This window comes from Psychrobacillus syltrankelensis, from assembly GCF_055454035.1.
In genome coordinates, this window is sequence record NZ_CM144227.1 from 3,153,643 (window position 1) to 3,384,328 (window position 230,686).

Genomic DNA, 230,686 nt, shown 5'->3' on the forward strand with positions numbered 1-230,686 from the left:
TCTTTCCCTTCGGGGACAGCGGTGACAGGTGGTGCATGGTTGTCGTCAGCTCGTGTCGTGAGATGTTGGGTTAAGTCCCGCAACGAGCGCAACCCTTGATCTTAGTTGCCAGCATTCAGTTGGGCACTCTAAGGTGACTGCCGGTGATAAACCGGAGGAAGGTGGGGATGACGTCAAATCATCATGCCCCTTATGACCTGGGCTACACACGTGCTACAATGGACGGTACAGAGGGTCGCAACCCCGCGAGGGTGAGCTAATCCCATAAAACCGTTCTCAGTTCGGATTGTAGGCTGCAACTCGCCTACATGAAGCCGGAATCGCTAGTAATCGTGGATCAGCATGCCACGGTGAATACGTTCCCGGGCCTTGTACACACCGCCCGTCACACCACGAGAGTTTGTAACACCCGAAGTCGGTGGGGTAACCCTTACGGGAGCCAGCCGCCGAAGGTGGGACAGATGATTGGGGTGAAGTCGTAACAAGGTAGCCGTATCGGAAGGTGCGGCTGGATCACCTCCTTTCTAAGGATAATATCGGAATACAGATTTTTATCTGTATCTTAACGTTTTGCAGTTCAGTTTTGAATGTTCATTTTATATGAAGATTCAACAGCTTTAACTCTTGTTCTTTGAAAACTGGATAAAACGACATTGAAAGAAATAAATTCAAGAAATTCAATTTGTAATCACATTTGTGATTATTTTTTGTGTAGTACTTTTAACTACTATTTTTGAGGATTTCAAGACACCAGCAGTGCTAGGAAACGAAGGAGAGAGGAAAGGAACGTACTTACGTACGTGACTGCCTGAACGACTGAAGTTGACAACGCAATGCGCCGTGGATTGGAAGCCGAATGGTTAAGTTAATAAGGGCGCACGGTGAATGCCTTGGCACTAGGAGCCGAAGAAGGACGGCACTAACACCGATATGCTTCGGGGAGCTGTAAGTGAGCTTTGATCCGGAGATTTCCGAATGGGGAAACCCACTGTTCGTAATGGAGCAGTACATTTGCGTGAATACATAGCGCATCTGTGGCAAACCCAGGGAACTGAAACATCTAAGTACCTGGAGGAAGAGAAAGAAAAATCGATTCCCTGAGTAGCGGCGAGCGAAACGGGAAGAGCCCAAACCAAGAGGCTTGCCTCTTGGGGTTGTAGGACACTCTATATAGAGTTACAAAGGAATGAGCTAGACGAAGCGATCTGGAAAGGTCCGCAGGATAGGGTAAAAGCCCCGTAGTCAAAAGTTCATTCTCTCTTGAGTGTATCCTGAGTACGGCGGAACACGTGAAATTCCGTCGGAATCTGGGAGGACCATCTCCCAAGGCTAAATACTACCTAGTGACCGATAGTGAACCAGTACCGTGAGGGAAAGGTGAAAAGCACCCCGGAAGGGGAGTGAAATAGATCCTGAAACCGTGTGCCTACAAGTAGTCAGAGCCCGTTAATGGGTGATGGCGTGCCTTTTGTAGAATGAACCGGCGAGTTACGATTACATGCAAGGTTAAGTTGAGAAGACGGAGCCGCAGCGAAAGCGAGTCTGAATAGGGCGAATGAGTATGTGGTCGTAGACCCGAAACCAGGTGATCTACCCATGTCCAGGATGAAGGTAAGGTAACACTTACTGGAGGTCCGAACCCACGCACGTTGAAAAGTGCGGGGATGAGGTGTGGGTAGCGGAGAAATTCCAATCGAACCTGGAGATAGCTGGTTCTCTCCGAAATAGCTTTAGGGCTAGCCTCAAACGTTAGAATCTTGGAGGTAGAGCACTGTTTGGACTAGGGGCCCATCCCGGGTTACCGAATTCAGACAAACTCCGAATGCCAATGATTTATGTTTGGGAGTCAGACTGCGAGTGATAAGATCCGTAGTCAAGAGGGAAACAGCCCAGACCACCAGCTAAGGTCCCAAAGTATTTGTTAAGTGGAAAAGGATGTGGCGTTGCTTAGACAACCAGGATGTTGGCTTAGAAGCAGCCATCATTTAAAGAGTGCGTAATAGCTCACTGGTCGAGTGACGCTGCGCCGAAAATGTATCGGGGCTAAACAAATCACCGAAGCTGTGGATTGATACCTATGGTATCAGTGGTAGGAGAGCGTTCTAAGGGCGTTGAAGTCAGACCGGAAGGACTGGTGGAGCGCTTAGAAGTGAGAATGCCGGTATGAGTAGCGAAAGATGGGTGAGAATCCCATCCACCGTATGACTAAGGTTTCCTGAGGAAGGCTCGTCCGCTCAGGGTTAGTCGGGACCTAAGTCGAGGCCGATAGGCGTAGACGATGGACAACAGGTTGATATTCCTGTACCACCAAACCACCGTTTGAGTAATGGGGGACGCAGAAGGATAGGGTAAGCGTGCTGTTGGTTATGCACGTCCAAGCAGTAAGGTGTGAGTGTAGGCAAATCCGCACTCTATAACATTGAGCTGTGATGGCGAGGACTTAGTCCGAAGTTCCTGATTTCACACTGCCAAGAAAAGCCTCTAGCGAGGTGATAGGTGCCCGTACCGCAAACCGACACAGGTAGTCGAGGAGAGAATCCTAAGGTGAGCGAGAGAACTCTCGTTAAGGAACTCGGCAAAATGACCCCGTAACTTCGGGAGAAGGGGTGCTCTTTTGGGTGTATAGCCTAGAAGAGCCGCAGTGAATAGGCCCAGGCGACTGTTTAGCAAAAACACAGGTCTCTGCAAAACCGTAAGGTGAAGTATAGGGGCTGACGCCTGCCCGGTGCTGGAAGGTTAAGAGGAGTGCTTAGCGCAAGCGAAGGTGCGAATTGAAGCCCCAGTAAACGGCGGCCGTAACTATAACGGTCCTAAGGTAGCGAAATTCCTTGTCGGGTAAGTTCCGACCCGCACGAAAGGCGTAACGATCTGGGCACTGTCTCAACGAGAGACTCGGTGAAATTATAGTACCTGTGAAGATGCAGGTTACCCGCGACAGGACGGAAAGACCCCGTGGAGCTTTACTATAGCTTGATATTGAATTTTGGTGCAACTTGTACAGGATAGGCAGGAGCCTTAGAGCCCGGAGCGCCAGCTTCGGAGGAGGCGTCGGTGGGATACTGCCCTGGTTGTATTGAAATTCTAACCCATACCCGTAACCCGGGTAGGAGACAGTGTCAGGCGGGTAGTTTGACTGGGGCGGTCGCCTCCTAAAGTGTAACGGAGGCGCCCAAAGGTTCCCTCAGAATGGTTGGAAATCATTCGAAGAGTGTAAAGGCAGAAGGGAGCTTGACTGCGAGACCTACAAGTCGAGCAGGGTCGAAAGACGGGCTTAGTGATCCGGTGGTTCCGCATGGAAGGGCCATCGCTCAACGGATAAAAGCTACCCCGGGGATAACAGGCTTATCTCCCCAAGAGTCCACATCGACGGGGAGGTTTGGCACCTCGATGTCGGCTCATCGCATCCTGGGGCTGTAGTCGGTCCCAAGGGTTGGGCTGTTCGCCCATTAAAGCGGTACGCGAGCTGGGTTCAGAACGTCGTGAGACAGTTCGGTCCCTATCCGTCGTGGGCGTAGGAAATTTGAGAGGAGCTGTCCTTAGTACGAGAGGACCGGGATGGACACACCGCTGGTGTACCAGTTGTTCTGCCAAGAGCATCGCTGGGTAGCTATGTGTGGACGGGATAAGTGCTGAAAGCATCTAAGCACGAAGCCCCCCTCAAGATGAGATTTCCCATTACGCAAGTAAGTAAGATCCCTCAAAGACGATGAGGTAGATAGGTTCGGGGTGGAAGCGTGGCGACACGTGCAGCTGACGAATACTAATCGATCGAGGACTTAACCAAATAGAATTGTATTCATCAATGTCTTTTATCCAGTTTTGAGTGAACAAGCGCTCATTGTCTAGTGATGATGGCGAAGAGGTCACACCCGTTCCCATACCGAACACGGAAGTTAAGCTCTTCAGCGCCGATGGTAGTTGGGGGTTTCCCCCTGTGAGAGTAGGACGTCGCTAGGCAATATAAAAAGTCGTTATCGAGTAATCGGTAACGACTTTTTTTTGTGTTTAATTTTTTTAATTTAAATCATTTATTTTATTAAATTAGAGAATGTTAAAGAAGATAAAAAAATTCTATCTTAATACGACATTACCCGGGAAATAATTACATATATCGACTATGAATAAAAAAAATAAAATTTAGTTTTGAAGCATGATTTAGAGTTAAAAATTAATTTCTTGCTCCTTTTAATTAGCAAAATGAAATTGTCTTCTTTCTAGATAAATTTACTATTTTTACATATATGTTATTATGCAAAAAAGGAGTGATGTTTTGATTATCAAAAGGAATTCAGCCAACTACAAATATATAGGACTGCAGATGCTCTATCATCGCTTACCAAATGACCATTCAATGAAGTCAGTGATAAATTCCAATATGTTATCAACAAAAGCTGGAATTATTGGAGAAGCAGTTGTAGAAGCTATATTTGAAAAATACCAATTTCCTTATAGCTACAGAGTATTACACGATGTGAATTTAATCTCAAATGGAAAGTTTCAATTAGATACTTTGTTTATTAGTCCCTATTGTGCAGTTATTTTAGAGTGCAAGAATATTGTGGGAGAATTGAGTTTTGAAAATGAACCTCCTTGTTTAACACGAATACTGCAGAATGGTCAGAAGGATATATTTGAGAGTCCTGAAGTGCAAGTAGATCGCAATATGTATTTATTAAGAGAATGGTTAAGAGAGCGAGGGATAAGTATACCCGTTAAAGGAGTTATTGTATTTAGTAGTACTAAATCTAAAATAGTTAAACCTCCAAATCATACGGAAGTTATTTATGTATCGAGTATTCCTGTTTTACTAAGGAACTTAAAAAGACAAAAAGATTATTTATCTGTTGCTCAAATGGACTATTTGGCTGCGCAAATTGTTCAGGACAATCAAACGTATATTCCATATCCAATGTGCCCAAAGTGGGGGATTAATCCAACAGATTTGATTACTGGGGTTCAGTGTGAGAAATGTAGTAGATTTGGAATGGTACGTATTAAGAGAACTTGGTTATGTCCAGGATGTAGTTATAAAGATTTAGATGCACATATTAATTCCGTTAAAGAATGGTTTATGCTCATTGGTGACCAATTATCAAATAGTGAATGCCGAAGATTTTTGCATATTCAACAGCATCAAACCGTCACAAGAATATTACAAAGTATGGGGTTAAAAATTGTGGGTGAAGGGAAAGCAACTAAATATAAAATGAATGAAAAAATGCTATCCAGTCATAAAAGTTTCTATATGGACAGAAAAGATATTATCCGGTCATAAAATTATTTATCCGGTCACATTTTTTTCTATCCGGTCAGAAAACCTTTCTATCCGGTCACAAATGTGAAAAGCCTCTCTAAGGAGAGGCTTTTCCAGTATATTTCACTCATAATTATAGATGAAGAAAAGCAAAAATGAGTGGAAAATTGCTCTCTGGTCATAAATTTATTTATATGGACAGAAAAGAGATTATCCGGTCATAAAATTATTTATCCGGTCACATTATTATCTATCCGGTCAGAAAACCTTTCTATCCGGTCACAAATGTGAAAAGCCTCTCTAAGGAGGGGCTTTTCTATTATATTTCACTCATAATTGTAAATAAAATGAGTGGAAAATTGCTCTCCGGTCATAAATTTATTTATATGGACAGAAAAGAGATTATCCGGTCACATTATTATCTATGCGGTCAGAAAAACTTTCTATCCGGTCACAAATGTGAAAAGTCTCTCTAAGGAGTGGCTTTTCCATCATATTTCACTCATAAATTGTAAATAAAATGAGTAGAAAATTGCTTTCCGGTCATAAAAAATTTTATATGGACAGAAAAGATGTTATCCGGTCATAAAATTATTTATCCGGTCACATTTTTTTCTATCCGGTCACAAATGTGAAAAGCCTCTCTAAGGAGGGGCTTTTCTATTATATTTCACTCATAATTGTAAATAAAATGAGTGGAAAATTGCTCTCCGGTCATAAATTTATTTATATGGACAGAAAAGAGATTATCCGGTCATAAAATTATTTATCCGGTCACATTATTTTCTATCCGCTCAGAAAAACTTTCTATCCGGTCACAAATGCAAAAAGCCCCTCCAAGGAGGGGCTACTACATCATATTTCACTCATTAATGCATGGGTATTGCCTTCTGTGTCATTAAAGAAAACCATCCATGTTTCGGTGTCACCCATCTTTGCAACCATATGTGGTTCGTCAATGAATACTGCTCCTGATTCTTTCATTCGTCCAACTTCTTTATGCAAATCATCCACTTTAAAATATAGCACTGAGCTTTTGTGGTCGAATTCTGCTGTTTCAGGTCTACTTAATAATAACCTCGTATCTTCACATTGAAAGAATGCTAAACCATCCATTTCAAATAACAAAGGTAATCCGATTACATCCTTATAAAATACTACAGCACGTTCTACATTATCTACATTTACTGCAACTTGACCTAATTTCATCTTTATAACCTCCATCTCTCTTCTATTTAATATTCTATATTCTTTTCAACAATCCTTTCTAGTATAAAAATTAATTCATATATAATAGGTTTTAATTGTAAAAATAAATTAGACATTTCTACATTTTTACTTTATACTACATTACAACACTAATGTACTGACTTGTATGGAAGAGAGATGAACAAATTGAATCTAAATGCAGATAGTACGAAGCCTATCTATATTCAAATTTCCGAATGGATTGAGAATGAAATAATTGCTGATCGTTTTCTAGACGACGAGAAAGTATATTCTCAATATCAATTAGCGGATCTTTTTAATATTAATCCAGCTACAGCAGGTAAAGGCCTGACGATACTCGTGGAAGAACAAATTTTATATAAGAAAAGGGGACTTGGAATGTTCGTAAAACCAGAAGCGAAAATAAAAATTCTGGAAAAACGACGTAGTGAGACACTAACACAAATGGCGTTAGAATTAGTGTTAGAAGCACAAAGGTTATTTGTGTCGGAAGAGGAACTTATCCAACTTATCCAAAATGTGAGGAGGAACAATTGATGAATGTTATTGAATGTCAAAAATTAAAAAAGCGTTATAAGCGAATGCATGCACTTGAAGATATAACATTTCAATTAGAAGAACATAAAATAACTGGATTGATAGGTCGCAATGGTGCTGGCAAAACGACTTTATTAAAAATACTAGCTGGATTTATTAAAGAAAGTGCTGGAGAAGTGAAAGTATTTTCTAACAAACCATTTAATAATTTATGTGTATCAGCGAACAGTATTTTAGTAGACGACCAAATGAGTTTTCCAGATTCATTGACACTGGCAGAAATTTTAGAAATTGGTCCCAGTTTCTATGCTAAATGGGATTCGGAGCTTGCTTCACGATTATTTAATTATTTTAATTTGGACTCTAAACAAAAGCATTCGAAACTATCCAAAGGAACTCAAGCAACGTTCAATATGATTTTTGGATTAGCAACACGATGTGAGCTAACGATGTTTGATGAACCTACTAATGGAATGGATGAAGCAATTCGATCCGATTTTTACCGCGCATTACTAAAAGAATATATAGCTTATCCTCGCTCTATTCTGATTTCTAGTCATCATTTAGCAGAAATAGAACATTTGTTAGAAGATATTCTTCTTATCCATAAAGGGAAAGTTGTATTTCATAAATCAATTGATGAAGTAAAGGAATATGCCCTTGGAGTTCAAGGTCCTACTGAAGTATTAGAAAAGTGGGTAGCAGAAAAAGACATTCTTCATAAGAAACAGTTAGATGGTAATCTTCAATATGCAGTTGTTATAAACGAAAAGCATATTAAATCAGGGCATGTGGATGGTTTGGCTATCCAGTCTGTATCCGCGAGTGATATTTGTATGTATGTGACGAGTGAAACGAAGGGAGGAATCGATAATGTTTTTAAGTAATAGCACATTAAAAGAAGTGGTTAAGGCACAGGTAAAGTTCAAAATGAATGCATACAGTGGTGCAATTTTATCACTTATTTTAATACAGCTTGTGGGGCTTTTTCTATCTATAAATGGAAGTGGTTCGTTGGGAACTACTTTGAATAATAGTAACATTGATGTAATTTTAATCTCAAATGATCTTGTTTTTGCTTTTGTTGCAGTATGGGCACTTTTTGTTGGATATTTAATAACAACAAAAGCCTATAGATACGATGATTTTTCGTTTGTAGCAACCCGCTTGAGCAGCAATTTAGCGAACATCATTATACTTAGCATGATGAGTATTTTCGCTGCAGTAACGACCTTTTTATCCAACTATTTATTACGAGTAATACTTCTACTATTTGGAAGTGTGGATTATATGAAAAGTCCTGGAATTTTAGATGATCCATTTAGTTCTATACTTAATATTATTATAATGATGCTCCTAATTCTAACTATTGCAGCAGGTGGATATTTAGGAGGAATGCTTGTTCAGAATAGTAAAGTATTTATCTTCTTTTTGCCTGTTTTCATATTAGCTATACCGATTACAAAGTTTGGTCAAACAGTTATTCAATACATTTTTGTAAATGACTCTATGTTTATTTTGATTGTGAAGATAATTTTTCTACCATTTATTTTCTTTGCTCTAGCCATTGTAAGCTCTAATCGATTGGGGGTAAGAGGATGAGTGTTTTAAATACTTCAACTACTATCATTTTTGTTCTTATTACATTTGTTATTAGTTCGTTTATTTTCCGTGGGATTATGCGCTCATTGAAGCATATAGGATGGAATCAACGGCGTAGTAGATGGATTATTGTTGCTTATGTAAGTATTCTTTTATTAGCTGTGGTAGTATATGAATTTATTCCGTTTAATGGAGACGAATTGGTTACACAAAAAGAGTTTCAAAAGCTTGAAGATGAAAATCAAGCATTTGACCAAGCTTTCAGAAATAATGAAGTAAGCAAATTAGATTCGAAGTTTTTAGTAGAGGAATGGTCAAAGGAATTAAATGGAGATACACTTAATATAGTTTCTCCAAGTTCTGATCATCCAGTAGCGAAAGTATATGTAGATTGGGCGGATTCAAAGGAGAAGTTAGTGGAGGGGAAAGTGTATCGAACAAATTTAAATATGTATGGGATTGATTTAAAAGAGAAAATACCATTATGCCAATTAGGATGGGTAGGAGATGAACTCCTTATACAAGAGCCAGCTGAAAAGGAGCTTAAATTTTATAGATTTTCAAATCAATTAGCAGCTCTTTCAATAGATGACCTTTTTCAGAGGTATGAATATGGGAGAGCGTCTGGCGATACTTATATTTACTTGAAAGTACCAAAGCATATCAATGTAGTGGATGAAATGGGATTCCAGTTATACTAATAAAAAAGTGTCCTCCTAAGAGGGCACTTTACTTCATTTTCACATCAAACAAAAATTTCAACCTACGCAATAGTACCTTGGAAGGGATGAAAGGAAATAAAAAATCACGAGCGTTAGCGAGTACGTGTGAATCGAGTTGTGCTACTGCTCCAATTTGCCGAGATAATTTAATCACTTTTGCAGTGCGTGCTACTCGATTTTCTTCGTAAAAGGCTAATACTTGTACCATGTCTTCAAAATGTTTAAAGCCATTTCCAAGGACAATGGCATCTTCAATTGCTTGCCCAGCACCCTGTCCCATATTTGGTGTAGTTGCATGGGCAGCATCTCCAAGTAATATAACTCTACCATAAACAAATTGTCGAAGGGCTTTGATATCCGAAATATCATGGTGTAGAATATGGGCAACTCGTGTATCGCTTATTATTTCTGGAACGGCTTTAGGAAAATGGTTAAATAAATTGGCGATTTCGTGTTTTTCAAGATTTTGATAAAAAGGATCTCTTTCTTTTGCATTGATACAAGCAAACCAATATACTAGTCCATTTTTCATTGGTGCCATTCCGAAACGGCCGGCGGGAGACCATAACTCTGTCGATGTAAATTCGTCTACTCGTCCTTTACTTTCCGTGATTCCCCGCCAGCATGTATATCCAGCATAGCGTGGTTCTGAGTCAGGTATTAGTTTTTTTCGAATAGTGGAGTGAATCCCATCGGCAGCGATAAGCAAGTCAGAAGTTATTTCGGTTCCATCTTCAAAATAAGCAGTAACTTTTTCTTCATTTTGATCGACATGTACACATTTTTTATTGTACTGAATTGTATTTGGTTCTAAGACATCTAGAAGAGTGCGATGTAAATCTGCCCGATGAATTGTAATATTTTCTTTACCAAATTGTTCTTTTAGAACACTGAAATTGATAGTATTTAACGTTTCACCTTTTGCGTTTAGGAAAGATTGAGTATGAAGGACATTGCCATTTGCAAAGACTTTTTCACTAATACCAATTTCTACTAAAGCTTGCATTGCGTTTGACCCAATTCCAATACCTGCGCCGACCGGTTGAAAGGAGGAGGTTGCCTCGTAAACTTGTACGGAAAATCCATGTTTTTGTAAAGTAACCGCGGCGCAAAGACCACCAATTCCCCCTCCAATAATAGTAATTTGCATTGTACCAACACCTCCATTAATAGTTTTGCAAACTCCCTTAGAAATTTTTATGTTATGCTAATAAAAAATTAGAAAAGGGGGAGTATTCATGATTACCCTTGAACCATATGAAATGAAATATCGAGCTGCTTTAGAGAATTATCCACTTTCAGAGGAGCACTTATCCTTCACAGCACATCCACTTGAACTATTGGATCGGAGTGAAAGCACATCCACTTATTCGCCAATTGTTATATTACAAAAAGGAAAAGTTGCTGGTTTTTTCGTGCTCGATTCAGGCAAAGATAAATTCAATTATACGGATAAACTAGAGAGCATTTTACTGAGAGGTTATTCTGTTCACCCTTCTTATCAAGGGAATGGAATTGCAAAAAAATCGATGGGCTTACTTCGTGAATATACAAAAGAAAAATTTCCACAAGTCAGCCAGATTGTACTTGGTGTTAACGAAGCTAATAAGGCAGCGCAATCCGTTTATCTTAAGTCAGGATTTATCGATCAAGGTAAGCGATTTAATGGAAGATCAGGTGTGCAAATCGCAATGTGCTTGAAGTTATAGCAAGTTACTCTTTCAAGCGATACAGTATATCATCATCGTTATTAGGTGATCCTCGACCATCCGTGTTATTTGTCACAAAGTAGATGTATTCTTCATCAGAGAATATATCTCGTACACGTCCAAAACCAGTAATGGAACGCTCTACATCTCCAGTTGATACATTCATTACTTTGATCGCTTCGCCCCGTAGGGAGGCTACATATAATTTTCCTTTGTGAAATGTAATACCTGATGGTGCCCATGTATCGCTATCACCGGAAGTAATAATAGGTGATTCCAATCCAGCTTTTGTTTCAGTCCCTTGGATAATTGGATAGCCATAATTTTTACCTTGTTCTATTCGATTGATTTCACCATTTGCAGATTGTCCATGTTCGGCCTCGTAAAGTGTTCCATCCTCATCCCAAGCTAGTCCTTGTGGATTACGATGTCCAGTAGTATAGATTTCGAATGTTCCATCTTTCTTCATTCGTAGTATCTTCCCGTTAAGCGATGTAGTAGATTGTGCATTAGATGGATTTCCTGCATCACCAATCGTGACATATAAGTAGCCATCCGGTCCGATTTTAAGCCTGCCACCGTGATGAATATTACCTGTAGGTATACTGTCTAGATGAATGGCAATTTCCTTCCAGACATCGTTTTCTTGTCTAATAGTTACTACTCGATTGAAAGATTCCCCGTTCTGATCGTATGTGTAATAAGCGAATGCCTCACGTGAATCTCCAAAATCATTCTTCAAAACAAAACCGAGTAGACCGGATTCTGAAGCATTTGATAAATCATTAGTAAGCTTCACTTCTTTACGAATAACTTTTCCATCACTTTTAGTTTCTGCTATAGTGCCCACTCGTTCAGATATATAAAAAGAATCTCCATGTTTATTTATGGACCAAGGAATATCTAAATTTGACGCGACTTTTTCGGACTTTATATTTTCATTTGTACAACCGAATAAAACAAATGACAAGAGTAATAATCTTTTCATCTGAATCCCTCCTATATTAGTCTTCCCCTTTCTTGATAGTTTTTCCTTCTAAAGGTAATAAGTTTTCCAAATGTCAAACGATAAATACTATTGAATTTACTTATCATAAATGGAGAGGTATGCTAAATCTACATCAGTAAGAATGGAAAGAAGGCTTTATTATGGAATTCATCCTCTTTTTTATTGTCGGAGTTGTAGGCAATGTCGTCGGCACACTAGTCGGAGGCGGAGGACTCATTAGTTTACCAACGATGCTACTTATGGGGCTACCCGTACACTCAGCAATTGGTGCAAACAAAGTATCCAATACAGTTAGCTCGCTATCTAGCTTCCTCGTTATTTTTAAACAGAAAGAAATCTCCGTTAAAGAGGCACTGTCTGTGCTAGTATTTTGCTTAGGGGGAGGGGTTTTAGGTGGTTTAGTTGCCTCTTTCTTGAGTGGAAATACGTTAACTATAATCGCTATAGTATTATTAAGTTTCGCATTTATCACATCCTTTATGGGAAAAGGGAACTTCGAAGGAACTGAGTCGTTTCGTTTAAATAAAAAAATGATACCTGCACTACTTGGAATAGGTATGTACGACGGAATGTTTGGACCGGGGAGCAGCACCTTAGCGCTCTACTTATATGCGAGTCAAAAAATCGCCTATATTCGAGCAGTTGGATTAGCAAGAATCGGTGTTTTTGCTAGTTGTTTTGGGGCTTCCATTACGTATATTTCGACAGGTAAAATTATTTGGCCACTTACTATCGCTCTTATGCTCGGTGCTATTATAGGCGCACAGCTAGGGGTGAGACTAGCTCGCAAATTAAAATCAGAACAAGTGAAGCCACTTCTTAGAATAGTAACTGTTCTATTAATTGTTCAAATTTTGGTGGATTATTTGAAGTAATAACGCTGGGAGAATTTAAACTAATTAGGAGAGGTTTACTCTATAAGAGTTAAGTCTACGAGAATTTGAAAATGTACTGAAATTAATGCTCTTACAAAATAAAACAAAAAGCTGTCCCAAGATCAAAATAACACTTAGGACAGCTCAATATGCTTGTAATTATTTTAATTCGTCTAACATCTCACTTAGTTTGTTTACGCTAGCTGCTTCCTCGTCCACTGTTGTTTTCAACAGTTCTTTTTGTCTTACTAATGCTTCATTTAAAGTTTGAATCTCAGATGTAACATCCACACCAGTTTGTTCTCTTTTTTCCTTCAATGAATTAATCGTGTCAAATAAATCTTCGTGCCCCATAATTCTATCCGCGCCCCACATAAGTTTTTCTTTTGGAGCTTTTAGGACATAGTCTGTAAAATAGTTGTATACTTCTTTATCGAAGTAAAATGCATACCAGTTGTTATCAATTTTCCATAAGTAATCGTCAAGTGCGGTAGCGATATGGCTTTTTTCCAATGCACTTATTGATAATGATAAATTATCTATATTATTTTGTGCATGTTCGTAAGGGAAAATTGGTTCGTCTTCCCAAGTTAAACGAACAAATTGATCTTCTGCATATTTAAATGCAGCAAGTAATCCACTATTCAACTCACGACTTTCATTATATAGCTTGTTAGCTGTCTCAGTGTTGCCTTTAGTTAAAGCAGCTAAGTAATCTTCATTCACTTTCGTAACTTTTGCATTTACTTTTTCAGCAGTTGCAATTGCGCTGTCAATATTACTAACTAATTTGTCCGGGGATACATCAGCTTGTTTAAACACATCAGTATTAATTTCTTCTTTCATTGCGTTTAAACGATTGGTGAAATCAAGTGGAACGACAGCAGTTTCATCATAATGCATTGCAAGTAAACCATATAAATTTAAATGGAACTTATATGCATTCATATTATAAGGTCCTTCATTATCAAATTGGGAATGATAATGAGAGTGCATAAACTCGCTATCTTGGAAATCATTACGAAGCGCAGGAACACCCGCGAGACCAAATGAGAAATCATCTGACCAAGTACGTAGCGGAGAAACGATCGAAATACCGTCTTTATATACACCATCAACGCTTGGTACTGTCTTTGAAAACTGAGTTAAATAATTATTTAACTCATAAACGGAACGAATTTCATCTTGTGTTGTATGTTCATATGCAGGAAGTTCGAAGTTCATATTAGCAAAGGCTTTTCCAACCCATTCAGGATGAACTTTGAAAATTTGATTGTATGCGCCAGTTGACCAGTCGTAACGAGAGTTTGAAACACCCCATTCTTCTGCAGCTAGTGCATTGAAAATAATCGTTTTTTCCGGTTGGTAACCGCTATCGACTAATCCTTTTGCTACTCCCATTAATAATCCAATTGCTGCGTTATCATCTTCAAAACCAGAAAAATAGGAATCGTAATGGGCTGATAAGATGATATATGATGCCGGGTCTTTCCCGATAATTTTACCGTAGTAGTTATACGATTTGCCATCCATTTTCACGGTAGATTTTGCATCGAACTTCACTGAAAGCTTATTTTTACTAGCTTCAAGTGCTTTCTTTAAACTATTTGCGTCCGTTTGGGACATTGAAAATGCAGGTGCATCGTCTGGTCCACATATGTCTTGTGCATTTAATGCATCTGGGTCAACTTCCGCATAGCCAGCTTCTTGAACAGCGATTACAGCAGCTGCCCCTTTTAAATGGGCTTGATATGCTGGGTAGTTAATCCACCATTCTTCGCGTTGGTTAATATCTATTAAAACCAGCTTGCCTTTAACATCCAATCCAGCAAGGTCATCTGCTGTTGCTTTTCCAGCGTAGACTACATCTAGTTCCTTCACCCCGTTTGTATCGAAATTAACTTGGTATCCACCTAAAACGGCAAGGTGCTCTTTGCCATTTTCATCTGTAAAAGTTAAATCGGCTTTTTCGAATTCCCATGTGTCCACTTTGAACTCATCTTTTGTAACTTCGGAAAGTCCGATTTTCTTCATTTCATTTCCAATTTTTTCGCCGGTTTTCAATTCTGCTTGTGATCCAGCAGTGCGATAACCTAGTTTTTCATTGGATTTAAATTCTTCTAGACTTTTTGTGAAATTATATGCATAGTCCACATCTACTGCAGAAAGATAATTGCTGTTTGCATCTCCAACAGAAATGACTTTTTCATCTGGGGCATTTTCTTTATTCACATTTGTAGACTCTTCTTTTGGGGTACACGCCACTAATGACATTCCGACTAGCATAGTCATAGTTAGGCTGATCATTAACTTCTTCATTTGTCACATTCCTTTTTTATTATTTTAGAACTAGATAATTAAACGACAAATAAAAGACAAAGGCAATATTATTTTAAAATAATAAATAACTATTTATAGTAATCATTTCCCTAAATAGATAAGAGTAAACTATGATAATTTTAAAATTAGAGTGAAATAGAGGAGGAGCAGCGAATGTTAAAAAAATTTGCTTCAGACGCATTAGGATTATCAGATATCGGAGTTGTAGTACCAAAATCAGACTTTGACAAAACAGAGGCAGATGATTTTGTAATGCACTAAATCGGGGAAGTCATCTACTTTCTTATCAAAACAAAAGCAGATGAGTACTGCTTCACAAATAAAGCACTTATTCATGTTGATGGTAAAAACGCAATTAGCAAGAAAAGAATGCTCAGAAGATACGATTATGTTTATCATCCAATCACAGACGTTTCACTTGAAACTGCAGGAACTATTGACCTAGACGTTGAAATCAAATTCACAATAGGTAATATTCCGTTATCAATTGATATACACAAAAAGTTCGCAACGGAAATAAAAGATCAAAAGTAATTCACGCTATTTCTATGGAAATGAAAGAGAATGCAAAGAAATACGATATTGCTCAAAACAGCTTAAACTATGCAGCACAATCCATTGGTAAAATTGAAAGTCGTGAAGTGACACCAGCTAGTTCATTCGAAGAAATCACACGATTTGCAACAGATTGGATGATAGACCAAAAACATAAATATGTAAAAAAGGATTTTGCCGATTTATTCGAATTGTATATTAATCAATAAACTAGAAGGGCTACTAACGGAAAGTTAGGAGCTCTTCTTAATATACAGGGATTTTCGACTTATTTGTAGAATATACGGATAAGGGGAGATTTTGTTGGAAAAAGAGTCGCTAATTGCACCAGTTTTATATGCCATTTTCGTTCTTTTTGGAATTTATTTCTTTACTATTGTGTTTCTATATATGGTGCCGTTAACTGTAAAAACCAATTATGTAGCCCTAATTCTTACAACAGTAGTTGTTTTATATGTGCTTTATGTATTAAACCTTTTTCATTTTTTTAAGTCAAAAAAGCGCAAGATTGTATACACCTGTCTTGCAGGAATAGCTATTTTAGTTAGTTCAATTTCACAGATACAGGATGTATATAATAACTGGAACCCTTCGATAAATGCTGCAGAAAATATTTACGAGTACCAGCCATTTACAGATTCAAGTGAGGTCGCCCGGTTAGAAGGTAATTCCAATTTTCATCTGAAGAAGGATTTGCCAAGAATGGACGGAGCAACAGCGCTATATCCTTTATACTCTGCATTTGTTCAGGCAACATACCCACAAAAGGACTATGATCCGTCTAACAGTGAAGTGATGGTTAATACAACGCCAGATGCATATAACAATTTGATCTTTGGAAATGCTGAGATGATTTTTGTAACAGCGCCATCCAAATCGCAACTTTCTTTTGCAAAGCAATGGGGGGTTGATCTGAAAATAACCCCGATTGGTCGAGAAGCATTTGTCTTTTTTGTCAATCAGAACAATGACATTAATGGATTGACAATGGGGCAAATAAAAGATATCTATTCAGGCAAGCTAACCAACTGGCAAGAAGTCGAAGGGGGTAACAATCCGATTCGTGCCTACCATCGACCTCTGGATAGTGGAAGCAAGTCCGCATTAGAGAAATTAATGGAAGATATGCCGATTATGGAACGACCATCGAAGGATTTTGTTACTGGAATGAGTGGCATTACTAATGAGGTATCTCAGTATAAAAAGTACAAAAAATATAATACCTACAAAAACTTTAAAAATGCTATTGGCTATTCATTTCGATACTATTCTACAAAAATGGAGAATAACAACCAAATAAAACTATTAGAAATAGATGGAGTGGCACCAACAAAAGAAACAATTCAATCTGGTTCGTATCCACTTGTATCAGAGCTCTGCATCGTGACAGCAGGAACAGAAAATCCGAATGTGGAGAACCTGATTAAATGGATTTTGTCACCACAAGGTCAAAGGTTAGTTGAAGAAACTGGTTACGTGTCTATTAGTGAATGATTTGAGCTCCTAGCATAATTGTTAGGAGCTCGTTTATATTTAAATAGCAAAAACGTTTACCTCATTGCCAGTTTATGGACAAAATATTACAGGTGCCTGGCACCTGTAATAAATTTTTTTGATTATAGCAGAAAATTACAAACAGTGCGATAATATGTTTGGATATGTTGGAAAGGAGCAACTCGGGTGGTTTATTTAGGTATGGTGTTTTTTCAGGTAGTTGCCCCCATTCTGATTATGCTTGGGATAGGGGCAGCTCTTCAGTTAAAGTTTCAATTTAATTTGAAGGCGTTGTCGAATTTAATCACATATTGTTTAATGCCTGCAGCAGTTTTTATTAATATTTATGAAACGAAGGTGAATGGAGATATATTAGGTGAGATTGTATTTTACTTAATAGTTTTCAGTATTTGTTTGATGATATTGAGTTCAATTGTTAGTAAATTACTTAAGTTAAATAGAAATCAATCTGCTATCTATAAGAATAGTATTGTGCTGATTAACTCAGGTAATTACGGGATTCCTGTTAGTCAGATGCTGTTCTCTGCCAATCCTCTTGGTATCTCCATTCAAATAATTGTCGTGATTTTCCAGAATATAATAACGTATACATATGGGTTATATAATCTAATTTCTTCCACAAAGTCCGGATTGGATATTTTGCGTAGCTTACTTCGAATGCCAATTGTTCATGCTTTAATACTCGGAGCAGTAATGAATTTCTGGAATTTTGGTATTCCAATTTTTTTACGTATACCTATCGATTACTTGGCAAATGCGTTTATTTCAATTGCGCTGATTACTTTAGGTGCCCAGTTAGCTCAACTCGATATTAAAACGATATTTAATAAGGTCATTCTAACAAGCACGGTTGGAAGATTACTCTTAAGTCCAGCACTTGCACTAAGTTTAATACTACTAATGGACATTGAGGGGATAGTAGCGCAATCCTTATTTATCGCTAGCGCATTCCCAACTTCCCGCAATAGCTCAACACTTGCACTGGAATATGATGTAGAGCCAAATTTAGCAGCACAAATTGTTTTATTTTCAACGATTGTTAGCTGTATTACGGTAACAATTGTAATTTTTATATCAAAAGTTTTGTGGGGGTAATATGAAAAAGAAGACATTACAAGCACGTATATTTAGATTTGGAGCGGTTTTTGTTTCACTAGTAGCAATTGTAATTGGTATATCTTTTTATTTTATTATTTCTCATGCTATTGAACGGCAAATTGGGGAAAGGGCACTAAGTATAGCAATTACCACGGCAGAAAGACCGGATATTATAGCTGGATTTCATGCGCAGGATCCAACGGTAATTTTACAACCAATTGCAACAAGTATTCGAGAGAGCACAGGTGCAGAGTACGTAGTTATTGGAAATAAAGAAGGGATCCGCTACACGCATCCAATAGTAGAAAGAATCGGTAAAAAAATGGTTGGGGATGATAATGAACAAGCGCTTATCTACGGTAAATCATATATATCAGAAGCGACTGGGACACTTGGTACTGCGATTAGAGGAAAAGCTCCCGTAAAGGATGGAAATGGTGAAATCATCGGAATAATCTCTGTCGGATTTTTAAAGGATAATATGGTGAACATCTTTTTGCAGTATGTGGATAATATCGCTTATATCGTAATAATTGCTATATTAATAGGAATCGTTGGTTCCAGTATGATATCACGCAGTATAAAGAAAGAATTATTTAATCTAGAACCAACGGAAATTGCAAGTTTATTTACGGAACGTAATGCATTGATTGAATCCGTCCGAGAAGGAATAATTATGGTAGATGCAAATGGCGTAATTACTATGGTGAATTTAGCAGCACATGAAATATTATCATTACCTGTAGATACAAAACTAATTGGTAGAAACATTTGGGAGGTTATTCCGAATACGAATCTTCCTAAAGTAATGAAATCAGGAGAGGGACAGTTAGATCGACCTATGGAGATTCGCGGGAAAAAAGCAATTGTCAATCGTATTCCCATTCGAGTAGGAGATGAAATTGTAGGTGCAGTATCTAGTTTTCGTCTTCAATCAGATATTGACCGATTAGTAGAAGAATTATCACAAGTAAAACTGTACACGGAATCTTTGCGTTCTCAAACACATGAATATAATAATTTTTTATATACAATTTCGGGTCTAATACAGTTAAATTCATATGATGAGGCACTAAGTTTAATTCATGATGAAACTGCTGAGCACCAGTCACTAATTCAATTTATGACAAAACGTTTGCAGGATCCATTCCTTGGGGGTATTGTCATTGGTTTTTTAAACCGAGCAAAGGAATTAAAAGTACGATTTATCTTAGATGAAGACAGTTACATAGAGAAGTTGCCAAAACATTTGCAAAAGCATTTTTTTGTTTCTATTATTGGGAATCTAGTGACTAATGGATTCGAGGCAGTAGAATGCTTTCCGGAAGAAGAACGTGTGGTACGTGTTCTTATTCTCGAGAATGCGGAGGAAATTCTAATTGAAATCGAGGACTCCGGTAAAGGAATATCAGAGGAAATACTAGATATAGTTTGGCAGGAGAGAGTTTCCACGAAAAGTGGTGAACATCGTGGATTTGGATTAGTAAAGGTAAAAGAAAATGTGGACGATCTAGGTGGCTCTATCGCTCTAGAAAGAGGGGATCTAGGCGGAGCATTGTTTATCGTTTCAATTCCTAAAGGGGGGTATCTACATGACAAAGCAAATTGAAGTATTAGTTGTGGAAGATGATAAAAGAATTTCAGATATTCACAGACGATTTATTGAGAAACTAGAAGGGTTTAAGGTTATTGGCTCGGCATTTACGGGGGAGGAAGCAGAGGATTGGATTATTACATGTAAGCCCGACCTTGTCTTATTGGACGTATATCTACCAGGTACTTTAGGCACGGACTTACTGTCTGTTATTCAGGAGCATAGTCCAGATACAGATATTATTTTCATTACGGCGGCAGCGGAGGCTGATATTGTAAAAAAAGCATTTCGTAGCGGAGTTGCGGACTATATATTAAAGCCATTAACATTTGAAAAGTTTAAAGATAGCTTACTTGCATATCAAACTAAAAGAGAAATTCTCACACGAGAAGGAAATGTACAGGAAGAGGTTATACAGTCACTCTGGAATAATAAAGTGAGTACGGCTTTGCAGACTGAGTCGATTCCACCGAAAGGAATTGATCCAATTACAAAGGAAAAAGTAGTAAACCATATACAAACAATGGGGGAGGGTATTACAGCAGAATCACTTGGCTTAAAAGTTGGTATAAGTCGATCGACTGCCAGACGTTATTTAGAATACCTAGTTTCCGAAAAGCTTGTATATGCAGAGTTGTCATACGGTACAGTAGGTAGACCGGAACGGAGATATTTCATCCAGTCTTCATGAACATTATGAACAAAATAAACTTTATTCCCTTTATCCAACTTATAACCAAAAGCATTGAGTTTACTTAATGTTTTGATAAATTATATACAGGCGCATGAAAACGCTATCATAAAAGGGGTAAGGGGGATTTAAAATGAGAAATTGGAAAAAGTTATCGTCTGTTGCTCTAGTTGCGACGCTAGCAATTGGATTAGCAGCTTGTTCATCTGATGAAGGTGGAAATTCAGCATCCGATTATCCGAAGAAAAATATTACACTAGTTGCTCCATCAGGTGCTGGTGGGGGATGGGATTTAACAGCACGTGCCATCTCTAAAACGATGAATGATACAAAATTAATTGAAAAACCAATCACGGTAGAAAATAAGCCAGGTGGCGGCGGAGCAGTTTACATGGCAGAGTTTGCAACGAAGGAAGCAAAAAATGATTATGTTTTAATGGTTAAATCTCCACCAATTCTTATTAATAACAATAAAGCAGAAGGAAACAGTCCTTATGGTTACAAAGATACAACACCACTGGCACAATTAACTCGCGATTACGGAGCAATTGTTGTTAAAAATGATTCAGCTTTTAAGACACTACAAGATGTATTAGATGCACTGAAGAAGGACCCAAAGACAGTAACACTTGCAGGAGGATCAGCACCAGGATCAATGGACCATTTAGTAGGAGTATTACCTGCATTTAAAGCTGGAGTAGACCCAAAAACGGTTAAGTATGTTTCGTATGATGGCGGAGGAGAAGCCGTTGCTGCTCTACTTGGTGGAAATGCTGACGTAATTGCGACAGATGCTTCTACAATTTCTACTTATGTAAAATCTGGGGATGTACGAGTACTGGCAGTAAGCTCTTCGGAACGTCTAAAAGGAGAACTAGCAGATGTGCCAACATATAAAGAGGCAGGAATTGACGCAGAGTTTACAATTTGGAGAGGTCTTTTTGGACCAAAGGAAATGTCAGAAGGTGCTAAAAAATATTGGTCTGAAAAGCTTGAAAAAATGGTAGAAACAGATGAGTGGAAAGCAGAACTTGAGAAAAACGGTTGGGCGAGTGAATATCGTAATTCATCAGACTTTACTACTTATTTAGAAGAACAAAATAAAGTAATTGTGGAATTATTAACAGCACTTGGCATGCAGAAATAACATTATGTAGGCGGCCATAGTTGCCGCCTTTTCTAATAGGAGGCATGTAGTATGAATAAAAAGTTTGATCGATTTGCGGGTATCGCCTTTTTAATAGTAGGTATTTTATTTTTTGTTGAGAGTCAAAGAATTTCAGATAGTGCATATGGGTCATCCGTTGGTCCAAAAATATTTCCAATGAGCCTTGGAATCATTTTAATCGCACTAAGTATTCGCCTTTTATATGAGACTTTTAAATATAAAGGGGAGGAATCTGAGAAAGAGAAATTGCAGTATAAAAAGTTCTTTATCATTTTTGGCAGTGCTATACTATACGCCTTTTTCTTAGAAAAGATTGGATATGTATTATCCACCTTTCTATTTTTACTAATCGCTTTCCAAACGATGGAACGAGGAAAGACGGTCTCTTCTATAGTTATTGCGGCGATATTTTCAGTAGGTATTTATTTTTTGTTTTCGGAGCTTCTAGGTGGATCATTACCAGAATTCCCACTGTTTTGAGAAAGGAGGAGTTAAGCAATGGATACATTACATTTTCTTGCGGATGGGTTCAAAGTTGCTTTTCAGTGGCATAATTTATTGTTTGCATTTGTAGGTGTTGTCATTGGAACAGCGGTTGGAGTTTTGCCGGGCATTGGCCCAATGAGTGGTGTCGCCCTCCTAATTCCTGTAACTGCAACGATTACTTCAGGGATGCCAACAAGCGCAGCTGCAGCAAGTTCGATAATTTTATTAGCAGGAGTATACTATGGGGCGATGTACGGAGGCTCGACTACTTCTATTTTGTTAAATACCCCAGGAGAATCATCTTCTGTAGTAACAACTTTAGATGGCTATCAAATGGCAAGGCAAGGACGAGCGGGAGCGGCTTTGGCTATTGCAGCAATTGGCTCGTTTTGTGCAGGAATTGTTTCATTAATTGGACTTGTACTTTTAGCGGAACCTCTCTCAAATGTCGCTATAAAATTTGGTCCAGCAGAATATTTTTCATTGATGTTATTAGGGTTAGCAGCAGTTAGTGGACTAGCGGGAAAATCGATGACTAAAGCATTGATTATGACCGTTTTCGGACTGATGCTTGGAACTATAGGTATCGATGCTGTTTCTGGAATTGCACGTTTTACATATGATCAGCCTATTTTATATTCGGGTCTTGAGTTCCTAACGATTGCAGTTGGCTTGTTTGCGCTAGGAGAAGTTATAAAAACAATTTTAGAGCGTGATGAAGAATCCGGAGCGATAGCGAAGATTCATCGAATTATGCCAACGAAGCAAGATATGAAAGATAGTGCCGTCCCAATTGCGCGCGGATCCTTACTTGGATTCTTTATCGGGGTACTGCCAGGAGCAGGTGCAACACTTGCATCATTCTTCTCCTACATGGCCGAGAAAAAATTTAGTAAAAATCCAGAACTGTTTGGAAAAGGGCATATCGCTGGTGTAGCTGGTCCAGAGTCAGCGAATAATGCGGCTTCTGGAGGAGCTATGATTCCGCTTCTAACTTTGGGGATTCCTGGGTCTGGTACAACTGCCATATTGATGGGGGCATTGATTATGTACAATATTCAGCCAGGTCCACTACTTTTTGATGAGCATCCTGAAGTCGCATGGGGTCTTATCGCTAGTATGTTTATAGGGAACTTAATGCTACTCATATTAAACATGCCATTAGTTCGCGTATTTGCAAAAATCATTCAGACACCAAAGAAATATTTAATCCCAATGATTGTTGCAATATCATTTTTCGGAGTATATGCAGTACAATACACAACATTCGACTTATATCTTCTGCTAGGATGCGGGTTATTAGGTTATTTACTATCGAAGAATGATTACCCAGTTGCACCTCTCGTCCTTGCATTAGTATTAGGACCAATGATTGAAAACAATATGCGCCGTGCATTAACGATTTCAAACGGAGACTTTAGTATTTTCGTAACTAAGCCATTGTCTTTAGTTTTCATCCTTGCAGCTGTAGCATGGTTATTGGTTCCGTTATTATTGAAGTTAAAAGGAAGGCAAGTTATTGTAAATGAAGAAGAATAAAAGATACGCTGACTTTGCCGGAATCAATAAAAATATGACCAGATAAAAAATTAAGTCCGTATAAACAAAAATACGACCTTATGAAAGCAGACTCAGCTTAGATAGTGAGTCTGCTTTTGTACTTTACATAATTACCTCATACTTGTATTGTTTGTAATTAAATTGATAGAATAGTAAGTGATTTTAAAAGGAATAGGATAGCTTAAAGAACTGGAATTATTAACTCATGAAATATAACATTCTGAAAAGAATAAGGGGTAATTTATATGAAAAAACTACTATTAACAGGATTTGAACCATTTTTGGCATTCACAGTTAATCCAACTATGCGAATTGTAGAGGAACTAAATGGACAGGAAATTGGAGGTTACCAGGCGTTTGGTAGAGTGCTAAAGGTTGACTTTGCATCATCTGGAGCACAGTTACTTACGCATATGGAAGAAATCAAACCAGACGCTGTCATCTCACTAGGATTAGCTGGGGGAAGATATAAAATCACACCGGAACGAATTGCCATCAATGTAAAAGATGGAGCAGCGGATAATCAAGGAAACTCACCTATCGATGAATCAATTCATCAACAAGGCGAACCAGGATACTTTTCCACTTTGCCGATTCGACAAATGGTAAATCAACTAATAAAAGAAGGATTCCCAGCAGCAATCTCGAACTCAGCTGGAACATATCTATGCAACAACGTTATGTACGAAGCATTGCATAATGCAAAAACAAACAATCTCGACATAAAAGCAGGTTTTATCCATATCCCCGCATCCCATGAACTAGCTATTCAACACGGCAAAATTCCAAGTTGGTCTCATATAGATTTGAAGAAAAGTGTGGAGATTTGTATTGGCGTGCTAGGTAAAAACTAACTTGAAAAAAAGGAAGATACTACTTGTAAGTGTAGTATCCCCGCAATATAATTCTTTGACATTTGCAATTTGAATTATCCTGACAAGTATATAAAAAATGAATAAAGTCAGTTAAATCCAATGATATGGTCTTTGTAAGTGGGAAGGTAATATAGTTTTCTCGTTACCTTTTGCTGAATTAATTTGCATTTGAGTTAAAAACAAACTGGTAGAAAGATTTGCCCCACTTAAATTTGCATCACGCAAATCAGCACCAATGAAATCTACACCTCTTAGATCTGTATTTCGTAAGTCAGTAGCAATTAAATAAGCTCCTCTTAAATCGGTTGTTCTTAAATCTTTACCACTATAATTTTTACCAATCCAGTCAGCACTACTACATTTTTTTCCTTTCTTAATAGCAAAAACTTTCGAGCTAAGCTCCTTTCGAATATATTCACTTGTTTCAAGAAGTAACTCGTTTATAGGAAATCTACACATCACTAAATCAAGAGTTAGCAAACTATCAGCATCCATATCAGTCAGATTTTGTAGTTTTTCCAATTGTTTATTTAACTTTTCGTGTAAAGAAAATGAAAGCTCATAAGTTAATGCTTCAGAAATAAATGCAATCATTTCATATAATTGTTCCATTACAGGAAATACACTAAACATTTCCTCAGCAATTTCAGGATATTCTTTCCAATTTTGTCCATTGAAAATGTTTTGAGAAACTTTTTGACCAGCTCCTAAGCAATCAAACACAGTACAACCTTTAAATCCTTTTTCTCTCAAATTCTGATGAATTTTACAACGAAAATCATCATTTAAATTAGGGCAGGGAGTCCCAGCCTTTTTATTTATTGCAAAATCACTTGATGCTACTATATTGAGCGCTGTACAGCAGAGTCCAAAGCAATTAGAACAATCAGCCTTTAAACTCTCTCTAATATTTTTGGCAGTTTCTTTATCCATTAGTATACCCTCTTTAAATTTATTACTCTTTAATTGAATATAACCTTATAATTTAATTGTACATGAATCAGAATAAGCCAACACCATTTTTTAAAAAGTAATAAATGATTAGCAGAACGTTAGTTCCTTTATCTTTTGACACTAGATAGTTAAATGCCTATAATGAAGATAATGTTACGAGTGGTAAAATAAACTAATAGTAGGGAGACAGGAGAATGATTAATAAAGTCGGTCAAGTTATGCTATATGTAAACAATCAGGAAGAGACAGTAAAATTTTGGACAGAAAAAGCGGGGTTTAGCGTTATCTCGGATGAAGATAATGGGCAAGGAATGCGATGGATTGAAATTGCACCAACGAGTGATGCAGAAACAAGTATCGTTTTACACAATAAAGAACTAATAGCAAAAATGCAACCGGAATTAAACCTAAGCACACCTTCAATATTGTTTTTCTCTGATAATCTAGATCAATTATATAAAGATTTTTCGGAAAAACAAATTACAGTAGGGGAACTTGTAACGATGCCTTCAGGTAGAGTTTTTAACTTTGCAGACAATGAAGGAAATTACTTTGCAATATTGGAAAAAAAATAAATCACTTTACAGACTTTTTTAAGTGTTGCAGTTCTGCAATCACTTCGAAAAGTCTTTTTTTGAAAGATAAGCAGAAAGTATATGGATTTTGGTCCTGCGCCAGTGTTCATCGTACTTGAAAGAATTAAACGATGACAAATATTTCCATTTTAAGTGGACGCTTTCCGCGGGTGAGCCATCACCCCCTTTCCCTACAATCCATTAAGTGAGTAGTACTTAACAAGAAGATTTAGCCCAGCTATTGCTAAGAGGATAGAAATAGTTTAAGTAAACGTAGTGATTAATGCCATCCTGTAATCGTTGGTGAATAAGGGATACTATTGCTTTTTAAAGTTTTGGTGAAATTTTGTGCATCCGGATAGTATGTAGTTCCCTATCTAATGTTCATAGGATTTAAATGTCATCTATCTTACTAAGCTTATTATAAATCGTCCCATACACATACTAGTTTATTGGAGCGCAGGCGGCGACTTCTGCGGGAATAGCGTGAGCGGAAGGCCCCGCAGGAACGCAAGAGAGGGAAGGAAGGCTAAAGGCGCCTCTTCCCTGAGGCAACGCCTTCATGACCAACATCCTGTTGGCCTAGGAGACTGAAGCCATGCCCGCGAAAAGCGTCCGCCATAGCGGAAATCACCATTTCTAAGTTTCACTTCTTAAAAAGGACCGGGTGTCTTCTTGCCTGGTTTTTCTTGTATATTTTTTCACTTTTAATTTCTAATCATCATAATCTCTACATAAAATAAACTGAAAATAAAGTATATTAGGAGTATTGTAATCAATTTAAAATTATTATAGACTCTAATTAAGATATAAATCCAAAACGTTTCGGAAGGAATTTAATCCATTGACAACTATTAAAGATATAGCAAGGGCGGCAGGAGTTTCAATCACGACTGTATCAAGAGGATTGAACGGCTACTCTGATGTAAGTGAAAAAACAAGGGAAAAGATATTAAGAATTGCTAAGGAACTTAATTATAGTCCTAATACACTTGCCAGAAGCTTAGTGATGAATAAGTCAAAGACATTCGGTCTACTAGTTTCTGGTTTAAATCAATCTAGTGCAAAAGATAATATTACGTTCGATATGTTAGCTGGGATTAATAAGTTTGTGGGAGAATGCGGATATGACATAGTTTTACTTAGTACAACATCAACTAAGCAAAGAGAAAAGACTTACACCCAACTTTGTAGAGAACGACGAGTCGATGGTGTGATTATTCAAGGTATTCGTACAGATGATCCATATCTGAAAGAAGTAGTAGAAAGTGACATTCCATGCGTGCTAATTGACATTCCGCTAACTTCCTCGACCGTTGGCTATGTGACAACGGACAATATTTTAGGAGCTAAGGAAGCTGTAAAACATTTAATTCATATAGGACATAAGAAAATTGGATTTATTAATGGACACGACTTTGCATTTGTCAGCCAACAGAGGTTGACAGGATACAAAGAGGCTCTTAAAGAAGCAAATATTCAAATCAACCAAAAATGGATTGGTAACGGTGAATTTAGCGAAGAGACATCTGAGTTAGTAGCTTCGAAACTATTAGAAGAACATCCAGAAATAACTGCTATTTTTTGTGCAAGTGACCTAATGGCATTAGGAGTAATACAGGCTGCCCGTAAACTTGGTATTGATGTACCAAATGAGTTGTCAATTATCGGGTTTGACGATATTCTCCTTGCGTCTTATGTAACTCCTTCATTAACATCCATTGCACAAAACACCTTTCAAATGGGGTATGAAGCGGCAAGATTATTGTTATCTATTTTCGAAAATGAAGCAGAATCGCATGTTGTTTCATTAGGAACCGAGCTAATGATTCGCGAATCTACGAAGCCTCTAAAATTCAATGAATAACAGAAGACGATCTTCTGTGCGTAAAAACCAAAACGTTTCGGAAAAATATTAACACTTTAGGAGGACATCATGGATTACCGAGTAATTAAGGAAAATGATCTCTTTTTCCTAACAGATGTAAAAGGAAATATCCCTGAGAATCATTATTATGGCTTAGGGCTGTATACAAAAGATACCCGCTTTTTAAGTAAACTTGATTTAAAAATAAATGGAGAAGAGCCTATACTTTTAACTTCCGATGCAGCAGAAAACTATATGGCAAAGATTTTGCTCACCAACCCGCATATGGAAAACGATGAGGGATTAATATTATGGCGTGAATCAGTAGAAATTGAACGGACAAGATTTATTTATGAGGATGTATTATATGAATCTATTAAAGTAAAAAATTATTTTCCAAAGCCGATTTCTTTCACTATTAGCGTGCATATGGATGTTGATTTTTCTGACATGTTCATCGTCAGAGGATTTCAAACGGGGACTATAGGGCATAGAACGGGACAAACGGTAGAAAATCATTCTTTGTCCTACCATTATATTGGTGCGGATGAGGTCAAACGATCAACAAGAGTATCTTGGGATAAGGATACTAAAAATGTATCTGATCAAGGAGATATTACATTTGAGTTCCACTTGGATCACGAAGAGGAAGAATCATTCACACTCATGATTCAGCCGCAAATTGGAGAAGCCAGTCATCAAGAAATTATGGATCCAAACCAGGCAGTAAGGCTACTTGAAAATTCTTATAGTCAGTGGAATAACAAGATCACGAATGTAGAAACCGATTATCTACCGTTGCAACGTCTTATTGATCGGGGTATTGGGGATTTACGAGTACTGTTAACGGACTTGGGATATGGTCAGTTTCCAGTAGCAGGCCTTCCATGGTTTGGAGTGCCATTCGGCAGAGATAGTTTGATTGCAGCGTTGCAAATGCTTCCATTTTACCCAGAAGTTGCTAAAGGAACTTTACTAACATTGGCTGCAAAGCAAGGAAAAAAAGTGGACCCATTCCGGGATGAACAGCCTGGTAAGATTATGCATGAAATACGTTTTGGTGAACTTGCGGAGACAGGACAAATTCCATTTTCACCTTACTTTGGCACAGTGGATGCTACTCCTTTATTCCTAGTGTTGCTTACGGAATATGTGAAGTGGACAGGGGACATTGAAGTTGTAAAACAATTGAAAGAGAACATTGATGCAGCGTTAAACTGGATAGATCAATACGGCGACCGCGATGGAGACGGTTTCGTTGAATATTATCAAGAGGCAAGCAAAGGCATCGCAAATCAAGGCTGGAAGGATTCAAGCGATTCGATTGTGCATCGAAATGGAGACTACGCTGAAGCTCCTATTGCATTAAGTGAAGTCCAAGGATATGTGTACCATGCAAAAATGGGGTTAGCGAGTATATTCGATAAGTTTGGTAATGATGATACAGCTTTAAAACTACGCACTGAAGCCGAACGGTTGAGAGAAAGATTTGAGCAAGCTTTTTGGATGGATGACATGCAGTTTTATGCAATTGCTCTTGATAAAGAAAAAGAGCAAGTTGGAACAATTACTTCTAATCCAGGGCATGTTCTTTTCTCTAGCATGTTAAGAAAAGACAGAGCGAAAGCGGTTGTGGAAACGCTAGTGTCTGATAAAATGTTTTCTGGTTTCGGCATTCGCACAATGGGGGAGGGTGAATCCGGATACAATCCAATGAGCTATCATGACGGCAGCATTTGGCCTCATGATAATAGTATGGTTCTGCTTGGAATGAGTAAGCTTGGGTATAAAAACGATGTCAATATTGTCATTAATGGACTAGTAAAAGCTGCTGAATCCTTTGAGTATGATAGACTACCAGAATTATTTTGTGGATACGGCAAGGAGAGGGGGAGACCAGTAAAATATCCAGTTGCTTGTTCTCCTCAAGCTTGGGCTGCTGGAACACCACTTGTATTTATTCAATCACTATTAGGGTTGTTTCCGAATAGCCTACAAAAGGAAATTCACTTGTCACCACATCTTTTAGAAAATATGGACCTTTTGAAAGTGGAAAACATTTCAATCGGAAATGGTATTCTTTCGGTCAGAGTCAATCGTAATGAAGAACATATCCATGTAGAAATTTTGAAAAATACAACTGGATATGAAGTTGTTTTACATTAAATTCAATTTGGTTTTACCACTCTTTTAAAGAGGATTTTAATAGGAAAGGGGAAAGAAAATGTTTAAAAAGAAATGGGTAGCCACACTTGGAGTTTCAGCTTTATTAGTTGGAGGCATACTTTCAGGATGTTCTGAAGACACCGGAGACAAAGTAATAAAAGTTGATGGTGGTAAGCCAGTGGAAGTAACGCTTGCTGGCTGGGGTTCTTCACCAGAAGAAGCTGAATTATTAAGCCAAGTATTAAAGGATTTTGAAGACAAACATCCGAATATTAAAGTGAAGCATGAGGTCATTGCTGATCAATATATGGATGTTGTAAAAACCCGTTTAATCGGGGGAGAAGGCCCAGACGTGTTTTATCTTGATGCGGTGGAAGCTCCTGCTTTGATTGAAACAGGTGTTATTGAACCATTAAATAAATATGTAAAAGACGATTTTGATTTAAACGACTTTGAGAAACCACTAATTGAAGCATTTCAAAAAGATGGAACTTACTACGGTTTTCCAAAAGGGTATTCAACACTTGCACTATTCTATAACAAAAAAATGTTTGCAGATGCTGGGGTAACAGTACCAACTACATGGGATGAGTTAAGGGAAGTTTCTAAGAAATTAACGGATGGATCAAATGTTTATGGGTTCGGACAAAATCCAGAGTTAGCACGTGCGTATTTTATAGCAGAATCGTACGGTGGAAAAGTAGTAGTTGATAATAAAGCTAATTTCGCAGATCAAAAAGTGCTTGATGCTTTACAACCATATGTTGATCAACATTTAGTAGAAAAAACAGCTGCTCAACCTTCTGATGTTGGAACTGGTTGGACAGGAGAAATGTTTGGGCAAGGTAAAGCTGCAATGGTAATTGAGGGTAACTGGGCTATTCCATATTTAGATAGCACTTTCCCTGATATTGACTATGGAATGGCAGAAGTACCAACTATTAAAGGTAAAAAAGGTACAATGGCATTTACTGTTGCATATGTGATGAATGCTGCATCAGAAAAGAAAGAAGCTGCGTGGGAATTGATGTCTTACCTTACAGGGAAAGAAGGCATGGAGACTTGGACTAGTAAAGGTTTCGAATTACCTTCTCGTAAATCTGTAGCAGAAAAGCTTGGTTATGATAAGGATGAGTTACGCGGTGCGCTTGTTGCTGGGGCTCCGTATGCGACAGTTTGGTCAAATGGCACTAACTTACCAATCATCTTTAACAACTTTAATAACCAATTTGTTAGTGTTTATTTAGGGCAAGCAAAACTTGCTGATGCACTGAAAGAAGCACAAGATACAGCTAATAAAGAGATTGATAAACAATAAAAATAAATGGGAGAAGGGTGATTCCCCTTCTCCTTAGTATTGTATTTTCTAGTTCTAGCGCTTGTTAGAACACCTTCTGTTGATGCAGGCATTTCTTCATTAATAGAACGTGTTCTAACAACAATCTTTGTAACCATTGCAATAAGGAGTTGATCAAGGTGAAAAGCAGGTTTTTAAAAAGAACAGTTAGGGAATCTTTGCAAGGCTATGTGTTTTTACTGCCTGCATTATTCGTTTTATTACTCTTTCTTGTAGGACCTATTTTTTATGCAATTTTTCTTTCCTTCCACAAAGTGCAATTATTAGGGACGACAAGTTTCGAATTTGTTGCATTAAAGAACTATATGAATATATTTGATGATCTTCGGGCAAAAATCGCCGTATGGAATACTGCTAAATACGTTCTGATTGTAGTACCTTGTCAAACATTCTTAGCAATCATATTAGCAGCAACTTTAAATGCAGGTATGAAAGGTGAAAAGTTTTTTAGGATTATTTATTTTTTACCAACCTTGACATCCTCCGCGGTGCTAACGTTAATCTTTATGTGGATGTATAACCAAAACGGACTAATTAATAAAGTGTTGGAGTTTATCAATCTTCCAACATACAACTGGATAAATGATCCTTCTATTGCGTTATATGCAATTATGGCTATGAATATTTGGTCTACGGCACCTTTTTATATGGTAATTTATTTGGCAGCCCTACAAGATATACCAGAATCACTTTATGAGGCAGCTGAACTCGATGGAGCAAATGCTATTCATAAATTTCTCTATGTAACTGTTCCTCATTTGCGACCTGTGACTTCTTTTGTAGTTATTATGGGGATAGTTGGGACGTTCCAATTATTTGACCAATCCTATATTTTCTCCGCTGGTTCTGGTGGTCCCAATAACTCTACATTAACGGTTGTGCTATTAATCTACCAATATGCGTTTAAAAATATGGGAACGATGGGATATGCCGCAGCTCTTGCTTTTTCTCTAGCAATTATTATCCTTATTGCGTCTTTAATACAGCGGAAATTCTCTAAAGAAGAATCTCTTTACTAGGGAGGCGAAAACGTGAAGAAGAAATTATCGTTTGGCAAAGCATTTCTATATGGAATTTTAATAGTCTATGCTGTCATAACAGTCATTCCATTTTTATGGGCACTCTCTTCGTCTTTTAAAAATTTAGATGAAATTGTAAGTGGCGCGATTAGCTTTATACCAAAGCATTTTACTTTTAATAATTATAAAGTAATTTTTGTTGAGCAAGGATTATTTCCACGATGGCTCTTTAATAGCGTGTTTATAGCGACTATGGTTACTTTACTAAATATATTCTTTAATTCAATGGCAGGTTATGCGCTGGCACGGCTTCACTTTCCGGGTAAACGGACAATCTTTGTCGTTATCCTTGCAGTCTTGATGATACCAATGCAAGTAACGATGATTCCAAACTATTTAATATTAAAATCTCTTGGTTGGTTAAACTCTTACCAAGGAATGATTATACCAACGATGATCAATGCCACCTTCATATTTATGATGCGACAATTCTTTGTGAACTTCCCTAAAGAACTGGAGGAAGCAGCTGAATTAGATGGACTAAGTAAAATAGGAACTTTCTTTCGAGTTGTCCTCCCACTTGCAAAACCAGCTTTAGCAGCACAAGCTATTTTTGTTTTTATGGGGTCATGGAATGACTTTATGAGACCTTTGATTATTCTATCAAGCCCAGAACTTTTTACATTGCCGATTGGCCTCAATACATTTAAAGGTCAATACATTAGTTACTGGAACTATATTATGGCGGCATCAATGGTGTTCACTTTACCAATTTTGATTTTATATGCATTTTTCAGTCGATACTTTATAAAAGGCATATCCTTTTCTGGAGGGAAATAAAACTTATATATCTGAATCAATTTTATAATTCAACTGCTCACGTATAAACGCGAATATTTTTAATGATTTCTTACTAATTGTTTACTTTTACTTTGAAGGTGACACCGTTGATTTCCGTTACAGGCGGACGCTTTCCACGGGCGAGGCCGAGCCTCCTCGTCGCTTCGCTCCTGCGGGGTCTCGACTTTCTCGCTTTTCCCGCTGGAGTCGCCGCCTTTCACTCCAATAAACAAAAATTCAATAAAAATTATGTTTATAAAAATGTTTGGCATATTAATAGAATAGTTATTTATGAAATTGTTTCATCTAAGTGCAGATTCCATATTGGGTCTGCATTTTTATTTTACACAGAATAAGGGAATATATTGATTTTTTATGCCATGAACAGATGGATTTCCGTTTCAGGTGGACGCGTTCCGCGGGGTGAGCGATGAGCCATCACCGTCCGCTACGCGTTCGTTTGTGATGGCTAATCTGTCTCACTCATCCCACTGGAGTCGCCACCTTTCACTTCAATCCATTAAGTGAGTATTACTTAAGTAAGAAATGCTATTACTTTTTAAAAAGTTGATAAAAGGATTAAATGTATATATTTAATTAAGCAATTATCCTATATATACTAGTTAATTGGAACGTAGCGAAATGAAGATTTTGCACCATGCAAATAATAAAGACACGTCGCATAGTTTGGTACTTTCATTTGCTGAACCATATGACAAGCGGAAACCAGAGAAAAATAGGTAGTATCAAAAGGTAAAGAAGTGAAGAGCTTCCGAAATTGTATCTTCGGAAGCTTTTAAACGAGTAGGGAAGTATTTTTTCTTTAATTACCCAAACCAAACGCATCATGTCTTTACAAACTCCAAGAGGGCGACGGACAAACATTCACCACAAGATTACCGAAAAAAGTGTAGCTGGAAGTGACTCAGTCACTTCCAGCTACACAATTCAAAACGGTAATAGTGTAGCGAATGTTTCGTCCTAAGCACTCAGGTATTAGTGAAGACAAGATGCACTTAAAGGACTTTGCATTTTTCTTGTTGAGAAATGCAAAGACATAAAAGGCATGGGGACTCCAACTAACAAGAGATACAGATGCTATAAATAGTATGATACTCGATGAAAATCATTTAATAGAGTATGATAAATAAAAAAGACGGGGGAGATTATATGAAAGCATATATACTAAAACTAACGTTTGAAGACATTACTCCACTTGTTTGGAGACGTGTTATTTTACCAGCAGGGGCCACATTTAACCGTCTTCATGAAACGATTCAATACGTGACGAATTTTCAAAGTGAAGTGAATCCTTACCATTATTTTAGTGTGGAATAGAAGATAATTTTATTACAAACAATGAAGCAATTTTAGAAGAATATAAAGGAAAGAAGTATGTTGGTAGAACGGTCAAGCAGCCAACACGTATTAAAATTGATGCATTTCTAGAGAAACATATTCAATTCATCTATAACTATGACTTTGGTGATGACTGGCGCATTTCCGTAAAACTTGAAGAAACTGTAGAGGATTATTATTTTGGTTTTCCTACCCTATTAGAAGGGGAAGGAACAGCGCCGCCAGAAGATGTAGGAGGCCCACCTGGATATGAAGAATTTCTAAGAATATTACAAGATCCAACACATCCAAGTTATTTAACTACGTATGCATGGGCCGAGAAAGAATTATATTTGCCGATGGACATGGAAGAGATAAATGAACATTTAAAACATGTTAAGTACAAAAAAACAGAGTGGCAATACATCGATCATGAAAGTTATATCGTTTTATCTGATAAATATCGAAGTATAGATTGGATTGATTTAGAAGCACTACCCAATAAAGATTTAATAATCCAATATGCAGTTGCATGTGCGAATTTGTATGGGGTAGTTGAGTATCCGAAGTTTCTAGAGATTTATAATGCCCAAAATACGCCGCCCGTGTCTAGTAGTGAATTACGAGCTCTTCTAACAAATCCTCTTTAGGAAAAACAGCTTGGAAAAGAATATGTTTTTATATATAAAGATGCATTAATTCATGAGACGATTGAAGACTTAGGAGAAAATTCCGAATTTATACAAAGCGTAGTTGGTAAGCCATTTTATGTGCCTGAAAAAAAGGAACTATTACGGTATACAGATGAATTTTATTATGAAAAGACGATCCATCAAGAAAAACTTGCTAATATGCTTGCGAAAGATTTTTTCGGAGGTAGCAAGCGGATGATAAAGGAAGAAATGGATGAATTGATTGGTCAATTGCAGGTTGTGCAAATTAATTTCCAAGAAGTAGTACATGCATTTTTACAACGTTTTGAATTTATCGATATGAAGCAACTGAATGAATACATACAGGTTATTACATTGATTGCTAATACGACACGTATTTGGGAGAACAGAGGGCACACGCCGGAAGAACTGTCACTAATGGAAAAGCGTCACTTAATACCTATAAATCACGCCTCATTAAACGTAATTGACGGTGGCAAAATTGGTCGAAACGATCCATGCCCATGTGGAAGCGGGAAGAAATATAAGAAGTGCTGTGGTAAATAAAATAGAACCAACGGAAAAGTAACTTGGAGGAATCTATATGTATGATCCAACCATTTTTGAAAACTTAAAAGTCGCATTTGAAAACCATGTGTATGATTTAGACAATATAGAACGCAAAATAATGATAACTAATCGAGTTAATCGAATGGATTTTTCCATACTTGCTAGGGATTTTGCCATTCAATTCACGCTACCCAATCAACCAGACGTTATAGCGGAAATTGTATTACAGGCTTCTATAGAAGATTTAGCAGGAGAGATATTAGAGAAGTCTGTACAAAATCTAGGTTGTTCCTTGTTATTACGTTTTCATAAGCGTGTTCAAAATATAGCCCTCCAGTGTGAAGAGATTGAGCTAGTACTAAAAGTTATTTGGGAAAATGAAATTCAATTGACCCAAACACTTAGCTTTGAATATCCACAAGAATATTCAAGTTACTTGGACATAATTGAAGTGAAATTTAATCAAAAGATAAATGAAGAACATATCCCTGACATCGCAGATTTCCTTGAACATGTTTTAGAATCTTTGGAAGTATTGAATGGTATTTAGAGATCCACCTCTAATCTTCTGTAACTCCAGACTGTAGGCATCGATTTTGCCTACAGTCATTTTTTATGTAAATAAGAAAATCGAGCCTGGCAAAAGACATGCGAGTTGTAAGGGCATACTAAGTCTGTACTTATAGAAACACAACTGTCAATTTCGAATTTTTTCCTGTTGAGGGGTCAAGATACTAAGTTAGCAAAGCTTAGTTTTGAAGTGGACAAGGGTAATCTTGTGTTTGGTATATTTTGGACTATGGCATTACTGGGTTACTGTTCGTAAAATGAAATGTATAGAATTGGAGGAAATGCAATGTTTACGAAATTTATTAAATTATTTTTATTAATTGTATTAGTGTTTGGTTTTACTGTAACAAATGCATCTTTTGTTGATGCAGCTACCAAAGTTATGTGGGGTAAAACAGAACTGAAAATTGGTCAAATTGGAAAAGTAACCATATTAGCAGATACTCAGCTAGTTAAGTTAGAAAGCAACGGTTCGCTAACAATAGTTCGTTCCATGAAAAAAGGCGAAGAATATCGTGTATATAGCTACAAAAGTCAATACAATGGCCTATATGGTGTAGGTGGAGGAAGCTTTGTACAAAAAAATGTAGCTAAAGTGAAATATGAAACACCATCCAAAGCAAAATTGGCATTATTGAAACAATTAAGTGAAAATCCACAACCAACTCCGAAACCAACGCAACCAAGCGTAGGTAATGGGTTAGAAGTTATTAAAGGAGCTCCTACTAGTTTTCAAAACTGCACTGAAATGAATAAATATTATGCTAACGGTGTAAAAAAAGGTCATCCAGCGTATGCATCTAAACACGACAGAGATAATGACGGTTGGGCATGTGAACGAAATTAAGTTCTGAATATATATCTTAGTGTGCTTTAGATTAGTTGGGAGTGTAACAAGTGAAGAATAAATGGTTTAAAGTGATCCTTGTATTTATTTTTGCATTTAGCTTTATTTCAATTAATACCATAAATGCTGATGCCGAGACAGCAAAAATTATGTGGGGAAAAACGGAGTTAAAGAATGGCCAAATAGGTAAGGTCACAGTATTAAGCAATACCAATCTTCTAGACAATAATATGAAAAGTGTTCGTACGGTCAAAAAAGGCGATGAATATAGAGTTTACTCTTATAAAAGCACGAATGGTGGACTATATGGACTTGGTGGAGGACTATTCGTCAAGAAAGGTTCTTCTATTAAATATGAAACACCTTCGAAAAGTAAACTAGCTCTATTAAATATCGTGAATAAAAAACCGCTAGAAGTCTACTTTATGGATGTTGGACAAGGAGATTCCATATTAATCAAAACAGCTAACGGTAAAACAATGTTAGTTGATGGGGGTAAAAAGGGTAGTCATGTCGTAAACTTTTTATCTTCTAAAGGGGTTCATAAACTGAATTATGTAGTAGCTACTCATCCAGATGCGGATCATATAGGTGGGTTAGTGGATGTCTTACATACATGTAGTGTTGGAACATTTATCAATAGTGGAAAAGCACATACAACTCAAACGTACGCAGAATTATTAACATTAGTAAATGATAAAAATATAAAATACAAAGTTCCTAAAATTGGAGATAAGATTACACTCGATGAAAATATCGATATTACTGTACTAAACGTAAACGAAAAAGCGAGCGATACCAATGACGCTTCAATTGTTTTAAAGGTAACATACGGCCAAGTTTCGTTTCTCTTGACTGGTGATGCTGGAACGAATATTGAAGAACAAATGTACAAGAAATTTAATGTGCAATCAACTATACTAAAAGCTGGTCACCATGGATCCGATACGAGTAGCTCCAATGCTTTTATTCAAAGAGTGAAGCCACAAGTAACTATATTAAGCTACGCAAAAGGTAATTCATACGGACATCCACACACAGCTGTAGTTAGTAGGCTTAAAAATGTTGGCTCTAAAATTTACTCCACTGCTGAATCCGGAAATATTACTGTTTCTACAAATGGTGTAACTTATTCTGTATCCGCAAAACCGTGGACTGGCAGTGGGACAGGTGCAGTTACTAAGAAACCAACACCAACACCACCTACAGCACAAATAGTATTTAGTAATTGTACTGAGTTGAGAAAAGTGTATCCAAGTGGAGTTTCTAAAAGTCATGCAGCGTACCAATCCAAAATGGACCGTGACAATGATGGCTGGGCTTGTGAAAAATAACTTAAAAAATTGGAGGGTAGCTCAAAATAGAGCTATCCTTTTTAAAAGATTAAGAAAGTATATAGATTTTCCTCCTGCGAAACCAGTGTTCATAGTACTTTAAAGAATTAAATAATACCGCTATACCGCGGACTGAGGTAACGCCTTCATGACCAACATCTTGTTGGCCTAGGAGACTGAAGCCATGCACGCGAAAAGCGTCCGCCATAGCGGAAGTCAGACGGTATTTCTAAGCTACTATTTTTAAAAAGATCGGGCGTCTTTTTGCGGGTTTTTCTTAAAAATGGATTAAATTATTCATTTTTCCAGGTGTCAGATTACACTTGTTACTAACTCAGTGTTACCAGTATTAAGGTATAATGAATATAACGCATTAATTCAACAAACCGGGTATCAAAAAAAGAGAAGAAAGGAGATTCAATACTATGTTAAAAACAATCGTATTTGAAGAACTAAAACGTGCGATGAAAGAGAAGGACGTGCTTGCTAAAGGAGTACTGACGCTAGTAAAATCAGCACTTGATAATGCTGCAAAGGAAAAAGGTTCAACGCTTACTCCATAAGAAGAAACTGCTATAGTGAATCGTGAAATTAAGCAAACGAATCAAGCGCTAGAAGGTGCTCAAAAAGCGAAACGTGAAGACTTAATAGAAAAAGAGGAAGCAAAACTAGTATTATTAAAAAGTTTCTTACCTAAGCAATTAAGTGAAGAAGAAATAGTAGTGTTGTTAACAGAGGCTGGAGTTGCAAAAGGTATGAACATAGGGGAGGCCATGAAAATTGCAAAGCCATTACTTGTTGGAAAAGCAGACGGGTCGATTATGTCAAAAGTCGTAAAAAGTTTGATTTAAAATGAGAGTGCCATAGCGCTCTCCTTTTTTTCATAGGCCCGTTTTCTAATTGGTTAATTTGTTTCAAGAGTGATACTACCCTACAAGCTATTTTCCGCTTTTATTTCAAGGACCCGTTCGACTGATAATCCAGTTAGTTCTACTATGAAACTGATATCCAGATCCTTCATCAAGGCTTACGTACAATTTCCTCTTTTTCTGCGAGACTTCCTTGCTCTAATCCTTGTTCTAACCCTTGTTCTAAACCTTCTTCTCTTCCTTCTTTCCGACCTTTATCTCTCCAATTTGTTAATCTGTTTCATAAGTTCTTCCTCCTCTACTTCATTTAGTTTTAAGTAGTATTCAAAAAAGTCGTTGACTAGTTCCGATTGAGCGGAATTTAGTTTCATGCGCACAAGCATTTGTAAGAATGCTATTTTTACTTGTACTTTTTCTTTTTTGGTATAGCCCATCTCTTACTCATTAATGCTGCAGCTGCGGGTTTATTGTAATGAAAACAACTCAGTTTATTCACTACAATTGCATTTGAAAAAATGACTCCTCTACATGAGAGAAGTTGTTTGAGTATGGATATCCAGATAACTAGTTCATGGTTAAAATCTATCGTAAACCTTGTTATTATATAACTACAAGTTAAATTTTGCTTTCAATTCAAGAATACGTTCTCCTAGCAATTCTGTAATGTTTGGCTTCCTGTAGGACGCAATATGGAAGCAATTCAGAATAGTGTTTGAGTTATTCTTTTTGACATAGAGACGCGCTAAGCGTCATCAAAACTTAATATTGGGGGAGATTCCGTGTTTTTAGATAAGCTGAAGATGGAGTTACATTATAAGCAACCGTTTTTTATAGGAGAGGACACAGCACTACGTTCAGCTGTTTTAATACCACTTGTGCAAGTGGATGGCGAATGGCATGTCCTATTCGAGGTGCGTTCATTAACGATGCGAAAGCAACCAGGGGACATCAGCTTTCCTGGTGGTCGAATCGATCCAACAGATGCATCCCCAATGGAAGCTGCAATACGAGAAACGCATGAAGAGCTAGGCGTCGATCCAACATGCATCCAAGTCCTAGGACAGATGAGCGCATATATTGCTTCCCCATCCTTTGTTGTCTATCCATTTGTTGCAACTATCGACCATCACCAAATCGAGTCCTTTAACAAACAAGAGGTAGAAGCAGTATTCACTATCCCAGTCAGGTGGCTTCTGAACTATGAGCCCTATATGCACACTGTCTCTGTCCAGCCAATGCCCCCTATGGATTTTCCATACGACAAAATTGTTAACGGCGATAAATACCAATGGAGACCACGATCGATGGAAGAATGGTTCTACGACTATGAAGAATACACAATTTGGGGTCTTACTGCTCGTGTGTTAAAGCATTTTGTCGAGACGATTAAATCATAGCGGCCCCTATACAAACAAAATGACCATTACAGTGAAACTAAAAGAGCCTGTAGTAGTAACAATGTCACTTGGACTTGCTCTTTTCTTTGACCGAGCTATTTTAAACTAACAAGTAATTTTGTATACGTAGAAAAATCATCAAGATGCTGGTTGATAATAGCTTGCAAAATATCTAATTTGATGGTCTCGTAGTCATGTACTGCAATATTTCGAAAGCCTACCATGTTCATTAATGTTTTCACTAATTACTCATCAATGATATCTGCTTCTTGCAGTAACTTAAATGCTTCTCGACTAGTCTTTGGCAAACCTCGTTTTTTTCACTGACGATATGCATCGCTAAGTCGATACTAGCTTCACATGTGCGTTGTTCACTATTATTTACTTTATGGAAATTTCGGAGCGTTGAGTAACAATAGGTATCAATAAATAAGAGTACTGCGGAAATATAAATTAAGCTGATTCCTTAAAAAGGAAATCGACTTTCATAAAGGTACTCTGTGTAAGACCACAATTCTGAATAGTGTCTTACACAGGGTACATAATAAAAACCGATTCCCAAAAGGAAATCGGTTTTTCAACATCTCTATTCTTTACTAATCAATCCAGCTTTCTGAAGGAACTCTTTAGCCACAAGTTCGACCATCTGTCCCTCATTATCCACTTTTGCATTCATTTCCTGCATCGCTGTTTCATCTATTTTACCTGCTAATTCTAGAAGTGCTTCTCCAATTTCAGGGTACTGTTCTAATATTTCTGTACGAACAAGTGGAAGAGCATGATAAGGTGGGAAATAGCCCTTATCATCTTCTAACACACGTAGATTATACATTTGTAATTGACCATCTGTTGTATAAGAGTTAATTACATCTACCTCTTTAGCATTAATGGAACGATACATAATCCCATGATCCATTCCTTTTACATCTTTGAATTGAAGATTGTATTCTTTTTGAAACCCTGGTAATCCATCGGGACGATCGATAAATTCAAATACTGCACCTAGTATAAAATTATTTGAAACCTTTGCGAAGTCACTAAATGTTTTTACTCCCAACGACTCAGCTTCATCTTCATCAAGAGCCAATGTATACGTATTATTAAATCCAAAAGATTCTAGAGCGGTGATACCATCAGCTGAAACTAACTCTTTTGTTTTCGCTAACGTTTCATCCGTGTTACCGGTAGTTTCATGATAATAGTTAATAACGATAGTGCCAGTATAATCTGGAATAACATCAATTTTTCCATTAAGCATGGCAGTCCAAACGACGTTAGAACCACCAAGATTTTCTTTATAGGTTACATTAATGCCTGTTTTTTCTTCAATTAGTTGTCCCATAAGATTAGATAAAATAATACTTTCCGTATTATTTCTTGACCCTATGATCAATGCATCCTCTTCTTTGAATATACAGCCTGTCAGTGTAGTAACTAATAGTAAAAGTGTTAAGCATTTTATAAAAGTTTTTTTCGTCATATGACTCACCTTATTTTAACCCTTCTGGTGTCGTCCAACGTTCTAGATAAGTGAAGAATATCTCTAAAACAATGGCTAACAGTGCAGCTGGAATAGCACCAAGTAAGATTAACCCATCAATACCGCGAGTAATCCCTAGGAAGATGAAATCTCCAAGACCACCAGCACCGATAAACGCAGCAAGTGTAGCTGTTCCGACATTAATAACAGCTGCAGTACGTACACCAGCCATAATCATTGGAATCGCAAGAGGAAGTTCAACTTTTAGTAGTACTTGAAGACTAGTCATACCCATACCTTTAGCAGCTTCTACTGTAGCTTTGTTTACATCTTTAATACCTGTATATGTGTTTCTGATTATTGGAAGTAGGGAATACAAAAATAGAGCAGCTATTGCTGTGTTTACACCAATACCGAAAATTGGAATCATAAAACCTAATAGTGCTAAACTCGGTATGGTTTGCATAATACCAGCCCCACCGAGTACTACTGTCGAGAGCTTTGGAACTCGTGTGATTAAAATTCCTAATCCAATTCCTAGTACAATTGCGATTAACATGGAAAAGAATACTAATTGTATATGAACGGAAGTTGCCTCTATTACCTCTGACCAACGCATTTCTGCTTGTTGAATAAATTGTTCCCATATATTTAAATTATTCATTTATACCCTCCAATTCTGTCCATTGGCTGGACAAAGCAGTGAGTAATGTCCCACGAGTCACTATTCCAACTACTTTTTTTGATTCATTTAAAACAGGTATGACCCCGTATTTTACATTTGGCATCATCATAATTGCATCTTTAGCAGTGGCTGTTTCAGTCAGGATGTATTCAGGAACTATCATGATTTCCTCAATAGACTGAATCGAATTTACTTTTTTTATTAATTCATAAGCAGAAATTAGTCCGATAAATGTATCGTCATTTTCATCCTCAATGATTAACGAAGTAATTTTTTGTTGGCGCATCTTTAATAACGCTTTTTCGGGAGAGCGGTCTAGCTGAGAGGTAACTACTTTTGTTGTCATCACACTAACAACAGGCATAAGTTCAGGATTTTGTATAATTCTGTCCTTACCGATAAATTCCTCCACAAAACTTGAAGCAGGTTCTTGTAATAGCTTCTCTGGGGTATCTATTTGAAGTAATTTCCCGTCTTTCATAATTGCAATGCGATCACCAAGCTTTAATGCTTCATCCATATCATGAGTCACAAAAACAATTGTTTTCTTTAGTTTTCTTTGTAAAGAAATTATTTGGTCTTGTAGTTGATCACGGGTTATTGGATCTAAGGCGCCAAAGGGTTCATCCATAAGAAGGACACGAGGGTCAGATGCTAGAGCTCTTGCTACTCCTACACGCTGTTGTTGTCCACCTGAAAGTTCTTTAGGATAACGACTTCCGTAAACTTCTGGATCAAGGTCAACCATTATAAGTAACTCTTTAACTCGAGCTTTGATTTTTTCTTTGTCCCAACCTTTTAGTTCTGGAACAATTGCGATGTTTTTTTCTATAGTGTAGTGGGGGAAAAGACCGATTTGTTGAATAACATATCCGATATTACGACGTAGTTCTGAAGGATTTAGCTTTGTAATATCATTTCCATCCACTGATATAGTTCCGTTTGTGTGTGGAATCATTCGATTAATCATCTTCATTGTTGTGGATTTTCCAGAACCACTAGGGCCAATAAGAACTAAAAATTCACCCTCTGAAATTTCAAAATTAACGGAATCCACCGCTTTAAAGCCGTCTGTGTATACTTTGCTTACATGTTCGAATTTGATCATAAGTGCCTCCTTAGTTGATAGTTGTTCATGTCGAAATTAATACAGTATTTTTTAAGCATAAAAAAAAGGACTAACTACAGTTCCATTATGGGAAAAGTAAGTCGTCTCTATGTCATTGCTAAGACATATAACTAATGTTTCAAGTGTGATTTCATCAAAACTACCTATGACGAGAGATGTTAATAACAATTTGTGCTAATTATAATATCAGCATTAGAAAGGATTCACGTAGTAGCGAATTGATAAGGGAGTGGGAGAAAATCGTCTAGTTTTTGAAATAAAATCAGTCATATAAATGATTCTACTGTTTAATAGTACCACTCTTTTACTTGTTAAGCAAAAATACTTCCAATTAGATACAATTTTTCCGGGTCGAAGGGTTCTGATAGAACTCAGAATTGTGTTAAAGTATGGCACTAGACACTCAATTTTAGTGTGATCCAACATTTTGGGGCCTAGATACCCTTTTGTTGTTCTTTTATGTCATAATTTGACCTATAATGAGACTATGAATAATTATAACCTTTACTATGTGTATTTTATAACTTGTAAGTACAATTGACTCATTTTACTTAAAGTGGGGAGATTGGGCGATGCGATTAGTAAAAATAGATAAGTGGAAGCCAGGCATGAAATTGGGAAAACCAATAATGAATGATAATGGTAAAATTCTGTTAGCTAAGGGAGTAGAGTTATTAGATCGACTCATCCCTAAGTTGAAGAAATATAATGTTACAACCATTTACATAGAAGATGAAGTATCGGAAGGGATAGAAATTGTTGAGTCTATTCCAGAAGAGCTGCGTATAGAAGCCTTACATACAATTACGGTAGGATTTCAAACATTAATGGACTTAAGCCAGTCTAAATCAAATCTTCAAGGAATGATGAAAACAAGTAGAACTATACGGAGCTTCCAAAAAGTTTTTAAGGATATAGTGGCGTCGCTCACGGACAATCAATATGCATTGAATTTATTGGCTTCAACAAAAGTACATGAAAACTATGTATTCAATCATTCATTGAACGTTTCTATATATGCGTGTCAGCTTGCACTCGAAAATGGATTACCTCTTAAGAATGTGGAAGAAATCGGATTGGGAGCCATGCTACATGATTTAGGGAAGGTACATGTTTTCCACTAGAACTATTAAATAAACCAGGGGAGCTAACAAAAGAGGAGGATGCCATAGTTAAACAGCATTGTGAACAAGGCTTTGAGATACTACGAAAAATACATGAAATTCCATTGCCAGTTGCTCATTGTGCATTGCAGCATCACGAAAGAGTCGATGGTACAGGTTATCCAAGAGGTTTAAAAGAAAATGAAATTCATAAATATGCGAAAATCATTAGCGTTGCAGATGTATTTGATACTGTAACAATTCCAAGAGCCTTCAAGCCGCAGTGATGCCACATCAAGGACTCGAGATTTTGTATGCAGGAAGTGGTACGCAGTTTGATATTCATTAAGTTAACTTGTTTAGAGACTGTATCGCCATTTATCCACCAGGCCTAACCGTTAGATTAAATGATGGTCGCACAGGTATCGTTTCAAATTATAATTACCAGGCAGCTGGTCGTCCGGAGATTAGAATTATAAAAAATACAGAAAATGAAAATGTGTCCCCATATGAACTTGATTTAGGAGGAAGGGAAAACTTAAAGTTTGAGATTGTAATGGCCGATGCGTTGATCTAAGTCTGTCTTAATTAGGGCAACAGGTTCTTATTGAATTTAGGATTGTGTTAGAACCTTGTCCCCGTTTATGTTGTTAATTTCTTGCGAGACCTTGCGTAAGTTGGGTAAGATGAGAAGAAGGATAAATTCTTTGTGTTACAGCAAGAGGAGGTTCACCATTGAAAATACTTGGAGCAGTGCTGATGTTTATAGGTGCGGTGATGCTCGCTATTTTTATGTTTGCGGACTTAACAATGGATTTTGGACTATGGATTACAGGCTTCTTGATCAGCATGCTCGTTGCCGTTTCAGGAACAGTGACATTAATTATTTATTTTGCAAAAGGAATTAAAGCAGATAAAACTTTGAAAAACGATTTCAAATAAGAAATCGTTTTTTTTTTAGAGAAAATTCCCTATGTAAGACACAACTTAGAAGAACCGTAATCTAAGTAAATGAGGTTACTGTATAGCTTTCGAAGATTAGGTAAACAACCTTACTCAATTTAGAGTAAGGTTGTTTACTAACCAGTTTTATAGGAATTAGCTATTTATACTATACAGATTGCTAGAATAAGTCCCTAAAAAAACTCTGTCTTTACTTTCTTAGACAAGCGCATGTTGTTCTTCTGAAATACATGAAAAGTACACACGATGTACACAGGAGTACTCTATACTAGATCTAGAAAGTATAAACGGAGGTGTAGTGTCCGTGAAATTATAAGAGCATTCATGTCCATGGTTAAAGGATGGCATGGATAGATATGGAGTGTGCAGCGATGAAACGAAGGATATTATTAGTAGAAGATGACATGCTTATGCGTGAGTTTATAACGGATTATTTCAAAATGGAACAATGGGAAGTGTACGAAGCAGAGAACGGAAGACTCGCGCTTGAGATTTTTGAACAAAATTCCATTGACCTGATTGTTTTGGACATTATGATGCCAGAAATGGATGGATGGTCGGTATGCAGGCGCATTCGCGAAAAGTCTGACGTACCAATTATCATGATTACGGCAAGGGTGGAAGACGATGATCAGTTGATGGGTTTCGAGCTTGGTGCTGATGAATATGTGACGAAGCCCTTTAGTCCGAGGGTATTAGTTGCTCGTGCTATTGCATTGATGAAAAGAACGGAAGGGACGATCGGTCGTGAAGGAGATATGCTTACCTTTGGGGATCTAGTGGTGAACAGGATGGCTCATACGGTTTCCGTGGCGGGAAATAAGATTTCTCTGTCGCCGAAGGAATATGATTTACTCCTCTTTCTTATCAAGCACTACGGTAAGGTTTTGCCCCGTGATTATATTCTGGATGCGGTATGGGGATACGACTATTTAGGGGATTTGCGGACAGTAGACACCCACATAAAAAAATTAAGAGCCAAGCTTGGGGACGAAGGCCGATATATAGGCACTGTCATTCGTGCAGGCTATAAATTTGAGATGGAAGCATGAGAAGACAGGGGGTAGTCTTTAAACTTTTCGTGGTGACGTCTATTCTAATTTTGATTGTTTTTACCTTTGTGATGCTTGCAGAAGGCTTGTTTTTCGAACGATTTTATCGATTGTCCAAGACCCATGCATTAGAACAGAACATGAATCATTTCGCGGATAAATACAAACTGGTCGAATCCAATAAACACCAAACTTCCCGGCTACTCGGTGAATTTATGAATGATAATGATACAAGTACTTCCATCTTAAATGATCGGTTTGAACGGATAAGCATAAATCCTTATTTTCTGGAGCTGCAAACAGAAGGCAAGACCGTTACAATTCGTATTCCCACGAATGGAATGAAATTAGATGCTATTCCGCAAGGGATTCAAATCGGCGAAACATTGGTAGTAGACGGGATTTTCATGGATGAGGATGATACCATCATGCAGCTTGTAGACATACAGCAGAAAAATGAAGACCTCATTAATGGGTTGACACGTGTGAAGGGGAAGATAACGGATCTGATGCTACCTGAGCAGCACTCGTATAACCCTCTATATCAGGATACCCTAATCGATGAAGCGCTCCAGGACTGGATGCCAAAATTGGAACAATATGAGTCTCGTTTACAGGACGGTTCGCCTGTTCAGATGGAATGGAGAGATAAGTGGAGTGGTGCCCAATACGCTATTCTCATTCAATCACTATCAGAGAATAAAAATACGGATCGTTATTTAATAGTCATGACTTCTCTGCAACCAGTCGGGGAAGCAGTCGAGATACTCAAGCGATATTTTGTTTATTTGGCGCCGGTCATTCTTATCCTTATCATTATTCTGTCTTTGATTTACTCTAGAATTGTATCCCGTCCGTTAGTTACGCTAAATCGTGCTGCAAAGCGTCTTGCTAAGTTAGACTTTACCGTGGAGCCCGAAATTCATTCAAAAGATGAATTCGGGGAGCTATCGAGTAATATGATCGCGTTGTCACGGAATTTAGATACGAGCTTAAAGGAACTTACCGATATGAATGTGAAACTACAAGCGGAGATGGAAGAAAAGCAGCGATCTGAACAACTTCGTAAAGAGCTGATCGCGAACATCTCTCATGAATTGAAAACTCCTTTAGGCATTGTTAAAGGATTCGCGGAAGGGCTGCAGGATGGGATAGCGAGTGATAAAAGAGACCGTTATCTGGCTCTCATTGTGAATGAAACGGATCGGATGAATGCTTTAATCATGGACATGCTGGAGCTTTCCAAATACGAGGCGGAGGCCATTCAATTAACGCTTAGAAGCGTATCCATGACTAACCTTATTCAAAATGTAGTAGATTCGTTTTCTCATCTGTTGGAGAGCAAGCACCTTCAATACAAGTTAAACAAAGAGGAAGAACTGTTCGTAAAGGCAGACTTTAGACGAATCGAACAGGTTGTAGTTAATCTATTGAGTAATGCTATTCGACATGCAGTGGAGAACAGTGTCATTACCATTAGCATCGAGCGATCTGCAGGAAAGGTAGTCACAGTAATCGAGAACACTGGAACCCCCATTGCAGAGGACGAGTTGAGCCGGATATGGGATCAATTCTACCGGGTTGAGCGATCCCGGGATCGTAAATCTGGAGGGACCGGTCTAGGACTTGCAATCGTCAAACATATTCTGGAGCTACATGATAGCGAGTTTGGTGTGATGAATACGTATAAAGGCGTCGCATTTTCTTTTACCTTATATGAAAGCAGAGGAGAACTACATGAATAACAAAAAATACATCTATATCATTTCAGTACTGTGCGTGCTGCTTATGACCAGTGGGTGCGCCACAAAATCACAATCTGGAGCATCAGATACCAATAACGAGCAACCATCTGAAACCAATCAAGGCGATACCGTAACAACAGATGATGATTCAGAAAATACAGACACTGAAATATTAATTGTTATAGATCAGACCCCAAAACCGATAGAGGGAAATAGTTTCGATTTCATAATTAACCAAGTACCGGAAGGATTCGCTCTAGCTGAAATGCAGTGGATTTCCAAGGATAACTTGATTGTAAATTCGGTTCAAGATGCCATTCAACACGGAGCTAATGGGGAAGATGGATTTTACATTAGCGGGAACGGAAAATACTCCGGTTTCATATATCCGGATACGATGAAAGGCGAAGAAGGTCAGGTTGTATTTCTATTCAAAAATGCTCAAGGCAATGAGTTAACTTGGAAAAAGAAATTAACTTTGAGTCCGTCAGCAAACTCTCAGGAAGGGAGTAAGAATGAAAACGCCATTGAGAATCCGCAAGATATGTTGGAGCAATATATTCTGGCTATCACAAATCAGGAAGCTGCAAAGTTGGTCGAGTTATACGGCGGTAGCTACCAAGGACTCATGAATTTATTTCCCGAAACGGACCCTAACAACAAGCAGAAATTATTTGAACAGTATCTGAAGTTGATGCCTAAGATTTCTCTTAAAGAAGTTCTTGAACAGACTGAAGTAAGCAAGGACGAATATAAATTCGTGATTACGTTAAAGCAGGAAGACGGAAGCTTGTTCCAGACAAGGGAGTTTGACACGATCACCGATAAGTTTACTTACACAGCTAAAAGAGTCGATGGCAAACTGAGAATAATGGAACTCCCTCCATACCAGGCTTAGTTTGTAAAACGTCCCTGTGATGGTAACAATTCAGTTTATTCACTACAATTGTATACAAAAAATGACTCCTCTCATTAAAAAATAAGAGAGGAGTTGTTTTTTAATAAATATCCAGATAACTAGCATAAGGTTGTTCAAAAATAAACCTGGTATTAGATCGCGTACTAGTTTGTTATAAATAGGCATTGAATTTCCTCCTTTTTCTTCTATTATAAAGAAAATTGGAAGTATTTATAAGGAAGGTTCGGGGTTTTCGTTTCTTCAGGCTATTCGTTGAAAAATTGGCAGTAATCCAAGTACATGGTACCAAGTATAGACCCCAACAATAATACCATCCTTATTAGCGCCTAAGTTGTGCGCGACAGGGAGGGTTTGATTGGAATATGAAAACAGCCATCTGGCTCAGATGGCTGTTCCAAGTTATTGAACAATTCCTGTTAAGTCTTTGAGTGACTCTTGCCAAACGGTTACACCTTGGCTCATTGCGGAACCGCCGCCTAGAGCTGCAGCCACTCCGATTGCCTCTATCATTTCTTCCTCCGTACCACCAGCATCCAGGCAGCCCTTTGTATGATAGACGATGCAATGTTCGTTATGCGCATGCACGCTGATAGCGAGTGCGATAAGCTGTTTCTGTTTCTGGTCCAATTTGCCGTCTACGAAACAAGACTCAGTGAACGCATGAAAGGTCCCTGCCACATTCGGCAATTTTTCTGTGAAACTGCCCATTCCAACTTTATATTCCTGTAAAATTGCTTCTGAATACGTAATTTCCTCCATGTACTTTCCCTCCTGTTCGAGGGTAGTATTTGCAAGACAGAGGAAGGCATGCATAGATTTTAAAAAAAATTGAATTTCTTTACATACGACACTTATACTTTAGATTATTGTGCAACAATTTTGTGCAAGTTATGATATGGTAAACTATCTACAAATAAAATATTAGAAGGTGAACACCATGCTAGAAGTTAGCGAAAGTAAATTAGCACAGTATGTCGTGCACTATTTAAGCGATGAGCTCGTTCTAGGACATGAGGAATTCACGCAGCCAGAGGTCATGTTAGAAGCAGCCTTTACACAACTTGCGTTCCATAAACTCGACCTAGACCAACAATACGCATTTTTTCATGAGACAAATATAGGATTAAATGAAGTATATACATACGCGAAGAGTATTTTTGATAATAATAATAGTTTCCTTGAACAATCAAAACATATTGCCAAGCACTTACATAGTGTATCTCTACATCCGAATATAAAAAGTGGCGAATTATTCATTGGCTTATTTGAAAATTGCCTGTTCAATAATGAAGTCAGACAAGTGATAGCCATAGTGAAAATTGATGAAAAAGAAATGTTTTTAGATGTGAAAAATGAGCAAAATAAAATGGTTGTGAACGGCATCGATGGTATTAATGTAAAGAAAATTAATAATATCGTCGTCATTGTCGACATGGGCCAAGACAAAGAACCAACAGTATTTTTGAAAACAAAAAAGAAAGAAGATGTCGTGTACTGGCAAGAGCGTTTTTTAAAGCTCAAAGTGGCGGACGAAAGCTTCCATAAAACGAATTTAGCATTAACGGAATGTAAAAAATATATATTAAAAGAAGAGACTTTTACGAATACCGATAAACTAGGTTTTTTAAACAAGACGCTTGAATACTTTAGAAACGAAGAAGAGTTTCAGGTGGACGACTATATTGAAACGGTATTTGAAATAGCGGATGAGGTACAAAAAGACGTCCTTATCAATACAGTAAAGCCCTACGAAACGGTAATTTCTGAGAGCGCAATTGTGATGGCAGAAAAAAGTTATAAACGTAAAATTAAGCTTGATGCAAATATAGAAATTCAGGTTAATGTGCGTGATATCGCAAAAGTGAATGAACTAATCGAGGTTGGCTTTGACGAAGAGTCGAATCGTAAGTTTTATAAGATCTATTTCGAAGAAGAAACATAAACAAATAAATTAATCCTCTATCCCTGTAATAGAAACATTCACCTTAATTCATGTTTGTTAATACAGGGGAAAAACAAATGGTTACGCATTGGCTCATGGCGGATTTACCGCCTAGAGCTGTGGCCACTCCGATTGCCTCTATCATTTCTTCCTCCCAACCAACAGCCTTTGTATAATAGAAGATGCAATGTTCGTTATGCATACACGCTGATAGCAAGTGGGATAAGCTGTTTCTGTTCAATTTACCTGCTATAAACATTGAATAAAAAATAAATAGTGCACTTTAGTGGATAAATAATTAAATATGATGTATAGTAAGGATAATAATTAAATTGCTTAACAGAAACAATGAATTCACATATTACAAAAAGTAATCGTGTTTGTTCGGTACTTTTTGTAATATGTGAATTTTTTATTCACTACAATTTTTGGAGGTCTTTAAATGACACAAGGTACAGTAAAATGGTTTAATGCAGAAAAAGGATTTGGATTTATTGAAGTAGAAGGCGGAAACGATGTATTCGCTCACTTCTCAGCAATCCAAGGCGATGGCTTCAAATCACTTGACGAAGGTCAAAAAGTTGAATTTGATGTAGAAGACGGTCAACGTGGACCACAAGCAGTTAATATCGTAAAACTTTAATTCTTCGGAATTAGATAACTGAAAAAATTGAGACACTCTTTATGGGTGTCTCTTTTTTTTTTTATTTCTAATTTGAAATATATCCGATAGAAATATAAAAATAACTGGTGCACACTTTTGTTAGAACAAAGTGGTAGCATAGGGTATATAGAATTTTTATATAGGAGTGAACTAAGATGAGCAATACACATATATTTTCAAAACGTGAGGAAATGGCTAATGCAATTATTCACGGGATAGGGGCTCTCTTGAGTGTGGCTGCACTTGTCCTATTAATCGTGTCTTCTGTGGTGAGAGGGACGGTATGGCATGTTGTCAGTTTTATATTGTTTGGTGCATCCATGGTGGTTTTATATGTTTCATCAACACTTGTACATGGATTTCCGGCGGGTCGAGCAAAGGATTTTTTCGAGATAATGGACCATTCCTCCATTTATTTTTTTATCGCAGGCACATACACTCCATTTTTATTCATCGCTGTAAAAGGGACACTTGGATGGACATTATTTGCAATTGTATGGGGGCTTGCAATCGCAGGAACAGTGTTTAAATCGTATTTTGTAAAACGTTTCTTACATACATCGACGTTGTTGTATGTGATGATGGGTTGGCTCATTGTATTTGCGTGGAAGCCCCTTCTAGTAAATGTATCCCATCAAGGGATAATCCTACTTGCAGTTGGCGGTGTACTCTATACATTTGGAGCAATTTTCTACGTGTGGCGAGGCTTTACATATCACCATGCAGTTTGGCATATATTTGTACTTGCAGCGTCCATTCTACATTTCTTTGCAGTAATGACGTTATTACCGTAGCTATTCGCCAAACTCAATGATTAAAAATACAACATAAGAGAAGGATTTCAAAATACAGAGTAGGAAGTGAACACTTTGGGTATAAAAGTGGGGATTATTGGATGTGGCTCAATTGCGAGGTTACGTCATGCTCCAGAATATAAAGAAAATCCTTTCGTAGACGAAATTGTCTTTTATGACAGAAATCTTGATCGTGCAGAAACATTAGCTACCATGTTTGATGGAACGGTTGCAAAAAGTATCGATGAATTACTAGTAGATCCTACGGTACAAGTAATTAGCGATTGTTCTTCTAATGAGAACCATCATTTATTCTCTACAAACGCATTGCTACATGGAAAGCATGTGCTATGTGAAAAGCCCATCTCCCTAACGATTGAACATGCGAAAAAAATAGTAAATGCTCAAAAGGAATCCGGGAAAAAACTAATGGTAGCGAACAATCAACGCTTTACTCGAGCACATCAAAAAGCGAAAGAAATCATTAAAAGTGAAGAACTGGGTAGAGTATTGACTTTTAGAACGACTTTTGGACACTCAGGACCCGAACAATGGGGTATAAACAAAACAAACTCAACCTGGTTTTTTCAAAAGGAACGCTCTGGGTTAGGAGTTGCTGGGGACTTAGGAATTCATAAAGTGGATTTATTGCACTACTTACTAGATGATGAAATCGAACAAGTAAGCGCTTTTCAAGGAGTACTCGACAAAGTAAATGAAAAGAACGAACCGATTGAAGTATGCGATAATATAGTATGTAGTTTAAAAACTAAAAAAGGCCGAATAGGAACCGCATGTTTCTCATGGACATATTACGGAGAAGAAGATAATAGTACCATTATCTATTGCGAAAAAGGGATATTGAAGATTTATCATAGTGATCAATATCAACTTGAAGTGATCAAAAAAGATAGTCAAAAGGTACAATATCAATTAGATAGTATGCAAACAAATGATAGCCAAACGAACAGTGGAGTAATCGATGCTTTTATAGAATGCATTCGACTAGATCAAACTTCACCTGTAACTGGGGAAGATGCAATCATCGGACTAAAAGTAATTATAGGAATAATAGAAGCAGCAGAAACTAAAAGGGTTGTAACAATTGATTTAGATTATTTCCTTTAAAGGAGCTAGTTAAATATTGTAAACAGAAAGAAATCTACTGAAGATATGACTTCGGCAGCTTAGTCTGTAGGCAAACTCGGTAAAAATCGGGTTTGTCTACAGACTTTTTACTTTTAAAAAATCCTCGGTTCAGAGGACAATTGAGTCAGACACTAGAACGCTAGACGAAAGCTATAATCGAGTAGTTACTCTTCCTCAACCTCTATCAAAAATATCCCTTCTTCAAATCCACCACGTTTCTCTTTCTTCAAAATACGTATGTTTTCTAATTCTTCAAAGTTTGATTTATAAATAGGTAATGCTGCATAGATTAATTCCAAAATATCAGCTAGTTCTTCCAGTGCTTCTTTACGATTATTTGTCTCTGCGAATTCTGTAACTTCTTCAAATAGTTTATTCTTTATTTCAATTAGGAGTTCAGATGGTTCCAGTGTTCGTATAGTGAATTTACTTCCTGACTTTTCGATAACTTGTGGAATTCGATCTCGAACTAGTTTGTTGTAGACGGGCATTGAATTTACTCCTTTTTCTTTCTTATAACATCTTTTGTTTCCTTCATATCCGCAAACCATCTTAATACTTGGTTATGGTGGTTAATGATTTGTTGTGCAGTTAATTCTTCAGAATCCCACGTACTATGCGCATCAGTTATTAGTGTGAGATCGTATCTTAAACTGTAAGCATTTCTGCAGGTAGTGTCTACGCATATTTCGGATTGGATGCCGGCAATTATTAGGTGTTCAATAGATAGTTTTTGAAGCTCTTCATGTAGGTTTGTTTTATAGAAAGAATCAGGTGTTGTCTTTTGAATGATAGTATCTATGGGTGCAGGCTTAATCTCAGAGTGTATTTCCCACTCTTTTGTACCAGGTTCTAACATTTTTCCGGTTGGAGCATTATGCTGGATATAAATGATTGGAATGTTGTTGCTTCTTGCATATACTAGAAGTTGCTTTAGATTACTAATAACTAAATTCGAATTGAATACTGGATTTTCTTCTAAAAACATACCGTTTTGAACATCAATGATTAAAAGAGCGCTTTTTTTCATAACCTTCTCCTCTCAATATCTATAGTCATTATAGGATGGTAAGATTAGGAATACAAATATGCTTTTTAAGAAGGGATACAACCGTAATTATAGATGTATATTCCGAAAAAATTATTAAATTTACGGATTGATAAGATTAAATAAGAGGTGTTTGAAAAAAAAGGTATTGGATTCTTATGCCAGCCTTTCTAATTGTGGGAACTGTATTGATTTTCTACTTCCCAGATGAATATAGACATTATTCATTGTACGTTATCTTCCTTTTTTGGATTACTTATTATTCTTCGGATTATATCGCTATTATGAAAAAGCTCATCAAAAAATGAGGTTGAATAAATGAGTGTAACAGATTGTGAGTTTTGATAACTATATATTAATAGAAACGAGCAGAAGATAGTTAAACTTCGGCTGCTTGTTGTTTTACTCTTCATCCTCAACCACTATTTTAAATGCATCATGGGGTCAAAAAATAGGACACATTATTGAAATGTGGTTTTAAGGCAATTGTCTAAGTCGCTTCAAATATAGAGCATAGACTACAAGGACTTGATGAAAAGGAGGGGAAAATATGAGGAACCCAGAACAACATCACGGTGGGCATGAACAACATACGCACCAACACCAGCATCAACATCTCCATCACCATTATCATCCTAGCGTACCTGTGCATCACGTAGGGCATCACGGACAACACGTAGGGCATCATGCACAACATGTAGGTCACCATACTCAACACCATCACATGATTCAACCGGTAGGTTATAATCCGTTTGGCCAACATATGGGGCAACATGTAGGCCATCATACAGAATTTCAACAACAAATGCCACATTATTACCAGGATGGAATGACCCATCTATAATAGAAATTAACTCCATTTACTATGGGCAAAATACTGAAACGCCCGTAATGTTTTAAGTAAACCGAAGGATGAAACAAAATTAGTATTTCTTTTAGTTCCTTGAATGTATTTTCAGGGTTAACTTTAATCAGCATATTCCTTGCTTCTTCTTGGATCTTATAATTACTGTTAAAGATTCTATTTTATAAAGAATACATGTGTAATTACCAATGGATTCCCCCCCTTATATAAAAATGGGGAATTTAATATGCATAGTTGCCCATTTGTGGCATAAAAAAGGGTTATTTCAGAAGCTTTCGTAAAACCTTCTGAGATAGCCTATTCTTATTTTATTTTCTTGTAAAAGTACTTTCTAATAGAGGAGCTCGTTGAACGTCTTTCTTTTGGACTTCTACGTTTTCTTCGAACTTTAAGGTTATCCCTAATACATAGTATTCCGTCTCTTCCTGTTCCAAACCCTTATACCGTTTGAGAATGAATGCATAGAAAACGCATCCAATAGCAGCCCAGACAATTAATAGAATAAAAACCTGGATTTTTTTACTGTCTTAAAATTATTAGGTTTTCTTGTTAAAATATTTAATTCCAAATAATATTTTAAGTTTTATAACAAAAAAACTAATTTATTATTGAATTATGAAACTATAGTTTATTTATTTTAAGTAGTTGCTTATAATAATTTAAAAATACACAAATAAGGGGTATATAAATGGATATGATAGATGCGAAGATTTTAGAGGTTTTAAAGAAAAATGGGAGAGCTACTGCATCTGAAATTAGTAAAAAAGTTAATTTATCTATACCAGCAGTATCGGAACGAATTAGAAAAATGGAAGATGCGAAAATTATTGAACAATATACGGTTAAAATAAATCGTGAAAAAATGGGTTTTAAATTGTTAGCGATCATATTTTTGAATATTGATCATGCAGCAAATATTAAAAGTTTTAGAGAGGCTATCATTCCTTTTACGGAAGTAATTGAATGTCACCATATGGCAGGTGAATATGACTATATGTTAAAAGTGTTAGTAGAAGATACGGGTGAATTAGAGATTCTACTTAATGACAAACTAAAATCCATTCAAGGTGTTCGGACGTCCAATACGTTAATTGTATTATCCACTCTAAAAGAAAACTCAAACAGATAGGTGTGAAGCGAATGATTTGGAAAGGATTTCGATTTGGGCTACTTTTACAGATTGCTGTAGGACCAATTTGTTTGTTTATTTTTCAAACTGCAGCGGGGTCTGGTTTTTGGATAGCAGAGATTGGTGTTTTAGGTGTAACAATTGTAGATGTTTTTTATATACTTGCGGCAATCCTCGGGATTGGGTTTATACTTACTAAGTATAAAAAGACGAAGGGAATCATTCATAACATTGGTGCAGCGGTTCTCCTAGTATTTGGTTTAAGTAATATCATAAGTTTTTGGGGAATTACTCTCATCCCGAGCTTGGATTTTCTTTCAAAGCAAACTACGCAAAGTGTTTTTTGGAAAACACTAGTATTAACTTTATCCAATCCTTTAACGATTCTATTTTGGGCTGGTGTCTTCTCTGGAAAAATAGGAGAAGAAAATATGAAGCAAAAAGATTTATACATATTTGGAATTGGAGCGATATTATCTACCTTCGTATTTTTAACTATTATCTCAGCGGTAGGTACTGTATTAACATTATTTTTAGCGCCAATTATACTGAGGATGCTTAATTTATCAGTAGGATTAGTATTAATAGCTTTCGGGTTTAGAATTATAATAAAAGCAAGAAAGACAGTTTGAAACGAATGTAGAATTTCTTATTGACTAGTATTAGCAAAGTATATTTCGTAATCACCAAATTCTTTAAACCCGAGACGAGTGCAAATAGGAGCAGAAGTATTTTTAACAGCTTGGATCAAAGCAGCATTCGCACCTGCAGCACGTGCATCTTTCAAGCGTTGGGTGACCATTGTTTTATAAATATTTCTCCCTCGCCAACCAGGATGTGTCGCAGAACCACCTAGAAGTACTTTGGTTGTCTCTGGTATAAACACTAAGTTGGTCCAACCCACTATAATGCTAGTGCCTGTTAGATAGGCAAAATAGAATTGATTTTTTTTGTATGCATGAACAGACGCTATGATTACCTCATCTGTAAGACCCATTCCATACATGTTAGCTAATAGGCTTGCATTTTCCATCACTTTTTCCTTCGAAACTGGGATGACTACTACATTCGAGTTAACAGTGATTGGAATATCAAAGTCTTCTAATACCATACCAACCGAGGATTCACCCTTCACCATTCCTTTAGCCGACAAAAGAATGCCAAGATAAAATGGCGTATTTTTGGGACCAACAGCCCAGCTAAAAGGAATGTCACCAAATGCTTTAAATACTAAATCAATTGTTTCTTCCATATTACATTCCGTCAGTTTAGCTCCACCAACCGTGTTTGCAAAAGGATTGCGTATTTTTTTGGAGCGGACACCCTTTAGCCCAGGAAAATTCAAGTGCTCTGTTACCCCTGGTACTTCATTAAAAATCAAAAAAGGTAACGAATCAACCAATTGAAACATTTCATCCTGATTCATGAATTTCTTCCCTTCCTTTAGTATTTTACCGTGGAAATGCATTCTCATAAATTACTGTGGGTAACTGGATAATATGAGTTTATTTTAATAAAAATAATATACTTTTTAAGCCATTTTCCAAAACAGAATTTCGTTGTTTTGGAGGGTGGTTTCTTTTTTTTTTATTCGAATGTTTGTTTTTCCTAGTTATTGGGCAATACTTAGTCAAATTTAAAAGTGATTGTCAGATTACTTGTGAGGAGGAACTATGTAGTGAAAGCTAGAACTATTTTGTGCGTATTGTTATTCGCACTTTCATCGAATTCAGTATCATATGCACACGAAATTTTCCCTGTCGCCACGTTTGATCAAAATTTATCGATTTCTCAGGATTCAACAAATGATGTAGTAGCCAATGAAAATCAATCAGAAGAATATGATGTGCATTTTGATAATGCATATAATATGAGAAAGTTTTTAGAACAAGTGCCGGAAACATACACAGTCGTTAAAGGGGATAACTTGTATCGGATTGCATTGGAACATAATATATCATTGGAATCGCTTATGATTTGGAATGGACTTACAGGTGATTTAATTCACCCTGATGATGTGTTAATTGTGAGTGGTGATGAAGAGGAAATTGGACCTATTGATGCCATAGAAGAGCCTGTAACCACGGTATTTTCTCCAATTATTAGCCCTCCGCCAGTCGAAGAAGGAAAAGAGATACTCGTTACTGCAACGGCCTATACAGCATACTGTAATGGCTGTTCGGGTACGACCGCATATGGCATTGACCTTCGAGCAAATCCTGATCAGAAAGTAATTGCAGTGGATCCAAGAATTATTCCACTAGGCACAAAAGTTTGGGTGGAAGGATATGGAGAGGCTATTGCAGGTGATACAGGAGGAGCAATAAAAGGGAATAAAATCGATGTATTCATCCCTTCTTATAACAATGCGATGCAATGGGGAGTAAAAAAAGTAAAAATAAAAATAATAAATTAAAAAAAGATGAGGCTGGGACATAACTAGTCTATAAATTAAAAAAACGTGAATCGGTAACTCGATTTCACGTTTTTTACTTCATTTTTGGAAATACGTCGTCAAGAGTTTACCCTCTTAGCACATATTTCCGCAAGTTTACGGCAATTAAAGACATCCCGATTTCTTGTTCAACCTTCGATTTCTGGGGTGATTTCATTTTGAAGAAGCTCTTTATACATTTGATTTGACTTTTCAATCAGATTTTTATCGTAGAAGCCTTTCTATACTAGTTGTTTGAAGGGAAGGCGGCGACTCCTGGGGGAACAGCGCGAGCTGAAAGCCCCGAAGGAGCAAAGCGACGAGGAGATTGAAGCCGTGCCCCCGGAAAGCGTCCGCCGTACCGGAAAACAACTACAGGTAAATTTCAATAGAAGCCCCGAAAACTTTCCCTAGTCGTAAAAGCTCCAAATAATATAGGGCTACTTTATATTTTAGAAATCCATGTCTCGAATTGCTTCGAGCTTGGATTTTTTTCATTTGCTCTTGGATTGTCGGAATTGTTCTCGCCTCTGGTTAAATTGGTCGCTGGTCTAGTGCAACTAGTCTCGAAGTACCTTCTATAGGAAAGAGAAATCTCTTGTTTCAAACTGACATTAAGTAAGAGGGAAGTCTCCTTTTTGATTTATTTATTACACAAACAGTATCTATACCTTACATAACAATAGCTTTACAAATTTTACTTAACCTTATTAAGATATCCATACTTTCTTAATGTTTGTTTCGTATGATTTGACTTGTAAGCAAATCAAAACAAACACAAACAAATGGAGGTTCGCATTCATGTCTATGAAACGTGTATGGAAGAAAAGTTTAGTTAGCGTGTTAGCTTTATCGCTTTTAGTAGCTTGTTCTGATAGTGCAGCAAAAACAACTGTCAAAGGGAATGATTTGACGTTGGATGAAATAACAGAAAAAGCAAAAGAAGAAGGTACTGTAAATTCGGTTGGTATGCCAGATTCTTGGGCGAACTGGGTGGAAACTTGGGATGAGCTTGGAACAGAGTATAGTTTGAAACATACGGATACAGATATGTCTAGTGCAGAAGAGCTTGCGAAGTTTGAAGCAGAAAAAGAAGATGCTACTGCTGATATCGGTGACGTAGGTATTGCATTTGGACCGATTGCAAAAGATAAAGGCTTAACTTTACCATACAAAACATCTTATTGGGACGAAATTCCTGAATGGGCAAAAGACGATGAAGGCAATTGGGTTGTTGGCTATACTGGAACAATTTCATTTTTAACAGATACAAATAATGTGAAAAATCCTCCAAAATCATGGGAAGATATCAAAAATGGAGATTATGTAGTTAGTATTGGAGATGCTTTAACTGCTAACCAAGCACAGTTTGCTATTTTAGCAGCGGCTATGGCTTTTGGTGGAGATGAAAGTAATCTTCAACCAGGAATTGATTTCTTTGCAGAGCTTGCTAAACAAGGTCGTTTAAAAGGAGATCCATCTGTTGCGAATTTAGAAAAAGGTGAAATTGATGTTGCGATTCTTTGGGACTTTAACTCTTTAGGTTACCGTAGCCAAATTGACGAATCTCGCTTTGATGTAGTAATTCCAGAAGAAGGTTCAGTTATTTCTGGGTATGCAACAGTTATTAATAAATATGCGAAAAATCCACATGCAGCTATGTTAACTCGTGAATATATTTTATCGGATGCTGGACAAGAAAATCTTGCAAAAGGTTATGCACGTCCAATTCGTGAAAATGTAGAGCTTTCTGCAGAAGTAAAAGATTTACTTTTACCACAAGAAATGTACAAAAATGCGAAACCTGTAGGAGATCAAAAGGCATGGGAAGAAACAACAAAAAAAATTCCACAAATGTTCCAAGAACAGGTTTTAATCCATGTTAAATAAAAAAGTAGTGCTCATCGTAGTGGATGCCCTTCGATATGATACGGCTTGTACACACATGGGATATATGCAACATTTGGTTGAGCGAGGTGCTGCAGCACGCTATGAAGTCCGCTCGGAAGTACCTTCTTTATCTCGACCACTATATGAAACTATTTTAACGGGTACGCCACCTCTTATTCATGGGGTGACGAGTAATATGACGGTTCGCTTATCGAATCAAACAAGCTTATTCCACTTATCAAAAAGCAGCGGTAAAACTACCGCTGCAGCTGCTTACTACTGGGTAAGTGAACTTTATAATCATGCACCATTTCGTCATTTTGAAGACCGAATTCAATTAGATACAAAGTTGCCTATTGAAAACGGCTTATTCTATTTTGAAGATCATTATCCAGATAGTCATTTATTTGCAGAAGCTGCTTGGTTAATGGATCAAAAGAAACCTGACTTTCTTTATATCCATCCAATGAATGTGGATGATGATGGACATAAGTTTACGGCTGATTCGAAGGAATATCGTAATCGTGTGTTAGCTGTGGATGCGCTACTTTCTCTATTTATTCCTAAGTGTTTGGAACAAGGGTATGAAGTAATTGTGACTGCTGATCATGGGATGACAAGTGATGGCAATCATGGCGGAAATACAACAGAAGACCGACATGTACCCATGTTTGTTTTATCCAAACAAGTGAGAGCAGGAATAAATGAAGGAATCGTTTCTCAACTTCAAGTGGCACCTTTAGTTTGCCATTTACTAAATATTGAACCTTCAGAGGAAATGGTTCCGCTCCTCTTAGATGGTGTACGTATGCTAAAAGAGGCCTAGGCCTCTTTTCTTTTATAAGCAACAGATACAGGAAGGACTGATCGAGATGAAATCTAAAAAGCAATTGATCGTTTGGATACTACCATTTCTAGTGCTCATCTTATTGTTTTTCATTGTTCCACTTGTATATATGGTTATATCCAGTTTTAGTAATAGTGATGGACTTACGTTGGATCAATATAAATCAGCACTAACGAATAGTTATATTTTACAAGGGTTTAAAAATAGTATTACGCTGTCAGCGGTTTCTGCTTTGATAGCGTTAGTTGTTACAATGTTCGCTGTGTATGCGATAATGCGGTGTTCTGAGCCAGTACGAGAAAAAGTGTTAATCATTTCTAATTTAACGTCAAACTTCTCTGGTATCCCTTTAGCATTTGCGTTTATTGTATTGCTTGGGAACAGTGGTTTGTTTACATTGTTATTTGAAAAATGGGGAATTGATGCTCTTTCATCGTTCTCATTATATAGCTGGAGCGGGTTATTGCTTATATATGTTTACTTTCAATTACCGCTTTCGCTTATGCTGTTGTATCCAATTTACTATGGAATTCAACAACAATGGAAGGATGCTGCGGCATTACTTGGGGCGTCGACATTTCAATTTTGGACAAAAATAGGGATTCCTATTATGCTTCCAGGTATTGTTGGGACGTTTAGTGTACTTTTTGCGAATGCGATGGGTGCCTATGCTTCGGCATATGCGTTGACAGGAAGTAACTATAATTTAGTTTCGATACGAATTGGAGCACTGTTGTCAGGCGATATTTTCGCACAACCAGAACTTGCAAGTGCGATTGCAGTTTTGCTTGGCGTGACAATGATTATCGCGATGTTGTTAAGTGAGTGGAGTATTAAGAGAACTAGGAGGAATTTATAGTGAAAAAAAGAGGATTTGCTGATCTATTTTTTATCTTCCTAATGATATATTTATTCGTCCCAATCTTAGCAACAACGCTTTATGCATTTGCAACGAATTGGAATAAAACTGTGTTACCAGAGGGATTAACGTTTAAATGGTTAGCTACTTTGTTTCAAGATACGAGTTTCATCGAAGCTTTTGGTCGATCTGTATTACTTTCTGGAGGAGCGGTTATCATCGCTTTATTGTTTATTGTACCTGCCATTTTTGTCATTGTTCTTTATTTTCCAAAGTATGAGAAATGGATTCAAGTGGCGATTGTACTGGTATATGCATTTCCAGGAGTAATTTTAGCAGTAGGTTTAATCCGCGCATATTCAGGAATCGGCGTGCCGATGATTTTTATTGTTTTAGGGGCTTATGTAATTAGTATTTTGCCCTACATCTATCAAGGGACACGTAATAGCTTGCGAAATATAAATGCACGTCAGTTGCTAGATGCAGCAGAATTACTAGGAGCTACTAAGCTCCAGGCATTTATTAAGGTTTTATTACCTGCCGTTTATCCAGGACTGTTTGCAGGTGCGCTACTATCATTTTCCGTTTTGTTCGGGGAATTTGTTTTGATTAACCTAGTAGTTGGTTCGCGTTTTGAAACAGTTCAAATTTATCTAATGAAAAAATTAAGTACAAGTGGGCATATCGCAAGTGCTGTTGTATTTGTTTACTTAGTGCTGATGGGCGTATTAACCTTTATCATCTCCGTCCTAACTAAACGATCGAAAGGTGTTGCAAATACATGAGTTATTTAGTGATTGAGGGTCTTCATAAAGAGTATGGCACGAATACGGTGTTGTCTAATATTGATATGACGATTGAAAAAGGTGAGTTTGTAACGTTGCTAGGTCCAAGCGGTTGTGGGAAAAGTACCATTTTACGAATTATTGCCGGGCTAACAGATGCAACAACAGGAGCGGTGAAAATTGAAGGAAAAGTAATGAATAATATTCAGCCGAAAAACCGGGAAGTAGGAATGGTGTTTCAGTCTTATGCATTATTTCCGAACATGACGGTGAAAGAGAACGTTGCTTTTGGGTTGAAAATCAAAAAAGTGGAAGCGAAAGAAATTGATCGACTAGTAGAGGAAATACTTAAGATTGTCGATTTGTCCGATAAAGTGAGTGCTTTTCCGCATGAATTATCTGGTGGTCAGCAGCAACGTGTTGCACTTGCGCGAGCGCTAATTGTGCGTCCTAAGGTTTTATTGTTAGATGAACCACTAAGTGCTTTAGATGCGCAAATTCGTAAAAAGTTACAAGCAGACTTACGTTCGATTCAGATGAAGCTCGGCATTACGATGATTTTGGTAACACATGACCAAGAAGAAGCAATGGCTGTTTCCGATAAGATTTTCGTTATGAATAAAGGAGAAATTGCTCAAAGAGGAACGCCTACTGAAATTTATACGAAGCCAGAAAATGAATTTATCGCTAACTTTATCGGGAATTATAATGTATTTACGCGTAAAGAGCTGGAGCAAATGATTGGCGACACATTACCTGGTGAAGGTTTGAAATTTGCCATTCGTCCAGAAGCAATTCATTTGGAAGCAGCTCTAGGAGATTTAAATATTATTGGAATTGCGAAAGAATCAGTCATGAGCGGAAACGTTATTCGTTCGCTTTTTCAAGCAGGTGAAAGCACATTCTCTGTGGAGCAGCTTCATCAACGAGGATATGCAATGGAGCTAGGAAAGGCATATGAATGCTATATCGCACGTGAAGATGTGATTGAGCTAACATGACACACTCGAAGCTTGAACGGTTTGAGCATATATTAAGTAGGCTAGAATTTGATGGGAAGATTGTTGTGTCTGCTATTGCAGAAGAGTTAAATGTTGCTCCGGAAACCATTCGAAGAGACTTTGATGAGTTGGAGCAACAGCATTTATTGACAAGGGTTCATGGTGGAGCTGTGAAGTTTATTAATTTGCGAAAAGAACCTGAGTTTTTACGAAAGATGGATATGCAAAGAGAAGTGAAACTTGAAATTGCAAAAGTTGCAGCTACGAGAATCAGCGATGGTGATACAATCGCAGTGGATGTAGGGACAACAACGGTTCATATAGCGGACTACTTAGTGGAAGTGAACAATGTAACAGTTGTCACAAACTCTATCGCTGCTGCTGAAAGGTTTAATTTGGCAATCGAAGAAAAGCGAATGACCGGAAAAGTGATTTTGCTAGGAGGAATTACGAATCCTGCACAATCTTCCGTTGGCGGTGCGATGACGTTAGAGTGGTTAAGTAAAATGAATTTAGATAAAGCATTTTTATCGTGCGGTGGAGTAGAATCAGGTATTGTTTATGATTACGACTTAGATGAATCGCTCGTATCATCAAAGATGGTAGAAAATAGTTTTTGCTGTATTTTGTTAGCTGATCATTCCAAAATGAATCAGAAATCCTTTTATACAATTTGTGGGTTAAATGAGTTGTCAGAAGTAATTTCAAATGAGAGATATCCAGCAGATTGGCATGGATACGATGGTACGTGGACTGTGGTAAATGGAGGTAATTGTAAATGAAAATAGATTATCACGTGCATTTGGAGGAAGGACCTTACTCGATTCGTTGGTTAGAACGAACTTCAGAAGCGATTGCCTCATTTGGTTTACCAGATGGATTAGAAAAAGGTACGAAAGATTTTGTGAATTGGCAAGTAAATGCATGGAAAAATAGATTGGATAAAGGATGTTACTCAGAAGAGTGGTTGGATCTTTATTTGAAACGTGCGAAGCAACTAGGGTTGAAGGAAGTCGGGATAGTCGATCATTTGTATCGTTTTCGTGAAACGAGAGATTATTTTGAGAAAAATATGCTATTGGATCCGTCAGATGATGTAGGAAAAGTACAGCGTTACTGGCTAGACAGAGTGATGACCGAGAATATGGATGACTTTGTGAACTCCATTTTGTCTGCGAAAGAGAAGTGGAGTCGTGAAGGTGTCGATTTGAAATTGGGTATTGAAGCTGATTATTTTGCTGGGTGTGAAGCAGAGTTAGTCGAGCTGCTTAGTGATCAACCGTGGGACTATGTGATAGGCTCCGTTCATTTTGTGGATGGCTGGGGATTCGATAATCCGCAAACCGTAGAAATTTTTGAAACGAAGAATTTGAAAGCATTGTACGAACGATTTTTTGAAACAGTAGAGAAAGCAATCCGTTCGGAGATATTTGATTTTGTCGCGCATTTAGATAATTTAAAAGTGTTCAATTTCCGAGTGGATGATGCAAAGTTTAATAATGAGTGGTATGCGAGAATTGCAGATGCACTAATGGAAACAGGAACTGCTACTGAAGTGAATGCTGGATTGTATTATCGATATCCCGTGAAAGAAATGTGTCCAAGTCCTGATTTTTTACAGGTTCTTGTGGACCGCGGTGTATCGTTTACGGTGTCTTCCGATTCCCATTATCCAGATGATCTAGGTAAATATACAGGAGAGAATGCAAACATGCTGAAAGAGCTAGGTGTTGATAAATTGGTCGGATTCGATGGTCGAGTGAAGAAACTTTATTCCTATTAGATATTTTACTTTTTTAAGTATAGGTTGATCTCATTGGGGGCTTTTTGCATTTGTTCAGAGATAAGAATGTATATAAATTGATGCCAGGAACAGGTTGATTTCCGCTGCAGGCGGACGCTTTCCAGGGGGCAAGCATCAAGCCGCTTCCCTTGCTCCTGCGCAAGCTCGTCGCAGAAATTAATTTCGCTACGCTCAGTCCAGGGTCTTGATTTGCTTGCTAATCCCCTAGGAGTCGCCGCCTTCCGCTTCAATCAACATGCAAATAAGAAAAGAATCTACTTCGTCCAATTAATGAACTGGTACTTTTATTTTGCTTATCCATATGGTAAGCGGAACCAGAGAAAAATAGGTAGTTTCTACTGATAAAGAGGTGAAGAGCTTCCGAAATGGTATCTTCGGAAGCTTTTAAAAGAGTAGGTAAGTATCTTATCTCTCATTACCCAAAACAAATGCATCATGTCTTTATATATTCCAAGAGGGCGACGGACAAACTTTCGCCACAAGATTACCGAAAAAATGGATCGTGAAGTGACGAAGTCACTTCACGATCCATTACTCTAACGGTAATGATGTAGCCAATGTTTCTTCCAAAGCACTCTGGAAACGGTGAGGACAGGATGCGCTTATAGGACGCTTGCGTTTTTGGTCCTGTATAGTTGGTCTCAGGTAGTGGCAGATTGGTCTCGACTTCAAGTTATTTAGTCTCGGGTAGTAGCAAATCAGTCACGAAATGCCATTAATTGAAAAAAAGAAACACCCCATTTAAGAAAAGCAATTTGTCTCTTAAATAGGGTGTTTCTTCATCTATATGTGAATTGGACTTTTCGCTCGGATATCTCCAAGAAGGAATTTACCGTAGGGAATAAGTTTTTGAATGGCGATGGAAATGATAATCGGAATGGCCAAGCCTAGTATAGTGAAACCGATTAATCCGTATTGGAAATAATCGTTTAAAATAATATCCGTGAAAATGTGCAAATACATGATTGCGATCGAATGTTTTTCGACTTTCGCTAACCAATGTAATGGTAGAATTTTGGATAGTCTTTGAAAAGTCCCTACAATCGCAATAATAAAAGCAATCGGTATTATTAAATCTAATAATGGATGATCATATCGTAAGAATTTCATACTCAAATGATAATCAATGAATCCCATTCTATCTGCAACTATTGCACCAATCGCAATTCCGATTGAACCAAGGAACCAAGGCAATTTTATATGCATCCAAACTGATTTTGCGTAATAGCCGAGTGCGAAGTAAACAATGGCCATTAAAACAACGTCTAAATTCCATAGCATTGGAATTGTTTGAGCAGCTTTATCTGGAGAGCCACTGACTACGTGCATAGCGAAAATGCTTTCTAAATGTGATACAAGATAGAATGTTACGAGTAGAATAATTTGTTTTACACGATTTAAATATTTTGTCATCCAAATGAACAATAAATAAGTAAAAAACAATGTAGTTACAAACCAAAAAACACCATAAGCTCCACGAGCAAAACGACCTGCAATAACAAGCTTCCATAAATCTTGTAAATACCAGGAAAGATCAAAGTTTCCTAATGCTAACTCCATGCTATATCGAACAGTAGTAATAGCAAAAAGGAAAAACAAATAAGGAATCATTAGCTGCATAAATCTCTTTTTTACTATTTTATGTGAGTTTTGATCTTTGGCAATTTCTTTAAAAAATATACCGCTTAATAAGAAAAAGGCAGGCATATGAAACCAATAAATATATTTGATGAGGGGAACATCCAATTCTCCAGGATAATGACCGATGACGACTAAAATCATTAAAAAACCCTTCGTAACATCCACCCACGTTAATCTTTTTTTAGACATTATAATTCCTCCAAAGCAAGCTTAGTACCTCATGATTGTTTATCCTTTATTGAGTGAATATAAACGTATAATATGTTTCAATTATATTACAATAATTTATTAAGGGGGTTGTGAAATGTTGGAAGTAGTTTGTTTTGGTGATAGCATTACCGCAAGAAATGAGGGGTATCCTTCTCCTATACTGACGTACAAGCTTTCATTAAAAATGAAAGACTATAAGTTTATCAATGCAGGCGTTTCAGGAAATACAACGGAACAAGCAATGCAAAGGTTTAATAAGGACGTTCTGTCGAGATGCCCAGACATTGTGACAATATTATTTGGAGCAAATGATTCTTCTCTTCATAAATTTGTAGAGCTTGAATCTTTTAAGCAAAACATTACTGAATTCACTAAAAAAATTGGAACATCAAGAACCATTCTAATTACTCCAGCTCCCGTTGATGAGTCACTGCAGCCGAACAGATCGAATGCACGTTTACAGCAATATGCACAAGCTGTAAAAGATGTAGCTAGTGAGACGGGTAGTCACTTTATTGACTTTTTCCATGTTCTTTATTCCGAACCGAATTATATAGAGCTATTAAGAGGAGAAAAAGATGATGGTCTTCATTTTGGAGAAGAAGGGTATGAAATTTTAACTAGTTTGATTGCACAGAAGATAAAAGATATAAATATCGATAAAAAGAATACAAATTTTTTCCAAAGATTGCTGAATAGATTGAGTAGAAAATAAGACTCCTTTTGAAAACTCTATTTGTATTTTTTCATCTATTATTGGAAAAGATATGATGGAGAATTTTAAAAAGGAGTGAGTGTAATTGTTACAGTTACAGACCGATTTAGAAGGGAAAAAGGCATACTTTGGTGATTTGCGCAATCGCATCCAAAGTTTAGGATATTCAATTGGAGGAAACTGGGATTACCATAAAGGCAGCTTTGATAATGTGTTGTGGCGCGATGAAGGGGAAACTATTTATTTAAGGCTTCCATTCGAGGTGTTAGAAGGTGATTTGGATCATCATGAAGCTTATATTAAGTTTCAGACACCGTATGTTATTAAGCATGTCGTACATGTTGGGTTGGATAATGATGAAAATTCATTGCTAACCTCTACAGGGTTTGACCAATTCCAAGATCCCCTTGATAAAGATGGGCAGATTGAAAATAAAAATAGATGGGCGCACGCTGGAGAACAGGCTGTGGAGCAAGTAGTTCGACTAGTGCATTAATATATCAAAACCTATAAAACCGTTTCGGAAGTTCCTAGCCGAAACGGTTTTATTATTTTCATAAACATGGAAATCATCTAAAGTCATTGAATAGATTAAATACATCATGGTGAGAATACATAGGGAATAATCAAAAGAAAGGATAGGAAAATGAATGACTAAATATTAGGAAATACTTTTCGTGCATTTTGTATAAGCCAAGTAGATAGAACAAAAGGCATGGTGAGAACTGGTAATCCATATTGAAGTAAAAAAGTGTCCAAGCTTGCTGTAATTTGTACAGATAGAATGGAAGCGAAAATGCCTGTAATCCATGCATTTTTATGTTTAACTTCTAAGACGGAAGTTACTGCAATCATTGTTAAAACCGCATTGTAATTGTAAAGGCCTAAGTTGATTAATGAAATTTCCCCACCAAGGAAGAGAGCGGTTAACCAGCCTATAGCAGAGCCAATAATGGCGTAAATTCCATATCTCATACTTGCAATGAAAATTGCTATAAGAAAGAAAATAGCAGGAAGAATTTCATCTAGAAAAAAGACTTGTCCGATACCACGTAATAATCCATTCCAATCGAGTGGACCGTCAAGTTCCCTTTCCCAATTTATTAAGGTTTGTGGCGAAATATTTGCTCCTGGTTTGATAAAGTTCAATCTAAAAGAAGTCCCGATAAAAAACCAGGTCAGTAGGATGTATGGGAAGGTTAGGACAGGCATATCGAAGTGCTTTGTTATATTCATCAAAGCGGCAGTTACAATGGTTGTAACTCCTGCACATAATAACGCAATAACCCATTTATAGGGTCCTTCTAAAAATAAATAAATGGCTAATCCTCCTAGGACAGAGTTAAATCCAAAGATTCCACTATTTAGTATTTTTATATCTGCTCCACAAAGGCGCGCAACGAGAGTGCCAGTAATTGCCGAGCCGATTGTAATTAGTCCTAGAGGAATTGAGTAGATAAAAATTCCTGCCAGTATGAGTAATCCGGAAATAATATTTTCGATAAAGACAACTTGTGAAATCCCTTTGACTGACGCGCTCATAAGTTGAATGAACTTTTCTTTCATGATGTCGCCTCTCTTTTCAAAGCTTAAATTACTAAATGTTTACACGTTAAGCATCACAAACTGTAAGGTCCAAATTATTTTACCCTCTTTTACACAATATACACTCAATCGATTGGAGGAAAACGTATGCAATTGTTACCACGTGAGCAAGAGAAATTATTAATCGTTGTTGCTGCTGATTTAGCAAGACGGAGAAAAGAAAGAGGTCTCAAACTAAATTATCCAGAAGCTATTGCGCTTATCACATATGAAATTTTAGAAGGTGCGCGCGAAGGGAAGTCTGTAGCGGAACTAATGTCTTTTGGTGGAACGATTTTATCAACTGAAGATGTGATGGATGGAGTTTCAGATCTAATTGATGATGTTCAAGTGGAAGCCACTTTTCCGGATGGTGTGAAACTCGTCACTGTTCACTTTCCAATTAGCTAAAAGGAGGATATCAACATGAAACCAGGAAATTATGTGTTAAAAGAAGAGGACATTGTATGTAATGAAGGAAAAGAAACGAAACGTATGTCTGTCGTCAATACAGGAGATAGGCCAGTACAAGTAGGTTCTCATTTTCATTTTTATGAAATAAACACAGCACTTGAATTTGATCGGGATGATGCATTTGGTTTTCGATTAGATATTCCAGCTGGAACGGCAGTTCGTTTTGAGCCAGGAGATCCGAAAGAAGTTCAACTTGTAGCATTTGGAGGAGAAAGACGCGTTTATGGTTTTAATTATAAAACGGAAGGCACATTAGATCGGGGGTAATACTATGAGCTTTAAAATGACGAGAGAACAATATTCTTCTATGTATGGACCGACAACAGGCGATGCTATTCGATTAGCGGATACCGAACTTTTCATTGAAATTGAAAAAGATTATTGCAAATACGGGGATGAAGTAGTTTTTGGCGGTGGAAAAGTAATTCGAGATGGGATGGGAAGCCATCCTCTTGCAACACGCGATGAAAATGTACCTGATGTTGTTATTACAAATATAATTGTTCTAGATTACACAGGAATTTACAAAGCTGATGTAGCTATTAGGGATGGTAAAATTTTTGCAATTGGTAAAGCGGGGAACCCTTTAGTAATGGATGGTGTGGACATTGTCATTGGTGCATCTACAGAAATAATTGCCGGAGAACATAGAATTTTGACAGCGGGTGGAATTGATACACATGTACATTTTATTAATCCTGATCAAGTGGAAACAGCTTTAACAGCAGGTTTAACTACATTAATAGGTGGAGGAACTGGTCCTGCGGAGGGATCGAAAGCAACAACGGTTACTCCTGGTGAATGGAATATTCACCGAATGCTTGAAGCTGCTGAAGATATGCCTATCAATGTAGGTTTTTTAGGAAAAGGCCATGCAGCTGCTGAAGAACCGCTTGCGGAACAAATTCGTGCTGGAGCTATTGGGCTGAAAGTGCATGAGGACTGGGGTGCAACATACGCTTGTATCGACATGTCACTAAAAGTTGCAGAAGAATATGATGTTCAAGTTGCGTTACACTCAGACACCTTGAATGAAGGGGGATTTGTAGAAAATACAATCTCTGCATTTAAAGATCGAGTTATTCATACGTACCATACAGAAGGTGCTGGAGGAGGACATGCTCCAGATCTTATTAAAGTAGCAAGTCAAATGAATGTGCTTCCATCATCTACTAATCCAACATTGCCATATACGACAAATACAGTTATCGAGCATATGGATATGTTAATGGTATGTCACCATTTAAGCCCAGATATACCGGAGGATGTTGCTTTTGCTGATTCTCGTATTCGTGCGGAAACAATTGCTGCAGAGGATATTCTGCAAGACATGGGAATTTTCAGCATGACAAGTTCAGATTCACAAGCAATGGGGCGTATTGGGGAAGTAATTATTCGAACTTGGCAAACTGCGGATAAAATGAAAAAACAGCGTGGCAAGTTTGAGGAAGACCAAGGAGTTGGGGATAATAATCGTGTGAAACGATACATTGCAAAATACACGATAAATCCTGCCATTACGCATGGAATTTCCGAATATGTGGGATCAATTGAAGTAGGGAAATTTGCTGATTTAGTTCTTTGGGACCCCAAATTCTTTGGTGCAAAACCAACCATGATCCTTAAAGGGGGAATTGTAGTTTCAAGTGTAATGGGAGATCCAAATGCTTCAATTCCGACTCCTCAACCTATTCTTTATCGTAAAATGTATGGAGCAATGGGAAAAGCGAAGTACAAATCAGCGATTACATTTGTTTCAACAGCTGCTTATGAAGCAGGGGTACATGAAAAATTAGGATTGGAGAAAACAATACTACCTGTTCGTGGGATTCGAAACTTAACGAAAAAGGATATGAAACTAAATGGAGAAACACCAGTTATTGAGGTGGATCCAGAAACTTATGAAGTTCGTGTAAACGGTGAACATCTAATATGTGATCCAGTAGATGAGGTACCAATTGGGCAACGATATTTTTTATTTTGAGGTGATGAAATGATTATCGAAAGAGTCGTTGCGCATATCGATCAATTAGATCCTGATGTTATTGCGAAGACACATAAAGAAAAGATATATATGGAAAGCAGTGACCTAGTAAAAAGAATTAATCGAGTCACAACAGATCATGGGAAAGAAATTGGAATTCGCTTAACAGAAGCAAAGGATTTGCAAGCTGGCGACGTACTTTATATGGATGAAAAAAACATGATCATCGTGGAGGTTTTCCCAGATGATTTATTAATTATTCAACCTCGAAGTATGCATGAAATGGGAACAATAGCACATCAGCTAGGGAATAGACATTTACCAGCACAATTTGAGGAAGACAAAATGCTTGTTCAATATGACTATTTGGTAGAAGAGTTGTTGGAACAGCTAGAAATCCCTTTTATTCGCGACAGACGTAAAGTAAAACAAGCTTTCCGCCATATTGGACATAGTCATGACTAACATGCTGTCATTATTTCAATTATGCGATTCCAATTTACCAACGGGAGGTTTTAGTCACTCGTTCGGACTAGAAACATATATACAAGAAAATAAAGTCATGGATAAAACAAGCTTTTCTACTTGGTTAAAAATGTACTTAGATGAGCAACTCGTCTATTCAGACGGGCTTGCTTGTCGACTTGTCTATGAGGCATTAGCAAATGAAGATTATCAAAAAATATGGGATTTAGATCGGCGTATTACAGTACAAAACTTGTCTCGAGAAACGAGAGAAGGTGCACATAAAATGGGTGAGCGAATGCTTACTATAGGTGTTGAATTATACCCTAATCCATTATTAGAAACGTATAAAGAACGAGTGTCAAAAGATTTGTCGTTTGGTCACTCTGCGATTGTATTCTCTATAATTGCTTTTCAACTAGATATTCCAAAAAATTTAGGGATTTCGGCATTCCTTTATTCATCTATATCGGGATTAGTTCAAAATGCAGTTCGTGGAATTCCACTTGGTCAAACAGCTGGTCAGCAGTTACTGCGAGAATTTCAATCATATATTCAAGAAGCAACGAATAAGATAGGATATCTGTCTGAGGAAGATTTTGGAGCAGTAGCACCAGGTTTAGAAATAGCTCAAATGAAGCATGAAAGAGTGAATATCCGAATATTCATGTCTTAACTATATTCAGCCTCTTTCTGTTTTAAAGTTAAAATCCTTGGAGGATATGCCAGGTTTTCTGAGATTGCTCGAGAAAAATTGGACCTCAATACGCCAAGGAGAATTCGTTTAGGAAGGGTGTCTTCGTTATGGAACCGATAAAAATTGGAGTTGGAGGACCAGTAGGTGCTGGTAAAACAATGTTAGTTGAAAAGTTAACTCGCCAAATGGCAGATGAGATTAGTATGGCTGCAATTACAAATGATATTTATACAAAAGAAGATGCAAAATTTTTAATGAAAAATGGAGTTCTTCCTGAGGATCGTATTATTGGAGTGGAAACAGGGGGGTGTCCTCATACTGCGATTCGTGAAGATACATCGATGAACTCAGCAGCAATTGAGGAATTGAAAAAACTCCATCCAGACCTGGAACTAATCTTTGTGGAAAGTGGAGGAGATAATTTAGCGGCAACATTTAGCCCGGAATTAGTTGACTTCTCCATTTATATTATAGATGTTGCGCAAGGGGAAAAAATTCCCCGTAAAGGTGGACAAGGAATGATTAAATCAGATTTATTTATTATCAATAAAATCGATTTAGCACCTTATGTTCATGCAAATTTAGATGTGATGGCCTCCGATACAAAAGTATTTCGTGGTAACAAACCATTTATCTTTACCAACCTTCAAGATAACACTGGACTAGATGAAGTAATTGATTGGATTCGCAAAAATGTTTTATTGACAGGATTGAAATAAGATGGAAGATTGGACGGGCCTATTGCAGCTTGTTATGGAAAAGAAGAATGAAAAAACGATTACAAAAAATGTTTACTTCCAGGGTGCATTAAAACTGATGCGCCCAATTTATCTAGATAATTCCGGGCAAGCATGCTTTTATATTTTGAATCCCGGAGGTGGTTATGTAGGTGGTGATCGTTATCGGATAGAAGTTACGCTTGAAGAAAAAGCAGAATTAGTATTAACAACTCAATCAGCGACAAAAGTGTATAAAACATTAAATCCTCCTGTCTTACAGGAGACAGAGATTATCTTGAAAAAAGGGAGCATTCTTGAATACATTCCTGATCCACTAATTGCCTATCGTGAAGCAAAATTTCACCAGCATACAGTAATAAGAATGGACAAAGAATCCACGCTTATTTATCTGGATATCTTAACACCAGGCTGGTCTCCAGATGGAGAATGGTTTAAGTACGATTATTTACAGTTGAAAAATGAAATTTATGTGGAAGATCAGTTAATTGCTTTCGATCACTTAAAGCTTCAACCCGCCAAATCACAAGTATATGCTATTGGTTTTATGGAAAACTTCACACATTTAGGTTCAATGATTGTTGTCAGCAATCATTGTACGCAACAGTTTCTAAATCAAATGTATGAAGAATTGGAACCTCATATGAAGGAATGTAAAATCGGCATGTCCATGTTATCTGTACCGGGATTTTCACTTCGAATTCTTGCATCCTCTACACAACAAATTGAAGAAATATTAGGGGTATGCACATCTTTCATTCGGCAAGAATGGTTTGCTAAAAAGGCTTTATTTTTAAGGAAATACTGATAGTAATATATATAAATTGATAAAGGGGTTTGAGAATGGATATAACATTATTTTCAATATTATCGATAGGTTTTTTACTTGGTATTAAACATGCCATTGAGCCAGATCATGTGATTGCTGTATCAACCATTGCAAGTAAAAGTAAAAAGTTATGGCAATCTACATTAGCAGGGGTTTTTTGGGGCATTGGACATACTGCAACATTATTCATTGTAGGGCTAATTTTAATTGCAATGAAAAATGAAATTTCCGATAAAATGTCTATGTCTCTTGAATTTGTAGTTGGAATTATGCTAGTTTACTTAGGAGTCACGAACATTATTAATTTCCGCAAAAAAAAGCTACAGGACCATCTGCAAAATGAACAAAAAGGTAACAAAATGTCTTACTTAAAGTCAACTGCTATTGGTTTAGTTCATGGATTAGCAGGAAGTGCAGCAATGGTATTACTGACGATGACAATTGTAGATACCTTTTGGGAAGCTGCAGTGTATATTTTAGTTTTTGGTATTGGAACTATTTTAGGAATGTTGTTTTTTACAACTATACTTGGTATTCCATTTGTATTTAGTTCTAAAAAATATAATGTAAATAGAGTGTTAGCACTGTTTGCAGGTGGGGTTAGCTTGGTTTTCGGTATTTATTATATGTATAACTTAGGTGTAACAGAGGGATTATTCTCTCTTTGGATTTAAAAGTTCTATAATCCTCTAACGAGACTGATAAAGGGAGCTCATACTCTCTATTATTAGTCTTTTTTTGTCTTAAAGACTGCATACTTACATTCCTCCACGTATTTCTTTATAATAGAAGCAAATAGAATTGTACTTGAAAGGATAGCAACCGATGATGTATGAACGGATTATAAATTCGGAGCAGGAAACAGAAGCTCTTGCAAAGCAACTAGCTACACTTCTTGAGCCAAATGATGTGCTTACACTAGAAGGAGATTTAGGAGCTGGTAAAACAACCTTTACGAAAAGTGTGGCAAAAGGTTTGGGTATTACGCGAAACGTTAATAGCCCTACGTTTACTATATTAAAGCAATATGAAGGAAGATTACCTTTAAATCACTTAGACGTATATCGTTTGGCAGATAGTGATGAGGATTTAGGTTGGGACGAGCTGTTTTATGGTGATGCTGTAAGTATTATCGAGTGGGCCCATTTAATAAAAGAAGATTTACCGCCAGAGCGTTTGGCGATCCAAATACTACGCTTGGAAGGGGATAAACGGCAGTTTACGTTTGAGCCTTTTGGTAAACGATATGAACAATTATGCGAGGAGCTTTTTGAATGATTTGGTTAGGAATAGATACATCACATACTCCGCTTGCAGTAGCTGTCTTGAAAGATGATCAAGTACTTGCAGAGTATAAATCATCTCTTAAGATTACCCATTCCATTGGAACAATGCCTGCAATCGAAGAATTATTGAAAAAAGCAAACATTAAGCCTGGAGAAATTGATGCGATTGCGGTTGCAAAAGGACCTGGATCTTATACTGGTGTGCGAATCGGAGTAACAATAGGTAAGACGCTTGCATGGACATTGAATATCCCAATATTTTCAGTTTCCAGTTTACAAGTGTTAGCCGGAAATGCACCGTATTTCCCTGGTGTTGTTTGCGCGATTATGGATGCAAGGCGCGGCAATGTGTTTGCGGGCATTTATACGAACGGCGAAGTGGTGAAGGAAGCACATATGTCGCTAGTAGAACTACTCGAAACAGTGGGAGAAATGGGACAACCGGTTTTATTTGTCGGAATGGATGTTTCGATTCACTGGGAACAAATAAAAGAAGTGCTTGGAGACAAAGTGCAACGTACAAATGCAGCATTCGATTTGCCAAGTGCCGCGGTATTAATTGAACTCGCGAAAAAGCAAAAACCAACTGAAGTCCATGGGGTTGTCCCGGAGTATTTACGTGTGACAGAAGCAGAAGCGAACTGGATGAAAGAGCAGAAGAAAAATGGAAACTAATCATACTTTTACTTATAGAAAAATGACAATTGAGGATATCGATTCAGTCCTCCTAATTGAAGAAGAAGCCTTTGCCACTCCTTGGACGAGAGAAGCATTTGAGCATGAAATGACGACTAATTTGTATTCGTATTATATTGTGGCAGAAACAGAAACGAAGGAGATTATCGGCTACTGCGGCATGTGGCTAGTAATGGATGAAAGTCATATAACAAATGTAGCAGTTGCGGAACGTATGCGAGGACAGAAAATTGGGGAAGGTTTAATGCGTGAAGCAATTCGTGTAGTGCTAGAACAAAATGTGGTGCTTATGACATTGGAAGTAAGAGTAACGAATGACATTGCGAAGAATCTATATTATAAATTAGGATTCCAAGACGGTGGCATACGAAAAAATTATTATACAGATACGCAAGAGGATGCTCTTGTAATGTGGGTGGAATTTAAATGACAAAAGATCAATATATTTTAGGCATCGAAACGAGCTGTGACGAAACAGCAGCATCCATTGTAAAAAATGGTCACGAAATCATTTCAAATGTGGTGGCTTCTCAAATTGAAAGCCATAAGCGTTTTGGAGGAGTCGTTCCAGAAATTGCTTCTAGGCATCATGTAGAGCAAATTACAATTGTCATCGAAGAAGCCTTGAAGCAGGCTAATATGACACCAAACGATTTAGATGCAGTAGCGGTTACAGAAGGGCCGGGTCTAGTAGGAGCGCTTTTAATAGGAATAAATGCAGCAAAAGCATTTGCCTTCGCAAACGGCTTACCACTTGTTGGAGTGCATCATATTGCCGGTCATATTTATGCCAATGCTCTTGTGCAGCCAATGGAATTTCCTCTACTTGCCCTAGTAGTTTCCGGAGGTCATACCGAACTTGTATTAATGAAAGAAGACGGTCAGTTTGAATTAATCGGAGAAACGAGAGATGATGCAGCTGGGGAAGCATACGATAAAGTTGCTCGCGTACTGAATCTTCCATATCCAGGTGGTCCTCATATCGATCGATTGGCAAATGAAAGTGATGGGGCAGTACCTTTTCCAAGAGCTTGGCTCGAAGAAGGGTCCTATGATTTTAGTTTCAGTGGGTTGAAATCAGCTGTTATTAATTATCAACATAATGCGGAGCAACGCGGAGAAGATATAAATCCAAATCATCTAGCAGCAGGCTTCCAACAAAGTGTCGTGGAAGTGTTAACTGCAAAAACGCTAAGAGCAGCACGTGAGTTCAATGTAAAGCAAGTAATTGCAGCAGGTGGAGTTGCTGCAAATAAAGGACTTCGCCGTGCACTCGAAGAAACATTTGCAAAAGAAAACATTCCATTTTATGTTCCACCAATCTCATTGTGCACAGATAATGCAGCGATGATTGCGGCAGCAGGAAACTCTATGTTTTCTGCTAAAAAAACAGGAGATTTGTCGATGAATGGTCGACCAGGGATGGAACTTCATAATTGGTAAACGAAATCCTCTTTTCTTCGACAAGAAAAGAGGATTTTTTAACAGGAAATATTCTGCTTGTCAATAGAGAACATTCGTACTTATGCACATTCTGTGGATAACTTGTGTATAAGTATCGTATTTTCAATATATAGTATCTCTTTTAATTACGTAATTGTGGAAAAGAAACTTTTCATTCTGTGGACAATGTGGATAAACCTGTTGATATATTGATATTACTAGTTTTTTTATGTGAATAAATTTGTGGAAAAAGTTTGATCGAAAAAAGAGGGTTGACCAACATATATGGGCAAAAAACGACAAGTCGTTAACTATTTTGTTCGACTTATTTATGGCATGTATGCATTCCGATATAGAACGCTGCTAAATGGACTTCGAGGCCGATTGTGTTGAATGAGACCAGTTTACTCAAAGACGAGACCAATTCTGCCAAAAGTGCGACCAATCTGTCATTAGCCGAGACCAATTCGTACACTCCCGAGACCCTCCTAACTAAAAAAAGAGACACCCATCGTGGGCATCCCTTTAATTTGGAGCTATTTCCTCCAATTGCTCTTGTAGATCCAACCATTCATTGGACAACTCATCTTGTTTTGCTTTCAAACTGTCCAACTCCAATTGCAATTTTTGGACTGCTTCATGATCTTGAAAAATTTCTGGATCGCAAAGTTTCTCTTCGATAGAAGCAACTTCTAAATCGACAACTGGAATCTGACTTTCTAGCTCCTCTGATTGACGTCGAAGTTGGCGCTCTTTTTTCTTTGCTTCTTTATCAATAGTAGAAGTACTTGTCTTCACAACTATTGCTTTTTCCACATTAGTTGCATTTTCTAGCGCAATTTCTTCTAATTCTTCTTTCTTTTCTAAGTAGTAGTCGTAATCACCCAAGAAAAGGGCAGCGTTGTCATTAGATAATTCTATAACCTTTGTTGCAATTCTGTTTATAAAATAACGGTCATGAGATACGAAGAGGATTGTTCCTGGAAACTCTAGCAATGCATTTTCAAGAACTTCCTTACTATCTAAGTCTAAGTGGTTGGTAGGCTCGTCAAGTACTAATGTGTTTGCTTTTAATAGCATTAACTTTGCAAGGGCAAGTCGCGCTTTTTCTCCACCAGATAACGTAGAAACTGTTTTTTGGACATCGTCCCCGCTAAATAGGAAGCGTCCTAATACTGTTCGGACATCTCTTTCGTTCATCATTGGCCATTCATCCCAAAGTTCTTGAAGAACTGTTTTATTGCCAGTGAGTGCCGCTTGTTCTTGATCGTAATATCCAAACTGGACGTTTGTACCGTATTGAATTTTACCATCTGCATTATCAAGCTTCTTCATAATGGTTTTAAGTAAGGTAGATTTACCGACTCCGTTTGGACCAACAAGTGCAATACGATCTTGTTTATATACAGAAAAAGATATATTAGAGGAAACAGTTTTGCTTGGATATCCGACAGAAACTTCTTCCAAACGAAGGACATCGTTTCCGCTTGGGCGATCAATCGTAAATCCGAAATTAGCTGATTTTTCATCTCCATCTGGTGAATCCATCCACTCCGTTTTTTCGATTACTTTTCTCCTTGACTGAGCCATTTTCGTTGTAGAAGCTCGAGCTAAGTTCTTGTTGACGAAGTCTTCTAGTTTCGCTTTTTCCTCTTGCTGTCTTTCATACAATTTTTTTTCTCGCTCGTAATTCTTAGCTTTTTGATCTAAGTAGCTGCTGTAATTTCCAACGTATCTTGTAACGTTATGGCGAGAAACTTCATATACGAAGTTCACTACTTGATCTAAAAAGTATCGGTCATGGGAAACAATAAGAATTGCTCCACTGTAATTTTTTAAGTAGTTTTCAAGGAAGTTTAGTGTCGCTATATCTAAATGGTTTGTAGGCTCATCCAAAATAAGCAAGTCTGGTTTACTAAGCAGCATTTTTGCAAGTGCAAGCCTCGTCTTTTGACCTCCAGATAGTGCTTGTACAGGTTTATCGTAATCTTCTGGGAAGAATTGCATGCCGTGTAGAATAGAGCGGATGTCTGATTCAAATCGATAACCACCCGCTTCATTAAAAGCGAGTTGGAGTTCGTCGTATGTTGCTGCTACTCGAGCATAAGCTTCTGTATCCTCGTATACGGAAGGATCAGCCATTTGCGATTCTAAGGAACGAAGCTCTTTTTCAGAATCAATAAGATGACTAAATATAGACTTCATTTCCTCCCAAATGGAGAGCTTTGATTCGAGTCCTGCATGCTGTTCAAGATATCCTAATCGAATGTTTTTGGGCATAATAATATCGCCGGAATCATGGGACATTTCTCCAGCAATTATTTTAAGTAAAGTAGATTTTCCAGCGCCGTTTCTGCCGACGAGAGCGACCCGATCTCTGTCTTGAACTTCTAATTTTACGTTTGTTAATATATCTTCACCGTTGAAGGATTTAGTTACTTGATTTACTTGTAAAACAATCACGATGATTCGCACCTCAATTCTATCTTAAGTGTAATAGATAGGTCTTGTCGTTGCAACGCTATAGCTTTATAATGAGGTGAATGTTTAGTTCGTTAAAATCGATTCGAATGCAGATTGAGAAAGTAACTGTTCTACCGTGTAACTGTTCAGACTCCAGTACCTGTGCTCCTGCCCATGCTATTGGCAGAGGGGCGTTTGCCTGTTGAGGTCAAAATCGATTCTTTGATAGATGAACATCTGACATGAGCTTTTTGCGCATTTCTAAACAATGAAATAGGAGTGTTTTTATGAAACCTGAAATACCAAAAATACCTCAAGCAACCACAAAGAGGCTTCCTTTATATTATAGATTTTTACAGAGTTTTCATAATGCTGGGCATAAAAGAGTCTCATCTCAAGAATTAAGTGATGCGATGAAAATAGATTCCGCTACGATCCGAAGAGATTTTTCACATTTTGGTGCTCTAGGCAAAAAAGGTTACGGATATGATGTTGCTAACTTATTGGAGTTTTTTCGTAAAACACTCGATCAAGATGAAGCGGCAAATGTTGCACTAATTGGAGTAGGTAGTTTAGGGACGGCTTTTCTTAAATATAATTTTCAAAAGAACCATAATACAAAAATTGTCGTTGCCTTCGATACAAAAGCTCCCGTTGAAGGGATGATGAAAAGTGATATTCCAGTTTATAATCCTAGTGAAATGGAAGAAAAGCTTCTAGAATATGGCATTGAATTAGTTATATGCACTGTTCCGAGTCGCTCAGCACAAGAGGTAGCTGATAGATTAGCAAAAACAGAAATAACAGGTATTCTAAACTTTACTCCTGTTAGACTAAGTGTTCCAGACAAGATTCGAGTACATACGATTGATCTATCTGTCGAAGTGCAAACACTTATTTATCTCATACGTAACAAACATTCAGAATGACTTGAAAAATGTCACATATATTTCACGGGTTAAGAAATAGCCATAAGACTGATTTTGATGTAATATAAGCTTATATTATAAGAGGAGGTGCCTTACATGGGTGCAGGTCCAGTAAGTATAATTTTCATTGGTATCGTAGCATTACTATTGTTTGGTCCAAAAAAGTTACCAGAGCTTGGTAAAGCAATGGGTACAACTTTAAGAGAGTTTAAAAATGCAACTAAAGGTCTTGCTGATGACGAGGAAGACGAAGTAAAAAAGGTAGAAACAAAAAACATAGAAGACAAGTAAGTTAGGATGTATGTCCAATGAATCAAAGAGACTTAACTATTATTGAGCATATTGAAGAGTTTCGACAACGTCTTTGGGTGTCTGTTTTAGTTTTTGTTCTTGCAGTAGCTGGAAGTTTTTTTCTAGCAAAGCCGCTTATTCATTTTTTACAAAATAGTGTGCAGACAAAAGACTTAACATTAAATGCATTTCAAGTTACCGATCCAATAATGATTTATTTAAAAGTCATTATTATAGTTGCTTTAATAATTACATCTCCAGTGCTTTCGTATCAATTATGGTCATTTGTGAGTCCGGGACTGCATGAAAAGGAAAGAAAGGCTACTCTTAGCTATATTCCGTATTCATTTATCCTATTTTTGGCTGGTATGTCATTTTCTTATTTTGTATTATTTCCATACATTATGAACTTTATGACATCGCTATCAAGTGATCTTGGTATTGTACAAGTTATTGGTATTAACGAATATTTTAACTTTCTATTTCAAATAACTATTCCTTTTGGGATAGTATTTCAGTTGCCTGTTGTCTTATTGTTTCTAACGAGACTTGGAATAATAACGCCGATGATGATGGTAAAGGTTAGAAAATATGCATATTTTGTTTTATTTGTAATCGCTGCATTCATCACTCCACCAGATATAGTGTCTCACTTATGCGTTTCGATACCGTTTTTCCTTCTATATGAAATTAGTGTTGGTATTTCGAGAATTGGATACCGTAAGTATTTATTAGCGGAGCAAAAGAAAGAAATGGAATAACTATAAAAAGCCTTTGACCTAATTGGTCGAAGGCTTTTTTTATGTCTTATCAATTAGCCACTGAGCTTTGACATCTATCACCGAAATTAAGGGGGAAGTGACCGAGTCGCTTCCCCCTTAATTTACTTCTATGGTAATAGTATAGCCAATGTTTCGTCCAAAGCACTAGGGAATTAAGAACCAAGCACTCTTAAAGTCGGCTTTCGTTTTTCTAAATTAGCCAATAAGCTGTCGCAATTTTTTATGGCATTTGGGAGTATGTTTCAAGAAATTTTTGTATCGATTCGCCGTAAAACTGAAAGAGGACAACAAACCCGTTTAATAGCATATGTGAAATCATTGATGCCATAATGCGTTTTGTCTTGTGATAAATAAAAGCGAATATAAACCCGGATACCGCATATAGTAGGATGTGCGTAAAGTCGAAGTGGATAATTCCAAAAACAATTGCACTAACTGCTGCGGCAACAAAGAAATTCGTTTTAGGCAATAAAGAACCAAAAATAAGGCGGCGAAAAATTAACTCTTCTAAAATTGGCGCAAATAAGACAATCGAAAATATTGCTAAAGGAACTGCATGTGCAATTTCGATGAATTGGGCAGTATTTTCAGAGCCAGGTTCAACACCTAGTTTTATTTCGATATTAGCTGCAAGCCCTTGACCTAATAGAACGAGGAAAAATCCAGCAACTCCCCATCCAACTGTTCTTCCGAGTGTTGTCTGTTGCCCCTTCAACGGAGACAAGAAAATGTTATTTTTTCTTATTAAAAGGAGGGTAATAAGTGTAGCTAACCCCATGCTTATGAATACCCACCAACCTGAAGCAAGTAACTCAGCATTTTTGACGTCCCTAGATTCGAGCATTTTATATATTAGTGGTGCAAAAAGTGCTCCGGAAAGTTGCATCAAGCAATACACAATTAAAATATACAAGCCTGTTTTTTGTTGTTTCATATTATTTGATTCCTCTCTAAATAGCGGTTCCTCTATCATTGTATAGGAAATAAACAATAAATAGAAAAAATTAGCCTTCTCGCTTGCAAAATGTTCTGTGATTAATTATTATTATAAGTGTGTTAGCACTCAAAGAGTGAGAGTGCTAATAATATCAAATTCAACTATTTTAGGGAGGTAGTTTCACTTGTTAAGACCATTAGGTGATCGTATCGTAATCGAATTAATCGAAGCTGAGGAAAAAACAGCATCTGGCATCGTACTTCCAGACTCTGCTAAAGAGAAACCACAAGAAGGTAAAGTTGTTGCTATAGGTACTGGACGAGTACTTGAAAACGGCGCTCGCGTTGAATTAGACGTGAAAGAAGGAGACCGTATCATCTTCTCTAAATATGCGGGTACAGAAGTAAAATACGAAAGTAACGAATATTTAATATTACGCGAAAGCGATGTTCTAGCTGTAATCGGCTAATAAAACTAAAATAAAACGAGATAATAACTAGGAGGTAACTGTTAACATGGCAAAAGAAATTAAGTTTAGTGAAGATGCTCGTAGTGCAATGCTACGTGGGGTAGATAAACTTGCAGATGCTGTTAAAGTAACACTTGGACCAAAAGGACGTAACGTAGTTCTTGAGAAAAAATTTGGTTCACCACTTATTACAAACGACGGTGTAACTATTGCAAAAGATATCGAATTAGAAGATGCATTTGAAAACATGGGAGCAAAATTGGTTGCAGAAGTTGCTTCTAAAACAAATGATATCGCTGGTGACGGTACTACTACTGCTACTGTTTTAGCTCAATCTATGATTCGTGAAGGATTGAAAAACGTAACAGCTGGTGCAAACCCTGTTGGAATTCGAAAAGGAATCGACCTTGCAGTTGCAGCAGCAATTACTGAGCTTAAGGCAATCTCTAAAGAAATCGAAGGCAAAGAGTCTATCGCTCAAGTTGCAGCTATTTCTTCAGGTGATAGTGAAGTTGGCGAATTAATCGCTGAAGCAATGGAACGCGTTGGTAATGACGGTGTTATTACAATTGAAGAGTCTAAAGGCTTTACAACTGAGCTTGATGTAGTAGAAGGTATGCAATTCGACCGCGGATACGCATCTGCTTATATGGCAACAAATACAGATAAAATGGAAGCTGTACTTGATAATCCATATATCTTAATTACAGATAAAAAAATCTCTAGCATTCAAGAAATCCTTCCAGTTCTTGAGCAAGTTGTACAACAAGGTAAACCACTTTTACTAATCTCTGAGGACGTAGAAGGGGAAGCATTAGCTACTCTAGTTGTAAACAAATTACGCGGAACTTTCAATGCTGTAGCTGTTAAAGCTCCAGGATTCGGAGATCGACGTAAAGCAATGCTAGAAGATATCGCAATCCTAACTGGTGCTGAAGTAATTACAGAAGATTTAGGATTAGAATTAAAATCTACAGATATTTCACAACTAGGACGTGCTTCTAAAGTTGTTGTAACAAAAGACAACACAACAATCGTTGAAGGTAACGGAGAATCAGAACGCATCGCTAGTCGCGTAGCTCAAATCCGTTCTCAATTAGAAGAAACAACTTCTGAATTCGACAAAGAAAAACTACAAGAACGCCTAGCTAAACTTGCTGGTGGAGTAGCTGTAGTGAAAGTCGGAGCAGCAACAGAAACAGAACTAAAAGAACGCAAACTTCGCATTGAAGATGCGCTTAACGCAACTCGTGCAGCTGTTGAAGAAGGTATCGTATCTGGTGGTGGTACTGCACTAGTAAACGTATACAACAAAGTAGCAGAAGTTGCAGAAACACAAGAAGGCGACGTAGCAACTGGTCTTAAAATTGTACTTCGTGCACTTGAAGAACCAGTACGTCAAATCGCTAACAACGCAGGTTTAGAAGGTTCTATCGTTGTTGACCGCCTAAAACGCGAAGAAATCGGTACTGGTTTCAATGCTGCAACAGGTGAATGGGTAAACATGATGGACGCTGGTATCGTAGATCCAACAAAAGTAACTCGTTCAGCACTTCAAAATGCTGCATCTGTAGCTGCACTATTCTTAACTACAGAAGCAGTAGTAGCAGACATCCCAGAAAAAGGCGGAGCTCCAATGATGCCTGATATGGGCGGTATGGGTGGCATGATGTGATGACCCCTCAAACCCTTGATATATATGGGTTTTTGAGTGAATTACAAACAAAATGCTAACATAGTGGATTATAATAGAGGCTTCTCATTAGTTATGCAAACTTTTGGGAAGCTTCTTTTTTCATTTCTTTTGTTACGTGTAGATAGACATTCTTGGTGATCTTATCATCTGAATGGCCAAGTCTAGCCATGATTTGTTCCAGTGCTACACTAGCCTCTGCTATAAGTGATGTACATGTATGTCGTAAAGAGTGTGGAGTTAATTCAGGATTTAAATTTGCCCGTTTCAGCAGTCTTGCCATTCTAAGTTGTACCATTTTGATAACGATTGGATATCCAGGCTTTCGTTCAGTTTTTGCAAGGTCTGATTCCTTTATATATGATCCTTGATTTAACCCATGATTGAGCACGGCAGCAGCTGCTTCCGCTTCTTCCTTAGTTTTAAAACCACTTTCTTTTAGAATATGGTACAGGTCTCCATTATCTCCATTTTGAAAGTTCATAATTCATAAGGCTTTAAGGTTTAGTTCAGCAAATAAGGGTGAAAGAATTAACACCCCAAAAAAGAACATGTTTCAAACACGTTCCTTCCTGTTATTCGTATTCAGACAATTCTTCGTAATGTTCTTCTGCTGGATTCGAACCCCAAATACATTTTGGATAGTCTAAAACTTCATCAATACCGACTGCCCCACATTTACATATATTAATTTTTAGTTATTTAGTGAACGAATGTATTTAGGATGGCAGTAAACTAATTGATTCTTTACTAAAAATGGTGTACTCTAATTATAGAATGACCGTTCTAAAATATTGTTAAAGGAAATTGTCCATTAAGGAGAAGGAAGTAAAATGTCTAGAAATAGGGAATTTGATGAGAAAGTCGTTCTTAGAAAAGCGATGGAACTCTTCTGGAAGCAAGGATATGAAAAAACATCAATGCAAGATTTGGTTGATTATATGGGGATTCATCGTAGAAGTATATATGATACATTTGGGGATAAACGCTCACTGTTCTTAGCTTCTTTAACTTACTATGAAACGTTTGTTATCGAAACATTTACTGGAATTATTAGTAACTCTACAACAGTAAAGAAAGCTATTCGGGATATTTTTAATTATGTTATACAATCAGCTGAATTAGACGTCTATCCAACAGGCTGCCTATCAGTAAATGCTGCTGTAGAGCTATCCTTACTAGATCAAGATATTAAATATATAGTGACAAAAATGTTTAAAGATACTGAGGTTATGTTCGAGCAAATGCTTAAAGAAGGTCAAAAAAAAGGCGAGTTGAATGAAGAGCTAAATCCTCAAATTACTGCCCAATTTCTGCATAATAACCTTGTTGGTTTAAGGGTCATGGTTAAAACAAACTATTCAAAAGAGGAATTAGAAAGTATCCTTGATTTAATGTTGAAAGTGTTAGATTAGCGCTTTCTTTTTTCTTTATTAATTCTAGAACGGTCGTTCTTAATTGTTAATGTAATAAAACAAAATTAAAAATAAGGAGAATTCATATGTCAAACTTCACAATACCGACAGAATCAACATTTATAGAGGCGAATGGAACACGTTTTGCTTACAGAAAATTTGGGGCTGAAACAGGTACACCTGTTGTTTTCTTAGTGCATTTTAGAGGGACAATGGAAAATTGGGACCCGAATATGGTTGCTCCAATCGCGAAAGAACGACCAGTCATTCTTTTTGATAATAAAGGTGTGGGGGAAACAAATGGGCAAACACCAGAAACTATTAGTGAAATGGCTCAGGATACCGCAACGTTCATTAAAGCACTGGATTTAAATAAAGTTGATCTTTTAGGATTTTCAATCGGTGGAATGGTTGCACAAGAATTAGCATTACAAGAAGGAGACCTTATTCGTCGAATAATAATCGCTGGTTCTTCTCCAGAAGCAGGGGTAAACCCAGAACCAGTGATTTTTGAAAGAATGAAACGACATGGAGGAAATGTAGACAATGCCATAGACAATTTCATGTTCTTCTTTTACAAATCAACTGAAACAAGTAAATCTGCTGGGATGGATTCTCTGCAACGAATTATGAGTCAGAAACAATTTGAAAGTTCAGATCAAGTTCAAGCTGCTCAACTAAACGCTCTTGCAAAATGGGCACAACCGAAGCCTGATCAAGATTATGACTGGTTGAAAAATATCCCTCACCCAGCACTTGTGACGAATGGCATCGAAGATGTAATGGTACCAACAAAAAATAGTTTTATCTTATCTGAGAAGTTACCAAATGCCCAATTGATCATTTATCCCGATTCTGGTCACGGACACTTATTCCAATTCCCAGAGTTATTTGCTGAGAATGTAAATTCATTTTTAGATGCCACATCACTATAAGATTTATAATATGCAAACAAAAAAAGGAGCTTGATAATGAGTAAATTATTTGATGAAGTACGTATTGGGAATTTCAACATTAAGAATAGAATAGGTATGGCACCTATGACCAGAAGTCGTGCCTTAGAAGACGGGACACCGAGTGACTTAGCGGTTGAACATTATGGTCAAAGAGCATCAGTTGGTTTAATTATCAGTGAAGGAACTCAACCTTCTAGCGACGGTCAAGGCTATACAAACACACCGGGTATATATACTAAAGCTCACATTGATGGTTGGAAGAAAATCACTTCAAAAGTTCATAGTGAAGGCGGTAAACTGTTTATTCAACTGATGCACGTCGGACGAGTCTCTCATCCTGACAACACACCACATCACCGTCAAGCTGTTGCACCATCTGCTATTGCACCGAATGTGGAAATCTTCACGGCAGAAGGAATGAAGGAAATTCCTACACCGAGAGAGTTAACAGAAGGAGAAATTAAAGAAGTCATTAATGAATTTCGTTTAGCAGCACGCTCAGCCATTGAAGCTGGAGCAGATGGTGTTGAAATTCATGGTGCTAACGGTTACCTTATTCAACAGTTCTTAAGCGAAAATGCAAATCACCGTCAAGATGCATATGGTGGTTCTATTGAAAACCGTTCGAGATTTGCGATTGAGGTAGCTAAAGCAGTAGTTGAAGAAATAGGTGCAGAACGGACAGGTATTCGTTTTTCCCCACAAGGAACATTGAACGGGATAGAAGAAGGGGAAACAAATATTGATATGTATCGTTATTTAATTGCGGAGTTAGATAAGCATAATCTTGCCTATCTTCATGTCATGCACTTTGGAAATGAACCATTAGTACAGGAAATTCGCGAATTATGGTCGCAAGCTCTTCTTATTAACCGACCAGGACGACCTTTAGAGAATTTAGGAGTAGACGTAGATAGTGAATTGGCTGATGTTGTTACCGTAGGAACTTGGTTAATCTCAAACCCTGATTTGGTGGAACGTTTAAAAGTTGGCGCACCATTGAACGAACCTGACCGAAATACAATGTATGCTGGCGGTGCGGAAGGATATATCGATTATCCTTCCATGAAACAATAACTTGCATATAATCAGCAGGAATAATTAATGAAACTTTCCCATATCTATTAATTCTTGGGGAACTTCATAATGTTTGCGTTAAAAGAGAATGATGAAGTTTCAGGATATCTTGTTTTACAATAAAATCAGGAATTTACTAGTAATTAATGTAGAGAGGCAGGCGTTTTGGCGTGAGAGCATTTGTAATAGAAGGATATAAAAAAGATCCTACTTTTATTGAACGACCAATGCCCAAGATAAGAGATAATGAGGTTTTAGTGGAAGTACATGCAGCGAGTATAAACCCCCTTGATACAAAAATACGTAAGGGCGAATTAAAACTTTTGTTGCAATACGACATGCCTTTAACGTTAGGTAACGATTTTAGTGGAACCATTATCGAAGTTGGTAAAGGGGTAACCAAATTCAATGTGGGTGATGAAGTTTTCGGTCGTCCCCGTTCAGAAAAGATGGGTACATTTACAGAATATCTATCTGTTCATGAAGCAGATATTGCTTTAAAACCTAAAAACCTTAGTTTTGAAGAAGCAGCTTCTATCCCTTTAGTTGGATTAACTTCATACCAAGCTCTTCATGATATATTGAGTGTGAAAAACGGTCAAAAAGTTCTCATTCATGCTGGCTCAGGCGGCGTAGGAACTTTTGCTATACAACTAGCAAAAAAAATGGGAGCGTATGTTGCAACGACTTCTAGCGAAGGAATTGAATTAACCAAATCACTTGGAGCAGATAAAATCATTAATTATAAATCTGTGAATTTCGAAGACGTCATAAAAGATTATGACGCAGTAATTGATAGTGTTGGAGGTGAAACATTAGAGAAGTCATTTTTGACATTAAAAAAAGGGGGTAAAATTGTTTCTATCGCTGGAACTCCAAATGGTCGTTTCGCAAAAGAAATGGGACTTGGTCTAATTAAGAAAACAATTCTCTCATTAGTCAGTTCAAAAATAACTGGATTGGAAAAAAAGTATGATATAAAATACACCTTTCTTTTTATGAAACATAGTGGGCAACAGTTAGAAATTTTATCAGAACTTTTAGAAGCAGGAACAGTGAAACCAACAATTGACCGAGTGTTTCCTTTTGAAGATGCTAAACATGCGTTAGCGTATACAGAGACAGGTAAAGCTAAAGGGAAAGTAATACTTAAGTTAAGGTGATACTGAGTGTCTGAATGAGCACTAGCTCAACAAAAAAGATACCTTACTAATAGAAATGTTCTTCAACTAACCGGTGCTTGTAACAATGGCGTGGAGGACATTATGGTTCCTACCGAAAATAGTTACATTCTTGCTCAACAACTACCTGACGCACAGCTTTTCATATCCCAGATGCTGGATATGGACACCTGTTCCAATATCCCAAACTGTTTGCCGAACATGTAAAGCTCTTTCTTGACGTATAATCTCAGATTAGTTCAGTCAAATTTACAATCGAGCTGCACTCTAATGGATATCCCCAGATGCATCGTTAAAATACACTTAAAAGTTAAATTTATTATTTAGGAGGTGTGGTTAATGAATCACTTAGAAAACTTAAAGAACATGATGGCGGGTGAAATACCTGGCCCCCCAGTTGCACAAGTACTTGGTTTCAAGGTTGTAGAAGTTAAAGAAGGTAGAGTTGTTATAGAACTGGAAGCTTCTGAAAGATTGCATAATCCGATGGGCACCCTACATGGTGGGATACTTTGCGATATAGCAGATGCTGCGATGGGATTAACTTTTGCTAGTACGCTTGCTGAGGACGAACTTTTTACGACGGTGGAAATTAAATTGAATTTCCTTAAACCTGTTTTTAAATCGAAACTTCGAGCTGAGGGGAAATTAATTAAAAAAGGTGCCACTGTTGGATTACTGGAATGCCATGTATACGATGAAAAAGAGAGTCTTGTAGCTCATTCAACTAGTACGTGTATGATTTTAAAAGGAAACTCTGAACAAAAAAGAGAAAAGAGAGGAAATGGTAATTAAAATGAATAATTTTCAAGCAATGGTATTAGATAAAGTGAATGATCAAACAAAGTTAGAAATCAAACAATTAAGTATAGATGATCTTCCAGAAGGGGAAGTAACTATACGAGTAGCATATTCCAGTGTGAACTTTAAAGACGGTGCAGTAGCTATCCTAAACAAGTTCGTAACCTCCTACCCTATGGTACCAGGAATCGATTTAGCTGGAACGGTTATTGATTCAAAAGATGAACGCTTTACAACAGGTGATGAAGTCATAGTGACTAGCTACGAATTAGGAACAGGACATTTTGGTGGATTTAGTGAAATCGCACGAGTACCAGCAGAGTGGGTTATTCCTCTTCCAGAAGGTTTATCTTTAAAGGAATCCATGATTCTTGGAACAGCTGGATTTACAGCAGCGTTAGCAGTGCAAAGACTTGAAGATAACGGATTAGAACCTAGTCATGGACCTGTATTGGTAGCAGGTGCTACTGGAGGAGTGGGCAGTATTGCTGTAAATATCTTAGCTAAAAAAGGCTATGATGTTGTAGCTAGTACGGGCAAATTAAATCAAGAACAATATTTGAAAGGATTAGGAGCAAAACAAATCATTCATCGTGATGAAATTGTAGATAACGACCAAGCGCCAATGCGTGAAGAAAAATGGTCTGGAGCTGTCGACCCAGTAGGCGGTAAAACGCTTCAATACATTCTAAGTTCATTGAAGTATGGCGGATCTGTAGCTACATGTGGTTTTACAGGTGGGATGGAGGTTTCCACAACCGTTTTTCCTCCTATCTCAAGAGGTGTTAATTGGCTTGGCATCGACTCGGTTCAATATCCAATGAAAAAGCGTTTAGAAATTTGGAATCGTTTAGCCGATGATTTGAAACCAACGACGTTAAATGAGGAAATGGTCAATGAAGTCTCATTAAAAGAACTGCCAGAACTATTAGGTGCTATTTTGCAAGGAAAAGTACGTGGAAGAACGCTTGTTAAACTATAAAAGGATACAATTCACAAAAAAAACATATGAACTGACCAAGTAATAAAAGATACATATATGGAGGCGCTGAAAAGGTAATGGCTTTAACCTTTTTCAGCGCCTCCATATAAAATAATATTTTGTCTGCCAATGATAGAAGCGAGAAATGTCCCAAAAGCGATTTTGTTTTTTTACAACTAATTTTTAAAAAAGGCTGGGATTAAATGACTTCAATTTCGATTTCTTCTTCCAAAGATGATAGCAAGGTGCCCTTTCAAGAGAAAAAGATCATTTTAATTATGAGTTTTACCATCTTGCTGGTGGTAATGAACACAACAATGTTTAATGTTGCATTGCCCTCTATAATTAAAGACTTTTCCTTAAATTCATCAACAGCGTCGTGGCTCGTTTCCGGTTATTCAATCATGTTTGCCATTGCATCATTGGCTTTTAGCAGATTGTCGGACTTTATCCCCATCTCTAGGCTTTTATTTTTTGCAATTAGCATTTTAGGAATTGCATCCATTATCGGCTTTTTTTCCAATCAGTATGTACTCTTATTAGGAGTTCGAATTGTTCAGGCTGCCGGTGGTGGTGGAGTTATGGGATTGGGAATGATCATGGCTGGGCGCTATATACCTCTTTCAAGGCGTGGAAGAGCGATGGCAATTATTTCTTCTACTGCTTCTTTGGCATTTGGGTTAGGGCCAGTAATAGGGGAGTCATTACTCAATACTTGGGATGGAATTATCTTTTCGTTGTCAGCGGCATTTCGGTCCTCTCCATTCCATTCTTCCAACAGCTGTTGCCGAAAGAAGTTCTTTCGGCATATATGTTCGCGAGTGTTGGTTTTACATCACTTTCAACGAGTACCTCTAACGAGGTAACAGGATCCTGCCAATGCCCCAAATCGGTTCTGGTATAGGAGTCGCCCAATTAATTCAATTTTTCGGTGGAGGGCTTGGAGTCACAATGTCTGGATTATTATTAGCACTTCAAGAAAGTTTATCTTCAGAAATTATTTATAGAAATATTTATATTTGCTTTTCCTTTGTTATAATTATCTAAAAATAGAATAAACAGAGAAGATCTCTTAGCAAACGAGTTCATTAAAAAGTTATTTGTATTACTGACTACATTCAGAGAAAGCAGTTCTATTCTAAAAATGAATGGATCTGTTTTTATTTTATACAAACTACACTTACTAATTCCTGTACATACGCCGCTATTGATTATAATCGGTGAGGGTATTACTAAAGAATAAAACTGACTAGTTTTGGGCAATAATCCGGCAATAAATATTTGGAAAAGTATAAAATTCTATGCGGTTTATAATTTCAATTTACAGTGAAATTAAGGTTTTTGATATACAGAGCTACATTATTATCATTGCTATTGAATATGGGCGGCATGATGTGATGATCCCTCAAACTCTTGATATATATGGGTTTTTGAGTGAATTACAAACAAAATGCTAACATAGTGGATAATAAAGAGGCTTCTCATTAGTTGTGCAAACTTTTGGGAAGCTTCTTTTTTCATTTCTTTTGTTGCGTGGAGATAGACATTCTTGGTGATTTGATCGTCTGAATGACCAAGTCTATCCATGCTTTGTTCCAGTACTACGCCTTCTCTGAAAGAAGCGATGTATGTGTATGTCATAAAGAGGGTGGGGTTAATTCAAAATTTAAGTTTGCAAGAGCAAGCAATCTTGCCATTCTTAGTTATACGGTTTCAATTGATTATAGAAAAAACATGTTTTGAACAATCATTATTTCAAAACACGCTTTTTCTATTTGCTCTTTTATCAAGGTTTATTAGTCAATTTGATTAAACTTTACAAATGTTACTAAATAATAACGATATTTAATTAATGAAACAGACACAAAAAATAATGTGTCTGTTTTTTTTCTATTAAATGCAATGGGGCAGGAGTGGCAAGGGTTGAGAGAAATGAGGAAAAGACAACTACAGGCACACCATTAGATGATTATATAAAACGCTTAATTAATTAATCGTTATATTGTTTTGATAATTTTTACTTTCTAGTTTTATTTGTAATGTAAAATTAGACAAGTTTATTCAATTTATACGCGGTGAGAAAACACGGGGAATGTCCGAGAGGATAAATATGAAAGCGTAATCATTTTTTTAAAATAGAATTATTTGGGCTTTAAATAAAGATTTCATTTGTTGCAAAATTCAACAAATACGTAATGGAACCGTCATTTTTTTTAATGAGAGTAACACAAAAGGGTAACAAAGCTTTGGTATATTCAATGCAGGCAGATGATGGTGCTGCCGGGAAATTTGGGTAATAACCTTACTCGAGCTGATGGGAGGGGAAAGAATAAAAAACGGAATTTACGGAAAATCCATCCTATTAGTAGAAAAAATACGAATTAGGAGAGATCAAGTAATGAATAAAAAACAAATGGATTCTAAGAAAACAAATAAAAAATTGTCGAGGAAAGTAGCTCCACTAGTGATGTCAACGTCAATGATGGCTGCAACCTTTTTAGCAGCTGGTGCACCTATTTCTGCAGCGGAGCTTGATACAAAAGGTGTCAATCCGGAAGTTATTGAACAAGTGAAAAATCATGGTCAGAAAGTATCTGCATTAGCAAAAAGTCTACCAGGATCTCCCGAAAAAGGTAAACTAGTTAGCGAACTAGCTCAAGATAAATTCGGCACAACTAATGATGATCCAGATAATAATGATAATATAGATGAAACAAATAATGATATGCCACAAGAAGGCGAAATTAGTGATAATACGGAAGCAGTTGAAGAAGACGTAGTAGCAGAAGAAACCGAAGTACCAGCAGCTGAAGGTGATCAAGTAGAAGATGGTACAGAAGCAGTTGAAGATAACGTAGTTGGTGAAGAAACCGTAGCACCAGCTGCCGAAGATGGCCAAGTAGAAGATGGTACAGACGGAGCTGAAGAAGACGTAGTAGCTGAAGAAACCGAAGCACCAGCTGCCGAAGATGGTACAGAAGCAGTTGAAGAAGACGTAGTAGCAGAAGAAACTGAAGCACCTGCAACTGAAGAGGGCCAAGTAGAAGATGGTACAGGAGCAGTTGAAGAAGACGTAACAGGTGAAGAAACCGAAGCACCAGCAGCTGAAGGTGATCAAGTGGATGATGGTACGGAAGCAGTTGAAGAAGACGTAGTAGGTGAAGAAACCGAAGCACCAACAATTGAAGATGACCAAGTAGATGAATCACAAAATCAAGAGGTCGACTCTAGCACATGGATAGATGAAACTTATCAATTTATCGGTAATGGATATCAAAGTCTTATTGGATACTATCAATTTCTTATTGAACAAAATTTAGCTCAAATAAGTAAAGAATCTGAAAATGTTGAAGCAATTGCCGATTTGCCTGCTGATGCCGGTGAAACAGATACAACAACTTTAGAGGCAAATGTATCCCAAGACATCTCTGTTGAAAAAACAAATACAGGTCTAACAAATGATATTGACATTAATCTAGAAAGCCCAGTCGTTGTAGAAAATGAAGATCAACCATCTGATGTAGAAAAATCAGCGCAAGAAACCGTACAATCAGTGGAAAATACAGTATCAAATCTTGAAGAATCAGTACAAACAATTAATGATGAAGATCAACCTTCTGATTTAGAAACATCAGAGCAAGAAACCGTACAATCAGTGGAAAATACGGTATCAGATCTTGAAGAACCAGTACAAACAATTAATGAAGATCAACCTTCTGACGTCGAAACATCAGCGCAAGAAACCTTACAATCAGTGGAAGATATAGTATCAGATCTTGAAGAACCAGTACAAACAATTAATGAAGATCAACTTTCTGATGTAGAAAAACCAGGACAAATCTCTTTAAAGGATAAAATGATAGGCTACTATCAAGACTTAATAGCTTCATTCTCTAACTTTATGAACTTCCTAAAATAAGAGGGACTCTCAAGCATAATCGATCGAAGTATAATGGCTTTTGAAATGAATAAAAAGGGGGGGAATGAAATATTTATTCCTCCCTTTTTGAGTATATGGTAGACAAAACTTCCAGAAGATTTTTTCGCAAATCTAACATGTTGATAACGCAATCAAATGAAAATAGTAATTTCTGAAGGACCTTTTACTTATTTTTTATTTCAAAGACTTCTATAATACTTTTGAATTGACTATGACTTCTATCTTTAGGTTCACTTTATCGGTTTTATAATACCCCTAGCCTGCTTAGGGTTTCTGCGATATATCGCATCTACTTATGCTAAATAAAATTAGTTAAATTACATAAAAAAGTAAATGTTTTAGGTATAAATAATTATGGTGAAGTTAGATATATTTGTATTATTTTTTTGTAGTATTACTAAAAGGTTAGTGATTTGTATAAAATTACTAATTTAAACTCCGTTAATTTAGGGTAATATACTATATACGAGAAACAGTTTGATAGCTGAAGAAGATCTCCCTTCGTTTTTCTCATTTAAATTTCAATATGAAATTTGGGGCCTCACTGTTGAAGAAGTGAGGCTTTTTTTATTTGTCTATTTCCTGACGTATTGACTATCCTAATAATCTCCAATGCAAAGAAATCTTATCCTATACCCCACCTTATTTCCTTATCCCAACAGCAAAAAGTTAAAGTAAAGGTTTTTAGAATACTATTGATATCGATATCATATAAATAATCTGAATATACAATTAAATTATGCTTGTTATTCAAAGGGAGAGGGGTAAAAAAATGACTAAGAAATTAAAGGGTTTAACATTTTTGGTATTGATGATGTTGTTTGTACTAGTAGTAACTGGTTGTAGTTTTGGTAAAAGCGGTAAGGTGGAGGTGGGAATCGTATTACCGACGAAGGATGAACCAAGGTGGGTACAAGATGAGCAACGTTTTAAGGATGCGTTAAAAAAATCAAAGTACTCAACTGAAATTCTATTTAGTCAAGGTTCTTCAGCAAAAGAAAAAGAAAATGTAGAAGCATTATTAAATAAAGGCATTAAGGTATTGATTATCACTCCTCATGATGGTGCAGCTGCTGCATCTGCAGTAGAGGCAGCTAAGAAAGAAGGAGTAACAGTTATTGCATATGACCGTTTAATTACGGATACAAATGCAGTGGATTATTATGTAACATTCGATAGTTTAGCAGTAGGTGCTGCACAAGCACAGTATTTAGTGGATAATGCAAAAGGTTCGAATGTTCCGCTGTATCTGTATGCAGGAGCAGCCTCAGATAACAATGCATTTTTATTCTTTGAAGGAGCATGGAAAGTACTTCAACCAAAGATTGCTGATGGTACTTTTAAAATTGCCAATTCAAGTGAAGCAGAGAAGTTAAAAGGATCTGCAGATCTTTCACGCGATCAGCTAGGAAAAATAATTGGTCAAATTACAACGAACTGGGATGCAAACGAAGCGAAAAACAAGGCACAGACTCACTTAACAGCTGCTGGAAAAGACCTAAAAGGAGATGTTTCCATTCTTGCTCCTAATGACGGAACAGCTCGGTCGATCGCGGATGTATTTGCTTCTGACAGTGCGATCAAAAGCTACTTTGTAACAGGTCAAGATGCTGAAAAGGCATCTATCCAATATATTATTGACGGTAAGCAATCAATGACAGTGTTTAAAGACGTGCGAACATTAGTAAAAGATGCAATGGGAATGGCGGTAGACATCTTAGATGGAAAAACACCTAACACAACAGGTTCTTACGATAATGGTTCTATTGAAGTTAAAGCGAAACAAACAAACGTCATAGTTGTGAATAAAGACAACGTGAAAAAAGAGCTAATCGATTCTGAATACTATAAGGCAGACGAATTTACAGGTTTAAAGTAAGAGCATCCTCTTTGAAAAGGAAAAATAGTGATAGCATAACTATCACTATTTCTCCATTTCTATTTTGTTTTGGATCAGGAGGCAATGAAATGAGCGAATATATTTTAGAGATGAATGACATATCTAAAGAGTTCCCTGGAGTCAAAGCACTATCGAACGTGAATTTCAAAGTGGAAAAAGGTGAGATTCATTGTTTGGTTGGTGAAAATGGTGCAGGAAAATCGACTTTGATGAAAGTGTTAAGTGGAGTTTATCCATATGGTACATACGACGGAGATATCGTAATTGAAGGGAAAATACAACAATTCCATGAGATTAACGACAGTGTGAAAACTGGTGTTGGCATCATTTATCAAGAACTTGCACTTTTTCCGGATTTGACTGTCTATGAAAATATATTTGCAGGAAACGAAGTGAAGAAGGGTCCCTTTGTTGATTGGAATCAAACAATTGTCCAAGCTACGCAAATATTGAAAAAGGTCAACTTGAAAGTGACACCAGAAACATTGATTAAGGAATTAGGAGTTGGAAAACAACAACTCGTCGAAATTGCAAAAGCGTTAAGTAAAAATATAAATCTGCTTATTTTAGATGAGCCAACAGCAGCATTAAACGAAGATGACAGTGAAAATCTATTGGAACTCCTTAAGGAACTAAAAAGCCAAGGAATTAGCTGTATTATGATTTCTCATAAGCTAAAAGAGGTTATCTCCATAGCGGATAAAGTAACAGTTTTACGTGATGGAAAAACGATTTGTACACTGGCAAGCGATAAGGGGGAAATAGCGGAAAATATTATCATCAAAAGCATGGTAGGACGTGATATCGAGGATATTTACCCTAAACGTCCAAATAAGAATGTTGGAGAAACGGTCCTCGAATTAGAAGAATGGTCAGCGTATGATACGCAACTAGGGAGGAATGTTGTAAAAAACATCAATCTCCACGTAAAAAAAAGAGAGATTATCGGGATTGCGGGACTAATGGGGTCCGGTCGCACGGAGCTTGCACTTAGTATTTTTGGAAATCCAAAAAACTATAAGCTACAAGGAAATCTTAAAATACAAGAAGAAACGAAAAAGTTAAAGCATACGAGTGATGCAATTAAGGAAGGCATAGCGTATGTAACCGAGGATCGAAAAGGTGACGGATTGTTTTTAATGCAGGATATTAAGAGCAATGTCTCCGCAGCACATTTGAAGAGTATATCTAAAAATGGAATTCTCAATTTAAACGAGGAAGTGAAGGTTGGAAAAGAATACAAAGACTCTTTAGATATAAAAGCAAGTTCACTAGAGCAAATAGTTGGGAAATTAAGTGGTGGAAACCAACAAAAAGTATCACTCGGGAAGTGGTTGTTTACTGAACCTCAGATTTTGATATTAGATGAACCAACTCGAGGAATTGATGTAGGGGCAAAATTTGAAATATATTCGATTATGAATCAACTGATCGAAAAAGGTATGAGTATTATTATGATTTCTTCCGAACTTGGCGAAATACTGGGCATGAGTGATCGTATCTATGTCATGGCTGATGGTGCAATCAAAGGAGAACTGACCATGGCGGAGGCTACACAAGAAATGATCATGGAACTTGCTACGCAATAGGAGGGGAATAACAGATGAACTTTTATAAAGAAGCGAAAGCGCTCGTCAAAGCAAACATTCGAGATTACGGGATGTATATTGCGTTAATCGTCATAATGTTAACATTTACACTTATGACGGATGGCTTGTTTATGTCTTCTAGAAACATTAGTAACTTGTTGGATTCAGCTGGTTATATTGCGGTTTTAGCAGTTGGGATGACCCTTGTCATAGTTATTCGCCATATTGACTTATCGATTGGTTTTTTAGCGGGATTTCTAGGTGCAATTACTGCTATTTTTTTAACTCAATTAGGATTCTCTGTATGGATTACTATTCCTATCATTTTAATTATAGGAGTCTTGATTGGTTTGTTTAATGGAGCATTAATTGCAAAGATGGGTATTCCAGCTTTCGTTGCAACACTTGCGGGAATGTTAATATTCCGAGGTGCACTACTAAAGGTCACTGAAAAAACTGGAACGATTATTATTAAGGACGAACAGTTTAATGCGATTGGGAATGGTTTTATTCCTTCCATTATGCAAATTAATGGCTTACATCTATTGACGTTATTAGTAGGACTTGGCGGAATACTTTTATATATTTACAATGATATCTCCAATCGTAGGAACAAATTGAAATATGGTTTTGATGTAATGTCTAAGGAGATTTTCAGCTTAAAGCTTGTTTTGATTTCAGCGATTATTGCATATATAACATGGATTTTAGCAGGATATAACGGGTTTTCCTGGACAGTTGTAATTATGATTATCGTTGTAATAATCTATCATTTTTTTACCTCTAAAACAGTCCTTGGTCGGCACATTTATGCAGTCGGCAGTAATCCAGAGGCAGCTCATTTAAGTGGTATCAACGTACAAAAGATTACATATATCGTCTTTGGATCGATGGGGATGCTAGCAGCTTTATCGGGTATTCTTTTTACTTCACGGCTTCAATCGGCAACGACCACAGCAGGAACACTTTTTGAACTTGATGCGATTGCCGCTGCGTATGTTGGAGGGGTATCTTCAGCAGGTGGTGTAGGTAAAGTAACAGGGGCTATTATTGGTGCAATAGTGATGGCCTCGTTATCAAACGGGATGAATTTACTTGGTGTAGGGATTTCATATCAATACATTATTCGAGGAGCTGTTTTAGCTGGAGCAGTAATCTTCGACGTCATGACTCGAAAGCAACGGGCGTAGAAAAGTACAGATGAGATAGTAGAATATTGAATATCCAAAAAGTCCTTCCATCCAATTTAACAATTGGTGGAAGGACTTTTTGGACTTTATAATTTAAACGAAAGTCGCTATCTTTTCCAATGGCAACCGGGTAGATCCGTAAGCAGGAGCAGCCGCTTTACCTAATGCGATAAGAACAAGTGGTACATAACGTTCGTCCAATTTGAATGCCTCTGCAAATTGTTTTTTATCAAAACCACCCATAGGTACAGTATCATAGCCTCTTGCTTTCGCTATTAACATCAGTTGCATAGATACTAAACCTGCATCAAACGAAGCTATATTCAATCTAGCCTCTACAGGAGCGTTTGGATAAGAAGATTTGGCATTTTGAATTTGAAGTTCCACATTGACCTTATCGATATAGCCAGCTTCAAGATTTGCATTGTAAATTTCATCTATATTGTGATACATTTCTGTATCGCCAATGACAGCTATGATTGCTGAAGCAGTTTCAAGTTGTTCTTGGTTGAAAGAGTATTCTCTAATTTTTTTCTTTGTATCTTGATCTTGGATAACGATGAATCTCCAAGGTTGTAAGTTACTTGATGAAGGAGCAAGTGTTGCTTCAGTTAGCATAGATTCAATTTCTTCTTGAGAAATTTTATAGGAAGGGTCAAACTTTCTTACAGATTTACGTTCGTGAATTATTTCAGATAGATTCGTATATTTTTCTGACATAGTAGCCATCTCCTATTGAAAACGTTTTTATTGAACTTACTAATAGTAAGTCAAGAATTAAGATTACTATTAGTAAGTTTGTTTGTCAATTATGAATGTGTTAATGTTGAATTATCAATCAAATGGGGTTGTGAAAATGAAGAACAAGGAAGAATTAATTCAATCAACTATTCAACAAAAAGGACATATTAGTTGTGATAGTTTTCATGGAACAATAGAATTTATTGGGAAGAGATGGATGGGAATTATCATCTATCATTTATTAGATGGACCAAAAAGGTATCATGAGTTACAATCTGAAATTCATGGCATTTCGGATAGACTGTTAACGGAGCGACTTCGGGAACTAGAAACGCATGGTCTAGTTGTAAAAAAGGTTTCTGAGTCATCTCCTAGAAAAGTGGAATACGAATTAACAAAAATAGGAGAAGAATTAGAAGGTATTATAAGCGCAATTTTTAAATGGGTGAAAGACAATGGTTGCTATGCAAACGTAAAGGGAAAATAGAATGAGAATTAGTTGGAGGAGATATACATGGAAGAAAATACAGGGAAATTAGAAGTTGGACAAATCTTTAATGTGCTAGATGAAAACGATCAAGAACAAGAAATGAAAGTGGTAGGCTTTTTGAATGAAGAGGAAATGGACTACGCAGCAGTTATATTTGTAGCTGATATTCAAGAAGAAACAACGGAAGATATAAGTATTTTCTTTTTCCGAGTGGAGGCTGACAACTCATTATCTATGATAGAGAGTGAAGAGGAATTCGAAAAGGTGACAGTAGCGTATAACAATCTCAGTGATAATAAACCTTCTAAAAAGAGAGGGAAAAACCGTAATAATAAATAACTATAAAAGAGCACTAAACTTGATTAAAAAGTTTAGTGCTTTTTTAATTCAATTGAAAAAGCACCCCTAATTTATTGGAAATCGTTGATATATCATGGGATATCTAAATTTCATGTCCTCCGAAGATTGATTGGGTTTTGATGGTCACTTATTAATTAAAAATGGTGCTACCAAAAAGCCCTCTTTACATCTAGTAATAATATAATTACATGCCATTAATATTAGATTAATATTTATTATGTTTAATTGAATTATAAATCTACTAGGAGGTTCTACTATATGATTAATAAGAAACTTGTAAAAACAGGAGCTACTTTAGCACTTGCACTAGCTATTACAGTTCCAGCATTATCACCTGCAGCAGCGATTTCTAAGGAAAATATTAAAATAGAATCTGTTAAGTTTAATGGAATGAAAGCACCATCTACTATTGTTGAAATGGTAAAAACATATACAACTGCAACACTTGATGTTAAATATAGCAATGGAAAAGTAAAGACATTTCCATTGTCTTATAACTACCTATTTAAATCGGAAGATAAGATAGCAACAGTTAAAGGAGAAAAAGTCCCTGCAGGTACACCGATTGATGTAAAGGGAAATCCAATTGTTGATCCAAGTGGTTCAAATGGAAAATATTTTGTTTCCGATGCTCCAGATTCAAACAGTTTATTGATGCCTATTGACGGAAAAATTTATATGGTTACACATTATGAATATCAGACAGTTGACGCTGCTGGGAAATCGGCTTATGGATTAGTTCCAGCTTCTATGTCTTTAGCAGAGTTGTCTCAAGACTCTAAAACTGGTGAGCTTAATGAAAAATCAGTGAAGAAAATTGATTTTTCAGCTGTAAATGGGCTTTGGATTCCATGTAATGGATCATTATCACCATGGAATACACATTTAGGTTCAGAAGAGTATGAGCCAGATGCTCGACAATTTGCGGATCCTACATCAAAAACAAGAAGTCAGGTAGAAACGTTTGCTCAATTTTATTTTGGAGATAAAACTAAGGGTAATCCTTATTTCTACGGTTACTCTCCTGAAATTACAGTAAATAAAAAAGGGGAAGCATCAGTTGTAAAGCATTACAGTACTGGACGATTCTCTCACGAATTAATGAAGGTAATGCCTGATAATAGGACTGTATACTTTGGGGATGATGGAACAAACACGGGGTTATTTATGTACGTTGCAGATAAGGAAAAAGATCTGTCAGCAGGTACATTATATGCTGCTAAATTTAAACAAACAGGTACCGATAATGGTGGTTCTGGAGATTTAGAGTGGATAGATTTAGGACATGCGACCGATAAAGAAGTGAAGAATATCATTGATAGCGGTATTACATTTGATGATATTTTTGATACTTCAACTGTACCTGCTGAAGGGTTTACTGCTATTAAACAATATTCATATGGAAATGTTGAGTATTTAAAATTAAAGCCTGGTAAAGAAAAAGCAGCGGCATTCCTTGAAACACGCCGTTACGCAGCAATGCTTGGAGCAACTACCGAATTTAATAAAATGGAAGGTGTAGCGCTAAACGAAAAGGATAAAAAAATATATATTGCTATTTCCGATCAAAGTAAGAGTATGGAAAAAGATGCAACAGGAAAAGATCCAGCAGACCATATCCAATTACCAAAAATCAAAGCTGGTGTAACCTATCAATTAGATTTGCATGGTAGTCAAAAGGATAGTAAAGGAAAGGCTATTAATAGCTCTTATGTAGCACCATCCATGTATGGATTGGTAGTTGGAGAAGACCTTCCAAATGCGGATGCATATGGAAACACTGCAAATGTAGACAAAGTAGCTAATCCAGATAACTTAAGTTATTCTGAAGCAATGCGAACACTCTTTATTGGTGAAGATAGCGGTGCTCACACAAATAACTTTGTTTGGGCATATAACGTTGATACGAAAGAACTAAATCGTGTTTTATCTGTACCAGCAGGAGCGGAAGCAACTGGATTAACGGCAGTAGATGATAGCAATGACTTCTCTTATATCTTTAGTAACTTCCAACATCCTGGTGACGAATTAGATGGTAAGTCAATTACAGCTGTTAATAAAGCTGAATTACTTAAAGCTGTTGATGAACAAATTGGGATAAACAAAACAGGCGGTATTGGGTATATCTCAGGGCTACCTTCTTTAACAAAAATGCCAGATTTCACTGCACCTGGTGTTCCAGTTATTAACACGGTAACTAATGTGGCACCATTAATTAGTGGTAAAGCAGAAGCTAATTCAACAGTGAAACTATATATAAATGGTAAGTATAAAGAAAGTGTAAAAGCAGATAAAAACGGAAACTATAAGTTTAAGTTAGATAAGAAACTAAGTGAAGGAACACAAATTACTGTTACAGCAACTGATGATGCTGGAAATACAAGTGCTGAAAAATCTACTAAAGTAATCAATAAGCAGGCTCCTAAAACTCCTTTAGTAAATAAAGTGACTGTAAAATCTAAAGCTGTTACTGGTACAACTGAAAAGGATACTACTGTGTCAGTTTATAATGGAAAAACATTATTAGGGAAAGCAGTAGCTGATTCCAAGGGAAATTTTGTTGTGAAAATTAAGGTTCAAAAAGCTAATACAAACATAACAATTGTAGCTAAAGACAAAGCAGGAAACCAAAGCAAACCAACTGTTATAAAAATTGTTTCTAAATAAACAAGTTCATTAATTGTACCAATAATAATGAACAGGGCTGGCATAAAAGTGATTAAAAAATGACTTTTGTGACAGCCCTTATTCTTTTTAAAAGGCATTTTTAATTCAAAAAGGTTCTTGAAACAACCCCCTCGACTAATTTAAGGCGAGGGGGTTAGTTTTTGTATTAGTTATTGGTAGGATCAAGTTCATCACTAACATATTAAGCAGCTATCTTATTTCTAAAGAAATTTTACAAATTCTATAAACATTACTTCGGTTAAGAGAAGGTGGATGAAGTACTCTAGATTTTCATTCATCAAGGATGTGTTTTAGATAACGATGGAAATACAAATAGGTAGGAAAAGGAGATAAAAGTAAAAATAGTGAATATGTGATTAAGCAACCGATTCAATGGGCAAAATTAATTATGGAATCATATGACAACTAAGGAGACAATAAAATGAACAAGAAAAAGAACATATTACCATCTATTCTTATTGGATTATCTTTGGTGATAACTGGGTGTAATTCAAACGCACAAAATAAACAAAGTGCTAAGAAGCAAGAACAAATTGCTAAAGAAGATAAAAAAGAAAATAATTTAACCACAGGACAAGTACTAGTTAAAATTCTTAGTAGCACAAATTGGCAAGGTACTAAAGTATATGATAAAGACAATAATGATTTAACAAAAGAGAACGCAAACTTTATTGCCCTTGCGAAATATGACAATGAAACATCAAGGTATGAATTTTTCGATAAAAAGACAAAAGAAAGTCGTGGGGATAATGGAACTTTCTTTATCACTAACGATGGGAAAGTGAGAGTACTAATTTCAGAATCAAAGGATTCCCAAGCTGTTGTCGAAATTACAAAGTTAAATAAAGATAAGTTTACTTATAAAAGAGTGGGTAAAGACACTAATGGAAACGACATAGAGGTATTTGTTGATCATGTCCCTTATACAGAAACAAATCTTGCCTTTACAAATCCAGATAAAACTTTGGATACTTCCACAGGGGAAATAGTAACAAATATGGATGGAGATAAAATTTTATCTGGCACACTCTGGCAAGGAAAAGTTGCTTTAGATAAAAAAGGCAATGATGTATCAAATTATAATTCAAATTATTTAGGTCTGGCAAGATACGATGATTTGACAAATAAATATGAGTTTTTTGATGCTAAAACAGGTGAAAGTCGGGGTGATTACGGTTATTACGATGTTGTACATGGAAATAAGATTAGAGCCCACGTTTCACTAGGAGTTAATAAATATGGTGCTGTTCTAGAGATAACAGAACTTAATAAAAATAAATTCACATATAAAAGAAATGGTAAGAATAAAGATGGGAAAGAAATAACCGTATTTGTGGAGCATATACCTTATGACGGTAATTATAAATTAGAATTCACAAAATAAATAAAATTCAATTAGACCTGGCATTTAGTAGGGATGGTTTTATCACTAATGAATATAATAAAAATCTTACAAACAGACCCTAAAATAAGATGTATATGTTGAAAGATTACTAAAGAAAAACCTCTAAACACTGATACAACAATGTTTAGAGGTTTATGATAATGATGGTCCCGACTGGTCTCGAACCAGCGACCCCCACCTTGTCGAGGTGGTGCTCTCCCAACTGAGCTACAAGACCGATATTTAAAGTAGATGTTAAAATAACAGCAATGCTACTTTATATTATTATATAAGTTTGATTCGAATACTACAATACCTATTGCTGATGAGCTAACTCATTTGCTAAGGGACCATACTATGGGGTGTTCGTAAAGTTTTTTGGGGAATTGACTACTATTTTAAATAATGGTATATTAAAAATATTCTTATAAAAGGTGTGGTGAAGTATGTCAGAAGTAGGTATGAACTAAAACTAATTTAGTTTAATAAGGCTTTTAATGACTGGTTTTGTTCCAGTTTATTAAGTGTGCCTTGTTCCCAATGTTTATTTAACATTGGGAATACCTACCAGAAGACTGCTTCCTTTTCCATATACTCGTTTAACATATTTGTGTGTTAAGACGAAGAGCATGGCGGGGTTTGACCCGTCATGCTTTTTTCTTTTGACCTTTTTTGTAGACGATAAAAGTGCCTTGTAATACTCAAGGCAAATGCCCGCAGGAGCTTTCTATCCATTTTTTGGTTTTATCGTAAAAATGGATAGGTAGGAGAGGTTCTTGCGGGCATTTTTTTATTAACTGATTTGAAATTATGACTATTTGCTAATTATTAAACTACACAAGAAGGATTTAGTGCGGCGACATGAGACTCCTGCGGGATAAGCGAGACAGACGAGACCCCGCACGAAGCTCTTAATAGGAAGGAAGGCTAAAGACGCCTCATCCTGAGGCAACGCCTTCATGACCAACATCGTGTTGGCCCGAGGCTTGTCGCTCGCCCCGCGGAAAGCGAATGCCAGAGTGCTGAATCCGTGTTGCTCATCTTTTCTGCGACGAGATTGCTTAGGAGCAAAATCTTTACTGCGACGAGCTTGCGCAGGAGCAAAGGATTTATCTTAAATTATTTAAACTAGGGTAATTAGGGTTACTCCAAAGCACTCGGGATTTGGTGAAGATAAAATGCACTTAATTAAGGAGGAATCCACATGAACACAATGACATATGAAAAATTACAATATAACGAACTAAAGGAAATGGTGAAATCCCATTGTGTAAGTAGTTTAGGGAAGGAATTGCTAGAGAAGCTTCATCCAAGTTCAAATAGTAAAGTTGTTAAAATTAGATTAAACGAAACGACTGAGGCGAGGAAGTTACTAGATGCAGAAAGTCATCTTCCTCTAAAAGGTATTTCAAATATAAATCATCAGATGGAAAAACTAGAAAAGGGCATGATTTTAGGTCCATCTGAGTTAGTAGCTATTTCTGATTTCTTACGAGGCTGTAGAACAATAAAGAAGTTTATGATTGATAAAGAATTTTTTGCTCCTGTTTTACACTCTTATTCCCACTCCATGATGGAACTAAGAAGTATTGAAGAGACTATTAATCACTCCATTAGAGGAAACAGAGTGGATTCGGAGGCTAGTAAAGAATTAAAGCGTATTCGAAATCATATTGCCAAGACAGAAGAAAAAATAGAAGAAAAACTTAATAAGTTTCTAAAGAGTAGTGCCAATAAAGAATATATTCAAGAATTCTTTATAAGTAAAAAGGACGATCGTTTTACTATTCCTATTAAAGCTTCTTATAAAAACCAGGTGGAAGGAACGATTATAGAATCTTCTTCTAAAGGGTCAACTGTATTTATTGAGCCTGCAGCTATTTCCAAATTAAATGCAGAATTAGCAACGCTTAAGGCGGAGGAATCGATGGAAGAATACCAAATTTTGGCTACCATTTCCGGAACTATTTACGAGGAAGTTAGGCAAATAAACATCAATATTGAATTGATTGGTCAGTATGACATGATTTTTGCAAAAGCGAAGTTTAGTAAAAGAATGGATGGAATTGAGCCAAAACTAAATAACCATGGCTATATTAAGCTGAAGAATTGCAAGCATCCTCTATTGTCTGGAAATATTGTTCCTCTAGACTTTGAAATCGGAAAAGACTATCGTAGCTTAATTATTACAGGACCTAATGCTGGCGGGAAAACAGTAGTACTAAAAACAATAGGAATTCTAACACTAGCTGTCATGTCAGGGTTTCATATTGCGGCAGATGAAGGAACGGAAATAGCTATTTTTGATAATATATATGTGGATATTGGGGACAATCAAAGCATTGAAAATTCACTTAGTACCTTTTCATCACATATGAAAAACATTTCAGAAATTATGAGTGCATCAACGAATAACACACTTCTCCTTTTTGATGAAATAGGAAGTGGTACGGAACCAAACGAAGGTGCCGCACTTGCTATCGCTATACTAGAGGAGTTTTATCAAATGGGATGTATTACTGTTGCAACAACCCACTACGGGGAAATAAAACGTTACTCGGAAATTCATAGCGATTTTATGAATGCTGCTATGCAATTCAACAGTGAAGCATTAGAGCCTATGTATAAGCTTTTAATTGGTAAATCAGGTGACAGTAATGCACTTTGGATTTCAAGGAAAATGAACTTGCGTGAAAAAGTTCTCCAAAAAGCACATTACTATATTGAAAACAAAAATTATGATTTAGAACGTGTCAAAGAAAACAAAGTAATAAAACCAATCTTGACACACTTTCAAGAAGAGCTTACTTATGATTTCGAAGTAGGAGACAGAGTAAAATTAATCGAACAAAATGATTCTGGAATTGTATATGAGAAAAAAGACAACTTCAATAATGTGTTAGTGTTCTATAAAAATGAAAAAATAAAAGTGAACGCGAAGAGATTAGAACTTGAAGTAAAAGCAACCGAGTTATATCCAAAAGGTTATGACCTAAATGATTTATTTGTTAATTATGCAGAACGAAAATTCCAACATGATATGGAAAGAGGCTCAAAGAAAGCATTAAAAAAAGTTTCAAAAGATATAAAGAAAAGGCTTAGTGAATAATATTGAAATAAGCTTTACCTAAAATTAGTAACCACTTTTGGGTTAATCGACAATTTGAAGGGTAGAATAATTAGAAATCTTTTATTTAATAAAATGTGGGAGGGAATCAGAATGGAAGAAAAGATGGGCGGTATTGAAGTTGGAGAAATTCTTACCATAATGGATGAAGAGGACCGGGAACAAGAAATTGAAGTGATTGGTTTGTTAACGATCGAAGATAAGGAATATGCGGCTGTTGCATTTGCAGATGATGCAAAACAAGAAACGATAGAAGAGGTAGATGTCTTCTTTTTTGAGGTTTTGGATGGAGAAGAGTTAGCCGAAGTAGAGACGGATGAAGAGTTTGAGAAGGTATCAGCAGCATTTTTAGAAGCTTTAGAAGCGGTAGAGGAAGAAGAGGTAGAAGAGGAATGATTAATTGTTAGGAGAGGAGAAAGTTTCCTCTCTTTTTTAGATGATAAAAAACGAAACATTGTTATATTTTATCGATTTAAGAGTTTCTATAATCCCTCACGGCAGTTTAAATCCCCTTGAAAATGGTTATATTTTTTTAATTCATTTATAGTCTCATCAATTTCTTTTAAGTAATTATCAAATATATGATTATTACCTGTTTCACTGAAGTTCTGTTTATCCATTGAATTCAGCAAAGCAATTATTCCATTAAACTTCAGATCATCTAGAAACGGCATCTCCGTTTTTCCTTGGATTTCTCCTTTTACTACAAGCTCATCATTTTCATTTTCCATTTTGAAAATAAATTTATTAGAATCCATTTAAAACACTCCTAAATAAGATTTCCACCTTTAAATAATATATCCGTAATTGTGGTTTTTAGTCGTAGTATAAGGTCAATAATAATAAGTAATCACTAGAACAAGTATAGCTGAATAATTTTAGGTAAATATAATAACCATTGATAATTAAAAGGAGGTGGCTACAATGAATGTTTCACGAGCAGAAGAAATTGCATTTTCGCAAGATATGGTGAGTGTAATCTGTAACGGGGAAAAAGTTTATATTGAGCACGTAGACAAACAAAAGGGATTAGCTACAATCCATTCCCTAGATGAACCAAACAATAAACAAAGTGTATCCGTAACAAGTTTAAGTGAACAATAATTTAATCCAGTGTTTATATAAATAAACCGCCATTTTCTGAACTGCACCCTAAATGTTAGTAGTACTTACATTTGAAAGTGCAGTTTTATAGTGAAAAAAGGTTAGTGGCACAAATAGAAAGAATGTATGGCAGAAAAACAAGACGTAAAACGGAAACAGGCAGTAGAAAAAGCGGCTCACATTTGAAAAATTAAAGACTTTGCTAAAAAACACATAATGTTGGATAATTGAATGTAAGATAAAAAAGAAAAGTAGAAGAAATGATGTAAGGAGGAGTTTGGTATGGAAGAGAACACGGGGAAAATTGAAGTTGGCGAAATTTTTATGGTACTAGATGAAAACGATCAGGAACAAGAAATGGAAGTACTTGGTCTGTTAACTGTGGATGAAAATGAATACGCCGCTGTTAGCTTTGTAGAGGATATACAGGGAGAATCAGAAGAGGATATTGATATTTTCTTTTTCCGAGTAGAAGATGACGAGGAACTGTCCATGATTGAGAGTGACGAGGAATTTGAAAAAGTATCTGCAGCGTTTAGAATAGCTGAAGAAGAATAAAATACAGAAAAAAGGGAAAAGCAGTGATCTAGCTCTTTTCCCTTTTTGTTTCTAAAAATTACAAATCTCATTTCGGCATAACAATTCGAATAACTGTCCCCAGATCACGCTGGATTGAGCTGAGATTGTAAGGTAGCAAATTCCATTGCTTGCTTTTTATCCTTCTGTTCTGACAACTGAAGCTTTATCATACATACATACGCTTTTGGCAAAATGGAGAAAAAGTTTAATGCTTACTATTTATATGAAGCATGGGATAAAGGAAAGAGTTTTTCAACTCTATCTTTTATCCCATGCTTTTTTTTTCACACTTTAGGTGTATATGGACTCTGGATAGGGGGGTTATAGCAACAGTTTATGTGGACATACATTCGAATTGTACAGTAGGTCACACTTTTGGTGGAAATGCATACGGAAAGTACTAATCAGTGATGTCTTTAGCATACTAAATATTCACAAATGTTTCCTTCACTTTTCCCGTATAAAGTATACATACATAGAATAGACAGGTTGTATATCTCCAAAAAAGTACATGTTTATCAATTCTTTTGGATGAATCAAACAATTGGAGGGAATACTAATATGGAAATTTTGTTTGGTGAAAATTTGGGAGGGAATTGTAATGGTAGAAAAGATGAGTAGTATTGAAGTTGGCGATATTCTTTCTGTGATGGATCGTGATAATCAGAAGCAAAAAATTGAAGTGATTGGTTTGTTAACTATAGAAGACAGGGAATATGCAGCTTTTGCTTTTGCTGATGACGGAGAAGAAAAAAGCGTGAAAGAAGTAGGTGTATTCTTTTTCCGAAATGTTGATGGTGATGAATTAGCAGAACTGGAAACGGAAGCGGAGTATGAGAAAGTATCAGCAACTTTTTTAGAAGCGTTGGAAGCTGGATAAAAGAAAATGCTAAAGTTTCTGTCTTACAATGGACTCACTTTCTCGAATAGGATTAATTAATTTTCGCTCAAAAAAGATTTTCTACCTAATCCATGTATTAGATAGAAAATCTCTTTTTTTTATTTTAAAAGAATGTTTCCACTCCAACTATCATAGACTCTATAGAATTGTTTGCAAACGCCAATAGAAAGCTCAACAATAAGTATTATCTAAATTTGGGGAATTTGGTATGCGATTAAAATTATATTTTTAGGAGGATTATTTTGGTTAAGTTAAGGAAATTAGGAGTTGTATTAACTACGTCCGCATTATCTTTAGGAATGTTTTCATCTATTGCAAATGCTTCACCATCTGGAAATGAAACACCACAAAAAATTCAAATTCAAGTAGCGGCTTCTGAAAAATTTTATACTAAAAATGATTTAATTAAGAGATTTAAAGAATTGTTTCCGAAGCAATTTGATGATCTAACAAATAATGATTTTCAAATGAGTAGCGGACACTATTATTCAGATGATAAAGAAGTACGTTATAATTTATATTTTAACAAAATGGTGAACGGAAAATCCTTATATGGTAGTGTTGGATTTGTTGGGGAAGAATTAGAAATAGAGCAGTTTTACTTCCAACCAAGCAATGAAAAAGACGCATTATTTCCAGCAAAAGTATCAAAAGATGAGGCAAGAAAAATTGCCGATGATTTTATGAAGAAATTTCTAACTGATCAAGAGTACCAGTTAGAAACGGACTCAATTAACTATTATCCACAACAAATTTTAACAGAGCCAATTCGTTATAACTTTTCTTTTTCTAGGACGAAAAACAAAGTATCTATTTCTGATCAAAGAATTGAGATAACTGTACTAGGTAATGGTGAGGTTACTAATTTCTATAAAAGTCCTGACAAAAAATCAGCTACTTTTGAAGATACAAAACAATTATTAGATAAAAATAATCTATTAAAGAAATTGAAGGATAACATCTCGGTTGAGTTGCAATATCAGTTAGACATGGATTATAGAACAGGTGAACGAGCTGTCAAACTCGTATATCAACCATCATCCAAAATACAAGGAATTCACGCAGTTTCTGGTAAATGGCTAACCCCGAATGGCTATTCTACAACGGTTCCAGGAAAAACTAAAGTGGAAACGATTTCAGCTAAACCACTTCCACCAAAACAAAAAGGAGTTACTTTAGAAGAAGCAAAGAAGATAGCTGAAAAATTTTTAAAGTCAAAATCGGATAAAATTAAAGTAAGCATACAAGCGATGGACGAAGTGAAAAATTATAACGGACAGAATGTAATTCGAGTTGACTATACGTACGAGAATGCTGCCAATGGTGGGTATGGAACAAGTTTAGAAATAAATAAAGACACTGGAGAGATTATTCAGTATTATGACGTCACAAGAGACATATTACAACAAAATGGAGAACAACCCATCAAAGGGAAGTCAATTACTCAAAAAGAAGCACTATCTCAAGCGTTAAAGTATGTGAAAGAGATGATTCCATCATACTTACACAACTATGCGTTACCAGTAGGAGAAGCTAACTATGATGAAATAGCTGGATTTTATCACTTCTCATTCCCAAGAGTGGTAAATGGAATTATGGTAATGGGAGACCAGATTAATGTAAGTATAGCGAGAGATGGTTCCTTAAATAACTTAAATGTCTCCTTTCAAGAGATAGATAATTGGCCGTCATTGGATAAAGTAATTTCTGAAAAAGACGCGTTAGTTAAGCTAAAAGATGCCCTAAGTTTAAGACTAGTTTATATGAAACCAGGTTTAGGAAAAGAAAATCGCTACGATCTAGTCTACTCCCCTCTATTTAATGAGAACGTATTTAGCTTTTTAGATGCTACTACTGGAGAATGGAACAGCATGGGCAATGGAAAAGGTCCATCTACGATATCCCATCCATGGGCCGAAGAAGAACTTAATTACCTTATCAGTGCAAAAGTCTTAGAAGTAAAAGATACTAAAAATTTCAACGGGGATGCAGCTATTTCAAAAGGAGAAGCATTAAAGGTAATCTTAAATTCCCTCACTTATTTCTATGATGGTATGTATTATAATGACAACGAAAATAAGAAGCAGACGTTTGACAATATTGGCCCTAAGCATCCGTTATATCAAGCGATAGAACGGGCGGTAGATATGGGCGTTATTAAACCAAATAGTAAGAGCTTTGATGTGGATTCTCCCGTCACAAGAGAAGAACTAGCAGCTTGGTATATAAGAGTACTAGGTCAAGAGCAATCGGCTAAATATAGTAATATCTATAAACTTGATTTTACAGATGCAAATAAGGTTCAAAAAGAATACACGGGTTATGTTGCTATTGCCAACTCTATTGGTTTATTTAAGATCGATAATAATCAATTCAACCCTGCTCAAGAAGTGTCCTATGCAGAGTTAGCAGTTTCAACTATTCTCCTGGCACATGAAATATCTGAAAATAGAAATGCTTTTAGATATTAATCAAACGAAACGAAAACCTCCATCATAGCAGGAGCAGGTTGATTTTCGTTTCAGGTGGACGCGTTCCGTGGGATGAGGGATGAGCGTCCACCGTAGCGGAAGTTAGGGGGCATTCCTATGCTCCTCTTCTTAAAAAGACCGGGTGCTTCTTTTAAGCCGTTCAGTTTTGAATCACTTTATTGCAAATAAACGATCAAATTGATCAGGATAAGCAAAAGAAATTAATTATCAAATAAAACATTAATTAGCACTGTAATTCGCAGTGCTTTTTTTGGATCATAGAAAACAATAAATAATCGTGTTTAAACAAAATACATAAAGCTAACACAACAGGAAATTGAGTGAGTTGTTGCATATGAAAATAATAGAAAATTTCAAATAAAAAAGATGTTATTAGATATTGGGTATAATAAAACAAAGGAATTCTTATTGAATTAACGGCGCAGGTTAGTAGAAGTAGGACTTATACTTAGATATCAAAATTTTTAAAATTTGAGGTGAAATAGATTTGAAAAAAAAGTTAGTTTTCTGTTTTCTAGGAATGATTTTACTTTTAACTTCTTTGCCAATAAGCACAAAAATGGTAATGGAACTTATTCATAATCAAAAAATGAATCAAGCGTATAAGATCACAGATGTAAACGAAGGTTTTCCTCCTACTGAATCTACATTTAATTTTAAAGACCATATTATAGAAATTAAGGAGACGATAAAAAACGAGGAAAGTTACATAGACCCTTGGAGTAATAAGATTGCTATTGCAGATTTATCACTAAAAGTAGATGGGTCGGAAATAGATACATTAAAAAATTATCCAATAAGAATAGAAGAAGAGGGTTTAAATAGATACTACGGAGATATTGCATATTTAACCTTAGAGGATAAGAAAAAAGATAAAATACAATTTATTGTACTTTTAAAGAAAACAAGGGAATTGGAAAAGGAGATGCAGAACGGAGATATAGTTGGTCGTGTTCCAATAGAGAAATTAAAATATAAACTATATACATTGGATGAAATGGGCACTTTAAATAATAAATCTTTTAGTTTTTCTGAACGAGACGCTTTACAAACAGAACTATTAAATGCAGGTATGGTTGTCCCTTATTCTATTGGATATTACACAGACGCTTGGGAAGGTTACCATTCAATATTCTTCCCGTTAATATTTCCATTTGGAACTTTGGTTGTCGGATTCATATTGATACTTGTCTATTTACCTATTAGAAAATTAAAGAAATAAAATTTGCGAACTTATTTCGCTAACGGGGCTTTAGTTCAAAAAGAAAGAAATATTTCGTTGTCTTAAAACGAGAAAAACGCTGAACGTTAATTCAGCGTTTTTTTATCGTTTATAAATAATATCTTCCCACGTATACAACCTTTCAGCAATCCCTAAACGTTGAGCAGGTGTCTCTTTTTTATCTCCTTTTCGAAAAGGAAGACAAAAATTATAATATGTTCTCAGAATTGTTAATGCCATTTGTGAATATTTTGGATAAAAGTTTGCGTAAATATAACTTTTTCCATCACCACGAGCTGTTACGATAGGTCTTTCTAAAACAGATATACGTCTTCGAACAGTTTGAAGGAATTGATTAACGGCATTATCATCAATATTTACTAATAAAGATGCTTGTTGGAAATGAGTTAAATGTGAAATATCCGTTAAAACATCCATTTCTCGATGACCACGATCACTTGTTGGAACTGGATGTTTCATTCGATTGAGTGCGTGCTCAAAATAGATTTCCCCGTTCTCTGATGTTTTTTTACGGTGAAATTCGTGACTGTTTAAAATGTCCTTAATGAAGTATAAGGCAAGTGTCCGTAGGCTTGCTTTTTCATATCCATTTTTTTCTCCCCAATATTTTAGTGATCGAATAGATGAGAAGAAATCTATTTTTGCTTGGTTTCTTGTAATTCCTTTGTCCGTCAAACAAAGCAAATGATGAGCGTCCTTTGCTTTAATTTCCTCTTTAAACACTCTTGCAAATGAGTTGATTAACGATGCATCATCATCCGTAACAAAACGCCATTTTTTTGCTTGGATAGTTTGTTTAATTAACCATAAATGTGCCTTTGTTGTATACCCTGCATTAACGTGTAATCCATCTACATACAACTTTCGCATCCGAACATCTTCTAGTTGCTCTTTATATTCAGCAAATGTTTGTGTATCATTTGCTGTCGGAATTATTGGATAAGCTGAATATTTTCCGTACCGATCATTTTTTCTTTGGAAACTGCTCAAGTGATCTTCCTTATACTTTACAGTGTCTGATTCTATATTATCGAATGAGATATCCCAATCGTACGCAATATCAGCACGAAACACATAATTGGATACTGTGTCCGCTGTTGTGACCACAAATGTAGGCAATTGTTTTTCATCCAAATGCCTACTTGAATTTTTCCCTTGACCCTTTTTCAATACGTTATTCAAAACATAATGGAGTTTATCCGTGTTCAGCCACATTTCATCAAAAGATTTCTTCTCTAGTGCCTTTGTTTCCCTTGTTTCAAGGAACTCCAAACAACAACGATATAACCATTCCAATTTTTGATAGTAAGTTCCTTTGCCAATTTTTAAAATTTCACACGTTCGATTAATGGATGTTTTATTTACTAATTGCGTAGCAAATCTTACAAGGATTTCATTTCTTTGTTGATGATAATTAAGATTTCGAATCTTAGTTGGTAAGACATTTGTATATTTATTGCACGTTTTGCATTGAAACTTTTGAGATTTTGATTTGCTAATCCCTTTTTTCAAAAAATCTTTTGGATTTGTAAAAGGCGTAGAAGCAACTGGGCATCCCTCTTTATGAAATTGATAAGAAGGCTCTAACGGTTTTAAAGAATTAAAACGAACAAGGCGTTCCATCTCTTCTATCAGAGACCAGCTTGAAATCGCTTCTGAATGACAATTTTGAGTCGGTACGTCGTCAGGATCTCTTTTTTCAGGATTACACTTTACACTTTTGCGATTTATATTACCTTCTATTCTGTATCGACTAGGTTTGCCTTTTACATCAAATTTCTGTTGTGGTAAACCAAAATTTTTACATAAGTGATTTGTGCAATGATTCATTTGAATTCCGAACTCTTTACCTTTCCAATGGAAATAAACAGGTTGAAAAGCATACTTGTTTATTTTAAAAGCAAATTTTTTAGGCGTTAGTTTTTCATAGTCTTTAGCTCTTTCTTGAAGTTGTTTTGTTGTAACTGGCGATTCAATTTCTAAAAATGTGTCAGTAGATTCCGTTAATCGTTTATATACAGTCACTCTGCTTCAACCCCAGTTCATTTAACATTCGCTTGTTATTTCTCTTTTCATACGCCCACTTTAAGAAATCTTCGTCTTCCATCAAACTATTGAGTAAGATTTCGACAATATCTTCTTCTGTGTGTTCGCTGAATTCCGAAAAATGCTTTAATATGTTTCGGGAACGTTCGGATATTTGCCAATCCACTTCTTTTCTATTTAATCGTTTTGGATTTATCTTCACCATCACTTTAACCTCCGATTTGAACACCCAATTAGATAGTTAATTCACTCAATTACAATTATAATTGTAATTCTGTTATTTGACCTGTCAATAGTATATCCATTTGAAAAGAAAAATAAACGTAAACCTTGGTATATCAATGAAAAATAGACATTCAATTGTAATGCTAATTGGATGTCTATTTTAGGTTTTATTTGATTAAAAGTGATTCAAAACTGAACGGCTTATGCTTCTTTGCCCGGTTTTTATTACGGAAATTTATGGATGATCGGCCTGTTAAACTAGTGTTCATCAATACCGGGGATTTCCGTTTCAGGTGGACGCTTTCCGCGGGGTGAGCGATGAACCATCACCGCCGCTTACGCGTTCGTTGTGATGGCTAAACTGACTCCGGGGAACGAAGGCTAAGAGCGCCACATCGTGTGGCAACGCCTTCGTGACCAACATCCTGTTTGCCTCCGTCCTGAGTCGCCACCTTTCACTCCAATCAACATGCAAATATGAAGGACAATATGCTTTTGTTGAAGAAAATTGGCACTTTCTTTTGCTAATCCATATGGCAAGCGGAACCAGAGAAAAAATAGATAGTATCTAAAGGTAAAGAAGTGAAGAGATTCCGAAATAGTATATTCGGAATCTAATAAAAGAGTAGGGGAGTATTTTTTCTCTCATTAGCCAAACCAAACACATCATGTCCACACAAATTCCAAGAGGGCGACGGACAAACATCCGCCATAAGATGACCAAAAAAAGTGTAGCTGGAAGTGACGCAGTCACTTCCAGCTACACAATTCCAATGGTAATAGTTATCCGATGTTTCGTCCAAAGCACTCTAGAATTAGGGAAGACATGATGCACTTGAAGGGATTTTGCTCTTTTTCTTATTTTACCTCCGTTAGATTAGATTGTGATTTTATATAATGTTTCCTCTCGGACTATCAAAGGATTATTTACCATCACCAATAAAAATGGAAAAAAGATAAAAGTAAACGTTTCCAATTTACAGAATTTAGTGTACACTTTAATTACAACTGGAATAGGAGGGTTATCTTGGTTAATATTAAAAAAATTGGTATTGTTTTAACTTCTTCCGCGTTATCGCTTGGAATGTTTTCGTCTATGGCCCATGCTTCAACTACAATGAATACGCAACCAGAAAAAGTGCAGATTCAAGTCGCTGCAACAGAAAAAAGTTTCACAAAAAACGATCTAATTAAAAAGCTTCATGATTTGTTTCCAAAAAAGTTTGATTTTTTATCGAATAGTGATTTTTATATGCATAGTGGTCACTTTTATCCCGAAGATGATGGTACGCTACGTTATGATTTATCTTTTCATAAGACAGTAAATGGAAAACAATTGAATGGTAGTGTTACATTTGTTGGTGAAGAATTAGACATTGAGCAATTTTACTACCAGCCATCAGTTGAAAAAGAATCTTTATTCCCTGCAAAGGTTTCAAAAGACGATGCTAGAAAAATTGCAAATGATTTTGTTAAGAAATTTTTTGGGGGATCGGAATATCAGTTAGAAACAGATCCTTTCAATTATTATCCAAGCCAAATACTATCAGAACCAATTCGTTATTCCTTTTCTTTCGCTCGCACAAAAAATCAAATATCCATTCTGGATCAAAGAATAGAAGTGTCTGTTCTAGGGAACGGTGAAATAGTTAGTTTTTATCAAAATCCTATGCAAAAGAAAAATTTTACCTTTGATGATGCAAAACAATTAAAAGATAAAGATGGTATTTTAGAAAAAATCAAAGAAAATCTAACTGTTGATTTACAATACCAAATTAATAACGATTATCGAAGCGATGACCGTAGTGTTCAACTCGTTTATCAACCAACTACTAAATTGAGAGGGGCCAATGCTTCTACAGGAAAATGGCTAACAGCAGATGGATATTCAGAAGAGTTTCCAAAGAATGCAAAAATCGAAATGATTTCAGCTAAACAACTTCCACCAAAACAAAAAGGGATTACATTAGAACAAGCAAAGAAACTTGCAGAACAAATGCTTAAAGTAAAAAGTGATAAAGTTAAATTAAACATTGAATCGGTCGAAGAAGTAAAAAATTATAACGGACAGGCAGTCATTCGCATTCAATATATGTATCGTTATGCGAACAGCGGATCTGGAACAAGTCTTGAAATAGATAAACAAACAGGTGAGATTGTACAATACAATGATATGACAAGCGACCTTCTAGAACAAATTGGTGAGAAAACTAAAAAAGACAAACCAATTTCTGAGAAAGATGCGCGCACTCAAGCTATAAAATATTTAAAGGAATGGGCTCCTTCTCATCTACACAACTACGCAATACCAGTAGAGGAACCTTATTTCGAAGAGAGATTTGGTACTTATAATTTCTCTTTCCCTCGAATTGTAAATGGTATTGTTGTAATGGGTGATCAGCTGAATGTAGGTATAGGCGCTGATGGTACCTTAAAAAGTCTTAATGTCAATTATCAAGATATTGAAAAATGGCCATCCATTGACAAAGCTATTTCAAAAGAAGATGCTAAAGCTATATTGAAAAAGAATTTAAGCTTAGATCTTAATTATATGAAATCAGATAATAAAAAAGAAAATCTTCACTATGATTTAGTGTACTTGCCGACTTTTAATAAAGGCTCTTTTAGTGTTTTAGATGCAAACTCGGGGGAATGGAGCAGCTTATATAATGGAAAGAGTACTTCTACCATTACCCATCCTTGGGCGGAAGAAGAGCTTAATTATCTTATCAATGCTAAAGTTTTAGATATTAAAGATACTAAAAACTTTAATGGAGATGCATCTGTTTCAAAAGGCGAAGCATTAAAAGTTATGATGAATTCCCTTACTTATTTTTATAATAGTTATTATAATGAAACAGAAAATAAGAATCAAACGTTTAAAAATATCGATTCTAAGCACCCTTTATATCAAGTAGTTGAACGTGCGGTTGATGCAGGTATTATAAAAGCAGATAACCAAAACTTCGATTTTGAATCTCCAATTAAAAAAGAAGAACTGGCAGTTTGGTATATCCGAGTTCTAGGATTAGACCAAGCAGCAAGAAATAGTAGTATTTATAAACTAGACTTTGCCGATGCAAATAAAGTAAAACCAGAATATGCTGGTTATGTTGCTTTAGCAAACTCAATGGGATTATTAAAAACCGATCAAAATAACTTTTACCCTGATCGGGATGCGACGTATGCAGAATTGGCGGTTTCAATTATCCTACTAGCTCATGAAATATCTGAAAAAGGAAATAGCCTACGTTATTATTGATAAATAGACAGCATTAGTTTCAAACCCTCTACCGTATGAGAAATAAAACGGTGGAGGGTTTTTGTTTGTCTTGTTTAAGAGATTGTAGTCTTCCAAATAAATAAAAACTTTATCAATATTATTAAAAAGACCTCATGTTTTTTTGTTCTTTCTGTTGCCATTGCACAATATAAATGAGGTATACGATTTTTTAAAGTATCCCTAAAGATGAATATAAAGGAGTCAATCAGCGTGTTTACAAAACTTTTTAAGAAACGTAAATTACAAATCTATGCACCTATCACTGGGGAAATACTTTCACTAGATCAAGTTCCAGATCCTGTCTTTAACCAAAAGATGATGGGTGAAGGAGTTGCAATCATGCCAAAAGGAGGAAGCATCCATTCTCCAATTGACGGCACAGTTATTCTCCTATCAGGAACCAAACATGCAATTGGTCTTCGTTCAAATGATGGGACGCAAATTCTTATTCATATTGGTCTAGAAACGGTTTCTTTAAAAGGACAAGGCTTTACAGTTTTTGTTAATGAGGGTGAACGAGTTTCTATCGGGCAGCTGCTCATAGAAGTAAATTGGGACTTTATTCGAGAACATGCCAGCAGTGTAATAACACCTATTATTATTACGAATAGTGATGAAAGAGAAGTTCAATATGACGTAGCAAAAGATTGCATTATGGGTGAAACAGTTATTATTACTACTTTTTCTAAGTAAAGTTGCAATCGACAAAGAAAAGATAAGGAGGTGACTTTCGAAAAAAACAGATGACGGGAAGACAACTTGAATCGCACTTATATTTTATCTTTTAATTGTTTACTAGAAAAATATGATTAGGAGTTGAGTAACTATGATGAAATATCTACAAAAGCTTGGCCGCTCCTTAATGCTTCCTGTAGCAGTTTTACCTGCAGCGGCAATTTTGATGGGTATCGGATATTGGATTGACCATGATGGATGGGGCTCAGGAAATGTATTAGCAGCATTTCTAATTACAGCAGGGGCTTCAATTATTGACCACATCCCGATTCTATTTGCAGTTGGTATTGCATTTGGGATGGCGAAGGAAAGAGAAGGATCTGCTGCAATAAGTGGTTTAGTAGCTTTCTTAGTTGTAACGACCATGTTATCAACAAATACTGTTGCCTTAATACAAGGAGTCGATCCTGCAAATGTTAGCGCTGCTTTTGGAAAAATTGATAATGCATTTATTGGGATAATTTCTGGAATTATAGCTGCGATTATGTTCAATAGGTATAGTCAAGTGAAGTTACCAGATTTCTTAGCCTTCTTTAGTGGGAAGCGATTTGTACCAATCGTTACTGCAGTTTCGATGTTAGTAGTTTCAGCAGTATTATTCTTTATTTGGCCAATCGTATATGGTTGGTTAGTTTCGTTCGGTGAATCGATTAGTAGTTTGGGTGCAGTAGGTGCAGGGTTATATGGATTCTTTAATCGTCTACTTATTCCTACTGGTTTGCATCACGCTTTAAATGCTGTATTTTGGTTTGATACAATCGGTATTAACGATATTGGGAATTTCTGGGCTAGTAAAGGTGTCAAAGGTGTCACAGGTATGTATCAGGCTGGCTTCTTCCCAATAATGATGTTTGGATTACCAGCAGCGGCACTTGCGATGTATCATACTGCTAAAACAAATAGAAAAAAACAAATTGCTGCTTTAATGTTAGCGGCTGGATTTGCTTCCTTCTTTACTGGTGTTACAGAACCAATTGAATTTGTATTTATGTTCCTAGCTCCAGCACTTTATATTGTGCATGCGGCTTTAACTGGTATTTCCTTATTCATAGCTGCATCTTTCCATTGGACAGCAGGCTTTGGATTTAGTGCAGGGTTTATCGATTACGTTTTAAGTCTGCGTATTCCAATTGCAAATCTACCGCTTATGTTATTACTTCAAGGGTTAGTATTTGGATTGATATACTATTTCTTATTTCGATACTTAATCATTAAATTCGACTTGAAAACACCGGGAAGAGGAGATGAGTCGGAAGAAGAAGATGAAGAAACTGTTCAACATTCGTCTAGTTATAAATTTTCTATCTTGGCAACTAATATTTATGAGGGCTTAGGTGGCGATTCTAACGTTGTTTCTGTTGATTATTGTGCAACACGCTTACGCGTTGAAGTACAAAATATGGATAACGTCGATCAACAGAAAATTAAAGCGACAGGTGTCCCAGGAATTAATGTTATAGGTCCACAAAGTATTCAAGTGATTGTTGGAACAAGTGTCCAATTTGTAGCGGATGAAATAGAAAAAATCCGAAAATAATATTAAGATTGATTAAAAGCTGTTTAATAAGGATAAGTCCTTCATTAAACAGCTTTTTCAATAAGAGTTTTAGGAGTTGTATACTGTGGAAAAAACAATTCTAATTTCAAATGTGACAATAGTGAATCATGATCTTAAATTTGTAAGTGATATATTTCTTAAAGATGGAAAAATCGAGAAAATAGGAACTAATCTGTTGATAGAAGCTAATATACATATTAACGGAACTTCAAGTTATTTGTTTCCTGGTTTTATTGATATGCATATTCACGGTTCAGCTGGCTTTGACACAATGGATGGAACAGAGGAGTCGCTTAGAGGGATGGCTCGTTCATTAGTGAAAGAGGGGACGACTAGTTTTTTACCAACAACGATGACTCAAACAACTACTGTTATAGAGACTGCCTTAGCAAACATAAATCATTTTGAAACTAAGGAAGACGAAGCAGAGGTTTTAGGAATTCATCTAGAAGGTCCTTATATTTCTAAAAAACGTGTTGGAGCACAACCAATTGAACATATTCTTGCCCCTTCCTTAGAACAGTTTAATCGATGGCAACAACTAAGTGGGAATCGTATAAAACAAGTTACCGTCGCACCGGAAGTAACTAATGGTTTTGAATTTGTAGAGACTATTTGTAAGCAGGGGATTATTGTTTCCATAGGACATTCTGATGCTACTTCATCGGAAGTCGAAAAGGCGATTAAGCTAGGTGCAAATCAAGCAACTCATTTATTTAACCAAATGCGTCCTTTTCACCACCGTGAACCAGGTGTTGTTGGTAGTGTTCTAATGGCAGAGGAAATTAGGACGGAGATCATTGCTGACTTTCTTCATAGTCATCCGAATGCAGTAAAAATGGCTTATCGTTTAAAGAGTGCAACCGGAATTATATTGATCACGGATGCGATGCGAGCAAAAGGATTGTCAAACGGCGAATATGACTTAGGTGGACAAACTGTTCAAGTAACAGAACAAGGTGCACATCTTTCGAGTGGAGCTTTAGCTGGAAGTGTACTGAAAATGGATCAAGCGGTTCGCAATATTCGAGATGTTACGGACTGTACTTTCCAAGAGCTTGTAGCGATGTCCTCTACTAATGCTGCTAAACAATTAAAGTTAACGCATAAAGGTTATATAGCGGAAGGTTATGATGCTGATGTTGTTTTGTTAACCAAAAATTTACAAATTTTAAAAACGATTTGTAGTGGGAATATTGTTTTTGAAAATAAAGATTCATAATCCTTAATATAAAGGACACATTAAGATTTAAAGAAAGGATGCGATTTTTATGGACGAAAGTAAATTTGCAAATCTTGATCAGGAGCAGTTGCAAGAACTGAATGAATTGGAAGCTAAACTAGGAGTTACCCTGGTGGCATATGAGATGTCTGAATCCTTTAATAGTATGACCAATGAAATGCCAAATGCTTAAGAATAATATAAACTCTTTTATTAATACTACTTACTCACTATTAATAGAGGAGTTTATTATTTTCAATATTGCTATTTTGAGGGATCTATCTAGTCATTGAAAACCGGATAGATCGCCTATACGTTTATTGACACTCGTTCTCTTAAAACATATTATTTATATAATAGATAGAAAATTCAGTTTTCGTAAAAGGTGGGAGACACTTGTTGAAGAACTTAACAATCGGTTATGCAAAGAAGTTAGATGAGCAAGATGAGTTGGAAATTTATCGGGATGAATTTTATGTACAGCCAGGTGTACTGTATATGGACGGAAACTCTTTAGGGTTATTATCCAAAAGAGCGGAACAATCACTATTAACAATACTCGATTCTTGGAAAAGATATGGAATTGATGGTTGGACGCAAGGCGAGCATCCTTGGTTTTATTTTTCCGAAATGTTAAGTGAAATATGCGCTCCACTTATTGGTGCAGAGAAGGAAGAAGTGATAATAACTGGCTCTACGACAACGAATTTGCATCAATTAATTGCTAGTTTCTATAAACCAACAGGAGCCCGTACTAAAATATTGGCAGATGAATTAAACTTTCCATCTGATTTATATGCAATAAGTAGTCAATTGTCCATGCATGGGTTTAATGCTGAGGACCATATGAAATTTGTGAAAAGTCATGATGGATATATGTTAACCGAGGAAAATATTATAGAAGCAATGACGGATGATGTGGTATTAATTGTCCTACCAAGTGTGTTGTATCGAAGTGGACAGATTTTAAAAATGAAAGCGCTTACCCAAGCGGCGCATGAACGGAATATTTTAATTGGCTTTGATCTATGCCATTCAATTGGCTCTGTTCCACACCAACTAGATGAATGGGATGTTGACTTTGCTTTTTGGTGTAACTACAAACATTTAAATGGTGGACCAGGATCAACCGGTGGATTATATGTGAATCGTAGACACTTTGGACAAAAGCCTGGTCTTGCTGGTTGGTTCGGCTCGGATAAAGAAAAGCAGTTTGATTTAGCAATCGAGTTTACACCGGCATCAGATGCTAGTGCATACCAGATTGGTACACCGAATATATTAAGTGCAGCTCCATTATATGGATCTCTAGAAATGTTTGCAGAAGTCGGGATAGACAGCATTCGTGACAAATCACTAAAGTTAACTGATTATATGATCTTTCTAATAGAAGAAGAGCTAAGTGAATATCAATTTACTATTGCAAATCCACTGGATCACGACCGTCGCGGAGGTCATATTTATTTAGTTCATGAGGAAGCGGCACGAATCTGTAAAGCTTTAAAAGAGCAACAAGTCATCCCAGATTTTCGCTCGCCAAATGGGATTCGGTTAGCACCAGTCGCGTTATATAACTCATTCCAAGATGTTTGGAAAACTGTGCAAATTTTAAAGGAAATAATGCAAGAGGAGTTATATAAAAAGTACGAAAACAAGCGAGATGTTATCGCTTAAAAGGAGGGCTAGAATGTCGAAGGATATTTCAGAAACTCATGATAATTTGAAAAGTGAAAAGGGAATTTATACTGATTTTCAGAATGATATGACGTACGGTGATTATTTGCAATTGGATAGTATTTTGGCAAGTCAAAAACGGTTATCTGGCCATCACGATGAAATGCTATTTATCATTATCCATCAAGTGAGTGAGCTTTGGATGAAGTTGCTATTGCATGAATTAACGAGTGCTATTCAAGCAATTCAAGCGGATAAAATGCAAGCTGCCTTCAAAATGCTTGCGCGTGTAACTAAAATCCAAACGCAAATTATTCAAGCATGGGATGTGTTATCAACTTTAACCCCTGCTGAGTATTTAGAGTTTCGAGATAAACTAGGAAAAGCATCTGGATTTCAATCCTTTCAATACCGTCAAATTGAATTTGCACTCGGTTATAAAACAAAGCATATTCTTAAAATCTATGAAAAAGATACTACGTTATACGAGGAACTTGAGAAAGCATATAACGCACCAAGTATTTACGATGTTGCGATACTTTCATTAGCTAAAGCAGGATTTGATTTGAACCCCATGGTGGTGAACCGGGACTTTTCTGTTACTTACGGAGGAGATGAAACGGTCGCTGCTGCATGGAAAGAAGTATATCAAAACGTGGATAAGTACTGGAATCTATATCAATTAGCAGAAAAACTTGTGGATGTGGAAGATTGGTTGCAGCAATGGCGCTTTCGTCATATGAAAACAGTCGAACGCATAATTGGCTTTAAAAAAGGAACTGGTGGTTCGTCAGGTGTCAATTACTTACGCAAAGTGCTCGATCATCGTTTTTTCCCGGAGTTATGGGATTTGCGAACTAGCTTATAAAGGAGGAAGCCGATGGATAACCGGTGGATTGATATTTCACAACCATTCTCGAATAAAATCGGCACTTGGCCGGGCGACACACCATTTCAATTTGATATAGCCTATTCAAAAGAACAGACTGGTTCGGTCAATATTGGACGATTCACAACAAGCGTGCATACGGGGACACATGCTGATGCACCTTTCCACTTTGACAATGCTGCACCGACAATTGAACAGCTTGACGTCAATATTTATATTGGTCGTGCTAGAGTAGTGGATGTGACAGGGTTTGATTTCATTGGAAAAGAAGAATTGGAAGCATTTGAACTTGATGGGGTGGAACGTTTACTATTAAAAACAACCGAAAAAATAAGCGTAGAGCATTTCCCACCAAAGATTCCCGTATTAAAAGAAAATATTGGAGCTTTCTTGCAAGTAAAAGGAATTTTTTTAATAGGTGTTGATCATCCTTCTGTCGATGCTCTAGACAGTAAAAAATTACCTGCTCATCACTCACTTTATCAACATGGAGTACACATATTAGAAAATTTATTATTACAAGATGTTTCGCCAGGTGATTATGAACTGATTGCACTCCCATTAAAGATAGAAGGGGCAGATGGCAGTCCAGTACGGGCAGTGATTCGACCAATTTAGTAATGGAGAAGGAGGGATGTCTACTTTATACTCCATCCTAAGGTCATACTACTCTACCATCATGATTGTTTCCTTAGTTGTATTAGGTGAAAAACTGTATAGATTATCCCATTCAAATGGTATCCATATTCCTAAATCCTCAATAACCGCATTATTACCACTAATAGGTTGAAATGCTTTGATTATATTGGAAGCATTAATTTCCCAAACATCTTTTTTGAAATTCGTTGGTATAGCTATGATAACTAACATACAAATACATCCCAAAATTATATTTCTATTTTTCATAATACCTTTCCCCTTTCTTTTTAGGCACGCATGTATTACTTTGACTGAAGAAATAATACTCCTCTTAACAATTATTATTGGTTATAAAGCTCTACATATGCATCAATAGAAAATGTAAATTTGACGAAATGGAAAACTATTGTGTATTTTTAATTGAACAAAGGATGAATTGTGAGGTAAGTCATTCCAGATAAATTTATTACCGCTTATACTATGAATAGCGAACAATTCTGGATTAACGACAAGGAGTGATTGTTTTGAAAAAAATAGTTGTAGTAGGTGGAGGAATAACTGGACTTTCTACTATGCATTACTTGCAAAGACTTAAAATAGAAAAAGCATTAAAAGTTGAATTAATTTTAGTAGAAGCAAATGATTATTTAGGTGGTAAAATTCATTCGGTGAAGGAAAAAGATTTTATCATGGAGGTTGGAGCAGATTCGATAGTTGCTCGAAATGAAGGAGTCATGCCTTTGGTAGAGGAGTTACATTTGCAGGATGAACTAGTTTATAATGCAACAGGCATCTCCTATATTTACACAAACAATGAACTGCATGCAATTCCCGCGGATACTGTATTTGGAATACCGACAAGTGAGGAATCTTTGGAAAGTAGCACACTAGTTTCTGATGAAGGAAAAGAAGAAGCGTTAAAAGACTTTGAACTGGTGAATGAAGACTTTACGAAAGAGAGTTCAGTAGGATCTTTTTTAGAGCATTTTTTAGGAAAAGAATTAGTGGAAAAACAAATTGCTCCCGTGTTATCTGGTGTGTACTCTGGAAACCTGGATAAGCTGACAATTGCTTCGACACTTCCATATTTAATAGATTATAAAAATGAACACGGCAGTATTATAAAAGGTTTAGGCGCAAATAAAGCTAAATTTGAAGCTGCGGCAAATAAAAAGTTTATCTCCTTCAAAGGTGGTCTTTCCGCTTTAATTGATCGTTTGGAAAAAGAACTTGGTGAAGCAACAATTATGAAAGGAATTCAAACGAAGAAGGTCCTGAAAAAAGGTGAGCGATACGAGCTTTTATTGTCCAACGGTGAAACAATTGAGGCAGATTATGTTGTGTTGACAACCCCACATAATGTTTCACAAGCAATATTACAAAATGAGGAATTGGACAAAGACTTTAATAAGCTGAAAAACTCTTCACTTATTAGTATTTATCTTGGATTTGATATCCCTGATCATCAGCTTCCAGCAGAGGGAACAGGTTTCATTGTGTCTGAAAATAGCGATGTGAAATGTAATGCCTGCACATGGACAAGTCGTAAATGGAAGCACACATCTGCAAATAGTCATTTGCTTGTTCGAATGTTTTATAAGAGTTCAAATCCAGCGTTTGACAGCATGAAGCATATGAATGAGGAAGAATTGGTTCAAGTTGCATTACAAGATATTGAAAAAAGTTTGAAGTTAAGCGGTAAACCACAAGTGGTGGAAGTAACGAAATGGAACGACCAAATGCCAAATTACCATTTAGAGCATGGCGGAGCGATTAAATCATTAAATGAGAAATTATCCGATGAGCTACCAAATGTAATACTTGCAGGCTGTTCTTATTACGGTGTTGGTATCGGTGCTTGTATTAAAAATGGGAAAGAAACAGCAGAAATGATTTCTAGAAGAATTTTATTATAAATACATTTTTAGGACCAAAATTCTTTTTTGGTCCTTTTTTTGTGGAGAAAATGAAATTGTCGGTGCTTTAGTGAAATTTACATATTTTTTGACTATGATACGATGCGGTTAGGGGGTGTTTTATTGTTAGTGAAAACGCGTTCGGACGAGTATAGTTTTATTGGTTTACGGTTGTTGGATAGACGTTTGCCCGAGATGCATGAGATGAAAGAGCTGATTCATTCAAAATTGCATATGGCGAAGGCCGGGATTTATGGGGAAGTTCGCGTGGACGAGGTATTCCAGAAGTATTCATTTCCATTTGAGTATTTAGTGCTGCATGATGTTAGTTTGGAATCGTTTGGTAAGTTTCAGATCGATACAGTTTTTTTAACTCAATATTTCGCAGTGATTTTGGAGAGTAAGAATATAGGAGGGAAATTGCGCTTTAAACAGAATCCTTCCCAGTTAGAGCGAGAAAATGAGGATGGTAAAGTAGATTTATATGAAAGCCCAGAAGTACAGATTGAACGAAATATATATTTGTTCGATGAATGGATGCGACTGAACGAGGTAAAGATTCCTATTTACGGTGTAATTGTATTAACGAATTCTAAAGTAATGGTCATGGAGCCATGTACGAAATATCCTTTGATTCACCACCAGACAATCCCGGTGTTTTTGAGAAATATTGCTCGCAATAAAGTATGTTTAGAAGTGAATGAGATGCATAAGCTGGCAGAGAAAATCGTTGCGAGTCATCGACCTTATTTTCCTTATCCAATGTGCGAACGCTGGGGCATCAATCCGAATGATCTTCTGACTGGTGTATTTTGTGAGAAGTGTAATATGCATGGAATGGTAAAGAAGAAAAATGGCTGGAACTGTTTACTTTGTGGTCATGTAGACCGACTTGCCCATGAGAAAGCGATCTATGAATGGTTTGTGCTGGTTGGGGAAAGCATTAACAATCGGGAGTGTCGATACTTCCTAGAGTTGGAATCTTATCATATTGTGTCCAGAATACTAAAATCAATGAATCTGAAAGGGAGTGGTACTTCGAAAAACACCCTAATATATAGATGGAAATGGTAAATCGATCAATCTTTCTAGATAATCGATCAATCTCCGACCAGAATCGATCAATGTCTGCCCAATATCGATCAATCTCAGCACATAATCGATCAATCCAAGATCTCTACTACGAAGTATCAAGAAAATTCAAAACATACCTTGACGCTTTAGTGCAATAAAGGTAATATATGTCTAACATAAAAAAACTGAATAGTGAATTCTTATCAAGAGAAGCCGAGGGACTGGCCCTAGGACGCTTCAGCAACCAGCCGTAATGGTCAGGTGCTAAATCCAGCAGACTTGTATAAGTCTGAAAGATGGGAAGGGACGAATATTACAATACTCGTAAAGCCTTCTTTTCATGGAAGGCTTTTTTTGTATTTTAGAGAGGAAGAGAGCAAATGGGTTTACTAGAGAAACTACAAACAAATATGCTAACTGCAGACGGAGCAATGGGGACGCTGCTTTATTCATACGGAATAGATTATTGTAATGAGGAATTAAATATACAGAAGCCTGAAATTATTGAGAAGATTCATCAAGATTATATTGTCGCTGGAGCAGATATTATCCAAACGAATACATACGGTGCGAATGCGATTAAATTAGCAAGGTACGGATTAGAAAATCAAATGAAAGAAATCAATGAAGCGGCGATTACTATTGCAAAAAGAGCTGCTGCACCAGGTGGACAATTTGTGCTTGGTACGATTGGTGGTATACGTGGTATTCGGAAGAGTGATGCTTCCCTAAGTGAAATCATTGCAACACTTAACCAACAAGCTAGTCAACTCTTATCCGGCAACCCAGATGGGCTACTCCTCGAAACCTATTATGATTTTGAGGAGCTTACGGCATCGGTCACGCATTTACGTAAAATGACGGATACACCAATCATTGCTCAAGTATCGATGCATGAACCTGGTATTTTGCAAAATGGTTTATCGTTAAATGATGCATTACATCAGCTTGAATCCCTAGGTGCAGATATTGTTGGAGTTAACTGTCGACTCGGACCACATCACACGATTCAAGCATTTGAGGGAGTAATACTTCCTGAAAAAGCATTTCTCTCAGCATATCCGAATGCGAGCTTGCTCGATATGGAGGATGGACGTATTGTGTACGAATCGGAAGCGGATTATTTTGGGAGGGCAGCGTTATATCTTCGTGATGCAGGTGTTCGGCTGATAGGTGGATGTTGTGGGACTACTCCAAAACATATAGAAGCAGTGAAAAAAAGAATTGCCAACTTACCACCAATTACAAATAAAACCGTCACACCTAAAAAGCCAATAATCATTCAAGAACCAGAGCCAACAATCAATAAACCTCTACATGAAAAAGCGAGAACGGAAAGAACGGTTATTGTGGAACTGGATACACCGCGTCATTTGGACACGACCACTTTCATAGAGGGAGCGGAGAAACTATATGCTGCTGGAATTGATGCAGTCACAATGGCAGATAATTCACTTGCCTCACCGCGAATTAGTAATATGGCAATGGGATCAATGCTGAAATTCCAAAACAATATACGCCCACTTGCACATATTACTTGTCGTGATCGGAACTTAATTGGCTTGCAATCTCATTTAATGGGTCTTGATGCGCTTGGAATTCATGATATTTTAGCCGTAACTGGAGATCCAACAAAAATTGGAGACTTTCCAGGAGCAACAAGCGTTTATGACGTTTCTAGTTTAGAGTTACTTCAATTAATTAAACAATTAAATGAAGGTATTTCATTTTCAGGAAAATCGCTTCGAAAAAAAGCAAATTTCTCAGTAGCAGCAGCATTCAATCCGAACGTTCGCGTACTTGATCGCGCAGTAAAACGTCTAGAGAAAAAAATCGAGTGCGGAGCTGACTATTTCATCACGCAACCAGTCTATACAAAAGAAAAAATTCAAGAAATATATGAAGCAACCAAACATTTGTCCACACCAATTTTCATCGGGATTATGCCACTGACAAACAGCCGAAATTCAGAGTTCTTGCACAATGAAGTGCCTGGTATCAAGTTATCAGATGAAGTGCTTGAACGTATGCGTGCTTGTGGAGAAGATAAAGAGCGTTCTACAGTAGAAGGCATACAAATTGCAAAAGAACTGATTGATACTGCAACCGAATTATTTAACGGAATTTACATCATTACGCCGTTTTTCCGTTACGATATGACACTTGAATTAATTCAACATATTAAAGAGATTGATGAAAAGAAAGTGAGAGAAATCAACTATGTCCAAACATCTAATTGAACAACAGCTTCAAAATAGAATACTTATCATTGACGGTGCGATGGGTACGATGATACAAAATGCGAATCTTTCTCCAGAAGATTTTGGTGGGGAAGAATATGACGGTTGTAATGAGTACTTGAACATTGTGAATCCAGAAGTCATTGAACGAATTCACCGTGAATATTTAGAAGCGGGTGCTGACATCATTTGCACAAATACCTTTGGTGGTACTCCTGTCGTGTTGAATGAATATAATCTTGGAAACGAAGCATATAATATTAATTTCCAAGCAGCGCAAATTGCTAAAAAATGCACAGCTGCATTCTCTACACCTGATTGGCCACGTTTTGTAGCAGGAGCAATTGGACCGACGACAAAAACATTGTCAGTTACAGGCGGTATTACATTTGATGAATTGACGCACGACTTTTACATACAAGCGAAAGCTTTGGTCGAAGGCGGTTCTGATGTGATCTTACTAGAAACGAGTCAAGATATGTTGAACGTCAAAGCAGCAACAATTGGAATAAAACAAGCGTTTAGTGAAACAGGTAAAGAACTTCCGATAATGATTTCAGGAACAATCGAGCCTATGGGTACGACACTTGCTGGCCAAAGCATAGAAGCATTCTACATTTCGATTGAACATATTAAACCACTTTCAGTGGGGCTTAATTGTGCAACAGGGCCTGAATTTATGACGGATCATATTCGATCCCTTTCCGAGTTGTCGGATGGATATGTGAGCTGTTATCCGAATGCAGGATTACCCGATGAAGAAGGACATTATCATGAATCTCCCGAATCACTTTCGAAAAAATTAAGAGGTTTTGCGGAAAAAGGTTGGTTAAATATTGTGGGTGGGTGTTGCGGAACAACTCCTCCACACATTCGAGCAGTTCGAGAAGCAGTGAAAGATATTGCTCCGCGGAAACGAACGGAAACCGTACATGGTCATGTCGTGTCTGGAATCGAGCCGCTACTGTATGATGATTCGATGCGCCCGCTTCTTATAGGAGAGCGTACGAATGTAATTGGTTCACGAAAGTTCAAGAGACTTATTGTGGAAGAAAAATTTGAAGAAGCTTCGGAAATAGCACGTGCACAAGTAAAAGGTGGTGCGCATGTTATTGATATTTGTCTTGCGAATCCAGACCGCGACGAGCTAGCGGATATGACAAATTTCATGAAAGAAGTTGTAAAAAAAGTAAAAGTGCCGCTTGTCATTGATTCTACTGATGAAAATGTGATTGAAGAAGCATTGAAGTATTCGCAAGGAAAAACAATTATTAACTCGATTAACTTAGAAGATGGAGAAGAACGATTCGATGCTGTTATGCCACTTGTTAAAAAATATGGTGCAGCAGTAGTTGTTGGAACGATAGATGAAGTTGGAATGGCTGTCACTCGTGAAAGAAAGCTGGAAATCGCAGAGCGTTCCTATGATTTACTCGTAAATAAATGGGGAATTGCCCCTGAAGATATTATTTTTGATCCATTAGTTTTCCCAGTAGGAACAGGAGACCAACAATATATTGGTTCCGCGGTAGAAACAATTGAAGGAATACGTTTAATAAAAGAAAAAATGCCGCGCACATTGACTATTTTAGGAGTAAGTAATGTATCATTCGGTCTTCCACCGGTCGGAAGAGAGGTGCTTAATGCAGTTTATTTGTATCACTGCACACAAGCGGGTCTTGATTATGCTATCGTAAACACAGAAAAGCTAGAGCGATATGCTTCTATTCCAGAGCAAGAAATTGCAATGGCTAACGAGCTTTTATTTACAACAACGGATAAAACACTTGCTGATTTTACGGATTTTTACCGGGATAAAAAGAAAGAAAAGACAGAAGCGGATATTCCGAAAACAGTTCCCGAACGCCTTGCATATTACATTATTGAGGGAACGAAGGAAGGGCTTATCCCTGATTTGGAGGCAGCACTTCAGATGTATGACACTCCATTAGATGTCATTAATGGGCCATTGATGGCGGGAATGTCTGAGGTAGGGCGTCTTTTCAATGATAATCAATTAATCGTAGCGGAAGTGCTTCAAAGTGCAGGTGTGATGAAGGCATCTGTTGCTTACCTCGAACAGTTCATGGAAAAGAAAGAGGATGACTCTGGAAAAGGGAAAATTATTCTTGCAACTGTTAAAGGCGATGTACATGATATAGGGAAGAACTTAGTCGATATTATTTTAAGTAATAACGGATATAAAGTAATAGATGTTGGCATTAAGGTAACTCCAGCGACACTAATTGAAATCATTCGAAAAGAAAAACCGGATATCGTTGGGCTTTCTGGGTTACTTGTTAAGTCTGCTCAACAAATGGTTATTACGGCGCAAGATTTTAAAGAAGCTGGAATTAATGTACCTATGCTCGTTGGAGGAGCAGCATTATCGAGACGTTTTACAGAGACAAAAATTTCTGCTGAATATGATGGGCCCGTATTATATGCAAAAGATGCAATGCAAGGACTGGATCTTGCAAATCGTTTGCAAAACGACGAAGATAAAACCGTCTTATTAGAGGAACTTAATATACAACAAGAAAAAAGAAAAATAGCAGAGGCAAATCGAGCTTCAAAATCAGCTGTTGCAGTTCTAACGAAGCCTATAAAAACGGTGCGTGAAGATGTCCAAGTATACAAACCAAAAGACTTACGTCGACATGTTTTGAAAGATTATTCTGTCTCGCATTTATACCCATATGTTAATATGCGGACGCTTATTGGGCATCATTTAGGACTAAAAGGGTATAGTGAAAAATTATTGGAACAAGGGGATGACCGTGCCGTAGAATTACATGAACTTGTAACGGAGTTTCTAGGGGCAGGCATATTAAAACCATCAGGCATATATCAATTCTTTCCAGCTCAATCCGATGGCGATGATGTGATAATTTACGATCCGATTGATGCGAAAACAGAAATAGAAAGATATACATTTCCGCGCCAATCCGTAGACCCATATCTATGTTTGGCGGACTATTTAAAATCCGTAGATAGCGGAGAAATGGATTATGTTGCATTTATGCTAGTAACAGCTGGACACGGGGTTCGTGAAGCAGCAAACAAACTAAAAGAACAAGGAAAATTTTTAGAGAGTCACGCATTGCAAGCCACGGCTCTAGAGCTAGCGGAAGGCTTTGCCGAACGAATTCACCAAGAAATCCGTGATCAATGGGGATTCCCCGATGCAACCGATTTTACAATGCGCGACCGATTTGCAGCAAAGTATCAAGGTCAACGATTCTCTTTCGGTTACCCTGCTTGTCCAAATTTAGACGACCAAGGAAAACTATTTGGACTTATTAAACCGGAAGACATCGGTGTGCAATTAACCGAGGAATTCATGATGGAGCCAGAAGCATCCGTTTCTGCAATCGTCTTTGCCCATCCGGATGCGAGATACTTTGTCGTGGACTAATAAAAAGTTACATTAATATGGAGAATCGATCAATCATCTGGAATAATCGATCAATCTCTTGGTAGAATCGATCAATCTCTCCGCGAAATCGATCAATCTTTTGGTATAATCGATCAATCTCTCCGCAGAATCGATCAATCTCACTTCTCGCTAAAGAAAATACACCGCCAACAGATAGCCTATCTGTGAGCGGTGTATTTTATATTTTTCACTCTTTTTAATTGAGCAACGATGATAATACTAATGATGACTAGTAGAAACCACGAACTAATTTTCCCAATAGGAACGAGTGACCACGTGGCTTCCTGGTTTGGATATTGCCATGCCCCGAAGAATGTGGTGATATTTTCGGCAATCCAAATAAAGAAACCAATCAATAGAAAAGAGAGAATCATAGGCATTTTATAGATTATCTTATTAATTTCAAAAGTGACAAATGTCTTTAAAAAAATTATAAGAAGCAAACCCTTTAATACCCAACGAATATCGTACGTAAAATGGTGCGTAAAGAAATTTAAGTAAATCAGGACACTAATGCCAACTGCGAAAAATGATTTTGGCCAGTTGTAAATGTGCAAATCAAAATGCCGCCAACTTTGACAAATGTAACTAGCAACGCTCGCATACATAAATCCACTATACAATGGAACTCCGAAAAACTTGCTATACGCTTCCTCTGGATATGCCCATGAACCCATATGTACTTTATATAACTCAAGTGCCAAGCCAATTATGTGGAATAAACAAATAACCTTGAACTCATCTAGAGTCTCTAATTTGGAAACGAGCATAAATATTTGAGCTGCAATACAAATAAATAAAATAAAATCATAGCGAGATAAAAAAGGAATGCTAATAAATTTTGATAAAGCAAGTGCTGCAAAAATGATGACTGGAAAAATGCAAGAAATTGCTTGTAAATACACGAATCGTATAAAGTTCCTCATAAAAGCCAACTCCTGCTTTTTTTTATATGGACGAAATTAGCTTTTATAAGTTTCTTAAACATTTCTTGACTACGTCTTAGGTCTTATTCATTTTCCTTCTCTAGCCTGTGTGGAAAAAGTTTCAAATAGGGGATGATTTAAATAGCAGATTAGGGGGCAAAATGTTTCCTGTGAACGGGGTGAAGGAAATCGAGAATACCATTTATATTATATTAAGTAATACTGGTACATTATTTTCAAAAGCAATAGGTATGTATACGAGGAAAGGTTTAAATCATACATCTATTGCTTTCGATGAGCAGCTGAATGAGATGTATAGTTTCGGACGGAAAAATAAGCATAATCCCTTTATTGGAGGATTCATTAGGGAAGATGCAACAAGTGAGCTTTTTAATCGTGCTACCTGTGCAATTTATAAGTGCCAAGTGAGTTCACGTGAATTTAAGCAAATGAAGAATAAAATCCGACTAATGGAACAGCAAAAAGAGCTATATAAATATAATTTAATCGGATTATTTGGCTTAGTAATGAATATGAAAATCGAACGAGAGCATGCTTTTTTCTGTTCGCAATTTGTTGCCACTATTATGAATGAATCCAAATCAGCTAAATTAAATGTTGCTCCCTACCTTGTTCAACCTCATCATTTCGAACAACTTCCGATGTTAAAACTTATGTACAAGGGGCAGCTACAAACCTATATTTTTAGTAAACGTGGGAGTGAGGAGCCAATACAAGTTAGTGCTTGGGAAAAATATGCATTTCAAATGCAACCTTAAACGAATGCTGGAATATTTACTTTCCGATCTGGACATTATGTAGAAGAGTTTAAATTTATATAATGTATAGGAGGAAGAAAGTTGACAAAGGATCAATCCAACTATGAAACGAATTTGGAAAATGAGGATACGTTAACAAATAGACAAGGCCATCCAATTACGAACAATCAAAATATAAGAACAGTAGGAAACAGAGGACCTGCTACACTTGAAAATTATGATTTCATCGAAAAAATTAGCCATTTTGATAGAGAAAGAATTCCTGAACGAGTCGTGCATGCTCGAGGTGCAGGGGCTCACGGTTATTTCGAAGCATATGGGGCAGCTGGTGATGAAGATATTTCCAAATATACTCGGGCAAAACTGTTTCAAGAAAAAGGGAAACAGACCCCTGTTTTCGTTCGTTTTTCTTCTGTAATACATGGGGGACATTCGCCGGAAACATTACGAGATCCTCGTGGATTTGCAGTAAAGTTTTATACAGAGGATGGCAACTGGGATTTGGTCGGGAATAACTTAAAGATTTTCTTTATTCGAGATGCGATGAAATTTCCAGATATGATCCATGCATTTAAGCCAGATCCTATTACAAATATTCAAGATTCCGAACGTTTTTTTGATTTTTGTGCAAGTTCTCCTGAATCCTTTCATATGGTTACGTTTATCTATTCTCCATGGGGCATTCCTGCAAACTATCGAATGATGCAAGGCTCTGGAGTAAATACGTACAAATGGGTGAATAAACATGGAAAAGCAGTTCTAGTAAAATACCACTGGGAACCGATGCAAGGTATTCGGAACTTAACACAAAAAGAAGCAGAAGAAATACAATCTAAAAACTTTAATCATGCAACGCAGGATTTATATGATGCTATTGAAAAAGGTGATTTTCCAGAGTGGGAGCTTCTTGTTCAAATAATGAGCGATGACGACCACCCTGAACTTGATTTCGATCCACTTGATGATACGAAGCTTTGGCCAGAAGATCAATTTCCATGGAAGGCTGTTGGGAAAATGGTGTTAAACAGAAACCCAGAAGATTATTTTATGGAAGTGGAGCAAGTTGCATTTGGAACTGGAGTGCTAGTTGACGGCCTAGATTTTTCTGATGATAAAATGCTACAAGGACGAACATTTTCATACTCCGATACACAGAGACACCGTGTAGGAGCGAATTATTTACAACTACCAATTAATACACCGAAAAAAAGAGTTGCAACTAATCAAAGTGGTGGACAAATGGCATATAAGCAAGACAGAGCTCCGTACCAAAATCCGCATATTAATTACGAACCTTCTATATTAGATGGGTTACAAGAGGCAGAGCAACTTGGTGAAGAATATACACCAATGATTAAAGGAAATTTAGTAAGACAATCTATTGACAGGGAAAATAACACAAAGCAAGCTGGAGAAACATACCGTAATTTTGAACAATGGGAAAAAACCGAACTCATTTCTAACCTTGTAAATGACCTGTCTAATTGCGATAAAAGAATTCAAGAAAAAATAATTGTATTAGCTGAAGAAGCAGATGCAGAGTATGGTCTTCATTTACGGGAAGGTTTAGCACGAGCCAAAAAAGGTGGATCGACCAATAAGCCTCTCGGCAATCGAGAAGGCGACGAAGCGACTAAAGAAGCAATTGAAAAGAGCGATGAGGCAGAACCATACTAAAAACTTAGCCTCACTTTCTTACGTATTGGAAAGTGAGGTTTTACTACTTTTGAAATTAGGAATTTCAGAAAATCCCGGAGTATCTCAGAAAATCCCGGGAGTATCTCAGAAAATCTCAGAGTATCTCAGAAAATCTCAGAGTATCTCAGAAAATCCCGGGAGTATCTCAGAAAATCTCAGAGTATCTCAGAAAATCCCGGAGTATCTCAGAAAATCCCGGAGTATCTCAGAAAATCTCGGAGTATCTCAGAAAATCTCAGAGTATCTCAGAAAATCCCGGAGTATCTCAGAAAATCTCAGAGTATCTCAGAAAATCTCAGAGTATCTCAGAAAATCCCGGAGTATCTCAGAAAATCTCAGAGTATCTCAGAAAATCTCAGAGTATCTCAGAAAATCTCGGAGTATCTCAGAAAATCTCAGAGTATCTCAGAAAATCCCGGGAGTATCTCAGAAAATCTCCAGCGAAGCAAAGTATCTTTATTTCACTACTTATATGTTATCGGTGTTCTATTTAATGTAAAGCAAATTAGTGTAAAATTAGAAGATAGATCTTAAGGAGTTGTTGGCTATGAGTATGCTTATTTTTATTGCTATCTCATTGATCGTAATGGTTGTTGTTGCTTTTGTTGCAATCGGAATATATTTTTTATTCAAGATAGCGAAGAAATAAAAAATGTGACTCAAAAAAAGAAGTCATGTTTTTTAGTTAAAGGGGGATTTGAAATGAAACATGTTTGCTTAATTGGTGGAACGGGAATGTTAGCAGAAGTTACAAAGTGGTATGCTGATAATAATCACATTGTTTCGGTAGTAGCAAGGAATGAAGAAAAAATGAACCAATTAAAAAACTCTTGTTCCAACCCTGAAAATATTAAAGAGGTCTATGTCGATTATCGAGATTTGGCTAAATTCCAAGAGTCTCTTAAGCAAAATATAAATAGATATGGTACATTTTCGGAAGCTATTATTTGGATACATTCGGATGGACTAATAGCTCTTCCTGTTATATTTGAATTGCTAGAGGAAAAGAGTGCCGTTTGGCAAATACTTGGCAGTAAAGCAAATGCTAAAGCCTTCAGAAACCAATATCAACCCTCCCAAAATGTTACATATAATTTGATACAACTAGGTTTTATTAGACAAAATAATAGTCATAGATGGTTAACGAATACTGAAATAGCAGATGGAGTTATACGATCTATTATTTCGGGTAGAGCCTATAATTTAATCGGAGAAAAGTAGAGAGAGCATGACTTTTAAAAGTCATGCTCGTTCTTATGGTTTACTAAGATCAATCGTGTAAGATAAGTTGTCTAGCCTTTCTAACTCCACTCCATCAAATTCATTCACACGTCCAATAATTGTTGGAACAATGGTCAGCTTTTTATAGGATTTTTCCTTTGTAGGCAAGAAGTAAGTGTAACGCATATTTAATCGTTTATTTATATACTCCCCTCCCTCACCATCTCCAAAAATAATAGGCACTGGATCACCATTTTCGTCAAAGATATTGTAGATGAGTTGTTTATGTGTATCTCGTAATGATATATAGAGTTCGAGCGTTTGTTTCTCTTCAAATGACAAGATAATGTTAGATGGATAAAAAGAGATGTCTTTATATAAAATAGATAATTCCCCATTTTGTTTTTCTTTTTGAATATCGAGAACAGTATGCTCGCCTTTTGAAACGATCGGAACCTTTACCCAAGAGTCGTCAGTTTTAATGGAGAATTCAAACTGATCTGGTAAAGGCTTGGATGTTTTTAGAATGAATACGCCGGCATAAAGACCATCGGATACAGGCTCCTCCTGCATATCAACTCGTAAATGTTTTCCCCATTCTCGATATGGTATATCGTTAATTTTATATATTATACGATCCAATTGTCTTATAGCTTCAATTGAATCTTTGGCTTCTACGACGAAACTAATCGCTAGTCGACTACCGTCAAACATCGTTTCCTCTAAGAATAATTTATGCCCTTCTAGTTGTAATTCAAGGCTATGTTCTTCAGTGATTCCTTGTTTAATGGAAGTTTTTATTCCTTCATCTGTTACTTGTATCCATTCAAAAAGTGAACCTACTATTGGAATAGACTGAAGGGTTGCAGCCATTGCTGGTGAAAAAATAGAACCTACAATAAGAGATAAAAATAAAACAGCAGCAGCGACAATCCCTGTAATCCGAGCTTTATCCTTTTTTTTCGGTAGCTGTTTAAATGCCGTTTGAATACGCAATTCAACAGTTTCGGGTACATCATCGTTTTGTTTTTTTGTTAAAAATTCTTCCCACTTTTCCATGAATGTTCCTCCGTTTCGTTATCATTTAATAGTTCCCTCATTTTTTTCTTCGCTCGGTGCATCTTACTTTTTACGGTGTTTTCGGGTAAATCAAGTAACTCTGCCATTTCCTTAATACTTAATCCAACCGTGTAGAACAGGATCAAAAGTTGTCTTTGCTCGTTTGATAAAAGTCCTAATGCTTCTTCCATTTCAATTCCTTGAGACATTGGTTGCACATACGTTGGTTCCATAATTGACTCTAGTGGAATAATGTTTTTTTGTTTTCTTAATAGTTGGTAACATTCATTCATTACAATTCGTATTAACCAAGTCTTAAAATAGGAGGGTTCCTTTAATTTGTGCATGTTTAAAAATGCTTTGATGATACTTTCTTGAATAGCATCCGCGCAATCTTCATCATTTTTCAAAATTGTTTTAGCCATATAGTACATTGCTTGTTTATGATCTGTAATTAAAAGTTCAAATGAGGCAATATTGCCTTTTTGTGCTTTTTTTATTAGTTTGATTGAATCCAATTTGTTTGCTCCTTTCTGCACTTATTTCTTAGATGAAGGAAATAGTGAAAAAGTTCCGTTGATACATAAATATATTTGTTTAACCTAAAGGTATCACATGACAAGAGTTGTTTTACATGTACACATTATTAGAACTATACTAATAGAAGATTGTCCGATTGCTGATCGGGTTTTTATAGTTGGGGGAATATATAGATGAAACTAGTTTCATGGAATGTGAATGGTTTGCGTGCATGTGTGAAAAAAGGATTTTTAGATTATTTCAATGAAGTGAGTGCCGATATTTTTTGTTTGCAGGAGACGAAGCTGCAAGATGGCCAAATTGAGCTACAGTTAGATGGATATGAACAGTATTGGAATTATGCTTTGAAAAAAGGTTATTCTGGCACTGCTGTGTTTACTAAAGTGAAGCCAATCTCGGTTAAATATGGTGTAGGGGATTTTGAAACAGAGGATGAGGGTAGAATTATCACGCTCGAATTTGAAGACTTTTATTTAGTTAATGTGTATACACCGAATGCAAAACGTGATTTAACGAGACTTCCATATAGACTCGAATGGGAAGATGAGATGCGGGTTTATTTGAAACAGCTAGATGAAGTGAAGTCTGTCATAATGTGCGGTGATTTGAATGTCGCACACGCCGATTTAGATTTGAAAAATGCTAATTCTAATAGAGGAAACTCTGGGTTCACATTAGAGGAACGTGGTAAAATGACGGATTTACTAGCGGAGGGATTTGTGGATACGTTCCGTTATTTTTATCCGGAGCAAGAGGGTGCTTATTCTTGGTGGTCGTATATGAGCAAAGTAAGAGAGCGAAATATCGGGTGGAGGATTGATTATTTTATTGCCTCTGACAAGCTATCACCTAGATTAAAGGATGCATCCATTGATGCGCATGTTCTTGGCAGTGATCATTGTCCTATCATTTTGGATTTGAAGCAATGATATTCAATATATTAAGAGAAAAGGTATAATCATTTAATGAAATAGAGTACAATATTTTAAAATCAACTATTTTGGAGGTTCTTATAGATGAATGCTTTAGCCTTACAATTAAATGAAAAAATGCAAAAAGAAAATTCTGCAATTTACGATATGCTATCCGATTTAGGAAAGAATTTATATTATCCAAAAGGAATTTTAAGCCAGAGTGCGGAAGCGGGAAAAAAAGCACATCGCTTCAATGCAACAATTGGTATTGCTACGGAAAACGGAGAACCGATGCATTTCCGTCATATACAAGATAAACTCGGTTATAACCCGAAAGATATATATCCTTATGCAGCACCTCAAGGGAAAGAAGAACTGCGTTTAAAATGGAAAGAAAAATTATTAGTAGATAATCCTTCCATGCAAAACAAATCAATAGGAACACCAATCGTGACTAGTGCGTTAACACATGGTTTAAGTATTGTTGCAGATTTGTTTATGAATCCAGGCGACGTAATTATTACTCCAGAGCAATATTGGGGTAACTACAATACCGTTTTTCAAATTAGAAGAGGCGGACGTGTAGAAACTTTCCCATTATTTAATGAAAAAGGCGGTTTTCATGTAGAAGCATTCCGCGAAACACTAGCGAAACAAAATGAAAAAGCGATTGTTTTATTAAACTTCCCAAACAACCCTACTGGATTTACGCCATCTATAGAGGATGCTGAAGCAATTGTTCAAGTATTAAAAGATGTTGCTGCATCCGGAACAAAACTAATTGTGGTATTAGATGATGCGTATTTTGGCTTGTTTTATGAAGATTCTATTAAGGAATCTTTATTTGGTTTATTAGCTGAAGTTCATCCAAATATTTTACCTGTGAAAATTGACGGTGCTACAAAGGAAAACTATGTATGGGGATTACGTGTTGGTTTCATCACTTATGCTGCAACTCCAGATGTATTAGAAGCATTAGAGCAAAAAACGAAAGGAATCATTCGTGGTACTATTTCTAGTGGTTCTCATATTTCGCAAACAATTATCTTGGAATCTTTGAAGTCAGCTGAATTCCAAACAGAAAAAGAAGAAAAGTTCCAAATTATGAAAGGCAGAGCAGTGAAAACAAAACAGGTGCTTGCAAATGAAAAATTTGCTCCATATTGGACTTACTATCCATTTAACTCTGGTTACTTCATGTGCTTGAAATTAAATAATGTTGATGCAGAAACACTTAGACTTCATTTATTGGATCAATACGGAGTAGGTGTTATAGCAAGTAATAAAACAGATATCCGCGTTGCTTTCTCGTGTGTAGAAGAATCCGATATTGAAGAATTGTTTGATTTGATATTAGAAGGATGTAAAGATTTAACTAAATAATTAAAGATTAGCAAAACTGTTCAAGGGGTAACATCCTTGAACAGTTTTTTTATTTATTAAGATGAGAGCGGAAACATTTATTCTGAATTCGAAACATAAAATACTTTAGTGGGAGTTTTGAAATAACATAATCTTTATTATTAGCTTAAAGGGGGATATGATGGGATATAAAAAGTTATCTGCATGGGCAAAATTCTTTATTATTTCTATAATTGTACTTGTTGGAGTTTTGATGATTTATATAGTAGTAGATATTGAGGAAGAAGAGCCTGAATACACCAGCATAACAGTAAAAGAACCTGTGATAGACTCCGTAATAGAGCCTGATCCGTCTACGTTAGACTATGCATCGACTGAATGGGTAACTCATGGGGGAGATTACTATAACAGACGTTATTCTATGCTCAATCAAATTACTACACAAAATATTGGAGACTTAAAACCAACTTGGGTTAGTAGACTAGGTTCAGGTTCAGAGGGGAAATATTCTGGAGAAGCAACACCAATCGTAGTGGACGGTGTAATGTTTATTGCAACGGGTGCAAATGACATTTTCGCTTTAGATGCAAAAACAGGTGAAAAGATTTGGGCTTATACACCTGACATTCCACAAGAAATGAATACGGTATGTTGTGGTTGGACAACACGTGGTGTTGCAGTTGGTGACGGCAAAGTATATGTGGGATTGTTAGATGCCCGTTTAATCGCACTAGACCAAAAAACTGGAGAATTATTATGGGAAACAAAAGTAGCTGAATGGGAAGAAGGCTACACAGTAACTAGTGCTCCACTTTATTACAACGGTAAAGTTTACACAGGAGTTTCAGGAGGAGAATATGGAATTCGGGGGCGTGTGATGGCTTATGACTCTGATTTAGGTCATGAGGTATGGCGTTTCTATACGATTCCAGGTCCAGCTGATACTGATGGTGATACATGGCCATCTGATAATAATGCTTGGTTAACCGGTGGGGGACCAGTATGGAATACTCCAGCAGTTGACCCAGAGCTGGGTTACATTTATTTTGCTACTGGAAATACAGCACCAGACTTAGACGGAAGTAATCGTGAAGGGGATAACTTATACGCTAACTCAATTGTTGCTTTAAATGCAGAGAACGGCAAGTATGTGTGGCATTTCCAAGAGGTGCATCATGATATATGGGACATGGATCCTACCAATCCAGTCATTTTATATGATATAGAAATGAATGGAAAGATGCGAAAAGGTCTCGGGCAAGCGGGCAAAACTGGTTGGGTTTATTTCTTAGATCGTACTGATGGAACTCCGTTAGTAGGAATCGAGGAAAAACCAGTAACTCAAGAAGAACGTCAAAAAACAGCTGCTACTCAGCCGTTCCCGGTTGGCGATGCATTTGTTCCGCAAACTATAACGGAAGAAGATGTGAAAAATGATTTAGGACCCGAATTTTCAGGAGAAATTGGTAGTATATTTACTCCATTTTGGGATGTACCAATTACACTTAAACCAGGTCCATTTGGAGGAGCAAACTGGCCACCTTCCGCATACAATCCTGATACCGAATATTTTTATGTATTAGGCAATGATCACTACATGTCTTTTGAAAGAAATGAATTAAGTGAGTACTCTGAAGGTGACGCCTATCTGGGTAGTATTTTTGGACCGGTTTTAAACGCTCCAACTAGAGGAACAGTTACTGCGATTGATGTGAAAACCAATAAAATAGCATGGCAAAAAAAATGGGACACACTTGCTTATAGCGGTGTACTAACAACTGCTGGAAACCTTTTATTTGTTGGTCATAATGATGGACGTTTAATAGCATTTGATGCAAAAAACGGTGATGAAGTATGGGAGTATAAGATGGATGCAGGTGCAAACGCTCCGTCAATAACTTATGAAATTGATGGAGAGCAATACATCGCTATCTATGCTGCAGGTAATGCACTTGCAGGCTCTATACATGGGGATAAAGTATATACGTTTAAATTAGGTGGGGCTTTTCCGGAAGGTCAAGTAATTGATGCTTCCGCTAAAAAGGATGCTGCAACTTCCGAAGTTACCACAGTGAGTGCAAATCCCGATAAAGGAATAGCAGTTTATGATGCAAACTGTCTCGCTTGTCATGGTAACCAAGGAGCAAATGGTCACAATGGACCAAATTTGCAGGATAGTAAAATTGCAGAAAATAAAGAAGCTATCATTGAACGGATAACAAATGGTAAATCTGTCATGCCATCTTTTAAAGATACTTTAACGGCAGAAGAGATAGAAGCAGTTGCCGATTATGTATTGACTGTAATTTCACCATTAGGTAAGTAATAAATCCAAAGACTCAAACCAGCTGTCATTTTGATAGCTGGTTTCTGAATGCTTAAATATCCAAGAAAAAGGGGAAATAGTGTATACTTATTTCAATAGTTATGGAGAAGGGGATTTTTATGAAAAGAGATTATCCAGACGACAGCTTAACATTACATACCGATTTATATCAAATTAATATGACCGAAGCTTATTGGGCTGATAATATGCATGAAAGAAAAGCGGTATTTGAATTATTTTTCCGTAAGCTTCCATTTGGAAATGGATACGGTATTTTTGCAGGGCTGGAAAGATGTCTTGATTATTTACGTGATTTTCATTTTTCGGAAAGTGACTTAGCTTATTTGCATGAGGAGCTCGGTTACAAAGAAGATTTTATCGAATACTTACGTACACTTCGATTTTCTGGGAATGTGTATTCCATGGTTGAAGGAGAGCTTGTATTTCCGAATGAGCCTATTATGAGAATTGAATCCACTTTGGCAGAAGCTCAACTTGTAGAAACAGCATTGTTAAATATTGTGAACTATCAAACGCTAATTGCTACAAAAGGTTCTCGTATAAAGCAAGTAGTGAAGGACGAAATTGCGATGGAGTTTGGTTCTCGACGAGCACATGAAATGGATGCTGCAATATGGGGAACTCGTGCGGCATATATTGGTGGAATTGAATCGACTAGTAATGTTAGAGCTGGTAAAATGTTTGGCATTCCAGTTGCAGGAACCCATGCACATTCACTTGTACAAGCTTATAAAAATGAGTATGAAGCATTTCATTCGTATGCAAAACGACATAAAGATTGTGTCTTTTTAGTGGATACGTATAATACATTGAAAACTGGTGTCCCTACTGCTATTAAAGTGGCTCAAGAGCTTGGTGATAAAATTAACTTTATAGGAATTCGTTTAGATTCCGGTGATATTTCCTTCCTTTCAAAAGAAGCGAGAAAGATGCTAGATAAGGCTGGTTTTACAGATGCTAAAATCGTCGTTTCTAATGATTTAGATGAATATACGATTTTAAATTTGAAAGCACAAGGTGCAAAAGTAGATAGCTGGGGTATCGGTACCAAACTCATTACGGCGTATGATCAACCTGCACTTGGAGCAGTATATAAACTTGTTTCAATTGAAAATGAAGCAGGTGTAATGGAAGATACGATTAAAATTTCTTCTACTACAGAAAAGGTGACAACACCAGGGCAGAAGAAACTATTCCGAATTATCGATAAGGAAAACGGTAAAGCGGAAGGAGATTACATCACGATGTATGATGAAGATCCTACGCATGAAAAACGCTTAAAAATGTTCCATCCAGTCCATACATTTGTATCAAAATTTGTGACGAACTTTGAAGCGAAAGAGTTACATGTAAAAGTAATTGAAAATGGACAACAAATTTATAAAAACCCTTCTCTAGTAGAAATGCGAAGCTATGCTCATGAGAACTTAGAATTATTATGGGATGAATATAAACGGTCTCTAAATCCAGAAGAATATCCAGTCGATTTAAGTCAAAAATGTTGGGACAATAAAATGCGTAATATCCAAGAAATAAAAGAAATGGAACATAATCTTATTGCGCACAATGGAGGTCAGTAACAATGACTACTAAGCAACAAGAAATCATTGAGGCACTTCAAGCAATGCCAACCATTAATGCAGAAGAAGAAATTCGTAAAAGCATTAACTTCATGAAAGCGTATCTTACAAAGAATTCTTTTCTAAAAAGCATGGTATTAGGTATTTCAGGTGGACAAGATTCTACTCTGGTTGGGAAGCTTGCTCAACTTGCAGTAGATGAATTAAACAAAGAAGCAGGGGCAGATAAATATGCCTTTATCGCAGTTAGTCTACCATACGGAGTGCAATTTGATGAGGAAGAACGTCAAGATGCACTAAATTTTATGCAACCAACCAAAAGAGTTACGATTAACATTAAAGAGGCGGTTGATGCAAGTACACAAGCCCTTCTGGATGCAGGAATCACGCTTTCTGATTTTGCCAAAGGAAATGAAAAAGCGAGAGAACGTATGAAAGCACAATATTCAATTGCCGCAATGTACAATGGCATCGTATTAGGAACGGATCATTCAGCAGAAGCAGTAACTGGTTTTTATACAAAATTCGGAGATGGTGGCGCTGATTTAATGCCTATTTTCCGCTTGAATAAAAGACAAGGTAAGCAACTACTTCAGCATCTCGGATGTCCAGAGCATTTATATTTGAAGGTGCCGACTGCCGATTTGGAAGAAAATAAACCTGCTCTTCCTGACGAAGTCGCACTAGGTGTTACGTATGAGGAAATTGATGACTATTTAGAAGGCAAAGAAGTTTCCAAAGAAGCTCAAGAAAAAATAGAAGGCCATTATAATCGTTCGATGCACAAACGACATATGCCAATAACCATTTTCGATGATTTCTGGAAGTAATTAAACAAGGTCGAGCCATCTCACAAAGGAGATGGCTCGTTTTTTTATAAGAAATAGTATAGGTCGGCTTAGGAGTGGATGGCGTTAGTAGGTGCTTATAGAATGATTTTAGGTGCTGATAGGGTCGATTTAGGTGCGGATGGGATTTGTAGGTGCTTATAAAATGACTTTAGGTGCTGATAGCCACACTTTAGGTGCTCATACGGTAGACTTAGGTGCGGATGGGATTTGTAGGTGCTTATAGAATGACTTTAGGTGCTGATAGCCACACTTTAGGTGCTTATACGGTAGACTTAGGTGCTGATGGAGTTTGTAGGTGCTTATAGATTGACTTTAGGTGCTGATAGCCACGCTTTAGGTGCTTATGGGATCGTCTTAGGTGCGGATGGAGTTTGTAGGTGCTTATAAAATGACTTTAGGTGCTGATAGCCACGCTTTAGGTGCTCATACGGTAGACTTAGGTGCGGATGGCGTTAGTAGGTGCTTATAAAATGAGTTTAGGTGCTGATGGCCACGCTTTAGGTGCTTATACGGTAGACTTAGGTGCGAATGGCATTTGTAGGTGCTTATAAAATGAGTTTAGGTGCTGATAGCCACGCATTAGGTGCTCATACCGTCGACACTAGGTGCTCATACGGTCTACTTAGGTTCGCATGCCTGCTTATGCACTTAACCACATTTGCCACATTTCTATTTGTATTATATTGTAATTTTCGGTATGCTAATTAAGTATTGTATTAATTTTCGAACTAATCTATCAATAGTAGATGTTGGGGGAAATCAAATGAATGAACAATTACAGATTCAATCAATTATTACTAATATAGAAAGAGTGATGATTGGGAAAAAAAATATTGCCGAACTTGCGGTAATCACATTGCTTGCAGATGGGCATGTATTATTAGAAGATGTGCCAGGAGTAGGAAAAACAATGATGGTTCGTGCACTTGCAAAATCCATAGGTGCTGATTTTAAACGAATCCAGTTTACTCCAGATTTATTGCCGTCTGATGTGGTGGGGGTCTCGATATATAACCCGAAAGAAATGGAATTTGAGTTTAGACCTGGCCCGATACTAGGGAATATAGTACTTGCAGATGAAATAAATCGAACTTCACCAAAAACTCAATCAGCTTTATTAGAAGGAATGGAAGAAGCTTCTGTCACAATAGACGGGGTTACTATGCCGATTCCTAAGCCATTTTTCGTTATGGCTACTCAAAATCCAATTGAACATGAAGGTACTTATCCACTTCCTGAGGCACAATTAGATCGTTTTTTAATGAAGTTAAAAATGGGTTATCCGCATCCGAGTGAAGAAATAGAAGTATTAAATAGATTAGAAAAAAGAATGCCAATTGAGGAGTTAGAAGCTGTTGTTTCATTAGAAGAGTTAATTGAACTTCAAAAGAAAGTGAAAGATGTTAAAGTTGATTTCACGATAAAAGGATATATTGTAGACCTTGCTAGTCGGACAAGAGAGGATACATATATTTATCTTGGGGTTAGTCCCCGTGGTTCTATTGCTTTAATGAGAGCTTCTCAAGCCTTTGCTATGCTTCGAGGTAGAGATTATGTAACGCCGGATGATGTGCAATATTTGGTCCCATTTGTATTTTGTCATCGAATTATACTAAGACCGGAAGCCCGCTATGATGGAATTTCTACAGAAGAAGTTCTTTCTCGAATTGTTAAAAGGACTCCTGTTCCAATTAAGAGGAAAATAAATCAATGAAAAGAGGTTTAAAGCATCTAAAAGGCGTACTTATTATCATTCTCCTTCTAGTTTCTGCTTTTATCTATGCAATGTTTCAAGGAGGCTTTGTAAGTTGGTTTCTTTTTTACTTAGTCATTCCTCTATCTATCTATTCTATTCTGCTGTTCTTTTATTCTATATCTAACATTGAAGTTGAAAGAACGATTGAAACACGTAAGGTATTTAGTGGCGGTAGGTTTTCAGCAACTATTCAATTGAAGAGAAAAAATCGCTTTCCTCTAATGTATACATCATTTGAAGAGAAGGTAAGTAGTAGTTTACGACAAACAACGCCTAAGCAAATAAAGTTTTGGGGAATGAAAAAAGAATTTAAGTGGACTTACGAGATAGAACATATTCCTCGAGGTGAACATGAACTGGAAGGAGTAATTATCCGCGTCAGTGATTTGTTTGGTTGGGTTTCGAAAGAAGCATTTATTCCTAACAAGAAAAAGATTTTAGTTTTTCCGAATTTGACTGAAATGGTGTATATACCAATAGAAACAAGGTATGACCAAGGAGCTACAGTATCAAGAATTCAAACGATGAAGGATACTACTATGGCAACAGGTGTCCGCACCTATCAACCAGGAGACCGTGTTTCTTGGATTCACTGGAAATCATTTGCCCGGACGCAAACACTAAAGACGAAAGAATTTGAAGATCGACAATCGCAGGAGTTGTTTGTACTAATGGATCGTAATCCTTCTCCTCAATTCGAGGACTTGGTGGATTTAACTGCATCAATCATGCAAGCTATTGTGCGAAATCACTCTCAAAGTTCATTCCTTTCTATTGGTGAAACTAGGTTATATATTCCTACAGTACAAAATGAGGAGCAGCTGCACCGCGTGTTATATCATTTAACAAAGGTACAAGCGGATTTAAAAAAGCCAACTGAGCAAGTAATTCTAAATGAATCTTCCATTGCTCTAACAACTTCTCTTTTATATATTACAAGTAATCTTTCATATGAATGGATAGATAGTATTCAAAAAACGGCGAATAATTTACGTCTATGTACTTGTTTTATTGTAAAACAAAAAGATATTAAGTTAACAGGGGATGAAATTGCATTACATCAGTACGCTACAAGTAGAAGGATTAATATCCATATTATTACGAAAGAACGGTTTGCCAAAGCATTTTTGGAGGTGAATCGCTCATGAATAAAGAAACACCAAAATCATTTTTATCTATATTAATTTACTTTTTGGTTTTTATCTTATTGACCGAATGGCTCAAACCAGTCATTGAATTAACGGATACAGATTACTTAAAATTATTTTGTTTGTTTTTGGCAGTTTCTTTTTTACTTTATTTTTTGAAGATAACTTGGAAAATTGTAATACCTTTAAAAGTATTGTTTATAAGTTGGGTGCTTATTTATCTCTATACCGACCTATCTTTTTTCTCGAGTGATACGATTTTATATTTATTTAATATGATATGGGGGAATTTAAAGGCATTAGTATCTCAAGATTGGCATGCTGTGACGGATGCTTTTCGTACTTTGTTGTTTTTTATATTATTGTGGATGACCACTTATTTATTGAATTACTGGATTCGAGTAAGAAAAAATGTAATGCTGTTCTTCCTATTAACAGTTTTATTTATTACTATTTTAGATACCTTTAGTCCTTATAATGGTGAGAAAAGTATCATTATTGTATTAGTCACTGGATTTATTATTAGTGGCTTGTTGTATGCACAGAAGGTGATGTCTGAAAATAATGTCCAAACAAATGGAAGATTCATATTAGGAACGTTTGTAAGTCTTTTTGGGTTGATAGCAGTAAGTGGAATTATTGCATATGTTCTGCCTAAAGCAGGCCCAAGTTGGCCGGATCCTGTTCCATTTCTTACTTCTACTAGTCCTTCTGCAACTGGATTTAAAGATGGTGGCGTAAATATTGCTCGTAAAGTTGGTTATGGGGAAAACGATGAAATGTTGGGCGGGGCATTCCTTGGTGATGACACTCCTGTGTTTTATGCGACAGTTCCAAGAAAACAGTATTGGAAAGTCGAGACGAAGGATACGTACACTTCCAAAGGATGGATACAATCAGAAATTGATCCACAAATCATTAGTTATGAATTGGGAGCACCAATTACTTCTGATATTACACCTGGTAGTGAGGAATCAACGGCTACTGCTAATATCTCAATGACGCAAGCATTCGATTTTATTATGCAACCTTATGGAATAAAATCTATAAATAGCGAAGAAACCGTAACATTATCTCTAAATGAAACAAATCAAAAAATGTTATCCTTCTTTGGTGGTAGCACAATACCACTTAATTCTTATGTAACTTCTTATAGTGAACCTATTTATAGTTTGAAGGCGCTCCGAGGAGCTACAGTTGAGAGTCTTGATGGCCTAACAAGTGAGTTTGATAGATACTTACAGCTACCGGAAACCCTTCCTTCACGAGTAAATGAATTAGCTGTTTCTATTACAGCAGACAAAGCTAGTTTATATGAAAAAGCAAAGTCTATTGAAAGATATTTTAGTCGAAGTGGGTTTCGCTACGATCAAAAGTTAGCTGCAATTCCAAAAAGGAATATAGATTATGTGGATCAGTTTTTATTTGATACAAAAATAGGGTATTGTGATAATTTCTCGACTTCTATGGTCGTCATGTTGAGGTCCATTGGTATACCTTCGAGGTGGGTGAAAGGTTTTGCGGCAGGAAAAATCGTTCGAAAAGATGACAATGTTCCTGTTTATGAAGTAACGAATAATGACGCACACTCATGGGTGGAAGCGTATTTTCCAGGAGTAGGTTGGATGTACTTTGAACCAACGATTACTTTTTCAAATAGTGCAAACTTAGATTATGATTTAAATACGGGAAAAACAGAATCTGATACTCCAGTTCCACCCGTTAAAAAGCAACCTGTAAAAGAAGAAACAAAAATAGATAAATCTGAAGTGTCAAAAGGGTTTACTAAAGTGATGAGTGATGGTATAAAATGGGTTACTGACCGAAAAGTAACGATTATTTGGTCATGTGTTGGCTTGTTCTTTATTAGCTTATTAGCTTATCACTATAGAAGAAAGTGGATTTCTAAAGTATTAATACCATTTTATCGTATGCGCAAAAATGATTGGGAGACATTCGAGAAAATGTATCATCAGTTATTAATGCAACTTAAGTTATATGGGGTGGAGAAAGAACAAGGACAAACCTTATCAGATTATGCTAAAAAGATTGATACTGATTTTGGTGGCAATCATATGAGAAAGTTAACAAGCGTTTATGAAAAAGGGATCTATGGTGGCGATCGTGAAGAAATAAACTACAGGTTAATGAGAGAAAGTTGGGAAAATTTAATCAATCAGCTAAGCGGTTGATTTTAAGCTCGATAACCTGTAAACTAAGGTCAAATTAAATTGACCAATTGCCCTCGTATATGTCCGATAATATGGTTCGGATGTCTCTACCAAGTTACCGATAATAACTTGACTATGAAGGTGAGTGCAGTCATGTCTTTTTTGACATTTGCATTCACCTTTTTGTTGTAGAGATCATAAACGCGTAGAGAGTGGAAATACTTTCTTACGCGTTTTTTTAATCTTATTCAGGACACCCTAAAGAATAGTGCGCAATTTGGATCAATTATTAGAAGAGGTGGATGCTAATGTCTTCAACTCCATTGTTGAAAGAACAAGAAAAAATTGTCGTTCTAGATTTCGGTAGTCAATATAATCAATTGATCACTCGCCGTATACGTGAATTTGGAGTTTACAGCGAACTACACCCACATACAGTTAGTGCGGAAGATTTAAAGAAAATGAATGCTACTGGAATCATTTTCTCTGGTGGTCCCAACTCTGTATATGATGAAAATGCTTTTCATATTGATCCAGAGATTTATGAAATTGGTGTACCGATCTTAGGGATATGTTACGGGATGCAATTAATGTCTCAACATTTCGGTGGGAAAGTGGAAAAAGCTGCTCATAGAGAATATGGTAAAGCTGAAATCAATGTAAAAAATGCCACGACTTTATTTGGACAACTTCCAGCGGATCAAATTGTTTGGATGAGTCACGGAGACCATGTAACAGTTGCACCTGAAGGGTTTGAAGTAATTGCAACAAGTCCTTCATGTGAAGTAGCAGCAATGGCAAATGAAGAGAAGCAATTTTACGCAGTTCAATTCCATCCAGAGGTAAGACATTCTATTTACGGTATCGAATTACTACGTCAATTTGTATTTGACGTTTGCCACGCAACTGGCGATTGGACAATGGAAAGTTTTATCGAAATGGAAATTGAAAAAATTCGTGCAGAAGTTGGCGACAAGAAGGTTCTTTGTGCACTAAGCGGTGGAGTAGATTCATCTGTAGTTGCCGTTTTAATTCACAAAGCAATCGGCGACCAATTAACTTGTATGTTTGTGGATCATAACTTAAACCGTAAAGGCGAAGTTGAGCAAGTTATGAAGACTTTCACAGAAGGCTTTAACATGAAAGTTATTAAAATCGATGCACGTGAGCGTTTTATGAATAAATTAGCTGGTGTTTCTGATCCAGAACAGAAACGTAAAATTATCGGTAACGAATTCATTTACGTATTTGATGAAGAAGCTTCTAAATTAGATGGTATGGATTTCTTAGCTCAAGGTACTCTTTACACCGATATTATTGAATCTGGTACTTCAACAGCACAAACGATTAAATCTCACCATAATGTAGGTGGATTACCGGAAGACATGCAATTCAAGTTAATCGAGCCATTAAAAACATTGTTTAAAGACGAGGTTCGTGCACTTGGTTTAGAACTTGGTCTTGAAGAAGCAATTGTTTGGCGTCAACCTTTCCCAGGCCCTGGCTTAGGTATTCGTGTACTCGGTGAAATTACGGAAGAAAAACTAGAAATCGTTCGTGAATCAGACGCAATACTTCGTGAAGAAATTGCGAAAGCTGGTTTAGATCGTGATATTTGGCAGTACTTCACTGTCCTTCCTGACATTCGTAGCGTTGGAGTAATGGGTGACACTCGCACATATGACTATGCTATTGGTATTCGTGCTGTTACTTCTATTGATGGTATGACTTCTGACTGGGCACGTATCCCATGGGATGTACTTGAAAAAGTAAGTATCCGTCTTGTAAACGAAGTACCTCATATCAACCGCGTAGTGTATGACATTACGAGCAAACCACCAGCAACGATTGAGTGGGAATAGATCTATTAACGAACTATTTTTAATAATAATTAATAAATGTTCGGAAATAGTATTGATTTTCAAAAAAAACAGTGTTATATTACTTACATAATTTAATTATGTCGTCGTATAACGTTGGGAATAAGGCCCAAAAGTCTCTACCGAATCACCGTAAATGATTCGACTACGATGAGTGAAAAGTATTTATCTATCACTTATTAGAGATATTAAGCATACGACCTTTTTCAATGGTCGTATGCTTTTCTTTCGTTATATGGGCAAAAAATGGAGGATAACATGAAAAAGTATTTTCAATTTGAAGAACTAGGTACGAATTACCGTAGCGAAATTATTGGTGGTTTTACGACTTTCTTAGCGATGGCGTACATCTTAGTAGTAAATCCAATGACTTTATCTTTAGAGACTGTTCCGGGTTTACCTGAGTTTATGTATATGGATAAAGGCTCTGTATTTACAGCGACTGCAATTGCAGCAGCTATTGGTTCAATTTTGATGGGAGTGTTAGCGAAATATCCAATCGCATTAGCGCCGGGTATGGGACTTAATGCATTCTTTGCTTATACGGTTGTATTGAAATTCGGTATACCTTGGCAAGTAGCTTTAACAGGTGTTTTTGTTGCAGGTGTTATTTTCATTCTTCTTTCATTATCCGGTATTCGTGAAACAATTATTAATGCCATACCAACTGAATTAAAGTATGCCGTTGGAGCAGGTATTGGTTTATTCATAACTTTCGTTGGTCTACAAAATGCAAAGATTATAGTTAAAAATGATAATGTATTAGTTGGTTTAGGTGATTTAACAGACCCTAATATCTTATTAACGATTTTTGGACTGTTAATAACTTTAATAATGATGGTAAAAGGCATTAAAGGCGGTATATTCTACGGTATGCTAATTACTTCTATAGTTGGGATGATATTTAGTTTAGTACCTATTCCAAATGGAGTTGTAGGAAAAATCCCAAGTATGGCACCAACTTTTGGAGCAGCACTTGACCCAATACTTAATAATCCTTCTGCTTTGTTAACTTCACAATTCTTAATCGTTGTGCTTACTTTCTTATTTGTTAACTTCTTTGATACTGCTGGTACATTAATTTCTGTAGCAAACCAAGCAGGTTTAATGAAAGAAGGCAAACTACCGCGTGCAGGAAAAGCGCTTTTAGCAGATGCAATTGCTACAACGGCAGGTGCAGTAGCTGGTACTTCCACTACTACTTCATATGTTGAATCTACTGCTGGAGTTGCAGCAGGTGCACGATCAGGTTTTGCAGCAGTAGTGACAGGAGTACTATTACTACTATCATTATTCTTTTATCCAGTTTTAAGTGTAATTACTTCTTATGTAACTGCACCAGCATTAATCGTCGTTGGAGTCTTAATGGTATCTTCTTTAGGAAATATTCAATGGACTAAATTTGAAACTGCAGTTCCGGCATTCTTTGTAATTATTGCAATGCCACTAACTTACTCTATTGCAACTGGTATAGCAATTGGATTCTTATTCTATCCAATTACAATGATCGTTGCAGGTCGAATTAAAGAAGTTCATCCTATTATGTACGTACTATGGGTAGTGTTCCTTGGTTACTTTATTTTCTTATAATAAATAAAAGATAGATAGAGGCATTGTGTCTCTCTTAGACTGTAGAAAGACTCGAAAGGAATCGAGTTTTACTACAGTCTTTTTTGTTTTAGATAGAAAGCAAGAAAAATCGAGTTAGGAAATAGAAACTCTCTTTCCGCAGACGAACTATCCAGCCTCCTCCATTGAAGTGCTATACACTATATTAGTATGAAGTGTTAAAGGTAAAAGTTTTTGGATAAAAAGTTAAGAAAACCTCTTGCCATAAGTTCTACAAGGTGGTATAGTAATCAAGTTGTCATTTTCATTACTGACTTCTTCAAAAAAGAAATAAAAAAGTTGTTGACATTGATAACGAAACTTGTTATGATAATAAAGTCGCCAAAACGACACAACAACAAAAACAAAACATGAACATTGAAAACTGAACATGCAAAACGTTAAGACATACAGCTATTAAACTAACTTGTTAGTTTGATAGCAAAACAAAAATGACATCATTTAATGATGATGCCAGCAAAACAAAATGAGCTTTTTAAGTTCTCTATTATGGAGAGTTTGATCCTGGCTCAGGACGAACGCTGGCGGCATGCCTAATACATGCAAGTCGAGCGAATGATGAAGAAGCTTGCTTCTTCTGATTTAGCGGCGGACGGGTGAGTAACACGTGGGCAACCTGCCCTGTAGATTGGGATAACTCCGGGAAACCGGGGCTAATACCGAATAATCCATTTCCTCACATGTGGAAATGTTAAAAGACGGTTTCGGCTGTCACTACAGGATGGGCCCGCGGCGCATTAGCTAGTTGGTGAGGTAACGGCTCACCAAGGCGACGATGCGTAGCCGACCTGAGAGGGTGATCGGCCACACTGGGACTGAGACACGGCCCAGACTCCTACGGGAGGCAGCAGTAGGGAATCTTCCACAATGGACGAAAGTCTGATGGAGCAATGCCGCGTGAGTGAAGAAGGTTTTCGGATCGTAAAACTCTGTTGTGAGGGAAGAACAAGTACGAGAGTAACTGCTCGTACATTGACGGTACCTCATTAGAAAGCCACGGCTAACTACGTGCCAGCAGCCGCGGTAATACGTAGGTGGCAAGCGTTGTCCGGAATTATTGGGCGTAAAGCGCGCGCAGGCGGTCCTTTAAGTCTGATGTGAAATCCCACGGCTCAACCGTGGAAGGTCATTGGAAACTGGGGACTTGAGTACAGAAGAGGAAAGCGGAATTCCAAGTGTAGCGGTGAAATGCGTAGAGATTTGGAGGAACACCAGTGGCGAAGGCGGCTTTCTGGTCTGTAACTGACGCTGAGGCGCGAAAGCGTGGGGAGCAAACAGGATTAGATACCCTGGTAGTCCACGCCGTAAACGATGAGTGCTAAGTGTTAGGGGGTTTCCGCCCCTTAGTGCTGCAGCTAACGCATTAAGCACTCCGCCTGGGGAGTACGGTCGCAAGACTGAAACTCAAAGGAATTGACGGGGGCCCGCACAAGCGGTGGAGCATGTGGTTTAATTCGAAGCAACGCGAAGAACCTTACCAGGTCTTGACATCCCGCTGACCGTTCTAGAGATAGATCTTTCCCTTCGGGGACAGCGGTGACAGGTGGTGCATGGTTGTCGTCAGCTCGTGTCGTGAGATGTTGGGTTAAGTCCCGCAACGAGCGCAACCCTTGATCTTAGTTGCCAGCATTTAGTTGGGCACTCTAAGGTGACTGCCGGTGATAAACCGGAGGAAGGTGGGGATGACGTCAAATCATCATGCCCCTTATGACCTGGGCTACACACGTGCTACAATGGACGGTACAGAGGGTCGCAACCCCGCGAGGGTGAGCTAATCCCATAAAACCGTTCTCAGTTCGGATTGTAGGCTGCAACTCGCCTACATGAAGCCGGAATCGCTAGTAATCGTGGATCAGCATGCCACGGTGAATACGTTCCCGGGCCTTGTACACACCGCCCGTCACACCACGAGAGTTTGTAACACCCGAAGTCGGTGGGGTAACCCTTACGGGAGCCAGCCGCCGAAGGTGGGACAGATGATTGGGGTGAAGTCGTAACAAGGTAGCCGTATCGGAAGGTGCGGCTGGATCACCTCCTTTCTAAGGATAATATCGGAATACAGATTTTTATCTGTATCTTAACGTTTTGCAGTTCAGTTTTGAATGTTCATTTTATATGAAGATTCAACTCTTGTTCTTTGAAAACTGGATAAAACGACATTGAAAGAAACAAATTCAAGAAATTCAATTTGTAATCACATTTGTGATTATTTTTTGTGTAGTACTTTTAACTACTATTTTTGAGGATTTCAAGACACAAGCAGTGGATTGGAAGCCGAATGGTTAAGTTAATAAGGGCGCACGGTGAATGCCTTGGCACTAGGAGCCGAAGAAGGACGGCACTAACACCGATATGCTTCGGGGAGCTGTAAGTGAGCTTTGATCCGGAGATTTCCGAATGGGGAAACCCACTGTTCGTAATGGAGCAGTACATTTGCGTGAATACATAGCGCATCTGTGGCAAACCCAGGGAACTGAAACATCTAAGTACCTGGAGGAAGAGAAAGAAAAATCGATTCCCTGAGTAGCGGCGAGCGAAACGGGAAGAGCCCAAACCAAGAGGCTTGCCTCTTGGGGTTGTAGGACACTCTATATAGAGTTACAAAGGAATGAGCTAGACGAAGCGATCTGGAAAGGTCCGCAGGATAGGGTAAAAGCCCCGTAGTCAAAAGTTCATTCTCTCTTGAGTGTATCCTGAGTACGGCGGAACACGTGAAATTCCGTCGGAATCTGGGAGGACCATCTCCCAAGGCTAAATACTACCTAGTGACCGATAGTGAACCAGTACCGTGAGGGAAAGGTGAAAAGCACCCCGGAAGGGGAGTGAAATAGATCCTGAAACCGTGTGCCTACAAGTAGTCAGAGCCCGTTAATGGGTGATGGCGTGCCTTTTGTAGAATGAACCGGCGAGTTACGATTACATGCAAGGTTAAGTTGAGAAGACGGAGCCGCAGCGAAAGCGAGTCTGAATAGGGCGAATGAGTATGTGGTCGTAGACCCGAAACCAGGTGATCTACCCATGTCCAGGATGAAGGTAAGGTAACACTTACTGGAGGTCCGAACCCACGCACGTTGAAAAGTGCGGGGATGAGGTGTGGGTAGCGGAGAAATTCCAATCGAACCTGGAGATAGCTGGTTCTCTCCGAAATAGCTTTAGGGCTAGCCTCAAACGTTAGAATCTTGGAGGTAGAGCACTGTTTGGACTAGGGGCCCATCCCGGGTTACCGAATTCAGACAAACTCCGAATGCCAATGATTTATGTTTGGGAGTCAGACTGCGAGTGATAAGATCCGTAGTCAAGAGGGAAACAGCCCAGACCACCAGCTAAGGTCCCAAAGTATTTGTTAAGTGGAAAAGGATGTGGCGTTGCTTAGACAACCAGGATGTTGGCTTAGAAGCAGCCATCATTTAAAGAGTGCGTAATAGCTCACTGGTCGAGTGACGCTGCGCCGAAAATGTATCGGGGCTAAACAAATCACCGAAGCTGTGGATTGATACCTATGGTATCAGTGGTAGGAGAGCGTTCTAAGGGCGTTGAAGTCAGACCGGAAGGACTGGTGGAGCGCTTAGAAGTGAGAATGCCGGTATGAGTAGCGAAAGATGGGTGAGAATCCCATCCACCGTATGACTAAGGTTTCCTGAGGAAGGCTCGTCCGCTCAGGGTTAGTCGGGACCTAAGTCGAGGCCGATAGGCGTAGACGATGGACAACAGGTTGATATTCCTGTACCACCAAACCACCGTTTGAGTAATGGGGGGACGCAGAAGGATAGGGTAAGCGTGCTGTTGGTTATGCACGTCCAAGCAGTAAGGTGTGAGTGTAGGCAAATCCGCACTCTGTAACATTGAGCTGTGATGGCGAGGACTTAGTCCGAAGTTCCTGATTTCACACTGCCAAGAAAAGCCTCTAGCGAGGTGATAGGTGCCCGTACCGCAAACCGACACAGGTAGTCGAGGAGAGAATCCTAAGGTGAGCGAGAGAACTCTCGTTAAGGAACTCGGCAAAATGACCCCGTAACTTCGGGAGAAGGGGTGCTCTTTTGGGTGTATAGCCTAGAAGAGCCGCAGTGAATAGGCCCAGGCGACTGTTTAGCAAAAACACAGGTCTCTGCAAAACCGTAAGGTGAAGTATAGGGGCTGACGCCTGCCCGGTGCTGGAAGGTTAAGAGGAGTGCTTAGCGCAAGCGAAGGTGCGAATTGAAGCCCCAGTAAACGGCGGCCGTAACTATAACGGTCCTAAGGTAGCGAAATTCCTTGTCGGGTAAGTTCCGACCCGCACGAAAGGCGTAACGATCTGGGCACTGTCTCAACGAGAGACTCGGTGAAATTATAGTACCTGTGAAGATGCAGGTTACCCGCGACAGGACGGAAAGACCCCGTGGAGCTTTACTATAGCTTGATATTGAATTTTGGTGCAACTTGTACAGGATAGGCAGGAGCCTTAGAGCCCGGAGCGCCAGCTTCGGAGGAGGCGTCGGTGGGATACTGCCCTGGTTGTATTGAAATTCTAACCCATACCCGTAACCCGGGTAGGAGACAGTGTCAGGCGGGTAGTTTGACTGGGGCGGTCGCCTCCTAAAGTGTAACGGAGGCGCCCAAAGGTTCCCTCAGAATGGTTGGAAATCATTCGAAGAGTGTAAAGGCAGAAGGGAGCTTGACTGCGAGACCTACAAGTCGAGCAGGGTCGAAAGACGGGCTTAGTGATCCGGTGGTTCCGCATGGAAGGGCCATCGCTCAACGGATAAAAGCTACCCCGGGGATAACAGGCTTATCTCCCCCAAGAGTCCACATCGACGGGGAGGTTTGGCACCTCGATGTCGGCTCATCGCATCCTGGGGCTGTAGTCGGTCCCAAGGGTTGGGCTGTTCGCCCATTAAAGCGGTACGCGAGCTGGGTTCAGAACGTCGTGAGACAGTTCGGTCCCTATCCGTCGTGGGCGTAGGAAATTTGAGAGGAGCTGTCCTTAGTACGAGAGGACCGGGATGGACACACCGCTGGTGTACCAGTTGTTCTGCCAAGAGCATCGCTGGGTAGCTATGTGTGGACGGGATAAGTGCTGAAAGCATCTAAGCACGAAGCCCCCCTCAAGATGAGATTTCCCATTACGCAAGTAAGTAAGATCCCTCAAAGACGATGAGGTAGATAGGTTCGGGGTGGAAGCGTGGCGACACGTGCAGCTGACGAATACTAATCGATCGAGGACTTAACCAAATAGAATTTGTATTCATCAATGTCTTTTATCCAGTTTTGAGTGAACAAGCGCTCTAGTAAGAGGGTTTCAAGACACGAGTAATTCGAGGAAACGATTGAGAGAGGAAAGGAGCGTACTCAAGTACGTGACTGACCGAACGAAAGAAGTTGACGAAGAAGTACGATGTGTATTGAAAGCCGTAAAGTCTAGTGATGATGGCGAAGAGGTCACACCCGTTCCCATACCGAACACGGAAGTTAAGCTCTTCAGCGCCGATGGTAGTTGGGGGTTTCCCCCTGTGAGAGTAGGACGTCGCTAGGCACAATGAAAAGTCGTTACCGAGTAATCGGTAACGACTTTTTTTATGTGAAAAATAATATTAACAGATTTAATCCAAGTAACGACAAAAGTAATCTATTGTGAAGTGGCAAACCTTATTGATTAATTGGCCTATCTCACAAGGAGGTACTTTTGTAATCGGTTTCGGCTTTGCATGAACTGGTCTTGAATCCTGGCGAATTGGTCTCAAAGAGCCGTTTAATAACTGAATATGGATAATAATTTAAAGGAAATTTCCCCAATCTGGCTCTATCTATTCAATTCCTCGAGAACATAATTTCATAAAATAGTATTTAATTATTAAAACACAATACTTAATTTTTTGATTGGAGCGACAGGCGGCGACTCCAGCGGGATGAGTGAGACAGATGAGCCATTACAAACGACGCGAATGCGGCGGTAATGGCTTATCGCTCACCCCGCGGAAAGCGTCCGCCTATAGCGCAAATCATGCTGATTTAAACATATTCATACATTTAACTTTAATATTATTCGTATTTTATGCTCAAGTTGAATTATTAAATTATTCAACTTAATAAGATTATTTTAAAAGGTTGATTATATTTTGCACTATGCGATAATAAATGACAAACATATGGCTAAAAGGGGTGGATTTCGTGGATTCTTCAGCAATTATGATGGTTTTAATCATTTTTTCTATAAATATTGTATACGTTACTTTCTTTACATTACGCATGATACTTACATTAAAGGGATTTCGATATATTGCAGCAATGATAAGTGTAGTGGAAGTTATTATTTACATAGTGGGTCTTGGTCTTGTATTGGATAACCTAAATGAGATTCAAAACTTAATTGCTTATGCCTTGGGATATGGAACTGGGGTTATAATTGGTATGAAAATAGAAGAGAAAATGGCGCTTGGTTATATTATGGTCAATGTTATTACTACAAGCGCTGATACCAATTTACCGACAGTATTAAGAAATGAAGGTTATGGTGTGACGGATTGGTTAGCCCATGGGTTAGATGGCGATAGAGTTGCGTTGCAAATACTAACACCAAGAAAATATGAATTAAAATTATATACAAAGTTAAAAGAAATTGATCCAAAAGTGTTTATCATTGCATATGAACCTAAATCGATTCATGGTGGTTTTTGGGTGAAGAGTGTTAAGAAAGGAAAATTATTTTCATGAAAAAAGAGACAGTTTGGTTTGAGGTTGAAGAAAATGAAACGATTACAGAATGTATGAAAAGAATGGATAGTCAAGGTTTTCAAATAGCAGGTCGAAAAGAAGAGCCGCTCTTTGCTGAAGTGAATGGACAACCCGTGCCAATTAAACAAATCATCATGTTAAAAGGTATAAAAGAGAATAACGAATAATAATTCAACTAAAAACCGAACATTCTAATTGAGTTAAAAGTAATTGTTCGCTTTTAATCATTGACGTGACTCCTGACTCTTGTTAAAATATAAATAGAAACGAACAATAATATCCCCATATATGCTAAAGAATTGGCTTTAGCGTCTCTACCATGTCACCGTAAATGACAGGACTATGCGGGAAAGCAACTTATGGACATAGCTAGGAAGGCGTAAATATGTTTTTATTGTATTTACGTAAATTCCGCCATTTTGTTCCTTGAGTAGACTGCTTTTCATGCGAAGAGAGTAGTTTATTTGAGGAATTTTTTTAATTTTATTGTGCAATCAAATTAATATCTGAACGAAAAACGAATGAATAGAAGGGACGAGTATAATGAACGCAAAAATTGGTGTAATTATGGGTAGTTCTAGCGATTGGGAAACGATGAAGTATAGTTGTGAGATTCTTGATGATCTTAAAATCCCATATGAAAAACAAGTAGTTTCTGCACATCGTACACCGGACTTAATGTTCCAATATGCGGATCAAGCGAGGGCTCGTGGAATACAAGTAATAATTGCTGGAGCTGGAGGTGCTGCACACTTGCCAGGTATGGTTGCGGCAAAAACCACTCTACCTGTAATTGGCGTTCCCGTTCAGTCTAAAGCACTTAATGGACTAGATTCTTTGTTATCTATCGTACAAATGCCAGGAGGAGTACCTGTTGCAACAGTTGCGATAGGGAAAGCAGGAGCAACTAACGCAGGCTTACTGGCAGCACAAATTCTATCTATCACTGATGTAAGTATAGTAGAGCTTTTAGAAAAAAGACGAGAAGATACGAAAAACAAGGTATTAGAAAGTAATGGTGAACTCCAATGACTAAAGTAATTTATCCTGGGCAAACAATCGGTATTATTGGTGGGGGTCAACTTGGACGAATGATGGCGATAGCTGCAAAAGAAGCTGGGTTCAAAATAGCGGTTTTAGAGCCAACGATTGATTCACCTTGTGGCCAGGTTGCGGATATTCGCATTGTGGCGCCATATAATGACGAAGCTGCACTGGAAGAACTTGCAGAGGTAAGTGATGTCATTACATATGAATTCGAAAATATTGATTATTCCGGTTTGAAAAGATTATCTCAAATTGCATATGTTCCCCAAGGTGCAGAATTAGTAAAAATTACGCAAGATCGTATACTTGAAAAAAAAGAAATCCAAGCTTCTGGTGTACCAATTGCAAAATTTGTCGAAGCAAGTACTTTTGAAGACCTTGAACAACGTATAAATGAGGTTGGTTTTCCTTGTGTCGTTAAAACAGCAAGAGGTGGTTATGACGGAAAAGGACAACAAATTGTTCATACGAAGAGTGAACTTCATTATGCAAAACCGCTTTTTGCACATTCTGCATGTATTGCAGAAGCATTTGTTTCATTTACAAAAGAAATATCAGTTATTGTTCAACGAAATGGTGATGGGCAAACCTATTGCTTACCAATTGCGGAAAATATTCATGTTAATCATATTTTGCATGAAACAATCGTCCCAGCACGTATTGAAGCATCTCTAGAAACTAAAGCAATTGAAGCTGCTAAAACAATTGCAAATCACCTAAATCTTGTTGGTACACTTGCGGTAGAAATGTTCGTTTTAGGGGATAATGAAATATTAATAAATGAATTAGCACCTAGACCACATAATTCTGGTCATTATTCGATTGAAGCTTGTAATATTTCACAGTTCCAACAGCATATTAGAGCAGTTTGTGGATGGCCGCTTAGAAAACCGAAGCTTTGGACAGAATCGGTGATGGTGAATATATTGGGACAGCATGTCGTTCCATTGATCAACTCAATAAGTAAATATCCTAATTGGTCTGTACATTTGTATGGAAAGAATGAAGCGAAAACAAACCGTAAAATGGGACATGTTACAATTCTTTCGGAAAACGTGGAACAGACGTTAACAGAAATAGAACAAACAAAAATTTGGTCATAATCAGGAGGAACTTACATGATTGAACGTTATACACGCCCTGAAATGGGAGCAATTTGGACAGAAGAAAACAAATACAAAGCATGGTTAGAAGTAGAGATATTAGCTTGTGAGGCATGGGCTGAAATTGGCGATATCCCAAAAGAAGATGTTGTAACACTTCGTAAAAACGCATCATTCAATGTAGACCGTATTTTAGAAATTGAACAAGAAACGAGACATGATGTAGTAGCGTTTACTCGGGCAGTTTCTGAAACACTAGGAGAAGAACGTAAATGGGTTCATTACGGTTTAACATCTACTGACGTTGTAGATACAGCTCTTTCTTATTTAATTAAACAAGCTAATGTTATTTTACGTAAGGATATCCTTAACTTTATAGAAATTCTGGAGAATAAAGCGAAGGAACATAAATACACAGTTATGATGGGGCGCACACATGGAGTGCATGCAGAGCCAACAACTTTTGGACTTAAACTAGCTCTTTGGACAGAAGAGATGAGACGTAACTTAGAACGTTTTGAGGCTGCTGCTAAAGTGATCGAAACTGGAAAAATGTCAGGTGCAGTAGGAACGTATGCAAACATCGATCCATTTGTAGAACAATATGTTTGTGAAAAGTTAGGTTTAGCAGCATCTCCAATTTCCACCCAAACATTGCAACGTGATCGTCACGCACAATACTTAAGCGTATTAGCACTAGTCGCAACTTCTATTGAAAAATTTGCAACAGAAATTCGTGGCTTGCAAAAATCAGAGACTCGCGAAGTAGAAGAGTTCTTCTCAAAAGGTCAAAAAGGATCTTCTGCGATGCCGCATAAACGTAATCCAATCGGTTCTGAAAATATGGTTGGTATGGCGAGATTAATACGTGGCTATATGATGACTGCTTATGAAAACGTTGCATTATGGCATGAGAGAGATATCTCTCATTCTTCAGCAGAACGCGTTATTTTACCTGATGCAACCATTGCACTTAACTATATGCTGAACCGTTTCAGCAATATTGTGAAAAACTTAACGGTGTTCCCTGAAAATATGAAGCGTAATATGGATTCTACTTTAGGATTAATCTATTCTCAACGCGTGCTACTTGCACTTATTGATAAAGGACTAGCACGTGAAACAGCATATGACACTGTTCAACCATTAGCTATGCAAGCATGGGAATCTCAAACCGCTTTCCGTACATTTGTTGATGCGGATGAAAAAATTACTTCTTTATTAACAAAAGAAGAGTTAGATGATTGCTTTGATTACAACTATCATATCCAGCATGTAGATTTAATTTTTAATCGTTTAGGACTTAATTAATCTAAAAGCACACTTGGTTCAAATAGCAATCGGTAGGGGAAGTATTCCCCTGCTGATAAAGCTTCACTTCATCGGAGGGATTTACAGTGGAAAAAGGTCGTCTATTATACGAAGGTAAAGCAAAACAATTATTCGAAACAGATGATGAAAACATCCTGTTTGTTTCTTATAAAAATAGTGCTACCGCTTTTAACGGTGAGAAAAAAGAAGAAATAGAAGGCAAGGGGATTTTAAATAATAAAATCACAACTATTCTATTTAAAGAGTTGGAAAAGCGAGGAATTGAATCTCACTTTGTGGAGCAAATTTCAGAGAATGAACAACTTGTAAGAAAAGTAGAGATTATTCCATTAGAAGTAGTCGTTCGAAATGTAGCAGCTGGAAGTTTAGCAAAGAGATTAGGTATGGAGGAAGGAATTCCTTTAAAACATACAATCGTAGAATTCTATTACAAAGACGATGCTCTAGGTGACCCTTTACTAACAGATGCACATATTGAACTGCTTGCACTTGCGACACCCGATGAAGTAGAGACGATCAAAGCAAAAGCACTGGAAATCAATCACGTACTTCTACCAATCTTTAAAGAGATTGGCGTTACTTTAATAGATTTTAAACTGGAATTTGGTAAAACTGCAGAAGGTGAAATTTTACTTGCAGATGAGATATCTCCCGATACTTGTAGACTTTGGGATGACAAAACGAACAATAAACTAGATAAAGATGTCTTTAGACGTAATTTAGGAAGCTTAACAGAAGTTTATGAAATAATACTTTCCCGACTAGGAGGATTATCAAAATGAAAAAAGTTAAAGTGTATGTAACATTACGTGAAAGTGTTTTAGATCCACAAGGTTCTGCAGTAATGGGTGCTCTTCATTCTATGAATTACAATGAAGTGAAAGATGTACGCATTGGGAAGTATTTAGAGCTTCAAATCGAAGAGAGTGATCGTGATTTAGATGCTATTGTGAGAGAAATGTGTGAAAAGCTTCTTACAAATACAGTAATCGAAGACTATCGATACGATGTTGAGGAGGCTGTAAGCAAATGAAGTTCGCGGTAATCGTTTTTCCAGGATCGAACTGTGACTTAGATATGTATCACGCGATTAAAGACGAACTTGGGGAAGAAGTAGAATACGTTTGGCATGATGAGAAGGATTTAAGTGGATTCGACGGGATTTTATTACCAGGTGGCTTTTCATACGGTGACTACTTACGTTGTGGTGCTATTTCTCGCTTCTCTAATGTTATGTCAGAAGTTGTGAAAGCTGCGGAAGCTGGCAAGCCTGTACTAGGTATCTGTAATGGATTCCAAGTTTTAACGGAAGCAGGACTTCTTCCAGGAGCGTTACTTCGTAATAAAAATCTTAAATTCATGTGTCGAACTGTGGATTTAAAAGTGGTAAATAATGAAACGCAATTTACTTCTGCTTATAAAAAAGATGAAGTAATACAAATCCCAATCGCTCATGGTGAAGGAAACTATTATTGTGACGAAGAGACGCTTGCTATATTAAAAGAAAACAACCAAATCGTTTTCACATATGCTTCTGAAAACCCAAATGGTAGTTTGGAAGATATCGCAGGAATTGTGAATGAAAGAGGAAATGTCCTTGGAATGATGCCTCACCCAGAAAGAGCAGCAAATGAAATTATGGGTGGTTCGGATGGTCTAGCTTTATTCAAATCAATTGTGAAACAGTGGAGGGAAACTCATGTCAGTCATGCTTGAACCAAATCCAACGCAAATTAAAGAACAAAAACTATATGCCCAAATGGGGATGTCAGACGAAGAATTTGAAATGGTAGAGAAGATTTTAGGTCGTCTACCAAACTACACAGAGACCGGTTTATTTTCCGTTATGTGGTCGGAACATTGCTCTTATAAAAATTCTAAACCAGTTCTTCGTAAGTTCCCAACAAAAGGTCCACAAGTATTACAAGGACCAGGTGAAGGTGCTGGTATTGTTGATATTGGTGATGGTCAAGCAGTAGTTTTCAAAATGGAATCGCATAATCACCCATCTGCAATTGAGCCTTATCAAGGTGCAGCTACTGGTGTTGGAGGGATAATCCGAGATGTATTCTCTATGGGTGCTCGTCCAATCGCAATGTTAAATTCTCTACGTTTTGGTGAATTAAAAACACCAAGAGTAAAATATTTGTTTGAAGAAGTTGTAGCTGGTATTGCAGGTTACGGTAACTGTATTGGAATTCCAACTGTTGGAGGAGAAATTCAGTTTGATGAATGTTATGAAGGTAACCCTCTAGTTAACGCAATGTGCGTAGGTTTAATAAACCATGAGGATATTCAAAAAGGGATTGCTGCTGGTGAAGGCAATACAGTGATGTATGCTGGGGCAAAAACTGGTCGTGACGGTATCCATGGAGCGACATTCGCATCAGAAGAATTAACTGAAGCTTCAGAAGAAAAACGTCCAGCTGTGCAAGTTGGAGACCCATTCATGGAGAAGCTTTTGTTAGAAGCTTGTTTAGAAGTAATCAAATCAGATGCTTTAATCGGTATACAAGACATGGGTGCTGCAGGTTTAACCTCATCATCTGCTGAAATGGCTTCAAAAGCTGGGTACGGAGTAGAGATGAACTTAGACTTTGTACCTCAACGTGAAACTGGCATGACTGCATATGAGATGATGCTTTCAGAATCTCAAGAACGTATGTTGATTGTTGTAAAAAAAGGTCGCGAGGATGAAATTGTTAAGATTTTTGATAAATATGGATTAGATTGTGTAGCAGTTGGTAAAGTTACTAGCGATAAAATGCTGCGTTTGATTCATAACGGTGAGGTAGTAGCCAATGTTCCAGCGGATGCACTTGCAGAAGAAGCGCCAGTATATAATAAGCCATCCTCAGTTCCTGCTTATTATTATGAATTCCAATCAATGGAAAACGTAGAGCCAGTAATTTCAGATTATAAAGAAACTTTATTAAACCTACTTCAACAACCAACAATCGCTTCAAAAGAATGGGTTTATGATCAATATGACTATCAAGTACGTACTAGTACAGTAGTAACACCTGGTTCAGATGCTGCCGTAGTTCGTGTACGCGGTACAAATAAAGGATTAGCGATGACAACAGATTGTAACTCAAGATATATCTACTTAGATCCAGTTGTAGGTGGAAAAATTGCAGTGGCTGAAGCAGCACGTAATGTTGTATGCTCTGGTGCAAAACCACTTGCGATAACTGATTGCTTGAACTTCGGTAATCCAGAAAATCCTGAAATCTTCTGGCAGTTGGAAAAGTCGGCTGATGGTATTTCTGAAGCTTGTATTGCATTAGAATCACCAGTAATCGGTGGGAATGTTTCGTTGTATAACGAACGTAGTGGAACAGCAGTTTACCCAACACCGACTATCGGGTTGGTTGGTCTTGTTGAAGATTTATCCCATGTAACAACACAATCAGTGAAACAAGCTGGAGATATTATTTATTTGATTGGTGAAACTAAAACGGAATTTGGTGGATCTGAGCTTCAGAAATTAGTAGAAAAACGCATTTTTGGCAAAGCACCATCCATTGATCTAGAAGTAGAAGCAACTCGTCAAAAAGAACTTCTTTCCGCTATTAAAGCTGGATTTATACAATCGGCACATGACATTTCAGAAGGCGGACTGGCAGTAGCATTAGCTGAAAAAGCCTTTGGTGCAACTGGTCTTGGAGTAAAAGTGACAATAACTGGTTCTGCAACGACCGCATTATTTAGTGAGTCACAGTCACGTTTTTTAGTAACTGTAAAACCTGAAGATGCTGCTAAATTTGAAGGAATCGTACAAGATGCAGTTCAAATTGGTGTGGTCACTGATTCTAATCAAATCATCATATCTAACGAAGACGGAACTGAATGGATTAACGGTTCTGTTGACGAATTCCGTTCCGCTTGGAAAGGAGCAATCCCATGCTTGCTGAACTCAGAGGCTTAAATGAGGAATGTGGTGTATTTGGAATTTGGGGTCACCCAGATCCTGCACCAATTAGCTATTATGGTTTACATGCACTTCAACATAGAGGGCAAGAAGGCGCTGGAATTGTTGTAACAGACGGAGAATTTTTACGAGCTGTTAAAGGAGAAGGACTAGTTAATGATGTTTTCAGTAATGGAAAGCTTGAAAAATTAGAAGGTAAAGCTGCAATTGCACATGTTCGGTATGCTACTGCAGGTGGTTCTGGTATTGAAAATGTCCAACCCCTCCTATTTAATTCGACTACTGGCAGTCTTGCAATTGCACATAACGGCAATATTGTAAATGCCAATAGATTGAAACGTAGTTTAGAACAACAAGGCAGTATTTTTCAAACAACTTCTGACACGGAAGTTTTGGCACATTTATTGAAAAAGAGTCATCATACTTCTTTAGAGGAACGTGCGAAACAGGCGCTGAAATTACTAGATGGTGCATTCGCATTTATCATTTTAACGGAAGACGAAATGATGGTAGCTCAAGATCCGCACGGCATGCGTCCACTTTCTATAGGAAAACTAGGGGATGCATGGGTTGTAGCATCAGAAACAAGTGCGTTCGATTTAATCGGAGCGGAAGTTATTCGTTCGGTTGAACCAGGGGAACTACTTATTATTAATGATCATGGTTTGAGGTCGGAGCGTTTCTCAGAACCAGCAGAACGTGCAATTTGCACAATGGAATATGTGTATTTCTCCCGTCCAGATTCTGATATTGACGGTATTAATATTCATAGCGCAAGAAAACGACTTGGAATACAACTTGCACAAGAGATTCAATTGGAGGCAGATGTTGTAACGGGAGTACCAGATTCTAGTATTTCCGCTGCAATCGGTTTTTCGGAAGCAACAGGTATTCCTTATGAATTAGGTCTTATTAAGAATCGCTATGTTGGGCGTACGTTTATACAACCTTCGCAAGATTTACGTGAACGTGGTGTAAAAATGAAGCTATCACCTGTTCGACAAGTGGTAAATGGAAAACGAGTTGTGATGGTTGATGATTCAATCGTACGAGGAACAACTTCAAAGCGTATTGTGAAAATGTTAAAAGAGGCAGGAGCCAAAGAAGTACATGTAGTCATAAGCTCACCTCCACTTAAAAATCCGTGTTTTTATGGAATTGATATTAGTACAGATGAGGAATTGATCGCATCTAACAATAGTGTGGAAGAAATGCGTGAATTGATAGGAGCAGATTCCCTTTCATTTTTGTCGGTTGAAGGTATGGTACAAGCAATTGGTCGAACGGATGAAGGCAAAAATTGTGGGCATTGTTTAGCTTGTTTTACAGGTGAATATCCAACACCTATTTCCCCAAATACAAAGTTACCACATGAAAAAGAGCTTGTTCGATAGGAGGATTCAACATGTCAAAAGCGTATGAAAAAGCTGGCGTTAATATTGAAGCAGGGTATGAAGCAGTCGAAAGAATGAAATCACATGTCGAACGTACAGCTAGAAAAGGAATCATGGGTACTTTCGGTGGTTTTGGTGGAATGTTTGATTTGTCTTCATTGAATTACAAGGAACCAGTACTAATTTCTGGGACAGATGGTGTGGGAACGAAGCTAAAGCTTGCATTTATGACAGATTCACACGATACAATCGGTGTGGACTGTGTAGCAATGTGTGTGAATGACATTGTTGCGCAAGGAGCAGAGCCATTATTTTTCCTCGATTACGTTGCGGTAGGAAAAGCAGTTCCAGCACGTATTGAACAAATTGTAAAAGGTGTTGCGGATGGATGTGTCCAGTCCGGCGCAGCTCTAATCGGTGGAGAAACAGCGGAAATGCCAGGGTTATATGAGGAAGATGAGTATGATCTTGCAGGATTTGCTGTTGGTGCATGTGAAAAATCGAAAATCGTAACTGGTGGGAAAATTGCCGAAGGTGACGTATTAGTAGGTATTGCTTCTAGCGGAGTTCATTCGAATGGTTTTTCTTTAGTGCGTAAAATCGTGTTTGAAGAGAACCAATATTCTACGGAAACAGTGGTCGAAGGTTATGAAGAGCTTGGGGCAATAGGGAAAGCACTACTTACACCTACCAAAATTTATGCAAAGCCAGTAATAGAAATGCATAACGAACTTGCTATTCACGGAATGGCACACGTAACTGGTGGAGGCTTTTATGAAAATCTACCACGTATGATGCCAGAAGGCTTAGCTGTAGAAATCGACTTAGGTTCATGGGAAGTACTTCCAATTTTCAATTTATTAAAAGAAAAAGGCGAGTTAACTGACCGCGATTTATATAATGTTTTTAATATGGGCATTGGATTTGTACTAGCTTTATCTGCAGAAGAAGCGAGCAAAGCAATTGCAATTGCGGAGGCCCATGGGGAAAAAGCATTTACAATCGGTCGTGTTGTGAAAGGTGAAGGTGTTTTATTCAACGGAACGCATGACGGGAGCTTAGTGTAATGGGAAGAAAATCTAAATTCGCCGTATTTGCATCTGGAAGTGGAAGTAACTTTCAAGCCATTCACGATGCAGTTAAAGTTGGTGAATTGGCCGGTCAAATTATGTTAGTTGTAACAGATAAACCAGGTGCATTTGTTGTAGAACGTGCAAGTAAGGTAGGAATTGAAACACTTGAGATTAAGCCCTCCAGCTTTTCCTCAAAGGAAGCATATGAACAGGAAATATTGCAAAAACTGTCAGAGCTTGAAGTGGAATGGATTGTCCTTGCAGGATATATGCGACTAATCGGAAAAGTACTACTCGAAGCATATCCCAATCGAATTATTAATATCCACCCATCTTTACTTCCTGCATTTCCTGGAAAAGATGCAATTGGACAAGCAATGGATAGTGGAGTAAAGATAACGGGGGTAACGGTTCACTATGTTGATGCTGGCATGGATACGGGTCCTATTTTAGCTCAGCAGACAGTTGAAGTTGTGGACGGGGATAGAGAGAAAACTGAAGAACGAATTCATGCAGTAGAACATGCATTATATACAAAGACTTTACAAGATCTATGGAACCGATAGTATTTCTTAAAAGAAAGCATATGGATTATTATCTTGTGAACCCAGTGTTCATAGTACTTTAAAGAATAAAATAATACCGTGGATTTCCGTTTTAGGTGGACGCTTTCCGCGGGGTGAGCGATGAGCCATCACCGCCGCATTCGCGCCGTTTGTGATGTCTCATCTGTCTCACTCATCCCGCAGGAGTCGCCACCCTTCACTACAATCCATTAGTGAGTAGTACCAACAAGAAGATTTTGCTCAGCCTATCGCTAAGAGGATAGAATTAGTTAAGTAAACTTAGTGATCATACCACGCTGTGATTGTGGTTGTATTCCGCTGAAGGCAGATGCTTTCCAGGGGGCAAGCATCAAGCCGCTTCGGGCGAACACGACGGTGGTCACAAAGGCGTTGCCACACGATGTGGCGCTCTTAGCCTTTGAACAATTGAATGCTCAGTCCAGGGTCTTGATTTGCTTGCTAATCCCCTAGGAGTCGCCGCTTTCCGCTCCAATCAACAGTGCAAATAATAAAGGTAATATGCTTGATATAAATAATGAACTGGTACTTATCTTTGTTTATCAATATTGCAAGCGGAAATAGAGAAAAATAGGTAGTATCTACCAATGAAGAAGCGAAGGGCATCCGAAATTGTATCTTAGGATGCTTTTAAAAGAGTAGGGAAGGATTTTATCCCTAATAATCCAAAACAAATGCATCTTGTCTCCACGCAATCCAAGAAGTCGACGGACAAACCTTTGCCACAAGATTACCGGAAAAAGAGGATCTGGAAGTGACGCAGTCACTTCCAGATCCTCCATAAAAGTCATCGGTAATAGTGTAGCAAAGGTTTGGTCCAAAGTACTCGTGAATTGGTGAAGACAATGTATACTTAAAGGGCGCTTTTCTTAATAAAAGGAGGAAATATTGTGTCAAAACGTGCGTTAATAAGTGTTTCAGATAAATCAGGAATTCTTGAATTTGCAAAAGAGCTAGAACTTTTGGGGTATGAAATATTATCAACTGGTGGAACGAAAGCATTTTTAGAGCAAAATGGAGTAGCAATTACATCCGTAGACGCAGTAACAAATTTCCCGGAAATTTTGGATGGTCGCGTAAAAACATTAAATCCAATGATTCATGGAGGGTTATTGGCAAAACATGATGATCCTTCCCATCAAGCGCAATTAGAAGAACATAGTATTACACCGATTCAAGTAGTGTGTGTCAACTTATATCCTTTCCGTGAAACAATTTCAAAACCAGATGTTGAATTTGAAGATGCAATCGAAAACATCGATATCGGTGGTCCTTCTATGTTACGATCTGCTGCAAAAAATCATCAATTCGTGACAGTCGTAACAGATGCCGAAGATTATCCAGAAGTACTAGAACAGCTAAAAGAAACTGGCAAAACTACACTTGAAACACGCCGTAAGTTAGCCGCTAAGGTTTTCCGTCACACTGCAGCATACGATGCATTAATCGCTAGTTATATGACAGATTTAACTGGTGAAGAATTTCCTGAGCTACTGACTCTTACATATGAACGTAAACAATCATTACGTTATGGTGAAAACCCACATCAAAAAGCAGCATTCTACAAACGTCCACTTGGCTCCGATTTCTCAATTGCTTCGGCAACTCAATTGCACGGTAAAGAACTTTCTTATAATAATATTCAAGATGCAAATGCAGCAATTCAAATCGTGAAAGAGTTCCAACTACCTGCAGCAGTTGCAGTAAAACATATGAATCCATGTGGAGTTGGAACAGGCGAAACAATTTCTGCTGCTTTTAATAAAGCCTATGAAGCAGATTCTACTTCTATTTTCGGTGGAATTGTTGCATTAAACCGCGAAGTAGATGCTGCAACAGCGAAGGTTTTAGCAGGTATTTTCTTAGAAATTGTTATCGCTCCTTCGTTCTCAGAAGAAGCGATTGCTATGTTGACTGCGAAGAAAAACATCCGATTGTTAACTATTTCTTATAAGCAAACAAAAAAAGATGCCTGGAACACTGTTTCTGTAGAGGGTGGATTATTAGTTCAATCTCCTGATACATTCGGATTAAAAGACGCAGATGTGAAAGTCGTTACTGATCGTGAACCAACACCAGAAGAGTGGAAAGCATTAGAACTTGGATGGAATGTAGTGAAACATGTGAAATCAAATGCAATCGTTGTTGCAACTGAAGATATGACAATTGGTGTTGGTGCTGGACAAATGAACCGTGTTGGATCAGCAAAAATTGCACTCGAACAAGCTGGAGAGCGTGCAATAGGAGCAGGGCTAGCCTCGGATGCATTTTTCCCAATGAATGATACAGTAGAAATAGCTGCTAAGGCGGGTATAACTGCTATTATTCAAACAGGTGGGTCTATAAAAGACCAAGATTCTATCGATAAAGCAAATGAATATGGAATTGCAATGGTCTTCACTGGAATTCGTCATTTCAAACATTAAGGGAGGCATTACAATATGAATATTCTTGTAATTGGAAGCGGTGGTCGCGAGCATGCGATCGCAAAGCAATTTAAAAACTCTCCTTCTGTTGAAAATGTCTATGTAGCACCTGGTAACGATGGAATGGCAAATGATGCACAGATTATCCCAATCGATGTAATGGATTTTGAAGGGCTTGCACAGTTTGCATTAGAAAACAAAATAGATCTAACTTTTGTTGGACCAGAGCAACCACTTGTGGCTGGTATAGTGGATCACTTCACTAAGCATGATCTTCGTATTTTTGGACCTAACAAGGCAGCAGCACAGTTAGAAGGAAGTAAAACATTTGCTAAAGAGCTTATGAAAAAGCACAGTATCCCAACCGCCACTTATGAAACATTTACTGAAGTGGATAAGGCAAAAGCATATATTGAAAAGCTTGGTGCTCCAATTGTTGTTAAGGCTGACGGTCTAGCTGCTGGCAAAGGTGTAGTAGTTGCCATGACAGTAGAAGAAGCGAAAACTGCTGTAGAAGACATGATTGGCAATCAATTATTTGGTGAATCTTCGTCAAGTGTAGTAATTGAGGAGTTTCTAGTTGGAGAAGAAATTTCATATATGTCATTTGTTCATAATGGACAAATTTATCCAATGGTGATTTCACAAGATCATAAACGTGCATATGACGGAGATAAGGGGCCAAACACAGGTGGAATGGGCGCTTATTCACCAGTTCCTCAGATTTCAAACGTTGTAGTGGAATTAGCGTATGAAACGGTTGTTGTACCAACTGTGAAAGCAATGGAGCAAGAAGGTACACCTTTCACTGGTATTTTATATGCAGGCCTTATTATAACGAATGAAGGACCAAAAGTTATTGAATTTAATGCTCGTTTTGGTGATCCTGAAACACAAGTTGTTCTTCCACGGATGACGAGTGATTTCGGTGAATTTATGACAGCGTTAATGAATGAAAAGCCATTCGACTTAAAATGGTCGGATGAAGCGATATTAGGTGTTGTCATTGCATCTGGTGGTTATCCAAGTGATGTACAAAAAGGTGCAGAGCTTCCGAATCTTTCTGCTTTAGAAGAATCAGGTCTTCAAGTCTTCCACGCAGGTACTAAAGCTGGAGCAGATGGATTTATAGCAAATGGTGGTCGCGTTATTTTAGTAGCAGCAAGTGAATCAACATTAAAAGAAGCACAACAAAAAGTATACGATGGTTTAGCCAAATTAACTTGGGATGGTTTGTTTTTCCGTCAAGACATTGGCTGGCGAACATTTTCATAATTACTGTTCGTTTTATAATTAATGATAAAATGAGAAGCAAAACCAATAACGGTTTTGCTTCTCATTCCTTTGTTACACACTTAATATTGAGTTATAGGAGATCGAAAATGAGATTATTTCATGTGAGTGAGGAAAATAACATCGAATTTTTTGTACCAAGGATTCCGACTCGGACGGATTTAGACCAAAGTACCGGACTTGTGTGGGCAATTAACGATAAATGTTTGCCAAACTTTTTGACACCAAGAAACTGTCCTAGAGTTACCTATCACATAGGCGAGAATACATCTAAAAATGATGTGAGAAGATATATTTCTTCTACTAGCAGTACCCATGTAATAGTAATTGAAAATAAATGGTTTGAGAAGATGAAAAATACAAAGCTTTACTTATATGAATTTGATACTAAACAGTTTGAACTATTAGATGAAGTTGCTGGATATTACATTAGCAAAACGTTCCAAGTACCAATTGAAAGGTTTGAAATAATCGATTTATTTAATGAACATTTCACTAGAAATGTTGAAATTAGAATTGTAGATAATCTGTGGGATATTTGTGAAGAAATTCAGACAACGACACTTAATTGGTCCATATGTAGAATGGGATTTGCTCAGCCCAAAAAACTACTATAATTTTATTAATCTGCTACTGAATCTTCAAAAAAATAACAAAGAACACTTTGCTTTACTAAAGTGATATGCTATATTTATTTTTACGAGCAACCTTTAAGGAAGGAGAATGGAAGGTATGCAATATCCAATCTGGAAAATAGAAGATATTAGACATCAAATAGAAGTTGTAAGTGGAATAAAGTCACCAGATATTCTTATAAAAAATGCAACTTATTTACATAGTCATTTAAAAAAATGGATTACCGGTAATATTTGGATTGTAAAAGATCGTATTGTATATACTGGAATGGAAATGCCGCTTGATTCTGAAAAAACGGAAGTATATGATGCAAGCGGACAAAAAATTGTTCCTGGTTATATGGAACCTCATGTCCATCCATTTCAGCTCTATAACCCACAATCGTTTGCTGATTACGCTGCACAACGTGGAACTACGACCTTTATCGCAGATAACTTAGTGTTATTTTTATCACTTGAAAATAAGAAAGCGTTTTCAATTATGGATCAATTAAAGAAACTGCCCTTTGCATTTTATTGGTGGGCTCGTTTTGATTCCCAAACCGAACTAGAAAATGAAGAAGAGTTATTCACCTCTAAAACAATTGGCGAATGGATTGAACGACCGGATGTTATTATGGGTGGAGAGTTAACTGGTTGGCCGAGATTGCTATCGGGTGATGATCAAATGCTTTACTGGATGCAGCAAGCAAAATCACATGGCATGAAAATAGAAGGTCATTTTCCAGGAGCATCAGAGCGCACGCTCGCTCGAATGCGGCTACTCGGAGCGGACGGTGATCACGAATCCATGACAATTGAGGAAGTGGAAAGACGTATTCTTCATGGTTATGCTGTGACTCTACGTCATTCGTCCATTCGCCCAGATTTACCAGTTCTCTTAAAAGGCATATTAGAAAAGGATCTTCATATTTTTGATCATTTGATGATGACTACTGACGGAGCTACCCCTTCGTTTCACATAGACGGTGTAATGGATAAGTGTATTCAAGTTGCATTAGATGCTGGAGTAAACCCAATCGATTCTTATTTAATGGCATCGTTCAATGTTGCAAAATATTATAATCTATCTAACTTACATGGGGTAATTGCTACTGGGAGATTTGCCACTTTAAACTTTTTAGAAGATGAGTATAACCCTGTTCCCGTAAGCGTTTTATCTAAAGGCGAATGGTTAAAACGTAACGGTGAAAAAGTGCAATCATTAGCTCCAGTCGATTGGTCAGATATGCCCTCACTAGATCTAGATTTTGAACTAACAGATGATGACTTTCAATTCTCTATGCCATTTGGTATCTCCATGGTAAACGATGTCATTACGAAACCATATTCTATATCTGTTAATACAACAGATAATGAACTTTCATCAAATCATGATGAAAGCTTCCTTATGTTAATTGACCGAAATGGTAAGTGGAAAGTTACAACACTCATTAAAGGTTTTGCTACATCTGTGAAAGGTTTCGCATCCTCTTATTCTAATACTGGTGATATTATACTAATTGGAAAGAATAAAAAAAGTATGTTAAAAGCTTTCGAAGAAATGAAGAAGATGCAAGGTGGAATTGTTTTAGTAGAGGATGATCAAGTCATTTGTTCTATCAATCTTCCTATAGGCGGTGGACTTTCCGACAAGCCAATGGAAGAGTTAATAGAAGAAGAATTGATATTAAAGAAAGAGTTGGCAGCAAGAGGTTTTAAGCATGGGGATGCTATTTATACATTATTATTCTTGCAGTCAACTCATTTACCTTATGTTCGAATTACACAAAGAGGAATATTTGATGTGATGAAAAAACAAGTACTAATTCCAGCACTCATGAGGTAGGGGGATTTATGTGTTCAAAAAAAGGGGTTTTATATTTGTAATAAGCATTCTATTATTAGCTGCTTGTACTAAAAAAGAAGAAGTACAGGAAGAAACAAAAGAACAAGTAGTTGAACCAGAAAATGTTGAGGAAGTATCAAAGGAAGAGCAAGGTCTTCCTTATTTCGCTCCTTTTACGGGGATTGGCTCAGAAGTAGAAATGAAACAAAGACCAATTCTTGTTACAATGAATAATCATCCGCTTGCTCGTCCTCAGTCAGGTATTGCACAAGCGGATATAGTATATGAAATGTTGGCTGAAGGAAATGTTACTAGGTTTCTTGCACTCTTTCAAAGTGAGATTCCCGAAACGATTGGGCCAGTGAGAAGCGCACGTGACTATTTTGTTAAGATTGCTAAAGGCTTGGATGCATTTTACATTGCGCATGGTTATAGCCCAGATGCTAAAAAAATGTTAGATGCGAGAGTTGTAGATAATATTAATGGGATGCAGTATGATGGTACCCTGTTTAAAAGGTCAAAGGAGCGAAAGGCACCGCATAACTCCTACATTTCCAAAGAAAATGTTTTTGTTGGTGCAGAAAAAATTGGAGCTTCGATGGAAATAAATAAAATGCCCACATTTTCTTATTATGATTCTGTAGAAGATGTAAAAATAGGTAATCCTGCATCTAGTATAAGTATTCGTTATGGGTCAGGTACAAGCTTTGAAAATCAATATACGTATTTACCAGAAGAAGGATTATATGAAAGAAAAACAGCAGGAGTCCTGACGACTGATAAAGAGTCAGGAGAACTTGTCAAACTTTCAAATGTTATTTTTATGGAGATACCACATAAAACGATAGATAATGCTGGTAGACAAGAACTAACTTTAACTGCTGGTGGAAAAGCCTATTTATTTCAAGCTGGAATAATGAAAGAAATCCAATGGGAAAATGTTGAAGGTATTCTAGTTCCAATGGAAAATGGGGTTCCTGCAAAGCTTGTAAAAGGAAAATCGTGGATAAGTATTGTACCCACACATCCTGGGATTGAAAGTATGGTAAAGTTTTTACCATAAAAAGAACAACAAAAAAGAGGGGAATGACAAGCATATGCAAGTGGAAAAAATAAAAGGACATCAAACAGACCAATTATTTAAAGCTGTTTTAGAACTTAAAAATATGGAAGAATGTTATCGTTTTTTCGATGACTTATGCACAATAAGCGAAATTCAATCTCTTGCTCAACGCTTCGAAGTTGCTCATTTATTGAGATTGAAAAAAACATATGAAACGATTAAGAAAGAAACCGGTGCAAGTACTGCAACTATTTCACGAGTTAGACGCTGTTTTGACTATGGAAATGATACGTACGATGAAATGCTTGGTCGCTTATATCCAGATGAACAACCTTTCCAAAACCCTAGAGGATAAGTTGATAAACTCGGATCCTTGTCTCATCCACAATTGGGTGATGATCTACTATAAAAAAGTAGGGCAGGAGCTTATCCTTCATTATCCAAAACTTACGCACCATGTTTCCTGGTTGATTTCCCGCTGCAGGCGGACGCTTTCCAGGGGGCAAGCATCAAGCCGCTTCGGGCCAACACGACGTTGGTCACAAAGGCGTTGCCACACGATGTGGCGCTCGTAGCCTTTGAACATTTGAACGCTCCGTCCAGGGTCTTGATTTGCTTGCTAATCCCCTAGGAGTCGCCGCCTTCCGCTCCAATCAACATGCAAATAAGAAAAGAATCTACTTCGTCCAATTAATGATCTGGTACTTTCTTTTGCTTATCCATATGGCAAGCGGAACCAGAGAAAAATAGGTAGTTTCTACCGATAAAGAGGTGAAGAGCTTCCGAAATGGTATCTTCGGAAGCTTTTAAAAGAGTAGGTAAGTATCTTATCCCTCATTATCCAAACCAAACGCATCATGTCCTCACAAATTCCAAGAGGGCGACGGACAAACATCCGCCGCAAGATTACCGAAAAAAATGGATCGTGAAGCGACGCAGTCACTTCACGATCGATAGCTCTAACGGTAATGATGTAGGCAATGTTTCGTCCAAAGTACTCTGGAAACAGTGAAGACAAGATGCACTTGAAGTATGCTTGCGCTTTTCTTATATTTTGTGGAATAAATTGGTTTATTGAAAATATGAAGTTTTACTAATAAGTCTTAGCTGAACAGAAGCCTCTGTTCAGTTTTTTTGTTATAATGAGGAATGCTTAACTAACGATTTGTAGGTGAAAAAAATGGACTATAAAGAATGGCGACATATATTTAAATTGGATCCAGCGAAGGAAATCGATGCTAATGCTTTAGAAAAGATTTGCGAATCCGGAACCGATGCAATCATTATTGGTGGATCAGACAATGTAACACTGGATAACGTTATTGATTTATTAATGCGTATTAGGCGCTATGCTGTACCTGTAGCACTGGAGGTTTCGACAATTGAGTCAATTACGCCCGGATTTGATTTTTATTTTATTCCAAGTGTTTTAAATAGCACGGATACAAAATGGGTAAAAGATTTACATCATGCCGCGACAAGGGAATTCGGTGAAGTGATGAACTGGGATGAAATTATTCCTGAAGGTTATTGTATTTTAAATCCCGATTGCAAGGCGGCTAAGCTTACAAATGCTAAACAACCAGAAACAAATGATGATGTAATTGCTTATGCGCAAATGGTAGAGCATATGTTTAAGTTTCCTGTTTTTTATATGGAATATAGCGGAACGTATGGTGATATTGATGTTGTTAAAAAAGTGAAATCTAAACTCGTAAATACGAAATTATTTTACGGTGGAGGTATTCAGACTGAAGACCAAGCACGAGAAATGGCTACTTATGCAGACACAATTATCGTAGGAAACCAAGTGTATGAAAACTTAGAAGAGGCACTGAAAACAGTAAATGGTGTTAAGTAGTATTTGAGTAATTAGATATGAAGCGGTATAATAACGAGAACAAACGTTCTCTTAAGGAAGTGTATTATGGAGCTTATAGCGAAAAACCTTTTAAATGGTATGAATAAGGAACAAGAAAAAGCAGTTAGAACAACGGAAGGCCCTTTACTCATTATGGCTGGAGCAGGTTCGGGGAAAACACGTGTATTAACGCACCGAATTGCTTACTTAATAGTAGAAAAAGAAGTATATCCTTCCAAAATACTTGCCATAACGTTTACAAATAAAGCAGCACGAGAAATGCGCGAAAGAATCAATAATATTTTAGGTGCTGGATCAGGTGAAAATATGTGGGTATCCACTTTTCACTCGATGTGTGTTCGTATTTTAAGAAGAGATATCGATCGAATAGGCTATTCAAAAAGCTTCTCTATCTTAGATACGACAGATCAGTTATCGGTTATTAAAAGTATCTTAAAAGAACAAAACATTGATTCGAAAAAATATGATCCTCGTTCAATGTTAAATGCGATTAGCAGTGCCAAGAATATATGTATAGATGCAGATACGTTTAAAGCACAAATGAATGAGTTTAATCCATTTGAAAAAACGGTTGCAGAAGTTTATAAAGGTTATGAAAAGCGTTTAAGAAAGAACCAATCTCTTGATTTTGACGATTTAATCATGACAACTTTAACCCTTTTTAAACGAGTTCCCGAAGTATTAGAGTTTTATCAAAATAAATTCCAATACATTCATGTGGATGAGTATCAGGATACAAATAAAGCACAATACGAATTAGTACAAATGCTTGCACAAAAATTCAAGAATATTTGTGTTGTTGGTGACTCCGATCAATCCATTTATCGCTGGCGAGGTGCGGACATTCAAAATATTCTCTCGTTTGAAAAGGATTATCCGAACGCAACTGTAATAATGTTAGAGCAGAATTATCGATCGTCTCAAAGAATCCTACAAGCTGCAAATGACGTCATTGGTAATAATACAAGTAGATACCCAAAAGTATTGAGAACCGACAATCAAGAAGGCGAAAAAATTCGGATGTACCGTGCTTTTAATGAGCAACAGGAAGCACAATTTGTTGTACAGTCTATCCAAGAGATGTTAGAACAAGAGAATCGCACCTTAGATGATTTTGCTATTTTGTATCGGACTAACGCTCAATCTCGTGTAATGGAGGAAGTACTTGTTAAATCGAATATGGCCTATACGATTGTTGGTGGAACTAAGTTCTATGATCGTAAAGAAATTAAAGACTTACTAGCATATCTTCGATTAATAGCCAATAACGATGATGACTTATCACTTGCAAGAATTATTAATGAACCGAAACGAAATATTGGAGCTACTTCTTTCGAACGCATAGCAATGTATGCGCTAGAACAAGATCGTTCTATTCTGGATGCTTTAAATGAAGTAGACTTCATGGGATTACCGGCACGTGCAGTAAATTCCGTCGTGCAATTTCAAGGGCTAATTCAAAATTTTACTCAAATGCAAGAATTTTTGTCAGTAACAGAAATAGTCGAACAAATTCTTGATAAAACGGGTTATCGTATGATGTTAAAAAATGAGAAAACAATTGAAGCCGAAAGTCGACTAGAAAATATTGAAGAGTTCTTGTCTGTAACGAAAGCATTTGAAGAAAAAAGCGATGATAAATCACTTGTTGCATTTTTAACAGATTTAGCGCTCATTTCTGATATTGATAAGTTGGACGAAGAGGAAGATACGTCTCAAGGGAATATCATCTTAATGACAATGCATGCTGCAAAAGGCCTTGAATTTCCCGTTGTTTTTATAATAGGAATGGAAGAAAATATTTTTCCTCATTCCCGTTCTATTGGGGATGACGATGAGATGGAAGAAGAACGTCGACTAGCATATGTAGGAATAACACGCGCGGAAGAAAGATTATTTATCACATGTGCACAATCTCGAACTATTTTTGGACGTGGTAGTTTTAATAGCCCTTCTCGTTTTATCGGAGAAATTTCTGATGAGATTTTAGAAGCAGTGGGGGGAATGAATGAAAGTACTAGAGGTTCAATTTCTAAATCTAGTGAAGTTCCACAAACTAGAAAAGCAGTAGTTACTCGTCCTGCGTATAAAGAGTCCGGAGGAGAGAAAATGGGCTGGCAAGTGGGGGACAAGGCAGTTCATAAAAAATGGGGAGTTGGAATGGTTGTTAGTGTTCGAGGTGAAGGTGAAAATACGGAACTCGATATAGCGTTTCCAAGTCCAACAGGCATTAAACGATTGCTTGCTAAATTTGCACCGATAGAAAAAGGATAATTCATTTGGTGGAGGAAAACCTATGGAAAAATTAGAACAACGAGTAAAAGAGCTACACAAGCTTTTATATGACTATGGATATGCGTACTATGTAATGGATGAGCCTATCGTTTCTGATGCAGTCTATGACCAATATTTAAACGAATTAATTGCATTAGAAGAACAAAATCCAAATTTAATATTACCAGACTCCCCTACACAACGAGTGGGAGCTACTATCATAAATGGTTTTCAAAAAGTAACGCATACGAGTCCTATGCTCAGTCTGTCTAATGCGTTTAATGAAGAAGATATACGTGATTTTGACACTAGAATTCGCAGTCTAATTGATGATTCACCGACCTATGTATGTGAGCTAAAGATTGACGGATTAGCCATTTCCCTTCTATATGTTGATGGCATACTTTCCCGTGGGGCTACCAGGGGAGATGGAACTACAGGAGAAGATATTACAAGTAATATAAAGACAATTCGTGCCATACCACTTCGTTTAAAAGATAAAGTAACTATCGAAGCAAGAGGAGAAGCTTATATGCCAAAATCTTCGTTTAATAAACTAAACGAAGAGAGAGCTGAACGAGGAGAAGAGTTATTAGCCAATCCTCGTAATGCAGCTGCAGGATCATTACGTCAATTAGATCCAAAAATGGCAGCGAGTCGAAAACTTTCATTCTTTGCATATGGAATGGGAGGGGACGGAGAAGAACTGAATATTGATCAGCATTCAGATGCGCTTCAATTTATGAAAGAACAAGGTTTACCGACCAATAAGGAAACTAGAAAATGTTCTTCAATAGAAGAAGTCCTTGAGTTTATTCAAGAATGGACAGCCAAACGAAATGATATTCCGTATGAAATAGATGGTATCGTTATAAAAGTAGATGATTATGCACAACAAGAGGAGATAGGTTTTACTGCTAAAAGCCCCCGATTTGCAATTGCTTTTAAATTCCCAGCAGAAGAAGTAGTAACAACTATTATTGACATTGATTTAACGGTGGGAAGAACAGGCGTTGTCACACCAACAGCTATATTGGAACCAGCACAAGTAGCGGGATCTACAGTTCAACGTGCAACATTGCACAATGAAGACTTAATCCGAGCTAAAGATATTCGGATTGGAGATCGAGTGATAATCCGTAAAGCAGGAGATATTATTCCAGAGGTAGTTGCAGTCATCTTAGAAGAACGCGACGGCTCGGAAATCCCTTATGAAATGCCAACGAACTGTCCTGTTTGTGATAGTGAATTAATAAGGATTGAAGAAGAAGTTGCATTACGTTGTGTCAATCCACAATGTCCAGCTCAAATCCAAGAAGGTATTTATCACTTTGCATCAAGAAATGCGATGAATATTGAAGGTCTTGGAGAAAAAGTTGTAGAGCAGTTATTTAGAGAGAAACTGATTAAGGATGTCTCAGATCTTTACAAATTAACAGTAGAAGATTTAGTGAACTTAGAGCGAATGGGATTGAAATCTGCTACGAATTTGGTTCAAGCAATTGAAGCTTCCAAATCAAACTCGATGGAACGGGTATTGTTTGGACTTGGAATACGTCATATTGGTGAAAAGGCTGCGAAAATTTTATCGGAGACATTCCATAGCTTCGATGCGCTTAAGCAAGCAAATAGAGAAGAGCTAAAAGCAGTGTTTGAAATCGGAGACAAGATGGCCGATTCGCTTGTAACCTATTTTGAACAAGAAGAAGTAGAGCAGCTGATAGAAAGATTAAAATCAGCAGGATTGACATTACATTTTACAGGTAAAGTAATTGATACTTCTACGATAGAAAATAGTCCATTTATAAATAAAACAGTTGTATTAACTGGAAAGTTAACTCAGCTAACGCGTCAAGAAGCTAAAGACAGAATTGAATCTTTAGGTGGCAATGTAGCTGGTAGTGTAAGCAAAAAAACAGATATAGTTATCGCAGGAGAGGATGCAGGCTCGAAGCTTGAAAAAGCTACAAGCTTAGGCATTGAAATCTGGGATGAACAAAAACTTTTAGATCAACTAGAGGAATAGAGGAGTTTGGAAATGGCAAAAAAATTAATAGGAATATCAACGATGATTTTATTGCTAATTGTCTCTGGATGTACTCCTTCTATCAAAAAAGAAACAGAAGTAATCCAAGACACAGAGCAAAAAGCATCGAAAAAAGTTATCATTCCAAGTTTACAGTTAGATGATACGTACTACCGGACGCTATTACCATATGAGGCAAGTAAAAGTAGAGGATTAGTCGTATCTAATCTATCAACAAAATATGATATGAAAGAAGTAGAAACGGGACTTCTTCGAATTTCACAAAAAGAGTTTTCACCAGATACTTACTTATTTCAAGAAGGACAGTTTTTAGAAAGAAAAACACTTGTCTCTTGGTTAGCAAGGAGCAATCAGACGAGTGATGGATTAAACCCTAGTGACGAAGGTTTGACTGGAGAAGAAAAAGCAAAAAAAGCTCCTATTTATATTTCACATATAGTGGAACAAAATTATTTAAAAAAAGAAGGTAATACCGTAAAACTTGCGGGAGTTTCAGTAGGGCTTGCTTTGAATTCTATTTATTATTATCAAAAAGAATCATACGGAGCAACCTATGAAGAACAGTTGTCTCAAAAAGAAATTGAGGACAATGGCAAAAGAATTGCAGAAGAGGTAGTTACTCGAATGCGTCAAAAAAATGAAGCTTTAGCTGACATACCAATTGTTGTTGGCTTATTTAAACAAAATAGTAGAAATTCGGTCGTACCAGGCACGTACTTCAAATATAGCGTCGCCCCTAGCGGAAAAAATGTTTCAGATTGGAAAGATATAGATGAAGAATATGTTCTCTTCCCGTCAGCAGATTCAGAGAAAAAATATCGAGATCTAGATACAATATTCCGTAATTTTAAACAAGATGTGGAGACGTATTTCTCTAATTACACAAGTGTTATTGGGACTGGATATTTTAAAGATAAACAGTTGCAAAAATTAACTATAACTATTCCTATTCAATTCTATGGAACAGCAGAAATAATTGGATTTACACAACAACTTGCAGGGTTAGTAAAAGACCATTTTAAGGATACGTCGATGAATGTGGAAGTTAATGTGAATTCCATGAACGGAGCAGAGGCATTATTGATCAAAAAACCAGGAGAAGAAGAACCATATGTGCATATATATTCTCCATAAGCCTTAAGAAGGAGTCACTCTATTCAACTAGAGTGAAAAATGATATGATATTGCTTATGGTTATTGAATTCGGAGGTGTGGAAATTGGCGAATATTTCAAAAGAAGAAGTAAAGCACGTAGCGCATTTAGCACGACTTGCAATCACTGAAGAGGAAGCAGAAAAGTTTGCTCTTCAGCTTGGTGCAATTACAGACTTTGCAGAGCAACTTAAAGAATTGGATACTACAAATGTAGTACCTACAACGCATGTTTTACCTTTAGTGAATGTATTACGTGAGGATAAAGCGGTTAAAGGATTAGACCGTGAAACGATGATGTTGAATGTAAAAGAACAAGAAGCAGGACAAGTAAAAGTACCATCTATTATGGATTAATAGTTGTAGGAGGGAATAAAATGACGTTATTCGAACGTTCGGCAAAAGAATTACAAGCTCTTTTACATAACAAGGAAATTACAATTGCTGATTTGACAAAAGAAGCTTTTGCACGCGTAGAAAAGCTAGACGGTGACGTAGAAGCATTCTTAGCATTAAATAAAGAAAAAGCTTCTCTAACAGCTGCGGAGTTAGATCAAGTACCTTTTGAAGAGCGCGGACCATTATTTGGTTTACCTATTGGAGTAAAAGATAACATTGTAACAGAAGGTTTAGAAACAACTTGTGCTAGTAAGATTTTAGAAGGATTTAATCCTATTTATGATGCTACTGTCGTAAAAAAACTACGCGCAGCAGGAATGGTTACAATCGGCAAACTGAATATGGATGAGTTTGCGATGGGTTCTTCTAATGAAAACTCAGCGTATAAAACAACAAAAAATCCATGGGCATTAGATCGTGTTCCAGGTGGTTCATCAGGCGCATCTGCAGCTGCAGTGGCAGCAGGAGAAGTTCCATTCTCATTAGGTTCTGATACTGGTGGATCTATTCGTCAACCAGCTTCATACTGTGGAGTTGTTGGAATGAAACCAACCTACGGTCGTGTTTCTCGTTTTGGTCTAGTTGCATTTGCATCTTCTCTTGACCAAATCGGACCTATCACTCGCAATGTAACAGACAATGCATTATTACTGGAAGCAATTTCTGGACTTGATCCACATGACTCTACTTCAGCAGACGTAGAAGTACCAAACTTTGCTGCAGCTTTAACAGGAGACATTAAAGGTCTTCGAATTGCTGTTCCAAAGGAATATTTAGGTGAAGGTGTAAGCTTTGCTGTCCGTCAATCAGTTCTTGATGCATTGAAAGTTTTAGAATCTCTTGGAGCAACTTGGGAAGAGGTTTCATTACCACATTCTAAATATGCTTTAGCAACATATTATATTCTTTCCTCTTCAGAAGCATCATCTAATCTTTCTCGTTTCGATGGTATTCGTTATGGTTTCCGTGCAGAAAATGTTCAAAACTTAATGGATCTATATAAGGAAACTCGTTCTCAAGGATTTGGTGATGAAGTAAAACGCCGTATTATGCTTGGTACTTATTCTTTAAGTGCAGGTACTTATGATGCTTACTATAAAAAGGCACAACAAGTTCGTACCCTAATCAAGGAAGATTACGATAAAGTATTAGCAGACTATGATGTAATTGTTGGGCCGACTGCACCAACACCAGCATTTAAAATTGGTGAGAACGTAGAAGATCCTTTAACGATGTATGCAAATGATATATTAACTATTCCGATTAACCTTGCGGGAGTACCAGCTATTTCGATTCCTTGTGGATTTGAAAATGACCTGCCACTTGGTTTACAAATTATCGGAAATTATTTTGATGAGTCGACAATTTATCGTGTAGCCCACGCATATGAGCAAGCGACAGATTTCCATAAACAAACTCCTCAAATTTGGGAGGGAAAATAAAATGAACTTTGAAACAGTTATTGGATTAGAAGTACACGTAGAGTTAAAAACAAACTCTAAAATCTTCTCAGCAGCACCTAACCATTTTGGAGCTGAACCAAATACAAATACGACAGTTATTGACCTTGGGTATCCAGGGGTACTACCTGTACTAAATAAAAACGTAGTAGATTTTGCAATGCGTGCAGCACTTGCATTAAATATGGAAATCGAGCAAAATACAAAATTTGATCGTAAAAACTATTTTTATCCAGACAATCCGAAAGCATATCAAATCTCACAATTTGATAAGCCAATAGGTAAAAACGGTTGGGTGGAAATTGAAGTTAACGGAGAGAAAAAGCGTATAGGTATAACTCGTCTTCATATGGAAGAAGATGCGGGTAAATTATCACATGCGGATGGTTACTCTTTAGTAGACTTTAACCGTCAAGGAACTCCGTTAGTAGAAATAGTTTCTGAACCAGATATTCGTACGCCCGAGGAAGCATATGCATACTTGGAAAAAGTAAAATCCATTATTCAATATACAGATGTTTCTGACTGTAAAATGGAAGAAGGATCTTTACGTTGTGACGCTAATATTTCTATTCGCCCATATGGACAAGAAGAATTTGGTACAAAAACAGAGTTGAAAAATTTAAACTCATTTAACTATGTCCGCAGAGGCTTAGAACATGAGGAAATACGACAAGCGGAAGTACTGTCTTCTGGCGGAATAATTGAACAAGAAACTCGTCGTTACGATGAGAAAACAGGTAAAACAATTCTAATGCGCGTAAAAGAAGGAACGGACGACTATCGTTATTTCCCAGAACCAGATTTAGTTGATCTAGTAATTGATGATGCATGGTTAGAGCGTGTTCGTGCAGAAATTCCAGAGTTACCAGATGCACGTAAACAACGTTATATCGAGGAACTTGGTTTATCTCCATATGATGCTCATGTATTAACTTTATCAAAAGATATGGCTAACTTCTTTGAAGCAACTATAGCCGACGGAGCGGATGTAAAACTTTCTGCTAACTGGCTAATGGGTGAAGTTTCTGCTTATTTAAATGTAGACCAAAAAGAATTGAAGGATATTAAACTTACTCCATCTAATCTTTCTGGAATGATTAAGTTAATTTCTGATGGCACTATTTCATCTAAAATTGCAAAAAAAGTATTCAAGGAGCTTGCGGATAACGGAGGAGAAGCTAAAGAAGTTGTAAAAGCACAGGGCTTAGTACAAATTTCAGATGAAGGTGCACTTCGTGAAATCGTAACTACTACATTGGATGCAAACCCACAATCAATTGAAGATTTTAAAAACGGTAAAGACCGTGCGATCGGTTTCCTTGTTGGACAAATTATGAAAGCAACAAAAGGACAAGCAAACCCACCACTTGTAAACAAAATTTTACAAGAAGAAATCGTAAAACGATAAAAAATAAAGGATGACTCCAGCTTTTGAACTGGTGTCATCCTTTTAATTTCAAACTTTTATGTTATGAACAGGTTGGTTCCCGCTGCAGGCGGACGCTTTCCGCGGGCGGTCCGTGAGCCTCCTGCTTCGCTGTGGGGTCTCACCTGGACACGCTTTTCCCGCTGGATTCGCCGCCTTCCGCTCCAATCAACAGTGCAGCTATAAATGTAGGTTTTTAAATCTCATTATCCAAACCAAATGCATCATGTCTTTACATATTCCAAGAGGACGACAGACAAACATCCACCACAAGATCCTCTATAAAATTCTTCGTTAATAGTGTAGCATATGTTTCTTCCAAAGTACTCTGAAATCGATGAAGACAAGATGCACTTAAAGGATCCTTGCGCTTTACTTAGTTATTGGACAACTACATCTAGCAAAGTAGAATTACGTGTCCTCTTTCAGAGCCCTTGAACTAATACTCCCTGCTTTTATTATAAGTCGTTTATCGTATTTATTAGACCATCAGATGAGATAGCGATGGAATCTACAGCATGATTTAATTCATTCAGAATTTCAGAAATGGTTGCGATTTCTGTATTGGATTGTTCGCTTTGAATTTTAATTCCTGACATTGCCTTAACAATGTTTTTATAGGATTCTGACATTTGTTCGTATTTACCTGCACCATCAGCAATTAGTTGGTTCATTTCAGAAACTGAATTGGTTATATCTCCAATACCATCGTCTGTGTCCTGGATTAATCCTTCGACGCTTTCGATTGCTTTTTTTGTGTCTTCAGAGAGTTTTCTTACTTCAGCAGCTACGACTGCAAAACCAACACCATGTTCACCTGCACGCGCCGCTTCAATTGCAGCATTTAGAGCAAGTAGATTGGTTTGATTTGCTATAGATGTAACTAAACCGACAATATCTCTAATTCTATTAGAAGAGTCTTGGAGTTGTACCATTTTATTCTGTAAGGCATTAATACTATCAGTAATTAATTGCATTTGCTCCATTTGTTTAGTTAGAAGTACTTGACCGGCTTGAGATTTTTCCTCCGTATCTTTTACAAAAGATAAATTTTGGTTAGTAGATTCTTTTATATTTGTTGCTTGGTAAGATAATTTATTGATCGAGGCACTTGTTTCTTCACTAACAGCTGCCAGATTCTCTGCCGTGTCATGTACCTTAATTTTTACTTTATCTTTTTGTAATTGATCTGCCGCTCGTAAACGCATGTTTTCAGCTTCATAGGCCTCTAATACTAATTGTTGCTCTAAATTCAATACTTTATTAATCGCAGAAAGGGCACCACGTTTATCTGAATCTGAAATGGATAGTGTCATGATATACTTTAAGAATTCATAATTTAATGTTTCAAAAGCGGCCATATACCACTTTGGTTCTAGTCCAATTTTTACGTGAACATGAGCAATTATCTTTCTTTGGTTAAGGTAATTTGAATCGATAACGCCACTGAACATTTCTAAAAGGTGATTATAGAGTGTTTTTTTCAGTCGTTCGACACTACTATGAGCAGTAATAATATCCATTAGTTTAGATTCAACCTCTAATGATTTGTAAAAAGATGTTACCGTATTTTCTAAAATTTGTTGAATAAATGGTTGTAAATGGTGAAGTATTGCTAGATCATTTTTCGTGAGATGAATCATTGAGATTTGCTTTTTTATTTCAGAATGATCTGGTATATCTAAAACCACTGTTATATCTTTAGTAAAATCAATACTGTTGGTAGAATTTTGCTTTTTAAAGAAAAGTGTCACTTTATATATTCTCCTTTTGATAGAAACTAAGTTGTCCAGGCCCTAATTAGATATTCTTAATATCTATCCCATCCATCATAAAATGTAACTGTTGTTTCCATTACTCCGTTTTAAATTTCTGATGAATGATTTTCCATTGCACTCTAGTCTTTTATCGTCAAAATAGGTTGGGTATTAAGCTATTTTAAATGGGATGTAATCAAAGTTTGTATTGTTACATATTCTCTTTTAATGAGAGATTTTACGATAGTTAATAAAAAAGCCAAACTTACTAATTTGAATAAGCAATGAGAACAAAGTATACTAAGTAAAAAGGGAGGTCTCTCAAATTGCCAACTGAACAACAATATTTTGAAGAAGCTAAATCACTAACACAATATATGGACGACATGACGACAAAAAAAGAGGAATCTTTTAGTATTTATAATCAGTTCGAAGTTCCAGCAGATGATGAATTTATTGCTGTATTAAAAGAAAAAGCCCCACATGTGCTTGTTATAACGGAAGATTGGTGCGGCGATGCAATGCTGAATAATGCGATCTTACGTAAAATCTCTGAAGCAGCGGGAATCGAAGTACGTGCTGTATATCGCGACGAAAATGAGGATCTAATCGATCAATATTTAACGAATGGTGGCCGGTCAATACCTGTTTATTTATTGTTAAGTAGTAATGGAGAAGTTGTAGCAAGATGGGGCCCTCGAGCAGAGAAAGTACAACAATTCGTTGCGGAAGGTCGAGAAAAATTTCCTCCCAAAGAAGACCCTAATTTTGAGGAAGTTCAGAAAGCATTCTATCAACAAATGACGAAAGAATTTATGGATAATAAAGACTTTCATTTAGCTGTATATGAAGATATCCGAAATAACTGGCTACAAGCACTTCAAAATTAAATTATGTAAAATTAAGTTAAAAAGAGTCGGCATTAGTCGGCTCTTTTAGTAGTGGAATGAAACCTTTAGAAAGATTTGTAGTCACTATGTAGTAATAGAAATTGTGAAGTAGAAAGGGAAATCTGTATGAAACGAGCACGAATCATATATAATCCTACTTCCGGTAGAGAACTTTTCAAAAAGAATTTGCCAGAAGTATTAGAGGCTTTAGAAATCGCGGGATTTGAAACCTCTTGCCACGCGACAACATGTGAAGGTGATGCGCAAGTTGCTGCGAAAAAAGCAGTTCAAAATGGCTTCGACCTAGTAATTGCTGCAGGAGGAGACGGTACATTAAACGAGGTTGTAGCAGGGATAAGCGAATTTGATAAACGGCCAAAAGTTGGTCTAATTCCAATGGGTACAACAAATGATTTTGCTAGAGCACTTCATATCCCTAGAGATATTCAAAAAGCAGTGGAAATCATTATAAAAGGAGATTCTATTCCTGTAGATGTTGGTCTTGTAAATGATCGTTACTTTATAAATATTGCTGGCGGTGGAAGAATTACGGAACTTACATATGAAGTTCCAAGTAAATTAAAAACAATGCTAGGTCAACTTGCATATTACCTTAAAGGGATTGAAATGCTTCCATCTATTAATGCAACAAAAGTAAGAATTGAGTACGACGATGAAGTATTCGAAGATGAAGCGATGATGTTTTTAGTAGGTCTTACCAATTCAGTAGGGGGCTTTGAAAAGCTTTCACCAAATTCGAGTATTAATGATGGGAAATTTACATTATTAATTTTGAAGAAGTGTAATATCGCAGATTTTATTCGACTAGCGTCCTTAGCTATACGTGGTGAACATTTAAATGACCCACATGTTATTTCTAAAAAAGCAAAACATATTAGAGTGACTTCAGAAGACAAAGTGCTGCTTAATCTAGATGGTGAATATGGCGGTACAATTCCAGCTACTTTTGTAAATTTATACAGACACATAGAGGTTTTTGTACCGATCGATGAAATTCGAGAAGAGGACAGACCGTAATAACTAACCCAGCATTCCTTAGTGATTGCTGGGTTTCTTAGCACATAATAATAACCATACATATTTGTCATATTAACTCCATAATATTGTTGGAATACAGACAAGGATCGATATTTTAAAGATTCTTTTTTAGGGTATTATAGAGGCATGAGGAGTGGAGCGCATGTATAAAAAACAAGAAAAGTATTTAATGTGGCTTGCTTTTATTGTTGCAGGAATAATGATGCTATCGATTATAGGTAGAATATTTGGAAGCTAAGGAGGAATGAAGCGTGGGAAGCACAGAAGCAGTGTTTTTTAGTCGTGTATTAACTGAGTTGACCTTATCTTTTCATATTATTTACGCAACCATTGGTGTAGGTGTACCACTTATGATAATGATTGCACAATGGGTAGGAATAAAAAAAAATGATGAGCATTATATATTACTTGCAAGAAGATTAGCTCGAGGCTTTGTTATTACCGTAGCTGTTGGCGTTGTGACTGGAACGGCGATTGGTTTGCAACTTTCTCTATTATGGCCAAACTTCATGCAATTAGCGGGAAATGTAATAGCACTTCCATTGTTTATGGAGACGTTTGCATTTTTCTTTGAAGCTATTTTCTTAGGCATTTATTTATATACTTGGGATCGTTTTGAAAATCAAAAGAAACACTTATTATTACTTATCCCAGTTGCTATTGGTGCATCTACATCCGCGGTATTCATTACAATCGTGAATGCTTTTATGAATGCCCCTCAAGGTTTTGACATATTAGATGGGGAACTTATTAATATCCAACCTTTAGTTGCTATGATGAATCCAGCAATGCCAACCAAGGTTGCGCATGTACTAGTAACTGCTTATATGACAAGTGCATTTGTTTTAGCATCTATTGCAGCATTTAGATTACTTAAAGGTTCCAACCATATTTATCATAAGAAATCTCTATTTTTAATGATGAAATTAGGGCTTGTTTTTGCTATTGCAGCAGCACTTATTGGAGACTTTTCGGGTAAGTATTTAGCTGAATACCAACCAGAAAAATTAGCAGCAGCAGAGTGGCATTTTGAAACGGAAGAAGGAGCGCCTCTTGTTCTATTAGGAATTTTAGATGGGAAAGAAATAAAATATGCTTTTAAGGTTCCTTATGCGCTCAGTATTCTAGCACATGATAATCCGTTTTCAGAAGTAACTGGACTGAATGATTTCCCCGAAGACGAGGTTCCACCACTTTATATTCACTACATGTTTGATGGAATGGTCATGATAGGTATGTTTTTATTGTTCTTATCGATTGTTTATGTTTTTGGTAAAGTGAAGAAATGGAAGTTTATCTCTGCAAGATGGTTTCGTTGGATAGTTGTTATGGGAGGACCTCTTGCGGTGCTCGCTATAGAGTTAGGTTGGTGGCTTGCAGAAGTAGGTCGTCAACCATGGATTTTAAGAGGGTTTATGAGGACTGCAGAAGGAGCCACTACAAGTAATCATGTAGATATAATGCTAGTTCTTTTTGCTGGATTATATCTTGTATTAGGAATAGGAAGTATCGTAGTGTTACGTCGTATGTTCAAGAATAATCCAGTTGAACAAGAACTGGAAGATCGACATGCTGAAAAAGGCGGTGATTTCTCATGACACTTGAGATTGTTGGGATTTCCGTATTATGGATTTTTTTATTCGGTTACTTAATAATTGCCTCTGTTGACTTTGGAGCAGGCTTTTTTAATGCTTATAGCTTGTTAACAGGAAGACAACATATTTTGACGAACATTATTCAACGGTACTTATCGCCTGTTTGGGAAGTAACGAATGTCTTTTTAGTATTTTTCTTCGTGGGGACAATTGGATTTTTTCCAAAAACCGCTTTTTTTTACGGTACAACATTACTCGTACCGGCAAGTATAGCAATTATATTATTAGCTATTCGCGGGTCGTATTATGCATTTGAAACATATGGTTCTCGTGGACATAAAGGATATTCATTTATGTATGGTTTAGCGGGTTTGTTTATACCTGCATCGCTTTCTATCGTATTGACCATTTCAGAAGGCGGCTTTGTATCGATGGTAGATGGTCAGCCTGTACTAGATTACTGGGGACTTTTCACAAATCCTCTAACATGGAGTATTGTTGTACTTAGTATTGCTGCTGTTCTATACATCTCAGCTGTATTTTTGACATGGTACGCAGATAAAGCTGGAGATCTAAAAGCGACAAGCCTAATGAGAAAATACGCGCTCATTTGGGCATTACCACTCATGATCACAGCTACAGGAATTATTGTAGAATTACGAGATCACAATGCGGTACATTATAATCGCATGATAGACTTTTGGTGGTTATTTGGAGTCTCGGCTATTATGTTCGTTGGAACCGTATGGCTCATTTGGAAAAGGGAGAACTATGGATTTGCGCTAAGCTTACTAATTGGGCAATTTGCTCTTGCCTTTTTTGCCTATGGTATTTCGCATTATCCTTATTTACTGTACCCACACTTAACACTTTATGATGGTTTTACGAACCCAACGATGGCAATTTCTTTAATTATTGCGTTTATAGCGGGGCTTGGACTATTAATTCCGTCGTTATATTTACTACTTAAACTGTTTTTGTTCAACAAAGACTATGTTCGTGGGAAAAAAGACAATCACGCATAAGGAGGAGCATCATGACTAACTTTCTTATTTTTTACGCACCATTTCTTGTATTAATCGCTTCGATTGCGGCTGCCTTCTGGGTAGCACCTAAAGATAAAGCAGTTTCAGAGGAATAAATGAAAGGAGCCTCAGATTGATGAGGTTCTTTTCGTTTAAAATTGAAAGTTAGAAAAATCGAGTCCGGAAAAAGACACTCGCTTTCCGCGGACGAACCGTCGAGCCTCCTAGGCCAACACGATGTTGGTCATGAAGGCGTTGCCTCAGGAGGAGGCGCCATTAGCCTTCCTTCCTTATTTCACGCTTCGTGCGGGGTCTCGCCGGACCGTTCTTCCGCAGGAGTCTCGCATCTTTTTCCTCTATCTATTCATCAAAGGTGTTAGGTGTTCTGCTTTGGCATCCTCCAGCGTCCCTGAGTCAGCCTCAATTGTTCTCCAAATTGTGGCTGAAACTGGGACGCTTGTTTATAGATGATGGGGTTCTTTTTGAATATGATAAAATAGAGTTAGTATATATTATAGAAAGTTGGAAAATACCATGAAATATGATGTTTTATTATTTGATTTGGATGATACATTACTTGATTTTGGAATGACTGAACTCCATGCACTTCAACATACATTTGGTGAATATGGTTTTCCTAACGGTGTAAAGGATTATTTAGAAAGCTATAAAGCGATTAGTAAAGTGCTATGGGATGATTTAGAACATGGCCGCACAACTTTGTCGGATCTTAAAGCAGAGCGTTTTAAAAGATTATTTTTAGAGTATGCACTCGATGTAGATGCGAATGCTTTTGGTCAAAAGTATATTGAAAACTTAGGAAAAGAAGTTCATATGATTGAAGGTGTAGATGAAATGTTTGCCAGTCTCTCCGGTTGTCGATTTGCTTTACTCACAAACGGCTTTAAAGAAGCACAGTATGGGAGAGTAAATGGATCATCACTGAAAGATATGTTTGAGGCAATTATTACATCAGAGGAAACAGGATTTCAAAAGCCCCAATCACAAATTTTTGAGTATACGCTAAATAAATTGAACATTACAGATCCTTCTCGTGTATTAATGATTGGAGATTCGCTAACATCCGATATCCAAGGTGGAAATAATTTTGGAATTGACACTTGTTGGTTTAATCCAAAACTTAAAACCAATCTGACAAACATACAACCAACTTATGAAATAAATTCATGGGCTCAATTACTGGAAATTGTGAAAATGCAAGTGGAGGAAATGAAATAAGCAGATGGAACCTCATAAATTGGGGTTCTTTTTTGTCTGAGAAAGTTTAGTTGGAAAAATGAAATTTCTGCAAAATACGCTTCATTCCAAATAACCACATCTTTTTGTTATAATGAAACCATCAAATAGGAACGGAGAAATAAATTGAATACACCAGTAACTAAAAACGATCGAATCACGGTTCATATAGAAGATTTAACGCATGACGGAGCAGGAGTTGCAAAAGTCGATGGGTATCCGCTATTTATACAAGGTGGTCTGCCAAATGAAACAGCAGAAATCCATGTGCTAAAAACATTAAAAAACTATGGGTTCGCAAAATTAATAAATATCCTAGAGCCATCTCCTTTTCGTGTAAAAGCACCATGCCCTGTTTTTGGTGAATGTGGAGGTTGTCAATTGCAGCATTTATCTTATGAAGGGCAACTGGCGTATAAAGAAAATATGGTACGGAACGTTATGAAGCGCATCGGAAAAATAGATGCGCCAGTTCTACCTGTAAAAGGAATGGAGAAACCTTGGGAATATCGCAACAAATCACAAATTCCATTCAATCTTGAAAATGGACAAGTAATCGCAGGTTTTTACCAATCCAAAACACATCGAATTGCAGATACAAATACTTGTTTGATTCAAACAGATTCGGCAGATCGTTTGTTACGAGCTATAAAAGAAAAAGCATTAGAGTTAGATTTAGTTCCCTACAATGAAGACACGAAAAAAGGACAATTACGACATCTTGTCGTCCGAAAAGGAAGAGCCACTGGAGAGGTAATGGTCGTGCTTGTAACAAAGCATCCGAAGCTTTCGAAAAAGGATGAGATTATTAACTTCGTTCAAGCAATTGAACCAAACGTAACGTCCATTATACAAAACGTGAACAATCGCAATACGAACGTTATTTTTGGAGATGAAACGAACGTCCTTTGGGGTAAATCTGTAATCGAAGATTTTATTGGGAATGTCCGTTTTGAAATTTCCGCGCGTTCATTCTATCAAGTAAATCCGGAACAAACGGAGGTACTTTACAAGCAAGCACTAGATTATGCACAACTTTCAGGTGATGAAACAGTAATCGATGCATATTGTGGAATTGGTACAATTTCTCTGTTCTTAGCACAAAAAGCAAAGCAAGTGCTTGGAGTGGAAATTGTTCCGCAAGCAATTGAAGATGCAAAACGAAATGCAGAATTGAATGGTTTCACAAACACATACTTCGAGGCAGGTCCAGCCGAGGAAGTCATTCCAAAATGGTATAAAGAAGGTAAGAGAGCAGATGTGCTGGTTGTGGATCCACCTCGAAAAGGATGCGATGAAGCATTGCTAAATACGATCATCGAACAGTGTCCTAAGCGTGTAGTTTATGTCTCTTGTAACCCAGCGACACTTGCACGGGATTTACGTATTTTAGAAGACGGTGGGTATAAGACAATGGAAATTCAGCCGGTTGATATGTTTCCACAGACTACACACGTGGAATGCTGTGCGTTGCTAGTTTTAGCTAAATAAAGAGCAGAGGCTTCCGAGAATCGATAATGGATTCTCGGACTTCCGTCTGCTTTAATTTCTATCTTACTAATAAAGTAATTTAAAATCTCAGAAGTAATCTCTTCAAAATTTAATTTACTAATTAATTTTGTTTTTAGCTCATTAATTATATCTATTTCAAATTGTAAATCAGTGGTTTCTTTTAATGAACTAATTTCCGTCTGTAATTTTCTTTCTTCCATTTCCAAGGAAGTAATAAATTCATTATAATTTTCTTTTGAAATCTGTTCATCTAGAAAAAAAGCAGTTGCTTTATTTTTTTTATTCAAGATATTAGCCAATTTCTTTTCTAGGGCCGGGTATGTCTTCAGCCTCTCTTTCTTGGTTCGTTCGATTTTCTTTAGGAGTTCTCCTTCGATATCCTTAAAGTTCAAACTATTTGTTAAGCTACATAATTCTCCTTGTATTGTTTGAATTAAATCTAATTCTCGTACACGATGATTTGAGCATCGCTTACTACCATGCTTGTTAAAATTACCACATACATAACCTTTGCTATTTTTTTTAAAATGCATACCTCTACCACAATCTGCACAAAATAACAGATTAGAGAGTAGGTGAGACTGGGCTTGTGGTCTTATTTTTTTTCTTTCGAGTATCAGTTTTTGAACCAACTGAAATTGTGCTTTTGAAATTATTGGCTCATGGACGTCTTCTATAATTATCCATTCTGACGGATCCATTAGTTTTCTTGTTTTTGTAGATAAACTTGTTGTAACATATTTTTGGTTAGAAATTGCTCCAGTATAATTGGGATTTGTGAGAATTCCCCTCACAGTAGAACCATGCCAAACGTCAGACTTATTATTTTTGTCTGCGTAGAAAGATGGTGTTGGAATCCCTTCATTATATAATCCTCGAGCAATTGCATCATGACCACTACCACTAATATATTCTCTGAATATTCTTCTGACAATATTAGGGGTTTCATCATTTCTGACGAAGAGTTTCTTGTCTTTTATTTCATATCCAAGTGGAGCGGTTGAAGATAAAAACTCACCTTTCTTTGCTTTAACTTTATAAACGGATTTAATTCTTCCACTCATAGTACGAGACTCTTGTTCAAAAACAGCGGTTAAGATACCAAACATATATTTCCCATGTGGTCCAATATTTACTAAACCGTCTATTGTTGCTAATTCTATTCCTTTTTGTTCAATTAAATCTCTAAGCTGATAGGAAGTCGCTCCATTCCGTGCTAATCTTGAAAGCTCTTTTGTAAGAATTACATCATATTTCTGATCTTCTGCATCTTTAATTAATCGCTGAAATTGTGGTCTATTTGAATTTGTGCCTGTAGCAACATCGGTATAGACATCGTGGATAGTCCAACCATTGCTCTTGATATAAGCAAAGGCCATCTCTTTTTGGGAAATTAGAGATTCTTTTTGTTCTTCCTTATCTGTTGAAACACGTATATATACCGCACATCTCATTTTATAATTTCCTCCTCATATTCATGAGAAGTACTCGCATTCACCTTATTTAAATTGTAGGATTCTTTTGAATATGTGTCAATTTGAATCATTTCTTTACTTTGAACTTTCTCTACCAAGAAATTACTCATATTTATAGCCTCCAATTCTAGTATTATTTTTGATTTAACATAATGTTACTAAATAAAATGCTAGTGCAAATCTAAATTCGGTTCTACTATGTCTGAGCACGCTAAAAACAATCTTTATGCAACTTCTCTATTATCTTCGTTAGACAAATGGTTAATGAATTTTTCTACTTCCATATCGATTTGATCTTTTACGAACGAAGTCAGTAAACTATCCAACAGTATAGAATCATCTTCGCTAAAAACTCTCTCTACTACCATTTCATAAATTCCTCCCTAAATTTAATTCGTATTCGCTTAATTAAGGTAATTTTATAAAAAAAGTAGCATCGAAAAAGCAAAAAAATGCTCTACTCTTCTTTACCTAAATTATCCTAATTTAAGCGTAGGGAAAACGGGGCTTTAGCTAAACAGACCACCAAAGTCATAAGGAAAGAACTAGAAGATTGAGGGAAGTATAGCTGTTTGGAAGGTAACAAGCAGACCGGGTAGATTTGACTCAGAGAAAAAAATGGAGAAAATAGGGTTCAGGGCTAAGGGGGGGGGGTTGTCTTCATGAATAGAAGAAGTGAGTGCAATTTTTTGCTCCAATAGCCAAATAAATATTACGCTACAAAGCTGAACTTTGGTGTAACAAACGCATATAAAGTATAGCTTAGATAACAAGTAAGCTTATCTATGGGTAGTGAGAAAAATAAATTTATATAAAAAAGCAGCTTCTATTAAAGGAGCTGCTCTTTGCATTTGATTATGAAATTAAGTATCTAGAGATTTTAATATTTTTAGGATGTCTGTATCTGAAAGTTCTAACGCATTGCAGATTCTTGTGAATGTTATTATTCCGGGATTGATATGTGCATTATTTTCAATGCGTGCCAATAAAGGTATTGTCACACCACCTGTTGCAATTGCTAAATCGCTCAGTGATATTCCCTTCCTTTTTCTTGCATTTTTTAACTTTTCACCAAAAGATTCTTTTCTACTGTTTTCCTCATTTTCTTTCGACATTCATACTACTCCTTCCAAATTTGCAATTTTAATCGCCCCTATTTTATAGAACAATAATATATTCTAAGCAATATTACTAATAAAAATTCCAAACTTCTAAATAGTTTGAGTATTTTGAAAAGTATACAAAAAAGCTCTATTATGCCTCTGGCCAAAAGCTCAAATGTTCTAATAGTTTTCTATTCTTATCATCACTCACTCTCACTCTTGTTGCATTGAATTATTCTCTTACAGTCTGTATAGCATCTAGTAGTTACGTTCCTATTAAGTCTCATGGTTAAGAAATAAATATAGCTCTTATTAAGACAGATTTTTTTACTGGAACAGTTGATACGACAAAGGAAACTGACTTTTATACACATGGAATTAGGAGGAAAAAACGATGATACATACAGCACATTTATTAATTGATTTAACTAAAGAGCATATAGTTTATAAAGGTAACACTCATGGTCACAAATCATTTAATCAAATTGTAAGAGATAACAAATTAGTTGGCATTAGAGCTAGACAGTACACAGCATATGCAGTTTCTAGATGCAGTATTATTATTGATGTAACCAAAATATTAAATAGTGGTAAGATTGTGGAAGCAGATTATTGGAGAATTGAACGCTTTGTAAAGTTAGCTTTAAGTATTGTTTATGGTGATGAAAGACTTTATGACGATCACAATTTAGTTAGGATCGATTATAGGATGGACAAAAAAGTCCCTTTAGCTAGTGAAAGAGTATTATATTTGCATCTTTATAGTAAAACAAAAGGTAGCTTTAAACGTTTGAGAAAACAGAATAAATACAAGACTACCATCTATCATTCATGCAAGAGCATCCATACAATCATATATGACAAGAACGAACAATGTAAATCACAAAAAAGAGAGCCGGAGGAGTGGGAACGTGATATCATCAGGTTTGAAGTTTGTTTGAAAAATCCGCATATCTATAATACATTGAAGGGAACCGGTGAGGTAAAACATCTATACTCGTTTTTCAAACAGTCAATTTTTGAATCTTATGTTCAAAATTATATCTTGAAAATTTTTCTAACTGGTGACTTTTATAGCTTTGATTTGGCTGAAGAGTTGATCAGTTCAAGCGAATACTCCTTAACTGTTAGAAGACGATTGAAACACTTTTTGGCTAAAGTATCCAATGGAAACCTAGATACTCCGTTAAACAATTTTTATGCTGACTCTATTAAAAAGGATGCGTACAATAAGAGACTTCAAAATTTTAAAGCATTAAATATAAATCCAATCACTATTCCTCAGGTTTATAAGATTGAAAAATTACCAAGTTTATTAACAGACTTGATCTAGTAATAAAATTTACTGAGTCTGTTAATCTGATATTATGTTAGGACTGCTCCTATAAAACAAGAGGAGCTGTTTATATGAATAATAGTTATAAAAAACAACATTTCAAGAGTACATCCAGTTTGATCTGCTCATTGCCTTCTTATGGTTAATGTTGCTTAAAGATGTAAATGTTGTGACACAATCAAATTTGTAAATAAATAATTACTCATACAGCAAGTTCATGTGACCGTATGGGCGGGCTGTTTAATAGCAAGGTTTCCCTTTTGGAAAATCAGCATCAGCCAAATTGAAAAGATGAAGTAATAAATAAAGAGGCATTCAATTATGTAATACGTAACTATAATAAAACACTTGAGAAACTAGTTGATGAATGATGTACATTACAATGGAATAAAAATTGCTAAAGTGCAATTACTCTTATCATAATTATTTTCAATCCTTTTTGTAAATATTATATCAAATCGTAAATTGTAACTTTATTAAAAGGCAAGAAGGATAAACCAATTTTAAGTTGAATATGTATATTGATAAAAGAAGGATTTAGTAAATGGATAATATATAAACTTTTACATAGGGGGACTAAGATGAAAAAGGATCGTAAACTGAATCTGCCAACTACGAAGAAATTTACGACAATGCCTAAACAGTCATGGTTGAGTAAAAGAAACCACGAAATATTAACAAAAATAGAAAGATGGAAAAGGAAGTTTGGTTAATGGAAAAGAAGTCGTAGCAACTAGGCTCTAACCTCTAAGTATAGATAAATTGGCATTGGGGCTTATCAAATTGATACTACCGTTATTTTCTTCAATGCCCTATTGCATAAAGTGGTAATAAGTAATATGATGTAATTAACAAAATAAAATTATTGATAGACCATTGACTATCGGTAAACGATGTTTTTAAAAAAAACGTTGTTGTTACCTATAGTTGATGGTCTTTTTTATTGTCAACAATTAAGGAGGATATTTATGGCTGTTTACACTGCAACTAGATTGATGAAATATAATATTGGGAGGGTTAAGTCTTACGGATTGGCATTAGTTATTGAATTTCCTAAAGCTAACCAGAATGTATATAGGGATTTAGAAACAGAGTTATTGTCAAATGCCAAACAAATACCAACTACTCAACCTATGCTTGCAAACAGCGAAGGGTATAAAAGTTATTTGTGGACAATTAATAATAATAAAAATTTGTTAATAATAAAATCAGATAAGGATTTTACATTTATATCAAATGAATTATTTATAGAAGGCACTATTATAAATGATAATTTAGATATATGGGGAGAAGAATTTAATGGTTTACATGAAGTCAAATTAGAAGATTTCATAATTGAAGTGATTTTGGTTTTCAAGAATGAAGATAGGGATACTAAAGATAGCTGTCTTATATTTAATATTAATACTACCGATGTTATAAAAAGTAAAAATAGCATATATAGATTTCTACCTATTAGTCAGTGGGGATTTGATGAATAATGATTTTGACTGAAATGGAAAAAAAAGATTTTATTGAGATAGTTCCTAAATTAACCGAAAGAATTTTTGAAGTTGAAAATGAAAGTATATTACTTTATAAAGTTTTGATGATTTTTCTGGACAAAACGGTTAATAGAGAGCTTCAATTTTGGGAATTAAATTGGTCTACGGATGTTGAAAAAATAAAAGAGAATTTCGCTAAATGTCTATATATTATGGCTGAATTTTCGACAGAAGGAAGCTCTTCCTCTAATTCTTGATTTAATGGGGAAGTTTATAAAATTATTTTATTAAAACACCAATAAAAATAAACTAGTGAGGATTCAAGTAGATGCTATATCCCCGTTTTATAAGAGAAGAAATTGGAAAGAACATAATAGCTTTTATTCGTTTAAAAGGGTACACGATAACATCGCTATCAAGATTAACTGGCATATCTACATCAACTTTGCATTGTATAATAGCAGGCGAAATGTCTCAGCACGAAATCTATCATTATAATATGGTGAAAATAACAGAATACCTAAATTTCCCATTAAACTTTTTTTTAGAACCACTATCAATGGAAAAAGAAAGATGGCATATTTCAACAACTAAATATATTGTAACATCGTCCTCATCAACTAGGAGAAGTGAATTAGCACAGACTTTATTGGACGATTTAGAGGAGTTGCTTATCATTGCTACATTCTATATAAAGTAGTTGAGTTGCGTTATCACATTTATAACTTAATCGTGTCCATTTGTAACTACAATAAGTTTGCTAATAAGCAGTACGTTCAAAATAACAAGCTTTAATTGTCCAAGTAGAAAATCACGTAAATTTATTGGACAAATAATAGATATTGGCTGCTCAAGCCAAACGAACGATTAATCCAAAGACTTCCGAACCTTGTATTTTTCAAATGTGTTCATGGATGGTGCAGAGTATTGCACTGAACGTTTTTTAAACCCATCTCTCTACAAGTTACTTTCGTTTGCAGTAAAAGTTACACAACTATTGCATAACAAATCACCAATTCTTCCACACAAGTTGATAAGTACTTATTCAAAAATTATCATTTTGAACTAAGCTTTTATAAAAGTTACACAACTATTACACAACATGTCCTCAACAATAAGTGAATGTATACCTATCCTATCCACACATTCTTCGCAACACATTTTTCTCAAATTGTTTCTAACCATTCTAAGGATGAAGCTACAGGTTAACGATAAGGGCAAAGAACATAGTACCGCAGACTTTTAAGAAGCTGATTTCCTAAGCTTTTCCCACTAACTTTTCTATTTTTCCCAAGGAAGAAACAATGTGATTGCTGTATCTTGAAGCACTTTACATTAGGAAACTCCAAACAAAGCATAGAAATGAGGGAAAAGTACCGAAGCAAAAAGCCAATAACAGCTAAAAAAGCATAGGTAATACGAAAAAGATAGACAAAATGGGAGAAGTTGATTGTATGGATATTTGAGAAAAACCATGACAGGGAGGAGCGGCTATTTATAGAAGGAAGCCAGAATAAAGCATTTAAATGGATTGGAAAAATATATGGGGATCATAACTGATGTGGGAAAAGGAGAGTTAAGCATGATTTGTTAACCTTAGCAGAAAAAAGCATTCCTTCAGCTAAACGAAAATCTATTGTGGAAATGATTTAGAGTTGTCACAAACCGCAATATATTAAATAGGGGTAAGTTGAGAGATATATGAGGAAAAACAGTTGTTACTAAAAACGTGAAGAAGAAATAGAGAAAAATAGTGGGAAATGCTTGAAGAGTCTCATTTGGGATTTAATTAAGGAGAAAATAGTATCATCGATACTGACAAAGAATACAGAAAATCACTCTCGTAATTAATTGTAATTAAGTATGGCTATGTTAAAGGTAAAGGTTGATTTATAGTGAAATGGTATGGTGACACGTATCCTACATCTGATTAAATTAAATTCACCTCAACTGGATATTTATATTAAAATGAGAACAAGTTTGTGAAGGTTTACACTTAAACTAACGCGGCAGTTTAGTTGAAGAAGGAAAACTTATTATTTTCTAGAATAAATATCAGTAACGACTTAATGAACTAGGAATTGAAAGGGGGATGTTATGTACAGGTTATTTGGATTTTTAATAATTAGAAGAACAATTGATTTCTTATGATAAAATGGATATAAAGGAGTGAGAATATTGAAAAAATATCTTTACACGGGGATTTTACTTGGAGCTATTGTGTTAGCTGGGTGTAGTGCAAATGAGGAAGCAGAAGAACAAGTACAAGCAAAAGAAGAGAAGATGGAAGATGTAACTAATGGACAAGCAGTAGAAGTTGAGACTTTACCTGATACGGATAAAGAAGAAGTTGTATCAGTGACTCCATTAACAGTTTTAGATTCTCAAGGTGTTTCATACTTAACTACGGAAGAATATTTACAGACACCTTCTGGATTACCTATTTATAAAACTGAATTATTTTATACCGATTTAGATGAATTACAACAACAACCCGATTTCTTCGAATTTACAAAAGATGTTGAAGGGCATTTGTATAAAGGTACTCTAAAATTATATCGAGCCGAGAAGCAGGACGACGATAGCTGGAAAGCTTTCTATAGCGGGGTAATCTCTAGAGTCGAATTGTGAATTTTTTCACTTAAACTAACGGGTGCTTTAGCAAAATATGGCCATCATTTTGATGGTCAATTTTTTATGTTCAAAACATTAAAATGATCTCAGATATGCATTGTGAAATGTTACACTTAAACTAAAGCCGCAGTTTAGTTGAAGAAGAAATATGATTCAAATTGTTATGGTAAGTAAAATTTCTTGGAGGTGACATTTATGTATGCAGCAAGTATGTTAGGTATTTTTTCTTTATTGATTACTATTGCAGTACCTGTGTTATTGGTCTTTCTATCAATATGGATTTATCAGATTAAAAAAAATAGCGAAACTCAAGTCGAGCAAAATAAGGAAATTATCCAACTGTTAAAGAAAGATAGAACTTGATAATTCTAAGAATAAACTTGTTATTCTTAGAATACCTCTGCTTAATCGTTTAAAAAAGAGGGGAGCGTAAATAAGTCTTTGGCTAAAGGGTGCTTTACTTGAAGATCCTTGAGCTGATTAGACAGCTCTTTTTTCTTATTCAACTAAAGGTGCAGTTTAGTTTAAGAAGGATATTGTTTATTACTTGTAGAAGTGTAAAAAAGATTTCTTTTAGTAATTGTGAAACATTTGGAGGGATAAGATGTCAGTAAAAGAGAATAATCAGTCTGGTATTGAAATAGTTACATACAATGAAAAATGGGAAAAATCCTTCATATTATTAGAAGATTTCCTAAAAAAAACTTTAGGTGATTTAATAATATGTGTGGAACACGTTGGAAGCACGTCAGTTAAAGGGCTTGGTGCCAAACCAATTCTAGATATAGATGTAGTAATAGAAGATTATTCTGTTTTGCCTGCTGTTATAGAAGGTCTTGAAAAGATAGGTTACTATCATCAAGAAAATTGGAGTTTTGAGGGTAGAGAAGCCTTTGGAAGAAAGGATACATTAGTTCCGTGGGATGAAAAAAATACAAATTGGATTGAACATCATTTATATGTGTGCAATAAAGATAGTAAAGAACTAGCCAGACATTTGGCATTTAGAAATTATCTTCGTAACAATTCAGAGGCAGTTGCTGAATATGAACAGTTAAAGAGAGATTTGGCAAAGAATGCGATAGACAGAGCAACTTACACAGAGGGTAAAACTAAATTTGTTTGTAAGATATTAGAGAGAGTTATGAAATAATGTATTTATTGGGCCTAAAATAATTAATATTTTTTAGTATATTATTCAACTAACGGGTGCTTTACTTCAAGAAGGAGTAAACCCTTTTTTCTTATTGAACTAACGCAGCATTTAGCAAAAGATGATTATCGCAATTAGGCGTTTTCACTATGTTTAATTAGAACTTTTACGATTTAATAATCGTAAATTATTTATTAACAGTGATAGGGGGAATCAAAAATGTACGAATATAAGTTTGTTAAAGTTGAATTTAAAAGATTATCAGGGAAACCAACTGAGGATTATCGAGAAGTAATTAAAAATCACGCAAAAGAAGGTTGGAGATTTGTTCAGATTTTCGCTCCTGACTTCGTTACTTCTGGGGTTGGGGTAGGCACTTACTATGAAATAATTTTTGAAAGACCCCAACTAACATAAACTATGTGAATAACTTAAACTAACGGGTGCTTTACTTCAAGAAGGAGTAAAGCTTTTTTTCTTATTGAACTAAAGCCGCAGGTTAGTTTAACAACAAAAATATAAAACGAGGGAATTAAATGAAGACAAATGAACAAGCAATATGGGAAACAATTAAAGATATTTTTTCTTATGTTAAGTACCTCACCCTTTCAAAAGAAGAAAAGACTGATGTTAATATAAGTTTAGTTAAAGAAAAATACTGGTTCCAAGAACTAATGCTTACTGAACCATCAATACTTAAATTGGTAGAAGGAGATAAAGAAATTAGGCGATATTTTTCATCGAGAAAAATGGTTAGAAAATTGTTAAGGGACAAAGAAGAACGGCAGCGTTTTAAAGGACTTTTAAACGATAGATTAAATTGTTATTGAACTAACGCAGCAGGTTAGTTGAAGAAGGAGTTCCATTCTTTGTATCGAATATTTATAAGATAAAAATACGAATAAATTGCAATCCAATAGTATTTCAGAGGGATTAAGGTGATAAATGTTTTATTAGTGCCTCATAATAAAAGCTATGCGAAATCAATGTCATTACTATCATCAGAACTAAAAACTAAATGCGAAAGTTGAGGAGATAGAAATGAAAAAAATATTCAAAGTATGGACTTTACTTTTTTTTGTCGTTTTTGTGTTATCTGCTTGTTCTACTCACTCGCCCCATCAAGATGAAAAATTAGCATTTAAAAGTAAAATACCATACGAAATCTATTTTCAAGGATTTATTGTACATAAATTTAATCAAGAACCACCTAAAAAGATCATAGTTTTTACTAATCAAAAAGATTGGGAGTCTTTCTCTGAACAATATGTTTATCAAGGTGAACGAGTAGCTTCAATGGAGCACCAAATTGATTGGAATAAAGAAGATCTCATTTACTATGCTACTGGCGGAGCCAAAGTAGACTATGTAGGGACATCTGGTAATTTTCTTGGGTATAAAATAATAGACCATCATCTTGAGGTTGAGTTTGATAACCAACCTCAGAAAAAACAAACACTTGCTGTAAATAATATTGGAGAGACATCTGGTATCACCATTTCTCAACATATTTGGACTATTGTAAAAAAAGAAAATGTACCAAAAGGAATAAAAGATTTATATTAAAAAAACTTATCCGTTTTTTGAAATTCGGAATCCACCCGTTGAACCTTTAGATACGTTTAAGTCAACAATTTTGCTTATTTCCCTATTGAAAAAGCATTGGAAAAGGTCATTTGGGAAAAATTTCAGACAAAGTATTGAATATTGTTAAGATGATAAACTTCCACCTTTCTATATTGCATTTTAGTTTGCATTATTGAACTAACGGGTGCTTTACTTCAAGAAGGAGTAAAGCATTTTTTCTTATTAAACTAAAGAAGCAGGATAATTGAATAAAGAAGATTGAAAGGAAAGTAATTCACCAAAAAAAAGGAGGTATAAAAGGTGGACTTATTACTCTGGATAACTATTGGTTTCATAATAATTGGATTTGTTGTTCTCACTTCTATGAAAAAAGGTATGGAAAGTAAGGTCGCTTTTATAAAAGCAAATATGGAAGACGAGGAAAATTCATCAAAAGCTAAATCCGTAATTTGGTGGATATGAAGTACCACTGCTTGGGGGATAGTGAGTATGTTTCTTGTTGTTTGGTGTTTTCATAATCACTTTGGATAACTGTTGGTTTCAAATGTACTTAAACAAACTGGTGCTTTACTTGAAGATCATAAAGCATTTTCTTATTAAACTAACGCGGCAGGTTAGTTCAATAAGAGCATACAGAAATGGATAATTTAACTTTCTAAAAATCGTCTTTAAGGCGATTTTTTATTTTCATTATAAAAGTTTAAGCTAAATTGAACTTTGTATTGTCTAATAGGTGTAAGACAAAAAATGAGAGGGTGAACTGCGATAATACAATTGGTGAAAAAAGCTCAGAAAGGGAATGATAAAGCATTTATAAAGATTTTCCAAGAATATGAGGAAGACATTTATCGAATGGCTTTTGTATATGTGAAAAATCAAGAAGATGCTTTAGATATCGTTCAAGAAGTAGCTTATCAGTCATTTAAAAAGATACATACATTGAAACAACCAGAATATTTCAAAACGTGGTTAATGAGAATTACGATTAACTGTGCAGTTAATCTTGTGAAAAAGAATAAGAAAGTGCTTCAATTTAAACCGAACTTTGAAGAAATCATTGCTTCAGATGATGAAAATGTTCTGCTTTCAATTACATTACAAGAATTGATAGATACCTTACAATACGATGAAAAAAGCGTTGTTCTATTAAAGTTTTATCAAAATTACACTTTTAACGAGATATCAGAAGTATTAGAAATCCCACTTGGTACTGCGAAATCAGTATTATATCGTGCATTAAATAAACTTCGTAAAGAGTTAAAGGAGGCTGGTAGCTATGAGTAATAAAATAAATGACGAGTTAAATAAAATAGTGATTCCAAAAGAATTATATGAAAGGTCAAAACGTGGTGTAAGGAAAGCGAAATTAGAGAATCAAAAACGAAGAATTAAAAATCCGTTAATCGCAGTAGCAATGATTGGTGTTTTGATGTTTGGTGCAAGCTCAGTTTCTCCTGCATTTGCTAATACATTAAAATCAATTCCACTTATAGGTTCAATATTTGAAATGGTAGGAGATAATGGATTGAAAGAAGCAGATAAATCTGGTTTATCTCAAATAACAAATGAAGCATTTTCAGTTGGAGAATCATCTTTTATAATTAGAGAAGCCATTTATGATGGTAGCAGACTTTCATTAGGATTTATCATTACAAATTATTCGAATGAGTTACCTTTTGGTAACGCATCATTTAAAATTGATGAAATGGATTTTTATGGTGGGGCAGGCAGTCAAGGAGAGTTTATTAATAACAAGGATTATGCTGGGGTAATCAGTTTTATTGTTCCTAATGAATTGAAAAGGGATTCTTTTAATTTTTCTATATCTTTCGATGAGTTTAATGGAAAGAAAGGAAACTGGAATTTGAACATTCCGATTACTAAAATTGAGGGAGAATCGTTTCTTGTTATGGACGAAGCTACTTCTAAAGATTATAAAATTGAAATGAAAAAAGTAACTTTTACATCAGCAACAACAGAAATAAACTTTGATTTAACCGAACCAATTAATGCTGAAGAATTAAACCAAATTATACGTTTTCGCTTATATGATGATAAAGGAAATGTGTTAAAGGAAATAAGTGCTGGTGGCGGTGGTTGTAGTGATTGTGAAAATATAGATGGAAAAATAACACTGGATACGAGTGTCCAGTATGAACCATTAAAGCATATTCCAGATTACTTAATTATTGAGCCATACATTAGTAGTACAAGTAAAAATATTGAAGAATTAAGAATGGAGATTCCCCTTAAAGAAAGTGAATAAGCTCAAGAGGAATTATTGTTCTTTCTTAAACTACCATGAAAATTAATTACTTCAAGAAAAGAAAAATGACAATACTTAAGAAGACCCCTGCGTAATCGTAAAAAAAAGAGGAGAGCGTACATTAATAAGTCTATTGTTTTCAGTGGACTACTAGTATTGACTCCTCTAACCATTTTCATTCTCTGTGGTGCAGCACTATTTTGTGCTGCATGGATGGCTAACGGGTGCTTAGTAAAAATCGTTGAGCTGCTTTTGCGGCTCTTTTTTTGCTCAACTAGAGAAAATAATTTTATTTTTTTTAAAAAGACATAACATTTATGAAACCTCACACAATAAAGGAAATACAAAAAAATGTGGAGGTTCTATATCTTGAATGTTATTAAAGGATTACTTCTTTTCTTTACCATATTATTAACTATTTCATCTGTGGTTTATGCAGAAAATAAGGAGCCAAAGCAAGGTGTAAATGAGGAAGGAACTGTAGTTTACCATATCAAATACGATTATGATGCATTATCTAGTTTTTTGAAATTAAGCCGTGATGAGTATGAAAAGTATTGGAAAGAAGGTCTTACTATTGCTGACATGGCGAAAAAACAAGGAATTTCAAGAAGGGATATAGAGGTCTATTTTTATGATTTTCACTATAAAGAAATGCAAAAGTGGAGAACCAAAGGTCCTCTTACAGAAAAACATTATTTCCACCTTGTTTATAAGTTAAAAGATGAAATCGAGGAGTTTATTGAACGTAATCCAAATCGCAAATCCAACTAACTGAGGACTCAGTAGAACAAGTCAAGTCAACAATCGTTGGTTTTACTTCAGGATATTGAGAGTATTTTACCTATACCGAATAAGCTAAACAGACGGTGAACTTTCCGAGATAATGTTAAGAGTTTCACTTAAACAAACGTGTGCTTTAGTCAAGTAGAGCAACGTCCTCTAAGACGTTGCTCCTTTTTCATTTAAAAGTACTTCTGATAGTACTCTTTTCTTAACCTTCCACTTAACTGAGCATAGATCTTGGTAGTTTCAAATGCGTTACATCATCAAGCGTATTTCCAATCGTGCGGAAATTAATAAAGAGATTCATCCACATCAACTTCGACATAGCTACGCAAATCATTTGTTGATAATGGAGCTCCTATTGAAGTCATACAAAAGTCTTATGGGGCTGGTAGGCCTTTAACGTTTGTGGAGAAAAGCCTTCTATTCGCTTATCCGCTTCAAACGAAGCCCATGCTTTTGACAGTAACAATTCAATTCACCCTAAAACAGTAATATTAAAGGATTATTGCCAATTTAATAGAATTATAGACATAGGGTGTATTTTAACTAACGCAGCAGATTAGTTAAATTTTTCGCACGTCTATTCGGTCGATAAGGATGGGGTGAATTTTGGATAGTGTTAGTGTAGGAGAGAAAATAAAGAAATTAAGAAAATCCCAAAAAGTAACACAAGCAGAGATGGGAAAAGCACTAAATTTATCTAATACCACTATTGCATCTTGGGAAAGTGGTAGTAATAGCTTAACAGCAGAAAAACTTTATGAAGTAGCGACTATTTTCAATGTACCAGTCAGTTATTTTTTTGATGATGAAGGTACATATGAGAGTGAACAAATGCATCCTATATTTAGTTACTTAACCGTTGAACAATCAGTATTTTTTACGGATTTAATGACAAAAGCACTTGAAATGGATATAGAAAAACGCGAAAAATTTATTGATAGCATCAAGTTTGCAGTAGAATTTTTCAATCGTAATAACGACTAATAAAGAAATTGATTTTAAAAGTGGAAGAACGTAATTTCCTTCCATATTTTGTGGTGAAGTAGGGCTTCATAGATGGCTAACGGGTGCTACAGTTAATCAAGTGGCTGCCTTTAAGGGTAGCTTTTTCTAATTGTACTAACGCGGCAGGATAGTTGAACAATATTCGGGAAAGATACCTATAAAGAATAGGGTGGGCTTTATTGAAGAAAAAACTCTACGTGCTTTTTTGTATCATATTTCTTGTAAATAATATTGTTGTCTTTGCAAAGCAAGAAGCACCTAAACAAGTAAATTTAATTAATTCAGCCAGCCAAATGACTGAAACAAAAAAGAATACCAATCAACCTTTTTTGGAACAATTGATGACGCATTCATTAGTGCATAATGATGTTCAAAACATTAAAGTTGAAAATAATTCCGGACTTCAGCGTGTATTCAGTATCAATGATGGTTTTCAAGAACGTGTACTCAGAAAAGTGGTTTACTGGCTTAATAAATCTGACCGAGTGAATGGAAAAATCGAGGTATCTTTAGATAATCCATCCAATAAATTGACGTTAAAAATGGCAAATAATGAAGTGATCACTATTGAACCCGCTTATACATGCGTAGTTGACAATAAACGCAAAACCTGCACGCTTAAAGAAGGGGAATTAATCGTTTCTGAAAATGGGCAAAAAGTGCGATTAAAGTCACAATCTCTTTATGATTGGCTAATGGTGGGGTGGAGAAAAGAAGTGGACGGACCAACTAAAGAAGAGTTACTAGAAGAAGCATTGTTTACACGTTATTTATATGAATTGGGCCCATCTTATGCGGAATTTTTTATGTGTCCAAAAATCAAAATTGAACCCATTGATGGAGATCCTAGGAGACATCTCGTTTTTGCCAGTGCTTTAAACTATTCCGGACACCACGGTAGTGATTATGATAAACTTACTTTTTCTATAAGTGATTCTAACCTAACAGGGTTACAAGTGACAAATGTGAAAATAAAGAAACATATTTCGTCAGAAGAAATCGATAAACAATGCCGTACGTTTGAATGAATATAGTTCTTACAAAAGGGATGTTTCTTTCAGAGAAGGAAACGTTTCTTTTTATTTGAGCTATTTCAGTAAATCAAAGTGTTAATAAGTTTGTGAAAGATTGTAATTAAGCTAACGGGTGCTTACTTCAAGAAGGAGTAAAGCTCTTTTTCTTATTAAACTAACGAAGCAGTTTAGTTGAATAAGAAAGAGACATAAAATGGTATAATGACAGTAAAAAGTATAATTAGAAGAGGATATAAATGACAAATAAAACATATGGAATAATATTATTAATTGCATTAACAATACCGTTTCTAAAATATACTAAATATGGAGAACTAATTGCTTTATTAGTAATTATCGGAGTATGCATTTTTAATAAAAAAATAAGACAAGAATTTATAAAAGCATGGTTCGAGAAAAGAGAAGTTATAATTTGGTTATTCATTCTGCTCTTTGTGATAGCTCCAATTTCTTTTTGGATTTTAATATCCTTATTCAACTACCATGAAAATTAATTACTTCAAGAAAAGAAAAATGACAATACTTAAGAAGACCCCTGCGTAATCGTAAAAAAAAGAGGAGAGCGTACATTAATAAGTCTATTGTTTTCAGTGGACTACTAGTATTGACTCCTCTAACCATTTTCATTCTCTGTGGTGCAGCACTATTTTGTGCTGCATGGATGGCTAACGGGTGCGTTAGTTAAAGATTCGATTTCCGAAATAATCGATCATAAGTATAGAATTACTGCGTATTGTATTGGTAAAACTATAACATTACGAAAAACATTGGTTTACGAACTTTAATGTCACTGGACAGTAAATGAGTATGATAGGAGATTGAAAATGGAATTTATTACATGGTTAGCTTTAGGGTTTGGTTTTAGTTCTGCATTTTATGTAGACAAAGTAAGAAAGAAAAATAAAGAATTAGAAGATAGGATAAAAGCGATTGAAAAAAAAGTAATGCTTTAATTATTACCAGTACTGAGTTTCTTGTTGAACTAACGAGGTGCTTTAGAAAAAAAAAACTTAAAGTAAAATACAATGAGCTTGGAGATACATTTCCAGCTCATTTTTATGTGCATTTTTATTTTCCTATAAAATAAGATGTATAATCTTGTCACTTTGAATGCGAAGTTCCTCAGCCTTAACTTTTCATTTCAAAATCAACCAATAACTTTAACATAGCCTTTTTACATTTAACTTTGATAAACTATAAAAAACAGACTATTTAGAGTAAAAAGAAAGTGAGAGGGTAATCTTGATGCCAATTGAGTTTCGTATCGAAAATGAAGGAGAATCATTAACACTTGATTTTAAAAAGGAAGGGTATGGGAAAGCAAAACAAGAATTTCTTAAAGATGTGATAGCCATGGCAAATTCTTTATCAAATGATCCATATCGCTACATCGTAATTGGTGTAAAGGAAACGCATGGAGATAAAGATTATTTCGATGTGAATCGTGAACAAATCGGAGATGTAGCAAATTACCATCAACTGATTGACCATAACATTGAACCTGCAGTTCCATTCAATATTAAATATGTCCAGATTGAAGAGAAAACCATATGCATCTTTGAAATTGGACCTTGCAATAATCCACCATATCTATTAAAGAAAGAAAATAAACCGTATATACAAGGAAATATTTTTATAAGAAACGGTACTTCCACCCGTTTTGCTAATAGAAAAGAGTTAGATATAATGTATTTGAACAAGCAGAAAGTTAATCGTCGCGATATTCTTGTAGGTATTAATGAGAAACAGGATCAATTGATAGTATTACCTACATTAAGCGAAGATGAATTTGAAAATGTACCATCTGATAAAGAACAACGTAGGATAAAGAATGAGATTTCAAAAAGGAGGTCTCCTTTTTATTCTAAACTACAAAATGGGATGTTGAATGTTAGTGCAATAGCTAGTCGTGATATTTTCCGTGAAAAACCGATTAATCAAAGAACAGAGGAAGAATTACTTGAAATGTTAGAAAATACAAAAGAAAAGTATTGTAGGCATGATGGTTATTATATGTTTGAACAATTAGGACAACATATTAACATTCATGTACATAATCAAGGAACAGAACCATTGAGAAATTGTAAAATAAGAGTAACATTTCCCCTTCTGGAAGGACTCAATATAGCAGATAGAATATATGAAGATCCAGAAGATAAAACTAACTTATTTAATAGCAAACCATATTATTACTTTGATATTGAGCAAACCGACACTTCCTACATCATTACGGATACAGTTGATATTATTCGGCATAAGCTACCAACTGCTATCCTTGCCAAAAACATTCGGATTGCTCTTGCTCCAAATCTTGTTAATACCGAAATACCCATTCATTATCAAATTTTTGCTGAGAACTTTCCGGATGAAATAAGCGGAAGTTTAATTATTAAGGCGATGGCGTGAACCAAGCTACATAGACCAACGGGTATTTGGTTAAAGAACATTGGGTTGCTTAGGCAACTCTTAAAATCTAGTGAACTATAAGAAAATATCCAAGGATGCTATTCTAAATAATAATGGCTTTAACAAATATATCCTAAAGGAATAATAGTATGAAAGTATTCACAGACAAATCATATGTAAACCTTTACTAGTTCTTTATCTATTGACTCTAAGGGTTTAAAAGTTTGTGAAAGGCTATTAATAGCATTAGTAAGTGGGCGGAATGATGTAATAAGCCTAATCAATCGTTGTTATATCAATGGTTTATAAATACTATTTAAGCAAATGCTCATAATGAAGTAAAAAAGTTTAAAATGCTAGTATGCAGACCAAATCAGATATTGATTTGGTCTTTTTTTATTCTCTCTATAAGAAGTTCATTATTTTAAATAGTAAGCTGCTAAATGATCAATTAATTGCACCTTTTTTATTTAATGACCTCCCTCCCTTATAATTAACTTTTGATATAGTAGTAATAATAGAGATGGTAATGATGAGAGGAGTGCATAAGTTCAATGAGGAAATCGGAAATAAATACATTGATTCAAGATCCATTCTAATAATCAGATTGTCTTGTATTGGATATTCACAATTATGTGTGGTGATAACGTTTTGAAAAAATACACTAAGAAGGATTGGGAAGAAAATGAAATTTAAAATATTCACGTTTCGTGAATTAATATATAAAAAGATTGCTTACGCCCTTGTCTTTATTATTACAGTTGGTTGCATAGTTTTATATTTCTATAAACGAAACAGTGAAGAAATTGCTTTTATAATAAGTCTATTCTATGCACTATTTCTTTTTATAATAAGTGTGTATATAAACAACATGTCAACTAAAATTCAAAATATGTTTCATAGAAGAAAAGAACAATATAGAAGTTTACAAGGGTTGGCAGAAATATATAAACCAACATCTTGGGACAAAGACGATTTACTGTCTTATATTGGATTGGTTCAAGGAATGACAGGAAGAACTGGTTATGGTGAGAGATCATTGATAAGATTCAATGGTTTCAGATATACCGAGAAGTATCTCAAACTTGAAAAATCTTATTTAGTCTTTAGGAGAGACCTACATGTTTTGATAAATGACGAAGTAAATAAGTATATTCCCTCTCATAAACTGACAAAGAAAGTTCGAAATATATTTGTTTATGACATAACTAAGTTCTTTGCTGATGTAAATGGTTGGGTAGATGAACACCTTGATTTAACAACAGAAGAAAAAACAGATTTTTTCAATTTTATAGAGCATCTACGTAGGGGGAATAAAAAGCAATTTAAAAAATGGGATAGAGCAACAAATAAAATTAAGAAGATGATTAGAAAAACTAGTGAAAAGTGTCATGAAAATATGTTGAGAATAGAAGAAGTTTATGGAGAAATGCTTTTTGAAACTTTGAACGAGGAAAATGCACTCTATACTAATTTCAATGTGTTGGAAAAATTAATTCAAGAAGTAAAGGACGAAGTCCTTGTATATTCCAGCTTTGAAGAAATTACAGATGAATATTATGAAAAGATTCATCATTATCTTGAGGTCATGGATCGGAAGTTAGAGTTGATTAAAGAGGAAGTTGAGGAAATAAGTATTAATACCAATCCAGATTATTAATTACTGTAGATTTATAAAAAGTGTAAACAATATTATGATACTCTAACAAAAAAGATTGTTAAAAAATGTACTTACATTAACAGGTGCGTTAGCAGACAAGGCTGGTTAGGAGACAGACTTTATTGCTATTCAACTAAAGTTTCATACCTCCGTGACTTTTTTTATAATGGAACAATTGCTGGAAAGAAGGTAAAACATTGAACTAAGGGAATCGTCAGAGGCAGCATCTGTGCGAGTCAAAAAGGAGGATACATATTGCTTAAAGATAATTTGTTGAAAAACACGTTCCCGGAATTATTTAGTGAATGGAACTATGATAAAAATAGTGATAGTTTAAGCCTCGAAAAAGTTACTGCTGGAAGTTCCTTAAAAGTATGGTGGATTTGTAAAAAAGGTCATGAGTGGGAAGCAATTATTGCAAATAGAGCAAAAGGAAATGGTTGTCCTTACTGTTCAGGAAAAAAAGTAACAGATGAAACTTCATTGCAATTTCTATATCCGAATCTTGCCAAAGAATGGCATCCTACTAAAAATGGAAAGTTAACACCGAAAGATCTTACCCGAGGTTCAGGAAAAAAAGTTTGGTGGAAGTGTGAAAAAGACCATGAATGGCAAGCGGTAGTAAGAAACAGGTCTGGTGGAACAGGGTGTCCAGATTGTGGAAAGAAAGCATTAGCTGATAAAAGAAGAAGTTGGTATATGAATTACCCTGATATAGTTCGAGAATGGCATCCTACAAAAAACGGTACACTACAGCCTAATGAAGTATCAGTTTCTTATAAAAAATATATTTGGTGGAAGTGTATAAACTGTACAAACGAATGGAGAGCTAAATTAAATAGTAGGGTTAAATCAGAGTGTCCGGATTGTGGAAAACATAAAAGGGTCAATTCAAACATAATAAATAAAATTGCAATAAGAGGATCGTTATTAACTGTGAATCCAAAATTAGCTAAAGATTGGCATCCAGTGAGAAATAATGAATTAACTCCCCAAGATGTAACACCAAGTTCTTCAAAGGTCGTTTGGTGGCAATGTGAAAAGAAACATGAGTGGAAAACATCGATATCGAACAGAAACAGATATAATCATGGTTGTCCTTATTGTAAAGGAAAAAAAGCATGGAGTGAAAATTCTCTGGAAAACAATTCATCTGAATTCATATTAGGCGAATGGGATTATAAGAAAAATAGTATTACTCCCGAGGAAGTAACCCCGTTTTCCCACCAGAAAGTATGGTGGATTTGTAGTAAAGGACACTCATGGAAAGCAGCAATAAGCCATAGGAGTAATGGTAGAAATTGTCCAATATGTAATAAGGAAAGAAGCACCTCCTTTCAAGAACAAATATTTTATTTTTATTTAAAGTCGATTTTTCAGAATTGCGAGAATAGGTTTGTTTTTTCCGAACTTGAAAGTTCTCCTGAAGCTGATATTTATATTCCACAATTAAATCTTGTAATTGAATATGATGGTATATTCTTTCATAAAAATAAAGTTCAACAGGATGAAAAAAAGAATAGAATATTTAAACAAAATGACATTGTATTAATTAGAATCCGAGAAACCGAAAGAGGGGAAAAACTACCGGAAATTGATAGTAGTAATTGTAAGTTAATTAATTGCGAATATGGTGGAAATAATTCTATAAAAAACAGTTTGATGGAGATCTTTGAATTTATAAAAACTGAAATAGGAATTACTGTTGAAGAGAATAAAAAGATGGAAGATCTAATTAAAAACATAGATATTGAAAAAGATAAGATTAGCATTGCAAAAAATTTTATTAATAATACTAAAGAGGATAGCCTGCTTTTAAAGAACCCTCAATTAGCAAAGCAATGGAATTATGAAAAAAATGAGAATCTACTTCCAGAATACTTTAAACCGCAGTCTAACAAAAAAGTATGGTGGAAATGTGAAAAAGGACATGAGTGGATCTCTTCAATAGGAAATAGAATAAAAGGAAGAAGTTGTCCTTATTGTTCAGGAAAAAAAGTAACTGTTGAAACTTCATTATTATATTTATTTCCGGAGATTTCGAAAGAATGGGACTCTCTAAAAAATTTAGGCCTATTACCAAGCGATGTAACGAAAAGTTCTAATAAAAAAGTATGGTGGAAGTGTGAAAAAGGTCATGAGTGGGAAACCGTCATAGCTCATAGAACAAACGGCACAGGCTGTCCTTTTTGTTCGGGGAAAAAAGCGACATTCGATACGTCACTACAAAGCCTATTCCCAGAAATAGCAAGGGAATGGCATCCTACTAAAAATGGAAAATTAACACCAAATAGTGTTACTCGAGGGTCAGGTAAAAAGATCTGGTGGAAATGTAAAAATGGACATGAATGGGAAGCACAAATAATCAAAAGAACAAGCAGAAACAATCGTTGCCCATATTGCAGGACTTGATTTTGATGAACATATTTTATGTGAGTTGTAACTTATTTTAGACATCAGACCTTTTATGACTTTGATTATACAGGGGGCATTATAGACTTGACTTTGAAGGTGAAGAATCCTATATTTTATCCTGTTTACTTAATGAACTATCTTTTAATTAATATGAATATAAACTGTGCCTTCTACCCCCACGGACAATGCTCATAATTTGCTCTTATTTTTTTGAATACCTATACATGTTATAATGTTCTTTATCTAAAATAGTTTGTATTCATAAGCTTTATCAAAGCTTATGAAAGACTATAAAAAGCCTTATTGAATGGGCGGCATGTTGTAACGTGCGTTTAAAGATATTTTAGGTGTATGCAAGCACTTCATATGATTATTTTACTACCGTCAGCAGTCCACGCATTGTGAAACGGTCGCTTGGTTGGAGTTAGTATAATGAAAGAAGAACGAATTTCCGTTATATGGAATTCGTTCTTTTTTCTTGTTGTTCTAAAAGGAGTAAATAATTTTTAAAAGGTAAGTCCTTGAATATACCCTTTGACTATTAATCAAAGGGTATAAGAGGAAACATCACTAGTTGTACCTTTGTGTGGAAAATTTCCGATTGCCCTCTACAATGATCTGTCCCCATACTCACACTTTATTAATGAATGTCTTGAATTACTTTTTCTAGGAATTCCCCCATTCGTTTAACAGCTGCCTCTGAAAAATCAAAACTGACCCCAGTTTCTTTATAAATTGCTGCGATGGATTGATTGTTATCCGTACTTGCACCTTTTTTAAAGGATTCGATAGTTTTCTCTGGGTTGTTTCGATAATTCTCAAGTATTTGTAGAGCACCAAGCATCGAGATGGAGTATTCAATAGAATAGAAAGGAACTTGGAAATAATGAAGGGTGCCAACCCAACTCATCCCTATTGCATCCTCAAGCCCAGAAGTATCGACAGGGTTGAGGCCATAACGTCTTGAGATTTCAAAGAATTTTTCATCACGGTCTTTGGCAGTGTGTTTTGGATTCGTATACATCCAATGCTGGAAGAGGTCCCCTGACAATGGACCGAATAACATTGTGAATGCCCGTCTAAGCCCTTCCCGCTGTGCGCTTTTAAATTCTTCTTCTTCTGGATAAAATTGATCCAGCTTATCCAATAAGAGCAATTCCATCCCATGAGAGTACAGTTCAGCAACTTCACTTCGGTCTTGGTGTTCCTCCAAAGGACCGTGCTCCGAAAACACAAGGTACGCATTTACCGCATGACCCATTTCATGAATTAATGCGATAAGAGAGAAAAAGGATGGACTAAGGTTCGCAAAAACAAAGGTATCTTCGGAAACTGGTAAGATGGTACAGAAACCACCTGGGCTTTTCCCTTTCCGATCTCCAAGATCTAGTAACTCATGCTCTCTCATGTAATCAAAACGGTCTGCAAAATATGGGTCGGTCTTACCTAACATCTCAGAAACGCCATCCATAAGAGTAGACACCTCGGAGTATGGTGGGTTTTTCAAAAGTTTAGCGGTGTTATCCCAAGGGCGATAAGTATCGACACCAAGCTTGGACTTAAAAACCTCTGCGAGTCGATTCCAAGCTGGAATAATATGTTTCTCTACATTTTCATGAAAGTCATAACAATCTTGGATGCTATACTCACGATTTTTGACCACAAACATATAATCACGATAATTTTCAAAGCCAGCATTTAAAGCAATTTGATGGCGCAGTTGAATGAGCTCATCCATAATGGCATCCATATCGGGCTTAATTTGACGATAGGCTGATATCATTGAGTGATAAGCTTTTTCTCGCACGGCTCTGTCTAGGTTATCGAGTTGGGATTCGATAAATGGAAAAGGCTTTTCCTCCCCCTCCCATTCAACTGTTAGTCCACTCATAATTTCACTATACTTAGTACAGAGTTCTTGTTCTTTTACAAGCAATGGAATGTTTTCTTCTCGAAACAGTTTAATTTTGGACTCACGAACGCGTCGCATTAAGCCGTAACGGTTTTCATCTAATTGATTTACATAAGGAGACTCACAGCATTTCTCATTCAGTTTTGCTTCATATTTCATTAAAAGTGGTTGAACGACTTGCTGATCGTGTAGATAAGTTGACTTGATGTCCGCATCCTCTGTGTTTCGGTAGAAGTCGACTTGGTGACCTGTCATCGCCTCCATAATTTTAATCATTAAATCTTTTTCATCCCTTAGCCACTTTTCTAGGTCAGAAATGGATTCAATCGGAACCTCAAGCAAACCTTGAAATTGAGCTTCGACACCTTCTACATCTTGCAAATCAATTAATTCTTTATAATAATCATGACTTATATTTTGTGACATGGATAACTCTCCTTCTATAATATAATTATTTTAATTATTAAAATAATTATATTATAGATTGCTAGTAATTAACCCTTTTTTAAAAAATAATTAACAAAGGATGCCTTAAGGGAAGATGTTAGAATTTGCTTTCTTAACGAGTAAAAGTTTATAAAACGAGTGTAAACTCACCAAACACCCCATGTGTTGCCACAAACACTCGAGACATTGCGAAGCGGTAGCTTGGTTAGAGGTGGTATAATAGATAAGCAGTTGATATAGAAAAAATCTATACCATCTGCTTTTTTGTTTATAAAAATACCATTCATGACCGAATTTCGTTAAAATAAACATTGTTGATTTTCACAATAGTTTTTTACAAATTATAAATGTCCAAATGTACTTGTGTTTGATATTAAGTTATTAAGCATGATATAAGTGTAAAAGAAGTAGAACATTTGGCGTTATGATTTTTGGCCGAGAGTTTGAAGTTGTATCCATAGTGAGAGGATTTGAGTTTGAAATGACAGATAATTTTTGGCGTGATTTACCGCGGCCATTTTTTGTACTAGCACCAATGGAAGATGTGACAGATGTTGTTTTTCGTCATGTAGTAAGTAAAGCAGGTAGACCGGATGTGTTTTTTACAGAGTTTACAAACTCGGATAGCTATTGTCATCCAGAGGGACAGAAAAGTGTGCGTGGGCGATTGCTTTTTACAGAAGATGAACAGCCAATGGTGGCACATATTTGGGGGGATAAACCCGAATATTTCCGTCAAATGAGTATTGGTATGGCAGAGCTAGGTTTCAAGGGCGTAGATATTAATATGGGTTGTCCTGTACCAAATGTAGCATCGAGAGGGAAGGGAAGTGGCCTTATTCTTCTTCCAGAAGTTGCTGCAGAATTAATTCAAGCAGCTAAAGCAGGCGGACTTCCTGTGAGTGTCAAAACAAGACTCGGTTTCACAGAAGTAGATGAGTGGAAGGAATGGCTAACACATATATTAAAACAGGATATTGCAAACCTTTCTATTCATCTTCGTACGAGAAAAGAAATGAGCCAAGTAGAAGCACACTGGGAGCTAATCCCGGAAATTAAGAAAGTGCGTGATCAAATTGCTCCAAATACG

General features: G+C 36.6%; 204 protein-coding genes, 1 tRNA gene, 6 rRNA genes, 5 pseudogenes and 4 riboswitches (2 of these 220 running past the window's edge). Of the genes and pseudogenes, 181 read left to right on the plus strand and 35 right to left on the minus strand.

The features are described from left to right. The 4 genes from ACTSKG_RS15465 to ACTSKG_RS15480 all read left to right on the plus strand — a co-directional run. Window positions 1-524: ribosomal RNA gene (locus ACTSKG_RS15465) — 16S ribosomal RNA — on the plus strand; it begins 1,030 nt to the left of the window's first position. A gap of 334 nt (window positions 525-858) precedes the next feature. After that, window positions 859-3,784 (plus strand): 23S ribosomal RNA (locus tag ACTSKG_RS15470). A gap of 57 nt (window positions 3,785-3,841) precedes the next feature. Next, window positions 3,842-3,957: ribosomal RNA gene (gene rrf / locus ACTSKG_RS15475) — 5S ribosomal RNA — on the plus strand. Together the 16S, 23S and 5S rRNA genes form the textbook arrangement of a ribosomal RNA operon. Before the next feature lie 313 nt (window positions 3,958-4,270). After that, window positions 4,271-5,275: a nuclease-related domain-containing protein gene (locus ACTSKG_RS15480; protein ID WP_464755445.1), complete on the plus strand. Its 1,005-nt coding sequence runs from the start codon at window positions 4,271-4,273 to the stop codon at window positions 5,273-5,275. 834 nt (window positions 5,276-6,109) lie between these two features. Here ACTSKG_RS15480 and ACTSKG_RS15485 read toward each other — a convergent pair. Then, on the minus strand, window positions 6,110-6,463 hold the full coding sequence (locus ACTSKG_RS15485) for a VOC family protein (protein ID WP_464755446.1): 354 nt from the start codon (window positions 6,461-6,463) through the stop codon (window positions 6,110-6,112). Window positions 6,464-6,649: 186 nt separating this feature from the next. Here ACTSKG_RS15485 and ACTSKG_RS15490 point away from each other — a divergent pair, with 186 nt between their 5' ends. Genes ACTSKG_RS15490 through ACTSKG_RS15505 form a run of 4 tightly spaced genes read left to right on the plus strand, consistent with a single transcriptional unit; the run spans window position 6,650 to window position 9,324 of the window. Further along, window positions 6,650-7,021 carry a GntR family transcriptional regulator gene (locus tag ACTSKG_RS15490; protein ID WP_464758049.1) on the plus strand — a complete coding sequence of 124 codons (372 nt, stop codon included), beginning with the start codon at window positions 6,650-6,652 and terminating at the stop codon, window positions 7,019-7,021. Window positions 7,022-7,065: 44 nt separating this feature from the next. Then, the gene (locus ACTSKG_RS15495) at window positions 7,066-7,908 is read left to right on the plus strand and encodes an ATP-binding cassette domain-containing protein (protein ID WP_464758050.1); all 843 of its coding nucleotides are present in this window, start codon (window positions 7,066-7,068) and stop codon (window positions 7,906-7,908) included. Further along, complete coding sequence (locus ACTSKG_RS15500; protein ID WP_464755447.1) at window positions 7,895-8,623, plus strand: hypothetical protein; 729 nt, start codon at window positions 7,895-7,897, stop codon at window positions 8,621-8,623. Before ACTSKG_RS15495 ends, ACTSKG_RS15500 begins: the two co-directional genes overlap by 14 nt. Continuing rightward, on the plus strand, window positions 8,620-9,324 hold the full coding sequence (locus ACTSKG_RS15505; RefSeq protein ID WP_464755448.1) for a hypothetical protein: 705 nt from the start codon (window positions 8,620-8,622) through the stop codon (window positions 9,322-9,324). The genes ACTSKG_RS15500 and ACTSKG_RS15505 overlap by 4 nt, the downstream gene beginning before the upstream one ends. A gap of 28 nt (window positions 9,325-9,352) precedes the next feature. On the opposite strand, the gene ACTSKG_RS15510 is transcribed toward ACTSKG_RS15505, so the two are convergent. After that, window positions 9,353-10,495: an FAD-dependent monooxygenase gene (locus tag ACTSKG_RS15510; protein WP_464755449.1), complete on the minus strand. Its 1,143-nt coding sequence runs from the start codon at window positions 10,493-10,495 to the stop codon at window positions 9,353-9,355. Window positions 10,496-10,583: 88 nt separating this feature from the next. On the opposite strand from ACTSKG_RS15510, the gene ACTSKG_RS15515 reads away from it, so the two are divergent. After that, entirely contained in the window at window positions 10,584-11,054 is a 471-nt protein-coding gene (locus tag ACTSKG_RS15515; RefSeq protein ID WP_464755450.1) for a GNAT family N-acetyltransferase, read from the plus strand. Window positions 11,055-11,058: 4 nt separating this feature from the next. Here the strand turns inward: ACTSKG_RS15515 and ACTSKG_RS15520 are convergent, their stop codons facing one another. Next, window positions 11,059-12,042 (minus strand): PQQ-dependent sugar dehydrogenase, encoded by a 984-nt coding sequence (locus tag ACTSKG_RS15520; protein ID WP_464755451.1) that lies wholly within the window; start codon window positions 12,040-12,042, stop codon window positions 11,059-11,061. Window positions 12,043-12,203: 161 nt separating this feature from the next. Here ACTSKG_RS15520 and ACTSKG_RS15525 point away from each other — a divergent pair, with 161 nt between their 5' ends. After that, window positions 12,204-12,938, plus strand: a complete 735-nt coding sequence (locus tag ACTSKG_RS15525) for a sulfite exporter TauE/SafE family protein (RefSeq protein WP_464755452.1) — start codon at window positions 12,204-12,206, stop codon at window positions 12,936-12,938. A gap of 159 nt (window positions 12,939-13,097) precedes the next feature. Here ACTSKG_RS15525 and ACTSKG_RS15530 read toward each other — a convergent pair whose 3' ends face one another. Continuing rightward, window positions 13,098-15,257, minus strand: a complete 2,160-nt coding sequence (locus ACTSKG_RS15530) for a M28 family peptidase (protein ID WP_464755454.1) — start codon at window positions 15,255-15,257, stop codon at window positions 13,098-13,100. A gap of 174 nt (window positions 15,258-15,431) precedes the next feature. On the opposite strand from ACTSKG_RS15530, the pseudogene ACTSKG_RS15535 reads away from it, so the two are divergent. The 9 genes and pseudogenes from ACTSKG_RS15535 to ACTSKG_RS15575 all read left to right on the plus strand — a co-directional run bounded on the left by ACTSKG_RS15535 (window position 15,432) and on the right by ACTSKG_RS15575 (window position 24,799). Next, window positions 15,432-16,042, plus strand: a pseudogene (locus ACTSKG_RS15535) (PH domain-containing protein). A 94-nt stretch (window positions 16,043-16,136) separates the two neighbouring features. Then, window positions 16,137-17,327 (plus strand): PstS family phosphate ABC transporter substrate-binding protein, encoded by a 1,191-nt coding sequence (locus ACTSKG_RS15540; protein WP_464755455.1) that lies wholly within the window; start codon window positions 16,137-16,139, stop codon window positions 17,325-17,327. A gap of 186 nt (window positions 17,328-17,513) precedes the next feature. Further along, the gene (locus tag ACTSKG_RS15545) at window positions 17,514-18,443 is read left to right on the plus strand and encodes an AEC family transporter (protein WP_464755456.1); all 930 of its coding nucleotides are present in this window, start codon (window positions 17,514-17,516) and stop codon (window positions 18,441-18,443) included. 1 nt (window position 18,444) lies between these two features. Next, complete coding sequence (locus ACTSKG_RS15550; protein ID WP_464755457.1) at window positions 18,445-20,055, plus strand: ATP-binding protein; 1,611 nt, start codon at window positions 18,445-18,447, stop codon at window positions 20,053-20,055. Next, window positions 20,039-20,731: a response regulator gene (locus ACTSKG_RS15555; RefSeq protein ID WP_464755458.1), complete on the plus strand. Its 693-nt coding sequence runs from the start codon at window positions 20,039-20,041 to the stop codon at window positions 20,729-20,731. Before ACTSKG_RS15550 ends, ACTSKG_RS15555 begins: the two co-directional genes overlap by 17 nt. Window positions 20,732-20,864: 133 nt before the next feature. After that, window positions 20,865-21,878 carry a Bug family tripartite tricarboxylate transporter substrate binding protein gene (locus ACTSKG_RS15560; RefSeq protein ID WP_464755459.1) on the plus strand — a complete coding sequence of 338 codons (1,014 nt, stop codon included), beginning with the start codon at window positions 20,865-20,867 and terminating at the stop codon, window positions 21,876-21,878. A 51-nt stretch (window positions 21,879-21,929) separates the two neighbouring features. Beyond that, window positions 21,930-22,379 (plus strand): tripartite tricarboxylate transporter TctB family protein, encoded by a 450-nt coding sequence (locus ACTSKG_RS15565; RefSeq protein WP_464755460.1) that lies wholly within the window; start codon window positions 21,930-21,932, stop codon window positions 22,377-22,379. An 18-nt stretch (window positions 22,380-22,397) separates the two neighbouring features. Continuing rightward, window positions 22,398-23,924: a tripartite tricarboxylate transporter permease gene (locus ACTSKG_RS15570; RefSeq protein ID WP_464755461.1), complete on the plus strand. Its 1,527-nt coding sequence runs from the start codon at window positions 22,398-22,400 to the stop codon at window positions 23,922-23,924. 266 nt (window positions 23,925-24,190) lie between these two features. Next, on the plus strand, window positions 24,191-24,799 hold the full coding sequence (locus tag ACTSKG_RS15575) for a pyroglutamyl-peptidase I (protein WP_464755462.1): 609 nt from the start codon (window positions 24,191-24,193) through the stop codon (window positions 24,797-24,799). Window positions 24,800-24,910: 111 nt separating this feature from the next. Here the strand turns inward: ACTSKG_RS15575 and ACTSKG_RS15580 are convergent, their stop codons facing one another. Next, the gene (locus ACTSKG_RS15580; protein ID WP_464755463.1) at window positions 24,911-25,753 is read right to left on the minus strand and encodes a pentapeptide repeat-containing protein; all 843 of its coding nucleotides are present in this window, start codon (window positions 25,751-25,753) and stop codon (window positions 24,911-24,913) included. Window positions 25,754-25,968: 215 nt separating this feature from the next. Here ACTSKG_RS15580 and ACTSKG_RS15585 point away from each other — a divergent pair, with 215 nt between their 5' ends. From ACTSKG_RS15585 to ACTSKG_RS15650, 14 genes and pseudogenes are all read left to right on the plus strand, one after another. Beyond that, on the plus strand, window positions 25,969-26,349 hold the full coding sequence (locus ACTSKG_RS15585) for a VOC family protein (RefSeq protein WP_464755464.1): 381 nt from the start codon (window positions 25,969-25,971) through the stop codon (window positions 26,347-26,349). An 844-nt stretch (window positions 26,350-27,193) separates the two neighbouring features. Beyond that, a complete protein-coding gene (locus ACTSKG_RS15590; RefSeq protein WP_464755465.1) occupies window positions 27,194-28,216 on the plus strand; it encodes a LacI family DNA-binding transcriptional regulator in 1,023 nt (340 codons plus the stop codon). A 69-nt stretch (window positions 28,217-28,285) separates the two neighbouring features. Continuing rightward, complete coding sequence (locus ACTSKG_RS15595; protein WP_464755466.1) at window positions 28,286-30,382, plus strand: amylo-alpha-1,6-glucosidase; 2,097 nt, start codon at window positions 28,286-28,288, stop codon at window positions 30,380-30,382. 58 nt (window positions 30,383-30,440) lie between these two features. Continuing rightward, complete coding sequence (locus ACTSKG_RS15600; RefSeq protein WP_464755467.1) at window positions 30,441-31,700, plus strand: ABC transporter substrate-binding protein; 1,260 nt, start codon at window positions 30,441-30,443, stop codon at window positions 31,698-31,700. 197 nt (window positions 31,701-31,897) lie between these two features. After that, window positions 31,898-32,758, plus strand: coding sequence for a carbohydrate ABC transporter permease (locus ACTSKG_RS15605; protein WP_387584908.1), 861 nt, complete (start codon window positions 31,898-31,900; stop codon window positions 32,756-32,758). Window positions 32,759-32,770: 12 nt separating this feature from the next. Then, window positions 32,771-33,598 (plus strand): carbohydrate ABC transporter permease, encoded by an 828-nt coding sequence (locus ACTSKG_RS15610; RefSeq protein WP_464755468.1) that lies wholly within the window; start codon window positions 32,771-32,773, stop codon window positions 33,596-33,598. A 1,170-nt stretch (window positions 33,599-34,768) separates the two neighbouring features. After that, window positions 34,769-34,936: an IS1096 element passenger TnpR family protein gene (locus ACTSKG_RS15615; protein ID WP_464755469.1), complete on the plus strand. Its 168-nt coding sequence runs from the start codon at window positions 34,769-34,771 to the stop codon at window positions 34,934-34,936. Window positions 34,937-34,965: 29 nt separating this feature from the next. Continuing rightward, window positions 34,966-35,247, plus strand: a pseudogene (locus tag ACTSKG_RS15620) (plasmid pRiA4b ORF-3 family protein); the annotation flags it as partial. A 42-nt stretch (window positions 35,248-35,289) separates the two neighbouring features. Then, entirely contained in the window at window positions 35,290-35,586 is a 297-nt protein-coding gene (locus tag ACTSKG_RS15625) for a hypothetical protein (protein WP_464755470.1), read from the plus strand. 120 nt (window positions 35,587-35,706) lie between these two features. Beyond that, window positions 35,707-36,156 carry a YecA family protein gene (locus ACTSKG_RS15630; protein ID WP_464755471.1) on the plus strand — a complete coding sequence of 150 codons (450 nt, stop codon included), beginning with the start codon at window positions 35,707-35,709 and terminating at the stop codon, window positions 36,154-36,156. Window positions 36,157-36,193: 37 nt separating this feature from the next. Continuing rightward, the gene (locus ACTSKG_RS15635; RefSeq protein WP_464755472.1) at window positions 36,194-36,709 is read left to right on the plus strand and encodes a hypothetical protein; all 516 of its coding nucleotides are present in this window, start codon (window positions 36,194-36,196) and stop codon (window positions 36,707-36,709) included. Between the two features lie 306 nt (window positions 36,710-37,015). After that, entirely contained in the window at window positions 37,016-37,576 is a 561-nt protein-coding gene (locus tag ACTSKG_RS15640; protein WP_464755473.1) for an excalibur calcium-binding domain-containing protein, read from the plus strand. A gap of 50 nt (window positions 37,577-37,626) precedes the next feature. Further along, complete coding sequence (locus ACTSKG_RS15645; RefSeq protein ID WP_464755474.1) at window positions 37,627-38,910, plus strand: MBL fold metallo-hydrolase; 1,284 nt, start codon at window positions 37,627-37,629, stop codon at window positions 38,908-38,910. Between the two features lie 425 nt (window positions 38,911-39,335). After that, window positions 39,336-39,761: pseudogene (locus ACTSKG_RS15650) on the plus strand (GatB/YqeY domain-containing protein). A gap of 272 nt (window positions 39,762-40,033) precedes the next feature. On the opposite strand, the gene ACTSKG_RS15655 reads toward ACTSKG_RS15650, so the two are convergent. Further along, a complete protein-coding gene (locus tag ACTSKG_RS15655; RefSeq protein ID WP_464755475.1) occupies window positions 40,034-40,213 on the minus strand; it encodes a hypothetical protein in 180 nt (59 codons plus the stop codon). A 345-nt stretch (window positions 40,214-40,558) separates the two neighbouring features. Here ACTSKG_RS15655 and ACTSKG_RS15660 point away from each other — a divergent pair, with 345 nt between their 5' ends. After that, window positions 40,559-41,176 carry an NUDIX hydrolase gene (locus ACTSKG_RS15660; protein WP_464755476.1) on the plus strand — a complete coding sequence of 206 codons (618 nt, stop codon included), beginning with the start codon at window positions 40,559-40,561 and terminating at the stop codon, window positions 41,174-41,176. Between the two features lie 95 nt (window positions 41,177-41,271). Here the strand turns inward: ACTSKG_RS15660 and ACTSKG_RS15665 are convergent, their stop codons facing one another. The 4 genes from ACTSKG_RS15665 to ACTSKG_RS15680 all read right to left on the minus strand — a co-directional run bounded on the left by ACTSKG_RS15665 (window position 41,272) and on the right by ACTSKG_RS15680 (window position 44,449). Then, window positions 41,272-41,418: a HepT-like ribonuclease domain-containing protein gene (locus tag ACTSKG_RS15665; protein ID WP_464755477.1), complete on the minus strand. Its 147-nt coding sequence runs from the start codon at window positions 41,416-41,418 to the stop codon at window positions 41,272-41,274. A 344-nt stretch (window positions 41,419-41,762) separates the two neighbouring features. Further along, the gene (locus ACTSKG_RS15670; RefSeq protein ID WP_464755478.1) at window positions 41,763-42,656 is read right to left on the minus strand and encodes a glycine betaine ABC transporter substrate-binding protein; all 894 of its coding nucleotides are present in this window, start codon (window positions 42,654-42,656) and stop codon (window positions 41,763-41,765) included. Between the two features lie 10 nt (window positions 42,657-42,666). Beyond that, window positions 42,667-43,320: an ABC transporter permease gene (locus tag ACTSKG_RS15675; protein ID WP_464755479.1), complete on the minus strand. Its 654-nt coding sequence runs from the start codon at window positions 43,318-43,320 to the stop codon at window positions 42,667-42,669. After that, window positions 43,313-44,449 carry a betaine/proline/choline family ABC transporter ATP-binding protein gene (locus tag ACTSKG_RS15680; RefSeq protein WP_464755480.1) on the minus strand — a complete coding sequence of 379 codons (1,137 nt, stop codon included), beginning with the start codon at window positions 44,447-44,449 and terminating at the stop codon, window positions 43,313-43,315. Before ACTSKG_RS15680 ends, ACTSKG_RS15675 begins: the two co-directional genes overlap by 8 nt. A gap of 593 nt (window positions 44,450-45,042) precedes the next feature. Between ACTSKG_RS15680 and ACTSKG_RS15685 the strand changes: the two genes are divergently transcribed. From ACTSKG_RS15685 to ACTSKG_RS15710, 6 genes are all read left to right on the plus strand, one after another. Beyond that, window positions 45,043-45,594, plus strand: a complete 552-nt coding sequence (locus ACTSKG_RS15685; RefSeq protein WP_464755481.1) for an HD domain-containing protein — start codon at window positions 45,043-45,045, stop codon at window positions 45,592-45,594. A 44-nt stretch (window positions 45,595-45,638) separates the two neighbouring features. Next, window positions 45,639-45,860 (plus strand): HD-GYP domain-containing protein, encoded by a 222-nt coding sequence (locus tag ACTSKG_RS15690; RefSeq protein WP_464758051.1) that lies wholly within the window; start codon window positions 45,639-45,641, stop codon window positions 45,858-45,860. A gap of 448 nt (window positions 45,861-46,308) precedes the next feature. Beyond that, window positions 46,309-46,515, plus strand: a complete 207-nt coding sequence (locus tag ACTSKG_RS15695; protein WP_464755482.1) for a hypothetical protein — start codon at window positions 46,309-46,311, stop codon at window positions 46,513-46,515. Window positions 46,516-46,907: 392 nt separating this feature from the next. Further along, window positions 46,908-47,588 (plus strand): response regulator transcription factor, encoded by a 681-nt coding sequence (locus ACTSKG_RS15700; protein ID WP_464755483.1) that lies wholly within the window; start codon window positions 46,908-46,910, stop codon window positions 47,586-47,588. Next, window positions 47,585-49,333: a sensor histidine kinase gene (locus ACTSKG_RS15705; RefSeq protein WP_464755485.1), complete on the plus strand. Its 1,749-nt coding sequence runs from the start codon at window positions 47,585-47,587 to the stop codon at window positions 49,331-49,333. Before ACTSKG_RS15700 ends, ACTSKG_RS15705 begins: the two co-directional genes overlap by 4 nt. Next, window positions 49,326-50,231, plus strand: coding sequence for a hypothetical protein (locus tag ACTSKG_RS15710; protein WP_464755486.1), 906 nt, complete (start codon window positions 49,326-49,328; stop codon window positions 50,229-50,231). Before ACTSKG_RS15705 ends, ACTSKG_RS15710 begins: the two co-directional genes overlap by 8 nt. A gap of 420 nt (window positions 50,232-50,651) precedes the next feature. Here the strand turns inward: ACTSKG_RS15710 and ACTSKG_RS15715 are convergent, their stop codons facing one another. Continuing rightward, complete coding sequence (locus tag ACTSKG_RS15715; protein ID WP_464755487.1) at window positions 50,652-51,011, minus strand: carboxymuconolactone decarboxylase family protein; 360 nt, start codon at window positions 51,009-51,011, stop codon at window positions 50,652-50,654. Window positions 51,012-51,189: 178 nt separating this feature from the next. On the opposite strand from ACTSKG_RS15715, the gene ACTSKG_RS15720 reads away from it, so the two are divergent. The 4 genes from ACTSKG_RS15720 (at window position 51,190) to ACTSKG_RS15735 (ending at window position 54,780) form a co-directional block, all read left to right on the plus strand. Then, complete coding sequence (locus tag ACTSKG_RS15720) at window positions 51,190-52,194, plus strand: nucleoid-associated protein (RefSeq protein ID WP_464755488.1); 1,005 nt, start codon at window positions 51,190-51,192, stop codon at window positions 52,192-52,194. A 442-nt stretch (window positions 52,195-52,636) separates the two neighbouring features. Continuing rightward, window positions 52,637-52,837, plus strand: coding sequence for a cold-shock protein (locus tag ACTSKG_RS15725; RefSeq protein WP_090568691.1), 201 nt, complete (start codon window positions 52,637-52,639; stop codon window positions 52,835-52,837). Between the two features lie 176 nt (window positions 52,838-53,013). Further along, entirely contained in the window at window positions 53,014-53,652 is a 639-nt protein-coding gene (trhA, locus tag ACTSKG_RS15730) for a PAQR family membrane homeostasis protein TrhA (protein WP_464755489.1), read from the plus strand. Between the two features lie 75 nt (window positions 53,653-53,727). After that, window positions 53,728-54,780 (plus strand): Gfo/Idh/MocA family protein, encoded by a 1,053-nt coding sequence (locus ACTSKG_RS15735; protein WP_464755490.1) that lies wholly within the window; start codon window positions 53,728-53,730, stop codon window positions 54,778-54,780. Between the two features lie 185 nt (window positions 54,781-54,965). On the opposite strand, the gene ACTSKG_RS15740 is transcribed toward ACTSKG_RS15735, so the two are convergent. Continuing rightward, window positions 54,966-55,292: a nucleoside triphosphate pyrophosphohydrolase gene (locus ACTSKG_RS15740; RefSeq protein ID WP_464755491.1), complete on the minus strand. Its 327-nt coding sequence runs from the start codon at window positions 55,290-55,292 to the stop codon at window positions 54,966-54,968. Window positions 55,293-55,297: 5 nt separating this feature from the next. Continuing rightward, window positions 55,298-55,831 carry a cysteine hydrolase family protein gene (locus tag ACTSKG_RS15745; RefSeq protein WP_464755492.1) on the minus strand — a complete coding sequence of 178 codons (534 nt, stop codon included), beginning with the start codon at window positions 55,829-55,831 and terminating at the stop codon, window positions 55,298-55,300. Window positions 55,832-56,399: 568 nt separating this feature from the next. Between ACTSKG_RS15745 and ACTSKG_RS15750 the strand changes: the two genes are divergently transcribed. The 3 genes from ACTSKG_RS15750 (at window position 56,400) to ACTSKG_RS15760 (ending at window position 58,475) form a co-directional block, all read left to right on the plus strand. Then, on the plus strand, window positions 56,400-56,693 hold the full coding sequence (locus ACTSKG_RS15750) for a hypothetical protein (RefSeq protein ID WP_464755493.1): 294 nt from the start codon (window positions 56,400-56,402) through the stop codon (window positions 56,691-56,693). Between the two features lie 709 nt (window positions 56,694-57,402). Beyond that, window positions 57,403-57,843, plus strand: a complete 441-nt coding sequence (locus tag ACTSKG_RS15755) for an Lrp/AsnC family transcriptional regulator (protein ID WP_464755494.1) — start codon at window positions 57,403-57,405, stop codon at window positions 57,841-57,843. 11 nt (window positions 57,844-57,854) lie between these two features. Further along, window positions 57,855-58,475: a LysE family translocator gene (locus ACTSKG_RS15760; protein WP_464755495.1), complete on the plus strand. Its 621-nt coding sequence runs from the start codon at window positions 57,855-57,857 to the stop codon at window positions 58,473-58,475. Between the two features lie 17 nt (window positions 58,476-58,492). On the opposite strand, the gene ACTSKG_RS15765 is transcribed toward ACTSKG_RS15760, so the two are convergent. Next, a complete protein-coding gene (locus tag ACTSKG_RS15765; protein ID WP_464755496.1) occupies window positions 58,493-59,269 on the minus strand; it encodes a GNAT family N-acetyltransferase in 777 nt (258 codons plus the stop codon). A gap of 252 nt (window positions 59,270-59,521) precedes the next feature. Here ACTSKG_RS15765 and ACTSKG_RS15770 point away from each other — a divergent pair, with 252 nt between their 5' ends. The 8 genes from ACTSKG_RS15770 to ACTSKG_RS15805 all read left to right on the plus strand — a co-directional run bounded on the left by ACTSKG_RS15770 (window position 59,522) and on the right by ACTSKG_RS15805 (window position 67,442). Next, window positions 59,522-60,259: a 3D domain-containing protein gene (locus ACTSKG_RS15770; protein ID WP_464755497.1), complete on the plus strand. Its 738-nt coding sequence runs from the start codon at window positions 59,522-59,524 to the stop codon at window positions 60,257-60,259. 819 nt (window positions 60,260-61,078) lie between these two features. Then, window positions 61,079-62,167, plus strand: coding sequence for an ABC transporter substrate-binding protein (locus ACTSKG_RS15775; RefSeq protein WP_464755498.1), 1,089 nt, complete (start codon window positions 61,079-61,081; stop codon window positions 62,165-62,167). Then, window positions 62,157-62,993: an alkaline phosphatase family protein gene (locus ACTSKG_RS15780; RefSeq protein WP_464755499.1), complete on the plus strand. Its 837-nt coding sequence runs from the start codon at window positions 62,157-62,159 to the stop codon at window positions 62,991-62,993. Before ACTSKG_RS15775 ends, ACTSKG_RS15780 begins: the two co-directional genes overlap by 11 nt. 46 nt (window positions 62,994-63,039) lie before the next feature. After that, the gene (locus ACTSKG_RS15785; RefSeq protein WP_464755500.1) at window positions 63,040-63,873 is read left to right on the plus strand and encodes an ABC transporter permease; all 834 of its coding nucleotides are present in this window, start codon (window positions 63,040-63,042) and stop codon (window positions 63,871-63,873) included. Further along, entirely contained in the window at window positions 63,873-64,658 is a 786-nt protein-coding gene (locus ACTSKG_RS15790; protein ID WP_464755501.1) for an ABC transporter permease, read from the plus strand. The genes ACTSKG_RS15785 and ACTSKG_RS15790 overlap by 1 nt, the downstream gene beginning before the upstream one ends. Further along, window positions 64,655-65,659, plus strand: a complete 1,005-nt coding sequence (locus tag ACTSKG_RS15795) for an ABC transporter ATP-binding protein (RefSeq protein WP_464755502.1) — start codon at window positions 64,655-64,657, stop codon at window positions 65,657-65,659. Before ACTSKG_RS15790 ends, ACTSKG_RS15795 begins: the two co-directional genes overlap by 4 nt. Continuing rightward, complete coding sequence (locus ACTSKG_RS15800; protein WP_464755503.1) at window positions 65,656-66,441, plus strand: DeoR/GlpR family DNA-binding transcription regulator; 786 nt, start codon at window positions 65,656-65,658, stop codon at window positions 66,439-66,441. Before ACTSKG_RS15795 ends, ACTSKG_RS15800 begins: the two co-directional genes overlap by 4 nt. Next, window positions 66,438-67,442 (plus strand): histidinol phosphate phosphatase domain-containing protein, encoded by a 1,005-nt coding sequence (locus ACTSKG_RS15805; protein ID WP_464755504.1) that lies wholly within the window; start codon window positions 66,438-66,440, stop codon window positions 67,440-67,442. Before ACTSKG_RS15800 ends, ACTSKG_RS15805 begins: the two co-directional genes overlap by 4 nt. Before the next feature lie 804 nt (window positions 67,443-68,246). On the opposite strand, the gene ACTSKG_RS15810 is transcribed toward ACTSKG_RS15805, so the two are convergent. After that, window positions 68,247-69,293 (minus strand): acyltransferase family protein, encoded by a 1,047-nt coding sequence (locus ACTSKG_RS15810; RefSeq protein ID WP_464755505.1) that lies wholly within the window; start codon window positions 69,291-69,293, stop codon window positions 68,247-68,249. A gap of 115 nt (window positions 69,294-69,408) precedes the next feature. Here ACTSKG_RS15810 and ACTSKG_RS15815 point away from each other — a divergent pair, with 115 nt between their 5' ends. Both ACTSKG_RS15815 and ACTSKG_RS15820 read left to right on the plus strand, forming a co-directional pair. Continuing rightward, window positions 69,409-70,029, plus strand: coding sequence for a GDSL-type esterase/lipase family protein (locus ACTSKG_RS15815; protein WP_464755506.1), 621 nt, complete (start codon window positions 69,409-69,411; stop codon window positions 70,027-70,029). Between the two features lie 85 nt (window positions 70,030-70,114). After that, window positions 70,115-70,525: a YugN family protein gene (locus tag ACTSKG_RS15820; protein WP_464755507.1), complete on the plus strand. Its 411-nt coding sequence runs from the start codon at window positions 70,115-70,117 to the stop codon at window positions 70,523-70,525. Window positions 70,526-70,683: 158 nt separating this feature from the next. Here the strand turns inward: ACTSKG_RS15820 and ACTSKG_RS15825 are convergent, their stop codons facing one another. Then, a complete protein-coding gene (locus tag ACTSKG_RS15825; RefSeq protein WP_464755508.1) occupies window positions 70,684-71,595 on the minus strand; it encodes an urea transporter in 912 nt (303 codons plus the stop codon). Window positions 71,596-71,721: 126 nt separating this feature from the next. On the opposite strand from ACTSKG_RS15825, the gene ACTSKG_RS15830 reads away from it, so the two are divergent. The 12 genes from ACTSKG_RS15830 (at window position 71,722) to tsaD (ending at window position 80,224) form a co-directional block, all read left to right on the plus strand. After that, complete coding sequence (locus ACTSKG_RS15830; protein ID WP_464755509.1) at window positions 71,722-72,024, plus strand: urease subunit gamma; 303 nt, start codon at window positions 71,722-71,724, stop codon at window positions 72,022-72,024. Between the two features lie 15 nt (window positions 72,025-72,039). Continuing rightward, complete coding sequence (locus ACTSKG_RS15835; protein WP_464755511.1) at window positions 72,040-72,354, plus strand: urease subunit beta; 315 nt, start codon at window positions 72,040-72,042, stop codon at window positions 72,352-72,354. Window positions 72,355-72,358: 4 nt separating this feature from the next. Next, window positions 72,359-74,071, plus strand: a complete 1,713-nt coding sequence (ureC, locus tag ACTSKG_RS15840) for an urease subunit alpha (protein WP_464755512.1) — start codon at window positions 72,359-72,361, stop codon at window positions 74,069-74,071. A 9-nt stretch (window positions 74,072-74,080) separates the two neighbouring features. Further along, window positions 74,081-74,536 carry an urease accessory protein UreE gene (gene ureE, locus ACTSKG_RS15845; protein ID WP_464755513.1) on the plus strand — a complete coding sequence of 152 codons (456 nt, stop codon included), beginning with the start codon at window positions 74,081-74,083 and terminating at the stop codon, window positions 74,534-74,536. Next, window positions 74,529-75,212: an urease accessory protein UreF gene (locus ACTSKG_RS15850; RefSeq protein ID WP_464755514.1), complete on the plus strand. Its 684-nt coding sequence runs from the start codon at window positions 74,529-74,531 to the stop codon at window positions 75,210-75,212. Before ureE ends, ACTSKG_RS15850 begins: the two co-directional genes overlap by 8 nt. Window positions 75,213-75,340: 128 nt before the next feature. Then, window positions 75,341-75,952 (plus strand): urease accessory protein UreG, encoded by a 612-nt coding sequence (gene ureG, locus ACTSKG_RS15855; protein ID WP_387584757.1) that lies wholly within the window; start codon window positions 75,341-75,343, stop codon window positions 75,950-75,952. 1 nt (window position 75,953) lies between these two features. Continuing rightward, window positions 75,954-76,778: an urease accessory protein UreD gene (locus ACTSKG_RS15860; RefSeq protein ID WP_464755515.1), complete on the plus strand. Its 825-nt coding sequence runs from the start codon at window positions 75,954-75,956 to the stop codon at window positions 76,776-76,778. Between the two features lie 35 nt (window positions 76,779-76,813). Beyond that, window positions 76,814-77,473, plus strand: a complete 660-nt coding sequence (locus tag ACTSKG_RS15865) for an urease accessory protein UreH domain-containing protein (protein ID WP_464755516.1) — start codon at window positions 76,814-76,816, stop codon at window positions 77,471-77,473. A 151-nt stretch (window positions 77,474-77,624) separates the two neighbouring features. Beyond that, complete coding sequence (gene tsaE, locus ACTSKG_RS15870) at window positions 77,625-78,077, plus strand: tRNA (adenosine(37)-N6)-threonylcarbamoyltransferase complex ATPase subunit type 1 TsaE (protein ID WP_464755517.1); 453 nt, start codon at window positions 77,625-77,627, stop codon at window positions 78,075-78,077. Beyond that, the gene (tsaB, locus tag ACTSKG_RS15875; RefSeq protein WP_464755518.1) at window positions 78,074-78,760 is read left to right on the plus strand and encodes a tRNA (adenosine(37)-N6)-threonylcarbamoyltransferase complex dimerization subunit type 1 TsaB; all 687 of its coding nucleotides are present in this window, start codon (window positions 78,074-78,076) and stop codon (window positions 78,758-78,760) included. Before tsaE ends, tsaB begins: the two co-directional genes overlap by 4 nt. Further along, window positions 78,750-79,211 (plus strand): ribosomal protein S18-alanine N-acetyltransferase, encoded by a 462-nt coding sequence (gene rimI / locus ACTSKG_RS15880; RefSeq protein WP_464755519.1) that lies wholly within the window; start codon window positions 78,750-78,752, stop codon window positions 79,209-79,211. The genes tsaB and rimI overlap by 11 nt, the downstream gene beginning before the upstream one ends. Continuing rightward, complete coding sequence (gene tsaD, locus ACTSKG_RS15885; RefSeq protein ID WP_464755520.1) at window positions 79,208-80,224, plus strand: tRNA (adenosine(37)-N6)-threonylcarbamoyltransferase complex transferase subunit TsaD; 1,017 nt, start codon at window positions 79,208-79,210, stop codon at window positions 80,222-80,224. Before rimI ends, tsaD begins: the two co-directional genes overlap by 4 nt. Before the next feature lie 525 nt (window positions 80,225-80,749). On the opposite strand, the gene ACTSKG_RS15890 is transcribed toward tsaD, so the two are convergent. Continuing rightward, complete coding sequence (locus ACTSKG_RS15890; RefSeq protein ID WP_464755521.1) at window positions 80,750-82,687, minus strand: ABC-F family ATP-binding cassette domain-containing protein; 1,938 nt, start codon at window positions 82,685-82,687, stop codon at window positions 80,750-80,752. 287 nt (window positions 82,688-82,974) lie between these two features. Here ACTSKG_RS15890 and ACTSKG_RS15895 point away from each other — a divergent pair, with 287 nt between their 5' ends. From ACTSKG_RS15895 to tatC, 3 genes are all read left to right on the plus strand, one after another. Further along, window positions 82,975-83,616, plus strand: a complete 642-nt coding sequence (locus tag ACTSKG_RS15895; protein WP_464755522.1) for a redox-sensing transcriptional repressor Rex — start codon at window positions 82,975-82,977, stop codon at window positions 83,614-83,616. 96 nt (window positions 83,617-83,712) lie between these two features. Continuing rightward, window positions 83,713-83,907 (plus strand): twin-arginine translocase TatA/TatE family subunit, encoded by a 195-nt coding sequence (locus ACTSKG_RS15900; protein ID WP_464755523.1) that lies wholly within the window; start codon window positions 83,713-83,715, stop codon window positions 83,905-83,907. Between the two features lie 17 nt (window positions 83,908-83,924). Continuing rightward, window positions 83,925-84,668 carry a twin-arginine translocase subunit TatC gene (tatC, locus tag ACTSKG_RS15905; RefSeq protein WP_464755524.1) on the plus strand — a complete coding sequence of 248 codons (744 nt, stop codon included), beginning with the start codon at window positions 83,925-83,927 and terminating at the stop codon, window positions 84,666-84,668. A 241-nt stretch (window positions 84,669-84,909) separates the two neighbouring features. Here the strand turns inward: tatC and ACTSKG_RS15910 are convergent, their stop codons facing one another. Then, window positions 84,910-85,623 carry a lysostaphin resistance A-like protein gene (locus tag ACTSKG_RS15910; protein WP_464755525.1) on the minus strand — a complete coding sequence of 238 codons (714 nt, stop codon included), beginning with the start codon at window positions 85,621-85,623 and terminating at the stop codon, window positions 84,910-84,912. Between the two features lie 187 nt (window positions 85,624-85,810). Here ACTSKG_RS15910 and groES point away from each other — a divergent pair, with 187 nt between their 5' ends. Beyond that, window positions 85,811-86,095, plus strand: a complete 285-nt coding sequence (groES, locus tag ACTSKG_RS15915; protein WP_387584778.1) for a co-chaperone GroES — start codon at window positions 85,811-85,813, stop codon at window positions 86,093-86,095. Window positions 86,096-86,141: 46 nt separating this feature from the next. Beyond that, a complete protein-coding gene (gene groL / locus ACTSKG_RS15920) occupies window positions 86,142-87,770 on the plus strand; it encodes a chaperonin GroEL (protein WP_464755526.1) in 1,629 nt (542 codons plus the stop codon). A 91-nt stretch (window positions 87,771-87,861) separates the two neighbouring features. Here the strand turns inward: groL and ACTSKG_RS15925 are convergent, their stop codons facing one another. After that, window positions 87,862-88,272: a tyrosine-type recombinase/integrase gene (locus tag ACTSKG_RS15925; RefSeq protein WP_464755527.1), complete on the minus strand. Its 411-nt coding sequence runs from the start codon at window positions 88,270-88,272 to the stop codon at window positions 87,862-87,864. 91 nt (window positions 88,273-88,363) lie between these two features. Next, on the minus strand, window positions 88,364-88,480 hold the full coding sequence (locus tag ACTSKG_RS15930) for a DUF7695 domain-containing protein (RefSeq protein WP_464758052.1): 117 nt from the start codon (window positions 88,478-88,480) through the stop codon (window positions 88,364-88,366). Between the two features lie 141 nt (window positions 88,481-88,621). Between ACTSKG_RS15930 and ACTSKG_RS15935 the strand changes: the two genes are divergently transcribed. From ACTSKG_RS15935 to ACTSKG_RS15990, 12 genes are all read left to right on the plus strand, one after another. Beyond that, a complete protein-coding gene (locus ACTSKG_RS15935) occupies window positions 88,622-89,203 on the plus strand; it encodes a TetR/AcrR family transcriptional regulator (RefSeq protein ID WP_464755528.1) in 582 nt (193 codons plus the stop codon). A gap of 86 nt (window positions 89,204-89,289) precedes the next feature. Beyond that, window positions 89,290-90,138, plus strand: coding sequence for an alpha/beta fold hydrolase (locus ACTSKG_RS15940; RefSeq protein WP_464755529.1), 849 nt, complete (start codon window positions 89,290-89,292; stop codon window positions 90,136-90,138). A 36-nt stretch (window positions 90,139-90,174) separates the two neighbouring features. Next, window positions 90,175-91,236 carry an alkene reductase gene (locus ACTSKG_RS15945; protein ID WP_464755530.1) on the plus strand — a complete coding sequence of 354 codons (1,062 nt, stop codon included), beginning with the start codon at window positions 90,175-90,177 and terminating at the stop codon, window positions 91,234-91,236. Window positions 91,237-91,406: 170 nt separating this feature from the next. Beyond that, entirely contained in the window at window positions 91,407-92,399 is a 993-nt protein-coding gene (locus ACTSKG_RS15950) for an NADP-dependent oxidoreductase (RefSeq protein WP_464755531.1), read from the plus strand. Between the two features lie 357 nt (window positions 92,400-92,756). Next, window positions 92,757-93,212, plus strand: a complete 456-nt coding sequence (locus tag ACTSKG_RS15955) for a PaaI family thioesterase (RefSeq protein ID WP_464755532.1) — start codon at window positions 92,757-92,759, stop codon at window positions 93,210-93,212. A 1-nt stretch (window position 93,213) separates the two neighbouring features. After that, window positions 93,214-94,200, plus strand: coding sequence for an acrylyl-CoA reductase family protein (locus tag ACTSKG_RS15960; protein WP_464755533.1), 987 nt, complete (start codon window positions 93,214-93,216; stop codon window positions 94,198-94,200). 203 nt (window positions 94,201-94,403) lie between these two features. Continuing rightward, entirely contained in the window at window positions 94,404-95,066 is a 663-nt protein-coding gene (locus tag ACTSKG_RS15965) for an MFS transporter (protein WP_464755534.1), read from the plus strand. A gap of 13 nt (window positions 95,067-95,079) precedes the next feature. Beyond that, window positions 95,080-95,247, plus strand: coding sequence for a hypothetical protein (locus ACTSKG_RS15970; RefSeq protein WP_464755535.1), 168 nt, complete (start codon window positions 95,080-95,082; stop codon window positions 95,245-95,247). A 1,351-nt stretch (window positions 95,248-96,598) separates the two neighbouring features. Then, complete coding sequence (locus tag ACTSKG_RS15975; RefSeq protein WP_464755536.1) at window positions 96,599-98,119, plus strand: hypothetical protein; 1,521 nt, start codon at window positions 96,599-96,601, stop codon at window positions 98,117-98,119. A gap of 793 nt (window positions 98,120-98,912) precedes the next feature. Then, window positions 98,913-100,019 carry a sugar ABC transporter substrate-binding protein gene (locus tag ACTSKG_RS15980; protein ID WP_464755537.1) on the plus strand — a complete coding sequence of 369 codons (1,107 nt, stop codon included), beginning with the start codon at window positions 98,913-98,915 and terminating at the stop codon, window positions 100,017-100,019. A gap of 89 nt (window positions 100,020-100,108) precedes the next feature. After that, a complete protein-coding gene (locus tag ACTSKG_RS15985; RefSeq protein ID WP_464755538.1) occupies window positions 100,109-101,629 on the plus strand; it encodes an ATP-binding cassette domain-containing protein in 1,521 nt (506 codons plus the stop codon). A gap of 14 nt (window positions 101,630-101,643) precedes the next feature. Beyond that, window positions 101,644-102,819: a sugar ABC transporter permease gene (locus tag ACTSKG_RS15990; RefSeq protein WP_464755539.1), complete on the plus strand. Its 1,176-nt coding sequence runs from the start codon at window positions 101,644-101,646 to the stop codon at window positions 102,817-102,819. 93 nt (window positions 102,820-102,912) lie between these two features. Here the strand turns inward: ACTSKG_RS15990 and ACTSKG_RS15995 are convergent, their stop codons facing one another. Further along, window positions 102,913-103,539, minus strand: coding sequence for a nitroreductase family protein (locus ACTSKG_RS15995; RefSeq protein ID WP_464755540.1), 627 nt, complete (start codon window positions 103,537-103,539; stop codon window positions 102,913-102,915). Window positions 103,540-103,675: 136 nt separating this feature from the next. On the opposite strand from ACTSKG_RS15995, the gene ACTSKG_RS16000 reads away from it, so the two are divergent. The 4 genes from ACTSKG_RS16000 (at window position 103,676) to ACTSKG_RS16015 (ending at window position 108,482) form a co-directional block, all read left to right on the plus strand. Continuing rightward, a complete protein-coding gene (locus ACTSKG_RS16000; protein WP_464755541.1) occupies window positions 103,676-104,047 on the plus strand; it encodes a winged helix-turn-helix transcriptional regulator in 372 nt (123 codons plus the stop codon). Window positions 104,048-104,074: 27 nt separating this feature from the next. Then, entirely contained in the window at window positions 104,075-104,389 is a 315-nt protein-coding gene (locus ACTSKG_RS16005; RefSeq protein WP_464755542.1) for a DUF1292 domain-containing protein, read from the plus strand. A gap of 279 nt (window positions 104,390-104,668) precedes the next feature. Then, window positions 104,669-107,077 (plus strand): PhoX family protein, encoded by a 2,409-nt coding sequence (locus ACTSKG_RS16010; RefSeq protein WP_464755543.1) that lies wholly within the window; start codon window positions 104,669-104,671, stop codon window positions 107,075-107,077. A gap of 442 nt (window positions 107,078-107,519) precedes the next feature. Continuing rightward, a complete protein-coding gene (locus ACTSKG_RS16015; protein WP_464755544.1) occupies window positions 107,520-108,482 on the plus strand; it encodes a DUF4822 domain-containing protein in 963 nt (320 codons plus the stop codon). Between the two features lie 165 nt (window positions 108,483-108,647). Here the strand turns inward: ACTSKG_RS16015 and ACTSKG_RS16020 are convergent. Beyond that, window positions 108,648-108,720 (minus strand) — tRNA-Val (locus tag ACTSKG_RS16020). A gap of 966 nt (window positions 108,721-109,686) precedes the next feature. Here ACTSKG_RS16020 and ACTSKG_RS16025 point away from each other — a divergent pair. Together ACTSKG_RS16025 and ACTSKG_RS16030 are read left to right on the plus strand one after the other, a co-directional pair. Continuing rightward, a complete protein-coding gene (locus ACTSKG_RS16025) occupies window positions 109,687-111,591 on the plus strand; it encodes an endonuclease MutS2 (RefSeq protein ID WP_464755545.1) in 1,905 nt (634 codons plus the stop codon). Window positions 111,592-111,702: 111 nt separating this feature from the next. Next, a complete protein-coding gene (locus ACTSKG_RS16030) occupies window positions 111,703-112,005 on the plus strand; it encodes a DUF1292 domain-containing protein (protein WP_464755546.1) in 303 nt (100 codons plus the stop codon). An 86-nt stretch (window positions 112,006-112,091) separates the two neighbouring features. Here the strand turns inward: ACTSKG_RS16030 and ACTSKG_RS16035 are convergent, their stop codons facing one another. Beyond that, on the minus strand, window positions 112,092-112,367 hold the full coding sequence (locus ACTSKG_RS16035) for a hypothetical protein (RefSeq protein WP_464755547.1): 276 nt from the start codon (window positions 112,365-112,367) through the stop codon (window positions 112,092-112,094). Window positions 112,368-112,533: 166 nt separating this feature from the next. On the opposite strand from ACTSKG_RS16035, the gene ACTSKG_RS16040 reads away from it, so the two are divergent. The 5 genes from ACTSKG_RS16040 (at window position 112,534) to ACTSKG_RS16060 (ending at window position 117,907) form a co-directional block, all read left to right on the plus strand. After that, window positions 112,534-112,713: an H-type small acid-soluble spore protein gene (locus ACTSKG_RS16040; protein WP_464755548.1), complete on the plus strand. Its 180-nt coding sequence runs from the start codon at window positions 112,534-112,536 to the stop codon at window positions 112,711-112,713. A gap of 282 nt (window positions 112,714-112,995) precedes the next feature. Further along, window positions 112,996-113,271, plus strand: a complete 276-nt coding sequence (locus ACTSKG_RS16045; RefSeq protein WP_464755549.1) for a DUF1292 domain-containing protein — start codon at window positions 112,996-112,998, stop codon at window positions 113,269-113,271. A gap of 622 nt (window positions 113,272-113,893) precedes the next feature. Continuing rightward, complete coding sequence (locus ACTSKG_RS16050) at window positions 113,894-114,172, plus strand: DUF1292 domain-containing protein (RefSeq protein WP_464755550.1); 279 nt, start codon at window positions 113,894-113,896, stop codon at window positions 114,170-114,172. Window positions 114,173-114,435: 263 nt separating this feature from the next. Further along, window positions 114,436-116,664, plus strand: a complete 2,229-nt coding sequence (locus ACTSKG_RS16055) for a YcdB/YcdC domain-containing protein (RefSeq protein ID WP_464755551.1) — start codon at window positions 114,436-114,438, stop codon at window positions 116,662-116,664. A gap of 508 nt (window positions 116,665-117,172) precedes the next feature. After that, window positions 117,173-117,907: a hypothetical protein gene (locus ACTSKG_RS16060; protein WP_464755552.1), complete on the plus strand. Its 735-nt coding sequence runs from the start codon at window positions 117,173-117,175 to the stop codon at window positions 117,905-117,907. A 102-nt stretch (window positions 117,908-118,009) separates the two neighbouring features. On the opposite strand, the gene ACTSKG_RS16065 is transcribed toward ACTSKG_RS16060, so the two are convergent. Continuing rightward, entirely contained in the window at window positions 118,010-119,953 is a 1,944-nt protein-coding gene (locus tag ACTSKG_RS16065; protein WP_464755554.1) for an insertion element protein, read from the minus strand. Beyond that, complete coding sequence (locus ACTSKG_RS16070; RefSeq protein WP_464755555.1) at window positions 119,940-120,179, minus strand: hypothetical protein; 240 nt, start codon at window positions 120,177-120,179, stop codon at window positions 119,940-119,942. The genes ACTSKG_RS16065 and ACTSKG_RS16070 overlap by 14 nt, the downstream gene beginning before the upstream one ends. A gap of 1,047 nt (window positions 120,180-121,226) precedes the next feature. Between ACTSKG_RS16070 and ACTSKG_RS16075 the strand changes: the two genes are divergently transcribed. The 8 genes from ACTSKG_RS16075 (at window position 121,227) to kynB (ending at window position 130,178) form a co-directional block, all read left to right on the plus strand. Then, window positions 121,227-123,461, plus strand: coding sequence for a YcdB/YcdC domain-containing protein (locus tag ACTSKG_RS16075; RefSeq protein ID WP_464755556.1), 2,235 nt, complete (start codon window positions 121,227-121,229; stop codon window positions 123,459-123,461). A 231-nt stretch (window positions 123,462-123,692) separates the two neighbouring features. Continuing rightward, entirely contained in the window at window positions 123,693-124,175 is a 483-nt protein-coding gene (locus ACTSKG_RS16080) for a PTS sugar transporter subunit IIA (protein ID WP_464755557.1), read from the plus strand. Between the two features lie 133 nt (window positions 124,176-124,308). Next, window positions 124,309-125,754: an N-acetylglucosamine-specific PTS transporter subunit IIBC gene (gene nagE, locus ACTSKG_RS16085; RefSeq protein ID WP_464755558.1), complete on the plus strand. Its 1,446-nt coding sequence runs from the start codon at window positions 124,309-124,311 to the stop codon at window positions 125,752-125,754. 85 nt (window positions 125,755-125,839) lie between these two features. Next, complete coding sequence (gene nagA / locus ACTSKG_RS16090) at window positions 125,840-126,997, plus strand: N-acetylglucosamine-6-phosphate deacetylase (protein WP_464755559.1); 1,158 nt, start codon at window positions 125,840-125,842, stop codon at window positions 126,995-126,997. A 49-nt stretch (window positions 126,998-127,046) separates the two neighbouring features. Beyond that, a complete protein-coding gene (locus ACTSKG_RS16095) occupies window positions 127,047-127,190 on the plus strand; it encodes a hypothetical protein (protein WP_464755560.1) in 144 nt (47 codons plus the stop codon). 203 nt (window positions 127,191-127,393) lie between these two features. Beyond that, on the plus strand, window positions 127,394-128,671 hold the full coding sequence (kynU, locus tag ACTSKG_RS16100) for a kynureninase (RefSeq protein WP_464755561.1): 1,278 nt from the start codon (window positions 127,394-127,396) through the stop codon (window positions 128,669-128,671). Window positions 128,672-128,684: 13 nt separating this feature from the next. Then, a complete protein-coding gene (gene kynA, locus ACTSKG_RS16105) occupies window positions 128,685-129,539 on the plus strand; it encodes a tryptophan 2,3-dioxygenase (protein WP_464755562.1) in 855 nt (284 codons plus the stop codon). 12 nt (window positions 129,540-129,551) lie between these two features. After that, complete coding sequence (kynB, locus tag ACTSKG_RS16110; protein WP_464755563.1) at window positions 129,552-130,178, plus strand: arylformamidase; 627 nt, start codon at window positions 129,552-129,554, stop codon at window positions 130,176-130,178. A gap of 48 nt (window positions 130,179-130,226) precedes the next feature. Here kynB and ACTSKG_RS16115 read toward each other — a convergent pair whose 3' ends face one another. Continuing rightward, a complete protein-coding gene (locus ACTSKG_RS16115) occupies window positions 130,227-130,430 on the minus strand; it encodes a hypothetical protein (RefSeq protein ID WP_464755564.1) in 204 nt (67 codons plus the stop codon). A 293-nt stretch (window positions 130,431-130,723) separates the two neighbouring features. Between ACTSKG_RS16115 and ACTSKG_RS16120 the strand changes: the two genes are divergently transcribed. From ACTSKG_RS16120 to metH, 4 genes are all read left to right on the plus strand, one after another. Beyond that, window positions 130,724-132,115 carry a protoporphyrinogen oxidase gene (locus ACTSKG_RS16120; protein ID WP_464755565.1) on the plus strand — a complete coding sequence of 464 codons (1,392 nt, stop codon included), beginning with the start codon at window positions 130,724-130,726 and terminating at the stop codon, window positions 132,113-132,115. Between the two features lie 129 nt (window positions 132,116-132,244). Next, the gene (locus ACTSKG_RS16125; protein WP_464758053.1) at window positions 132,245-133,189 is read left to right on the plus strand and encodes a nuclease-related domain-containing protein; all 945 of its coding nucleotides are present in this window, start codon (window positions 132,245-132,247) and stop codon (window positions 133,187-133,189) included. A gap of 197 nt (window positions 133,190-133,386) precedes the next feature. Beyond that, a riboswitch (SAM riboswitch) is annotated at window positions 133,387-133,492 on the plus strand. A gap of 77 nt (window positions 133,493-133,569) precedes the next feature. Beyond that, window positions 133,570-135,429: a bifunctional homocysteine S-methyltransferase/methylenetetrahydrofolate reductase gene (locus ACTSKG_RS16130; RefSeq protein WP_464755566.1), complete on the plus strand. Its 1,860-nt coding sequence runs from the start codon at window positions 133,570-133,572 to the stop codon at window positions 135,427-135,429. Then, a complete protein-coding gene (gene metH, locus ACTSKG_RS16135; protein WP_464755567.1) occupies window positions 135,410-138,847 on the plus strand; it encodes a methionine synthase in 3,438 nt (1,145 codons plus the stop codon). The genes ACTSKG_RS16130 and metH overlap by 20 nt, the downstream gene beginning before the upstream one ends. A gap of 179 nt (window positions 138,848-139,026) precedes the next feature. Here metH and ACTSKG_RS16140 read toward each other — a convergent pair whose 3' ends face one another. Further along, the gene (locus tag ACTSKG_RS16140) at window positions 139,027-139,803 is read right to left on the minus strand and encodes a DUF817 domain-containing protein (protein WP_464755568.1); all 777 of its coding nucleotides are present in this window, start codon (window positions 139,801-139,803) and stop codon (window positions 139,027-139,029) included. Between the two features lie 152 nt (window positions 139,804-139,955). Here ACTSKG_RS16140 and ACTSKG_RS16145 point away from each other — a divergent pair, with 152 nt between their 5' ends. The 3 genes from ACTSKG_RS16145 to ACTSKG_RS16155 all read left to right on the plus strand — a co-directional run bounded on the left by ACTSKG_RS16145 (window position 139,956) and on the right by ACTSKG_RS16155 (window position 143,492). Then, window positions 139,956-140,573 carry a hypothetical protein gene (locus ACTSKG_RS16145; protein ID WP_464755569.1) on the plus strand — a complete coding sequence of 206 codons (618 nt, stop codon included), beginning with the start codon at window positions 139,956-139,958 and terminating at the stop codon, window positions 140,571-140,573. Window positions 140,574-140,654: 81 nt separating this feature from the next. Beyond that, the gene (locus ACTSKG_RS16150) at window positions 140,655-142,250 is read left to right on the plus strand and encodes a catalase (protein WP_464755570.1); all 1,596 of its coding nucleotides are present in this window, start codon (window positions 140,655-140,657) and stop codon (window positions 142,248-142,250) included. 723 nt (window positions 142,251-142,973) lie between these two features. After that, window positions 142,974-143,492 (plus strand): Rossmann-fold NAD(P)-binding domain-containing protein, encoded by a 519-nt coding sequence (locus ACTSKG_RS16155; RefSeq protein ID WP_464755571.1) that lies wholly within the window; start codon window positions 142,974-142,976, stop codon window positions 143,490-143,492. Window positions 143,493-143,525: 33 nt separating this feature from the next. Here the strand turns inward: ACTSKG_RS16155 and ACTSKG_RS16160 are convergent, their stop codons facing one another. Together ACTSKG_RS16160 and ACTSKG_RS16165 are read right to left on the minus strand one after the other, a co-directional pair. Continuing rightward, window positions 143,526-144,551, minus strand: a complete 1,026-nt coding sequence (locus tag ACTSKG_RS16160; protein WP_464755572.1) for a DUF4179 domain-containing protein — start codon at window positions 144,549-144,551, stop codon at window positions 143,526-143,528. Then, a complete protein-coding gene (locus tag ACTSKG_RS16165; RefSeq protein WP_464755573.1) occupies window positions 144,527-145,069 on the minus strand; it encodes a sigma-70 family RNA polymerase sigma factor in 543 nt (180 codons plus the stop codon). Before ACTSKG_RS16165 ends, ACTSKG_RS16160 begins: the two co-directional genes overlap by 25 nt. A gap of 195 nt (window positions 145,070-145,264) precedes the next feature. Between ACTSKG_RS16165 and ACTSKG_RS16170 the strand changes: the two genes are divergently transcribed. The 38 genes from ACTSKG_RS16170 to gatB all read left to right on the plus strand — a co-directional run bounded on the left by ACTSKG_RS16170 (window position 145,265) and on the right by gatB (window position 195,774). Beyond that, on the plus strand, window positions 145,265-146,020 hold the full coding sequence (locus tag ACTSKG_RS16170) for an exodeoxyribonuclease III (RefSeq protein ID WP_464755574.1): 756 nt from the start codon (window positions 145,265-145,267) through the stop codon (window positions 146,018-146,020). A gap of 87 nt (window positions 146,021-146,107) precedes the next feature. Beyond that, the gene (locus tag ACTSKG_RS16175; protein WP_464755575.1) at window positions 146,108-147,388 is read left to right on the plus strand and encodes an aminotransferase class I/II-fold pyridoxal phosphate-dependent enzyme; all 1,281 of its coding nucleotides are present in this window, start codon (window positions 146,108-146,110) and stop codon (window positions 147,386-147,388) included. A 160-nt stretch (window positions 147,389-147,548) separates the two neighbouring features. Next, the gene (locus ACTSKG_RS16180; protein ID WP_464755576.1) at window positions 147,549-149,693 is read left to right on the plus strand and encodes an outer membrane protein assembly factor BamB family protein; all 2,145 of its coding nucleotides are present in this window, start codon (window positions 147,549-147,551) and stop codon (window positions 149,691-149,693) included. A gap of 119 nt (window positions 149,694-149,812) precedes the next feature. Then, window positions 149,813-151,294, plus strand: a complete 1,482-nt coding sequence (locus tag ACTSKG_RS16185; protein ID WP_464755577.1) for a nicotinate phosphoribosyltransferase — start codon at window positions 149,813-149,815, stop codon at window positions 151,292-151,294. A gap of 2 nt (window positions 151,295-151,296) precedes the next feature. After that, window positions 151,297-152,124: an ammonia-dependent NAD(+) synthetase gene (nadE, locus tag ACTSKG_RS16190; RefSeq protein WP_464755578.1), complete on the plus strand. Its 828-nt coding sequence runs from the start codon at window positions 151,297-151,299 to the stop codon at window positions 152,122-152,124. A 784-nt stretch (window positions 152,125-152,908) separates the two neighbouring features. After that, window positions 152,909-153,859, plus strand: coding sequence for an AAA family ATPase (locus ACTSKG_RS16195; RefSeq protein WP_464755579.1), 951 nt, complete (start codon window positions 152,909-152,911; stop codon window positions 153,857-153,859). Next, window positions 153,856-155,049, plus strand: a complete 1,194-nt coding sequence (locus ACTSKG_RS16200) for a DUF58 domain-containing protein (RefSeq protein ID WP_464755580.1) — start codon at window positions 153,856-153,858, stop codon at window positions 155,047-155,049. Before ACTSKG_RS16195 ends, ACTSKG_RS16200 begins: the two co-directional genes overlap by 4 nt. Beyond that, window positions 155,046-157,241, plus strand: coding sequence for a transglutaminase-like domain-containing protein (locus ACTSKG_RS16205; RefSeq protein WP_464755581.1), 2,196 nt, complete (start codon window positions 155,046-155,048; stop codon window positions 157,239-157,241). The genes ACTSKG_RS16200 and ACTSKG_RS16205 overlap by 4 nt, the downstream gene beginning before the upstream one ends. A gap of 33 nt (window positions 157,242-157,274) precedes the next feature. Further along, a riboswitch (purine riboswitch) is annotated at window positions 157,275-157,376 on the plus strand. Window positions 157,377-157,528: 152 nt separating this feature from the next. Further along, on the plus strand, window positions 157,529-159,082 hold the full coding sequence (gene guaA, locus ACTSKG_RS16210) for a glutamine-hydrolyzing GMP synthase (protein ID WP_464755582.1): 1,554 nt from the start codon (window positions 157,529-157,531) through the stop codon (window positions 159,080-159,082). A gap of 84 nt (window positions 159,083-159,166) precedes the next feature. After that, window positions 159,167-159,268: riboswitch (purine riboswitch) on the plus strand. A 90-nt stretch (window positions 159,269-159,358) separates the two neighbouring features. Beyond that, window positions 159,359-160,690, plus strand: coding sequence for an NCS2 family permease (locus ACTSKG_RS16215; RefSeq protein ID WP_464755583.1), 1,332 nt, complete (start codon window positions 159,359-159,361; stop codon window positions 160,688-160,690). A gap of 525 nt (window positions 160,691-161,215) precedes the next feature. After that, window positions 161,216-162,768 (plus strand): 16S ribosomal RNA (locus ACTSKG_RS16220). Window positions 162,769-163,009: 241 nt separating this feature from the next. Then, window positions 163,010-165,937: ribosomal RNA gene (locus ACTSKG_RS16225) — 23S ribosomal RNA — on the plus strand. Window positions 165,938-166,122: 185 nt separating this feature from the next. Further along, window positions 166,123-166,238, plus strand: a 5S ribosomal RNA gene (gene rrf / locus ACTSKG_RS16230). Between the two features lie 602 nt (window positions 166,239-166,840). Further along, window positions 166,841-167,416, plus strand: a complete 576-nt coding sequence (locus ACTSKG_RS16235; protein WP_464755584.1) for a DUF2179 domain-containing protein — start codon at window positions 166,841-166,843, stop codon at window positions 167,414-167,416. After that, on the plus strand, window positions 167,413-167,604 hold the full coding sequence (locus tag ACTSKG_RS16240) for an NETI motif-containing protein (protein WP_464755585.1): 192 nt from the start codon (window positions 167,413-167,415) through the stop codon (window positions 167,602-167,604). Before ACTSKG_RS16235 ends, ACTSKG_RS16240 begins: the two co-directional genes overlap by 4 nt. Window positions 167,605-167,699: 95 nt before the next feature. Further along, window positions 167,700-167,800: riboswitch (purine riboswitch) on the plus strand. Window positions 167,801-167,980: 180 nt separating this feature from the next. Next, entirely contained in the window at window positions 167,981-168,469 is a 489-nt protein-coding gene (gene purE / locus ACTSKG_RS16245) for a 5-(carboxyamino)imidazole ribonucleotide mutase (RefSeq protein ID WP_464755586.1), read from the plus strand. Further along, a complete protein-coding gene (purK, locus tag ACTSKG_RS16250) occupies window positions 168,466-169,587 on the plus strand; it encodes a 5-(carboxyamino)imidazole ribonucleotide synthase (RefSeq protein WP_464755587.1) in 1,122 nt (373 codons plus the stop codon). The genes purE and purK overlap by 4 nt, the downstream gene beginning before the upstream one ends. Window positions 169,588-169,602: 15 nt before the next feature. After that, window positions 169,603-170,898, plus strand: coding sequence for an adenylosuccinate lyase (purB, locus tag ACTSKG_RS16255; RefSeq protein WP_464755588.1), 1,296 nt, complete (start codon window positions 169,603-169,605; stop codon window positions 170,896-170,898). Between the two features lie 86 nt (window positions 170,899-170,984). After that, window positions 170,985-171,701, plus strand: coding sequence for a phosphoribosylaminoimidazolesuccinocarboxamide synthase (gene purC, locus ACTSKG_RS16260; RefSeq protein ID WP_464755589.1), 717 nt, complete (start codon window positions 170,985-170,987; stop codon window positions 171,699-171,701). Then, window positions 171,698-171,952: a phosphoribosylformylglycinamidine synthase subunit PurS gene (gene purS / locus ACTSKG_RS16265; protein ID WP_464755590.1), complete on the plus strand. Its 255-nt coding sequence runs from the start codon at window positions 171,698-171,700 to the stop codon at window positions 171,950-171,952. Before purC ends, purS begins: the two co-directional genes overlap by 4 nt. Further along, complete coding sequence (purQ, locus tag ACTSKG_RS16270) at window positions 171,949-172,635, plus strand: phosphoribosylformylglycinamidine synthase subunit PurQ (RefSeq protein WP_464755591.1); 687 nt, start codon at window positions 171,949-171,951, stop codon at window positions 172,633-172,635. Before purS ends, purQ begins: the two co-directional genes overlap by 4 nt. Further along, window positions 172,619-174,850 carry a phosphoribosylformylglycinamidine synthase subunit PurL gene (gene purL, locus ACTSKG_RS16275; RefSeq protein ID WP_464755592.1) on the plus strand — a complete coding sequence of 744 codons (2,232 nt, stop codon included), beginning with the start codon at window positions 172,619-172,621 and terminating at the stop codon, window positions 174,848-174,850. Before purQ ends, purL begins: the two co-directional genes overlap by 17 nt. After that, window positions 174,826-176,247: an amidophosphoribosyltransferase gene (gene purF, locus ACTSKG_RS16280; protein WP_464755593.1), complete on the plus strand. Its 1,422-nt coding sequence runs from the start codon at window positions 174,826-174,828 to the stop codon at window positions 176,245-176,247. The genes purL and purF overlap by 25 nt, the downstream gene beginning before the upstream one ends. A gap of 11 nt (window positions 176,248-176,258) precedes the next feature. Then, window positions 176,259-177,314, plus strand: a complete 1,056-nt coding sequence (gene purM, locus ACTSKG_RS16285; RefSeq protein ID WP_464755594.1) for a phosphoribosylformylglycinamidine cyclo-ligase — start codon at window positions 176,259-176,261, stop codon at window positions 177,312-177,314. Beyond that, a complete protein-coding gene (gene purN, locus ACTSKG_RS16290) occupies window positions 177,314-177,886 on the plus strand; it encodes a phosphoribosylglycinamide formyltransferase (protein WP_464755595.1) in 573 nt (190 codons plus the stop codon). The genes purM and purN overlap by 1 nt, the downstream gene beginning before the upstream one ends. A 908-nt stretch (window positions 177,887-178,794) precedes the next feature. Further along, the gene (gene purH / locus ACTSKG_RS16295; RefSeq protein WP_464755596.1) at window positions 178,795-180,330 is read left to right on the plus strand and encodes a bifunctional phosphoribosylaminoimidazolecarboxamide formyltransferase/IMP cyclohydrolase; all 1,536 of its coding nucleotides are present in this window, start codon (window positions 178,795-178,797) and stop codon (window positions 180,328-180,330) included. A gap of 15 nt (window positions 180,331-180,345) precedes the next feature. Further along, window positions 180,346-181,605 carry a phosphoribosylamine--glycine ligase gene (gene purD / locus ACTSKG_RS16300; RefSeq protein ID WP_464755597.1) on the plus strand — a complete coding sequence of 420 codons (1,260 nt, stop codon included), beginning with the start codon at window positions 180,346-180,348 and terminating at the stop codon, window positions 181,603-181,605. A gap of 107 nt (window positions 181,606-181,712) precedes the next feature. After that, window positions 181,713-182,240, plus strand: coding sequence for a DUF6886 family protein (locus ACTSKG_RS16305; protein WP_464755598.1), 528 nt, complete (start codon window positions 181,713-181,715; stop codon window positions 182,238-182,240). A 115-nt stretch (window positions 182,241-182,355) separates the two neighbouring features. After that, a complete protein-coding gene (locus ACTSKG_RS16310; RefSeq protein WP_464755599.1) occupies window positions 182,356-184,086 on the plus strand; it encodes an adenine deaminase C-terminal domain-containing protein in 1,731 nt (576 codons plus the stop codon). A 10-nt stretch (window positions 184,087-184,096) separates the two neighbouring features. Then, entirely contained in the window at window positions 184,097-185,149 is a 1,053-nt protein-coding gene (locus ACTSKG_RS16315) for a DUF3048 domain-containing protein (protein ID WP_464755600.1), read from the plus strand. Window positions 185,150-185,183: 34 nt separating this feature from the next. Continuing rightward, the gene (locus ACTSKG_RS16320) at window positions 185,184-185,504 is read left to right on the plus strand and encodes a YerC/YecD family TrpR-related protein (RefSeq protein WP_151701173.1); all 321 of its coding nucleotides are present in this window, start codon (window positions 185,184-185,186) and stop codon (window positions 185,502-185,504) included. Between the two features lie 825 nt (window positions 185,505-186,329). After that, window positions 186,330-187,010 carry a heptaprenylglyceryl phosphate synthase gene (pcrB, locus tag ACTSKG_RS16325; RefSeq protein ID WP_464755601.1) on the plus strand — a complete coding sequence of 227 codons (681 nt, stop codon included), beginning with the start codon at window positions 186,330-186,332 and terminating at the stop codon, window positions 187,008-187,010. A gap of 66 nt (window positions 187,011-187,076) precedes the next feature. Further along, window positions 187,077-189,305, plus strand: a complete 2,229-nt coding sequence (pcrA, locus tag ACTSKG_RS16330; RefSeq protein WP_464755602.1) for a DNA helicase PcrA — start codon at window positions 187,077-187,079, stop codon at window positions 189,303-189,305. A gap of 22 nt (window positions 189,306-189,327) precedes the next feature. Next, a complete protein-coding gene (gene ligA, locus ACTSKG_RS16335) occupies window positions 189,328-191,331 on the plus strand; it encodes an NAD-dependent DNA ligase LigA (RefSeq protein ID WP_464755603.1) in 2,004 nt (667 codons plus the stop codon). A gap of 12 nt (window positions 191,332-191,343) precedes the next feature. Next, on the plus strand, window positions 191,344-192,486 hold the full coding sequence (locus ACTSKG_RS16340) for a CamS family sex pheromone protein (protein WP_464755604.1): 1,143 nt from the start codon (window positions 191,344-191,346) through the stop codon (window positions 192,484-192,486). Between the two features lie 84 nt (window positions 192,487-192,570). Further along, complete coding sequence (gatC, locus tag ACTSKG_RS16345; RefSeq protein WP_464755605.1) at window positions 192,571-192,861, plus strand: Asp-tRNA(Asn)/Glu-tRNA(Gln) amidotransferase subunit GatC; 291 nt, start codon at window positions 192,571-192,573, stop codon at window positions 192,859-192,861. Window positions 192,862-192,881: 20 nt separating this feature from the next. Further along, window positions 192,882-194,345 carry an Asp-tRNA(Asn)/Glu-tRNA(Gln) amidotransferase subunit GatA gene (gene gatA / locus ACTSKG_RS16350; RefSeq protein ID WP_464755606.1) on the plus strand — a complete coding sequence of 488 codons (1,464 nt, stop codon included), beginning with the start codon at window positions 192,882-192,884 and terminating at the stop codon, window positions 194,343-194,345. Window position 194,346: 1 nt separating this feature from the next. Next, window positions 194,347-195,774, plus strand: a complete 1,428-nt coding sequence (gene gatB, locus ACTSKG_RS16355; RefSeq protein ID WP_464755607.1) for an Asp-tRNA(Asn)/Glu-tRNA(Gln) amidotransferase subunit GatB — start codon at window positions 194,347-194,349, stop codon at window positions 195,772-195,774. A gap of 476 nt (window positions 195,775-196,250) precedes the next feature. Here the strand turns inward: gatB and ACTSKG_RS16360 are convergent, their stop codons facing one another. Next, window positions 196,251-197,546, minus strand: coding sequence for a protoglobin domain-containing protein (locus ACTSKG_RS16360; RefSeq protein ID WP_464755608.1), 1,296 nt, complete (start codon window positions 197,544-197,546; stop codon window positions 196,251-196,253). Between the two features lie 329 nt (window positions 197,547-197,875). Here ACTSKG_RS16360 and ACTSKG_RS16365 point away from each other — a divergent pair, with 329 nt between their 5' ends. From ACTSKG_RS16365 to rlmD, 7 genes are all read left to right on the plus strand, one after another. Then, complete coding sequence (locus ACTSKG_RS16365; RefSeq protein WP_464755609.1) at window positions 197,876-198,439, plus strand: thioredoxin family protein; 564 nt, start codon at window positions 197,876-197,878, stop codon at window positions 198,437-198,439. Window positions 198,440-198,565: 126 nt separating this feature from the next. Next, window positions 198,566-199,477, plus strand: a complete 912-nt coding sequence (locus tag ACTSKG_RS16370; protein ID WP_464755610.1) for a diacylglycerol kinase — start codon at window positions 198,566-198,568, stop codon at window positions 199,475-199,477. A gap of 272 nt (window positions 199,478-199,749) precedes the next feature. After that, entirely contained in the window at window positions 199,750-201,096 is a 1,347-nt protein-coding gene (locus tag ACTSKG_RS16375; protein ID WP_464755611.1) for a cytochrome ubiquinol oxidase subunit I, read from the plus strand. Continuing rightward, complete coding sequence (locus tag ACTSKG_RS16380; protein WP_464755612.1) at window positions 201,093-202,118, plus strand: cytochrome d ubiquinol oxidase subunit II; 1,026 nt, start codon at window positions 201,093-201,095, stop codon at window positions 202,116-202,118. The genes ACTSKG_RS16375 and ACTSKG_RS16380 overlap by 4 nt, the downstream gene beginning before the upstream one ends. 11 nt (window positions 202,119-202,129) lie before the next feature. Next, window positions 202,130-202,234: a cytochrome bd oxidase small subunit CydS family protein gene (gene cydS / locus ACTSKG_RS16385; protein WP_464755613.1), complete on the plus strand. Its 105-nt coding sequence runs from the start codon at window positions 202,130-202,132 to the stop codon at window positions 202,232-202,234. 418 nt (window positions 202,235-202,652) lie between these two features. Beyond that, on the plus strand, window positions 202,653-203,357 hold the full coding sequence (locus ACTSKG_RS16390; protein ID WP_464755614.1) for a YjjG family noncanonical pyrimidine nucleotidase: 705 nt from the start codon (window positions 202,653-202,655) through the stop codon (window positions 203,355-203,357). Window positions 203,358-203,501: 144 nt separating this feature from the next. Further along, entirely contained in the window at window positions 203,502-204,866 is a 1,365-nt protein-coding gene (gene rlmD, locus ACTSKG_RS16395; RefSeq protein ID WP_464755615.1) for a 23S rRNA (uracil(1939)-C(5))-methyltransferase RlmD, read from the plus strand. On the opposite strand, the gene ACTSKG_RS16400 is transcribed toward rlmD, so the two are convergent. From ACTSKG_RS16400 to ACTSKG_RS16415, 4 genes are all read right to left on the minus strand, one after another. Continuing rightward, window positions 204,797-206,341, minus strand: coding sequence for a recombinase family protein (locus ACTSKG_RS16400; protein WP_464755616.1), 1,545 nt, complete (start codon window positions 206,339-206,341; stop codon window positions 204,797-204,799). The two genes, rlmD and ACTSKG_RS16400, sit on opposite strands and share 70 nt — an antisense overlap. Beyond that, complete coding sequence (locus ACTSKG_RS16405) at window positions 206,338-206,472, minus strand: hypothetical protein (RefSeq protein WP_464755617.1); 135 nt, start codon at window positions 206,470-206,472, stop codon at window positions 206,338-206,340. Before ACTSKG_RS16405 ends, ACTSKG_RS16400 begins: the two co-directional genes overlap by 4 nt. A 114-nt stretch (window positions 206,473-206,586) precedes the next feature. Further along, window positions 206,587-206,730, minus strand: coding sequence for a hypothetical protein (locus ACTSKG_RS16410; protein WP_464755618.1), 144 nt, complete (start codon window positions 206,728-206,730; stop codon window positions 206,587-206,589). A 495-nt stretch (window positions 206,731-207,225) separates the two neighbouring features. After that, window positions 207,226-207,477: a helix-turn-helix domain-containing protein gene (locus tag ACTSKG_RS16415; RefSeq protein WP_464755619.1), complete on the minus strand. Its 252-nt coding sequence runs from the start codon at window positions 207,475-207,477 to the stop codon at window positions 207,226-207,228. Window positions 207,478-207,859: 382 nt separating this feature from the next. On the opposite strand from ACTSKG_RS16415, the gene ACTSKG_RS16420 reads away from it, so the two are divergent. The 23 genes and pseudogenes from ACTSKG_RS16420 (at window position 207,860) to ACTSKG_RS16530 (ending at window position 227,234) form a co-directional block, all read left to right on the plus strand. Continuing rightward, window positions 207,860-208,798 (plus strand): hypothetical protein, encoded by a 939-nt coding sequence (locus ACTSKG_RS16420; protein WP_464755620.1) that lies wholly within the window; start codon window positions 207,860-207,862, stop codon window positions 208,796-208,798. Between the two features lie 584 nt (window positions 208,799-209,382). Next, the gene (locus ACTSKG_RS16425; protein WP_464755621.1) at window positions 209,383-209,514 is read left to right on the plus strand and encodes a hypothetical protein; all 132 of its coding nucleotides are present in this window, start codon (window positions 209,383-209,385) and stop codon (window positions 209,512-209,514) included. Window positions 209,515-209,769: 255 nt separating this feature from the next. Then, on the plus strand, window positions 209,770-210,282 hold the full coding sequence (locus tag ACTSKG_RS16430) for a hypothetical protein (protein WP_464755622.1): 513 nt from the start codon (window positions 209,770-209,772) through the stop codon (window positions 210,280-210,282). Then, the gene (locus ACTSKG_RS16435) at window positions 210,282-210,542 is read left to right on the plus strand and encodes a hypothetical protein (protein WP_464755623.1); all 261 of its coding nucleotides are present in this window, start codon (window positions 210,282-210,284) and stop codon (window positions 210,540-210,542) included. The genes ACTSKG_RS16430 and ACTSKG_RS16435 overlap by 1 nt, the downstream gene beginning before the upstream one ends. A gap of 71 nt (window positions 210,543-210,613) precedes the next feature. Continuing rightward, on the plus strand, window positions 210,614-210,985 hold the full coding sequence (locus ACTSKG_RS16440) for a helix-turn-helix domain-containing protein (protein ID WP_464755624.1): 372 nt from the start codon (window positions 210,614-210,616) through the stop codon (window positions 210,983-210,985). 1,478 nt (window positions 210,986-212,463) lie between these two features. Continuing rightward, window positions 212,464-212,916, plus strand: coding sequence for a putative periplasmic lipoprotein (locus tag ACTSKG_RS16445; protein WP_464755625.1), 453 nt, complete (start codon window positions 212,464-212,466; stop codon window positions 212,914-212,916). Window positions 212,917-213,114: 198 nt separating this feature from the next. Further along, window positions 213,115-213,282: a hypothetical protein gene (locus tag ACTSKG_RS16450; RefSeq protein WP_464755626.1), complete on the plus strand. Its 168-nt coding sequence runs from the start codon at window positions 213,115-213,117 to the stop codon at window positions 213,280-213,282. 241 nt (window positions 213,283-213,523) lie between these two features. Further along, window positions 213,524-214,072, plus strand: a complete 549-nt coding sequence (locus ACTSKG_RS16455) for a GrpB family protein (RefSeq protein WP_464755627.1) — start codon at window positions 213,524-213,526, stop codon at window positions 214,070-214,072. Between the two features lie 219 nt (window positions 214,073-214,291). Next, the gene (locus tag ACTSKG_RS16460; protein ID WP_464755628.1) at window positions 214,292-214,489 is read left to right on the plus strand and encodes a DUF4177 domain-containing protein; all 198 of its coding nucleotides are present in this window, start codon (window positions 214,292-214,294) and stop codon (window positions 214,487-214,489) included. A gap of 119 nt (window positions 214,490-214,608) precedes the next feature. After that, complete coding sequence (locus ACTSKG_RS16465) at window positions 214,609-214,902, plus strand: hypothetical protein (RefSeq protein ID WP_464755629.1); 294 nt, start codon at window positions 214,609-214,611, stop codon at window positions 214,900-214,902. A gap of 211 nt (window positions 214,903-215,113) precedes the next feature. Beyond that, window positions 215,114-215,638, plus strand: coding sequence for a hypothetical protein (locus ACTSKG_RS16470; RefSeq protein ID WP_464755630.1), 525 nt, complete (start codon window positions 215,114-215,116; stop codon window positions 215,636-215,638). A gap of 321 nt (window positions 215,639-215,959) precedes the next feature. After that, window positions 215,960-216,190 (plus strand): annotated as a pseudogene (locus tag ACTSKG_RS16475) (hypothetical protein). Window positions 216,191-216,424: 234 nt separating this feature from the next. Then, complete coding sequence (locus ACTSKG_RS16480; protein ID WP_464758054.1) at window positions 216,425-216,943, plus strand: sigma-70 family RNA polymerase sigma factor; 519 nt, start codon at window positions 216,425-216,427, stop codon at window positions 216,941-216,943. Next, window positions 216,936-217,925 (plus strand): DUF4179 domain-containing protein, encoded by a 990-nt coding sequence (locus tag ACTSKG_RS16485; RefSeq protein ID WP_464755631.1) that lies wholly within the window; start codon window positions 216,936-216,938, stop codon window positions 217,923-217,925. The genes ACTSKG_RS16480 and ACTSKG_RS16485 overlap by 8 nt, the downstream gene beginning before the upstream one ends. Window positions 217,926-218,294: 369 nt before the next feature. Then, complete coding sequence (locus ACTSKG_RS16490) at window positions 218,295-218,699, plus strand: hypothetical protein (protein ID WP_464755632.1); 405 nt, start codon at window positions 218,295-218,297, stop codon at window positions 218,697-218,699. A gap of 262 nt (window positions 218,700-218,961) precedes the next feature. Continuing rightward, window positions 218,962-219,206 (plus strand): annotated as a pseudogene (locus ACTSKG_RS16495) (tyrosine-type recombinase/integrase); the annotation flags it as partial. A 117-nt stretch (window positions 219,207-219,323) separates the two neighbouring features. Further along, entirely contained in the window at window positions 219,324-219,701 is a 378-nt protein-coding gene (locus tag ACTSKG_RS16500) for a helix-turn-helix domain-containing protein (RefSeq protein WP_464755633.1), read from the plus strand. Between the two features lie 200 nt (window positions 219,702-219,901). Further along, on the plus strand, window positions 219,902-220,750 hold the full coding sequence (locus ACTSKG_RS16505) for a hypothetical protein (protein ID WP_464755634.1): 849 nt from the start codon (window positions 219,902-219,904) through the stop codon (window positions 220,748-220,750). Window positions 220,751-220,992: 242 nt separating this feature from the next. Further along, window positions 220,993-221,250, plus strand: a complete 258-nt coding sequence (locus tag ACTSKG_RS16510) for a hypothetical protein (RefSeq protein ID WP_464755635.1) — start codon at window positions 220,993-220,995, stop codon at window positions 221,248-221,250. A gap of 330 nt (window positions 221,251-221,580) precedes the next feature. Next, the gene (locus tag ACTSKG_RS16515) at window positions 221,581-221,709 is read left to right on the plus strand and encodes a hypothetical protein (RefSeq protein ID WP_255475385.1); all 129 of its coding nucleotides are present in this window, start codon (window positions 221,581-221,583) and stop codon (window positions 221,707-221,709) included. A gap of 292 nt (window positions 221,710-222,001) precedes the next feature. Next, the gene (locus ACTSKG_RS16520; RefSeq protein WP_464755636.1) at window positions 222,002-223,162 is read left to right on the plus strand and encodes an AlbA family DNA-binding domain-containing protein; all 1,161 of its coding nucleotides are present in this window, start codon (window positions 222,002-222,004) and stop codon (window positions 223,160-223,162) included. 685 nt (window positions 223,163-223,847) lie between these two features. Next, on the plus strand, window positions 223,848-224,822 hold the full coding sequence (locus tag ACTSKG_RS16525) for a hypothetical protein (protein WP_464755637.1): 975 nt from the start codon (window positions 223,848-223,850) through the stop codon (window positions 224,820-224,822). Window positions 224,823-225,077: 255 nt separating this feature from the next. Then, window positions 225,078-227,234, plus strand: a complete 2,157-nt coding sequence (locus tag ACTSKG_RS16530) for a zinc-ribbon domain-containing protein (protein ID WP_464755638.1) — start codon at window positions 225,078-225,080, stop codon at window positions 227,232-227,234. Window positions 227,235-227,877: 643 nt separating this feature from the next. Here the strand turns inward: ACTSKG_RS16530 and ACTSKG_RS16535 are convergent. After that, window positions 227,878-229,575: a M3 family oligoendopeptidase gene (locus ACTSKG_RS16535; protein ID WP_464755639.1), complete on the minus strand. Its 1,698-nt coding sequence runs from the start codon at window positions 229,573-229,575 to the stop codon at window positions 227,878-227,880. 502 nt (window positions 229,576-230,077) lie between these two features. On the opposite strand from ACTSKG_RS16535, the gene ACTSKG_RS16540 reads away from it, so the two are divergent. Then, window positions 230,078-230,686, plus strand: partial view of a tRNA dihydrouridine synthase gene (locus ACTSKG_RS16540; RefSeq protein WP_464755640.1) — the 5' portion only. Its footprint extends 360 nt past the window's final position; 609 of the gene's 969 nt are visible here — the first part of the coding sequence; its start codon is at window positions 230,078-230,080; the stop codon falls past the right edge of the window.

Excerpts from the sequence above, each read along its gene's own strand:
- ACTSKG_RS15485 (WP_464755446.1), bottom strand. The coding sequence starts at position 6,463 with ATGAAATTAGGTCAAGTTGCAGTAAATGTAGATAATGTAGAACGTGCT.
- ACTSKG_RS15495 (WP_464758050.1), top strand. The coding sequence starts at position 7,066 with ATGCATGCACTTGAAGATATAACATTTCAATTAGAAGAACATAAAATA.
- ACTSKG_RS15500 (WP_464755447.1), top strand. The coding sequence starts at position 7,895 with ATGTTTTTAAGTAATAGCACATTAAAAGAAGTGGTTAAGGCACAGGTA.
- ACTSKG_RS15505 (WP_464755448.1), top strand. The coding sequence starts at position 8,620 with ATGAGTGTTTTAAATACTTCAACTACTATCATTTTTGTTCTTATTACA.
- ACTSKG_RS15510 (WP_464755449.1), bottom strand. The coding sequence starts at position 10,495 with ATGCAAATTACTATTATTGGAGGGGGAATTGGTGGTCTTTGCGCCGCG.
- ACTSKG_RS15515 (WP_464755450.1), top strand. The coding sequence starts at position 10,584 with ATGATTACCCTTGAACCATATGAAATGAAATATCGAGCTGCTTTAGAG.
- ACTSKG_RS15520 (WP_464755451.1), bottom strand. The coding sequence starts at position 12,042 with ATGAAAAGATTATTACTCTTGTCATTTGTTTTATTCGGTTGTACAAAT.
- ACTSKG_RS15525 (WP_464755452.1), top strand. The coding sequence starts at position 12,204 with ATGGAATTCATCCTCTTTTTTATTGTCGGAGTTGTAGGCAATGTCGTC.
- ACTSKG_RS15530 (WP_464755454.1), bottom strand. The coding sequence starts at position 15,257 with ATGAAGAAGTTAATGATCAGCCTAACTATGACTATGCTAGTCGGAATG.
- ACTSKG_RS15550 (WP_464755457.1), top strand. The coding sequence starts at position 18,445 with ATGAAAAAGAAGACATTACAAGCACGTATATTTAGATTTGGAGCGGTT.
- ACTSKG_RS15555 (WP_464755458.1), top strand. The coding sequence starts at position 20,039 with ATGACAAAGCAAATTGAAGTATTAGTTGTGGAAGATGATAAAAGAATT.
- ACTSKG_RS15560 (WP_464755459.1), top strand. The coding sequence starts at position 20,865 with ATGAGAAATTGGAAAAAGTTATCGTCTGTTGCTCTAGTTGCGACGCTA.
- ACTSKG_RS15565 (WP_464755460.1), top strand. The coding sequence starts at position 21,930 with ATGAATAAAAAGTTTGATCGATTTGCGGGTATCGCCTTTTTAATAGTA.
- ACTSKG_RS15570 (WP_464755461.1), top strand. The coding sequence starts at position 22,398 with ATGGATACATTACATTTTCTTGCGGATGGGTTCAAAGTTGCTTTTCAG.
- ACTSKG_RS15575 (WP_464755462.1), top strand. The coding sequence starts at position 24,191 with ATGAAAAAACTACTATTAACAGGATTTGAACCATTTTTGGCATTCACA.
- ACTSKG_RS15580 (WP_464755463.1), bottom strand. The coding sequence starts at position 25,753 with ATGGATAAAGAAACTGCCAAAAATATTAGAGAGAGTTTAAAGGCTGAT.
- ACTSKG_RS15585 (WP_464755464.1), top strand. The coding sequence starts at position 25,969 with ATGATTAATAAAGTCGGTCAAGTTATGCTATATGTAAACAATCAGGAA.
- ACTSKG_RS15595 (WP_464755466.1), top strand. The coding sequence starts at position 28,286 with ATGGATTACCGAGTAATTAAGGAAAATGATCTCTTTTTCCTAACAGAT.
- ACTSKG_RS15600 (WP_464755467.1), top strand. The coding sequence starts at position 30,441 with ATGTTTAAAAAGAAATGGGTAGCCACACTTGGAGTTTCAGCTTTATTA.
- ACTSKG_RS15615 (WP_464755469.1), top strand. The coding sequence starts at position 34,769 with ATGAAAGCATATATACTAAAACTAACGTTTGAAGACATTACTCCACTT.
- ACTSKG_RS15635 (WP_464755472.1), top strand. The coding sequence starts at position 36,194 with ATGTATGATCCAACCATTTTTGAAAACTTAAAAGTCGCATTTGAAAAC.
- ACTSKG_RS15640 (WP_464755473.1), top strand. The coding sequence starts at position 37,016 with ATGTTTACGAAATTTATTAAATTATTTTTATTAATTGTATTAGTGTTT.
- ACTSKG_RS15655 (WP_464755475.1), bottom strand. The coding sequence starts at position 40,213 with ATGGGCTATACCAAAAAAGAAAAAGTACAAGTAAAAATAGCATTCTTA.
- ACTSKG_RS15670 (WP_464755478.1), bottom strand. The coding sequence starts at position 42,656 with ATGACGAAAAAAACTTTTATAAAATGCTTAACACTTTTACTATTAGTT.
- ACTSKG_RS15675 (WP_464755479.1), bottom strand. The coding sequence starts at position 43,320 with ATGAATAATTTAAATATATGGGAACAATTTATTCAACAAGCAGAAATG.
- ACTSKG_RS15680 (WP_464755480.1), bottom strand. The coding sequence starts at position 44,449 with ATGATCAAATTCGAACATGTAAGCAAAGTATACACAGACGGCTTTAAA.
- ACTSKG_RS15685 (WP_464755481.1), top strand. The coding sequence starts at position 45,043 with ATGCGATTAGTAAAAATAGATAAGTGGAAGCCAGGCATGAAATTGGGA.
- ACTSKG_RS15700 (WP_464755483.1), top strand. The coding sequence starts at position 46,908 with ATGAAACGAAGGATATTATTAGTAGAAGATGACATGCTTATGCGTGAG.
- ACTSKG_RS15705 (WP_464755485.1), top strand. The coding sequence starts at position 47,585 with ATGAGAAGACAGGGGGTAGTCTTTAAACTTTTCGTGGTGACGTCTATT.
- ACTSKG_RS15710 (WP_464755486.1), top strand. The coding sequence starts at position 49,326 with ATGAATAACAAAAAATACATCTATATCATTTCAGTACTGTGCGTGCTG.
- ACTSKG_RS15715 (WP_464755487.1), bottom strand. The coding sequence starts at position 51,011 with ATGGAGGAAATTACGTATTCAGAAGCAATTTTACAGGAATATAAAGTT.
- ACTSKG_RS15720 (WP_464755488.1), top strand. The coding sequence starts at position 51,190 with ATGCTAGAAGTTAGCGAAAGTAAATTAGCACAGTATGTCGTGCACTAT.
- ACTSKG_RS15725 (WP_090568691.1), top strand. The coding sequence starts at position 52,637 with ATGACACAAGGTACAGTAAAATGGTTTAATGCAGAAAAAGGATTTGGA.
- trhA (WP_464755489.1), top strand. The coding sequence starts at position 53,014 with ATGAGCAATACACATATATTTTCAAAACGTGAGGAAATGGCTAATGCA.
- ACTSKG_RS15740 (WP_464755491.1), bottom strand. The coding sequence starts at position 55,292 with ATGCCCGTCTACAACAAACTAGTTCGAGATCGAATTCCACAAGTTATC.
- ACTSKG_RS15745 (WP_464755492.1), bottom strand. The coding sequence starts at position 55,831 with ATGAAAAAAAGCGCTCTTTTAATCATTGATGTTCAAAACGGTATGTTT.
- ACTSKG_RS15750 (WP_464755493.1), top strand. The coding sequence starts at position 56,400 with ATGAGGAACCCAGAACAACATCACGGTGGGCATGAACAACATACGCAC.
- ACTSKG_RS15755 (WP_464755494.1), top strand. The coding sequence starts at position 57,403 with ATGGATATGATAGATGCGAAGATTTTAGAGGTTTTAAAGAAAAATGGG.
- ACTSKG_RS15760 (WP_464755495.1), top strand. The coding sequence starts at position 57,855 with ATGATTTGGAAAGGATTTCGATTTGGGCTACTTTTACAGATTGCTGTA.
- ACTSKG_RS15765 (WP_464755496.1), bottom strand. The coding sequence starts at position 59,269 with ATGAATCAGGATGAAATGTTTCAATTGGTTGATTCGTTACCTTTTTTG.
- ACTSKG_RS15775 (WP_464755498.1), top strand. The coding sequence starts at position 61,079 with ATGTCTATGAAACGTGTATGGAAGAAAAGTTTAGTTAGCGTGTTAGCT.
- ACTSKG_RS15780 (WP_464755499.1), top strand. The coding sequence starts at position 62,157 with ATGTTAAATAAAAAAGTAGTGCTCATCGTAGTGGATGCCCTTCGATAT.
- ACTSKG_RS15785 (WP_464755500.1), top strand. The coding sequence starts at position 63,040 with ATGAAATCTAAAAAGCAATTGATCGTTTGGATACTACCATTTCTAGTG.
- ACTSKG_RS15795 (WP_464755502.1), top strand. The coding sequence starts at position 64,655 with ATGAGTTATTTAGTGATTGAGGGTCTTCATAAAGAGTATGGCACGAAT.
- ACTSKG_RS15800 (WP_464755503.1), top strand. The coding sequence starts at position 65,656 with ATGACACACTCGAAGCTTGAACGGTTTGAGCATATATTAAGTAGGCTA.
- ACTSKG_RS15805 (WP_464755504.1), top strand. The coding sequence starts at position 66,438 with ATGAAAATAGATTATCACGTGCATTTGGAGGAAGGACCTTACTCGATT.
- ACTSKG_RS15810 (WP_464755505.1), bottom strand. The coding sequence starts at position 69,293 with ATGTCTAAAAAAAGATTAACGTGGGTGGATGTTACGAAGGGTTTTTTA.
- ACTSKG_RS15815 (WP_464755506.1), top strand. The coding sequence starts at position 69,409 with ATGTTGGAAGTAGTTTGTTTTGGTGATAGCATTACCGCAAGAAATGAG.
- ACTSKG_RS15825 (WP_464755508.1), bottom strand. The coding sequence starts at position 71,595 with ATGAAAGAAAAGTTCATTCAACTTATGAGCGCGTCAGTCAAAGGGATT.
- ACTSKG_RS15830 (WP_464755509.1), top strand. The coding sequence starts at position 71,722 with ATGCAATTGTTACCACGTGAGCAAGAGAAATTATTAATCGTTGTTGCT.
- ACTSKG_RS15835 (WP_464755511.1), top strand. The coding sequence starts at position 72,040 with ATGAAACCAGGAAATTATGTGTTAAAAGAAGAGGACATTGTATGTAAT.
- ureC (WP_464755512.1), top strand. The coding sequence starts at position 72,359 with ATGAGCTTTAAAATGACGAGAGAACAATATTCTTCTATGTATGGACCG.
- ureE (WP_464755513.1), top strand. The coding sequence starts at position 74,081 with ATGATTATCGAAAGAGTCGTTGCGCATATCGATCAATTAGATCCTGAT.
- ACTSKG_RS15850 (WP_464755514.1), top strand. The coding sequence starts at position 74,529 with ATGACTAACATGCTGTCATTATTTCAATTATGCGATTCCAATTTACCA.
- ureG (WP_387584757.1), top strand. The coding sequence starts at position 75,341 with ATGGAACCGATAAAAATTGGAGTTGGAGGACCAGTAGGTGCTGGTAAA.
- ACTSKG_RS15860 (WP_464755515.1), top strand. The coding sequence starts at position 75,954 with ATGGAAGATTGGACGGGCCTATTGCAGCTTGTTATGGAAAAGAAGAAT.
- ACTSKG_RS15865 (WP_464755516.1), top strand. The coding sequence starts at position 76,814 with ATGGATATAACATTATTTTCAATATTATCGATAGGTTTTTTACTTGGT.
- tsaE (WP_464755517.1), top strand. The coding sequence starts at position 77,625 with ATGATGTATGAACGGATTATAAATTCGGAGCAGGAAACAGAAGCTCTT.
- tsaB (WP_464755518.1), top strand. The coding sequence starts at position 78,074 with ATGATTTGGTTAGGAATAGATACATCACATACTCCGCTTGCAGTAGCT.
- rimI (WP_464755519.1), top strand. The coding sequence starts at position 78,750 with ATGGAAACTAATCATACTTTTACTTATAGAAAAATGACAATTGAGGAT.
- tsaD (WP_464755520.1), top strand. The coding sequence starts at position 79,208 with ATGACAAAAGATCAATATATTTTAGGCATCGAAACGAGCTGTGACGAA.
- ACTSKG_RS15895 (WP_464755522.1), top strand. The coding sequence starts at position 82,975 with ATGAAACCTGAAATACCAAAAATACCTCAAGCAACCACAAAGAGGCTT.
- ACTSKG_RS15900 (WP_464755523.1), top strand. The coding sequence starts at position 83,713 with ATGGGTGCAGGTCCAGTAAGTATAATTTTCATTGGTATCGTAGCATTA.
- tatC (WP_464755524.1), top strand. The coding sequence starts at position 83,925 with ATGAATCAAAGAGACTTAACTATTATTGAGCATATTGAAGAGTTTCGA.
- ACTSKG_RS15910 (WP_464755525.1), bottom strand. The coding sequence starts at position 85,623 with ATGAAACAACAAAAAACAGGCTTGTATATTTTAATTGTGTATTGCTTG.
- groL (WP_464755526.1), top strand. The coding sequence starts at position 86,142 with ATGGCAAAAGAAATTAAGTTTAGTGAAGATGCTCGTAGTGCAATGCTA.
- ACTSKG_RS15925 (WP_464755527.1), bottom strand. The coding sequence starts at position 88,272 with ATGAACTTTCAAAATGGAGATAATGGAGACCTGTACCATATTCTAAAA.
- ACTSKG_RS15935 (WP_464755528.1), top strand. The coding sequence starts at position 88,622 with ATGTCTAGAAATAGGGAATTTGATGAGAAAGTCGTTCTTAGAAAAGCG.
- ACTSKG_RS15940 (WP_464755529.1), top strand. The coding sequence starts at position 89,290 with ATGTCAAACTTCACAATACCGACAGAATCAACATTTATAGAGGCGAAT.
- ACTSKG_RS15945 (WP_464755530.1), top strand. The coding sequence starts at position 90,175 with ATGAGTAAATTATTTGATGAAGTACGTATTGGGAATTTCAACATTAAG.
- ACTSKG_RS15955 (WP_464755532.1), top strand. The coding sequence starts at position 92,757 with ATGAATCACTTAGAAAACTTAAAGAACATGATGGCGGGTGAAATACCT.
- ACTSKG_RS15960 (WP_464755533.1), top strand. The coding sequence starts at position 93,214 with ATGAATAATTTTCAAGCAATGGTATTAGATAAAGTGAATGATCAAACA.
- ACTSKG_RS15965 (WP_464755534.1), top strand. The coding sequence starts at position 94,404 with ATGACTTCAATTTCGATTTCTTCTTCCAAAGATGATAGCAAGGTGCCC.
- ACTSKG_RS15970 (WP_464755535.1), top strand. The coding sequence starts at position 95,080 with ATGCCCCAAATCGGTTCTGGTATAGGAGTCGCCCAATTAATTCAATTT.
- ACTSKG_RS15975 (WP_464755536.1), top strand. The coding sequence starts at position 96,599 with ATGAATAAAAAACAAATGGATTCTAAGAAAACAAATAAAAAATTGTCG.
- ACTSKG_RS15980 (WP_464755537.1), top strand. The coding sequence starts at position 98,913 with ATGACTAAGAAATTAAAGGGTTTAACATTTTTGGTATTGATGATGTTG.
- ACTSKG_RS15985 (WP_464755538.1), top strand. The coding sequence starts at position 100,109 with ATGAGCGAATATATTTTAGAGATGAATGACATATCTAAAGAGTTCCCT.
- ACTSKG_RS15990 (WP_464755539.1), top strand. The coding sequence starts at position 101,644 with ATGAACTTTTATAAAGAAGCGAAAGCGCTCGTCAAAGCAAACATTCGA.
- ACTSKG_RS15995 (WP_464755540.1), bottom strand. The coding sequence starts at position 103,539 with ATGTCAGAAAAATATACGAATCTATCTGAAATAATTCACGAACGTAAA.
- ACTSKG_RS16000 (WP_464755541.1), top strand. The coding sequence starts at position 103,676 with ATGAAGAACAAGGAAGAATTAATTCAATCAACTATTCAACAAAAAGGA.
- ACTSKG_RS16005 (WP_464755542.1), top strand. The coding sequence starts at position 104,075 with ATGGAAGAAAATACAGGGAAATTAGAAGTTGGACAAATCTTTAATGTG.
- ACTSKG_RS16010 (WP_464755543.1), top strand. The coding sequence starts at position 104,669 with ATGATTAATAAGAAACTTGTAAAAACAGGAGCTACTTTAGCACTTGCA.
- ACTSKG_RS16015 (WP_464755544.1), top strand. The coding sequence starts at position 107,520 with ATGAACAAGAAAAAGAACATATTACCATCTATTCTTATTGGATTATCT.
- ACTSKG_RS16025 (WP_464755545.1), top strand. The coding sequence starts at position 109,687 with ATGAACACAATGACATATGAAAAATTACAATATAACGAACTAAAGGAA.
- ACTSKG_RS16030 (WP_464755546.1), top strand. The coding sequence starts at position 111,703 with ATGGAAGAAAAGATGGGCGGTATTGAAGTTGGAGAAATTCTTACCATA.
- ACTSKG_RS16035 (WP_464755547.1), bottom strand. The coding sequence starts at position 112,367 with ATGGATTCTAATAAATTTATTTTCAAAATGGAAAATGAAAATGATGAG.
- ACTSKG_RS16040 (WP_464755548.1), top strand. The coding sequence starts at position 112,534 with ATGAATGTTTCACGAGCAGAAGAAATTGCATTTTCGCAAGATATGGTG.
- ACTSKG_RS16045 (WP_464755549.1), top strand. The coding sequence starts at position 112,996 with ATGGAAGAGAACACGGGGAAAATTGAAGTTGGCGAAATTTTTATGGTA.
- ACTSKG_RS16050 (WP_464755550.1), top strand. The coding sequence starts at position 113,894 with ATGGTAGAAAAGATGAGTAGTATTGAAGTTGGCGATATTCTTTCTGTG.
- ACTSKG_RS16070 (WP_464755555.1), bottom strand. The coding sequence starts at position 120,179 with ATGGTGAAGATAAATCCAAAACGATTAAATAGAAAAGAAGTGGATTGG.
- nagE (WP_464755558.1), top strand. The coding sequence starts at position 124,309 with ATGATGAAATATCTACAAAAGCTTGGCCGCTCCTTAATGCTTCCTGTA.
- ACTSKG_RS16095 (WP_464755560.1), top strand. The coding sequence starts at position 127,047 with ATGGACGAAAGTAAATTTGCAAATCTTGATCAGGAGCAGTTGCAAGAA.
- kynA (WP_464755562.1), top strand. The coding sequence starts at position 128,685 with ATGTCGAAGGATATTTCAGAAACTCATGATAATTTGAAAAGTGAAAAG.
- kynB (WP_464755563.1), top strand. The coding sequence starts at position 129,552 with ATGGATAACCGGTGGATTGATATTTCACAACCATTCTCGAATAAAATC.
- ACTSKG_RS16115 (WP_464755564.1), bottom strand. The coding sequence starts at position 130,430 with ATGTTAGTTATCATAGCTATACCAACGAATTTCAAAAAAGATGTTTGG.
- ACTSKG_RS16130 (WP_464755566.1), top strand. The coding sequence starts at position 133,570 with ATGGGTTTACTAGAGAAACTACAAACAAATATGCTAACTGCAGACGGA.
- metH (WP_464755567.1), top strand. The coding sequence starts at position 135,410 with ATGTCCAAACATCTAATTGAACAACAGCTTCAAAATAGAATACTTATC.
- ACTSKG_RS16145 (WP_464755569.1), top strand. The coding sequence starts at position 139,956 with ATGTTTCCTGTGAACGGGGTGAAGGAAATCGAGAATACCATTTATATT.
- ACTSKG_RS16155 (WP_464755571.1), top strand. The coding sequence starts at position 142,974 with ATGAAACATGTTTGCTTAATTGGTGGAACGGGAATGTTAGCAGAAGTT.
- ACTSKG_RS16160 (WP_464755572.1), bottom strand. The coding sequence starts at position 144,551 with ATGGAAAAGTGGGAAGAATTTTTAACAAAAAAACAAAACGATGATGTA.
- ACTSKG_RS16170 (WP_464755574.1), top strand. The coding sequence starts at position 145,265 with ATGAAACTAGTTTCATGGAATGTGAATGGTTTGCGTGCATGTGTGAAA.
- ACTSKG_RS16175 (WP_464755575.1), top strand. The coding sequence starts at position 146,108 with ATGAATGCTTTAGCCTTACAATTAAATGAAAAAATGCAAAAAGAAAAT.
- ACTSKG_RS16180 (WP_464755576.1), top strand. The coding sequence starts at position 147,549 with ATGGGATATAAAAAGTTATCTGCATGGGCAAAATTCTTTATTATTTCT.
- ACTSKG_RS16185 (WP_464755577.1), top strand. The coding sequence starts at position 149,813 with ATGAAAAGAGATTATCCAGACGACAGCTTAACATTACATACCGATTTA.
- nadE (WP_464755578.1), top strand. The coding sequence starts at position 151,297 with ATGACTACTAAGCAACAAGAAATCATTGAGGCACTTCAAGCAATGCCA.
- ACTSKG_RS16195 (WP_464755579.1), top strand. The coding sequence starts at position 152,909 with ATGAATGAACAATTACAGATTCAATCAATTATTACTAATATAGAAAGA.
- ACTSKG_RS16200 (WP_464755580.1), top strand. The coding sequence starts at position 153,856 with ATGAAAAGAGGTTTAAAGCATCTAAAAGGCGTACTTATTATCATTCTC.
- ACTSKG_RS16205 (WP_464755581.1), top strand. The coding sequence starts at position 155,046 with ATGAATAAAGAAACACCAAAATCATTTTTATCTATATTAATTTACTTT.
- guaA (WP_464755582.1), top strand. The coding sequence starts at position 157,529 with ATGTCTTCAACTCCATTGTTGAAAGAACAAGAAAAAATTGTCGTTCTA.
- ACTSKG_RS16215 (WP_464755583.1), top strand. The coding sequence starts at position 159,359 with ATGAAAAAGTATTTTCAATTTGAAGAACTAGGTACGAATTACCGTAGC.
- ACTSKG_RS16235 (WP_464755584.1), top strand. The coding sequence starts at position 166,841 with ATGACAAACATATGGCTAAAAGGGGTGGATTTCGTGGATTCTTCAGCA.
- ACTSKG_RS16240 (WP_464755585.1), top strand. The coding sequence starts at position 167,413 with ATGAAAAAAGAGACAGTTTGGTTTGAGGTTGAAGAAAATGAAACGATT.
- purE (WP_464755586.1), top strand. The coding sequence starts at position 167,981 with ATGAACGCAAAAATTGGTGTAATTATGGGTAGTTCTAGCGATTGGGAA.
- purK (WP_464755587.1), top strand. The coding sequence starts at position 168,466 with ATGACTAAAGTAATTTATCCTGGGCAAACAATCGGTATTATTGGTGGG.
- purB (WP_464755588.1), top strand. The coding sequence starts at position 169,603 with ATGATTGAACGTTATACACGCCCTGAAATGGGAGCAATTTGGACAGAA.
- purS (WP_464755590.1), top strand. The coding sequence starts at position 171,698 with ATGAAAAAAGTTAAAGTGTATGTAACATTACGTGAAAGTGTTTTAGAT.
- purQ (WP_464755591.1), top strand. The coding sequence starts at position 171,949 with ATGAAGTTCGCGGTAATCGTTTTTCCAGGATCGAACTGTGACTTAGAT.
- purL (WP_464755592.1), top strand. The coding sequence starts at position 172,619 with ATGTCAGTCATGCTTGAACCAAATCCAACGCAAATTAAAGAACAAAAA.
- purF (WP_464755593.1), top strand. The coding sequence starts at position 174,826 with ATGCTTGCTGAACTCAGAGGCTTAAATGAGGAATGTGGTGTATTTGGA.
- purM (WP_464755594.1), top strand. The coding sequence starts at position 176,259 with ATGTCAAAAGCGTATGAAAAAGCTGGCGTTAATATTGAAGCAGGGTAT.
- purN (WP_464755595.1), top strand. The coding sequence starts at position 177,314 with ATGGGAAGAAAATCTAAATTCGCCGTATTTGCATCTGGAAGTGGAAGT.
- purD (WP_464755597.1), top strand. The coding sequence starts at position 180,346 with ATGAATATTCTTGTAATTGGAAGCGGTGGTCGCGAGCATGCGATCGCA.
- ACTSKG_RS16305 (WP_464755598.1), top strand. The coding sequence starts at position 181,713 with ATGAGATTATTTCATGTGAGTGAGGAAAATAACATCGAATTTTTTGTA.
- ACTSKG_RS16310 (WP_464755599.1), top strand. The coding sequence starts at position 182,356 with ATGCAATATCCAATCTGGAAAATAGAAGATATTAGACATCAAATAGAA.
- ACTSKG_RS16320 (WP_151701173.1), top strand. The coding sequence starts at position 185,184 with ATGCAAGTGGAAAAAATAAAAGGACATCAAACAGACCAATTATTTAAA.
- pcrB (WP_464755601.1), top strand. The coding sequence starts at position 186,330 with ATGGACTATAAAGAATGGCGACATATATTTAAATTGGATCCAGCGAAG.
- pcrA (WP_464755602.1), top strand. The coding sequence starts at position 187,077 with ATGGAGCTTATAGCGAAAAACCTTTTAAATGGTATGAATAAGGAACAA.
- ligA (WP_464755603.1), top strand. The coding sequence starts at position 189,328 with ATGGAAAAATTAGAACAACGAGTAAAAGAGCTACACAAGCTTTTATAT.
- ACTSKG_RS16340 (WP_464755604.1), top strand. The coding sequence starts at position 191,344 with ATGGCAAAAAAATTAATAGGAATATCAACGATGATTTTATTGCTAATT.
- gatA (WP_464755606.1), top strand. The coding sequence starts at position 192,882 with ATGACGTTATTCGAACGTTCGGCAAAAGAATTACAAGCTCTTTTACAT.
- gatB (WP_464755607.1), top strand. The coding sequence starts at position 194,347 with ATGAACTTTGAAACAGTTATTGGATTAGAAGTACACGTAGAGTTAAAA.
- ACTSKG_RS16370 (WP_464755610.1), top strand. The coding sequence starts at position 198,566 with ATGAAACGAGCACGAATCATATATAATCCTACTTCCGGTAGAGAACTT.
- ACTSKG_RS16380 (WP_464755612.1), top strand. The coding sequence starts at position 201,093 with ATGACACTTGAGATTGTTGGGATTTCCGTATTATGGATTTTTTTATTC.
- cydS (WP_464755613.1), top strand. The coding sequence starts at position 202,130 with ATGACTAACTTTCTTATTTTTTACGCACCATTTCTTGTATTAATCGCT.
- ACTSKG_RS16390 (WP_464755614.1), top strand. The coding sequence starts at position 202,653 with ATGAAATATGATGTTTTATTATTTGATTTGGATGATACATTACTTGAT.
- ACTSKG_RS16400 (WP_464755616.1), bottom strand. The coding sequence starts at position 206,341 with ATGAGATGTGCGGTATATATACGTGTTTCAACAGATAAGGAAGAACAA.
- ACTSKG_RS16405 (WP_464755617.1), bottom strand. The coding sequence starts at position 206,472 with ATGAGTAATTTCTTGGTAGAGAAAGTTCAAAGTAAAGAAATGATTCAA.
- ACTSKG_RS16410 (WP_464755618.1), bottom strand. The coding sequence starts at position 206,730 with ATGGTAGTAGAGAGAGTTTTTAGCGAAGATGATTCTATACTGTTGGAT.
- ACTSKG_RS16415 (WP_464755619.1), bottom strand. The coding sequence starts at position 207,477 with ATGTCGAAAGAAAATGAGGAAAACAGTAGAAAAGAATCTTTTGGTGAA.
- ACTSKG_RS16420 (WP_464755620.1), top strand. The coding sequence starts at position 207,860 with ATGATACATACAGCACATTTATTAATTGATTTAACTAAAGAGCATATA.
- ACTSKG_RS16425 (WP_464755621.1), top strand. The coding sequence starts at position 209,383 with ATGAAAAAGGATCGTAAACTGAATCTGCCAACTACGAAGAAATTTACG.
- ACTSKG_RS16430 (WP_464755622.1), top strand. The coding sequence starts at position 209,770 with ATGGCTGTTTACACTGCAACTAGATTGATGAAATATAATATTGGGAGG.
- ACTSKG_RS16435 (WP_464755623.1), top strand. The coding sequence starts at position 210,282 with ATGATTTTGACTGAAATGGAAAAAAAAGATTTTATTGAGATAGTTCCT.
- ACTSKG_RS16440 (WP_464755624.1), top strand. The coding sequence starts at position 210,614 with ATGCTATATCCCCGTTTTATAAGAGAAGAAATTGGAAAGAACATAATA.
- ACTSKG_RS16450 (WP_464755626.1), top strand. The coding sequence starts at position 213,115 with ATGTATGCAGCAAGTATGTTAGGTATTTTTTCTTTATTGATTACTATT.
- ACTSKG_RS16455 (WP_464755627.1), top strand. The coding sequence starts at position 213,524 with ATGTCAGTAAAAGAGAATAATCAGTCTGGTATTGAAATAGTTACATAC.
- ACTSKG_RS16460 (WP_464755628.1), top strand. The coding sequence starts at position 214,292 with ATGTACGAATATAAGTTTGTTAAAGTTGAATTTAAAAGATTATCAGGG.
- ACTSKG_RS16465 (WP_464755629.1), top strand. The coding sequence starts at position 214,609 with ATGAAGACAAATGAACAAGCAATATGGGAAACAATTAAAGATATTTTT.
- ACTSKG_RS16470 (WP_464755630.1), top strand. The coding sequence starts at position 215,114 with ATGAAAAAAATATTCAAAGTATGGACTTTACTTTTTTTTGTCGTTTTT.
- ACTSKG_RS16485 (WP_464755631.1), top strand. The coding sequence starts at position 216,936 with ATGAGTAATAAAATAAATGACGAGTTAAATAAAATAGTGATTCCAAAA.
- ACTSKG_RS16510 (WP_464755635.1), top strand. The coding sequence starts at position 220,993 with ATGACAAATAAAACATATGGAATAATATTATTAATTGCATTAACAATA.
- ACTSKG_RS16515 (WP_255475385.1), top strand. The coding sequence starts at position 221,581 with ATGGAATTTATTACATGGTTAGCTTTAGGGTTTGGTTTTAGTTCTGCA.
- ACTSKG_RS16520 (WP_464755636.1), top strand. The coding sequence starts at position 222,002 with ATGCCAATTGAGTTTCGTATCGAAAATGAAGGAGAATCATTAACACTT.
- ACTSKG_RS16525 (WP_464755637.1), top strand. The coding sequence starts at position 223,848 with ATGAAATTTAAAATATTCACGTTTCGTGAATTAATATATAAAAAGATT.
- ACTSKG_RS16535 (WP_464755639.1), bottom strand. The coding sequence starts at position 229,575 with ATGTCACAAAATATAAGTCATGATTATTATAAAGAATTAATTGATTTG.